Here is a 223,772-nt window from a genome sequence, read left to right on the forward strand (position 1 = left end):
AGGCCGAACTGGCGGTCGCCAGGGCCAAGGCATCGGATGATGCGGCGCTGATCGCGCATCAGCATCTGACGATCCGGAAGCTGCAGCGGGCGCTGCATGGTCAGAGTTCTGAACGCTCAGCCCGCCTGCACGACCAGATGGAACTCACCTTCGAGGAACTCGAGAGCACCGCGACGGAAGACGAGATCGCCGCCGAACAGGCCGCGGCCCGGACCACCGAGGTGGCGCCTTACATGCGCAAGCGACCGGCGCGCCAGCCATTTCCCGAGCATCTGCCGCGCGAACGCGTGGTCGAGCCGGCGCCGGCCGCTTGCCATTGCTGCGGCGGTCATCGGCTGCGCAAGCTGGGTGAGGATATCACCGAGACGCTGGAGGTGGTGCCGCGGCAATGGAAGGTGATCCAGCACGTGCGGGAGAAGTTCACCTGCCGCGACTGCGAGACGATCAGCCAGGCTCCGGCGCCCTTCCACGCCACCCCGCGCGGCTGGGCCGGTCCCGGCCTGCTGGCGATGATCCTGTTCGAGAAGTTCGGCCAGCATCAGCCGCTTAACCGCCAGGCCGAACGCTATGCCCGCGAAGGCGTGCCGCTCAGCCTGTCGACGCTCGCCGACCAGGTCGGCGCCGGCGCCGCGGCGCTGATGCCGCTGTTCAAGCAGCTCGAAGCCCATGTGCTGGCCGCTTCGCGTCTGCACGGCGACGACACGACGGTGCCGGTCCTGGCCAAGGGCAAGACCGATACCGGCCGATTATGGACCTATGTGCGCGATGACCGACCGTTCGGCGGCGCCGATCCGCCGGCGGCAGTGTTCTACTATTCCCGCGATCGCCGAGGCGAACATCCCGCGACGCATCTCGCCGGCTGGAGCGGCATTCTGCAGGCCGATGCCTTTGGTGGTTATGGCGATCTCTATGCGACGGGTCGTCAGCCGGCGCCTGTTCTGGAGGCCAGCTGCTGGGCCCACAGCCGGCGCAAAGTGTTTGAGCTGGCCGATGTCGAAGCGGCGGCGCGCAAGAAGGCGCACGGCGAGAAGCCCAACCTGGTCTATCCGCTGGCGGTCGAAGCCGTGAAGCGCATCGATGCCCTGTTCGATATCGAGCGCGCGATCAACGGCCTGTCGCCGGCCCAACGCCACGCCGTGCGCCAAGAGCGGAGCGCGCCGCTGGTCACCGAGCTCGAGCGCTGGATGATCAAGACGCGCGACAAGCTCTCGCGCGGGCACGACCTGACCAAGGCCTTCAACTACATGCTGCGCCGCTGGTCATCCTTCACCCGGTTCCTCGACGATGGGCGGATCTGCCTATCCAACAATGCAGCCGAGCGAGCCCTGCGCGGCATCGCTCTCGGCAGAAAGTCCTGGCTCTTCTGCGGTTCCGATCGCGGCGGACAGCGCGCGGCCGTTCTCTACAGCCTGATCGTCAGCGCCAAGATGAACGATGTCGACCCGCAGGCCTGGCTCGCCGACGTCCTCGCCCGACTGCCCGCCTATCCGGCCCATCGGATCGATGATTTGCTGCCGTGGAATTGGAGATCCGCAAAATTGCGGACCCAACCAGCGGCGGCCTGATCATGCAGCGCAATAAGGTGCATCACGTCTACACCGTCGATCGTGTCGCCAGGGACCTCGGCGTCAGCGAAGCGCTCATCCAGGACCTGACCCTCGGTCTCGAGCCCGAGGACGGCGTCATCTGGGTCTACGGCGCCAACGATGACGACGGGATCTTGGCCTTCACCGATGAAGGCATCGAGGAGGTCAAACTCCTCCTCGAAGAATATCATCGCGTCTCCCCAAAGAAAGCTTGACCCCAGCACTCCGGTGCTCAGGTTCTCCTGGCTGCCGGATGCGCACGTCTGCGGTCTTCACCGGATGCGTACGTTTCGCCGGTGGGTTTGATGGACATCATGTACACGAGCCGATTTGTGTTCCACCCCGACGAAAAGGAAACGGGAGAGTACTACTCACTCGTATTGGATTCTCTTGTCGCCTCAGGCGATCTCGCAAGAGACGGCGCTTACTACAAGATGCGCCCTCCAGCCCTCGCGACGCTCAACGCATACGAGGAGCAGGAGCAGCGTCACCGGGACATGGTTCGCCAGCAGGACATGCTTGGGCGGTTGACTCTTGCACTTGTAATCGTAGCGCTTATTCAAGCCGGCATTACGGTGTGGCAAGAGCTGAACCCAGACCCGACACCAGTACTTCCTGTAAGTACCAACGTTTCACGGAATGCCTCTACCACACCCTAGCTCGCTGGAATGCGTCGTCAGAATTGACGACAGATTTTGCTACTGGACTCGCGCTTGTGGTCGTTTCATTGGACGGCGGGCGGGTGCGCTGGGACCGGATCATTTCCCGTCGATCATTTTAGGGTTTCGGACGCCCCCAGGTTGATAGGGCATACAGTGTGCCGAATAGAATAGTCTGGACGACAGCGACGATGAAAACCCAGGACGATAGGTCCCAAGCCGCGCGCATGGCCTCTTGAGGTTTTTTTGGCATCGGGAATTCATATTTGTGGCGAAGCCACAAGCAAAAGAAGCCGAGCAACACACTGAACATGAGAAAAATGATCGCGGTCGTAATCTGCGTTCGAGGCCGCAGGCTGCGGAAAAGCAGGCAGCATACAACAGCAAGAAAGCAACCCACGGCGATGCCGGTGCGTTCGATCTCCGGTGGAGCGCCGGGTCGCGTGATCAGCGTCTTGCTGAACAGCTTCTGCCAATCAGCCACATATCCGGCGACGAGGCTTGGCGTCATCCCTCCTATAACCTCAAAGACACCTTTGATGGTCATTTAGTCACTTCTTGTAGCAGCGGTATTGGGACGACCGCCAACACCCGGCTCTCCGTATCCAAAAATTGGTAGTAAGCCTCGACCGAGCGCCAATTACTTTCCCGGCTACCGGACACCAAAAAGTCGATTGAGCCTTTTTCCGTCAGTTGGACGGGACCGTTTTCATTGAACTTAACGAAAGCCGGATGAAAAAAATCGCCGCCTACAGGAAATCGTGGTTCCACTCGCACGTTCTCAATCTTACCGTCAGGTCGTCCTTCGAGGCGCTGGACGAAGTATTTGAAGTAGCTCCGATAGACATCGCCATCGACGGACAGCCCTATCTGGCCTGTGAGTTCTAGCATGGTGTCGCGCGGCTTGTTAACGTCGCTCGGGAAATAAACCACAACCTGATCGGAATATCCTTCCGAGGGTAAACCTTGGACGCCAGCGGACGCCTCTTTGTACTCGGCGGCCTGGTGCTCGCAGTCCCCCATTTTGTTGCGATCATTGTCCTCAGCTGTACCAAGGAAATCGGCGAAAACCGTCTCCTGTAGCCCTCCATACTGAAGACAGCCCTGTATCGGGCGCGGGTTCAAATCGTCCCGGAGGCGGTGCGTTGGTTTGGCCCTATTTGAAGGCACGTACTCCTTGTAAGGACCTGGAATAAACCAGTGCACTAGGAGGTCACTGCCTGCATCGAGATTGGCCACACACGAGACATAGCGCTTCCGGTTGCCCGCATCCTCAACCCAGGAGCTGGTAACAAAATTGAAGTTTCCCGGATGATGTTCTTGCCGCGTATCGCCCTGGCAGTCATTCTGCTGAGCGGCCGCTGGGCCAAGGCAAACAAGTGCGGAAAAACCTGCAAGAACTAGCTGACGCATATCTTTCCCCCTCGACTGTAATTTGTACCGGTCGCGCTTGGGAAGCAAGAGTTGCTTAAACCCAGTTTCACACCCTTCACACGGGTGGGATCGGAGGTTCAATCCCTGCATCGCCCACCATCTGCTTTCCTGAATCAATTTCAAGCCAGAACGGCTAGCAGCTGCAGGTCGCCCCCTCGCCGCCAAAATTCTTTTGGGCGAAATTCAAGGCGCTGCCGTAGCTCGTATAGCTCTGGAACTGGCAAACGTTGGAGCCGGCCCGCACCTTCATCTGCTCGATATCCCAGAACGAAACCTCGATGCGGTCGTCGGCGCAATAGACCGTATAGCGTTCAGGTTCCAGCGCCTCGGCTTTCTGGACAGGCATCGAAATGGCCGGAAAAGTACAAATATGATGGCATGACGCATTTGCATGTAGACCCCCGAATGACCACCGGCACTATTACGGCCGCGATGTTGAGGCGACGCATCATGATTTTAAGCAGTCGCCGTGTTGTTTCGGCGGCGATAAATCAGGTACGGCCGGCGCCTCCTTGTAGCGCAACCCTCCGCGATCCCGGAACAAACCTGCATGGACGTGAGTTTCTGCTGATCGAGATGTGAGGGAAAGCCATGTCCAGACTTGTTTTGGCGGCCGCCGTGCTGCTTGTCGGCGGACCGGCCTTTGCCGCGGACGAAAATCCGGTGCCGCCGCAGAATGCCAAGAAGCTGTCGGAAATCATCGCCAAGGTCGAGCAGCGCGACGACTTCCGCTACATCAAGGAAATCGATTGGGACAGCGATGGCTACACCGTCATTTATTACACGAGCGACAAGGCGAAAGTCGAAATCACCTACGATCCGGTGACAGCCGCGCCGAAATAGTCGCTGCCTGCAAAGGTTAGCATTCGAAAAAGGCGCGCCCGGAGGCACCCGGTCTTCGGCACACCCTTGCGTAGATATGACTTTGATGGCTGACTGGGTGCTATCATTGCGCGCGGGGGTGGGCATGGAGACGGTAAAGCACGTATTGAAGCGCTTTCTGATGATGCTCGCGGGTTATTTCATAGCGGTACTGGTTGGGCTGATCGCGGTGGCGGCGATCTATGGCGGGCTGAGTTCGCTGCCAAATGCGCCGAATTATTTCGACGTCATGGGCGTCACCCCCGTTGCGGTGCTGCTGTTGCCGCCGCTCGGCATGTTCATCTATTTTCTGACGATCGTGCTGACCGGCCTGCAGACGCTGATCTTCGCACTGATTGCCGAGTTTTTCTCGCTGCGCAGTTTTTGGCTGCATATGGTCTTCGGCGCGGCGGCCGCGGTTGGCGGCTTCGCCTTGATCTGGCCCAGTGTACCGGATGACACGAACCCGGAGCGCTGGGCCGATATCGGCATCATTGCCGCCGCAGGCGTTGTCGCGGGCTTGGTCTATTGGCTCATCGCCGGACGCGATGCCGGTTTCCGGCGTCCACTGTTTCAGCGCTAGAACCGCATTCGTCAGCTTGCCGGCGAACGCACCGCTTCCGTGCTGTCGAGCGCCTGCTGCAGCCTTGTATCGCGGCCGTAGACGTCGTTGAAATATTCGACCTTGCCGGACAGGTCCGGCCATGCGGTGAAATAGGCGACATAGACCGGGATCTTGCGTGTCACGTCCTCGGTCGAATGTCCGTGTTTCAGTTTGTCCTCGATGTAGTCGACCGAGGTGCCGAGCACGGCAGCGGCCATGCCGCGCGGATCCTGCAAGCGAACGCAGCCATGGCTGAGCGCACGCATGTCGCGCTGGAAAAACGACTTCTGCGGCGTGTCGTGCATGTAGATTGCATGCTTGTTGGGGAACAGTATCTTCAGCTCGCCCAGCGCATTGGCCTCGCTTGGCAGCTGGCGCACGCCGTAGGGTATCTTTGCGCCGTAGGCGCCCCAATTGACCGAGGACGAGGGAATGCGCTTGCCGCGGGCATCGACCACCTCGTAGCCGGCGCGGTCGAGATAGCCAGGATCCCGGCGCAGCCGCGGCAGCATCTCGTTGACCAGGATCGATTGCGGCACGCCCCAATAGGGATGGAAGTCGACCTGCTCTATCTGGTCATAGAAGAAAGCAGTCTGGTTGGTGGGCCTGCCAACCACGGCGCGGGTCTTCAGCTTCTCCTCGCCATCATCGATATAGCTCGCGGTGAAAGCCGGCTGGTTGATGAAGACGCGCGGGCTGCCAAGGTCGGAAGGCAACCAGCGCAACTCTTCGAGCGCAACCCGAACCTTCTGAACTTTGTCGGCCTTGGACGTTCCGGCCAACGATGCAACAGTACGCGGGCCGATGACGCCGTCGCCTTTCATGCCGGCCCGTTTCTGCACCGCCTTGATCACCGGCACCAGCTCCGGATCGTAGACCTCGCTGGTAGCGAGCCTCGCCAGGACCTCGCCATAGGCGCCGCCCATCTCGTCATCGAGATTGCGCGCGATCTTTGTCAAAAGCTTCGGCAGCTCGGGGCTGGTCTGCCCCGGCTTCAACAGCAGATCGGGATCGATGGTGATTTCGTCTTCGGCGGTGGCCTGGAGAGCTTCCAGTTCGACGCGCAGCGCCTGATACTCGGAATTCTGTGGATGCCGTGACTCGAGATAAGTGCGCACTTGCTGGGTATGGGCCAGCGTCTTCAGCACCCCTTCCATGTCGAGCGGCTTCGGCGGAAAATCGTAGTAGCCGGTCATGCGGTTGGGATCGACGCGGCCGCTTTGTGCGTCACGGGCGTAGCGCAGGACACGCGCCGACAGCGCCATCTCGAAGCGGACCAGCTCTTTCAGGCGTTCATCGACATTGCCCGCCGATGTGCCTGCTGCCGGAACTTCGACGGTGTAGTCGGCGGGCGTCAGGCCGTAGCTCGCGGCCTCGCCCAGCACCCGCACGGCATCCTGGGCACGGCTGCTGGGACTGGTTCCCGCCACCCAGATGAAATCCGGATTGGCCGAGTAATAGGCGATCAGCGCCTTGGCGATGTCCTTCTCGGCGTAGAGGTCATAGCCGTCGAGGCCGGCAATGGCTTCGCGGAATGCAGCCCCGGTGGCCGCCGGCTCGAAAGCAGCGTCCTGAGGCGTTGCTGGTTCAGGCGCTGCCGACAGTGCCGAAAAATCGACGCGCACCAGCGGATCGCTCTTGTAGGTATAATAGGACGGGCTGCTGATTTGCGCACCACCACCGGAAGCGGCCGGCGCCTTGGGCTTCGGCTTGTATTTTGACGGTGGCGGCGGAAAGTCACCTTTCGGCGGTGCGTGTTTGACGCCGCCGCCGAAAAGCATGTCGAAGAACCCTTGCGCTTCAGCCTTCGGCGCCCCGAAGGCCAGCATTGCCGCGGCCACCGCAAACGGCAGCACGGTTGCTTTGTTTCCAAGGACTTTCATGGATCACCCGCTCCGGTTGAACCGGATCCCGTTCCGCACCGCTTTCACGGTCTCGCCCACCCCATGGCGGATGTAAGGCGTGACTACACTGATTCATACTGATTTCGTTAAGCTTTCATAAATTTCGGAACGTCTGTTGCAGAACGGTTTCACAACGTCGTGACGGGGGGAGCGAATCCGCCGTCGCTCCCGACCAATGGTAGTGCCCGTGAGCCAAACCTCAAGCGTTGGCGCCGCCGTCGATGGTCAATGCAGCGCCTGTCACGAAGCGCCCTTCGGGGCCGGCAAGCCAGGCGACCATGCCGGCGATCTCGTCGGCCGTGCCGAAGCGAGGCATCGCCATCTTCTGACGCTGATGCTCGGCGTGCGGGCCGGCTGCCGGATTCATGTCGGTATCGGTCGACCCCGGATGGACGACATTGGCGGTGATGCCGCGCGGACCGAGATCGCGTGCAAAGGCCTTGGTCAGGCCAACCAAGGCAGCCTTGCTGGCCGAGTAGGCGCTCAGGCCGGCGTCCGTGGCACGCTCGGCCAGATTGCTGCCGATCGAGATGATCCGGCCACCCTCGCCCATATGCGCTGCTGCCGCCTTGGCGGCGACGAACGGGGCTCTGAGGTTGACCGCCATCGTCTCGTCGAAATCGGCAAGCGACAGGGCATCGATCGGCGCAGCGCGCCAGATGCCGGCGCTATTGACCAGGATGTCGAGCCGTCCGAAGGCTGTTGCTGCCTCATCGACTGCCGCCTCGATCGCCCCAGCATCGCGATTGTCGGCCTTGATGGCAAAGGCCCGGCCGCCGGCCGCCTCGATTTCCCTGACCACCGCACGCGCCCCTTCCTCGCCATTTACATAGGTGATCGCCACGCCTGCGCCGTCGGCCGCGAGCCTTCTTGCGATCGCCGCACCAATGCCGCGGCTGCCGCCGGTGACGAGGGCGGCCTTGCCGTTCAAGCTTCTGGATGACATCTGCTTCTCCATTTTGTAGTGATTGATACATAAATATCTGCCAGCCTTGCTGAACCACGTCAACCGAATTATGTATCGATCAATACAGAAAGGATGCCATGCCGGAACGAGGCCGCCCCCGCACCTTCGATCGAGCCGCCGCCTTGCGGCGCGCAATGGAAGTGTTTTGGGCCAAGGGTTATGAGGGCGCGTCGATAAGCGACCTGACCGCTGCAATGGGCATCAACTCTCCCAGCCTCTATGCCGCCTTCGGCAGCAAGGAAGCACTGTTTCTCGAGGCAACCGAGCTTTACACGCGGGTCGAGGGAACCGAGATCTGGTCCGCGCTGGAAAAGGCGCCGACCGCGCGCGAGGCCGTCGAACGGTTCCTGCGGCAGACTGCCAGGGCCTATTCACAGACCGGTCGTCCGCAAGGCTGCCTTATCGCGCTCGGCGCATTGCACCAGGATTCAAGCCGCGGCGCCATCTGCGATGATCTGCGCCGTCGCCGCGCCGAAAACCGCGAAGCCTTGCTGAGACGCCTCGAGCGTGGCGTCGCCGAGGGAGAGTTGCCGGCCGATTTCGACTGCGGTACGGCCGCGACCTTCTACGCGACCGTGCAGCACGGCATGTCGATCCAGGCGCGCGACGGCGCGTCGCGCTCGGCTCTTCTGGCGACGGTGGCCGGGGCAATGGCGGCTTGGATAGCGATGGCCAGCACCGGGGCAGCGTGACGTCGAACCCGGCTGACAAGAACGATATTCAGGTCACTGCAGAGACGGCTCGAGCCTGCCGGCAACGAAGCCAACGGCACGCTCCGCCACACCCCTGTCGGCGAGAATGCGGCGGTGGCCGAGCCCGTCGGCCCAGTAAAGCCGCACATGGTCGCCGGCGCGCGTGTAGAGCCTTGCATGCTCGGCGGACACTTCGCGGTCGTCCGGCGCGTGGATCACCAGCGTCGGCAGCGGCGTGCTTGCGAGCTGGCGGTCACCGGTGAACTCGTGCAACGGCCGGCCGGCGATGCGCTCGACCCGGTCGGCCATGGCGGCCTGCGAGCGCGAGCCGACATTCAGCATGCGGCTGAAATCAGCGAAGATCGCCGGCAGCGAGCTCGGCGCGGCGATAAGCACCAGCCGCCCGGCCGCCAATCGCGGGATGTTCCTGATCGAACCGGCGACGGCGTTGGCGGCAACGGCACCACCGAAGGAATGGCCGACAATGGCCGCGAACGGGCCGAACCTTTCGCCGGCAACCCGTGCCGCATCGACCGCGCTGACCAGGGTAAGCCGGCGGCCCTGCGACTGGCCGTGGCCCGGCAGGTCGAGCGAGACCACCTTGTAGCCGGCATCGCGATAGGCTTCGATCAGCGTGCGCATGTATTCGGTGCGCGAACGCCAACCATGGATGACGAGCACGGTGCCGGCAGCCGCCCTGCCCGGCTCGGGCCGGAACTCATGCACCATGACGCAGCCGGTTCTGGTCTTTAGCCGATGATGGCGTGCCTGGGTCATGAAATCGGCGGCGCGGTCGATTGCGCGGCGCTCGCCTTCGCTCAAGCTTTTCTCGTGCGGCGTGCGGCAGAACAGCTCGAATGCAGCACGCCCGGTGAGTCGCGGTGCCACATGCTCAGCCACGCCGAACGTGCCGCGGATGACCTTCAGTCCAAATGATGCCATAGTGGCGATCCATTCATTGGTTCAAGCATGAACATAATAGTTCAAACATGAACATTAAGCAAGACCTGCCCTGGGACAACCCGCGTTTTCGCAACTGGGTCGCGGTGGCGCGCGCCTGCCATGTGCTGGAACGCACCCTGGCGGTGAAGCTTGCGCCGCTCGACCTGAAGCCGGCGCAGCTCGACGTGCTGATGAACCTCTACCGTCATCCCGGCATGTCGCAGCACGACCTCGCTCGCCGGCTGCTGGTCGGCCGCTCCAACATCACCATGCTTTTGCCGCAGCTGGAGACCCGCGGTCTGCTGCGCCGCGAGGGCGACGAGAAGGACAAGCGCGTGCTGCGGCTTGCGTTGACCGAGGCCGGCGAGGCACTGCTGATGCAGGCGCTGAAGGTCCATATGGCGCTGATCGAGAAGGCGATGAGCCAGTCGACACCGGAACAATGCGACATGATCGGCGAACAGATGCGTAGGGTTGCCGAGGTTTTGAAGACCGCCTGACAGCCCAGTGCTCCACCACCAAATGCTTCACCACATCGATTTTTTCGCGCGCTCGGGCCATTCCTTGTCGTAGACCTCGCCGTCAATGTTCTTGCGGCTGGTGATTTCCAGGATTTGGCCGGGAGTCGGCAGCGATCTCGGGTCGACATGCCTTGCCGGGTTCCACAGTTCCGATCGGTGGATGGCGCGGGCGCACTGGAAATAAACCGCATCGATCTCGATGATCGTCACCGAGCGCGCCGGCTTGCCCTCGACGGCGAACGAGGCGCAGAGCCCGGTATCGGTGGTGATGTGGGCGCGGCCATTGACGCGCAGCGTCGTGCCGGAACCCGGCACCAGGAACAGAAGCGCGACGCGCGGGTCGCGAAGGATGTTCCTTAGCGAATCGGCACGGTTGTTGCCGCGCCGGTCCGGCATCATCAGCGTTTTCGGATCGTGGATGCGGACGAAGCCGGCGAGATCGCCGCGCGGCGAGCAGTCCAGCCCTTCTGGCCCGCAGGTTGCGAGCGCGGCAAACGGCGAAGCCTCGATGATAGCTGCGTATTCGCGAATCAGCTGGTCGAGTTCCTTGACCACCGACGCCTCGCCGGGCAGGCCATAGAGCGCTTCAAGCTGTTCGATGCTGGTGATCACGGACATGTTTTCGTCTCCAAAGCTTTGCCGGCGCTACTCCAGATGGATGACGTTTTCACGACAAGTGCCCGTTTGCCGGTCATCAGGAAACGGGTGTCGAGGCAACGCGAACAGGGGCAAACCGCTTTACCTGCATGATCGTGCCAACGGATACGGAGGTCAAAAATGGATAAACCGCTCGACCGGCGACGCACCGCCATGGAACTTATTGAAAACATGTTCAATGTTGAAATGCGTTTCCTGCAATCAGGGTCGGAGAGCCTCGATGTGCTTGCCGGCGCATTTCATGCCGAGATTGTCGTGCATGAGCCGCGCTCCCTGCCCTATGCCGGTGACTGGAACGGCCTCGACGGCGTTGGCGCCCTTTTCCGCAAAATGCGGGAAATCTGGAGCGACGTGGCGGTGGAGGACCTTCAGGTCGCCCAAAACGATGACACGGTGTTCATGAGCTGCTCGCTTTCGCTGACGTCGCGGGCCAATGGTGCAACCATCAAACAGCCGTTTGCCGAAGTCTTGCGCTTCAAGGATGACCGGCTGATCGAAGGCACGCCGTTTTATTACGACACCAGCGAAATACTGGCGATCCTGCGTTGACCTGAGAGTCCTGCGGGATCCATTTCAGCGGTCGCGGCTCAGCCCCTTCTCTTCCAGCTCGGCGAGATAGGCGGCCCAGCGTGCATCCTTCTCATGACCCAGCGTATGCAGGTAATTCCAGGTGAAGATACCGGTGTCGTGGAAATCGTCGAAGGTGATGCGCACGGCATAATTGCCGACTGGCTCGATCTTCAGGATCGCCACGTTGCGCTTGCCGGGAACGGTGACGCGCTGTTCGGGCGAATGGCCCTGCACCTCGGCCGATGGCGAGGCGACGCGCAGAAGCTCAGCCGGCAACTCGAACGGCTGATGTCCCGGAAAGGTGACGGAAAGCAGCTTGCGGTCCTTCGAGACCCTGAGTTCCTTTGGCGCTGTCATGGTGGTGGATCCTGCGGAGAACTGCCCTTCCTACGCCGCTTCGCGTCGAGGGAAAAGGCCGCATGGAAAGTTCCGACATGATCTGTCGGCTGGGGAATGTTGCCGAAGATTCCGAGCTTCTATCTTGAATGGCAAGTTGGCTCGTATCACATAGCCATATATAACGAAGCCGTTCACGGCCACGGAAAGCGCATACGCATGGATATGATCGATCCTTTCGGTCGCACGATTACCTACCTGCGCGTGTCGGTTACCGACCGCTGCGATTTCCGCTGCACCTATTGCATGGCCGAGGACATGACGTTCCTGCCCAAGAAGGACCTGCTGTCGCTGGAAGAGCTCGACCGGCTCTGCACGGTCTTCATCGAAAAGGGTGTGCGCAAGCTCCGCCTCACCGGCGGTGAGCCGCTTGTGCGCAAGAACATCATGCACCTGGTGCGCCAGCTTTCGCGGCATCTCGAGAGTGGTGCACTGGAAGAGCTGACGCTGACCACCAACGGATCGCAGCTTTCCCGCTTTGCCGCCGAGCTCGCCGACTGCGGCGTCAAGCGCATTAACGTCTCGCTCGATACCCTCGATGCCGACAAATTCCGCCAGATCACCCGCTGGGGCAATCTGGACAAGGTCATGGACGGCATCGACGCCGCGCAGGCGGCCGGGCTAAAGGTAAAGCTCAATGCCGTGGCGTTGAAGGACTTCAATGACGCCGAATTGCCTGAAATGCTGCGCTGGGCGCATGGCCGCGGCATGGATCTGACGGTCATCGAAACCATGCCGATGGGCGAGATCGATGCCGACCGCACCGACCAGTATTTGCCGCTGTCGCTGCTGCGCGCGGCTCTCGAACGCCAGTTCACGCTAAGCGACATTCCCTACAAGACCGGTGGCCCGGCCCGCTATGTCCAAGTCGCCGAGACCGGCGGGCGGCTGGGCTTCATCACACCGATGACGCATAATTTCTGCGAAAGCTGCAACCGGGTCCGGCTGACCTGCACCGGCACCCTTTACATGTGCCTCGGCCAGGAGGATGCGGCCGACCTGCGCGCGCCGCTGCGTGCGTCGGAAGGCAACGAGCTGGTCGCCGGTGCCATCGACGAAGCAATCGGCCGCAAGCCCAAAGGCCACGACTTCATCATCGATCGCCGCACCAACCGTCCGTCGGTGTCGCGGCATATGAGCGTCACCGGCGGCTGATTTTTGGCCGATTTCGTGCAAGAATAATCGCCTTGGCACCGGCTTCGAGGCAAGGCGTGCAGCGGTTTTTTGCAATCCCGACGTTTTTCGGAGTGATGGCGGCCACCATGGCATTTGCCGCGCCATTTACCTACACGAACGAGCGCTTCGGCACCGTCTGCACCTTTCCGGATGAAATCTTCACTCTTCGCCAGCCTGAGCCGGACAATGGCGATGGACAACAATGGCTCACTGCCGATGGCGCCAGCCTGATCTGTTCGGGTATCCTCAACATCGATGACGACACCCCGACAGCCTTCGTCTCCGCCGAGAGGGCCAGCAAGGAACCTGGCTACAGGATCACCTACAGCAAGACCGGCAAGGACTGGGCGGTGCTGTCGGGCATCAAAGGCGAGAACATCTTCTACGAACGCCGCCTGTTCGGAAAAGACGGTGTCATCCATACGGTCTGGATCGAATATCCGCCTACCCTGAAATCGAAATACGACCCGTTCGTCGGAGCCATCGCCGGCAGCCTCAAAGGACCATGAGCATTCGGTCACATCTGGAGCATTCGCAGCCTGATAATCAAGGCTGGCGCGTGTAGTCATACCGCACGGCAAGCCATTTCTTGCCGCTGCCATTGGCCTGCAGGAAATGCTGCTCGGCCACCTCGTGATTATCGCCATCCCTGGAAATGGTGAAATCGGAGGCCGTGAACCGCCCTTCGACCTCGGGCCCGAAGCCTACGAAACCAAGCGGCTCGAACAGGAGTGAAATCTTGCCGTCCTCCTCGCCACCAAAACTCCAGGCGGGCATGATCCCTGCCGGGAAACGGGTGTCCATGGAGACATACTTCCAGCGGCCCTCCACCCGGTCATAGCTCAAATAGGCTATCCGCTGGAAGTCCGGCATTTTCGACCCGGGCGCCGGGCGCATCACCTCCTGCATGAAGGGACCGATCATCGTGCGCTCGGCCACCAGCCCGGTCATGACGATCGGCTGCGCACCGGGCGTTGGCCAGATCGTGTTGACGACGGACCATTTCCCGACGCGGCGAGCGAGCTCATCCGCTTCGTGACCCGGCGTGGACATCCGTTCGACTGCCGACGCCGAAGCGCCGTTCTCGGCGAACGCAGGCGCTATCGCCATGAGGATGACCGCCAGGGCAGAAGAGAACCGGAAAGCCGACGAAACATGCCGCCTGCTGCCTGTGCCAAGCCAGTCCGCATTGCCTCGTGCATTCATCATGGACCATCTCCCAACACGATCAGAAGCTTACAATGACCAATTTGGTGAATCTTGCCGAGCAAATTTGATCTCGTCGAAAAATTTTCCTCGAGCCGCAGTGTGATCAATTTGCCCTCCGAACCCATCCTTTAGAACGGCACCTTTTTTGGGGTCACACCCAGAAAAGGTCTTGTCCGCAAACGGTCACCGGATTTACCGCAAGCCCATTCGGGCCTAGCCTCTGCTCTGGAGCGGTTCTTCGCCCAGTGGGGGAATACGATATGCGCAAACTCATTCTTTCTCTTGCATTGCTCAGCCTCGCGGCCCTGCCCGCGGCGGCTCAGTCGATCGGCGGCACCTATGCCGTGGCCGGCACCAATTTCGATGGGTCGTCCTATGGTGGCGACGCGACGATCACTCTGACCAGCGAGACGACCTGCACGATCCATTGGGAGACAGGCGGCTCGTCCTCGGACGGTATCTGCATGCGCAATGATGATGCCTTCTCCGCCGGTTATGTCATGGGCAAGGCGGTCGGTCTTGTCGTCTACAAGGTGCAGGACGACGGCTCGCTGCGTGGCCTGTGGACGATTGCCGGCAAGGAAGGCAACGGCACCGAGGTACTGACGCCCAAATAAGCCCTGCCGCTCTTGCGCGACAGACGTTACGGGCCATAGAAAGGCTGTGGCCCAGCCCTTTGACGTTGCTGTTTTGCGGGTGCCTGCTAGACGCTTGCTGCAGGACTCACCCGGTAATCGCCGTGCCTCTTTCGCCAAACCTGCGCGGCGCGTTGTTCATGATGGTGGCCATGGCTGGTTTCACCCTCAACGACGCTATCACCAAATTCTCGTCGGAATCGATGAACATGGCGCAGGTCATGCTGATCCGCGGCGCCTTTGCTTCGCTTTTCGTTGGCCTGCTTGCGTGGCAACGCGGCGCGCTTGCCCGGCCAGGTTCGATGCTGCAGCCGACCGTTGCGCTGCGCGTTGCCAGCGAGGCCGGCGCCACGGTGTCCTTCCTGGTTGCTCTGGCGCATCTTCCGATCGCCAATGTCTCCGCCGTGCTGCAGGCGCTGCCGCTGGCGGTGACGATGGGCGCAGCACTTGTGTTCAACGAGGGCGTCGGCTGGCGGCGCTGGCTGGCTATTGCCGTCGGTTTTGCCGGCGTGCTGATCATCGTGCGGCCGGGCTTCGAAGGGTTCAGCGTCTTTTCTCTGCTGGCGCTGGCCAGCGTGGCATGCTGTGCGGTGCGCGATCTCGCCACCAAGCGGATACCGCAGGCAATTCCGACATTGCTGGTGTCGAGCGCCACCGCCCTTGCCATGACGTTTCTGGGCGCGGCATTGCTTTCACCGATGGGCGGCTGGACACCGATGACGGGACAAAGCACGGCATTCCTGGCGCTGGCGGCGGTGCTCGTGCTCATCGGCTACCACTTCATCATCACGGCGATGCGGGTGGGCGATATCTCCTTCATCGCGCCGTTCCGCTACACCGCCCTGCTCTGGTCGATCCTGCTTGGCTTCACGATCTTCGGCGATGTCCCGGATCTGCCGATGATCGTCGGTGCCACGATCATCATCGCGTCGGGCCTCTATGCACTCTACCGCGAACGGATCGTCGGCCGGCGAAAGACAGCCGCCGAAAGCACTGGACCGGACATGGCGCCGGACGGCATATAGAGTGACTGTCGACGACTGTCTGATTTGAAAACTGGATTTTGGGTCTGGGCAGCAAACGATGGGCCGACATATCGCAGGGATCATTCTGGCCGGCGGCCGGTCGAGCCGGATGGGCGGCGGCGACAAGACGCTGCTTGCGCTGGGCGACGGTACCCTGCTCGACCGTGTCGTTTCGCGCCTTGGCCCGCAGGTCGGTCCGCTTGCGCTAAACGCCAATGGCGATCCGACACGGTTTGCCGCGACGGGGCTTCAGGTGCTTGCCGATACCGTCAAAGGTTATGCCGGGCCGCTTGCCGGGATCCTGACCGGCCTCGAATGGGCTTCCGACACGACCTGCCAGGCGCTGGTCACGGCTGCCGGCGATACGCCTTTCCTGCCGAGGGACATGGTCGAGCGGCTGCTCGCGGCAGCCTATGCGCGCTCTGGCTCGATCGCCGTTGCTTGTTCCGGCGGCAAACGGCATCCGACCTTTGCACTCTGGCCGCTAGGGTTAGATCAGGCCTTGCGACAATTTCTCGTCGAGGAAGACAACCGGCGCGTTGCGGCGTTCATCGACCGGCACGGTTTTGTCGAGGTGGAATTTCCCATCCTGAAATCGGGCGGGGCCGAGGTCGATCCGTTCTTCAACATCAACACTCCCGACGACCTTGCCCAGGCCGCGCATCTGTTGCGGAGCATCGAACCATGAAAAGACGTATCTTCGGCATCACCGGCTGGAAGAACTCCGGCAAGACGACATTGACCGAAAAGCTGGTGGCCGAGCTCGTCCGGCGCGGCTGGAAAGTGTCGACGATAAAACACGCCCATCATGATTTCGACATCGACAAACCAGGGGCGGACAGCTTTCGCCACCGGCAGGCGGGAGCTATGGAGGTCGCGGTCGTGTCGGGCAGGCGCTGGGCGCTGATGCACGAATTGCGCGGCGAGGACGAGCCGACGCTGGACGCGATCCTGTCACGGCTGGCACCGTGCGACATCGTGCTGGTCGAGGGTTACAAGCGCGAAGCGCACAAGAAAATCGAGACGCGACGGCTCGAGGCCAAGGACCGGACACCGCTCTCGGCAGGCGATCCACACATTGTCGCCATCGCGTCCGACTTCCACATTGTCGGCGAAGACCTGCCGGCCTTCGATCTCGACGACACGAATTCGATAGCTGACTTCATCGAGCGCGCCACCGGCCTGACGCGCTGAGATCGCGGCCGCAGGGGGCTTCCGGCCACTTTCTCTCCATTCAGGCGTTTGACCCAGCGTCACCGTTTTCTGAACATGACCTTCCCTCAAGCGACGGTTTTGCAGTTGCTTTTTCTTGGGAAAGAATGGGAGTATCGCGCCAGCGGGCGGTCAAAAGCACCGCCCACAGAGCCGTTCGGGAACGACGGCCGGGACCAACAGAGAGGACCATTATGCGTATTGCACTGCGTATCGCGCTCGCCGCTTCGGCTGCGCTGCTGACGCTTGGCGTTGCCCAGGCGCAGGAAAAAACCTTGAGGATCGGCACCGAGGGAGCGTATCCGCCATTCAACAACCTCACCGCCGACGGCCAACTCGTGGGCTTCGATATCGACATCGCCAAGGCGCTTTGCGACGAGATGAAGGTGAAGTGCACCTTCGTCGCGCAGGACTGGGACGGCATCATTCCAGCCCTTCAGGCAGGCAAGTTCGACGCCATCGTCGCGTCGATGTCGATCACGCCGGAACGCGCCGAGAAGGTCGACTTCACCCACAAATATTACAATACGCCGCCGGCGATCGCCGCGCCCAAGGACACCGACATCAAGGGTGTCACCAAGGAAGATTTGGCCGGCAAGACGATCGGCGTGCAGGCGTCCACCACGCATTTCAACTATTCGACCAAGACTTATACCGACAGCACCGTCAAGCCGTACCCGACCGCACAGGAATACCAGCTCGATCTGGCCAATGGCCGGCTCGATGCCGCCAACGACGACGTCGTCGTGCTGCAGCAATGGCTGGATTCGCCGGACGGCGCCTGCTGCAAGCTGGTCGGCACAATCAAGCCGGTTATCGAAATCCACGGTCCGGGCGCCGGCATTGCCGTGCGCAAGGGCGAGACCGACCTGGTCAACCAGTTCAATGCGGCGATCGACGCCATCCGCGCAAACGGAAAGTACAAGGAAATCAACGACAAATACTTCAAATATGACGTTTATGGCGGCGAGTCCTGATCGACCGACATAGGAGGACGTGAACGGCGGGAGATTCCCGCCGTTCTTATAAGGACGCCGCGCACGAGGGGTGATGCGGTACGGGTCTCGAAGAGCCTCAAGGAGAACAGGCAGGCGGATGCAGAGCGCACTGACGCTTCTCAGTTGGGGACCCGAAGGCTGGCTCGACGACATCGCCGCGGGTGTATTTGTCACGGTATGTCTTGCGCTGGCCACTCTGCCCTTCGGGCTGACGCTCGGCTTTTTCGTGGCGCTGGCCAAACAATCGGAAGAGCCGTCGCTGAGACTGGCCGGGAACATCTACACCACGATTTTTCGCGGAATACCCGAGCTGCTCACCCTATTTCTCATCTTCTTCGGCATCCCATTGATCCTGCAGTACATTGTCCGGCTGGTGAGCCCTGGAACGTCCGCCGACGTCAACAGCTTCGTCGCCGGCATGATCGCGCTGTGCTTCATTTTCTCCTCTTATTCCAGCGAGGTGTTTTTATCCGCGTTCCGCGCGATTCCAAAAGGGCAATATGAGGGAGGCTATTCGGTTGGCCTGTCCAGCGGCCAGACGATGCGGCTGATCGTGTTGCCGCAGTTGATCCGCATCGCGTTGCCCGGACTTGCCAATCTCTGGCTTATCCTGCTCAAGGACACCGCGCTCGTCTCGGCCGTCGGGCTCAACGAGATCCTCCGGCAGAGCGGGGTTGCCGCTCGCGTCACCAAGCATGCCTTCCTGTTTTACGGCTTTGCCGGCCTGATCTATCTCCTGCTGGCGATCGTCTCCTCCTTCGGCATCAATGCGATCGAACGAGCGGTCGGCGGCAGCGAGGTCAAGAGATGAGCCTGGCCACCGACACGCTGAAGGTCGACCGGCCGCCGCCGCCCGCACGCGGCTGGTCGCGCCAACGCATCCTCGGCCATGTCCTGGTCGGCCTGTGGATCGCTCTCGGCATCGGCATGGTCGTCTACCTGGTCGCTGCGTGGAACCCGGAGTTCTTCCAGAAATATGCACCCGGCTACATTTCCGGCCTCGGCATCACCCTGTTGCTGGTTGCCATCTCGATTGTGCTTGGCGCAATCCTGTCGGTGCCCATCGCCTATGCACGCATGTCGAAGAACCCGATCCTCTCGGGGTTTGCCTATGCCTATGTCTATTTTTTTCGCGGCACGCCGCTGTTGGCGCAGACCTTCCTGGTTTACTACGGGGTCGGCTCCTTCCGGCCGGAACTCGAGATGGTCGGCCTGTGGGGTTTCTTCCGCGAGGCGTTCAACTGCGCGATCTTCGCCTTTTCGCTGAATACGGCCGCGTACCAGGCCGAGATTTTGCGTGGCGCGATCGAGAGCGTGCCGAGAGGCCAGTGGGAAGGTGCCGCCTCGCTCGGCCTGCATAAACTACAGACGATGTGGAAAATCATCCTGCCGCAGGCGCTGATTGTGGCGCTACGCCCCTATGGCAACGAGATCATCCTGATGATCAAGGGCTCGGCAATCGTCGCCATTATCACGGTCTACGATTTGATGGGCATCACCCGGCTCACCTATGCGCGCACCTTCGACTTTCAGTCGTATATCTGGGCGGCGATCATCTATCTGATCATCGTGGAAACATTGCGCCACGGCGTCGAGTGGATCGAACGGCGCATCACCATCCACCTGCACCGCTGACTCCCATCGCCTTGCCTGATCCGGTAAGAAGACCGCAAAGCAGGCTTCTAAGGGATTCGAAAACATGGCTTCGGTGGCATTTCTTGGTCTTGGCGTCATGGGTTATCCGATGGCCGGACATCTCAAGAACAAGGGCGGTTACGATGTCACCGTCTACAATCGTACCAGCGCCAAGGCCGAGCAGTGGGTTGCCCAGCATGGCGGCAGCCTCGCTGCAACGCCGGCAGAGGCGTCCGAGGGAAAGGACTTTGTCTTTTCCTGCGTCGGCAATGACGACGATCTGCGTTCGGTGACGACCGGCGCCGCAGGCGCGTTCAGCTCCATGAGGAAAGGCGCCATCTTCATCGACAATACGACCGCATCGGCCGAAGTCGCGCGCGAACTGGCGCAGCACGCGCAAGCGCTCGGCTTTTCGTTTCTGGATGCCCCGGTCTCCGGCGGCCAGGCAGGCGCCGAGAACGGCGTGCTGACCGTGATGGTCGGCGGCGAGCCGGACGCCTTCGACAGGGCCAAGCCAGTCATAGATGCTTATGCCCGCATGGTCGGATTGATGGGACCGGCCGGGGCTGGCCAGCTCACCAAGATGATCAACCAGATCTGCATCGCCAGCCTCGTTCAGGGCCTGGCCGAGGGCATCCATTTCGGCAAGAAGGCAGGGCTCGACATCGAAAAGGTCATCGAGGTGATTTCCAAGGGTGCGGCCGGTTCCTGGCAGATGGAGAACCGGCACAAGACGATGAATGCCGGCAAATATGATTTCGGCTTCGCCGTCGACTGGATGCGCAAGGATCTTGGCATCTGCCTCGCCGAGGCCGACCGCAATGGCGCCAAACTGCCGGTGACGGCACTTGTCGACCAGTTCTACAAGGACGTGCAGGCGATGGGCGGCAAGCGCTGGGACACGTCCTCGCTGCTGGCGCGGCTGGAGAAATAGGACTTCACCGTGGCCGAGCTTTCGCCTCAATCCAGCGCCGATGAAATCGTCGCTCATCTGCGCTCGATCGCCTCGGAGGAAAATCGGCTTGGCATGCTGCGCTACGGCATCAAGATCGAACGTGCGCTCGGTATCTCGCATGGCGTGCAGCGGCAGATTGCCAAGAAAATCAAGCGCAACCATGAGCGTGCCTTTGAGCTTTGGCAGACAGGCATCATGGAGGCGCAGTTCATCGCTTCCGTGACAGCCGATCCGGAGTGGTTCTCCGCCGCGGATGCAAGACGATGGGCGGCGACTTTCGACTCGTGGGATATCGTCGACGGGGTCTCCGATCTCTTTGTCGACACGGATTGCTGGAAGGAATTGATCGCCGAATTCGCGGTCGACGAACGGGAATTCGTTCGACGCACGGCTTTTGCGATGATGGCTTGGTCGGTAGTCCACCGGAAGAAGGAACCCGAGACGACCTTCCTCGAATTCTTGCCGATCATCGAAGCGCATGCGACCGACGCCCGCAATTTTGTGAAGAAGGCCGTGAGCTGGGCGCTTCGTTCGATCGGCAAGCGATCGATGAATTTGCACGGCCCTGCCCTTGCCGTGGCGCTAAAACTGGCGGCCTCGACAGACAGGACCGCACGCTGGATCGGCAAGGACGCCGTGAAGGAACTTTCCGATGCCAAGACGCTCGAGCGGCTCGCCGCCAGAAAAGCTTGACCTGAGCGAAGTGCGCTTCACGGAGGTGAAGCAATCGACGCGCGCCGATTTCGAAAACCTGTTCGAGCAACCCGGCGGGCCGAAATACTGCTGGTGTATGGCTTGGCGCAATCTCGACCGCCGCGAGCATGTCGAGAACGACGAGACGAAACGCGCGATGATGACGCTGATAGACGCCGGCACGCCGGTCGGCATTGTCGCCCAGATCGATGGCCGGACCGTCGGCTGGTGCTCGATTGCGCCGCGCGAGACCTACCGCAAGCTGTCACGGCAGCAGGACGATAGCGAGATGGGCATCTGGTCGATCGTCTGCTTCTTTGTGCCGAGAGCGTTGCGCGGCGGCGGGCTGGCAAGCGCATTGCTCGACGCGGCCATCGATCACGCCTTTGCCAAAGGCGCCAGGACGATCGAAGCCTATCCCGTCGACCAGGCTTCGCCGAGCTACAGCTTCATGGGTTTTCGCGACATGTTCGTCGCCCGCGGCTTTCGCGAGATCGGCATGACCGGCTCACGCCGGCATGTGATGCGGCTTGAGCGTTGACCTGTGAGGCAGCGGCAGCTTTACTTGATGTCCGCAGATCAAGGCTCAACGGCGGAGCAGCGATGAGCAACCGTTTTAAATCAGGCACGATCATGGCAACTGCCTTGTTGGCGTCCGCGATCGCGGCAAGAGCTTCCACTGGGACCACGCACATTTTCTGGAAGGATCTGCGCCCGGCTACCCAGGCAGCCGCCGAAAGCGTCGGACTGCCGATGATCGCGGCCAAAATGCCGGATCGTGGCGAGACGCTCTCACTCGACTTGCAGGACAAGACCGTGCAACTCGCAGGCTATGCGCTGCCGGTCGACCGCGATGGTGATCTCGTCTACCAATTCCTGCTGGTGCCGTGGACGGGAGCCTGCAGCCACATGCCGACGCCGCCGCCCAACCAGATCGTCCTCGTCACGCCTGCACAGCCTTACAGGATATCCGAGGCCTACCAGCCGGTTTCGGTGACCGGCGCATTACGGCCGGGCATGGAGAAGAGCCAGCTTTTCATCCTCGACGGCGTCAGTGTCATCCAGTCGGGCTACACCGTGCGCAAGGCCGAGGTGGTTAACGTCGACGCCGTGCCGGACATGATCACGCTGCCGGTCAACTCGCCCTGGAGTTTCCTCAACAAAAAGAAGAACTAAACAGAAAAATCTCAGGCGGCGTTGGCGCCGGACTCCTTGTCGAGCATCATGTAATCCAGCGGCATCTCGGTCGTGTATTTGATCTGCTCCATGGCGAAGGAAGACGACACGTCGCGGATCTCGATCTTGGCGATCAGCCGCTTGTAGAAGGCGTCGTAGGCGGCGATATCGGGCACCACGACGCGCAAGAGATAGTCGACGTCGCCGCTCATGCGATAGAATTCGACCACTTCCGGGAATTCCTGGATGACCTCCGAAAAGCGCCGCAGCCATTCATGGCTGTGCGAATTGGTGCGGATCGAGACGAACACCGTTACCCGCACGTTGACCTTTTCATGATCGAGGATGGCGACGCGCCGCTTGATGACGCCCTCTTCCTCGAGCTTCTGGATGCGCCGCCAGCACGGCGTCGTCGACAGGCCGACCTTCTTGGCGACGTCGGCGACTGCAAGCGTCGCATCCTCCTGCAGGAGGCGGAGAATTTTTCTATCAAGGCGGTCCATTGGGTGCTCCCCTGATGCAAGTCGTCCAAGTGCGCAGCGGCCTTGGCACAACGACATGCATAAAAACAAGAATTTAACGCGCGTCCCCTCATGCGCGGCGCGCTTCGAGGAATGGATTACCATAATCCCTCTTGCTCGAGCCTATTACAAGAAAGAAATTCTGCCGCATAGTGCGAAAGCGAGTGATTTCTTGCTGAATGCCTAGCCGAGGCGATAGCGGATTTCCGATCTCAGAAAGGGCAGCAAATCCATTTCAAACCATGGATTGCGCTTCAGCCAGCCGGTGTTGCGCCAGGACGGGTGCGGCAGCGGCAGGACTTTCGGGTCGGTTGCCGCCGCCCAGATGGCACGCCAATCCATGACCGTTTTCGTCAGCGAGGGACGGCGCGCCGCGCCCATATGCCAGCTTTGCGCGTAGATGCCGATCGTCAGCACCATATCGACTTGCGGCATCAGCGCCATCAGCGATGTGCGCCAGGCCGGCGCACATTCGCGGCGCGGCGGCAGGTCGGCGCCCCTGGCGTCCTGACCGGGAAAGCAAAAGCCCATCGGCACGATGGCGAATTTGTCCGTGTCGTAAAATTCCTCGCTGCCGACGCCCAGCCAGCTTCGCAGCCGGTCGCCGGAGGCGTCGGTGAACGGCATCCCTGTAATGTGAACCTTGGTACCCGGCGCCTGGCTGGCGATCAGGATACGCGCACTCGACGATGGCCTGAGCACCGGACGCGGCTGGTGCGGCAACGGCCTGCCGGCCGGGTTATCGACGCAGGTGCGGCAGGCGCGTACCCTCGCCGCCAAGGCTTCCAGCTCTTCGCTCATTCGGAACTCGTTGTCAGGCGGCGGCACTCGGCCGGCTGGAGATTTCCCGATGCCAGCGCAGCACGTTCGTGCACTCTTCGGGTACCTTGATGCGAGCCGGCTTCATGAAGTCGATGGCGACCAGCCCGGTGATGTCGGCGATCGAATAGGCATCGCCGGCGACGAATTCCCTGCCGGCGAGCTCAGTGTCCAGAAATCTCAGGAATTCGATCGCCTTCGGCTTGTTGGCCTCGCCCCATTCGGGGATTTGCGGGATCTCCCATTCCCTCATTGCGGGGTGGATGTGCCGGAACGCCGCAGCGACGCAGCCGAACAGATTGAACTCCACACGTCTTTGCCACATCTCGACGATCGCCTTGCCGAGCGCGCCACGCCCGAACAAAGCCGGCTCGGGGTGCAGTTCCTCGAAGTAACGACAGATTGCGACGGATTCGGTGATGACTGTGCCGTCGTCGAGCTCGAGCACCGGCAGACGCTTCAGCGGATTGCGCGAGCTAACCGGCTGCTCTTTGTGCTCCAGCGCGCCCATGTCGACGGGCACCAGCGGAACCTGAAGTCCCTTTTCGGCCAGAAAAATCCGAACCCGGCGTGGATTGGGCGCCCGCCCGCCGTCGAACAGCTTCATCTCTATCCTCCTCGTCCGTCTCGACGAACTATAGGCACAGCTCACCAGAAGCGAAAAATTTCGCGCAAGGCGTCGCCGATCGACGCCAAGGTACCGTGCTTTCTTTCAACCAGCTCGTGGCCGTGGCTCTCGCGCCAGTTCTCCGGCTCGTCGAAAGTTCCGCCCCAGATGCCGGCTTTGCCCGCGCGCGCAGCAGCTTCCTCGGTCTCGAAATCGCCAAAGGCGACCGCCCAGCCGGCCTCGACCTGTGCGCGGTTGAGATCCTTGCCGCCGGCCTTGCAGTCGCCGAGCAGCCTGCCGTAGCGGTCGCGCTGCCAGCCGCTGCAGGAGACGGCTTTGCCGGCGATCAACCGCACCAGGGACTGCCGCGCGAGCTTGCCGCAAGGATAGTCGGCACCGTCCTTGCGACAGATCTGCGAATATTCCGGCGCGTCGATGCCACGCATGCGGATGCGCTCGCCGCCGAGCGTGATGCTATCGCCGTCATTGACGGTGGCCGCGCCCTCCGTCTTGCGCGTCTCGATCCGGTCGAGGCGCGCCGCCAGGAGGATCGCCAGGCCGAGCACGATGAGTGTCAGCCCATAGTCCATCAGTCGGCGCCACAGGCTTCGCGGACGCGGCGCATAGTATCGCTGGCGCGGCCATCGCGACCACGAACGGCTCATATGGCAAACCGTTGGTTAATCATTCGAACGTAGCTTAACGATTTGAAATTGCTGCCCGCGTAAATTGAAGACTTCATGCCCCTGCAACGCTCGACCATGGCAGACAAGTTTATTGTGGACCGCAGGAAACGCCATCGCAACAGCGATGTCGCGCGCGCGGTGCGCAAGACGCGCGACCGTCTTTCGCAGCAAGCCGGAAATCCCGACTTCGACCGCGAGCTGTTGAAGCTCCACGCGCTTTCGATGACCGGCGGCGTGATCGTCATTCCGCTGCTCATCCTGGCAACGGCCGCGGCAGGCTTGTTCGCGGGCATCGGCAAGGAGATCGGCGTCTGGGCGCTGTTCACATTCATCTGCTATACCATCGTTGCATTCATGGCCAGACGCGTCACTCAAGCGTCCGAGCTCAACCCGCTGGAAACGCATAGGGATTTCCTGATCGGCCATTTTCTGTGCGGGCTTGGCTGGGCCTGGTTCGCATGGCTCGGCTGCGAAACTTGCCAAATGGATCAGTTCCAGGTCGCCAAGGCGGTGGTGCTGCTGCTCGCCATGTCGGCAACCGCGATCCTGGCCTCGTCCCTGCGCGGTGCGCTGTTGGCGACCTTCGCCCTCCCGGTCGCCATCTATGCTTATGCCAGTGCGAAATTATGGATGCCGGTCGAGGCGATCATGGCAGGCTTGCTGATCGCCTCGTTGCCTTTCTTCGCCTATGTAGCGCGCCAGCTCAACCGTTCCTCGCTGATGCTGCTGTCGTTCCGCTCCGAAAAGGATGCGCTGATTGCCGAACTGGAGACGGCGAAATCGATGTCGGACGAGGCACGGCGGCGGGCGGAAGACGCCAATCTGGCGAAATCGCGTTTCCTGGCCTCGATGAGCCACGAACTGCGCACGCCGCTCAACGCCATTCTCGGCTTTTCCGAAGTGATGGCCAACGAGGTGCTCGGCCCGATGAGCAACCCGACCTATCGCGACTATGCCCGTGACGTGCACGACTCCGGACAGCATCTGCTCGACCTGATCAACGAAATTCTCGATTTGTCGCGCATCGAAGCGGGCCGCTACCAGCTCAACGAGGAACCGATGATGCTGCTCTCCGTCGTCGAGGATTGCTGCCACATGATGGAGCTGAAGGCGCGCAACAAGGACATCCGCATCGTCCAGAATTTCGAAAACGCCTTGCCGCGCTTGTTCGCCGACGAACGCGCGGTGCGGCAGATTGCGCTCAACCTGTTGTCCAATGCCATCAAGTTCACCGCCACCGGCGGCGAAATCCGCGTGCGCGTCGGCTGGACGGCGGGCGGCGGGCAATATCTCTCCGTCAAGGATAATGGGCCGGGCATACCGGAAGACGAGATTCCGATCGTGCTTTCGGCCTTCGGCCAGGGCTCGATCGCCATCAAGAGCGCCGAACAGGGCACCGGGCTTGGCCTGCCGATCGTGCAAGGCTTGCTGGCCATGCATGGCGGCGAATTCCAGCTCCATTCCAGGCTGCGCGAAGGCACCGAGGCGATCGCCATCTTCCCGCTGAGCCGGGTGATGGAGGAACTGCCGGCGCTGCCGACCAAGGCGGTGGCCTCGCGCCGGCGCTGAATGCTCAACCGCGGACCGCCGCTGCCATGCCGGAGCTGGTCAGCGCGGCCGCCTTGATCAGGCCGGCGGCAAGAGCCGCCCCTACCGCCTCGCCTTGACTGACGCCCAGATCGAGCAGCGGGCGAAGGCCGAGGCGCTCGGCGGCCTTGGCATGACCAGGCTCCGGCGACAGGCTTGCGAGGAGACAATGATCGAGCGCGGCGGGGTTGGCGGCATGTAGGACACCAGCGGCGGCAGTCACCGCAAACCCATCGAGCAGCACCGGGATCTTCTGCATCCGCGCCGCCAGAATGGCGCCGCAGATCGCGGCGAATTCCCGCCCGCCGACCCGGCGCAGCGCTTCCAGCGGGTCCTTGAGGCTCGCGCCGTGAAACGCGACCGCGGCATCGACCACCTCCGCCTTGCGCCTCTGCATCGCCGCGTCTGCCCCTGATCCAGGTCCGACCCAGTCGGCGCCGGTGCCGCCGAACAGTGCCGTGCAAAGGGCCGCAGCGACAGTCGAATTGCCGACGCCGAGGTCGCCAAGGCAAAGCAGGTCGGTGCCGCCGGCAATCGCTTCCATGCCGAAGGCCATGGTAGCGGCACAACCGCGCTCGTCCAGTGCCGCATCCTCGGTAATGTCGGTTGTCGGGATGTGCAGAGCCAGATCGAACACCTTCAAGCCGAGATCGTTGGCGATGCAGATCTGGTTGATTGCTGCACCGCCGGCGGCGCAGAGCTCGACTGCATTTGCCGTGGCGGCGGCCGGGCGCGGCGAAATGCCGTGGCGGGTGACGCCATGATTGCCGGCAAAGATCGCCACCAATGGCCGCGTCACCGCCGGCGGCGCGCGGCCGCTCCACCCGGCAAGCCAGGCGGCGATGTCCTCGATGCGGCCAAGCGACCCTTTGGGCTTGTCTGCCTTGGCAAACAACTGGCGCACGCGGGCCTTGGCCGCCATATCTCCCGGCGGCAGGCTCACCAGGAGGTCGCGAAAATCGTCGAAAGGCAGCGTGCTGGTCATGTCGATGGCGATCGTCCGTGTGAATTGGTGAGCGGCATAGCCGCCTTGGCCAGCCGGCACAACCTCAAGCCGGCACAAGCTCCAGGCCTGGTACAACTTCGAGGTATTGACGCGAAAGCACCCGTTGGCGGCGCTTCCCGGAGGGCTTGTATTGACTTTGTCGTTGCACCATGTGGAGGCTAGCCAAGGAAATCCTTATGACGGCCATTGAATCCCCGTGCATCCTGGTCTGCTCGATCGATATGAAAACCGGCTTCTGTTTCGGTTGCGGGCGCACGCGCGCGGAAATCGCTGCCTGGATCGACATGACCCCGCAAACCCGCCGCAGCGTCATGGCCGAGCTGCCGGCAAGGCTGGAAACGGTCGAGCGACGCCCCCGCCGGGAAACCCGTCGCAGCCGCATGGCACGCGAACGCGACGCCCTCTCGTGAACCGGCCGCAGAGATGAACCGACTGCTGTGGATTCTGATCGTCGCGATCGGGGCAGGTGTACTCCTGCTCATGCTCAACGATTCCGCCGGCAGTACATTCGGCATTGAGAATTACGATTTCAGCCAGCTGATCTGGCTTAGCGCTTTAGCGGCGCTCGTCGGCGCCGGCCTGCTCAGATCGGGCAGGCCGTTAGGCACCATGGCCCGCAGCCTCGGCGCCTGGGGCGCAATCGTGCTGGCGCTGATCGCCGGCTATCAGTACCGCTATGAGTTGCAGGATTTCGCCAGCCGCGTCACCGCCGGCCTTGTTCCCGGCAGTCCGCTGGCGCTGGGCGTGGAAGAAGGCCATGCCACCGTCACCCTGGACAAGGCCGGCAGCGGCCATTTCGAAGCGCGCGTCACGATCAACGGCACGCCGATCCTGACGGTTGTCGATACCGGCGCGACCAGCACCGTTCTGACCGCCGAGGACGCGCTGGCGGTCGGGTTCAATTCGGCGGCTCTCCGCTTCACCATACCGATCTCTACCGCCAACGGCATGACACGCGCGGCGGCGGTGCGAACCGACGAACTGTCGATCGGCGGCATCGTGCGCAAGGACATGCCCATCATGATCGCCGCACCCGGCACGCTCGGCCAGAGCCTGCTCGGCATGAATTTCATCGGCTCGCTATCGGGCTTCGACGTACGTGGCGATCGCATGATTTTGCGGGATTGAGTTTTTCCTCAGGCCGCCTCTGCGGTCCGGCCGAAATCGACCTCTGCAAAAGCCGCCTTGAGCACCTGCGGTCCGGCACCCGGCCCTGTCGCATCGGTGGACAGGATCTGCCGATAGCGGCGTGCACCGGGCAGGCCGTGAAACAGCCCGACCATGTGCCGGGTGACATGCCCGAGGCGTCCGCCCTGCGCGATATGGCGTGACGCGTAATCCGCCATGGCATCGATCAGTGCGACAAAATCGAACGACTCAGCTGTGCTGCCGTAAAACGCGGCATCGATGCCGGTGAGTATCCCTGGCGTGTGATAGGCGGCGCGGCCGAGCATGGCGCCATCGACATGGTCGAGATGCGTCAGCGCCTCTGCGAGAGATTGAATACCGCCATTGATGCCGATGAATTTGTTTTGTTTTCTGGCTTTCAGCCGATAGACGCGGCCATAGTCGAGCGGCGGGATGTCGCGATTTTCCTTTGGGCTCAGTCCTTCCAGCCAGGCCTTGCGGGCGTGCACCCACAGCGCGTCGGCGCCGGCCGCGAAAACACCATCGGCCAACGCATCGAGTGCCGGTTCCGGATCCTGCTCATCGACGCCGATGCGGCACTTGACGGTGACCGGTATTTTCACCGCCGCCTTCATTGCCGCGACGCAATCCGCGACGAGCACGGGCGTCTTCATCAGGCACGCGCCGAAGGTGCCCGACTGGACGCGGTCGGACGGGCAGCCGACATTGAGGTTGATTTCATCATAGCCGAAGGCTTCGCCGATGCGCGCCGCCTCGGCCAGCTTTCCCGGATCGGCGCCGCCGAGTTGCAGCGCCAACGGATGTTCGTTGTCGTCGAAGCCAAGCAGCCGCTCGCGTGCGCCGTGGATGACCGCATCGGCCACCACCATCTCGGTATAGAGCAGCGCCTCGCGCGTCAGCTGGCGATGGAAGAACCGGCAGTGCCGGTCCGTCCAATCCATCATCGGCGCCACGGCAACTTTGTGGCGTAACATGTTCATTTTACTACTTTTCTGTCTCAGTCCGTTCGAATGACAGAGCAATTTGGCAAAAGATGCACACCTAACTGACCCGATATACGATTTTGCCGCCGCAACTGAAAGCAAATTGGCATGTCACACATGTCACTGTACGCACCAGTTAGATGCCTGCCGTGGAACGATGAACCGCCGGCGGCATACCAGTCAGCCAAGGCGAAGCGTGTTGCGGGCGATCTGCCACGCGGATTCGACATGCCGCCGCGCCGCCTCCTCCGCCTCGTCCGGCTTGCGCGAGCGGATTGCATCCATGATTTCGGTCATTTCGGCGATCGCCGGCTCGCGGCGGTTCTCCGACGCGATCGTCATTGAGCGGAGCTGGTTGATGCGGACATTCAGCCCCGTCACGATTTCCCAGGCAATGCGCTTGTCCGCCGCCTCGAACAGCGTTTCGTAGAACTTGGTCGTTGCCCGCATCACCTCGACAGGCGCACCGGACGCCCACGCCTCAAGCAGGTTCGTCAAGGCGGCATCGAGCGAGGCGATCTGCGCGTCCGTGGCTGTCAGGGCGCAAGCCCGCGCCGCGATGCCCTCGAGCAGCGCCCGCAATTCATAGATTTCGTCGGTGCGGCCGAGATCCGGCTTGGCCACGGCGGGTCCGTGGCCCGGTATCATCTGCACCAGGCCTTCCGCCTCCAGCTGCCGCAGCACCTCGCGCACGACGGAACGGCTTACCCCGAGCTGATCGCATAGCGGCCGCTCGACCAGCCTTTCGCCAGGCTGGAAATGGAAGCCCATGATCGCCTCACGCATGCGCTCCAGCGCCAGCGTCCTCAGCGTCTTGGCAGAGCGGTCGATCCGCAGCGTATCGCCTGACATTTTCTCTCCCTACCCCGATCCGGCCACAAAACAGATTCCATAGCCGATTGACAAGGCTTCTGGTGCTCCATAGTATGGTATACCATAAGATGATGTAAAGATTTCGGCGTTGCACAGCGCCGCGGCGACCGAGGACTTTCATGAAACCAGCCATTCGAAAGATCGTCACCTACATCGAGAACACGCTAATCGAGGGCGGCAAGGAAGCCCCAAAACCGCTGCGTCTGATCGGTGTCGCCGCTGTGCTGACAAATCCTTGGGCCGGCCGCGGTTTCACCGACGACCTGTCGCCGGAGATCCGCGCCATTGCTCCCGTCCTCGGTGAACTGCTGACCCACGAGATTATCGCCGTTGCCGGTTCCGGCGAGGCGATAGAGGGCTACGGCAAGGCCGCGGTCTGCGGCACGGAGGGCGAGATCGAGCATGCATCGGCGCTGATCCATACGCTGCATTTCGGCAACCATTACCGTCGCGCGGTCGGCGCCAAGACCTATCTCGCCTTCACCAATCTGCGCGGAGGGCCGAACACCCCGATCATGATCCCGCTGATGGACAAGAACGACGAAGGCCGCCGCTCCCACTATCTGACCGTACATTTCCAGATCGGCGACGCGCCCGCGCCCGACGAGCTGGTGGTGGCGCTTGGCGCTTCGATTGGCGGCCGCCCGCACCATCGTATCGGCGACCGCTATCAGGACCTCAAGGAGGTCGGAGACCTGCATGGCTGACGTCGCTGCCACCGCATGGGTCCGGGACACGGCTCCGGACGGCACCGGCTTCATCCGCGCCGGCTCCGGCGCGCCGGTTCTGCTCATTCACGGTGTCGGCATGAACGCCGCGATCTGGCACGATCAGATCGCGGCGATGAAACACCATCATGACCTGATCGCCATCGACATGCTCGGCCACGGCGTTTCACCGCTGCCGCCGGAAGAAGCCAGCCTGTCGGATTTCGCCGATCAGGCGGTTCGCCTTCTCGACCATCTCGGCGTGGCGTCGGTATCGATCGTTGGCCATTCGATGGGCGCGCTGGTCGCTCTGGAGATCGCCCTTCGCACCCCATCGCGCGTTCGCTCAATCGTCTGTCTCAATGCGGTATTCCGCCGCCCCGCGGCCTTGGCGCAGGCCGTACGCGAGCGTGCGGCCGCGCTCGGCACCCATGGCAACCCTTCCGCCATTGCGGCTACGCTTGCCCGCTGGTTCGGCGACCCGCTGCCGGCGAATCTTATCGGGGCGGCCTCTACCGCGCGCGCCGCCCTTGAAAGGGTCGACCCCGAAGGCTACGCGCGCACCTATCGCCTCTTTGCCCATGCCGACGCCGAGCATGCCGATGCCCTCCCCGGTCTTGCCGCGGCGGCCCTGTTCATGACCGGGTCGCAGGACAGCAATTCGACCCCGGCCATGTCGGCGGCGATGGCGAGGCTTGCGCCGCACGGCCAATGCCTCGTGCTCAATGGAGAAAGGCATATGATGGCAATGGCTTCACCTGAAAAAGTGACCAAACACATCATGGAATTTCTCGACACGGCAGGAGACGCTGGCGTGAAGCCGGAGACGGATGCAGTCTTTGACAGCGGCGAATTCCGGCGCGCGCTCGGCTCGTTCCTGACCGGTGTCACCATCGTCACAACGATCGGAGCGGAAGGCGAACCGCGCGGCTTCACCGCCAACTCCTTCACCTCGGTCTCGCTCGAGCCGCCGCTGGTGCTTGTCTGCATCGCCAAGAGGGCCCTGGGGCACAGTGCTTTTTCGACATCGAGAGGTTTCGCCATCAACATCCTGTCGGAGGACCAGAAGGCCCATTCCGGCATCTTCGCTTCCAAAGCAGCGGACAAGTTCGCGGCCGTGGCCTGGCAGCCGGGCCGGACCGGCAATCCGCTGATCGACGGCTCCGTTGCGGTGTTCGATTGCGGCATGGAGCAGCTGGTCGATGCTGGCGATCACTCGATCCTCATCGGCCGCGTCCGCGACTTCAGCCACAACGGAGCCCAGCCCCTCGGTTATTGCAGAGGCACCTACGTCACGCCCGGCCTCAGCCAGGAGGCGCTGGCGGCGGCGCCCCCCGATACGGAGGTCGGCGCCATTCTCGAGCACGAGGGCCGTGTGCTGTTCTTCGCAACGGCCGACGGGTTTCACGAATTGCCTGCGGGGCGCGGACTGGGCACGCCCAACGATGCGCGCAGCCTCAAGGGGCGCCTTGCCGCCAGGGCCATAGACGCCCAGCTCGGCTTCCTGTTCGCGGTGTGGGACGATGCCGCCGAACCCTGGCGCACGCATGTTTATTATCGCGGAACGGCCGAGGGGTCCTATTCCGACGATCGCCAGATGCGGCTTGTCGACATCGAGCAGATCGCCGATCTGGAGATCGCCGATCCCGCGGTGCGTTCGATGCTTGCCCGCTATGCGCGCGAACGCACGGAAGATGCATTCGGCGTCTATGTCGGCAACGAGGTCGAAGGGGAAGTCCGGCCGCTCGCCAAGCCCTCGCCTTCTCAAATTCCTCTTTCCGGCCGCGGGTGAAACCGATGAAGTTTTCGCTTTTCGTGCACATGGAGCGATCGGATCTGGCAAAGCCGCATTCCGAGCTTGTCGGCGAGCTGGAGGAGCTGGTTCTGCAGGCGGAAGAGGCAGGATTCGAGACTGCCTGGATCGGCGAGCATCACGGGATGGAATTCACCATCTCGCCGAACCCGTTCATCAACATCGCCTGGCTCGCCGCCAAAACCAGGCGCATCCGGCTCGGAACAGGAACCATCGTCGCGCCGTTCTGGCACCCGATCAAGCTTGCCGGCGAAGCAGCGATGGCCGACGTCGTCACCGGCGGCCGTCTCGACATCGGCATTGCGCGCGGCGCCTACGCTTACGAATACCAGCGACTTTTCCCAGGCCTCGAGGCCTGGGTCGCCGGGCAGCGTATGCGCGAGATGGTGCCGGCGATCCGGGGCCTTTGGGATGGTGATTTCGAACTCGCCGGCGAGTTCTGGTCGTTTCCTTCAACCACCTCGTCGCCCAAGCCGCTGCAAAAGCCTTATCCGCCGATCTGGGTGGCCGCACGCGATCCGAACTCGCACGACTTTGCGGTTTCGAGCAAATGCAACGTCCAGGTGACGCCGCTTGCCTCCGGCGATGGCGAAGTGGCCAGCCTGATGGAGCGTTTCAACGCGGCGTGCAATGCCCACCCCGACGTACCAAGGCCGGAGATTATGCTGCTGATGCATACTTTCGTCGCCGAGGATGCAACGGAGGCTGACCGGCTCGCGCAGGATCTGTCGCAGTTCTACTGCCAGTTCGGCGCCTGGTTCCAGAACAAGAAGCCGGTGCACCAGGGCATAATGGAAGCGCTGACCGAAGACGAGATCGCGGCCATGCCGCAATATGCGCCTGACAAGATCAGGCAGAACCTGGTCATTGGCGAAGCCGACGAGGTGATCGCCAGGCTGAAGGCCTACGAAGCGCTCGGCTACGATCAGTATTCGATCTGGATCGACAGCGGCCTTTCCCATCGGCGCAAGAAGAAATCGCTGCAGCTCTTCATCGACAGGGTGATGCCGGCCTTTTCCGAACCGAAAGCCGGATTGCGATGAGCACCACTCAATTCAGGAACTATATTGACGGCAGCTTCGTCGAAGTGGCGGCGACCTTCGACAGCGTCGATCCCTCGACGGGCGCGCCATGGGCGAAGATGCCCGCTGCATCGTCTGATGACGTCGACCGCGCCGTCGAAGCTGCTCACCGGGCGCTTGGCTCCGGCACGTGGCCGGCAATGACGGCAACGGCACGCGGCAAGCTTCTGGTGCGGCTCGGCGATCTGGTGGTCGCCAATGCCGACCGGCTGGCGGAACTCGAGACGCGCGATACCGGCAAGATCATCCGCGAGACCCGCGCCCAGATCGCCTATGTCGGCGACTATTACCGCTATTATGGCGGGCTGGCCGACAAGCACGAGGGCTCGTTTGTTCCCATCGACAAGGCCGACATGGAAGTGACCATCCGGCCGGAGCCAATCGGCGTCGTAGCCGCCATTGTGCCGTGGAACTCGCAGCTCTTCCTGTCCGCCGTCAAGCTCGGGCCGGCGCTGGCGGCCGGCTGCACCATCGTTCTGAAAGCATCGGAAGACGGCCCTGCCCCGTTGCTGGCCTTCGCTGAACTCGTCCATGAGGCGGGATTTCCCGCCGGGACCGTGAACATCCTGACCGGCTTCGGCCACGATTGCGGTCACCGGCTGACCAGTCATCCGCTCGTCGCCCGCGTCGCCTTCACCGGCGGTCCCTCGACCGCTCGGCAGATCGTCAGGAATACGGCGGAAAACCTCGCCTTCACGACGCTCGAGCTCGGCGGCAAAAGCCCGGTCGTGGTGTTTGCCGATGCCGATCTGGACAGCGCCGCCAACGCGGTCGTTGCCGGCATCTTCGCTGCCACCGGCCAGAGCTGCGTCGCCGGCTCGCGGCTGCTGGTCCAGCGCTCCGTGAAGGACGAATTCCTCGACCGGCTCAAGCGCAAGGCCGAGGCGATCAGGATTGGCGATCCGCAGGATCCCGCGATCGAAATGGGACCGCTCGCCACCTCGCGCCAGCGCGAATGGATAGAGAAGATCATTGCTGAAAGCCTGGCCGCGGGCGGGCAACTGGTCACCGGCGGCATCCGCCCCGCGGGCATGGCGGACGGCTTCTATTACGCGCCGACGATTATCGACGCGCCTGATCAGACGCTTGCCTGCGTGCGCGAAGAGCTCTTCGGCCCGGTGCTCTGTGTGCTAGCCTTCGACAGCGAAGCTGAAGCGCTTTCGCTCGCCAACGACACGAAGTTCGGCCTGGCGTCCGGCGTGTTCACCACCAATCTGGCAAAAGCCCACCGCATGGCGCGCGGCATCCATGCCGGCGTGGTCTGGATCAACACCTATCGGGCGGTCTCGCCGCTGGTTCCGTTTGGCGGCTACGGCCAATCCGGGCTCGGCCGCGAGGGCGGCCTCGATGCGATCCGCGACTACACGCGTTCGAAATCGGTGTGGATACGCACCTCCGACGACCCAATTCCCGATCCTTTTGTCATGCGGTAGCCGCCGCTGGCCGGAGATGCGCGATCAAGGCGAAAACGACCGATCGCGAACAGACACCAACGAAAACAACAGAGGAGAACGACATGAAACTGATCATCACCGGCTTCCTTGCCGGATTTATTGCAACGACAGTTCTGGCAACGACGGCCGCAAAGGCCGAGGACATGGTCTTCACCAGCTGGGGCGGGACGACCCAGGAAGCGCAGACCAAATCCTGGGCCGAGCCGTTCACCGCTGCATCCGGCATCAAGGTCATGCAGGACGGCCCGACCGACTACGGCAAGCTGAAGGCGATGGTCGACAGCGGCAGTGTCAACTGGGACGTCGTCGACGTCGAGATGGATTTCGCCATCAAGGCGGCCAAGGACGGTCTGCTCGAGCCGATCGACTTCAAGGCCGTGTCGAAGGCCGACCTCGATCCGCGCTTCACCACCGATCATGCCGTCGGCAGTTTCTACTATTCCTTCGTGCTCGCCTGGAACAAGGGCGCCGTTTCGGGTGAACCGGCCGGCTGGGCCGACATGTTCGACCTGACGAAGTTCCCGGGCAAGCGGACCTTCTACAAATGGTCGGCGCCCGGTGTCATCGAGATCGCGCTGCTGGCCGATGGTGTTCCGGCGGACAAGCTCTATCCGCTGGATCTCGATCGCGCCTTCAAGAAACTCGACACCATCAAGTCGGACATCGTCTGGTGGGGCGGCGGGGCGGAGTCGCAGCAATTGATCGCATCCGGCGAAGCAACGTTCGGCCAGCTGTGGAACGGCCGCGTCTTCGCACTGGACAAGGAAGGCGCCGATGTCGGCGTCTCCTGGAACCAGAACCTGACCGCAGCCGACGTTCTGGTGGTACCGAAGGGTGCCAAGAACAAGGATACGGCGATGAAATTCCTCGCCGCGGCGAGCAGCCCCGCCGGCCAGGCCAAATTTGCCGAAGCCAGCGGCTATGCGCCGATCAACACCAAGGCCAAGGCAGAGATGCCGGCCGATGCCGTGAAATCGCTGCCGGACGCTCATGTCGACGGACAGATCAATCTCGACATGAACTACTGGGCCGCCAATCGCGACACCATCGCCGCGCGCTGGTATGCCTGGCAGGCGAAATAAGCCCGCCCCTGAACCGCAATGGACGAGACGGTTCGCGCCGTCTCGTCCCGTAGCCGGGTCGCTGTCATGTCGGTCGAAACACGCCGGAACTTTGGAACGGTGCGGGTGCCGGCAGGTCTCAATGGCCTGCTGCCGGCCCTGATTCTGATTATGCTGTTCTTCGTCGTCCCCGTGCTGGCGCTGCTTTTGCGCAGTGTCACGGAGCCCGAGCCAGGCTTGCAGAACTATGCTGCCCTGCTCGGTGACGGCACCTATGCGCGGGTGTTCTTCAACACATTCCTGGTCGCGGCGTTGGTCACCATCGTCACGGTCCTTGTCGCCTTTCCGGTCGCCTGGATGCTGGCGATCATGCCTTCGGGACCGGCCTCGATCATCTTCGGCATCATCATTCTGTCGATGTGGACGAACCTGCTCACCCGCACCTATGCCTGGATGGTGCTCCTGCAGCGTACCGGCGTCATCAACCGGACGCTGATGACCATCGGCGTCATCGACCACCCGCTGCCGCTCATCAACAATCTCACCGGCGTCACCATCGGCATGGTCTATATCATGCTGCCCTTCATGATCCTGCCGCTGGTCGGCACGTTACGGGCGATCGATCCGATGACGCTGCGTGCGGCGTCGCTGTGCGGCGCAAGCCCTTTCCAGGCGTTCCGCCGCATCCTCGTGCCGCTGTCGTTGCCCGGCGTCGCCGCCGGTGGGCTGATGGTCTTCGTCATGTCGCTCGGCTACTTCGTAACGCCGGCACTGCTCGGCGGCACGTCGAACATGATGCTTGCCGAAATGATCGCGCAGATGGTCCAGTCGCTGCTCAACTGGGGGCTCGGCAGCGCCGCGGCCTTCATCCTGCTTGTCGTCACCATGGCTCTCTACGCGCTGCAACTGCGCCTTGCCGGTGCCAGGCGCATGAGCGGAGGCATCTGAGATGCTGCTCGACTATGACCGCATGGGTGGACTGCGGGTTGCCCTGCTCGGCTTCACCGCGCTGGTCGCCGGCTTTCTTCTGTTGCCGGTGGTCTTCATTGTCCTGCTCTCCTTCGGCTCGTCGCGCTGGCTGGCCTTTCCGCCGCCCGGCTGGACGCTCAAATGGTACCAGGAGCTTTTTGCCGATCCGGCCTGGCTCGGCGCCGCACTGACCAGCGCCCGGATCGCCACCATGACGGCGATCCTGGCAGTGGCGATCGGCCTGCTCGCCTCCTTTGCCCTGGTTCGCGGACGGTTTGCCGGACGTGAGATCGTGCGTGGCCTGCTGCTGACGCCGATGGTGCTGCCCGTCGTTGTCTTCGCCATCGCCATCTACGCGTTCTTCCTTCGCCTTGGCCTCGGCGGCACCACCATCGGCTTCGTCATCGCCCACACCGTGCTGGCGCTGCCCTTCGCCATCATTCCGATCGCCACCGCGCTCGAAGGGTTCGACAAGTCGATCGAGGACGCGGCAATCGTCTGCGGGGCAAGCCCGCTCGAGGCCAGGCTCAGGATCACCTTGCCGTCGATCCGGATCGGCATCTTCTCCGCCGCGATCTTTTCCTTCCTCGCCTCGTGGGACGAAGTCGTGGTGGCGATCTTCATGGCCAGCCCCAGCTTGCAAACCTTGCCCGTCAAGATCTGGGGCAGTCTGCGGTCGGACCTCAGTCCGGTGATCGCCGCTGCCTCCAGCCTGCTGGTCGGGCTGACGCTTGCCCTGATGGTGATGACGGCGCTGCTGCAGCGAAAGTTCCGAACATGACCCACCCTTTCCTCTCCATCCGCAATCTGCGCAAGGCGTTCGGGGCGATCGTCGCCGTGCACGACGTCACGCTGGACATTCCCAGGGGCGAGTTCCTGACCTTCCTCGGGCCCTCCGGTTCGGGAAAATCGACGACGCTCTACGCGATCGCCGGCTTTCAGGACCCGACTTCCGGCGATGTCTTGCTGGAAGGAAAGTCGCTGCCTGCAGTGCCTTCGCACAAGCGCAACATCGGCATGGTCTTCCAGCGCTACACGCTGTTTCCGCATCTGACGGTGGCCGAAAACGTCGCTTTTCCGCTGCGGGTTCGCCGCCGGCCGGACGCCGAGGTGAAGAAAAAGGTCGCCGACATGCTGGCCCTGGTGCGGCTCGAAAGCTTTGCCGGACGCTTACCCGGTGCGCTGTCGGGCGGCCAGCAACAGCGCGTCGCGCTGGCCCGGGCGCTGGCCTACGATCCTCCGATCCTTTTGATGGACGAGCCATTGTCGGCGCTCGACAAGAAGCTGCGCGAGGAAATCCAGGGCGAAATCCGCCGCATCCATCGCCAGACCGGCGTCACCATTCTCTACGTCACCCACGATCAGGAAGAGGCGCTGCATCTGTCGGACCGAATCGCCCTGTTCAAGGATGGCCGCATCGAGCAGACCGGCACCGGCGAGGATCTCTATCTCAGGCCGGCGACCGATTTCGTCGCCGGCTTCATCGGCAATTCGAATTTCCTCGCCGCCGAACATCTCGGCACCACCAACGGCACGACAACGATCCGCATGACAGACGGTTCGGTCATATCCGGAGTCAGGGCCAACGGCACGTTCGGCAAAGGCCAGAAGACCAGGCTGATGATCCGGCCCGAAGCCTTTAGCATGGAGCGGAGCCCGGCGAGCGCGGAACTGAATGTCGAGATCGTCGACATCGCATTTTACGGCGAGCGCCGGCGGATCGTCGCGCGCATCGCCGCTGGACAGGAGGTTGACATCAGGCCGACCTCCGCCGCCATGCAATCGCAGGATGTGTGGCCCTGCAGCCGGCAGGTCTTTTTCGATCCCGCTGCTGCATTCCTGTTTCCGGCCTGACTAAGCCGCGGTGGATCGCCGCCCTTCAACGCTTCGCAGCGATGGAAGCGTGCTTGGGACAAGCTGTGGTTAGGTCCATCATCAGCTTCGGTCAGCAAGCGCGCAACGTGATCGACGCTGCAGTCGGCTGATTGGATGGCGGGCGCAACTCCCGTACCCATTGACAGTCGTCATGCTCGGTTGGAAGATGAAGAAGGTCCGCGGCGATAGCCATACGGGAAGGCAATGGTCCAACCGCCAGATACCGGACACCATCCTGGCAGCGTCGTCGCGGTCATCGTCATTTGTTTGATCATCGTTGCTTTGTTCTTCATAGGCTTCAGATACTCAAGGCCAGGCCAGGGTACCCTCGTAATTCCCGGCGGTACGCTGCAGCAACCGTGAATCCGACCCCTTGGCGCTGACGCGAAGCCGTTCTCAGGCTGCCAAACGTGCCCCGGCGGGACTGGGGGACGCCGCAGAATAGGCCGGCGGTTCGCAGCCGGTCCTTTGCTTCCCGCCGCGGCATTCCTTTCCCACCTAAACAACCAAGCCTGACCGGTGTGAGGTCAACCATACCAGGAGGCGACGAGCGCTCAGCCACCAGGCACTAGACGGCCCTGATCAGCCGGAGCAGAGAAAGCGCTTCGAAAAAGGTCCCCTTGCGAAAGGCAAGATAGGTCGGCTCTTCGACACCATGGAACCGGCGCTTGAAGGCCGCCTGCCCCTGCAGATTGAAGCGGGTGCGATTGACCCAGGGGGAGTCATAGGCACGCTGGAAGGCGTGCCGCCAGAAATCGCTTTCGGCAAACCCGCTAGGTCCGATTTCGACAAGCGGCGATAGGCCTAGGGTGACGACGGAAACACCTTCATCGCGAAAGCGGTCGACCGCGAATTTGGTCAGGCCGATCTCGGCATGCGCCGAGGCATCGATGTGCTTGCGCTTGAACGAGGTGGTGTAGCCGATGACCTTGCCGTCGCTGACCAGCGGATCGAAATCCAGCAAGGCCACGAGTTCCCCATCCGGACCGTGCAGGACGAAACGGCGCATATCGACGCCAAGGTGATCGGCAAAGGGCCTGTTGAGAAATCTCATCTCCCAGCGCTTGACAATGCGGTCGGCCCGCCAATTCTGGGAGAGCCTGGCAATCTCGTCGAGGAAGACAGTCCCGTTGTCCTCTGCGAAGGAAAAACCCTTCTTCAAGAGCCAGCGTTCGGAATAGCGCACTGTCTCATTGCGCTTTCCGGAAAAGTCGTGTCCGGGCAGGACAAGCCTGGTATCGACGCCGAGGCGGTTGACCTGATAGCCAAGCCCGGCAAGCACGCGCGCCGTCTGGTCGCCGATCTGCACAAACCACGGGCTGCCGGCAACCTCGATGAAACGTCTGATATAGTCGCGCCGATCGGCCGGGGCAGCCACTGGATCACCGAGCGCGAAATGATGTCGCGTTTTGCTGCCGTAAGCGATGTAGCCCTGGGCATCGCCGAAGTAGTGAAGCCCCCTCTGCACGGCGGTCGAATAGGCAAGGGAAAAATCACCATGGCGACGGACCAGCGCCAGGCGCTCGACATGGTTCAGCTGCAGCCGCGGTATTTTAGGCCCGCGGTTCTCCAGGAAACGATCGAGGCGTCTTCGCAGTGACGGCATGGTCGACTTTCGCGTGCCGGCTAGGCCGATGAAAGAGCTGACAGACTCCAAACCGATCATATTGGCGCGAGCTGAACCTTATCTCAGCGCGGCATGGTTACCCGGCCGGAGCCGCCAGATTCGTAGGTGCAATCTGCCCGGTCCCGCCCCCCGGCGGCAACACGTTGTCGACGCCCGGCGCCTGACGGCTGGTTGCTGCGCCCTTGGCGACATGAAAATCAATGCCACTTTCGGAAGCGCCCAGGTCACCTGCCAAACACGATGTTCTTATCGAACGGCGCTCTGAGAAGATTCCGCTTGATCGGAAGCCAGGAACTCGTCGCGTTCTGCTATCCACAAATCGGCGTAGTCGACATTCTGCCATTCGGCAAACCACGGGCCGCCGCTGGTATAGTGGACCGCCCTAGGTGTGCCGACCGCAGGCTTTTCATTCCAACCTTCGAGCCAATTCCACTCTACCGGCAATGAGCCCAAATCTTTGTCGGCAACCCACTGCATTCGGTGAAGATAGGCGCCACTTTCCTGATTCACGACCTCTGGCGTGAGCGATCTGACCGAAGGATGCGCGCAATTGAACAGCATCAGCGACGACCAGTTTTTCCGAGGATAGGACGTCTGGACCACACCATCCATCTTGGTTGTGGCCTTCGGCGTATAGTCATGCTGGACGCAATAGACAGCCTTGTCCGAGTCCGTATATTTCAGCAGGCCTGCGACGTCACCAAGCCACAGGAAATCACAATCGCAAAACAGGGCCCAACCCGTGTAGTCGGCGAGAAAGGGCGTGAGGAAGCGCGTGTAGGTGAACTCCGTTGAGGCGAGCGGATCTTTTTCCCGCCAATATAGCCCGCGGGCACGCATCTCGTCCTGTTTGATCGGAATGACGGAGACAGGCGCCGACGCATGTTTGAGCAGCGAGTGTCGCGCGACGTCGTACGCGATCGGCTCACGGCTGTCCCATCCGATAAATACCCTAAACGCATCAGTCATATTCACTACCCTAGCTTTCGATTTTTACGGTCGTACACTAACTAGTTGGCGATGGCTCGGCAACAATTGCGGTCAACCAAGCCGGTTTCTCACAGATTTGTCCTGGCCTCAGCGTTGCTTTTTTGGGTGGACCGGGCCTCGCATTCCCAATGCGACACGGGCCCATTTCTGATAGGTGTAGCTGGCCGAATACGCGGCCACCATCGCACCAATGGAACCGTCCAGAAATCCCAGCCGGAAAATATAGCTGCGCACATAGGCCCAGACCGAGCGCAAAACCGCCTTGCCTATCGAGCTTTTTTTGCCCTCGGCAAGCAGTTGCGCGGCGGACGCCTCTGCGTACCGGCCGATCTTGTCGTGGGCATCTGCCAAGTCGGTAATGGAATCGTGCTCGATCGGCTGGGACAATCGGCCGACCTTCCCGTTCACCAATACCTTCTCGTGCACGGTGTCGTCGCTGAACCGCCCGGAGCGGCGACGGAAGAGCCTGAGCACCAGATCGGGCGACCAGCCGCTATGGCGGACAATGTGCCCGCAAAAGCGCGATCTTCTCGGTATTTCGAAGCCGTCATTGGCTTTTGGGTCGGCGATTGCGGCCCTTATTTCCGCGCCGAGCGGCGCCTCCACCCACTCATCGGCATCCAGCGACAGGATCCAATCCCCCGTTGCCGCGGCCAGCGCACGGTTTTTTTGCGCGCCAAAACCGGGCCAATCGACGGTCATCAGAACCTTTGCCCCCAGAGCACCGGCAATCTCCCTGGTCCTGTCGCTGCTGTTGTTGTCGAGAACGACGATCTCATCGGCAAAATGGACCGACCGAAGGCATTGCGCGATGGACGCCTCCTCGTTGCGGGTGATGATAATGACCGAGAGCGCCGGCACGGTCAGAATGCTCCGGCATCAAAGCTGCCACTGTCATTCGAATGCATCTGCAGCATCGGCTCCCGGCCCGTTAGCACACTGAGGGTACTAACCTAATTCAACAAAGTCGAAAATCATTTCAGATCAAGGCTTTCATAAAGCGCCATCATTCGCTTGATCATGACATTGAAATCATAGTGTTCGGCCGCCGCTCTCACCCGGGCTGCGGTGTCAGGTCCTGACGACAACTGCAGCGCGTGCGCGAGCGCTGCAGCGAGGTCGCTTTCGCTGGCCGCATCGCAAACGAGCGTCGGCTCGAACCGCTCGACAAGCTCGCGCGCTCCACAGCCGGTGCTTACCACGGCGGGCAAGCCGCTGGCCATCGCTTCAATGACCACTGTGCCGAAAGGATCATAGATGGAAGGCAGCACGGCAATATCAGCCGCGCCGTACCACGGCAGCATGTCTTTCTGCGGCCCCAGCATCTTGAGCCGTGCGCCGAGACCGAGCCTGTCACCGGCCTGCCTGAAGGCGTTGGCGCGCGAATCATGGCCGATGACCCACAATTCAGGCTCGCCATCGAGCCTGCCGACCGCCTTCATCAGTGCAAGCAGTCCTTTTCGCGCGAAGCCCGAGCCGACAAACAGGACGACCGGCCTGTTTTCGTCGACGTCGAGCCGCGCGCGGATTGTCGCCCGATGCTGCTGGCGCAGCTGCGGGTTGAAGCGGTCGAGATCCACCCCGTTGGGAATATGGTGCACATTTTCCGCCGGATAATCGTAGTGACGGACAATGTCCTCGGCGACCATCTTCGAAATCGCTATGACAGCTTTGAGCCGTGGGCTGGCATAGGTTGCGCGCTCGAGGCGCAGCGTCTGGCGGTGAAAGGGGCTCAGCGCCATTGCCGCCCTGCCAAGCCGCGTCTCGAAACGCCGCCGCTCGGCAAGATAGGCGGCATGAACGCCCTCCCCGGCCCGGAAGACATCGCAGCACGGGAGGCGATCGTTGCTCTGCACCAGCGCCGGCGGCATTTCGGCGATCTTGCGGCAGGCGGCTTGAGCAAAGGACGTCGCCCGCAGCGAACGCGGAAACCGGCGTCCGGCACAATGGATGAACTCGATGCCTTCATAACGCGGCCAGTCGCCGGACAGCACGGCCACCCGCCGCTGACGCGCGGCGAATGCGGCCATGATGTTTTCCAACATGATCTCGCCGCCACCGAAGGGCGCATAACGCTGGCGCACGAACAGGATCGGCCTGTCGAATTGAATTTCGGTGCCACGGATGCCGGCGTGCATGGGGTCTGGGCTCCGGCCTTGTTGCCATCTGACGATGTCTATAGAGGCCAGCTCGCATCGGCAACACTTGGAAAGCTCCCCCGCCGGAACTCAGAACAGGCCTGTGTCCATTGTCCGCAACTGCTTGCGATTTGCCTAACGGTGCTGCATGTAGAAATTAACTGCAAACAGCGGATCAGCGCCAGCTCCAGCCGGTGACCGCCATGAGGGGAATCGATGGCTTGAGCAAAGCAACCTGGCCCGCCATTGTCCGCCGGACGATTACCGACACCGCCATATATCGGCTGAGACACACCTTCGGAAGAGGGGCAGAAGTGTCATCGCTGCGGCCGATAACGCCCCTTAACGCGAATGACCTGCCTTTGATCCTCGTCATCCGCAACGAGGCGGACAGGCTACCCCCGTTCCTGAAGCACTATCGCGAACTCGGCGTCACCAGATTCGCCGTCCTCGATGATCGCTCGACAGACGGCACAGCTGAGCTTCTGGCCGAGCAGCCAGATGTCGATCTATTCAGCTCGCCGATCACCTATTCGCAGTCGGACCTGGGAAACCTTTGGCGGCAGCGGATTGTGCAGATCTATGGTCAGCCTCGCTGGTATCTGACCGTGGATGCGGACGAATATCTTGTCTATGACGGCATGGATCAGCATCCGCTCGGTGCGATGGCCGACTGGCTGAAGCGGCGCGGAATGACACGCCTGCTGGCGCCGATGATCGACATGTATCCGAGCGGAAGCATCTGGGACGTACCCTTCGATCCCATCGTGCCGCCATGGCAAGTTGCAGACCATTTCGACGGCAGCGGCTATGAGGTGACGAGGAGCCCCCGGCATCTCAAGATCACAGGCGGCCCGAGAACCCGGCTTTTCGCCAGGCAGCACAAGTTGACCAAGTTTCCTCTGATATATGTTGATCGCCAGACGATTTTTACGTCGATTCACTCACCGCTGCCCTACTGGCGAAACTATATAAAGGGATTGGCTGGCCTGCTTCATTTCAAGTTCTTCGCCGATTTCAACGACAAGGCGCAGGTCGCGGTGGCGGAAGGTCAGTATTGGAACGGCGCTTCCAAATATCGCCAGTATCATGAGGTATCGAGCGGTAAAGCCGCTCTCAGCGCGATGAGCGAACAGTCAATGCTGTACGAAGGAGCTCACAGCCTGTTCAAAACGGGTTTGATCGACAAAATTGATTGGTAGACGGCAGTTCAAGCAGATGCCGAGCCGAGATCATGCATAACCGAATGCTTTCATAAGCTGGGCACCTCGTCCCTGTACCAGGTCCTGTAGCTCGGCGTTTCCAAGTTCGGAGCGCCATCTTCCGCTCCCGTCATAGATCGGCTGATTGACCTGTTGGTTCCGGAGCACCGCATGTGGCGTCTCGCCGCTGGCGTCGGTCGGCTTGAACCACTGCTGCGGGTTCTTGTGATAGTCGAGGAGATCCGGCCTGAAGGTTACATCGAGAAAGCCGCATATCTGCTCGACGACTTTGGCCGGATTCTCGACCAGGTCCTCATAGCGATAGATCAGCACATCCGGCTTTCCCCGTTCCGCAAGAACCAGCGCATTGTCGTTGATCCAGCGGTCGAGAGCCTCCGTTGGGTCGCCAAGTCGTTTGATCAGGGACGCTACGACGTCGCGCCCATCTCGCACCGGCATGACGAAACGCGCGCCGGGGACGAGCCGGCGAATGCGGGCGACACGGCGGATATGCCGCGGTGTCTTTTCAAGCAGCACGTTCTTTCCAGCATCGAGCGCCGCCCGCTTCAGTTTCCAGAAGCGGAACATGGCCAGTGGCGTCCACTTGAAGAAAATGTTGGTTTCCTGGAGCGGCAGGTAGACGTCGGGATGCGACGCAAGGATCGTCGCAATCAACGTCGTCCCGCTATGGCCGCAGCCGCAAATGAATCCGGTCCGCATCACCATGTCGGCAATGCTCCCTAACCCAAGGCGACCCGGGCGCGGTTATCGACGCGAGCGTAGCACAAGCCGTTCGTGCTAAAGACCTTGTCCAGCTTCTCCCAATATTCGAACTTAGCCAACTGCTCGTCACAATAGGCCACATCGTCCTCGGAAAGATATTCGCCGTAACCGCCTATCTTGCCCTTGCGCACCTTGAAGCTTTCGGGATCATTCGCATCGCGCGGCTGTAATATCTTGCCGTATCGATCGGACAGATCACCGGTCGATTCACTCACTTTCATCTTGTCGAACGTTCGGTTGTTCGCCACCTCGACAAGCGTCCGATCGTCAGCCTGCTGGTTCAGGAATCCAAGGATCGCGCGAAGGACACCAGCGGTATCCCGATGCATATCTTCATATTGAAGATACCGGATTTCGCGCATCCGGGGCATGGCCGCGAACCAATGCAGATTGAATCTGATGATCTTTTCAATCCCATGATTGTCGCTTCTGATAAAATCACTGAACGATCCCGCTGGAAGCATGTGGCGCTTCTGAACCTGAAAGTACCCTGAGACCACCGTATCTCTTGGATCGCGAACAAGCATTATTGTTCTTCTCTTTTTATACCGAGATTTATTCTCCTTGAGACTCGATTTCGGTCGAAGTAACTTGTGGTCGGTTCCGTCGTGAATGTATTGAACTTCAACTCCGAGATCGTCCAGCATGACACGTAGCCACGTGCGCCCCGATTTTGGAAAGGATACGATAAGAGGAAGAGGCGGCGCTTTGGCCTGGAAAAATTTTAGAAAGGACATGGGAGAGACCTCCTTTAGATTATCAGAGCTGGCGCCCGAACCGCTGCCGGCCAGACCAACCCCATTACTGGGCGCCTAAGCCTACGGCTAATTCGAACACAAGGCAGAAATGCCAGCAAGAATTGCGATCCTCTGCGGGGCGAATTGGCCTTTACTATATCCCGGTTCGGAATGCCTTATGTTTTTTGGCCTGTTGCGACGACTGTTCGACACGGGCGCTCCATTCCGCGATCCGTCGGCCGAACCCTTAATGCGGATCGCGTCGAAGCGTCTTCAGTGACACCCTTTCGGACGACAGGCATTAGCCACTCACTTTTGTGAGCCATGGCGCCAGGATGGCCTCAGCCTCGCCCATCACCACGGACCAGGGGCGTTCCCGTTTCGAGACCAGCACGGCCGATGGATAGTAGGGCGTGCGGTCGCCCTCGACCGGCCAGGAGCGCTTGAAGCCGTCGCCCAGAATGAAAACCGAGGGGATGCCGAGCGCGCCGGCCAGATGCGCTCCGGTATTGCTGATGGTCACCACGGCGTCCATCGCGGCAACCTGCGCGGCGAAAAGATCCATGTCGACGAGCTGATCGACCGATCTGTCATGAAGAACGCGCTCCGGCTCACCGTCGGTCAGGATCTTCAGATCGGTCTCGATCTGGCCGTACTGCAGCGAGACGAACCGGAGGTCCGGTCGGCCGATCAGGTTTCGCCAGGCGGCAAGCGGCGGCAGGTCTTTGCCAGGATTCGAGCTGCCCCATGCGATACCGACCAACGGCCGTCCTTCATGCCGGTAGCGGGCGCGAAGTTCAGCGACCCGGGCCGGATCCGGCTTAAGGGGCACGAAATGCTCGCGGATCGTCGCCTCGTCGGTCTCGAAAACGGCAGTCAGATGCTGGACGCCGGCGAAGGCCTGCGCCTCGCCATAGGCAGCCTTGCCGTCAGCGCCGACCGGCCGCACATCGGCGGTCGGAAAAGTGCGCTGAAAGAGCGGTACCAGGCGGCGCTCGACCAGGACGATCGAACGGGCGGCGCGCCCCAACGCACAGCCGACGGAACTCGCATGATGGATCGCGGTGGCCAGACCCTGCTTTTCGGTTTCCATCAGATCGACAAGCAGTGTCTGGCCCGAAATATCCTGGCCCAGCCACTCGCCATCGACGCGGCCGTTGACGATGTGGCGTCGGGCGATCCTGAGTTCGGCGGCTGGGCCATAGGCGCCCATCCGCATCAGCGCCTTGCTGAGCTCGTCGATCAGGTGGACCTCGCCCCTCGACTTCGCAATGGATCCAAGAGCCAGGGCTTTCGGCAGTGCCGCCGGCCAATCGCGGGACTCGACGCTTCGCCGATAATCCGCCATCTGATCGGCAATGTCGCCGTCGCGCCAGCGAAGGAAGAGCTGCCGCCGGTGACGTCGGAACCAGACCTTGTATCGGTAGCCTGCAAGCGCGACAGCGCGGCGCAACCGGCCGAGAAGTTGGCTACCCTCCATCGCCAGCTCCGCCGAAGATTTGCATGACCCGTCCGCCTGCTTCCTGGACTGCCGACGCCCAGGCTCGGCCGCCTTTTCGGACCAGTCGAACGCTCGGATATGCGGCGACGGTCTCACCGAAAGCAGGCCAGGACAGCCGAAATCCATCGTCGAGCATGACAATCGTCGGCACGCCGAGCGCTCCGGCGAGGTTGGCGCCGGTATTGCTGATCGTGACCACCGCGTCGAGCGCCGCAATTTGGGCGGCAAAGCGGTCCATGTCCGTCAACTGGTCGACTGAAGCGTCATGGATGATGCGACCGGGCGCGTGGCGCTCGAACTCGGAGAGGGCCGGCCCGACATCGCCATATTGCAAGCTGACGAGGCGCCCCGGCAGGCTGCTGAACAGCGTCCGCCAATCGTCCAGGGCCGGCAGATCCTTGCTCTTGTTGAGGCTTCCCCAGGCAAATCCGATCAGGGGACCTGGGCCGCCATCGAGATAGGTGCCGCGCAGCTCGGCAACCAGTCGGCGGTCCGGCTCCAGCGGAACGAAGGGCGCGCGTGCCGCCGGGTCGTCCGGCCAGAAATGCTTTGCGAGTGTCTCGAAACCGGCAACGACATCGGCGTCCACTGCCGCCATGTCCTCTTCCCCTTCAATCCTGACATCAAGCGCAGGATATGTTCTGCGATAAAGCGGTGCCAGTCGCGGCTCGACGAAGACGATGCATCGACCGGCAGCCGCGACAACTGGACCAAGCAGCGACGCGAACTGGAAAAAGATCGCCAGGTCGCCTTCGCGACGATCGACGAGAAGCGTGCGACCCGCAAGATCACTGCCATCCCAATCGGGTCTGCCGCGCTGCTTGCTCGCCGCCATCAACTGCCAGATGCGATTTCCTCCGTCGAGACGCCTCAGTCCGCGCCCCGCTTTCTTGATCAGGCCGAGATCGCCAAGCTGCTCACCAAGCGCGCCAAGCGCCAGTGCATGGTCGCGAGCAGTTTGCCAGTCACCACGCTGCACGCTTTCCTCCATCAGCCTCATATGCCTTTCGGCGCTTTCGTCGGCGTGGCGCGAGGGACGTCTAAGAAGTTCCTTTGCCCGCTCGAGAACCTTCTGCAGCCGCTTGCCGACGGCGCCTTGCGGGCGCAGATCGGCGGTTTTTGCCTTCTGAAGGATGGTTCGTCTGTTCTGCACGGCGATGTTCTATCGTCCTCGGGGAGCGTCGGAAAGCGTCGTCAGGATCGACGAGAGCCGCCGGCCGGCCTCGTCGAGCACCAGCGACCAAGGGCGTCCCTCCTTGCGAATGACAATGCCCTTCGGATACCAGGGTGTCCGGTCGCCGGTCACCGGCCATGCGGTCTGAAAATTATCGTCGATGAGGAAAACACTCGGCACGCCAATGGCTCCGGCAAGATGGGCAGCTGTATTGCTGATCGTCACGACAGCATCGAGTGCGGCGACCTGTGCGGCGAAACGGTCCATGTCGACCATCTGGTCGACGCTGTCGTCAAAGATCAGACGCGCGTCGTTGCCGTTGCGAAGGCGCCGCAACGCCGGCTTGACCTGCCCGTACTGGAGCGAAACGAATGTCGCTGGCGTCTGGGCGATGAACCGTGCCCATTCAGGAAAATCAGGCACGTCCTTGGTATGGGACTTGCTGCCCCAGGAGAGACCGACCAGCGGCAGATCCGTCATCGCCCGATAGCGCTTGCGGAATGTCTCGACGAGTTCAGGATCTGCCCGCAGCGGCACGAAGTCGGCAGCAAGTTTTTCGGCATCGCGTCCGAACACCCAGGCGAGATCTTCGAAAGTCGCGTGTTTGTCGCCGACCACATCCCGCTGCGCCGGGACCACGGTCGCCTTCGGGAACGTTCGCTGCAGAATTGATACCAGGCGCGGCTCGACCCGGATTGTTGCGCTTTGCGCATAGGCAGCGGCAGCGCCGGCCAGTCGCGCGTGGCGGATAACCCGGCCAAGGCTGCGCGGGTCATCCTCCACAAGATCGATCAGCAGTGTATCCGATCCGAGATTCTCGCCGGTCCACTCGTTGGCGCTTTTCCCTTTCCGCAGCCGGCGAGCGGAAAGCCGAAGCTCAGCTGCCCGCGCAAAGTTGCCAAGGCGTTCGAACGCCTGGCCCGCCTTCTGCATCAGCTCGGGGTCGCGATTATGATCGGCCGTGACAGCCATCTCATTGGTACCGGCTTCAAGGCCTTTCCAGTCCCTGCGCACAATCAGGGCCGCAACCTTGGCCTGCAGCTCAAGAATGGAACGAGGCTGCTTGCGACCGGAAAACAACCCGCGCACCGCCTTTTTGTACCGGCGCACCTGAAGGCCCAGTCCACCAATCACATACCGGACATAGGAACCGTGATAAAAGCTGGTCATCGGCCTTCAGCGCAATACGCTCTGCCGCAGCTTTTTGCCGCTTTCGACCATCGGATCGGCCGTCTCCAGGTGGAATATCGAACGATATATCTCGCTGTGCTTAGAAAGCTGGTCATGCGTTCCAGCATCGACAAGCTGTCCGGCGTCAAACACGAGAATACGATCGGCCGCCTTGATTGTAGACAGCCTGTGCGCAATGCAGATCACTGTGCGCTGAAATGTGTTGTCGAAGGCTGCCTCCATAACCGCCCGTTCGTTTTCACCGTCAAGCGCCGATGTCGCTTCATCATAGACGATTACCGCAGCATTCTTGAGCAGGGCGCGTGCGATGGCAACGCGTTGTTTCTGCCCGCCGGACAGGTTGGTGCCGCTTGGCCCGACAAGCGTGTCGAGCCCGTTTTCGAGCGCCGAAGCAAAGCTGGTGACCCGGGCGAGATTCGCAGCGGACTCGATTTCCTGATCCGTGGCATTCGGGCGGCCGTCGCGAATGTTGTCGCGGATCGAGCCTTCAAACAGGAAGACGTCCTGTGACACAAGTGCGATGTTATCGCGGACGTCGGCCAGGCTGATCTTCGAAATGTCCTTTCCGTCGATCAGGATCCTGCCCTTGTCCGGCTCCATCAGACGCAGGATCAGATTGACGATGGTGGTCTTGCCGGCGCCGGAGCGGCCGACGATCGCCAGCTTCTCACGAGGTCGCACATCGAAGGAAACACCCTCGAGCGCGGGGCTGTTGCCGTCATAGGAAAAGGCCACATCTTCAAAGCGGATACCACCATCGACGTCGGTCAGACGCTCGCCCGCGATCGCGAGTCGCCGCTGCTCGGGCGTGTCGATCAAATCATACATCTGCTCGACGGCGACCATTTGCTTCTGGATGTCGACATTGACCCGGGCCAACCGCTTGGCAGGCTCATAGGCAAGCAGGAACGCGGTAATGAAGGCCATGAATTCGCCGGGCGTCTTGCCGTTGCCGAGGGTCTGCCAGCTGGCGTACATAACGAAAAGCCCGATGATCACGCCGCCGCCGGTCTCCATCAATGGGCTCATCAATGCTGACGTCCGGTTGATCTGGATGCCACGTCTCTCCATCTTGCGGACGGCCTTTGCAAAGCTGGCGACGGCCTTGTCCTCGAGCTGGAAGGACTTGATGGTGCGGATGCCTTCGACGGCTTCCGTGCCGATCGACTGGACCTGCGCGGCCAATTCCGTCTCGCCCCTCGCCAGCGCCTTGAGCTTCCTGGTTATCGCGCCGACTGACAGGAACAGCATCGGCAGAACCGCCACGGATATCAGCGACATCACCGGGTCCTGCTTGACCATGACGCTGGCCAAGGCAATCAGGGTCAGCAGATCAGAGACGGCGCTGCTCGTGAGGGTGAGAATAACGGTCGCCCCGGCGCGCGCGTTGAACATGATTTTGGAGATGAATTTTGCCGGATGCTGGTTCGCGAAACGGCTGATGTCGAAATACACCATTCGGGAAAATTGCCGGTTTTGCAGGTCCGAAACGATAGCCCGGCGAATCTTTCCCGTGGTGATGGTCTGGCAGTAGGCAGCTATGCCCTTGACCAGGAAAATGCCGATGATGACGACGCTGATACCCGATACAGCGGCAGCGTCTCGCTCGACATAGATGGTGTTGATCATGACTTTCATGATCCAGGCCGTCGCGCCGACCGCGGCAGCAGCAGCGATCGAGCACAGCAAACCTGTCACATACAGCATCTTGTGCGGCGGCAGATTTTCGCCAATCAGACGCTTGATCAGCGGATATCCTGGGGCCGTTGACACTCGTTTCTTTGTAATCATCTCGTCGCCGCCCGTTGCGATCCCGTCCGGTCTTCGCGTTATCTTGAAGCGCGAGACGGTTTCGATCACCTGTCTGTGGCTTCGTTCCCGACCGCAGTCAATGCCGAACCGGATCCTTGCACGTCATCGGCCTATGACCGTCGGTTCCTCGCATCCGAGCATAGCGGACCCCAGCCACGCGGCTCTTGCGCCATTCGTCGTCGGCCGCGCTATGCCTGGTCAGTGTTTCCCGAGGACCATGAGATGGCTTCCAAGAGGCGATGTGTGATTGCTTTTGATTGAAAAGCCCACATCCGAAAGCACCGCGATCATCTCCTTATCCTTGCCAGGAGGGACGCGGGCAACGATCGTTTGAGCACGCCCGGCGATATCGCACAGCACGCGTCGCGCCTTGTCCGCGCCGAGGCTCCACTGCATGTGATGGTAGACCGCCAGCAGCATGACGACGTCGTACTGCGGTTGGAGAACATTTTGCAGCTTCCGGCTGCCAAGATCGAGACAATCGAACCGGCTTTGGACCGGACAACCCAGGAAGATCATCCTGGCCGTCTCGATATGCGGCTTGAGAATGTCGATCCCATGGATCGAACTCGGTCCTAGCTTGGATATCTCATAGGCGACAACACCCATGTTGCAGCCAACATCGAGAATGGATTTCCCGGCGTAGTCGACCTCTGCTGAGAATAGGCCGTCCAGTCGGTCGTCCCACGTTCCCTTGAATCTCTTTTGCTTATTTGACCACCACAAATCATTGTTCTCCAAAAACGGCGCCGGATTGGTTTCCTTGACGGAGGGGGACTGTGCGCCCGGCCTAACTCGGTCCAGTTGCCGGCGCGCAAACGACACTGTCCTGAGCGTCCTGTAAACGCAACCGCGGGAGAAAGGAACTCCTGATCACAGCATCCTGCGAAGACGTTTCGGTAAGTTGACGAACACCCGGCCCGACAAATCGACATACTGGTTGGAAATGGCAACGTCGCTTGGCGCCCCCGTAGGCAAGGCAAGCCATATTTGTTCTTGCTTTGTGCCGGCAGCTATGCTACTAATTTGGCTATGGTGCTGATTTGCACCAACGACCGTCTTGCCGCGACATGCGGTTTTTCAGCCAGGCTCGATCAAAGCTCGCCCGCATCGCGGGGCTTTTGGCCAATCACGGCCGAGTGCCGGCCTTTTCGGCAGCTTCCGAGAATGGAAATCGGAAAAGCAGCTTCCGGTTCTCGTCGCAGATTTCGAAGGAAAGACCTGTCAGGACCGGGCTGCCGCTGAGCAGGCCCTCGGCCAGGATTTCCTTGGCCGAGGCCATTGCGTTATCCTGAGCCGCGGACAAACCGTCCAACTCCTGACCCTCGAAATCTTCCGTCAAGCGGCCCTCATTGTTTCGGAAATGGAAAAAATATCTCGGCATGGCTGCTCCGGTCGGTCGGTTTCTCTAATGCATGTCGCGCAAAACTGTGCAGCGGTTTTGCGGCAACGACATGCACAAAAACAGGCACTTACAGCGCATCGCATGAGGCCGATCGACGCGATGCGCTTTAGTGGCGAGCGCCTCAGGAACAGCGTCGGATTTGTGCACGACAGCACCGTGCGATTTTGGCGTTGGGATTCATGGCGTTTAGGCCTTCATGCGTCAGGTCGATCGAACAGCACCCCCAGCCCGTGTTCGAACGCACATGCCGCAATCATGTCGTCCAGGACTTTTCCGGAGGCCGGGCAATTCGGCATGACAGCCCTGATCGCGATCTCAGCCGCTGCGGTGGAAACCGCATCGTGGCGCCTCTTCCTGGTCTCCATGTATTGCTCGAGCAGAATTTTCAGGCGCCGCGCGGCAATCTCGTCAACGACCATCGTTCTCCCTCGATTCGGCACAATCCGTCTTCCGGGTCTGTCCTCCGGATGAAGGTCCGCTGCCATTGGGTAGCAGCGGACCACTCGGCTGGGTGAGCCAATGACCCGAGGCGGGGGTGTCTCGGACCGACACCACAATAGCTTCGGCAGGCCACTCGTTCCACAGACCGCTGTCGTTGGTAATTTTCGTACACTGAGCATTGCCGCAGACAGTCTGCGACGGTGGGATTTTTGCGTTATGCCCGTAGCCTGATAACCGGATCAGCTTCGGCTTCGATCGACATAGCTGTAGATGCCCGCGCCGATCGCGACCGCTCCTACAGTGATCAGAATCGATGGCACACCCATTAACGTGGCGATGATCCCCCAGACAATGGCGACGGCAATTGCGCCGGCCGTTCCCAGCACCAGTCTAAGCCGTTTCGACATTTTCCGTTTCCCCCAAAGTGCATCTTCCTTTTTTCTGGTCGAAATACCGCAATGCGGCAGCATTGTCTGCGCTTTGTTCAACTTTTTTCGCCGCCCCTGAGCCCGACCGCTGAGGCGTAAGCGATCCGTATGCGGCCTTGTTGCAAATACCCACTCGACAATCAGGAAGCTTGGGCGCGAGCCCGAGAAGCGAGGCGTCAGAAAGCGAGGTATCTATGCAAAATTTTCGGAATTTACTCCGGTTCTCGATCATGGCCATGGCGGCCACGACAACCGCAATAGTGATCACCGGCCTTACCCCCGAGACAACCGAAGCGAATTTGATTTGCCATAGGTTGGTCTGCAAGAAGGCGAGCAATGAACACAGTGCTTTCGGCACCAAATATCAGCGCAAATGCACCTGCGAAAATATAAACGAGGGCGCCAACAACCATCGCTCCCCACACAACCTCAACAACAGGCCCATCGGCGGCTCAAGCAGCAGCAGTGGTTCGAGCGGCACCAGCAGCTCAGGCAGCACCAGCAGTTCAGGCGGCAGCAGCGGTTCGAGCGGCACCAGCAGTTCAAGCGGCAGCAGCGGTTCCAGCGGCAGCAGCGGCTCCAGCGGCAGCAGCGGTTCGAGTGGCACCAGCAGTTCAAGCGGCGGCAATGACGGAACAAGCAGCGGCGGCTCAAGCGGATCGAGCAGTAGCAGCGGATCCAGCGGCGGCAACGACGGGACAAGCAGCAGCGGATCCAACGGCAGCGGTGGAGTGTAGCGGCTGCTCAAGTGGCACCAGCGGCGGCGGGTGGGCACACTACGTGACCCGTGGCGGCCGCCGACGACGATCAACCCTCATGACAACGGGAGTAGCAGCTTGACGCTCCAACCGAAATCCGCGACCGCGCCCCTAACCGGCCTTGCAGGACTGTTTGGTCTTGCGCTGGCCGTCGAAGTGCTCGTCAACAGAAGCTGTCCTGTGCATTTGCAGGCCATGACTGTCATTGCAGCTACCGCGGCAGCGATGATCGCGGTCGACACGGCCTATTTCCAGACGTTCCGGAGGCGTTCGACGGGATTGCAGGCGAAGCCGATGCGAGCGCTTGAAGTCGAGCGCGTCGTGCGCAAGCTCATCGGCTTCATCGTCACGCTCACGACCATTGCCGCAGTCTACTGGATAGTGCCGGAATACCGGCGTGGGTTTTACGCCCCCTACTGGGCAGCGCTTTACGACACCTTGCCGGCCCTGCTCGTCGCCGCGCCGTTTTATGTTGCCTATGTCGACCGCCGGCAGACCGATCCGGAAGATTCATATGCCGAAATCGGTGCATTCGTCCTCAGCGGCGCCGTGCCGCAAAGGACCGAGCAGATACGCCAGCACGTGCGGGGCTGGATCGTCAAAGGCTTCTTCCTGCCGCTGATGTTCGTCTATCTGTGCTCCACACTGGGTTCGATCCTTGCCGGGCTGGAACAACCATATCGATTCGACATCATGCGCTGGCACGCTTTTGCAATCGATCTCCTGTTCATGGTGGATGTTCTTGTCGCGGTCGTCGGCTACGTCTTCACGCTGCGCGTCCTCGACAATCATATCCGCACCGTCGAGCCCACCGTATTCGGCTGGCTGGTCTGTCTTGCCAGTTATGAACCCATCAACGCCGCCACCCGTGCCTACCTGAACTACGAAACGGGCGCCAACTGGACGGCGGTGATGCCCTCACCGGCGCTCCAGGTTTTCTGGGGATCGGCGATCCTCTTCTGCATCTTGATTTTTGTCTGGTCCACCGTGAGCTTTGGCCTGAGATTTTCCAATCTCACCAATCGCGGAATCATCACCTGCGGACCGTATCGCTGGATCAAGCATCCGGCCTATGTTTCGAAAAACCTGTCGTGGTGGCTGGTCTCCCTACCTTTCCTCACCGCCGCAGGACCCGCTGACGCGCTGCGGCACTCCGCTATCCTGCTCGCGCTCAATGCCATCTACGCACTCCGCGCCATCACCGAGGAATGCCATCTGTCACGCGACCCCGATTACGTCGCCTATTGCGAGTACATCAGCGAAAACGGCGCCGTTGCTCAGCTCAAACGACTGTTCGCGAAAGCGAGTCGGTCGCCGATCAGGCGCTCAGGCTGAATGCCCTTGCTCGGACCATCTGCGGCAGCTGGCCTATCGCCTCAAGGCGTGATCGCGATGCCGATCCTCGCCGCTCATCGGCAACGGCCGATCGCCCTCGAGCAGGCGGGTGATCCGGGCGAAGCCGGCAAAAGCCTTTCTCGCTTCCTCGGCCGACATCCGGCCGGCCATGGCCGCAGCGCAGCAATTCACGGCGCACTGGTAAACCGGCCCGCGCCGCCCGGCCGGCCATTTTCGCAAGAATGCCATCGCTTCGGCAACGCTGTCGATCTCCTCCACGGGCTGTCCCTGTCCGCGCAAAATCCGCACGGGCGAAAAGAATTGCAAGCGGTCCATCATTTCCTCCCCGTCGACCGGATGCGTGCGATCGAACCCCACTAAACTCGCGAACCCGACTTTGGTTCCCGGCAAAACATGGCTTGGCCTGAAAAATGTTTGCTGGACGAGACGAGCAACGGTCGACGCGCCCGGCAGCTCCAATTGGGTGACATCTTGCCCCAATTGGGTGGCATCTTGCCATTGTACGGGAACGTTAGCGCGGCTGATGCATTTCGATGCCACGAGCAGTCTTTTTGAGGGAAATGCCAAAACATGAGAATAGCCCATGTGGCGCCGCTCCATGAATCCGTGCCACCCCGGTTCTATGGAGGGACGGAGCGCATCGTCTCCTATCTGACCGAAGGATTGGTCGAGCTTGGCCATGACGTGACCCTGTTCGCCAGCGGCGATACCAAGACGTCGGCGAAATTGGTGGCGTGTCGCGAGCGCGCGCTCCGTCTCGATCCGCGCCCGCACAAATCCGAAACCGCGGCGCATCTCTCGATGCTCGCCGAGGTGAGGAGCCGTGCGCAACAGTTCGACATCATCCATTTCCATCTCAGCCACTTCCTGCATTTTCCTTTCTTCGAACACATGCCCGACCGGACGGTGACGACACCGCATGGCAGGCTCGACTATGTCGACCTGGCCCCGGCCTACGAACATTTTCCGCGCTTTCCGATGATCTCGATTTCGTGTAGCCAGAGAACCGGGCTACCCAGGGCAAATTGGCTGGCGACCATCCATCACGGGCTACCGATCAATACGTATGAGCCGACTTTCGAGACGGAGGTGGACGAGCCGTATCTGGCCTTTCTGGGCCGGCTGTCGCGCGACAAGCGCCCGGACCGTGCCATTGAGATCGCCTTGCGCTCCGGGCTGAAACTGAAGCTTGCGGCAAAGATCGGCGACGACGACCGCCCTTTTTTCCACGACACGGTCGAGCCGCTGATCGACGGCGACCGTGTCGACTATATCGGCGAGATCGAAGAGGACAGAAAAGCGGAATTCCTCGGCAAGGCGGCCGGCCTGCTGTTTCCGATCGATTGGCCGGAGCCGTTCGGTCTTGCCGCGATAGAGGCTATGGCCTGTGGCACGCCGGTGATCGCCTGGAAATGCGGTGCCCTGCCGGAGATCATCGACCACGGCGTGACCGGTTTCCTTGTCGATACGGTCGATGCTGCGGTCGCCTCGATACCGGAATTGCTGCGCCTCGACAGGCGACAGGTGAGAGCCGTGTTCGAAAACCGTTTTTCTGCCACGAGAATGGCCCACGACTATGTGGCTGCCTATGCGCGCCTGATCGGTACTCCCGGTGAAGCGAGAGCGTCCTGATCGGCGTCATTGTGGACGTTGGAAACGAAACGACAGAGCTTGTGACGTATGAATCAACTCGACGAGCGTAAGCTTGATCCCGCCGTAGCCCTTGCCTCCCTCGACGAGGTTGCGCCCCGGGAGCCGCACCGGCTGTTCGCCCTCAAGCAAGCCGACTGCTTCGCGGTGGCCGACGCCTATGGCGACATCCGCGGCGCCGGCGATGGCTTTTTCCGAGACGACACGCGTGTGCTTTCGGAATTCCGGCTGACGGTCGGTGGCCGGCAAATGTCGTTGCTCGGCGCCTCGCTCAGCCAGGACAATGTGCTTTTCACCTCGAACCTGACCAATCTGCCGATCCAGAGTGTCGGTGGTCGCGACATTCCGCAGGGCGCGATCCACATAGAACGCGTCAGGCTGCTTTGGCAGGACCGGCTGTTCGAGCGCATCACCCTTTCCAACTACAGCCAGGAATCGTCGGCCATTCGGGTTTCCTTGCATTTCGCAGCAGATTTCCGCGACATGTTCGAGGTGCGCGGTTCGACCCGGCTCAAGCGCGGAATAGCCCACGCCGCCGAGACCAGTCCGACATCCGTGGTGCTTCGATATGACGGGCTGGACCAACTCGTGCGCCTGTCGGCGATCTCGTTCTCGCAGGCGCCGGACAATTTGACCGCCAGCCGCGCGGATTTCCTGGTTGCGGTGACGAAGCGCAGCAGCGAGGTCCTCTATATCGAGGTCGGCCCGGAAGTGGCGGAGACACCCGACCGCGACCGTTTTCGGGCTGCAGCCGCCCGCGCTCGCTTCGGCATGCGCGCCAAACGCCGCCACGGCGCGACGGTGCACAGTTCTGGCCGCGTCTTCAACGACTGGATCGAACGCGCGCGCGCGGACGTGGCGCTGCTGACCACCGAGCTTGCAACCGGACCTTACCCCTATGCCGGCATACCCTGGTTCTCGACGGCATTTGGCCGTGACGGGGTGATTTCCGCATTGCAGATGCTGTGGTTGAATCCTGGGCTGGCGCGCGGCGTACTCGCCTTTCTCGCCCAGCATCAGGCGACCGAAACGTCGCCGTTCAGCGATTCGCAGCCCGGCAAGATCATGCACGAGACCCGCAAGGGCGAGATGGCGGCACTGCGGGAGCTCCCGTTCGGCCGCTATTACGGCGGCGTCGATACCACGCCGCTCTATATTCATCTCGCTTGCGCCTATGCGGATCGTACCGGCGACATGGCGTTCGTCGACAGCCTGTGGCCATCGCTCTGTGCAGCGGCCGAATGGACGGAGGAGACAAGCCGCGCGACCGGCTTCGTTACCTACCAGCGCGGCGCCGAGACCGGCCTTGCCAACCAGGGCTGGAAGGACAGTTTCGATTCCGTCTTCCATGCCGATGGCCGCATGCCCAAGGGGCCGATCGCCCTGGTCGAGGTGCAAGGCTACGTCTTTGCCGCGTTCCGTGGGCTGGCGGCGCTCGCCCGCCGCCGCGGCGAGGACGACAAGGCCGATCATTGGGAGGAACGCGCCGAAACCATGCGCGCCGCGGTGGAACGCCATTTCTGGATGGACGATCTCAATTTCTATGCACTGGCGATCGACGGTGCAGGCGAGCTCTGCAAGGTACGGACGTCGAATGCCGGCCATCTTCTCTTTGTCGGGCTGCCCGAGCCGGAACGGGCGCAGATGGTCGCCGATCAGCTGCTCTCCGCGTCGTTCCACTCTGGTTGGGGCGTGAGGACGCTGGCCGACGATGCGATATTCTTCAATCCGATGTCCTACCACAATGGTTCGATCTGGCCGCACGACACCGCCATGTGCGGTGCAGGCCTGGCACGTTATGGCGTGCGCGACAGCGTGGTCCGGCTGATGAGCGGCACGTTCGAATCGGCTGTCCATTTCAACATGCGGCTGCCGGAACTGTTCTGCGGCTTTACCCGGTCGCCGGGCGAAGCGCCCATCGCCTATCCCGTCGCGTGCCTGCCGCAAGCCTGGTCAGCGGGATCGGCCTTCATGCTGATGCAGGCCTGCCTTGGGCTCGAAATCGACGGCTGGAACAGCGAAATCCGGGTCACCCGCCCAAGGCTGCCGATCGGCATCGACACGCTGACATTGCGGCATCTGGGTGTCGGCTCGACAGTGGTCGACCTCACATTCCAGCGTGTCGGCGACCGGGTCGTCGCCTTTCTTGCCGACCGGTATGAGGGGATGGTGCCGCTCATCGTGCGCACTTGATGCCGCCGCGCTGCGGCGCATCGAAAATGACGCGCGCGTTGCAATCGTCCGGAACCGATAGCCTCTTTGTGCGTTGCAAAAATGGGCGGGGTGGGGACGCTGTCGTTGTCATACGGCGGCGAACCAGAAAACAAATAAAAAAAACGGCTATCGGCCGGCCGGAGGCGAGATCACATTCCATGTCAGATTATACTGTAAACCTGCTCTGGGTTTTGCTGATTGCAAGTTTTGGCTTTTCCGCTTTTGCCATTCTCCTGTCGATATCCCGCCAGCGCCGCGGTCGCGCAACGGCCGCCGCATACACGCCGAGCGAGGATGTCGCGTCGGAAGCGGCACGCAAGGTGCTGCGCGAGTTCGAAAAGAACGGCCAGTCGGCCGATGCGGCACTGGTCACGTGGTCGCCCGACACTTTGCGCAAGATCCTGGCCGACGACCTGCCGGACGCACAGGTCATCGTGGTGTCCAACCGCGAACCCTACATCCACAACATCAAGGATGACGGGGTCCAACTTTTGGTGCCGGCCAGCGGGCTGGTTTCGGCACTCGAGCCCATCACCCGCGCCTGTGCCGGCACCTGGATCGCCTATGGCGGCGGCACGGCAGACCGCCTCACCGTCGACAAGGACGACCGGGTGCAGGTGCCGCCGGGCAATCCGTCCTACACGCTGCGCAGGGTCTGGCTGACGGAGGAGGAATATCAGGGCTATTATCTGGGCTTCGCTAATGAGGGCCTATGGCCGCTTTGCCATATCGCCTTCACCCGCCCCGTGTTTCGCGCCTCGGACTGGGACGCCTACGAGGCCGTCAACCGCAAATTCGCCGATACGGTGGTTGCCGAAGCCCGCAACGAACGGCCGATCGTGCTGGTGCAGGACTATCATTTCGCGCTGCTGCCGCGCATGATCCGCCAGCGCCTGCCGGACGCGATAGTCATCACCTTCTGGCATATCCCGTGGCCTAATTCGGAAGTATTCAGCATCTGTCCGTGGCGTGAGCGGATCCTGGAAGGACTGCTCGGCAGTTCGATCATCGGCTTTCATACCCAATTCCATGCCAACAACTTCACCGAAAGTGTCGACCGCTTTCTGGAGAGCCGGATCGAACGGGCAGACGCGGCAATCTCCTATGGTGGGCAGACCACATTGGTCCACGCCTATCCCATTTCCATAGAATGGCCGGCCCAATTGCTGGCAAAACTGCCGTCTGTGGAGGAGTGCCGCGCCAGCGTGCGCGACAGATTCGGCCTGTCTGCGGATACCAAACTATGCGTTGGCGTCGAGCGCCTCGACTACACGAAAGGCATTCTCGATCGCTTCCATGCCTTGGACGAATTGTTCACGAGATATCCCGAATGGATAGGCAAGGTGGTTTTCCTGCAGATCGCCGCGCCGAGCCGGGGGACATTGCCCGCCTACCAGCAACTCCACGACGAATGCCGCCGCTGTGCCGAGGAGCTCAACCGGCGCTATGGCAGCGAGACATACAGCCCTATCCTGATGGTCGCCGAACATCATCGGCAGGAGCAGGTCTACGAGGTCTATCGTGCCGCCGACATCTGTATGGTCACCAGTCTGCATGACGGCATGAACCTTGTCGCCAAGGAATTCGTCGCAGCGCGCGACGACGAACAGGGCGTGCTTTTGCTCAGCACCTTCGCCGGTGCCTCGCGCGAATTGCTGGAAGCACTGATCGTCAACCCCTACGATGCGGCCATGATGAGCGAGGCGCTGTTGCAGGCGCTGACGATGACGCCGGAAGAGCAGCGCGAACGTTTGCGGCCGATGCGCGAGATGGTCCGCGACAACAATGTCTACCGCTGGGCCGGCAGCATGCTGCTGGACGCCGCGCGCCTGCGCAAACGCGGCGATCTCGACAGGGTGACCGGAACCGGCGAGCGCCCGCCATCGAACACCAACAACGTCATCTCGATGTTCGAGCGGGCTCGGAAGGCAGCGTCGTGAAAAGCTTTGAACAACCACCGGCGTTGAACCTGTCGGAAGGGCAATGGGCGCTCTTCCTCGACATCGACGGAACCCTGCTGGAACACGCTGCCCATCCCGACGCGGTGTTCGTCGGCGAGGAATTGCGCAATCTGCTCGAACGCATCGAGCGGCGGCTGGATGGTGCGGTCGCCTTCATCACCGGCCGATCGATTCCCGCCGTGGACAAGCTGTTCCACCCGCTGAAGCTGCGGATTGCCGGACTGTATGGGCTGGAGCACCGGCTGACGCCGAGCGGTCCGATCGATGCCGCCGACGCGCCGGCCGACATCGCCGCCCTTGCGGACGAGATCGAGGCCGAACTGGGCAGCGGCAAGGTCTATGTCGAGCGCAAGGGGCCGGTCCTTGCCGTTCATACAAGAGCAGCACCGCAACTGCTTGCACCCGCAATCCAGCTCGTCGAACAGGCATTGGCCCGGCTTCCGAAGGGTTATCGGGTGCTTCCGGGAAACGCCGGCGTCGAGCTCATGCCTTTGGAAGCCGTCAAAGGTGCTGCCATCCAGCGTTTCATGGACATTCCGCCCTTTGTTGGCCGGCGGCCGATATTCCTCGGAGACGATACATCGGACGAACACGGTTTCGAGGCGATCAATGAAATTGGCGGCATCTCCATCCGCGTGAAGCCGAACGGACCGACGGCCGCAACCTATGTCCTCGACGACGTGACGGGCGCAATAGCCTGGCTCGAGGCCAGTTTCGAGACGTCGGCGGTGGCCTGATCGCGCCGTGGCCCGGTTCAGCTGATCTTCCCGTCCACTATGTGAATGCGGCGATCCATGCGTGCGGCCATGTCGAGGTCATGCGTGACTGCCACGACCGTCTTGCCGCGTTCGCGCACCAGATTCTGCAGGATTGTGAACACCTGCTCCGAGCTCTTGCTGTCGAGGCTCCCCGTCGGCTCGTCTGCCAGGATAGCCACCGACAGCGATGGAGGAGAGTTGATGAGTAGGAAATCGCGCGCTTCGACCGATGCCGTTCTCAAGGAACTACGCGCCTTCGGCCTCACCTATCCAGGCGCCGAGACAAAGAGTCCGTGGCCTGGTCACGACGATCTCGCGGTGAAAGGCAAGACCTTTGCTTATTTGAGCCTTGAAGGCGAACCGTTCAGCATCTCCCTCAAACTCCCCTACAGCGGCGACGAGGCGAGAAAGCTCCACTATGCGTCGCCGACGGAGTACGGCCTTGGCAAGAGCGGATGGGTGACGTTCGAACCAGCACCGGACGAACTGCCACCGATGGGACAACTGAAGTCATGGCTCGATGAGAGTTATCGCGCACAAGCGCCCAAAAAGCTTGCCGCCCTGATCACGCACAAGGTGGACTCTGGAGCTTAGGTCGAGCGATTGGTGTCACCCCACGAATCGCCGGCGCTAGAAGCTCAACGACGCCACGCCGATAAGCGCGTTTCTCATTGAATGACTTTAAGCCCAAAGCCGGCAAATCGTCTGCTTGCCGGTTCCCCTGCGTCAGGCTTAACCTGCGTGCCATGCGTGGAGGCGCGTGCGGTTGCAAGGGGAGGACATAGCAATGACAATACAAGGCGCATCACCGGACCTGTACAATGAGGATCTCGCTCCGGCGAAGGTTCGAAACTGGGGACCGTTCTCGATCTTCAACGTCTGGACGTCGGACGTCCACAGCCTGTGGGGCTACTATCTCGCTGCCAGCCTGTTCCTGTTCTGCGGCGGCTTCGTCAACTTCATCATCGCCATCGGTATCGGTTCGCTGATCATCTATGCGTTGATGAACATGGTCGGCTATGCCGGCGTGAAGACCGGGGTGCCCTACCCGGTCCTGGCGCGTGCCTCCTTCGGCATCTGGGGCGCCAACATACCGGCGCTGGTGCGCGCCATCGTCGCCTGCTTCTGGTACGGCGCGCAGACGGCGGCCGCCTCCGGGGCGATCGTAGCCCTGCTGATCCGCTCGCAATGGTTCGCCGACTTCAACCAGAGCACACATTTCCTCGGCCATTCCGGGCTCGAGGTGATCTGCTTCGCCGTCATCTGGGCGCTGCAACTCCTGATCATCCAGAAAGGCATGGAAACGGTGCGCCGCTTCCAGGATTGGGCCGGACCGGCGGTGTGGGTGATGATGCTGATCCTGGCGATCTATCTTTGCATCAAGGCAGGCACCTTCGCTTTCACCAGCGACATCCCGATGGATGTGCTGCTGGAAAAGACAAAGGACGCGGGCGTGCCGGGCACGCCGGGCTCCTGGACCTCGCTGTTTGCGGTGGCCGCGATCTGGGTGACCTATTTCTCCGCGCTCTATCTCAACTTCTGCGATTTCGCGCGCTACGCCCCCGACAAGGCATCGCTGCGCAAGGGCAACATCTGGGGCCTGCCGGTCAATCTTATCCTGTTCTCGCTGGTCGCCGGCGTTACGACGATCGCCGCCTTCGACGTCTATGGCGAGGTGCTGCTGCATCCCGACCAGATTTCGGCGAAATTCGACAGCTGGTTCCTGGCGGCGCTCGCAGCCCTGACCTTTGCGGTGGCGACGCTCGGCATCAATGTGGTGGCGAACTTCGTGTCGCCGGCCTTCGACTTCTCCAATGTCTTTCCACGCCAGATCGACTTCAAGAAGGGCGGCTACATCGCGGCGCTGATCGCGCTGGTGCTCTATCCATTCGCGCCCTGGGAAGGCAGTGCCGCCTCCTTCGTCAACATCATTGGCGCAACGATGGGGCCGATCTTCGGCGTGATGATGGTCGACTACTATCTGATCCGGAAGGGCGAGGTCGACGTCGAGGCGCTCTACAGGGAGAATGGCGAATTCCGCTTTCAGGGCGGCTGGCATGTCAATGCCTTCATCGCCGCCGGTATCGGCGCGGTCTTCTCCTCGATCCTGCCCAACTTCACCAGCCTGCTGCCGTCATGGTGGGGCGTCTATGGCTGGTTCTTCGGCGTGGCAATTGCCGGCGTCATCTACTACGTGCTGCGCACCATGGCACTCGGTGCCGGAGCCAGGATAGCCAAGGCCTGAGCGATTTGGGGCGGCGCGAGCCGCCCCGTTTATTCTGCGACCATCTCGGCCAGGCGGCGCACCGTATTCCAGTTGCGCGAGGTGCCGATGCCGAGACGTTTGTGACTGACCGCCGCAAGCAGCCGCGAACTCGGCGTCTCGCGGGAAAAGACGATCCAGATGTCGCCGCCGACAATCCGCAGCTTCTCGTCCTTGCCGGCATACGCCTCAAGCGCCGCGGCGGTCTCGGCGGGAACGGGCGCCCGCATCACGCGCACCGCCACCTGGTCCGCGGCCTCAGCCGATTCGGCTGGGAACGGATTGCTGGCCGCCATCCTCAGCCAGCCGTCGGCGCGGCGCACGATGATGTCGACGTGGCGGCCGAAAGTCTTTGCGAACGTCACCTCCAGCCGCTGCTCCAACGCCGCAAGTTCTGTTTCTTGCGCCTCGAAAACCAGATTGCCGGTCGCCACCAGCGTGCGCGGCTTATTCAGACCCAGGCCTTCGGCCATCGCCTTCAGATCGGACATGACGACCCGCCGCCCCTCGCCCAGGACAATGCTGTAGAGCAGCGCGACGTAAGTTTGCATGGGCGGCTAGTTAGACCAGCCGCGACTGCTCTACCGCCGCCTCGATGAAGCTGGCAAACAGCGGGTGCGGATCGAGCGGCCGGCTTTTCAACTCGGGATGGTACTGCACGCCGATGAACCAGGGGTGGTCGGGATATTCGACCGTTTCCGGCAGCACGCCGTCCGGCGACATGCCGGCAAACACCAGGCCGCAATCCTCGAGCCGCTCCTTGTAGTCGACATTGACCTCGTAGCGGTGGCGATGGCGTTCGGAAATCTGCGTATCGCCATAGATCTCGGCGATCTTCGATCCCTTGGCAAGGTCGGCCTGGTAGGCACCGAGCCGCATGGTACCACCAAGGTCGCCGGTTTCCCTGCGCTTTTCCAGCATGTTGCCCTTCAGCCATTCGGTCATCAAGCCGACAACCGGCTCCTCGGTTGGACCGAACTCGGTCGATGATGCGTGCTCGACGCCGGCCAGCGAACGCGCCGCCTCGATGCAAGCCATCTGCATGCCGAAGCAGATGCCGAAATACGGCACCTTGCGCTCGCGCGCGAACTTCGCCGCCAGGATCTTGCCCTCCGAGCCGCGCTCGCCAAAACCGCCGGGGACGAGAATGCCATGGACCTTCTCCAGCCACGGCGCCGGGTCTTCCTTCTCGAATATCTCGCTTTCGATCCAGTCGAGCTTGACCTTGACCCGGTTGGCGAGGCCGCCATGCGACAGCGCCTCGATCAGCGATTTGTAGGCGTCCTTGAGGCCGGTATATTTGCCGACGACGGCAATGGTCACTTCGCCTTCCGGATTGTGGATGCGGTTGGACACCGCTTGCCACCGTTCCATGCGCGGCTTCGGCGCCGGATCGATGCCGAAGGCCGCCAGCACTTCCGAATCCAGCCCTTCATTGTGATAGGCCATCGGCACGTCGTAGATATGCGGGACGTCGAGCGCCTGGATGACGGCGCTTTCGCGGACATTGCAGAACAGCGACAGCTTTCTGCGCTCTTCCTTGGGGATCGGCCGGTCGGCGCGGACCAGCAGTATGTCGGGTGCAATGCCGATGCCGCGCAACTCCTTGACCGAATGCTGCGTCGGCTTGGTCTTCAGTTCGCCTGCCGTCGGAATGTAAGGCATCAAGGTCAGGTGGACGTAGACGGCGTTGTTGCGCGGCAGGTCGTTGCCGAGTTGGCGGATCGCCTCCAGGAACGGCATCGCTTCGATGTCGCCGACGGTGCCGCCGATCTCGCACAGCACGAAATCGTAGTCGTCATTGCCGTTGAGGACGAAATTCTTGATCTCGTCGGTGACGTGCGGAATGACCTGCACGGTAGCGCCGAGATAGTCGCCGCGCCGCTCGCGCTCGATGATGTTCTTATAGATGCGGCCGGTGGTGATGTTGTCCTGCTGGTTGGCCGAGCGGCCGGTGAAGCGCTCATAATGGCCAAGATCGAGATCGGTCTCGGCCCCGTCATCGGTCACGAAGACTTCGCCGTGCTGATAGGGCGACATCGTGCCGGGATCGACATTGAGATAGGGATCGAGCTTTTTGATGCGTGCGCGATAGCCCCGCGCCTGCAAGAGAGCCCCAAGGGCCGCTGCAGCAATGCCTTTTCCAAGTGAGGAAACCACGCCGCCTGTGATGAATACATATCGCGCCATGGGAGTCATCGCTTAACGCGGCCGAATTGATTCCGCCAGAGAAAAAACCGCCGCGAAGGCTTTTTCCCAAGAAGGCGCTCTGGTCGTTGGCGTATCAAAACAAAAGGGCCGGCGAGGCCGGCCCTTTTGGCACGATCTGTCAAAGCGTCAGATGATGACGACTTTGGTGCCTACTTTCACCCGGCGGTAAAGGTCCATGACGTGCTCGTTGATCATACGGAAGCAGCCATTGGAGGCGCTGGTTCCGATTGACTGCGGCGCGATGGTGCCGTGAATGCGCAGGTGGGTATCTTTCTTGCCGTCGTAAAGATAGATGGCGCGTGCACCGAGCGGATTGTCGCCGCCGCCGGGCATGCCGTCCTTGTACTGGCCATAGTGCTTGGGTTCGCGCTTTTGCATATCCAGCGTCGGAATCCAGCGCGGCCATTCCTGCTTGTCGCCGACGGCAACCGTACCCTTGAACTGCAGGCCTTCCCGGCCGACCGCGATGGCATAACGGCGGGCGGTTGACGATGATTCGACGAGGTAGAGACGACGGGCGCTGGTATCGATGACGATGGTGCCGGGGTTGTAGCCGGTGAATTCGACCTCCTGCGGCACGAATTCCGGCTTGACCTTGAACTGCCGCTTGGCCTGCTTCCTTTCGAGCGCGGCGTCGAGCGCGCGTGTTTCCGGAAGCAGCGACATCGACGAAGAGGATGTGCCGCCGAACAGTCCCGCGAACAGCCCGACGCTCTGCGGCTTCTGCCCGACCGGTTCGCTGCGCAACTCGCCATTGTTGCCGGTCAGCGCAACGTTCATGGCCTCGGCCGGGATCGGCTCGGCCGACTGGATCGGCGCAATGGGCGTAATCGGTTCGATGATGTTGACGGTCTTCTTCTTGGCCGGCGTGGCGTCAGCCACCTTGGCCGTTGCGAGCGGCTGGCTCTTCCTGGCAAGGAACGCCTGGCGTTCCGCATCGGCTTTGGCTTTCGCCGCCTCGCGCATCGCCAGCTTCCTGGCTTCGAGTGCCTTGGCGCGAGCGGCGTCCTTGTCGGCTGCGATCTTGGCTTCGATCTTGCGGATCTGCGCAAGGTCGTCCGGCGTCGGATCTTTCTTCTTCTTGAGAAGCTTCAATTGCGCTGCATCGCTTTTGGCAGCGACCTTGACGACGTCGGTTGTTGTTGCGGCTTTGTGGGCCGAGTTTGCCGTCGGCATGGCCGCGAAAGCGGGCGCACCTAGGCTGAGCACGGCACAAAGGCCGGCAAAAATGAAGCTGCGAAGCTGCATGGGGAAGATCCGATCGTTCAATGCTTGTTGCCCACGGCGTCGCCCGGCGCCCCCCAAGGACGCCGAGAATGCCGCGTGCAACGTATAATCGATTAGCCGGAAGCGCCTCAAGCGTGAGGCGCAGTCGAATCTTCATGATCGTGCGGCATTTGCCGCGACTGTGTTCAAACGACAACAGATCGCGGCATAAGTTGCCCTATTACTGGTTGGGGACCTGCGGCGTGGCCGGCGCGGCGGCGCCGTTTGTCGCTGGCGGCGTCGCCGGAGCGGTTGCCGGCGGCGTCGTTGCCGCGCCATTGCCGGACGGCGGGGTCGGCGCCGTGGTGCCTGAAGGCGGCGTCGGCGTCGTGGTTCCAGGCAATTGGTTGAGTACGCCCTTGCCTGCTCCGTCCGAGGTCGCCGGCACGCGATCGAGAATGTCGATCGGCTTCTCGCCATAGCGCGCAACGATCGACAGTGTCAGCGAGGTGACGAAGAAAGCGGCAGCCAGGATCGCCGTCGCCCGCGTCAGCGCATTGGCGGCGCCACGCGCGGTCATGAAGCCCGATCCGCCGCCGATGCCGAGGCCGCCGCCTTCGGAGCGCTGCAGCAGCACCACGCCGACAAGCGCGAGCACGACCATGAGGTGGACGACGATCAGTACGGTTTCCATAATTTACCCTGGCAAGGCCTTGTGCGGCCGCTGATTTGGAGGCGGCTCAATACAATGCTTTGACGGCATTTCCAAGCCCGTGGCCGGAATATGGGAAGCAATGCGTCCTTTGCAACGATTTCGACGCCGGCCGTCCGCTCAAATGCAGCAACCAGCCCTTGTATCAAGCGATGTTTCGATAGGCTTCCGCGATGCCGAGGAAGTCCGCCGCCTTTAGGCTGGCGCCGCCGACCAGCGCGCCATCGACATTCCTGACGCCGAGCAACTCGATGGCGTTGGACGGCTTGACCGAGCCGCCGTAGAGAATGCGCATCTTGGCCGCCGTATTGCCGAGCTTCCGTGCCAGTTCTTCGCGGATATGCGCATGTGCCTCGGCGACGTCGGCGGCGGTCGGGGTCAAGCCGGTCCCAATCGCCCATATTGGCTCATAGGCAATGACGGTGTTGGAAGCCGTGGCGTTTGGCGGGACCGAGCCAGCGACCTGGCGCGACAGCACGTCGAGCGTGGCTCCTGCTTCTCGTTCGGCTCTTGTCTCACCAATGCAGATGATAGCCACCAGCCCGGCGCGCCATGCGGCGGAGGCCTTGGCCTGGACCAAGGCATCGTCCTCCTTGCGATCGGCGCGGCATTCGGAATGGCCGACGATGACATGGCTGGCACCTGCATCTTTCAGCATCTCGGCCGAAATGCAGCCGGTATAGGCGCCGCTCTCCTCGGTGTGGCAATCCTCTCCGCCGGCCCGCACCGGCGTGCGCGACAGAATCTCGGCGGCGTGCGCAAGCAAGGTCGCCGGCACGCAGACCACCGCTTCGGTCTCGGCGTCGAGCCCACTCATGAAGCCGTTGCCGATCATCCTGATCTCGTTGAGCGAGGCGCTGGTGCCGTTCATTTTCCAGTTGCCGGCGACGAGCGGGCGGATTCCAGTGGTCATGGGATTTGTTTCTCCGGGCAATTTCCAGCTGGCCCTCACTATCAAAATCAGGCCACAAAGCAATCGACAGTGGGCAGGAAGGGCGCTATTGCGCTTGTTTCAGACTCGGCGCATGCGAAATGCGCAAAAATCGGAAGTACTCATGCTTGGTATGTTGAGAAGCGCGGCGGGGACCTGGGTCGCGAAACTGCTGCTGTCATTGTTGGTGTTGAGCTTCGCCATCTGGGGCATCTCGGGGCGGCTGATGGGCGGTCTTGCCGGCCATGACGCCGTGATTACGGCCGGAGGCACCAAGGTCTCGATCAACGAATACCGCCTCGCCTACGATCGCCAGCTCAGCGTCATGTCGCAGCAATTCGGCCAGCGCATCAGCCGTGAGCAAGCGACGGCGCTCGGCATCGACAACCAGGTGCTGGCGCAACTCGTGTCGGGTGCCGTCCTCGACGAGCAGGCCCGCAAGCTCGGCCTCGGCCTGTCCAAGGACCGGCTCGCCGAACTGACGCGTGAAGACCCGGCGTTCAAAGGGCCTGCCGGAACCTTCGACAGGAGAACCTTCGAGTACCTGCTTCGGCAGGTCGGCATGCGGCCGGAAGACTATTTGAAGAACCGCGCCCAGGTCGCGGTCCGCCAGCAGATCGTCGAGGCGGTTTCGGACGGCCTCAAGGCCCCGGATACATTCTTCAAGGCGGTCGCGCTCTATCGCGGCGAAGATCGCACCATCGACTACCTGACCTTGCCGAAATCGCTGGTCGAACCGATAGAAGCGCCGTCCGACAGCGCGCTTTCGGCCTATTTCGAGGAAAACAAGAAAACCTACGCCGCTCCCGAATACCGTAAGTTCTCCTATGTCAGGCTCGAACCGGAAGACATCATGGATTTGAGCGCGGTGACCGACCAACAGGTCAGCGACGACTACAATAAGAACAAGGCGCGCTACACCACGCCGGAGATGCGCACCATCGAGCAGCTTGTGTTCAAGACACCTGATGCCGCAAAGGCGGCGCTCGATTCGCTCAGGACCGGCGCGACCTTCGACAAGATCGTCGCTGCCGAAGGCAAGACGCCGGCCGACACGCTGCTCGGCACGCTGGCCAAGGACAAGATCGCCGACAAGGCGGTCGCCGACGCTGCCTTCAAACTAAACGTCAATGAGGTCAGCCCGGTCGTACAGGGCGCCTTTGGTCCCGTTCTGCTGCGCGCCACCGAGATCAAGCCCGAAGTGGTGAAGCCGCTGGCCGAAGTGTCCGAGCAGATCCGCAAGGACCTGGCACTGGGCGAGGCAAGCCGCATCTTGCTGGACGTGCACGACAATTACGAGGATACGCGCGCCTCGGGCAGTTCGCTCGCCGAGGCAGCCGCCAAATTGAAGCTGAAGGTCGTCACCATCGATGCCATCGACCGCACCGGCCAACGGCCGGATGGAAGCATCGTCAAAGACCTGCCGGAATCGCCGGCACTCATCAAGGCGGTGTTCGAATCCGAACCCGGAACCGACAATGAAGGCCTCACCACCGCCGATAACGGCTTCGTCTTCTACGACGTGAGCGCGATCACGCCTGCCCGCGACCGCACATTGGACGAAGTCCGCCAGAAGGTCGTGGCCGACTGGACCGCGGCGGAGACCACCAAACGGCTCACCGCAAAAGCACAGGAGCTCGAGAAGCGTCTCAAGGCTGGCGTCACGCTCGAGGTGATCGCCGGTGAGCTCAAGCTCGAAAAGCAGACCAAGCGCGGCGTCAAGCGCGATGCGGACGACGTCGATTTCGGCAAGGAAGGCGCCGCCGCGATGTTCGGCGTCGGAGAAGGCGGCGCCGGGTTGATCCCCTCACCTACGGGCGACGGACAGATCCTGTTCAAGGTTGCCGAGGTGTTCGAGCCTGCCGGGGCCGATGCCAGCTCAGTGCCCCAGGACGCACAGAAGTCCTTCACCTCCGGCATGTCCGACGACCTGCTCGACCAGTTGGTGGCGCAGTTGCAGACGCAATATGACGTCCGCATCGATCAGGCGGCCGTAACCCAAGCCCTGGCCAGATGAGCGCGCTGAAGATCCACATCGCCAAGGTCGCCGCCGGCAGCGCTCTTTCCTTCGAGGAGGCGCGCGAGGCCTTCGACATCATCATGTCCGGCGATGCCACCCCCGGCCAGATCGGCGGCTTCTTGATGGCATTGCGCGTGCGCGGTGAGACCGTCAGCGAGATCGCCGGCGCCGTCGCCACCATGCGCGCCAAGATGCTGCGTGTCGAAGCTCCCGAGGGTGCCATCGACATTGTCGGCACCGGCGGCGACAATTCGCACAGCGTCAACATTTCGACCGCATCCGCTTTCGTCATCGCCGGCAGCGGCGTGCCCGTCGCCAAGCACGGCAATCGCGGACTGTCCTCGCTGACCGGCGCCGCCGATGTGCTGATCGCATTGGGCGTCAAGATCGACATCCCTCCGGAGACGATCGGCCGCTGCATCCACGAGGCCGGCGTTGGCTTCATGTTCGCGCCGGCGCATCACCCGGCGATGAAGCATGTCGGCCCGACCCGGGTCGAGCTCGGAACCCGCACCATCTTCAACCTGCTGGGCCCGCTTTCCAATCCGGCGAGTGTCAGACGGCAGATGGTCGGCGTGTTCCTGCCCGAATGGATCATGCCGGTGGCAGAAACGTTGAAGGAACTTGGTGCCGACCATGCCTGGATCGTCCATGGCGACGGCTATGACGAGATCACCACCACCGGCGAGACACTTGTCGCCGAATTGGCCGGCGGCGAGATCCGCAGCTTTACGCTGACCCCGGAAGCCGTCGGACTGAAGCGGCACACCAAGGACGAGTTGCGCGGCGGCGACGCCGCCCACAACGCCCAGGCACTGCGCGACATGCTGGGCGGCGCCGCCGGCGCCTTTCGCGATACGGTGCTGATGAATGCCGGCGCCGGGCTGGTGGTGGCCGGCACAGCGACGACCCTCGCCGACGGCATGGTAACGGCGGCGCAGGCCATCGACAGCGGCCGCGCGCTGAAAGTGCTCGACAGGCTGATCGAGATTTCGAACGGTTAAAAACCATGTCCGACATCCTGCGCAAGATCGAGGCTTACAAGCGCGACGAGATCACGGCGGCCAAGGCGCGCGTGCCGCTGGCTGAGATCAAGGCACGGGCGACGCATGCCGACGCGCCGCGCGGCTTTCTTTCCGCCCTTGAAGCAAAGCGCAAATCCGGCAGGTTCGCGCTGATTGCCGAAATCAAGAAGGCTAGCCCATCCAAAGGCCTGATCCGCGCCGATTTCGATCCGCCGGCGCTGGCCAGGGCCTATGCGAAGGGCGGTGCCGCCTGCCTTTCGGTGCTGACCGACGCACCCTCCTTCCAAGGCGCGCCCGAATTCCTCACCACTGCGCGCGCTGCCGTCGAGCTGCCTGCCTTGCGCAAGGATTTCCTGTTCGACCCCTATCAGGTCTACGAGGCCAGGGCATGGGGCGCCGATGCCATCCTGATCATCATGGCCAGCGTCGACGACGCGTTGGCAAGAGAACTCGAAGCGACAGCGTTCGGGCTCGGCATGGACGCGCTGGTCGAAGTGCATGACGAGGCTGAAATGGAACGCGCGCTGCAGCTGTCGTCGCGGCTGATCGGAATCAACAACCGCAATCTCCGGACCTTCGAAACCAGCCTACAGACCTCGGAGCGGCTGGTAGCGATGGTGCCGGCCGACCGCCATCTGGTCAGCGAGAGCGGTATCTTTTCGCACGACGATTGCCGCCGGCTGGAGCAGAGCGGCATTGCGACTTTCCTGGTCGGCGAGAGCCTGATGCGCCAGCAGGACGTGGCCGCGGCAACGCGCCTGCTGTTGACGGGCAAGGCGCCGGCAGAGGCCGTTTGAGGATGGCGGCCGCCCTCACCCATCTTGGCGCGCAGGGCGAAGCCAACATGGTCGATGTCGGCGACAAGGCTGAGACGGTGCGCACGGCAGTCGCAGAAGGTTTTGTCGCGATGCGGCCCGAGACGCTGGACATGATCCTCGCCGGCGACGCCAAGAAGGGCGACGTGCTGGGCACCGCGCGCATTGCCGGCATCATGGCGGCCAAGAAGACGCATGAACTGATCCCGCTTTGCCATCCGCTGCTGCTGACCAGGATATCTGTCGATATCGAGGCGGACGCCGCGCTGCCCGGCCTGAAGGTGACAGCATTGACCCGCGTCACCGGCAAGACCGGCGTTGAGATGGAGGCTCTGAGTGCCGTCTCGGTCGCTTGCCTGACCATCTACGACATGGCCAAGGCGGTCGACCGCGCCATGGTCATCTCCGGCATCAGGCTGGTCGAAAAGACCGGCGGCAAATCCGGCGACTACAAGATCACCGGAGACGGGGCCACCGAGGCAGGCCGATAATGGCGCTGGTCCCAGTTGCCGAGGCGCTCGAGCGCCTGCTGGACGGCGCAGCAGCGCTGCCGGGCGAACGCGTCGCACTGCTGGATGCCGCCGACCGCGTGCTGGCGGAGCCGGTTGTGGCGCTCCGCACCCAGCCGCCGTTCAACGCCTCCGCCATGGACGGCTATGCCGTGCGGGCGGCCGATATCGCGTCCGTACCGGCAAGGCTTTCGGTGGTCGGCATGGCGCCGGCCGGACGCGGCTTTGCCGGAACGGTGCAGCAGCGGCAGGCCGTGCGCATCTTTACCGGCGCACCGCTTCCCGAAGGCGCCGACACTATCGTCATCCAGGAGAACGCCCGCGATCTCGGTGGCAGCAGCGTCGAAGTGACGGAACCGACGGTGCAGGGGCGCAACATCCGCCGCCTCGGGCTCGATTTCGCCAAGGGCGATGTCCTGCTGCCCAAAGGCCGCCTGCTCGACCCGGCGGCCTTATCGCTGGCGGCATCGGCCAATCACCCCGAGGTGCGCGTGGTCAAACGGCCGCTGGTCGCCATCATCGCCACCGGCGACGAATTGCTGCCGCCGGGCAGCGATCTTGGCCCCGACCAGATCATCTCCTCCAACGCCTATGGTGTCGCCGCTGCCGCACAGTCGGTCGGTGCGCGCGCGCTCGACCTTGGCATCGCGCCGGACCGCAGGGAGGCGATCGCTGCGCTGGTTGAAAAGGCCGTGAAGGCTGGCGCGAACGTCATCGTCACGCTGGGCGGTGCCTCGGTCGGTGACCACGACTTCGTCCATGAGGTGCTGACCGGGCAAGGCATGACGCTCGATTTCTGGAAGATCGCCATGCGGCCGGGCAAGCCACTGATGTTCGGGCGGCTGGGAGACATTCGCTGCATCGGCCTGCCCGGCAATCCGGTGGCAAGCCTGGTCTGCACTCAGCTCTTCCTGAAGCCGCTGCTGGCGCGGCTCGGCGGCCGCGCCTTTCAGCAGGATATACGTCGGGCACGGCTCGGTGCCGCCATGCCGGCCAACGATCTCAGGCAAGATTATGTGCGGGCTGTTGTCATTGATGACGCCGGTACGCTCGTGGCGACGCCGTTCGGCATCCAGGACTCCTCGATGCTGAAAATGCTGGCCGATGCCGACGGGCTGATCGTTCGCGCGCCGTTCGCGCCTGCCGCGGCGGCGGGCTCCCCCTGCGACGTACTGATGCTACGCTGAACCTGCCTCACTCCGAAATCAAGGTCCGGGTCAGCGGATGGTCTGGATCGGCCAAACCGTCGATGATGTTGAAATGATGCCGGTCAGGCTCGACCACCGAGCTGGTCGCGGTACCCAGGCCGATCCAGATGTTGGCCAGCAACGCGCTCTGACGCAGGAATTCAGCGCGCTCGCCGCCGCCGGCCCAGCAGGTCAGGCGGGCCTTGTCCATCGGGCGCAGCAGCACCGGGCTTTCGGCCTGCGCCTCGGCCTCATCGATCGCCAGCGTCTCGTTCATGCCGGTGCGCATGATCGGGCGCAAATCGTGCACCCCCGAGATCGACACTACATGACGAACGCGCCGGACGACTTCGGGCGCCAGCGGCGTCGTCGCCGTAACCATCCGGCTAACAAGATGGCCGCCGGCCGAGTGCCCGGTCAGCATCAGCGGCCCTGCAACGATCGCCGCCGCCTTGCCGATCGCCGCGCCGACTTCCTTGACGATGCCGCCAATGCGTATCTGCGGACAGAGCGTGTAGGACGGCATCGCCACCGCATAGCCGCGATCAACAGGGCCAGCGGCAAGATGCGACCAGAAATTCTTGTCGAATTCCATCCAGTAGCCGCCATGAACGAACACCACGAGTCCCTTGGGCTTGATGGCCGGCAGGAAAAGATCGAGCCGGTTGCGTGGATTGTCGCCATAGGCCATGTCGAGCCGCGCCCTGCCCTCGGTCGAAAGCACGTCGCGGAAAACCCGCGCGGGCTCGATCCAGGCCGCCGGCCAGCGATCGCTGCCGGCTATGTTGGCGCTGTTGGCATAGGCGTTGTCCCAATCGGCAATGTGACGTTCGAACACCCTGCGCCCTCCCTGGCATATGGCCCTGCAGCGTAGCCGTAAGCATCGCGCGGCGCGTCGTCGCCAGCCTCACGATTCCAGCTCTCGCATCAATCTCAAGTGACAGCTGCTTTGATGGCGAAGCGCGCATCCTTCCACGCACCGGTGTGCAGGATGTCCTCAAGCACTTTGGCGGCCTGCCAGACATCGGCATAGCCGACATAGAGCGGGGTGAAGCCGAAGCGCATGGTCGATGGCGCGCGAAAATCGCCGATCACGCCACGTTCGATCAGCGCGCGCATGACCTGGTAGCCATGCTCATGCATGAATGAAATCTGGCTGCCGCGTTTTTCCCCATCGCGCGTGCTTTCGAGCGTGAGCCCGTAAGTGCCGCACTTTGCCTCGACAAGCTCGATGAACAGATCCGCCAGCGCGATGCTCTTCTTGCGCACCGCCGTCATGTCGACATCGTTCCAGATGTCGAGCGCGCCCTTCAGCGTGCGCATCGACAGGACCGGCTGTGTGCCGCACAGAAACCGGCGGATGCCGGTGCCGGCCGCATAGCCTGGCTCGAAGGCGAAGGGCCGTGCATGGCCCCACCAGCCGGTGAGCGGCTGCTGGATGTCGGAAAGATGCCGCTCAGCCGCATAGATGAAGGCAGGCGCGCCCGGGCCGCCATTCAGATATTTGTAGGTGCAGCCAACGGCAAAATCGGCGTTTGCCTTGTCGAGTTCGACTGGCATCGCGCCGGCGGTGTGGCAGAGATCCCAGACGATCATCGCCCCGGCTTCCTGAGCCCTGCGCGTCAGCGCCGGCATGTCGCGCAGTTCGCCCGACTTATAGTTGACGTGGTTGACCAGCACCACAGCGGTGCGTTCGTCGATCAGCTCTTCGATGGTCGGCGCGTCGACTCCCGAGAGGCGCAGCAGCGTATCTTTTCGCGTCGAAACCACACCCTCGGCCATGTAGAGGTCCGTCGGAAAACTATCGCCCTCGGCGACGATGACCTGCCGCTCCGGTCGCATGGCCATGGCGGCGTGCAGCAGCTTGTAGATATTGACCGATGTCGTGTCGCAGACCACTGTCTGGCCGGCCGCGGCCCCGATCAGGCGCCCGAGCTGGTCGCCAAGTTCAAGCGGCATGTTGAACCAGCCGGCCGTGTTCCATGCGCGGATGAGATCATGCGACCATTCTTCGGTCGCGGCCTTGTGCAGTTCATCGAAAGCGGCACGTGAAGCAGCTCCTAGCGAATTGCCGTCGAGATAGATCACTCCTTGCGGCAACACAAAGCGGTCGCGCATCGCGCGCAGCGGATCCGCGGCATCCATCGCCTTTATGGCCACGAGATCGGGAATTCCTGTCATGATTTGTCTGCTCCCCCAAGATCCAACGCAACGCCGGACACGCATCGACTGTTCTTCCATTACTTGGTTGCGCGCAGCAAGGCTCCACCGGCGAGAAGCAGCCTGACCAGGCGGTGGAAACCGGGACTTAACCCGAGGTTGGCGTTTTGAGTTCGTTTCGTTCACGGTGCATTGACCAAACCGCACAGTCGATACGGGTTCAATTCCGTGCCTTTTGCCGACCGACGGCCGATGCCAGTGCCGCCTTCTAGGAGGCCAGAAGGGCGCAAACGAAAGCAGAATCAAGGCGATGAGGCTCGCGGCGGTGAAAATGCGGTACGCCGGTAGGGGACGTCGTTTGTTTCCCGAGCCTTAACGCATTCATTAAACTTTAAACAGTTGCGGAACACAACTGGAACAGATAGTGTTTGTTCTGGGTTTGTTTTTCTGATTCTGTTGGGGGTCGCTATGCTGACACGCAAACAACACGAACTGCTTATGTTCATCCACGAAAGGTTGAAGGAAAGCGGTATCCCGCCTTCATTCGACGAGATGAAGGAAGCGCTCGACCTGGCTTCCAAATCCGGAATCCACCGGCTGATTACGGCGCTGGAGGAGCGCGGCTTCATTCGCCGTTTGCCCAACCGGGCCCGTGCGCTGGAGGTGCTACGCCTGCCTGACTCGATCGCCCCCGGCCTCAATGCGGCACGCAAGTTCTCGCCGAGTGTCATCCAGGGCAGTCTTGGGCAAGGCGCCCCTCGGCAAGGCAAGCCGACATCGTCGCGCGTGCCCGCAGCCGGAAATGACGACGATGTCGTCGCCGCCGTTTCGATCCCAGTGATGGGCCGCATCGCTGCCGGTGTGCCGATCGACGCCATCCAGCACCAGACGCATTCGATTTCGGTGCCGCCGGATATGATCATGGGCGGCGAGCATTATGCGCTTGAGGTCAAAGGCGATTCGATGATCGAGGCCGGCATTTTCGACGGCGACACGGTGATCATCCGCAATGCCGATACGGCGAGCCCCGGTGAGATCGTGGTGGCACTGGTCGACGAGGAGGAAGCGACGCTGAAGCGGTTCCGCCGCAAGGGCGCCTCGATCGCCCTGGAAGCCGCCAATCCGGCCTACGAGACGCGCATCTTCGGACCAGACAGGGTCAAGGTGCAGGGCAAGCTCGTCGGACTGATCCGCCGCTACTGAGCTCCGCCCTTGGCGCCGGCTTTGGGGTTGTCGGCCCGGCGGTATGGCGGCAGGCCCCGTGCCGCGCGTGAAAATTTCCGCTGCACGTGCCAGGGCCGGTATGATTTTTCGACGGCGAAGCGGATCTCGGCGCGTGTTGCCGCTTGTGGATCGAAATAGACGGCGGCACTTCCCGCGCGCGCTAGTTGCCGTTTGGTGACGACGAGGACCAGCCGGTCGTAGTAGCAGGGGTTATGGGCGGTGGCGTCGTCGATGACGATCAAGCTGGCAAAGGCGCAGGCTGGCCGCGCAGTATCGCGGTCCTTGGCTTGGGCGATGATCGCGCCGGATGGATGCCTGGCAAGGCAGAGGCCGTCCGTGCAAATGAACGGCATGCCCGGCGGTAGGTCGGCCGGATCGGCAATGTCGAATTGCGGGTCGTTCTTTCCAGGTGTTTCCGGCGCGACGATAGCCTCTGATGTGAGCGCGCGTTTCCAGTTGTCGATGGTGAACTCATTCGGGCGTGCCCGGTTGACCGCGAGTTCACCGCTGCCGATCGGCAGCGCGACCAGCCGTGCGTCCTCCGAGACCAATACGTCGGGTATGCGTGTCTGCGTTGTCGTCAGCAAGCCGGCGAGCGCAAAAGGAAGTGCCGCCAGCCGCAACCACGTCGTCGCCATGCTGGCAATGACGAGGGCGATCGTCACCAGAAGGACGGATCTCAGCGAAATCAGCCCGACCGCATCGATCGGCGAGCGCTCCGAGATCCACCCGGACAGGGCGATCATCGCCGTCAGCCCCTTGCCCATGACATAGAGAAAAGGGCCATCCGCACCGAACGGCATCGCCAGCGCGCTGAGAACGGCGAAGGGCATGACGACCAGTGACACGATGGGCATGATGGCCAGATTGGCGAACAGGCTGAGCGGCGCCACGCGCTGGAAATGCCATATGGCGAAAAGCGCCGTGGCGCTCCCTGCAATGATCGAGGTCATCGCCAGACCGCACATGCCCAGCAGGACCTTTCGAGTGGCAAAGCGTAGCGGCGACTGCCGCGGCGGCGGCGTGGTGGCCCTGCCGGCGCGGTAATCGGACCAGCCTGCATAGGCGCCGACAAGGGCCGCCGTCGCGGCGAAGGACATCTGGAAACTCGGACCGACCACCTCGTGCGGCGACACCAGGATGACCGCGATGGCCGAGATCGCCAGGTTGCGCATGGTGAGCGCGGCCCGGTCGAACAGCACGGCGATAAGCATCACCGCCAGCATGATGAAGCTGCGTTCGGCCGCCACGACAATGCCGGAAAAGACGAGGTAGGCCGCAATCGAAAAAAGCGCGGCGGCCGCGGCATATTTCTTGACCGGCCGTCGCGATGAGAAATCGGGAAACAGCGCGAAGGCACCCCGCAGCAGCGCCATGATGGTGCCGGCGACCAACGCCATATGCAGCCCCGAGATGGAGATGATGTGGTAGATGCCGGTGCGCCGCATCGCTTCGTTGATCTCCTCGGGAATGCCGGCGCGCACGCCGACGATCAGCGCAGCAGCAATCTCGCCCTCGGCACCGCCGATGCGGCTGCGGATATGGTCGGCGATGGATTCACGCGCGTCTTCGATCGCGGAAGAAAGCTGCGCGGCAAGCGGCATGCTGTCCGACGACACGATTTTCGGATTGCCGAGAAAAAAGCCGCTGCCGCCGATACCGGCGAAATAGCTGTCGAAGGAGAAATCATAGCTGTCGGGCCGCACCGGGCCGGTCGGCGGCAGCAGCCGCACATAGCCGGTGATCTCGGAACCGGCGGTCAGCTCAGCCGGTATCTTCATCGCCGAAACGCGGACCCGTTCCGGCATGTAGCGCAGTGTCGGCCTGGCGGTTGAGATCACATCGATTGTCAGCCTGATGCGGCCGCTCGCCATGGGCTCGTACGATACGACGCGACCCGTCAGCCGCGTCGAGATTTCGGAGCCGAGCATATGCGTTCCGACACGCCATGTTTCGAACTTGGCGGCAAGTACGCCAAGCGCGCAGAGCAGCGCCACCATGAAGCACAGGCGCGTCCTGGGCCATGACCGCGAGACGACGGCACAAAGGGTCGCGAGGAGCGCGATTGCGATCGGCTGTGGAAAGGCCGGCTCCACCGACAGCCCGAAATAAACGACCACCCCGCATGCGAGGAACACCGGCACCAGCAGGAAGGCGATGCCGCGGTCGAGTTCCAGACCGGCCGCTGTGGTTACGCTGTTGCGGATACGGGACGGTGACGGGAGGCGGAAACGCCTGCGCAGGCGTACGATAGGCTCGCCCGCGGGCACGAGAACCGTTGCTGGGTCGCTGGCCGGCAGCGACGGAGCATCGAAGCGCGGAGCAGGTAGCAATGCCGGTGCCGGCAGGACAGGCGGGGGAGCGGCAAACAGCAAGCGTTCGCTGACGTCGCTGCCAACGTCCTCGCCCTCGCCCGCACCACGGCCTCGCACAGCCATCGGGTCTGCCCCTTGCGCCCTCGACCTCCTATGCTACATGAACGCGCAACGCGCGAAAGTCCGCAAACCCACTTCCTTCGCCCGCCTGAGAGTTCCATGCCCGATAAGGTCGTCACCCGTTTTGCCCCCTCGCCCACCGGCTATCTGCACATTGGCGGCGCGCGCACGGCGCTGTTCAACTGGCTGTACGCCAAGCACACGGGCGGCACGATGCTGCTGCGTATAGAGGATACCGACCGTGAGCGGTCGACGGATGCGGCGACGGCAGCCATTCTCGACGGGCTTTCCTGGCTCGGACTCACCTGGGACGGCGCGCCTGTCTCGCAGTTCGAGCGCGCGCCGCGCCATCGCGAGGTGGCCGAGGAGCTGGTGCGCGTGGGCAAGGCCTATTACTGCTACGCGACGCCGGCGGAGCTGGAGGCGATGCGCGAGGCAGCGCGAGCCAAGGGGCTTCCGCCCCGCTATGATGGGCGCTGGCGCGACCGCGACCCGTCGGAGGCGCCGCCCGGCGCCAAGGGGGCGATCCGCATCAAGGCGCCGACAGACGGCGAGACGGTGGTGCATGACCGCGTCCAGGGCGACGTGCGCTTTCCCAACAAGGATCTCGACGATTTCATTATTCTGCGCTCGGACGGCAATCCCACCTACATGCATGCCGTCGTCGTCGACGATCACGACATGGGCATCACCCACATCATCCGCGGCGACGATCATTTGACCAACGCCGCACGCCAGACCGTAATCTATCACGCCATGGGCTGGGAGGTGCCGTCGATGTCGCATATCCCGTTGATCCACGGTGCCGACGGCGCCAAGCTGTCGAAGCGGCACGGTGCGCTTGGCGTCGAAGCCTATCGCGCCATGGGCTACCTGCCGGAGGCGCTGCTCAACTATCTGGCGAGGCTTGGCTGGAGCCACGGCGACGATGAGATCATGTCGATCGCCGACATGATTACATGGTTCGACATTGGCGACGTCAACAAGGGCGCCGCCCGTTTCGACTTCGCCAAGCTCGAGGCGCTTAACGGCGTGCATATGCGCCGGATGAACGACGCGGCGCTGCTCGACATCTTCATCGCCACTCTGCCCTATCTAGAAGGCGGCCCGGCAATCGCCGCTCGCCTCGACGACAGACGCAGGGCGCAACTGCTTGCCGCGTTGCCGGGCCTGAAGGAGCGCGCCAAAACGCTGGTCGAACTTGTTGAAGGGGCTGAATTCCTTTTCGTCGAACGGCCGCTGCCGGTCGACGAGAAGGCGGCGGCGCTGCTCAGCGGTGAGGCACGCGCGATCCTGCGGGGCGCTCATGCGGCACTAGCCACGGTTTCGGGGTGGTCTGCCGCCTCAGCCGAAGCCGCGATCCGCGACTATGCGCAGGCCGCCGGCTATAAACTCGGCGCCGTGGCCCAACCTTTGCGCGCCGCGCTCACCGGCAAAAGTACCTCGCCAGGTGTCTTTGATGTGCTTGCCGTGCTTGGCCGCGAGGAAAGCCTGGCGCGGATCGCTGATCAAATCGATTAGCAAACTGGCCCAAGAAGATTGGCATTGAAAGGTGTGTTTCGCAGTGCAACATTGGGTCTTGGCCTAATCTGCCGCGCAGATTCAATTGCGGGCGCAAATGTGCGTATTCCGATGCTTTTGACGTGTTGGGTTCAGATATTTTGCCTTTGCCGGCCTGAGGAAACAAAAAGGAGTTTGCTATGACCGAACCTGCGACAAAAATGGAATTTGGCGGCAAAACCCAGGCATCGACGGCCAAGCTGGAACTCGGCGGCAAAACCCATGAATTCAAGATACGAAGTGGTTCGGTAGGACCTGACGTCATCGATATCGGTTCGCTCTACAACACCGCCGGCGTCTTTACCTACGATCCCGGTTTTACGTCGACGGCGAGCTGCGAATCGGAAATCACCTTCATCGATGGCGATGCCGGCATTCTTTTGCACCGCGGCTACCCGATCGACCAATTGGCCGAGCACGGCGACTTCCTCGAAGTCTGCTATCTCTTGCTCTATGGTGAACTCCCGACCAAGGCGCAGAAGGACGATTTCGACTACCGGGTGACGCGCCACACTATGGTGCATGAGCAGATGTCGCGCTTTTTCACCGGCTTCCGCCGTGATGCGCATCCGATGGCGGTGATGTGCGGCGTGGTCGGCGCGCTGTCGGCCTTCTATCACGATTCCACCGATATCTCGGACCCCTATCAACGCATGGTCGCGTCAATGCGGCTGATCGCCAAGATGCCGACGATCGCGGCGATGGCCTATAAATACCACATCGGCCAGCCATTCATTTACCCGAAGAACGAGCTGAATTTCGCAGCCAATTTCCTGCATATGTGCTTCGCCGTGCCTTGCGAGGAATACAAGATCAATCCGGTGCTGGCCCGCGCGATGGAGCGCATCTTCATCCTGCACGCCGATCACGAACAGAACGCCTCGACTTCGACCGTCCGCCTGGCCGGCTCGTCGGGCGCCAATCCTTTTGCCTGTATCGCTGCCGGCATCGCCTGCCTGTGGGGTCCCGCACATGGCGGCGCCAACGAGGCAGCCCTGAACATGCTGGGCGAGATCGGTCATGTCGATCACATCCCGGAATTCATTGCGCGCGCCAAGGATAAGAACGATCCGTTCCGATTGATGGGATTTGGCCACCGCGTTTACAAGAATTACGATCCGCGCGCCAAGATCATGCAGAAGACCGCGCACGAGGTCCTGGGCGAGCTCGGCATCAAGGACGATCCACTGCTCGACATCGCCATGGAGCTGGAAAGGATCGCACTGACCGATTCCTATTTCATCGAGAAGAAGCTCTATCCGAACGTCGATTTCTATTCCGGCATCACGCTGAAGGCGCTGGGCTTTCCCACCACCATGTTCACCGTGCTGTTCGCGGTCGCCCGCACCGTCGGCTGGATCGCGCAGTGGAAGGAGATGATCGAGGACCCGCACCAGAAGATCGGTCGCCCGCGCCAGCTCTATACCGGCGCGCCGGAACGGGACTACGTGCCAATCGCGAAGCGGTGAAGGTGGTGAATGGTGAATGGTGAATGGTGAATGGGAGTAGCGAAGCGTCGCTCCCTGTCCATAGAAACCGCTATTCACAATTCACAATTCATAATTCACTCACTTCCTCACCATCCCCATCACCACCCCCGCGGCAATCTCGCCTGACGGCTTGGCGGTTGCCATACGCCCGGCAATGTCGGCAAAACCGTGCTTCTGCCAGGTGCGGTAGGCGGTATCGGAGAACAGCGCTTCCAACTGCCGCGCCAGATAATGCGGCCGCACATATTGATTGTAGTGTTCCGGCACAACCGGCCGGTCGGCAATGAGATTGGGCAAGGCTGCGCTCCATACTTTGATCAGCGGCTGCGCCATGCGCATGACCGGATCGAGCCGGTAGCAGGAGATCATCGGCACACTCGCCAGTGCCAGTTCCAGCGATACCGTCCCCGACGCGATCAGCGCCGCATCCGCCTTGCCGAAGGCCTGCCATTTGCGTTCGGCATCAAGGATGATCTCCGGCTTCTCGTCCCAGCTCGCGACCGAGGTCCTGACCAGGTCGGCGACGTGCGGCACCGTCGGCAACAGCAGGCGCAAGCGGTGCCCGCGCGCCCGCAGGATCGACAGCGTTTCGCCGAACGGCCCAACCAGGCGCCGCACCTCGCCGCGACGCGAACCGGGCAATACAAGCAACGTTTTCACACGGTCAGCGGCGAGGTTACGCGGCTGCGCCTGCGCCCTTGCGGCACTGACTATGCCCGGATCGTGTGTAAGGCGATGCCCGACATAGGTGCCGGGCGGCCCGCCCAGGCGAGCGAGTTCCTTCACCTCGAACGGCAGGATGCAAAGAATGTGATCGACATATGGCTTCATCGCCGCCGCCCTGCCCGGCCGCCAAGCCCACACGCTCGGGCAGACATAGTGGACGATCGGGATAGTCGGATCGGCGGCACGCACCTTCTTGGCGACGCGCAGCGAGAAGTCCGGACTGTCGATGGTGATAAGGCAATCGGGCTTTTCACCGGCAATCGAGTTTGCCGTCTTGCCGATCCGCCGTATCAGGCGCGGCAGGTCGCGCAGGATGGCGCTAAGCCCCATCAGTGCGATCTCGCTGCCGTCGAACAATGGCGCCAGGCCGAGCGCCTGCAAATGGCGGCCGCCGATGCCGACAAGCCGAACTTCGCGCCCGGTCATGCGCTTGAGCGCCTGCACAAGGTCGGCGCCAAGCAGGTCGCCGGACTCCTCGCCGGCGACGATGGCTATCTTCAACGGCCGCTCATTCGCCATGCGCCGGCTCCGCAGCAGGCAGGCCGATCACGAACAGGCCGAGCGTATTGGCACGTCCGATGGTGGCGGGACCTTCGAGCACTAGCGAGCGACCGGCTTCGACGGCAATGCCGGCCAGTCCGGCGGCATGCGCGGCCTCGACTGTCAGCGGGCCGATGGAGGGCAGATCGGCACGCAGTTCCTGACCGGGCTTGGCGCATTTGACCAGAACACCGCGGCTCCCGCCGGCCAGCCTGCCGTGCCCGCGCAACTCCCTTGTCCGCTCGAGCAGCCCGTCGGTGCCTTCGACGCCTTCCAACGCAATGGCGCGGCCGCCGACCGCAACAGCCGCTTGGCCGATATCCAGCGCGCCGATGGCTTTTGCCGCCGCGTGCGCCGCCTCGATGTCACGCCAGTCGGATTTGCGTGGCGCCGCCTTGGTCAGCAGGCCTTCGGCGGCGACCAGCTCCGGCACGATCTCGTGAGCGCCGACGACCTTGATGCCGCTGCGCTCGATCCTGCGCACGAACAGTTTCAGCACCGTATCGTCCCCCCGGGTTACACCGACGAAGAGGCTGGGTAGCCACGCGAGCAGGCCCAAATTGAGGCGCATGGCGCTCAGCCTGGGGCGGCGCGTGATATGACCCGCGGTTACGAGATGCGTGACGTGGTGCCGCTTAAGGATCGGCAGCAGCGAGCCGACGTCTTCCAGCCTCAAGGTTGCCTGCTCATAGGGCTCGAAATCGGCTATGCGATCGACCTCGCCGGCCGCCATCACGACGAAGGGCAATTTGCCTTGCCGGGCGAGCGCTCGGGCAATTTCGACCGGGAGACTGCCGCCGCCGGCGATGATGCCGACCTTGGCATCTGGCGCGAGATCAAGGCCTTTTCCGGCAGCCTCAATCTTCGTCATCTGCCCTCAGTCTTCATCATCGGTATCGTCGCCGTCGCTACCCTTGAGGGACGGCACGGCGTAGTGCCGCTTGCCGCGACCGGCGATGAAGTCGACGATCTTCATGGCAGTCGGCGACGAGGCGAATTCCGCCTTGGCAAATTCGATGTTTTCGCCGACGGTCCGGGAGCGATCGAAGATCGTCTTGTAGGCTTTGCGCAGCAAGTGGATCTCCGTACGCGGCAGGCCGGCGCGCTTCAGGCCAATGATGTTGAGGCCGCGAAGGCTGGCACGGTTGCCAACGGCGATGGCGTAAGGAATGACGTCGCCGACGATCGCCGAGCAACCGCCGAGAAAGGCGTTATCGCCGATGCGGACAAACTGATGAACTGCGGTAAGGCCGCCGATGTAGACATTGTCACCGACTTCGCAATGCCCGCCTAGCGTCGCTTGATTGGCGAAGGTGGCGTTCTTGCCGACCACGCAGTCATGGGCAATATGGGCATAGGCAAGGAAATTGCCGTTGTCGCCGATCGTCGTCTCGCCGCGGCTGGAATCGGTGCCGACATGCATGGTGACACCTTCGCGGATCGTGCAGTTCTCGCCGATCACCAGCGTGGTACGGCCGCCCTTGTGCTTGGTGTTCTGCGGCGGCCCGCCCAGTATCGCCATCGGATAGACCTTGGTCGATGCACCGATGGTGGTCGCGCCAATCACCGAGACATGGCTGACCAGTTCGACGCGGTCGCCGATCACGGCGTCGGGGCCGACGTGACAGAAGGGCCCGATGCGGGCGCCTTCGCCGATTTGGGCGCCTGCCTCGATGACCGAGGATGGATGGATGACTGTCTGGATTTTCATTAGCATTCGTTTGTCAGCCGCTTGCGACCATCATCGCCGAGATCTCGGCTTCCGCCGCCTTGGCGCCATCGACGAGGGCCTCGCAAGCGAATTTGAGAAGATTGCCGCGTTTCTTGATTTTCTTCACATGAATTTTCAGCTGGTCGCCTGGAACGACCGGCTTGCGGAACTTGGCATTGTCGATGGTCAGGAAATAAACCAGCGACGGCTTTTCCGTACCAAGGCTGCGGATGCAGATGGCGCCGGCCGTCTGCGCCATCGCCTCGATGATCAGCACGCCGGGCATGACCGGCTGGTCGGGGAAATGACCTTGGAAATGCGGCTCGTTTATGGTGACGTTCTTGATGCCGACGGCGGATTCGTCGCCATCTATGTCGACAATACGGTCGATCATCAAGAACGGATAGCGGTGCGGCAGGAGCTTCATCAGCCGCATTATGTCAACCGCTTCGAGCGTCGCCGCTGCGATGTCAGCCATTTCCCCCCTCACCCTGTTTGCGCGTCCGTGCAAGTCTGCGCAAGGCCGCTATCTCGCGCATGGCTTCCGCCATCGGCTGCGCCGGATATCCTCCCCAAATCTCACCGGCAGGCACATTGCTCATAAACCCGCTTCTTGCCGCAAGCTTGGCCCCGGACCCGATGGTCAAATGATCCGCAAGGCCGACACCGCCACCCATGGTGACGTTGTCGCCTACCGTCACGGAACCGGAAATACCCGAAAGCCCGGCTATAATGCAATTGCGGCCGATGCGAACGTTGTGCGCGATCTGCACCAGATTGTCGATCTTGGTGCCCTGGCCGATGATCGTGTCGGACATGGCGCCGCGATCGACGGTCGTATTCGACCCGATCTCGACGTCGTCCTGGATGATGACGCGGCCGATCTGCGGAACCCGCTCCGGACCCTTGGCGCCGGCCACGAAACCGAAGCCATCCTGGCCGATCCTGGCACCGCCATGGATGATGACGCGATTGCCAATCAACGCATATTGCACGCTGGCACCTGGACCGACATAGCCGTCGCGGCCAATCTGCGAGGACGGACCGATGACCGCATGCGGGGCAATGACGGTCCCGCTGCCGATGGCAGCGCGAGGTCCGATGATCGCACCCGCTTCGATGATCGCGCCGGCCTCGACATGGGCGGTCGCATCGATATGGGCGTGCGGCGAGATACCGGTTTCGCCGGTCATCGGTCCAGGCGTTGCAGCCGCCGGAAAAAGCAGACGCCCGACCATTGCGAAGGCCTGCTGCGGGCGCGGATGCACCAGCACCGCGATGCCCGCCGGCGCCTTGCCGGCAAATTCGGCAGGGCAGAGAACCGCCGCCGCCCGCAGTGACTGCATCAGGGCGAAATTGCGCCTGCCATCGACGAAGACAAGGGCGTTCTCGCCGCCTTCGTTGGCGGGCGCCAGAGCCTCGATCGATACATCGAAGAGACCGGAATCAACAAGCGTCGAGCCGGTCAGATTCGCGACTTCGCCGGCCGTATACCGGCGTGAGGGCGCGAAGAACACCGGATCGGTCATTCCAGAAGCAATATCCAGCTAGCGCATGACCCCGAAATCGGAAATCGACCCTCGGAAAGGATCATGCGCAAATCAAAATGCTACAACGTCCTTTGCGCGTCCGATAGGACGCGCTGCGCTGTAGTGTCGGATCACTGCCATCCGGATCCAAACGAGCCGGAAGCATCATTGCCCGCACATCAGAAGCGGGTCGATATGCCGAAGTTGAATTCCTGCACGTCGTCGGTCTTTTCCTTCTTGACCGGGATCGCATAGTCGATGCGGATCGGGCCGAAAGGCGATGCCCACATCAAACCGACACCGACGGAAGCGCGCCATTCCATGCCGGTTGTCGAAGAATTGACAAGGCCACTTGCGATTTTGCTGCCGTAGAGCGTTGCCGCATCGGCGAACACAGCGCCACGCAAACCGAAGCTTTCGGGGATGACCGGCAGCGGGAACTGAGCTTCCGCCGAGGCATTGAAGTAGGTGGTGCCGCCGAGATGGTCATTGCTGTTGTCCGAAGCAACCGGGCCGATGCCGCCGTATTCGAAACCGCGGATCATACGGTCGCTGCTCTGGAAATGGTCGAAGACGCGCAGATCGCCGTTGCCATAGCCTTGGACATGGCCGGCGCCGCCCGAAATGAGGCCCACCAGGTCCAATTGTTCGGACAGCGTCTGATAAATGCTGCCGCGCGCCGTGACCTTGATGAACTTGGCATCGCCGCCGACGCCAGCCACTTCGGTGCCGACATTGGCATAAATACCGTCATGCGGGTTCTTCATGTCGTCGATGGTATTGTAGATCAGGCCGAGGCTGACCGAGGACTTGAGCCATGGGCTCTCTTCAACGCCGTTTACGATCGCCTGGGAGACGTCGCAGGTGCCACCATTGATAACGGGAACGCAGCCCTCGTCGAACTCGTACTTCTCTTGCGCAATATTATAAGCCAGCTGCGTTGAGATATTGTCGGTGATCGGCAGACCGAAGCGGACGGTCGCGCCTGTCGTGTCGCTGTCGTAATGGTCGTAGTTTCGGCTCTGCTTGTAGATGTCGAAGCCGGCCGCGATCCGGCGGCCGAGGAAATAGGGTTCGGTGAAAGAGAAGCTGTAGTCGCGCGAGTTCTTGCCACCGCCCGCCGCCACCTTGATGAATTGGCCGCGACCGAGGAAGTTGCGCTCACTGACGGAACCTTCGACGGACGGACCTGACGTTTCACCGCCGCTCGAATAACCGGCGCCGACCGTGAACTCACCGGTCGATTTCTCGACCACATCTACCACCAGCACAACCTGGTCCGGCTCAGAACCCGGAACGGTGGAAATTTCGACTTTTTCAAAATAATCGAGCGCTTCCAGCCGCCTCTTCGCGCGCTGGATGAGCACCTGATTGAAAGCATCGCCTTCGCTGACATCGAACTCGCGGCGAATGACGTAGTCGCGCGTCCGATCGTTGCCGCGAATCTCGATGCGCTCGATATAGGCCTTGGTCCCCTGATCGACCGTATAGACGACCGAGATCGTGTGGTTCTCGAAGTTGCGGTCGCCGCGCGGCGTCACCTGGGCGAAGGCATAGCCGGATCCAGCGACCTTTTCGGTCAAGGCGATGATCGTGTCCTCGACGTTCTTGGCGTTGTAGACATCGCCCTTGTGGGTCTCGACCACCGATTCAAGTGACTTGGCGTCGACCTCGGGGATCGTGCTTTCGACGCTGACATCCCCGAACGTATAACGCTCGCCCTCCTGTACCGTGATGGTGACGGTGTATTTGTTGGTGGTGTCGTCGAGTTCGCCGACAGCCGAGACGACCTGGAAGTCGGCATAGCCGTGATTATAATAGAAGCGGCGCAGCAGCTCCTGGTCGGCGCGCAGCTTGTCCTCGTCATAAACGTCGTCGCGCAGCACGAACGACAGGAAGGACGAACGCTTGGTGGAGATGATGTCCGACAGCCGGCGGCTCGAATAGGCGCTGTTGCCGACGAAATTGATCGCTGCGATCTGGGTGCGGCCGCCTTCGTTGATGTTGAAGACCACGTTTACCCGGTTGTCGCCGAGATCCATGATCTGGGTGGTCACGGCGGCATCGTCGCGGCCGATACGCCGGTATGCGGCCTTGACCGCCTCGACATCGGCATCGAGCTGCTGTTGCGAGAAGGTGCCGCGCGGCTTCAATTGCACCGCGGCCTCAAGCGCGTTGTCCTTGAGCTTCTTGTTGCCCTGGAACAGCACCTGGTTGACGACCTGGTATTCGGACACCTTGATGACCAGCGTCGATCCGACCTGGTTGATCTGCACATCCGAAAACAGCCCGGTGCCAAACAGCGCCTTGACCGCATCGTCGATATCCGAACTGGAAAACGCCTTGCCGGGCTTGATCGTCACGTAATTGCGGATGGTGTCCGCGTCGACACGCTGATTGCCGGTGACTTCGACTCTGGAGACGACAGCCGCCTCGGCGGCCGATGTGGCAACGAACTGCACTGCGAGCGCGCCTGGTACAACCAGAGCGGCGGACATAGCCACCGCGGACGCGGCGCTCAGAAACTTGGATGCTGCCTTCATCGGGCTTTTGTACCTTTTCTCGAAGTCCCCACGGCGAGAAAACCGGACGTGCGGTAATTTCCCCTACCGTATTAACCGGATTTTCCCTACACGCAAGGCTTCTGGTTAATTTGTATTTACTTAACCCTGCGGCGTGGCTTTCGCGTCACGCATATCCCCACGCATGGTAAACGGCGTCTCAACATTGCTCGTGCCGAAGCCAAATTCCTTCATGATTTCAGCACCCAAACAGATCGTTCCAGAAAACAAAGCCCATGAACCCGAGCACCAATATGAGGCCGCTTCGGTAAGCCATTTCCATCATGCGTTCGGACACCGGCCGCCGGATGACAGCCTCCACGCCGTAGAACAGAAGATGCCCTCCGTCGAGGGGGGGAATCGGCAAAAGATTGAGAATCCCTATCCCGACTGACAGGAATGCAACAAGCTGCACGAGCCATTCAAAGCCGAGCTTTGCCGCCTGACCCGACATCTTGGCGATCTTGATGGGGCCGCCCAGCTGGCACTTGTCCTCGCGACCGACAACGAAACGTTGCAGGAACTGGCCGGTACGCTGGATGACGTGTCCGGTTTCCTGGACCGCTGCCCCGACCGCCCCGGCCGGACTATAGGTGATCAGCCGTGGCTGGCCGAGTTCCTTGTTGTTGACGACGCCGATCACGGCCACCTGGACCTTGTTGCCCAGTGCGTCTTGTTGTTCCATCAGGCGCGGCGTCGCCGTGACGGTGATTTCCTTGCCGGCGCGTAGCATGACGAAGGTGATGCTGTCGCCGGCGCGGCCAGAGACCAGACGCTGGACGTCGGCAAAGGTCTCGACCTTGCTGCCGTCGACGCTGACGAATCGGTCGCCGGGCATGATGCCGGCCGCGGCGGCCGGACTGCCGACGGTGACCTCAGCCACCATCGGCTCCAGCACGGGCCGGCCATGGACGGAAAACAGCACGGCAAAGACGGCGATCGTCAGCAGGAAGTTGAACAGCGGCCCCGCCACGACGGTCGCCGCGCGCTTCCAGATCGGCTGCGTGTGGAAGGCCACCTTGCGTTCTTCGTCGCTCAGTGCCTCGATCTCCTCCGAGCTGGGCTGGCTCGACGTCGCGTTCATGTCGCCGACGAACTTGACGTAGCCGCCGAGCGGTATGGCGCAAAGCTTCCAGCGCGTGCCGCGGCTATCGTTGAAGCCGATGATCTCTGGGCCGAAACCGATGGAAAAGGCTTTTGCGCCGATACCGCACCAACGCCCGACGAGGTAATGGCCCATTTCGTGGACAAAAACGACCACGGTCAGCACGAACAGGAAAGGCACCAGCGTGCCGAGGACAAAGCCCTCTGTGCTGAAAACCGCGTGAAAAATCTCGTTCAATTCATGCCCTCAAATTCATCCACGGCACAGATCACGCCGCGACTGTGACATCAATCCAGGCGAATCCATGACGCAGCCCCGCGTCGGCCCACCGACGATGCCGTTCAAACCGGAAACAGCCCCTGTGCCGGATGGTCGGCGGTCGCGGAAATCCAGCCGATGACGTATAGGGCGAAAGCCGCCGCGACAAGCCCATCTACCCGATCCATGATGCCGCCATGGCCGGGTATCAGCGTGCCGGAATCTTTACGGCCGTGGCGTCGCTTGACCCATGATTCGAACAGGTCGCCGGCCTGCGCGACAATCGAAAGCACCAGTGCGACCACGCCAAGCACGACGAGGTTGCCCGTTCCGGCTACGGCGGCCAGAAGCAGCCCGGCCACTACGCCGCCGACCAACCCACCGAGCGCCCCGCTCCGCGTCTTGCCCGGCGAGATCGACGGCGCCAGCCTTGGACCACCGATGGAGCGGCCGACGAAATAGGCAAAGATATCGGTCGCCCAAACCACGGCGAATAGGAACAGAATGGCCAGCAGCCCTGAATGGTCGCCGTCACGCAAGAAGGCCAGCGACAAGCCGGACACGGCCGCATAGGCAAGGCCGGATGCTTCCCACGGTCCTGCCCTGCGCATGGAAGAAGCGACGGCAGTGACAGCAACCAGAGCCGCGACGAGCGGCAGCAGCAAAGACGCAGGCAGGCCGGCGACGAGGGCACCAATAAAGACCACGATCAGCGCCTCGGGCAGAAAGCCGAGACCTGCCGTAGCACCAGCACCTGCCGGGGCAACGGGGCGGCTCATCCGCGTCCACTCGTAGAAGATGACCGCCGCCATGGCAGCGCAAAGCAACCGGAAGGACAGTCCGCCGAGCCAGGTCAGGGCAAGCGTGACGATGGCAAGCACGACGGCCGAAATGACCCGGAGTTGGAGGTTGCTCATTCCTCAGCCTGAGGCGACATCTTGGGCGGCAAGTCCGCCGAAGCGGCGCTCGCGGCCGGCGAAATCGCGCAGTGCATCGGACAGGTGCTCGCGACTGAAGTCGGGCCAGTAGCAAGGCAGGAAAACGAGTTCGCTATAGGCTGCCTGCCATAACAGAAAGTTGGACAGCCGAAGCTCGCCGCTGGTGCGGATGACCAGTTCCGGGTCCGGAATGCCCTCTGTATCGAGCGAGCTGGCAAAGGAATCGGCCGTGATCGCCTCGCTCTCGATCTCACCGCGCGCCACCGCCGCTGCGAGCTTGCGCGCGGTGCGCACGATCTCGTCGCGCCCGCCGTAATTGAAGGCAATGACCAGTGTCAGCGCCCCGTTGCTGAGAGTGAGCGTTTCGGCTTCCTCGAGCAGCCCCCTTATGTCGGGCTGCAGCCCCGCCCTGTCACCGATGACCCTGATCCGCACCCCACTCTGGTGCAGCTCGGCGAGGTCACGTCGGATGAAAAGCTTAAGCAGGCCCATGAGGTCGCTGACTTCGGATTTCGGCCGTGACCAGTTTTCCGACGAAAAAGCGTAGACGGTCAGGAAGGAGATGCCGAGGCCGGGTGCGGCGCGCACTGTCTTGCGCAGCGCCTCGACGCCGGCGCGGTGACCGGCCAGCCGCGGTAAGCCGCGCGCCTTGGCCCAGCGTCCGTTTCCGTCCATGATGATCGCGACATGCGCGGGCGTTGCCATATTCTCGCTTCCGGGCCAGGCGTGGCCAGACCCTAGACCTGCATGATTTCCGCTTCCTTGTCGGAAAGCAGGTGGTCGATGGTGCTGATTGTCTCGTCGGTCAGTTTCTGAACCTGGTCGGCCCGTTTGCGATGGTCGTCCTCACTGATGTCGCCGTCCTTTTCCGCCTTTTTCAGAAAGTCCATGCCGTCCCGGCGAACGTGGCGTGCGGCGACGCGGGCATTCTCGGCATAACCGTGCGAGATCTTGACCAGCTCCTTGCGGCGCTGTTCGTTGAGCTCGGGCAGCGGAATCCTGAGATTGGTACCGTCGACGATAGGATTGAAGCCGAGATTGGCTTCACGGATGGCGCGGTCGACTGCGCTGACCATCGACTTGTCCCAGACCGAAACCGAAATCATGCGCGGTTCCGGCACCGACACTGTTGCCACCTGGTTGATCGGCATGGTGGTGCCATAGGCCTGCACCTGGACGGCATCGAGCAGGTTGCTCGACGCGCGGCCGGTGCGCAGCGAAGCCAGATCATGCTTGAACGCGGCGATCGCCCCGTCCATGCGCCGTTTGAGATCGTCGTACTCGCCACTCATCATCGTCTCCTCGACCCGTTAACCCGGGTTCACTGCTTAGGCCCTGTTCGAGCCTCATCCGCAACCGGTCCCTTTCGGGTTCATGGTCCGGTCAATCGTCTGCGACAACCGTGCAACGGCCGCCGCCCCTCAGGATATCGCCGAAGCCACCCTTCTCGTGGATCGAATAGACGATTATCGGAATGTTGTTTTCGCGCGCAAGTGCAATCGCCGCCGTATCCATGATCGAAAGCCCGCGTTTGATGACTTCGTCATGGCTGATCCGCTCGAAACGTGTCGCATCCGGGTCCTTCTTGGGATCAGCCGAATAGACACCATCGACCTGGGTGCCCTTGAACAGAGCATCGGCGCCGATCTCGGCGGCGCGAAGGGCTGCAGCCGAATCGGTGGTGAAGAACGGATTGCCGGTGCCGCCGGCGAAGATGACGACCTTGCCCTGGTTCATGTAGGCGGTCGCCTGACGCTGCGAAAAACTTTCGCAAAGCTCGGGCATGGCGATCGCCGACAGCACCACGGCGTCGACGCCGATCTTGTTGAGCGAGGTGCGCAGCGCCAGCGAATTGATAACCGTGGCAAGCATGCCCATATGGTCGCCGGTGACGCGGTCTCCGCCTTTTGACGCAACCGCGACGCCACGGAAGATGTTGCCGCCGCCTATGACGACACCGACTTCGATGCCCAATGCGCGGGCCTCGGCGATGTCGGCGGCGATGCGGTCGACCACCGATACGTCGATGCCGAAATGCTGCTCGCCCATCAACGCTTCGCCCGACGCTTTCAGCAAGACACGTCGGTAGAGGGGCTTCACCGTCATCTGGTCCTCGTCATCGTGCGTGTGACGCGTTTCGGTGCGCCCCGAAACACTGGGCGTTCCGATACACGAAGGGCGCCGCGATGTCACGCGGCGCTCGAGCCGGAAAGTTGAGATCGTGGACCGGGATAGCCGTCAGCTCACGCCGGCAAAAGTGCCTCGCATGAGCAGATCCGGCAGATAGCTTGCCGGCTTACCGCCAACCGCCTGCCCACCGGTCAGGCCGGCTTGTATTTCAGGGCCGAAGAACGAATACGGAAAGGGCGTGACCGGCCGGCTCACCGCATCGAGCCGTGCCCGAAGATCTTCGGGAATGTCGAAATCAAGCGCGCCGAGATTGTCCTTGAGCTGGTCAAGCCTGGTGGCGCCGACGATGACGGACGCAATGCCTGGCCTGTTTGCCGTCCAGTTCAGGGCGACCTGGGCCATGCTGCGGCCGAGCTGGCCGGCAACCCTCTCCAGTTCGGCGACGATTTGCCAGTTGCGATCGGTGAATTTCTGGAAACCGGGATTGGTCGAACCACGCATTGTCTCCAGCCGGCCACCATCTTTGACGATTGTATCGAAACGGTATTTTCCGCTGAGCAGGCCACTGGCCAATGGACTCCAGACCATGATTCCAGCGCCATAGCGCGTGCCGAACGGCACGAACTCGTGCTCGATGTTGCGCTCGGCCAGCGAATATTCGAGCTGAAGCGCCGAAACCGGTTCATAGCCGCGATGCTCGGCGACGGCCTGCGCCCGGCTTGCGTACCAGGCCGGCACGTCGGACAGACCGACATGCCGGATCTTTCCGGCGCGCACCAGATCGTCCAGCGTCCGCATCACCTCCTCCGGCGGCGTCAGCCTGTCCCAGGTATGGAGGATGTAGAGGTCGATGTAGTCGGTGCCGAGCCGCTTCAGCGAACCGTCTATCGCCCGCAGGATGTTCTTGCGGCCGTTGCCCCCGGCGTTCGGGTTGCCCGGTTCGGCGTTGTAGGTGAATTTGGTACTGATCACCGCCTTGTCGCGCAGCCCACGCTCGGCGATGAATTCGCCGAGCCAGGTTTCGGCCGTGCCACCGGTATAGAGATCGGCGGTATCGAAGAAATTGCCACCGGCTTCGACATAGGCATCAACCAAGGCGCGTGCGGTTTCCTTCTCCGCGCCCCAGCCCCATTCCGTGCCGAACGTCATGGTGCCGAGCGCCAGGCGGGTGACACGCAGCCCGCTGTTGCCGAGCGTGTAGTAGGACATGGTCATGATTTCTCCTGAAGTTTGAAAAGCGGGATTGAGGTCTTGCCTGGGATACGCAGTCAGGCCTTGGCCAGAGCATCGACCACCACCTGGAAGCGGCGCGGATCGAAATAGTCGTGGTAGGCGCTGATCAGACCGCTCTTGAAGTGGAAAATCGCGATATTGCTGTTGGTGTATTCAGTGCCGCCGATCAGCACCGCGCGGTTCTTGTACTCAACGACGATCGCGTCCGAATCCGCTGCCGGATAGATGGCTGTCAGCTGCGAATCGAAGGATTCGAAATTACCGAAGAGGCCTCGGAAGGCCGCCAGGATCGCGGCCTTACCATCGATGCTGTTTCCAAATCCTGCCGGCGGGTAGAAGACAAGTATCCGGCCATCTTCAGCCCAAAGGTCGCCCCATGCCTCAATGTCCTTGCTGTGCATCAGATCAAAGAATTTACGCACGGTCTCGAGATTACGGGTTCGTTCGGAATCGAGGTCGGTCATTGGACGTCTCCTTGGCTGCTCGGCGATTGCCGTGTGATGCAGCCAAAGATGCGCCCTCCTTTCCCCGCCGATAAGATTGCATTATGCGAATGGACTATGCGATATCATGCATGAATGGACCGCGATCTGCTTAGCCACCTACCTGTAATCGTTGCCGTCGCGCGACGTGGCGGCTTCGCGCCGGCAGCCGCCGAGCTCGGCATGAGCCCGTCAGCGGTCAGCCATGCGGTTCGGCTGGTAGAGGAGCGAATCGGCCAGCCGTTGTTTGCCCGCACCACGCGCAGCGTCTCGCTGACCGAGGCTGGCACCGCGCTTGTCGCTGCGGCGGAGCCGGCGCTGGAAGACATTGCCGACCGGATCGAACGTATCCGCTCTGTCAAAGGCCGGGCAAGCGGACTGCTCAGGATCAACGCGCCGCGTTTGGCGCTGCCTCTGGCGCTGATGCCCATCCTAACGGCGATGGCGGAACGTTACCCTGACGTGACGGTGGAGATCGTCACCGACGAACGTCTGAGCGATATCGTCGGCGAGGGTTTCGACGCCGGCATCCGGCTGGGCGAGATGATCGCCGAGGATATGGTGACGGTGCGACTGACAGGGCCTTTCCGCAGCATCATCGTTGCCTCGCCGGCCTATGTCGGCCGGCGCGGGCGGCCATGGGCGTTGGCCGATCTCGCCGCGCACAACTGCATCGGCTATCGGCTGCTGCGATCACGTGCGCTCTATCGCTGGGATCTGTCCGATCAGGGCAAGGATATCAGCGTGGAGACACGCGGCAGCGTGGTCGTCAGCGATCCGCTGTCGGCAAGGGAAATGGCGCTTGCCGGTATCGGCCTCGCCTATCTGTTCGAGCCGCTTGTCAAGCCCGACATCGAGGCAGGCCGGCTGGTCGAAGTCCTTGGCGAGGCATCGATCGAGGAACCGGGACTGTTCCTCTATTTCCCGCGCCGCGCCTCGATGGCCCCGAAGCTCCGCGCCTTCATCGACACCGCGCAAGAAATCGGCCGGGCATCCTCGCGGATACCCGGCCGAAAAAAACCTTTCAAACGAATAGTTACTTCTTGACCGCTGCCGCGACTTCCGCCGCGAAATCGGTCTCTTCCTTCTCGATGCCCTCACCGAGCGCGAAGCGCAGATAGGCAGCGATTTTGGCTGGCGCGCCGATTTCGCTTTCGGCATCCTTCAGCGCCTTCTCGACGGTAATGTCGGGATTGAGCACGAAAGCCTGCTTGAGCAGCACGACCTCTTCATAGAACTTGCGCAAACGGCCTTCGACCATCTTCTCGATGATCGCTTCCGGCTTGCCGGACTGGCGCGCCTGGTCGGCGAAGATCGCCTTCTCGCGTTCCACTGCGGCCGGATCGAGCTCTTCGGTGGTCAGGGCCATCGGACTGGTGGCAGCGACATGCATGGCAACCTGACGGGCGAAGGCGTTGGCGGCATGCGCGTTGCCTGTCGTCTCGATGACCACCAGCACGCCGAGCTTGCCAAGGCCGTCGGCGACCGCATTGTGAACGTAGGTTGCGACAGCGCCGTGCTCGACGGTGAGCTTGGCCGAGCGGCGGAAGCCCAGATTCTCACCGATGGTGCCGACAGCGTCCTTGATGGTCTCGGCGACCGATTTGCCCGATCCCGGATAGGGAGCGGCGGCAACGGCCTCGGTCTTGCCGCCATAGGCAAGCGCGACCTTCGCGACATTGGCGACGATCTCCTGGAACGCAGCATTGCGGGCAACGAAGTCCGTCTCGGAATTGACCTCGACGATCGCTGCCTCGCGGACGCCGGAATCTACGCCGATCAGGCCTTCGGCAGCGGTACGGCCAGCCTTCTTGTCGGCCTTGGAAATGCCCTTCTTGCGCAGCCAGTCGATGGCTTCTTCCATATTGCCGTTGGTCTCGTTCAACGCCGCCTTGCAGTCCATCATGCCCGCGCCGGTCAAGTCGCGGAGTTCTTTGACCTGTGCAGCCGAAATGCTCATTGTCGCCTCTTTGTCTAAATGCACTGACGCACCATCGATTTTCGATGATGCGCCTGGTGCTGGTAGCGCTTACCGCGCCAACATATTGGAAAGATGAAGGCCGCAGCCGGCCTTCGCTACTATGCTTCCGGGGTCTGGGCTGCCGGGCTCTCGGCGGCCGGGGTCTGATCGAGCGCCGGCTCGACCGGAGCCTCGACCGATGCGCCGATATCGACACCGAGCGCGCCCTGCTGACGGGCGATGCCGTCGATAGCTGCCTTCGCGATCAAATCGCAATACAGCTGGATGGCGCGGGCCGCGTCGTCATTGCCGGGGATCGGGAAGTCGATCTTGTCCGGGTCGCAGTTGGAATCGATGATGGCAACGACCGGGATGCCGAGACGCTTGGCCTCGAGAATGGCGATCGCTTCCTTGTTGGTGTCGATCACGAACATCAAATCGGGCGTCGAACCCATATCCTTGATGCCGCCCAGCGCCTTGTCGAGCTTCTCACGCTCGCGGTCGAGGTTGAGGCGCTCTTTCTTGGTCAGGCCCTGAGCCTCGCCGGCCAGCATTTCGTCGAGCTTGCGCAGGCGCTGGATGGAATTCGAGATCGTCTTCCAGTTGGTCAGCATGCCGCCGAGCCAACGCGAGTTGACATAGTACTGGGCCGAGCGCTGCGCGGCATCGGCGACGATGTCGGAGGCCTGGCGCTTGGTGCCGACGAACAGCACCCGGCCGCCCTTGGCAACAGTGTCGGAAACCTGCTTCAACGCCTGGTGCAGCAAAGGCACTGTCTGCGAGAGGTCGATGATGTGGATGTTGTTGCGGGCGCCGTAGATATAGGGCGCCATTTTCGGGTTCCAGCGGTGGGTCTGGTGGCCGAAGTGAATGCCAGCTTCCAATAGCTGGCGCATGCTGAAATCAGGCAGAGCCATTCTTATTTCCTTTCCGGTTAGCCTCCACGGACACAGGCATTTTTGGACTTTGTCCTCGAACGCCACCGGAGGTTTCAGCCGGATTTCTCCCGGGCAGACACCAAAGTCCGTGTGTGGAATGAGCGCGCATATAGAGGGGAAGCGCGACAAACGCAAGCGCTGTGGCGTCTTGCGGCTCAGCGTGCGGCGATCAGCGCACCGGTGTCATTGCCGCATCTTCCCCTTCGGCACCCGCACACGCCGGAAAACGGCGACGATCTCCTCGCGGCTGCACTCGATGGCGCCTAACCGCACTGCGCGGTCGCGCTCGAACCCGGTTATGTCATAGTGCGGCGCAGATGTCTTTGGCGGTCCTTGGTAGGACGCGCGCTTGATGCCGAGCTGCCCGGCAAAGCGATGCAGCTCGTCGGTGTCGTCTGCCAGCAGATGACACCAGCGGTGGCCGACCCATTTCCAGATCGCCGCATCGACATAGACCGCCACAGGCTTGCCGCACTCCTTCATCTTGCGCCGACCAACACACCGCTAACGATGATAGAAGGGATTGGCATAGAAAATGAAGCCGCCGCCAGCCTCGAGTTGCGTCATCGTCTTGGTGACGGTCTCCTGCATCCGGTCGTGCAGTTCGGCGAGTGCCTCCTCGACGGAGCCTTGATAGGCGTGCAAGCCTAGCGGCTCCGGTACCCGGACATAGGCGCGACGTGGGCCTGCCGGCTGCGGCACGAAACGGTTGATCGCATCGCGCAGCGTACCCTTGCAATAATCGTTGCGGATCCGCTTCAAATGTTCGGCGATCTCCTCCTGCGTGATGCGCGGGTTGGCTGAGGCCCACGGCCCGACACGCTGCAGGCGCTGGATCGCATCTGCCAGCGTTCGGACCTGCTTCTGGCTTCCGCTGCCATCCGTGCTTTCCCGCAGCCAGCGCCGCGAACGGCGCAAAAGGTCGGCATTGTCGAGCGTGCCGGCGTCGACCGAGACAAGTTCGGCAAGGCGACGGCCGAGTTCGGTCAGCAGGTCCTTTTGACGTGCGTCATACGAAGCCCGCTCATCGGACCGCAGGCCATATGCAGCCTCATCGCGAGACAGCAACGTCGCATAGATATGATGGATGCGCTCCGGCAGCGAATCGGCGGCACGGCGTTCGATTTTCAGGCTGTGCTCGACATAGGCGCATTCCTTTGCCAGCGCTGCCTCGACATTCCCCGTGAAAGCAAGCTTCCAGATCACGGGCGCGATCCAAACCTTGAAATCCGGATCCGTCAGGCGGCCGCGCTTCAACGCCTCGAACCCCATTTCGACCGCGCCCGGCAGCAGCGGGGCAATGATGTTGGCATGCCAGCCGACACCGCCTTCGGGATGCAGGAGCACGCCGTGCCCCTTCAGCGCCCAGGCCACCGAATGTTCCTTGGCGGCCGCGCTGTTGCCCGGGATTTGCGCGATCAGATTGTTGGCCAACCAGAATTTCTGCATCAGCCGGCCAAGCCCGTTGACGACGCCGTGCGTGGCCCAGGATGCCGCCAGCGGGCTTACCCGCGAGACGACCTCCTTGTCGATCATCCAGTCGGTAAAGAATTCAGGATGGTTGGGCGTGATGAACGTCGCCTTGCCCGCGCCGCAACAAGCCTTCAGCCTTTGCCGGTCATCCTCCGGAAAATCGATGTGGCGGACATTGGCGACGCCGCGCAAACCGGCCAGACGGTTGAATGGCAACAGGTCGCGAAACCCCGGAATGCCGTGCAGCATGACAATCCGGTTGACGAATGTCATAGCGTTGATCAGTGTCGCATTGGGCCGCGGCGCCACAAAAACGTCGATCCTGCTCAACCTGCTCCCCCGCGGCGCATACCGTAATAAAACGTTGATAGGCAATTGCGGCATGCTCAAGTCGATGCGACTTGCCCCGCAAGATTAAGCGCTACTATCCCGGATAGCGGCCGGCGGCTTGCCGTTCACTCGAGCTTATTTAGACGGGCAGGTCTTAGGCTGATCGAACAGTGACAGATTGACCAATTTGCCGGTCATCGAGAACTCGCCATAGTCCATGACGAGATCGCGCGTGATGCCGTTCTTGTGCAGCTTGAAGCTGATCCGGTATTCCGGCACCTCCTCGCCGCCTTTGTCGGCATCATCGAAATAGGCGATGTCGACCGGCCAGTATTTGTCGGTGGCGAGCTTGGCCAGCGCCGGCGCTTCCGGATCGGCATTGTCGGCATCGGCTTGCTTGCCGACGACGACGGTGGTGGTCACCACCTTGTTGGCGTCCTCAGAGCCGTCGAACAGGTTGGTTTCGTAGAAACGCTCGCCCTTTTCCGCCTTGCCGATCATTTCGACCATTTGCTGGGTCGGGAACTGGGTCGGCGCGAGTTCCAGGCTGTTCTTCTCGGGCTTGTCGATATCGACCTTGAGACCGTTGGCTTCCTTCGTTGCGGTACCCTTGACCTCCTTGTCGAGGTTCTGGTCGACAAAGGATTTGTTCACGAAGGAGAAGGTCTTGCCCTCGGCATCCTCGAAGGTGGTCATCTGCTGGTCGGTCAGCCTTGTGTTGTCGCTGGTTACGATCTGGGTCACCAAACGGAACTTTACCGTATAGCCCTCGCAAGGCGAGCCGTTGAACTCGTAGACCATGCGGCCGGTGATGCCGGTAATGCCGGAACGGTCTGAAGCCTTGTCGAGTGAAATGTCGTAAACAGCACGATGCGCCTGCAGCGCAGGCACCGCAAAAGCGGGAGCCGCCCAGGAAGCCGCTGTCAAGAGAACGGCGTTGAATGCGAGGCGCGTTGCGCGCATGGGGTGCTCCGATCATCGCGGCTAGTGGCAAGCCGCATGGAAAGATGGTCCAGCTTAAAAAAAGTCGTGGCGGAAGCGAGGCAAAAATAGCAATTTCGGCCCGGCCTGCGCGGCACCTTCAAGCAATAGGGAAATAGCATGAGCGAAACAATCGAAAAGCGGCTAAGCGATCTCGGCGTGACGCTGCCGGCCGCCGCCGCGCCCGCCGCCAATTACGTGCCCTATTGCCGGACCGGCAATCTGCTGTTCACCGCCGGGCAGTTGCCGCTCAAGGAGGGCAAGCTCCAGGCGAGCGGACTGCTTGGCCGCGATGTCGACACCGCGACCGGCAAGGAAGCCGCAAAATACTGTGCGATCAACATATTGGCCCAGGCTCAGGCGGCACTTGGCGATCTCGAGAAAATCCGTCGCTTGGTGAAGATCACCGTCTTCGTCGCCTCGGCACCGGATTTTGTCGAACAGCATCTGGTTGCCAACGGCGCCTCGGATTTTCTCGCCGCCGTGCTCGGCGATCGTGGCAAGCACGCTCGCTCCGCCGTCGGCACCGCCTCCCTGCCGCTTAATGCCGCAGTGGAAATCGAAGCGATCTTCGAAGTCGAATGACCGGGACTGCAACCATGACCGATCTTTCCTGGCTGACCGCCCGGCCCGTCGCCCATCGCGGCCTCCACGACATGAACAAGACGCGCTGGGAGAACACCCTTTCCGCCTTCGCTGCGGCGACCGAGCGCGGCTACGCGATCGAATGCGATGTGCACCTATCATCCGACGGCGTCCCCGTCATCATCCACGATGGCGATCTGCGGCGGCTGACCGGCGAGGACGGCTTCGTCTGGCAGCGTACGGCTGCCGAGATCACGGCGCTGAAGGTCGGCGGCACCGCCGACCATTTGCCGACGCTGCAGCAGGCGCTTGATCTGGTCGACGGCCATGTGCCGATGGTTGTCGAGCTGAAAGGTGCTGCCGGGCACGACGAAGGCCTGGTCGAAAGCGTCGGCAAGATGCTCAAGCATTACAAGGGCAAGACCGCGATCATGTCGTTCGACCATTGGCTGATCCGCGAGTTCCCGAAATATGCACCCGGCATACCCGGCGGGTTGACCGCCTATGGCAACGACAACCACCTGATCGAGGCGCATTTCGCCATGCTGGCGCATGACATCGCCTTCACCTCCTACGCTGCCGGCGACCTGCCGAACCGGTTCGTCTCCTTCGTGCGAGAGAGACTCGGCATGCCGGTGATCACCTGGACCGTGCACGACCAGCCTGCCGTCGACCTGACCTTCAAATATGCCGACCAGATGACGTTCGAAGGATTCGAGCCAGATCTGGTACGGCTCGCCTGAGCGGGCTTGTATGGGTCCGCAGCGAGCTTAAGTAAACCTCATGGATCAAGGGGACGACTGCGAAAGACAAACGGCGAATGCGGAGCTGTCGATCCGCATCGCCGCGGGCATCGGCGCCTTTACCAGCGCTGAATGGGACAGCCTCGGCGGCACTACACGCGGCGATGCAGAATACGGCTACAACCCGCTTGTTTCATTCGCTTTTTTGAGCGCGCTGGAAGATTCCGGCTGCGCTGTTCGGCGCACAGGCTGGCAAGGCCATCACCTCAGGCTGGAAACCGCGCGAGGCAAGTTGCTCGGAGCGGTCCCCTGCTATCTGAAGTCGCACAGCCAGGGCGAATATGTCTTCGACCATGGCTGGTCGGACGCGTTCGAACGCGCCGGCGGGCGCTACTATCCGAAGCTGCAATGCGCGGTGCCGTTCACACCCGTCACCGGCCCTCGCCTGCTGGTCGGCAGGGGCGAGGACAGCCCCACCGTCAAGGCCGGTCTTGCGGCGGGCCTGAAGGCGGTGACGGATAAGCTCGGCGTGTCTTCCGCGCATGTTACTTTCGCGCCGGAGGACGACGTCCAGGTATTGGCGGCGGCCGGCTTCCTGCATCGCACCGACCAGCAGTTTCACTTCTTCAACGAAGGCTTTTCGAGCTACGACGATTTTCTCGCAACGTTAGCCTCGCGCAAGCGCAAGGCAATGAAGAAAGAGCGGCGCGAGGCCCTCGCCGACGGCATCTCGATCGACTGGCTGACCGGCAAGGATCTGACCGAAAAGGCCTGGGACGACTTTTTCGCGTTCTACATGGATACCGGCAGCAGGAAATGGGGCCGGCCCTACCTCAACCGCGATTTCTTCTCACTTATCGGCGAACGCATGGCCGACGACATCCTGCTGGTCATGGCCAAACGCAGCGGGCGCTACATTGCAGGTGCCATCAACTTCATCGGTTCAGACGCGCTCTACGGCCGCAATTGGGGCTGCATCGAGGACCACCCGTTCCTGCATTTCGAGGTCTGCTACCATCAGGCGATCGATTTCGCCATCTCGCGCAAGCTGAAGGTGGTTGAAGCCGGTGCGCAGGGCGAGCACAAGCTGGCGCGCGGCTACCGGCCCGTGACGATGCATTCGGCGCACTACATCGCCCATCCAGGTCTGCGCAATGCAGTGGCCGACTACCTCCAGCGCGAGCGGCGCGAAGTCGAGCGGATGAGCGAATATCTGGAAGAGCACACCCCGTTCCGCAAGGACATGGCGCAGTAGAGCAGCGAGACCCCACTCGCTCAGCCGCACGGGCCGCATGGCCGATGTCGGCCGATCGTCTTGCCCGCCCGGAATAGCTTCGCTACACGAGACAGCGAGCCAAGAACCGGAGCGCGCGCCATGGCCGAAGCAACCTACGACAGCAGCAACATCTTCGCAAAAATCCTGCGCGGAGAAATCCCTTCGCACCACGTCTACGAAGATGACGCGGTCATCGTCTTCATGGATGTGATGCCGCAAGGGCAGGGTCACACGCTGGTGGTGCCGAAAGCGCCGTCGCGCAACCTGCTCGACGCGGATCCGGCGGTGCTTGGCCCGCTCTTCGTTCACGTCCAGAAAGTTGCGCGGGCCGTAAAGAAGGCCTTCGATGCCGATGGCGTCACGGTTATGCAGTTCAACGAACCAGCTTCGGGGCAGACCGTTTTCCACCTCCATGTCCATGTCATTCCGCGCTTCGACGGCATTCCCTTGAAGCCGCACAGCGGACAGATGGAAAAGCCTGAAGTCCTGGCCGAAAACGCCGGCAAGATACGGATGGCGCTGGCAAGCTGAACCGGCGCAACCGCCCTGGCGGGCGCCGGGCGGTTAACCGGAAAATGTCATAAAAAAAGCCCCGGTGCCGGGGCTTTTTTTGACTTGTGGATTCGTCAGTTCTTACGCGGCAGTTGCGGCACAAGGCTGCGCTTGCCACCATCCTTGCCTTTCGGCTCCGGCTTCGGCGCCGCCGCCTTTTTCGCGGCGGGCTTCTTCGCCACGGCCTTCTTGGCCTTCGGCACGTCGTCCGGCTCTTCCTTCTTCGGCTTCACCGGCGCCTCGTCGGCGAGCGATTCGAGCTTCAGGCCGGTCTCGCCGGTTTCCTTCTTCTCGACGGTGACACGTACCGTGCCGCCCTTCTTGAGCTTGCCGAACAGCACCTCGTCGGCCAGCGGCTTCTTGATGTGCTCCTGGATGACACGGCCAAGCGGCCGGGCGCCCATGCGCTCGTCATAGCCCTTGTCGGCCAGCCATGCGATCGCCTCCTGCGACAGGTCGAATGTCACGCCGCGCTCGGAAAGCTGCGCTTCCAGCTGCATGACGAACTTCTGCACCACCTGATGGATGACCGGCACCGGCAGCGAGCCGAACGGAATGATCGCATCGAGACGGTTGCGGAACTCCGGCGTGAACAGCCGGTTGATCGCTTCGACATCGTCGCCTTCGCGCTTGGTCGAACCGAAACCGATGGCCGCGCGCTGCGCATCGGACGCGCCCGCATTGGTGGTCATGATCAGGATGACATTGCGGAAGTCGATCTGCTTGCCGTTATGGTCGGTCAGCTTGCCGTGGTCCATGACCTGCAACAGGATGTTGAACAGGTCCGGATGCGCCTTCTCGACTTCGTCCAGCAACAGCACGCAATGCGGATGCTGGTCGACGCCGTCGGTCAGAAGGCCGCCCTGGTCGAACCCGACATAGCCGGGAGGGGCACCGATCAGCCGCGAAACGGTGTGGCGTTCCATATACTCCGACATGTCGAAGCGGATCAGCTCCACGCCGAGCGACGCGGCGAGTTGCTTGGCCACTTCCGTCTTGCCGACACCGGTCGGACCCGAGAACAGGTACGAGCCGATCGGCTTTTCCGGTTCCCGCAGGCCGGCCCGCGCCAGCTTGATGGCCGAAGTCAGCGCGGTGATCGCGGTGTCCTGGCCGTAGACGACGCGCTTCAACTCGATGTCGAGGCCTTGCAGCACCTTCTCGTCGTCGGCGGAAACCGTCTTCGGCGGGATACGCGCCATCGTGGCGATCGTCGCTTCGATCTCCTTGATACCGATGGTCTTCTTGCGCTTGGCTTCCGGCACGAGCATCTGCGAGGCGCCGGTCTCGTCGATCACGTCGATCGCCTTGTCCGGCAGCTTGCGGTCGTTGATGTAACGCGCCGAGAGCTCGACTGAAGCCTTGATCGCCTCGCTCGTGTAGCGGACCTTGTGGAACTCCTCGAAATAGGGCTTGAGGCCCTTCATGATCTCGATGGCGTCCTCGACAGTCGGCTCGTTGACGTCGATCTTCTGGAAGCGCCGCACCAGCGCGCGGTCCTTCTCGAAGAACTGGCGGAACTCCTTGTAGGTGGTCGAGCCGATGCAGCGGATCGCGCCCGAAGACAGCGCCGGCTTCAACAGGTTCGACGCATCCATGGCCCCGCCGGAGGTGGCCCCTGCCCCGATCACGGTGTGGATTTCGTCGATGAACAGCACGGCGCCGGGATAATCCTCGAGCTCCTTGACGACCTGCTTCAGCCGCTCCTCGAAATCGCCGCGATAGCGGGTGCCGGCCAGCAACGTGCCCATGTCGAGCGCGAAGATGGTGGCATTGTGCAGCACTTCGGGAACGTCGCCCTCGACGATGCGCTTGGCGAGGCCTTCGGCGATTGCCGTCTTGCCGACGCCAGGATCACCGACATAGAGCGGGTTGTTCTTGGAGCGGCGGCACAGCACCTGGATGGTCCGGTTGATCTCGCTCTCGCGACCGATCAATGGATCGATCTTGCCGGCCTTGGCCTTGTTGTTCAGGTTGACGCAATAGGCGGTCAGCGCGTCCTGCTGCTGCTTCTTCTTGCCGCCTTCCTCTTGCGGCTCGGCTCCGCTCTGGCTGCCTTGCTCGTCGTCGGCGCCGCGCGGCGTCCGCGTCTCGGAAGCGCCGGGGCGCTTGGCGATGCCATGCGAGATGTAGTTGACCGCGTCGTAGCGGGTCATCTGCTGTTCCTGCAGGAAGTAAGCGGCGTGGCTCTCGCGCTCAGCGAAGATGGCGACGAGCACGTTGGCACCGGACACTTCCTCGCGGCCAGACGACTGCACATGGATCACCGCGCGCTGGATGACGCGCTGGAAACCGGCAGTCGGCTTGGAATCTTCATCGTAGCCGGTGACAAGGTTGTCGAGCTCGGTGTCGATATAGGTGAGGACCGTATGCTTCAACTCGTCGAGATCGACGTTGCAGGCACGCATGACGGCGGCCGCCTCGGTGTCGTCGATCAGGGCGAGCAGCAAATGTTCAAGGGTTGCATATTCATGGTGCCGCTCATTGGCGAGCGTCAGCGCTTGGTGAAGCGCCTTTTCCAGGCCTTGGGAGAAAGCCGGCATGTTACCTCACTTCTTCTCCATCACGCATTGCAGCGGATGCTGATTCTGTCGGGCGAAATCCATGACCTGAGACACTTTGGTCTCGGCCACCTCGAATGTATAGACCCCGCACTCGCCCACCCCATGATTGTGAACATGAAGCATTATGCGTGTGGCGGCTTCGCGGTCCTTCTGGAAAAAGCGCTCCAGCACGTGGACCACGAATTCCATGGGTGTGTAGTCGTCGTTAAGAATGAGGACCCGATACAGACTGGGCTTCTTGGTCTTGGTTTTTGTGCGCGTGATGACGGCCGTGCCGCGACCGGCCTCATTGCCGTTGCTGCCGTTCTGCATTCGCACCACGTAGCTCGTGGCAGTCAAACCTATAGTCACGTAGTCCTGCCTCTTTCGAATCCTCATGCATGCTCGACATGTAGGTGTTCGATGGACGATTTTAAGCCCTTCTGTTTAGCTGACAATATGGCTAGGTGGCCAAACTTGACCGATTTTTCAAATCGTGAAGACCGCAGGCCCCCGATTTCGAGCCGGCATGAAAAAACCCGGCCGCGCGTTTGCGACCGGGTCTGTCTTTGCAAGCCCAAGGGCCGGCTCGGAATGTTCGTCGAATTTACTTCGCCTTGGCGACGATCGATTCGAACGGCTTGTAAGCTTCCTTGGCGAGTTCGGCATAGAGATCGCCAAGCTTGGTGGCCTCGGTGACGAAGCTCTCATAGGACTGCTTGGCATAGTCAGACTGGATATCGATCGCCTTGTCCAGCGACTTGGCGGAAAAGAGCTTCTCGACAGCGGCGCTACCGGCTTCGAAGCTTTTCTTGGTGTACTCACCCGCCTCGGCGGCGATAGCCTGCGCCCCCTTGGACAGCGAGGCGAAGCTCTTCAATCCGGTGTCCGCAAATTCCTTGCCGTATTTGCTGAAATCTTCATAGGTCTGGGTCATTTCACGCATTCCCTTGAACGGTTGCCTTGGACGATAGACGCGGCTTGTCGGCCGCGTTGTGCAATGCGTGTAAATATATTGTGCAGTGCACAAAAGTCAAGATTCCCGCGGCAATGCGGATCGTGAGCTGCCGGCAATCGCTAAGATTCGAATAAAGAGAAGCTCAATCCCACAGAAAATGATGAACGCGGCGGTTACCATAAACGGATTGGTAACGCTGCCCGCGTTAGCGTGGCCGGAGGTGAGGCAGGACCCTTTGCCGCCTCCAAGGCAACGGAAATTCAAAGGAACTATCAGTGCGTAAGGCGTTGTCGGGCTTCGTTTCCAAATCCGTGTCCCCCTTCAAAACGATCATGATCCTCGCCATGGCGATGAGCTTCGTCGTCGCGGACGCGGCTTCATCCATGGCGGCCAAGTCGGCGGCCATCGTCATCGATGCCAAGACCGGCAAGGTGCTTTATTCGTCGGATGCCGATGGCCGGCGCTATCCGGCCTCGCTTACCAAGATGATGACGCTCTATCTGACGTTCGAGGCGTTGGCGAAGGGCAGGATCAGCAAGAATTCCCCGGTCGTGTTCTCGGCCAATGCCGCTGCCGAGCCGCCGACGAAGCTCGGCGTCAAGCGGGGCGGCTCGGTCACGGTCGAGACCGCGATCCTGTCGATGGTGACCAAATCGGCAAACGATTCCGCAACGGCGCTTGGCGAGACGCTCGGCGGCAACGAAGCCAATTTCGCCCGCATGATGACCGCCAAGGCGCGGGCGCTGGGCATGAGGGGAACCGTTTTCCGCAACGCCAACGGCTTGCCTGATCCCGGCCAGTTCACGACCGCGCGCGACATGGCGATGCTCGGCATCGCCCTGAGAGAGCATTTCCCGCAATACTACGGCTATTTCTCGCAGCGCTCTTTTCTTTACGGGCGGCAGCGCATCAACGGCCACAATCGTCTGCTCGGACGCATCAAGGGCGTCGACGGCATCAAGACCGGTTACACCCGCGCCTCCGGTTACAATCTGGTCTCCTCGGTCTCGGATGGCGATCGGCGCATCGTAGCGGTGGTCATGGGCGGCAGGTCCGGAGGCAGCCGCGACAGCCAGATGGCCGGGTTGATCAATGCCTACATGCCGCAGGCGTCGTCGCGCGGCGGCGGCGTGCTGATTGCCAAGGCCGGCGGCGGCAATCCGATTTCAGCCTTGGCCAAGGTGCTTCTACCGAAGCATGACGCGCCGACACCGGACAGTAAGCCGGACGACGATGCCGTTGCCTCTCTTGTCGAGGAAAATGCGCCCGTCGTTGAAGAGACCGCTCCGGTCGTTCAGGCCAAGAGGGTCAAGACGACGGCTGTGTCGACGGTGGACGACGTGGCGACAGCCCGGGTCGCCGCAGCCTATGCCGAACCGGCGGCAGAGGTCGATCCGGTCAGCACGGCGTCGGTGCCATCCGGCTGGGCAATACAGGTCGCCTCTTCGCCAAAACAGGCCGAAGCGAAGGCTTTCCTCGACAAAGCGACGAAGCAGGCGCCCTCCGTTCTGACCGATGCCTCCGGTTTCACCGTCGCCTTCGACAAGGACGGTGTCACCTACTACCGCGCCCGGTTCGGTGGTTTCGGTTCGAAGACGGCTGCCTGGAAAGCCTGCAACGCTTTGAAAAAGAAGAAGATCGAGTGCTACGCCGTCCAGCAGTAAGCGGCGCGCGAAACGATATCTGTCCCGAAGTTCTTGCGTCGAAGGAGACTAGTTGTGATTGGAGAGCAAGACGTCCTTGGCTTCATTGATCCGCGCCGCCAGGAAAGACGTGCCACCGATATCGGGGTGCAGGCGCTGCATCAGGCGGCGGTGCGCCTTGCGGACATCCGCCGCGGCAGCCCCCGCTTCAAGACCAAGGATCTTGTAGGCCTCCTCCTTAGTCATGGCGCCAGAACCTGGCGCAACACCCAGCCCTTCGCCACCATTCGCATCAGCGTCTTTGCGCCAGATGGGAAATCGGCCGTCAAGATACGTCTCTAGCAATTGGCGGCTCTCCGGATCGCCGGAGAGTTCGCGATAGAGTTGCTGCAATTCGGCAAGCCCCATCGAGCCAAGCATCTTGCCTTCATGGCGCCCGGCCAGCACAAGGCCTTCGAGGCCGCCGGTATCGTGATCGAGTTCCATCTCAAGCGCCGCCGTACGAACTGTCGAACGCTTGCCTGCCGCCAGTTTGGCTGCCGGCCGATTCATGCGCATGGAGCCGTACCAGGCGAGCGCAGCCGACAGGATCAAGCCCCCGATGCCCTCGCGCCCGACCAGCAGCACGGCGACGCCGACCAGCCCGAGCAGCACAGGTCCAAGCGTCCTCATGCCGCCTGCAAGCTTCGCCGGATCGGCGCGCAGGAAGATGGTGAGCATGCCGAGAAACACCAGAAGCAATGCTACGAAAGCGATAATCGCGCCCATCAGTTTCCGCCGCCCCGCATATGCTCGATCATCAGTCGGTCCTCCGGCCTGCCCCGGGCCTCCAGTGCCTTCAGCCCGCCGGTGGCAAACACGGCGACGGACGAAAGCAGGCCGGCCAACGTCGCGGCAGCCCGCCGATCGAACCTGAACCAGGCCCCTTTCGACAGCCGCGCAATTTCCCTGAACGCCTTTTCCGCAGCGGCATCATGGCCCTCCTGAAAGACGAAGATAGGAACGCCGTGCAGACCGAGGCTGCCGGCCTTTTCGGCCAGATCATCTATGTTTTCTTCCATCGCGTCGCCGATATAGACCAGCGCGTTGACCTTGGCCGCCGCCGTCTGTTTCAGCGCGTGGGCGAGCACCTTGCCGATCTGGGTATGGCCGCTGCGGCAGTTGATGCGCGTCATCAGCTGTTTCAGAGCTGCGGTATCGGTGACGAATGCGGATGAGCGGCACTCGCCAAGGCCGCGAAAATAGACAAGTTGAACCTTGAGCGCCCCGGCCTTGCCGACGGCGTCGAACATCTCGGCCTGCAGCGCACAGGCGAGATCCCAGGTCGGCTGGCGGCTCATTGTCGCGTCGAGGGACAGGATCAGCCTGCCTGAACCGGTGGCGGATGCAGCGAGCGTCCTTGCCTGACGGAGAAACGCGTCGATCTCGCCGGTGCTCGATTGAGACTCGACCGGCGCAGGATTGGCCCTTGCAGGCACGGGCTGCTTCTTGTCGCTCATGACATTCAAGATGTGGCGTTGTTCCCCGGCTTGCAAGCCCAGATGAGGCGACCTGGAGGACCTGTGATGATGGCACCTGCGGACAGCGCTTCGGCTGGTGATCTTGGCGTTTGCGTTTCTCGGCGTCAGAGCAGGCCGAGATCGGCAAGCTCACGCCTGAGCTTCGGCGGCATCTCGATCAGCCCGGCTTTGCCCTTGCCGAGATCGGCCGGCGCGTCCGCCGGCTTCAGGTAGCGCCACCCCTGGAATGCACGGCGCGGTTGCCAGTCAGTGCGCACGACCTCGGGATCGAGGATCAGATGGCAACGGCCGATGCCCTCGTCATCGGTGAAGGGCCGGATTTCGGTGATCAGCTGGCGGCATTGGACATTGCCCTTGATCACCCAGTAGAGCGAGCCGCCGTCGGTAATCTCGGCGCCACGCGTCGGCACCATGCGGGTGGTGTGGTAGTGCTCGGCCGGTTCGCCGGCGCGGCGCCGCTCGTCGAGACGGAAGGCAATCCACTCTTCCAGATCCTCGACGCTGTCACAGCCGACGCAAAGCTTTATGAGATTGAGAGACATCGTTTAAGGTTTAGTCCAGCACGCGAACGCGTCAACGGCCTGATCGACTTCTCCACAGTGGTGGTCCATGCCGCCAGATTGGCGCTCAGCACTCCACGACATTGACGGCCAATCCGCCAAGGCTGGTTTCCTTGTACTTTTCGTTCATGTCGAGGCCGGTCTGGCGCATCGTCTCGATCGCGGCATCGAGCGGCACGAAATGAACGCCGTCGCCCTTGATGGCCAGCGAAGCGGCGGTCACCGCCTTGACGGCACCAAGCGCGTTGCGCTCGATACACGGCACCTGCACCAGGCCGCCGACCGGATCGCAGGTCATGCCGAGATGATGTTCCAGCGCGATCTCGGCAGCATTCTCGACCTGCTCGGGCGTGCCGCCCATGACGGCGCACAATCCCGCCGCAGCCATTGCCGAAGCCGAACCGACCTCGCCCTGGCAGCCGACTTCCGCCCCCGAGATCGAAGCATTGGTTTTGATGATGCCGCCGACGGCCGCCGCCGTCAGCAGGAAATCGCGGATGCTGGGCTGGTCGGCTTCGGGATGGAAATGCAACCAGTAGCGCAGCACTGCGGGCAGAGTGCCGGCCGCCCCATTGGTTGGCGCGGTGACGACACGGCCGCCGGCAGCGTTCTCCTCATTGACCGCCATCGCATAGATCGACAGCCAGTCGTTGGCGAGCAGCGGGTTAGGCCGGTTCTGCTGCCATTGCTCCTGCAGCTTGTCGTGCAGCATCCGGGCACGGCGGCGCACCTTGAGTCCGCCCGGCATGATGCCGTCTTGCGACAGGCCGCGCTCGATGCAGCCCTTCATGGCGCTCCAGATGCCGTCGAGGCCGGCGTCGAGCTCCCCGCGCGACATCTGTGTCTCCTCGTTGACGCGCTTCATCTCGGCAATGGAAAGCCCGCTTTTCGCTGCCATGGACAGCATTTCGACGGCGTTCCTGAACGGATACGGAACCTTCTTGCCTTCGGTTGTCGCCGAGCCCCTCGCCTTCATCCGCTGCAGTTCTTCCTCGGACACTACGAAGCCGCCGCCGATCGAATAGTAGACGCGCCTCAGCAGCAACCGGTCGCCGGCATCATGGGCAGAAAACGCCATGCCATTGGCGTGACCCGGCAGCGGCGTCTTGCGATCCAGCACCAGATCCGTTGCCGGGTCGAAACGGTAGGACGGATGGCCGGGCGGCGAAATCCGCTTCTCGGCGGCGATGCCAGCGACGATGCCGTCTGCTAGGTCGGGATCCACCGTCTGCGGCGTCTGGCCGGCGAGGCCGAGCACCACGGCACGATCGGAGCCATGGCCGATGCCGGTATAGGCGAGCGAGCCATGCAGGCTGGCAGCGATCCGGTCGACCTTGGCGCCGGCCGGGCGCGGCCAGTCGTCTCCCGCAATCTCGTCGAGAAACCGCCGCGCGGCCGTCATCGGCCCCATCGTGTGCGAACTCGATGGGCCGATGCCGATCTTGAACAAGTCGAAAACCGAAAGGAACACGTGGGCGTTTTCTCCTGGGACCCTGTTGAGGTCTACATATAGGAATTCCCATGATGTTTTCCGCTGTTTTGAAGATTGCGGCGCTGCGCCTGCCGACCTTGTTTGCTCCGGCAGCGACATTCCAGCTTCGGCCATCGAAGCGTTACTGCCGCCTGTGGTAAAAGCAACGCATGAGCGATTCCTTTCACCTATCGACGGCCGACCTTGCGGCGCTGGGGTTCTTCCTTACCGCGTGGGTGCTGCATACGCTCGCCGCCGACGGAATGCTGGTCAGCCGCATGTCGCTGACGAGGGCGATGAACGCGCAGCGCGAGGCCTGGATGCGGACCATGGCCGAGCGCGAGATCCGCATCGTCGACACCGCCATCATGAGCGGCCTGCAGCAGGGAACCGCCTTCTTTGCCTCGAGTTCGCTGATTGCGATCGGCGGCTGTTTTGCCCTGCTCGGCGCCTCCGATCAGGTTCTGACCGTGTTGACCGACCTGCCGTTTGGCGCCACGTCTTCACGCGCGGCCTTCCAGACGAAGGTGTTCGGGCTGGTGCTGATCCTGGCTTTTTCCTTCTTCAAGTTCGGCTGGGCTTACCGGCTGTTCAACTATTGCTCGATCCTGATCGGCGCCGTGCCGATTCCACATGGCGAGGCGTCGCGCAATCCGGTCACCGAAACGGCGGTGTGGCGTGCCGCGCGCATGAACATGTTGGCCGGAAAGCATTTCAATTCGGGCCTGCGCGGCGTGTTCTTCTCGATCGGCTATCTCGGCTGGTTCGTCGATCCCACGGTGTTCGTCCTGTCGACGCTGCTGCTCCTGGCGGTGCTGGTGCGCCGGCAGTTTTTCTCCGCGGCGCGACAAGCAGTGCTCGGTCAGCCGCCCGGCCCAACATCCGGCGCCGGAAAAGGCCGGTCTATCCGGCCTGACAGCCAGTAGGCAATCAGCCCGATCCATTCACGGGTCGCGATGGTTGTGGTCTGCAGTGCTTCGTTGGCATCCGTGCGGAACAGGCCGATGCCTTCCTTGCCGGAGGTGCGGTAGTCGACCGGCCACGGAACCGTCGGAAAGCCGGCTTTGTCGAACAGCGCCTTGGCGCGCGGCATGTGGAAGGCCGAGGTCACCAGCAGCCAGGTCTCGCCCGGTTTTGGCGTGATCAGTTGCTTGGTGAAGACCGCATTCTCGTAGGTGTTGCGTGATTTGCCCTCAAGGACCAGCCGATCGGCCGTCACGCCGAGCGCAGTGAACAGGCGTGGAGCTGTCGCCGCATCGCCCTCGTCTTCGCGGACCATTGCAATGGGGCCACCTGAAATGACGACCTTAGCTGTCGGAAAACGCAGTGCCAGCACCGCTGCCTCGACCATTCGATCGCCACTGGCGTTGAGTTCATAGCCGCTGCGGACGAAGTTGATGGCGCTCTCCATACCGCCGCCGAGCACAATGATTCCGTCAACTCGTTCCGGCAGGGCTGGCCTAGGGAAACGCTCCTCGAGCGGATTAAGCATCACTGCGCCGAGCGAGGTCCACGCCGAGAGTCCAAGGACAAGGAATGCCAGCACGCTGCCGGTGGCAAACAGCCTCTTGCGCCCGACCAATGCCGCAAGCAATCCAGCCAGCAGCAGGATGATCGCGAGATTAAGCGGCTGGACGAAGAGCCACAGAATCTTGGAGACATAGAAGAACATCCCTCACCCCTCAGATGAGAAACGATCCTACCACCATTTTTCCGGCTGAAATGTGCCGGCCGCCTGTTCGATGACGTGGGCGGTCTGGAACAGCGTCTCCTCGTCGAAAGGCCGGCCGATCAGCTGCAGGCCGAGCGGCAGCCCCTTGGCGTCGAGCCCGGCTGGAACCGCTATGCCTGGCAAGCCGGCCATGTTCACCGTCACCGTAAAAATGTCATTGAGATACATCTTGACCGGGTCGGCGGCCATGTCCTCGTCGGCGATGCCGAAGGCAGCGGAAGGCGTTGCCGGCGTCAGGATGACGTCGACGCCTGCTGCAAATACATTTTCGAAGTCACGCTTGATCAGGGTTCGAACTTTCTGCGCCTGCAGATAGTAGGCATCGTAATAGCCGGCGGAAAGCACATAGGTGCCTATCATGATGCGGCGCTTGACCTCCCGCCCGAAGCCGGCGGCGCGGGTCTTTTCATACATGTCGACAATGTCCTTGCCGGGCACGCGCAAGCCATAGCGGACGCCGTCGTAACGGGCGAGGTTGGACGAGGCTTCGGCCGGCGCCACGATGTAATAGGCCGGCAGCGCGTATTTTGTGTGCGGCAGCGAGATATCGACGATCTCGGCGCCGGCATCCCGCAGCCAGGCAATGCCTTTCTGCCACAGCGCCTCGATCTCCGCGGGCATGTCATCGACACGATATTCCTTTGGGATGCCGACCTTCATGCCTTTGATCGGGCGGCCGATCGCCGCCTCGTAATCCGGCACCGGCAGGTCGACGGAGGTCGTGTCCTTCGGGTCGACCGAAGCCATCGACTTCAACAGGATCGCGGCATCGCGGACGTCGCGCGCGATCGGCCCGGCCTGGTCGAGCGACGAGGCGAAAGCTACGATCCCCCAGCGCGAGCAGCGGCCGTAGGTCGGCTTGATGCCGACCGTGCCGGTGAAGGCGGCGGGCTGGCGGATCGAGCCGCCGGTGTCGGTCGCGGTAGCGCCGGCGCACAGGAAGGCCGAGACGGCTGACGCCGAGCCCCCGGACGAACCGCCCGGCACCAGTTGGGCATTGTCCAACGTGCGCGCGGTCCTGGTGCCACCGGCCGAAACGAAACCGCCCTCGCCCTGATGTGTCGTCGGCATTACCACCGTGTCGAAGCGCGAACGCCGCCACGGATTGATGACCGGCCCGTAATGCGAGGTCTCGTTGGACGAGCCCATGGCGAACTCGTCCATGTTGAGCTTGCCGAGCATGACGGCACCATCCGCCCACAGATTGGCGGTGACCGTCGATTCGTAGCGCGGTTTGAAGCCGTCCAGCACATGGCTGCAGGCCTGGGTGTGGACGCCTTCGGTGCCGAACAAATCCTTGATGCCGAGCGGGATACCCTCGAGCGACCCGCCCTCGCCCTTGGCCAGTTTCGCGTCGGAGGTCTTGGCCATGTCGCGCGCCTTGTCGTCGGTGACCACGACGTAGGCATTGAGCGCCGGATTGGCTCGCTCGACCGCCGATAGATAAGCCTCGGTGATTTCGGTGGCTGTGATCTCCCTGGAGCGCAATTTGGCGCGGGCCTGCGAAATCGTCAGCTGGGTAAGGTCGCTCATCAGGCAAGGCTCTTTTCGTAAAACACCGACCACTCGGAATCGGGATAATCCAGTACCGGGCCGCACCGCGAAAAACCGGCGCGTTCGTAGACGGTCCAGGCGGCGGGATGACGGTCGCCCGTCTCCAGCACCAGACGCTTAAGCCCTTCTTGGCGCGCCAGCGCCTCGATACGCTCGACAATCTTCGCGCCGATCTTGTGGCCGCGATGCGACGGTCGCGTATACATGCGCTTGACCTCGCCTACGACAGCATCGTGGCGCTTCAGTGCGCCGCACCCGATGGCAAGGCCGTTGTCGCGGGCGATGAAGACGGTCGTGTTGCGGTCCGCCATCTGCTCGACCGTCAAGTGGTAGCAATGCTCTGGCGGCGTCAGCTCCAGCAATGTGGCGTTGAGCTCCTCGATCAGCCCACGCACATCGTCCTGCAGCGGCGTCTCAGCCGCGATGTCGATTGCCATCGGCCTGCTACTCCACGACCTTCGGCACAAGGAAGAAATTTTCTTCGGTCGCCGGTGCATTGGCGACGATGTCGGCTGCCTTGCCGCCGTCGGTGACGACGTCCTGGCGCTTTTTCATTGCCATCGGCGTGACCGAGGTCATCGGCTCGACGCCGGAAACATCGACCTCGTTCAACTGCTCGACAAAGCCCAAAATGGCGTTCAATTCGCCGGTCATGCGCTCTGCATCCTCCTCGCTCACCGCAATACGGGCAAGATGCGCGACGCGCTTCACAGTTTTTATATCAACGGACATGTTTGTGCCTCGGGAAAACCAGCGCTATAGCGGCGCGGCGCGTGCCACGCAACATGCATCGTGCCTTCAACTGCCCTATGGCATCGCCACGCCGTCGCAGAGGAAATAACTGCCGCCGTTGCCGCTCTGCTCGCCTTCGTCGGCGGCAGGCCGAACCGATACCAGGTCGATCTGCTTCGGGCTCATCTGTGTCAGTGAGAGAACATCGGGAAAGACGTAGCCCGGCTCCTGGCATATAGCGGTCACCGCCCAGCTCGGTGAGCGTGTCGCTTTGGTGATCTGCAGGAATTCACAATTATATTCGATGCTTTCCAGGCCATTTGCCGACAGCACGATATTGCCGCCCTCGATCACCGTCTGCAGCGTATCCTTTTTGGCCTGCGCGCAGAGGTCCTCCGATTGCAGATAGACGCCCTCGATGAAATTTTCCGCGGCCAGCGTCGGCGACGCGGCAACCAGCATTGAAATGCAAAGAGAATTTCTCAAGCGCATCGTATCGTTCCGGACCGGCTTTCTTTACAGCGTAATCGTCTCGCCGATCTTCGGCAACGCAACTTTCACACCCGATCCATCCAGCCCGGCCACGAATTTGTCGGCAGTCTGATCGATCATCGGAAATGTGCCGAAGTGAGCGGGAACGACCGTCTCGAACTTGAAGAAACGCTGGCAGGCAAGGGCTGCTACCGCGCCACCCATGGTGAAGCGGTCGCCGATCGGCACGATGCCGATCTTCGGTTCGTGCAACTCGTTGATCAGCGCCATGTCGGAAAAAATGTCGGTGTCGCCCATATGATAAAGCGTCTTGTCCTCGGGAAAGTGCAGGACGAGCCCGCCCGGATTGCCGAGATAGGTATTCTGGCCACCCTCGCCCGGAAAGGACGATGAATGCAGAGCCTGAACGAAGGTGGTGGTGAAGCCGCCGCAATCGACGGTGCCGCCGATATTGCCGGGATTGATCTGCTTGTCACCGACACCCTTGCCGACCAGGTACATGCAAATCTCGAAATTGGCGACCAGCATCGCGCCGCGCTTCTTGAGCACTTCGACGGCGCCGCTGATGTGGTCACTGTGGCCATGGGTGAGCAACACGTGCGTGATCCCTTCGGCCGGCCCTTCCCAGCCGCCCGCCCATGACGGATTGCCGACCAGATAGGGGTCGATGAGGATTTTCGCGCCTTCGATTTCGATTCTGAATGCCGAATGTCCGTACCAGGTCAGTTTCATCAATGCTTTCCTCGATTTTTGCTTCGGTAGAGGATAGAACGCCGACGGCGAAATTAAAGTGCCGCGCACGCTTTGCGCGTATAGGACGTGCGGCGTCGCGGTCAAAGGAAAAGCCGTTGGGCATCATCACCATCGAGGAGTTGCCGGCCCGGCTGGGCGGCGGCAAGACCCTGGCCGGTCTCGACCTTGGCGACAAAACGATCGGCGTGGCGGTTTCGGACCGCGGCTTGTCGTTCGCGCACCCGCGCCCCGTCATCATGCGCAGGAAATTCTCGCTCGATGCCGCAGTGCTGCTCGCCCTATTGCAGAAGGAGAATGCCGGCGCCGTGGCAATCGGCCTCCCCATCAACATGGACGGCTCGGAAGGCCCGCGCGCCCAAAAATCCCGCGCTTTCGTCCGCAACATGGCTGGATTGACCGATCTGCCGTTCGTCTTTTGGGACGAAAGGCTGTCGACGGTGGCGGCCGAGCGAACACTGATCGAGATGGATTTTTCCCGCAAGAAACGCGCCGGCAAGATCGATTCAGCGGCGGCCGCTTTCATCCTCCAGGGCGTTCTCGACCGGCTTCAGGCGCTCGGCGTCGATGCCTGGTCGAAATAGCGGTTGCGCATCGCCGTGATCCAGCCACCAATCGTCTTGCGGCGGCGAAATGCCCAGAACGCCACCAGCAGCACGCCGTCGAATACGCAAGCTTTCGCCACCATGCCCGGAATGAGCGCCGGATCGACGCCCAGCATCTGTCCATAGAGCTGGAAGACGAGATCGTGTAATTGGCGGCTCAGCATGACATAGCCGAAATTGATGTCGTTGAGCGACAGAAAGAACCAGCCCCAAAACAAGAGGAGCGGAGCCGCCCACAGCGCGAACAAGGTGCGCATCAGCGGTCATCCCTCGAATCCAGCCGGCCGGAAATGCGGGCAAGCGAGGAATTATGCGCCGCTGCCTTGGCCATGACATGCGCGGCCGCTCGGATTTCGCCGGTCCCTGGAGCTGCCGCGGCAACGGTCGACCGCCGCTCCGCGAGCACCGCGACATAGGACGCCAGAAGTGCCGCCAATTGCACCGCGACAATCATGAACAGCCCATTGATGCCTTGCGCGGCGCCGCCGATGACGATCAGCGACAGCACGCCTAAGGCGGAAATGAAGGCGATTCGCATGACGCTGTCGGCGGGATCCGGGTTGGTCGTGTCGCTGGTCAGTGCTTCAACAAAGGCCCAGCAGAACAGCACCGCGACGACAAGCAGTGCCACGGCGAGCGGCGCCACGACGACGGCGTTTTCGAGATCGGCAAATCGAGTGTTCTGGACGGGAACGCCCAGTACGCCAAGGGCCGTCGCCACGCCTCGATTCCCGTCGATGCAAATGAACGCCAGCAGGGCGAAAACGGCCGCCCAATGCAATGCCAGAAAAGAGCTCAGAATATGCCGCATGACGCTCCTGCTTCGCAGGGCAAAGCCGCTCAAGCTGAACAATCCTTGCCTTAACCATAACACTGGGCTTTGCCACCGGCCGCCGCAATGGAAACCATTCGTTAAGGTTAACGGCCATCCACAGGGTCGCGAGAGCGGCAGCGAATTGGGCGACGGCCCTTAGTTGATCGGCGGGTAGAGCGTATCGATGATCATGCGCGCATCATGGCGGGAATCGATCATGCCATAGGTATTGCGCCACTGGCCGGCGAGGCGCGTTTCGACGAAGGCGTCGGCGATCCGCCCTGCCCCCAACCTGCGAAGCTCTGCCGCCGCCGCCGACAATGCCAATTGCTCGGTCAAGAGCCGCGCCGAGCCCTCGTCGGTTGCAGCGACCTGCATTGCCGCTTTGAGCACGCCGACGGTGCCGCGTCCGCCGGCGCCGAGATCGCGGTCGATGCCGGCCAGCACGTCATCGAACAGGCCGGGTGCACGCCCCAGCACACGTAGCACGTCGAGCGCCATGACGTTGCCGGATCCCTCCCATATCGCGTTGACCGGAGCTTCGCGATAGTAGCGGGCGAGCGGCCCCTCCTCGACATAGCCATTGCCGCCGAGGCACTCCATCGCTTCATAGAGCAACGGCGGCGCAATCTTGCAGACCCAGTATTTGACGACCGGCGTCATGGCGCGCGCGAAGGCCGCCTCGCCGCGGTCGCCGGCCGCCTCGTCGAAGGAGCGCGCCAGCCGGAACGACAGCGCAGTAGCGGCGGCAACGTCGAGCGCCATATCGGCCAGCACCCGCTGCATCAGCGGCTGCTCGACCAGATTGGTTCCGAACACCTTGCGGTGGCGCGTGTGGTGGACGGCCTCGGCCAGTCCGGCCCGCATGATCGCCGATGAGGCGACGGCACAGTCGAGCCGCGTCAGGGTCACCATGTCCATGATCGTCTTCACGCCCGCGCCGGGCTCGCCGACCATCTCGCCGATGGCATTGACGAATTCCACCTCCGACGAGGCATTGGATCGGTTGCCGAGCTTGTCCTTCAGCCGTTGAAAACGGAAGCCGTTGCCGGATCCGTCGCCGAGCAGGCGGGGAACGAGAAAGCACGACAGTCCCTCCGGCACCTGTCCGAGCACCAGGAAGGCATCCGACATCGGCGCCGACATGAACCATTTGTGGCCGGTCAGGCGATAAAACCCGCTGCCGGCGCGCTCGGCCCTGGTGACGTTGGCACGGACATCGGTGCCGCCTTGCTTCTCGGTCATGCCCATGCCGAGCGTCAGCCCGGCTTTTTCGACCGGAGGCTTCTGGCTTTGATCGTATTTGCGCGTCGTCACCCGAGGCGCCCATTCGCGAAACAGCTTCGGGCTGGCCATCAGCGCTGCCAGCGAAGCGCTGGTCATGGTGATCGGGCAGAGATGTCCGGTCTCGAGCTCAGCCGTGAGGTAAAAGCGTGCAGCGCGCACCTGGTGGCGCCGGCCGATCTCGGCGTCGCCATTCTCCCAGACCGACGAATGCAGCCCGTTGGCAACAGAGCGGCGCATGAGCGCGTGATAGGCGGGATGGAACTCGACCTGGTCGATGCGCCGGCCCTGGCGGTCATGGGTCCTGAGCTTCGGCATCTCGACATTGGCAAGACGGGCCAGTTCCTGCGCCTCATGGGTCAGAACGAACCGGCCAAGCCCGTCGAGGTCCTTGCGCACCGGATCGGAAAAGCGCTCGGCAAGCTGGATCAGCAACGGATCGCCCCGCCAGGCGTTGCCGCCGGCCAGCGGCGGCGGCTGGTTGGTCACGTCGTCGGTCACGCTTCGTCCTTATCACCTGAAGGCTGCGAATCCAAAGCCAAGGCGGTTTATAGCCTATGGCCAGCGGCGCGCGACGAAAATACCGGGGAGAACCAATCCAATCCCAAGCCGGTGCTTGCAGCCGCGGAGCCTCCCCCCTATAGCAGCGACTTGAGATGACCGACGCATCGTCCCTGCCGCTTTATCCCCACCGCCATCTTCTGGGCATCCGCGATCTTTCCCCTGCCGACATCGAGCTTCTGCTCGACCGGGCGGACAGGGCCGTTGCCATCTCGCGGCAGTCGGACAAGAAGACATCGACGCTGCGCGGCCGCACCCAGATCAATCTCTTCTACGAAGCCTCGACCCGTACGCAATCGTCATTCGAGCTGGCCGGCAAACGGCTCGGCGCCGACGTCATGAACATGTCCGTAGCGAGTTCGTCGGTGAAAAAGGGCGAGACGCTGATCGATACGGCGATGACGCTGAATGCCATGCGTCCCGACATATTGATCATCCGCCATCAATCGGCCGGCGCGGCAGCACTTCTTGCCCAAAAAGTTGGCTGTTCGGTGGTCAATGCCGGCGACGGCGCCCATGAGCACCCTACCCAGGCGCTGCTCGACGCACTGACCATCCGCCGCGTCAAGGGTCCGTTGTCGAAGCTGATCGTGGCGATCTGCGGCGACATCCTGCATTCGCGCGTGGCCCGCTCCAACATCATCCTGCTCAACGCGCTTGGTGCCCAGGTCAGGGTCGTCGCCCCTTCGACGCTTTTGCCCGCCGGCATCGAGAAGATGGGCGTCATCGTCACACGTTCCATGGCCGAGGGTCTGAAGGACGCCGACGTGGTAATGATGCTGCGCCTGCAGCGCGAACGCATGGAAGGCGCTTTCGTACCGTCGGTGCGCGAATATTTCCGCTATTTCGGCCTCGACGCGGAGAAGCTGAAGGCGGCCAAGGACGGTGCGCTGGTCATGCATCCCGGCCCGATGAACCGCGGCGTCGAGATCGCCTCCGAGATCGCCGACGGCCCGCAAAGCGTTATCCAGGAACAGGTTGAGATGGGCGTCGCCGTGCGCATGGCGGTTATGGAAGCGCTGCTCGACCCCCGTCGAAATCACGAGGGCCGCGCCTGATGAGCATTACGGTCTTCCGCCGGGCCCACATCGTCGACCCGTCGCGCGGCATCGATGAGGTCGGCACCGTCATCGTTGAAGGCCGCAAAATCGTTGCCGCCGGCAAGGCGGCCTTGAACCAGGGCGCGCCCGACGGCGCCACCATCATCGACTGCGCCGGCAAGACTATCATCCCCGGATTGATCGACGCGCGCGTCTTCATCGGCGAACCCGGCGGCGAACACCGGGAGACCATTGCTTCGGCGAGCATCGCTGCGGCGGCCGGCGGCGTCACCTCAATCGTCATGATGCCCGATACCGACCCGGTGATCGACAATGTCGCACTGGTCGAGTTCGTGCTGCGCACCGCCAAGGACACCGCAATCGTCAACATCTTGCCGGCAGCAGCGATCACCAAGGGGCTGGAAGGCCGCGAGATGACCGAATTCGGCCTGCTGCGCGAGGCCGGCGCGGTCGCCTTCACCGATGGCCGGCATTCTATTGCCAGCGCGCTGGTGATGCGCCGCGCGCTGACCTATGCGCGCGATTTCGGTGGCGTCATCGCGCATGAAACCCAAGACGCCGACCTCGCTTCGGCCGGCGTGATGAACGAAGGCCTTTACGCAAGCTGGCTTGGCCTTGCCGGCATTCCGCGCGAAGCCGAATCGATCCCCTTGGAGCGCGATCTCGCGTTGGCTCGCCTGACCGGCGGCGCCTATCACGCTGCCAAGATTTCGACGGCTATGGCGGCAAGCGCGGTAGCACGCGCGAAAGCCGATGGCGCCAATGTCACATCAGGCGTGTCGATCCACAATCTGTCGCTCAACGAGAATGATGTCGGCGAGTACCGCACCTTCTTCCGGCTGACGCCGCCGCTGCGCGCCGAGGAAGACCGGCTGGCGATGATCGAAGCGATCAAGGACGGCACCATCGATCTCATCGTCTCCTCGCACGACCCGCAGGACGTCGACACCAAGCGCCTTCCCTTTGCCGATGCCGCGGCCGGCGCCATCGGCCTGGAAACGCTGCTAGGCGCAGCGCTGCGGCTCTATCACAATGGCGACGTGACGCTGCTCCGGCTGGTCGAGACACTGTCGACCGCGCCGGCAAGATTGTTCGGCCTGCCCGGCGGCACGCTGAAACCGGGGGCATTGGCCGACCTTTCGCTCGTCGATCTGGACGAGCCATGGGTCGTCAGCGAGAGCGGCATCCGCTCACGCTCGAAAAACACCTGTTTCGAAGGCGCACGACTGCAAGGCAAGGTCTTGCAAACGATGGTGGCGGGCCGCACAGTGTTTTCGGCCTAGGACGAAAACAGGTGTCACGGCTTAAAATCCGCTCAGCCAAGGAAAGTTCGGGGAAACAATGGCTTACAGTCCCGTCTTGGCATTGGTGTTCGGCTATCTTCTCGGCTCGATCCCGTTTGGCCTGCTGATCACCCGTGCCGCCGGCCTCGGCGACGTGCGCAACATCGGCTCCGGCAACATCGGCGCCACCAATGTGCTGCGCACCGGCAACAAGAGCTTGGCCGCGGCCACGCTTCTGCTCGACGCCCTTAAAGGCACCGCGGCGGTGCTGATCGCAGGCCGCTTTGCGCCCGAGTTCGGACTTTGGGCCGGCTTCGGCGTGTTTTTAGGTCATCTCTTTCCGGTCTGGCTCGGCTTCAAGGGGGGCAAGGGTGTCGCCACTTACCTTGGCGTGCTGATCGGCCTTGCCTGGCAGGCGGCGCTGATCTTCGCCGTCGTCTGGCTGGCGGTGGCTTTCCTGTTCCGCTACTCCTCGCTCGCGGCGCTGACGGCAGCAGTCGTGGTGCCCATGGCACTGTATTTCCTGAGCACGCCGCAGATTGCCGGGCTTTTCGCGGCGATGAGCCTAATCGTCATCGTAAAGCACCGCGCCAACATTGCGCGGCTGCTTGCCGGCACCGAGGGTAAGATCGGGGCCAAGGAGTGAGCGAGCCCGACGCCGGGCCGCGCCTCAGCGACCGGCAGCGGCTGAGCTGGCTTCGTCTGATCCGCACGCCGAATGTCGGCCCGGCTTCCTTTCGCGACCTGATCAACCGGTTCGGTTCGGCCGAAGCAGCGCTATCGATGCTGCCCGAGCTGATGATTTCGGGTGGCGCCAAAAAAATCGTCCGCATCCCGTCCATTGCCGAGGCCGAGGCGGAGCTGGAGACCGCCCGGCGGGCTGGCGCCCGCTTCGTCGGCATCGGCGAAGCGGATTATCCGCCGCTGATGAAAAGCATGGATCATCCGCCGCCGCTGCTCGCGGTCAGGGGCAATAGCGCGGTGTTCCGCTTGCCAGCGGTCGCCATCGTCGGCGCTCGCAACGCATCGCTGGCCGGCATCAAGATGGCGCGGATGCTGGCGGCGGATCTCGGCCGCGACGGCTATGGCATCGTCTCCGGCCTGGCGCGCGGCATCGATACGGCCGCGCACCAGGGCAGCCTTGCGACTGGCACAATCGGCGTGCTCGCCGGCGGCCTCGATTTGCCCTACCCGCCCGAAAATGCCGGCCTGTGCGACGAGATCGCCGAACGCGGCGGCGCCATCATTTCCGAAATGCCGTTTGGGTGGCAGCCGCGCGCACAGGATTTTCCGCGCCGCAACCGGCTCGTCGCCGGTGCTGCATTGGGATTGGTGGTGGTCGAGGCCGCACAGCGCTCCGGCTCGCTGATCAGCGCCCGCCTCGCCGGCGAGATGGGCCGGCTGGTCTTTGCCGTTCCCGGTTCGCCGCTCGATCCGCGCGCTGCCGGCGCCAATGGCCTGCTCAAGGACGGCGCAACCCTTGTCACCGAGGCCGCCGATATCACCAGTGCGATCGCCCCGCTGGTCGGCGCCTGGGCCCCAAGGACATCGCCGCTTGAGGAGCCGCCCGACTTTTCGGCAACGCCGCCGCCGCGCGAGGACGACCGCGACCGCGTCGTCGAGGCGCTCGGCCCGACGCCAGTGGCGGTAGACGAGATCATCCGCCACACCGGCCTGCATCCCGCCCAAGTGTTCATGGTGCTGCTGGAGCTCGACCTAGCCGGACGGCTCGAGCGCCATGCCGGCGGTAATGTCTCGCTGATTTGACCGAGAGCTTGCGCATGTCCCGGCACGCAATTCCGACGTGATTCCATGACTGATCTAGGTGAGAAGCCAAAGCAGACGCTGTTCACTCGTACGACGGCCCTCGTTTGGGCAGCGTTGAGCGTCATGCTGGCGCTGAAATGGTCGATGGATCTCGGCATGCTGGGTTTTCCCGACGGCTACATAACGCCCTTCGCAAGAGCAACCAGCACGCTTTTGGGCATTCTGACGGCAGCCTGCATGGCCCAGGGTCTCTACTTTTTCCTGGCCGGCGTGTTCGGCAGAAAGGTAAGCGCCGTCGGTCTGTGCCCGCAAATCCTTGCCGCAGCAGTTCTCACCGTGGTGCCAGTGCCTATCGTGAAGGATTGTCCGAATTCACAGCTGTGCAGCAGAGCCTATGAGGCACTCACCGGCACGATGATGGACGATGGGGCGGGCGGCTAAAGCCACTGGATGCGTTCGGCACGAGGTTGTCACCCATGTCTTAGGTACAAACTGTTACCCATGTCTCCGGGCCGTACATCTTGATTGTGGTGAGCGCGATGGGATTCGAACCCATGACCTACTGATTAAAAGTCAGTTGCTCTACCGGCTGAGCTACGCGCTCCCGCGGGCTCAGAAAGGCCGCCCTCGAAATTGCGCGGAACATAGGGAGAGTGCCTCTGCCGGTCAACCGGAAAAAGACGGCTCCCAAACCGGACTTTCCTGCCGCGTCATCATGCCTGGCGAAGCGCTTCGGCGTTGACGGAACTGCCTCCCTCTCGCGCAAGGCCGAAGCTCGCCCTCTATGCCGACAAAGGCAAGCAGCAAATCGGAAGAACCTTTGCGGATCAGCAACTTGGGATTTTTGGCGGAACAATTTGCGCAGCCTGCCCGTTTCCCGCGATAAGGGACATGCGTTTCAAGGAGAAGACCATGAATAGGATCATGTCGGGCCTGCTGGCGACCACTCTTTCGATCTCATTCGCTGCCGCGGAGATCGTGCCAGTCAACGCTCAGCCCAGCTATGCGCCCCCTGCCGAGGGGCTCACCTCGAATGTCCAGACCGTCCAGTACGAGCCGTGGCGGAGGCACCGGAATTTCAATCGCGATTTCTCGCGTCGCGATTTCCGTCGCAATTTTTCGCGTGACGACGGCATGTACTGGCGTGGCCATCGCGGCTATCGCGAATATCGTCGCGGCTATCGCCGTCACGGCGATTTCTGGTTCCCGCTGGCTGCGTTTGCTACTGGAGCGCTGATTACCGGCGCGATCGTCAACCAGAATCGTGTCTATCGTGGCGATGCCCACGTGCAGTGGTGCTATGACCGTTATCGGAGCTATCGCGCTTCTGACAACACTTACCAGCCCAACTACGGTCCGCGCCGGCAGTGCCGGTCGCCTTACTGAGTCCCAGTTTAGAGGCTGCAAGCCCGCGCCCGAAACGGCGCGGGTTTTTCATTAGTGCGAATCCGGTGGCATCCCTGCCTGCGTACTTAGCGTCCTGCGCACAGCGTGGCGCCAACCTGCCAGCTTGGCGGCACGTGTCGAAGCATCCATGTCCGGCTTGAACCGGCGCTCGAGCGCCCAACTCCTGGCGAATTCCGCGGCCTTCGGCCAGACACCCGCCTTCGAGCCGGCCAGCCAAGCCGCACCGAGTGCTGTCGTCTCGAGAATTGTCGGCCGGTCTACCGGCGCATCGAGAATGTCGGCCAGCCGCTGCATGGTCCAGTCTGACGCCACCATGCCGCCATCGACCCTGAGGACGGTCTTGGCCGACGCGCCCTTCCAGTCCTTGCGCATGGCATCAAGCAGGTCGCGCGTTTGGAACGCGACTGATTCCAGTGCCGCGCGGGCAAATTCCGCCGGCCCCGAATTGCGGGTCAGCCCGAAGATGGCGCCGCGCGCTTCGGCATCCCAATGGGGCGCGCCGAGCCCGACGAAAGCCGGCACCAGATAGACGTTCTGCGTCGGATCGGCTTCCTCTGCCAATTTGCCGCTATGCTCGGCCCTGCCGATTACCTTGATTCCGTCGCGCAGCCATTGCACGGCGGCGCCGGCGATAAAGATCGAGCCTTCCAGAGCGTAGGTGGTCCTGCCGTTCAGCCTGTAGGCGATGGTGGTCAAAAGCCGGTTCTTCGAACGAACCAGATCGCTGCCGGTGTTGAGCAGCGCGAAGCAACCGGTGCCGTAGGTGGATTTCATCATGCCTGGCTCGAAACAGGCCTGGCCGATCGCCGCCGCATGCTGGTCGCCGGCCACACCGAGGATTCTAATCTGTGCACCAAACAGGCTTTTGTCGGTGATTCCAAAATCATCGGCACAATCTTTCACCTGCGGCAGCATTCTTGCAGGTATGCCGAAAATGGCCAGCAGCTCGTCGTCCCAGGCGTTTTGTTCGATGTTGTAGACCAGTGTGCGCGAGGCATTGGTGGCGTCAGTGGCGTGGACCTTGCCGCCAGTCAGGCGCCAAATCAGGAAACTATCGATGGTGCCGGCCAGCAGTTCGCCCTTCTCGGCGCGTTTTCTGGCGCCCTTCACCTTGTCCAGCATCCAGGCGATCTTGGTGCCGGAGAAATAGGGATCGAGCAGCAGGCCGGTCTTTTTCGTGAATTTCTTCTCCAGCCCCAGCTTCTTCAGTTTCTGGCATAGCGGCGCGGTGCGGCGGTCCTGCCAGACAATCGCGTTGTGGATCGGCTTGCCGGTCTGTTTGTCCCAGATGACGACGGTTTCGCGCTGGTTGGTGATGCCGATCGCGGCGACTTCCGCTGCGTTGCGGCCGGCTGTCTTCAGCGCGGCTTTCACCGTTTCCACGACGCTTGCCCATATCTCCTCGGGATCGTGCTCGACCCAGCCGGAGGCCGGATAATATTGGGTGAATTCCTTTTGCCCGCTGCCGACGACCTTCATCTTGTCGTCGAACAGGATCGCCCGGCTCGATGTCGTCCCCTGGTCGATTGCAAGGATATATCCGGTCATTCTCTCTCCCGTCGAAGCGAGTTCAAAGGTGCTGCGATGTCTCGACGCCAGATGGCGCGGAGCCGTTCACGCAAACAGGGGAGACGGCAACATGCCGCCTCCCCTGAGCATGGCGATGCGGGCGCGGACGCCCGCATCAAACGGTCCTATTGCTGCCAGCTCTTCACCAGCTCGTCGTAGTTGATGGTGACCGGCTTTTCCTTCTCGTTCTCGATCTTGAGCTGAGGAGCGAGATTGCCCTTCTTGACCGCGTCCGCATTCCAGTAGGCGAGGTCATGCTCTTCGGCCATCTTCGGGCCAATATCGCCCTGGACGCCCGACTTCTCGATGCGGCTCATCACCTTTTCCTGCTCGCCGCAGAGCGAGTCCATCGCTTCCTGCGCGCTCTTGGCACCCGACGAAGCATCGCCGATCGCCTGCCACCAGAGCTGTGCCAGCTTCGGATAGTCCGGCACGTTGGTGCCGGTCGGCGACCACTGGACGCGCGCCGGCGAGCGGTAGAACTCGATCAAGCCGCCGAGCTTTGGCGCACGTTCGGTGAAGCTCTTGTCGTGGATCGTGCTCTCGCGGATGAAGGTCAGGCCGACATGGCTCTTCTTCACGTCGACCGTCTTCGAGGTGACGAACTGCGCGTAGAGCCAGGCGGCTTTGGCGCGGTCGGTCGGCGTCGACTTCATCAGCGTCCAGGAACCGACGTCCTGATAGCCAAGCTTCATGCCGTCCTTCCAGTAGACGCCATGCGGCGACGGCGCCATGCGCCACTTCGGCGTGCCGTCGTCGTTCAGCACCGCCTTGGCGCTGGCGTCGACCATGCTGGCGGTGAAGGCGGTGTACCAGAAGATCTGCTGGGCAACCGCGCCCTGCGCCGGAACTGGCCCCGATTCGGAGAAGGTCATGCCTTGGGCTTCCGCCGGTGCATAGGCCTTCAGCCAATCGAGGTACTTCTGGATGGCATAGACAGAAGCCGGACCATTGGTGTCGCCGCCGCGCGCCGTGCAGGAACCGACCGGACGCGAATTCTCGTCGACCTTGATGCCCCATTCGTCGACGGGCAGACCGTTCGGAATGCCCTTGTCGCCATTGCCGGCCATCGACAGCCAGGCGTCGGTGAACCGCCAGCCGAGCGAGGGGTCCTTCTTGCCATAGTCCATATGGCCGTAGACCTTCTTGCCGTCGATCTCACGCCCGGTGAAGAACGCTGCAATGTCCTCATAGGCCGACCAGTTCACCGGCACGCCGAGGTCGTAGCCGTATTTGGCCTTGAAGTCCGCCTTGTTCTTCTCGTCGTTGAACCAGTCGTAACGGAACCAGTAGAGGTTGGCGAACTGCTGGTCGGGAAGTTGGTAGAGTTTCTTGTCGGGCGCGGTGGTGAACGAAGTGCCGATGAAATCCTTCAGGTCGAGATTCGGGTTGGTGACATCCTTGCCGTCGCCTGCCATCCAGTCGGTCAGGTTGCGCACCTGCTGGTAGCGCCAGTGCGTGCCGATCAGATCGGAATCGTTGACCCAGCCGTCATAGAGGTTCTGGCCGGTCTGCATCTGGGTCTGGATCTTCTCGACGACGTCGCCTTCCTGGATGACGTCATGCGTAACCTTGATGCCGGTGATGGCCGTAAAGGCCGGCGCCAGCACCTGCGATTCATACTGATGCGTGGCGATGGTTTCGGAAACCACCTTGATATCCATGCCGGCGAAAGGTTTCGCGGCATCGATGAACCATTGCATCTCGGCTTCCTGGTCGGCGCGCGAAAGCGTCGAAAGGGGCCCGATTTCCTTATCGAGGAAGGCCTTGGCCTCGTCCATTCCGGCATAGGCATTGCTTGCCCCGAGCAATAGGACAAGCGCAGTTGTTGATGTCAAGAATTGCCGTCGCATGTATTTCCTCCACTGTTAAAGTTCAAAGTGCGATCTGGATCGGCGGCCGGCACGCCGCCGTTCCAACAGTTTCCCCCTCTATACGTAGCGGAACACGCCGACGGCGTAGACCACGGAGAGAGCGAGAGCCCACCACAGATTGGGTCCGACTAGACCCAGCCAAGCGAGATGGATAAAGGCGCTGCCAAGCAGCGACAGGAACAGGCGGTCGCCACGCGTCGTTTCGAACCGCAGCACGCCGACGCGCGGATTGCCGCCCGGCGAGACGTATTCCCACGCCGCCATGCCGCAAAGCAGCAGAAAGATGGTTCCAAAGAAGGCCGCGGTCGGCCACGTCCAGGCCATCCACGAAAAATCGAGGTTGGACGAGAGGTTAAATCCCCACAGGCGGATATTGGCCGGATCGCTGAAGCCCACCGTTATTGCCACGAAATCGATTTGAAGTGCCACCCAGGCCACGACGACCAGGGCGAGAAACAGCACGGCCCACCACCATGGGCTTCTGTCGACCTGCTCCATCATACCCTCCCCAGGGCAAAGCCCTTGGCGATGTAGTTGCGCACAAACCAGATGACGAGCGCGCCGGGAATCAGCGTCAGCACGCCGGCTGCGGCGAGCAGCCCCCAATCCATGCCGGCGGCCGAAACGGTGCGGGTCATGGTCGCGGCGATCGGCTTGGCGTCGGTGGTCGTCAGCGTGCGGGCGATCAGCAGCTCGACCCACGAGAACATGAAGCAGAAGAAGCACGCCACGCCGATGCCGCTCGCAATCAGCGGCATGAATATCTTGATGAAGAAGCGCGGGAACGAATAGCCGTCGATATAGGCGGTCTCGTCGATCTCCTTGGGTACGCCCGACATGAAGCCTTCGAGGATCCACACCGCCAGCGGCACGTTGAACAGGCAATGCGCCAGAGCCACGGCGATGTGGGTGTCGATAAGGCCGAAGGCCGAATAAAGCTGAAAGAATGGCAGCGCGAACACCGCCGGCGGCGCCATGCGGTTGGTCAGCAGCCAGAAGAACAGATGCTTGTCGCCGAGGAAGCGGTAGCGTGAGAAGGCATAGGCCGCCGGCAGCGCCGCAGCCACCGAAATCACCATGTTCATAACCACATAGGTGATCGAGTTGATGTAGCCCGAATACCAGGACGCGTCGGTGAAGATGGTGCGGTAATTCGCCAATGTCGGTGCGTGCGGGTAGAGCGTCAGCGACGAGACGATCTCGCCATTGGTCTTGAAGCTCATATTGATGAGCCAGTAGATCGGCAAAAGCAGAACGATGATGTAGAGCGTCGGCACGATCCACCACCAACGCGACTCCTCGCCGCGACGGCGCATCAGCCGTGCGATCTCGTCCTGCCGTAGCGTGCTGGCGAGCCCTTCCGAAGCTGTCGTCTCGCTCACCCTGTCGGCTCTCTCTTCGGTGCGGCTCATCTCAGCGCTCCGCGTCGTAATTGGTCATCACGGTGTAGAACACCCATGACAACAACAGGACGATAAGGAAGTAGACCAGCGACATCGCCGCCGCCGGGCCGAGGTCGAACTGGCCGAGCGCCGTCTTGACGAGATCGATCGAAAGAAAGGTCGTCGAGTTGCCGGGTCCGCCGCCGGTCACCACGAACGGTTCGGTGTAGATCATGAAGCTATCCATGAAGCGCAGCAGCACGGCGATCAGCAGCACGCGGTTCATCTTCGGCAGCTGGATGTAGCGGAACACCGCCCAGCGCGAGGCACCGTCGATCTTGGCCGCCTGATAAAAGGCATCCGGGATCGAGACCAGGCCGGCATAGCAGAGCAGAACGACGAGGCTGGTCCAATGCCAGACGTCCATGATGATGACCGTGACCCAGGCGTCGTATGGGTCTTGCACATAATTATAGTCGATGCCGAGCGCGTTGACGTAATAGCCGAGCAGGCCAATGTCGTTGCGCCCGAACACCTGCCAGATGGTGCCGACGACGTTCCACGGGATCAGCAGCGGCAACGCCATCAAAACAAGGCAAACAGGCACGCCCCAACCCTTCTTCGGCATATTGAGCGCAATGAAGATGCCGAGCGGCACTTCGATCGCCAGGATGATGAAGGAGAAGACAAGGTTGCGGATCATCGCCTGCCAGAAGCGGCTGGAGGAAAGCAGTTCCTCGAACCATTCCGTGCCGGCCCAGAAGAAGACGTTATTGCCGAAAGTGTCCTGCACCGAATAATTGACGACCGTCATCAGCGGTATGACCGCCGAGAACGCCACCAGCAGCAGCACCGGCAGCACCAGGAACCAGGCTCTGTTGTTCCAGGTCTTTTCCACTTCAGGCTCCCATCTCGACGCGCCAGGAATTGGCATAGATGTTGATGCCGGCCGGGTCGAACCGCACCTTCGGATCAGCCGGAACTGTCTCGTCCTCGCCGATGACGGCGGCGATCTCGCGCCCTTCAAGATTGGCACGGACCACCTTGTGGCGGCCGACGTCCTCGACCTTGCTGATCCGGACGGCCATGCCCTGGCTGCCTAGGCGCACATATTCGGGACGGATGCCGAGTTCGATGGCGCCGCCGCCCGCCTTGGGCACGCCCGGCAGTTCGATCTGCTGCGAGCCCAGCTTCGCTGTCTTGCCGTCGATCGCCACCGGCATGACATTCATGCCGGGCGAGCCGATGAAATAGCCGACAAAGGTGTGGCGCGGGCGCTCGAACAGCTCCGCCGGTGTGCCGATCTGCACGATTTCGCCGTCATACATGACGACCACCCTGTCGGCGAAGGTCAACGCCTCGGTCTGGTCATGCGTGACATAGACCATGGTATAACCGAAGCGGCGGTGAAGCTGCTTCAACTGCGAGCGCAGCACCCATTTCATATGCGGGTCGATGACTGTCAAAGGCTCGTCGAACAGGATGGCGTTGACGTCGGAGCGCACCAGCCCGCGCCCGAGCGAGATCTTCTGCTTCTGGTCGGCGGTCAGTCCGCGCGCCTTTCGTTTGGCCATATCGGCCAGCCCGGTCATCTCCAGCGTCTCGCGCACCTTGCGGTCGACGTCGGGCTCCGGCACGCCGCGATTGCGCAGCGGGAACGCCAGATTGTCGTAGACGGTCATCGTGTCGTAGATCACCGGGAACTGGAAGACCTGGGCGATGTTGCGCTCTTGGGTCGACAGATTGGTCACGTCCCTGCCGTTGAACAGCAGCTGGCCATGCGAGGGATGCAGCAATCCCGAAATGATGTTGAGCAGCGTGGTCTTGCCGCAGCCGGATGGGCCGAGCAGCGCATAAGCGCCGCCATCCTCGAAGGTGTGGTGCACTTCCTTCAGCGCGAAATCGGCATCCGTGCGCGGGTTCTGCAGATAGGAGTGGCGGATATGATTGACATCGATGCGCGCCATCGCTTCCTCCTAGGCCGCCAGCTTCGGCGCGGCCACGGCACGGCCGTGCTCGTCGAAGACCATGATGTGGCGCGGGTCGATGAACACCTCGACCTCCTCGTCCGGCTCGAAGTCGCGAATGCCATGGGTCAGCATGACCCAGCGCGCATCGGCAAAATCGAGATGGACGAAGCTTTCCGATCCGGTGATCTCGGTGATCGTCACCTTTGCGCGCACCGGCACTGCGGCGGCGTTGGGCCGATCGAGGGACAAATGATGCGGCTGGAAGCCGATCGTATAGATCGCATCAGCAATGCCGAAGAGTTCCGCCGGCACCGGCAATTTCACGCCGCCCTCGAGCAGGAAATCCAGACCCTTCTTGGCAAGCACGATGGTGTTGAGCGGCGGATCGGCGAAGGTTCTCGCCGTCACCAGATCAACCGGTTTGCGGAACACTTCGATGGTCGGCCCGAACTGGGTGATGCTGCCTTCGGAAAGCGTCGCCGTGTTGCCGCCGAGCAGCAAGGCTTCGTGCGGCTCGGTCGTGGCATAAACAAAGATTGTACCGGCGGCCGCGAAGACTTTCGGCAGTTCCGCGCGTAATTCTTCGCGCAGCTTGTAGTCGAGATTGGCGAGCGGCTCGTCGAGCAGCACGAGGCTGGCATTCTTGACGATCGCGCGGGCCAGCGCGGTGCGCTGCTGCTGGCCGCCCGACAGACTGAGAGGCGTCCGGTCGAGATAGGGCGTTAGTTTGAGAAGGGCGGCGGCATTGCGCACCTCCCTGTCGATCGTTGCCTGATCCGTGCCGGCCACCCGCAGCGGTGAGGCGATGTTTTCGTAGACCGTCATCGCCGGATAATTGATGAATTGCTGGTAGACCATGGCGACGTTGCGCTTTTGCACCGGCATGCCGGTGACATCCTTGCCATCGAACCAGACCGAGCCCGAGGTCGGCACGTCGAGGCCCGCCATCAGCCGCATCAGGCTGGTCTTGCCGGAGAGCGTCGGCCCGAGCAGGACGTTGAGCGAGCCGTGCTGAAGCGTCAGCGAGACGTCGCGGATATGTTCCGCCGCACCCACCGTCTTCGTCACGTTTCTCAGTTCAAGCATGATGCCTCCTCCCAGGCTTTCTGCATCAGTCGGCCGTTCCTATTCGGCAGCCGCTACGTGCTGCCGGCTTATTCCGCGCATGAACTCGTCGAGCACTGCCGCCTGCTCACGGCTGAGACGCAGGCCGCGCTTGGTCCGGCGCCACAATACATCCTCGGCAGTCATCGCCCATTCGTTTTCGACGAGGTAGCGCACCTCGGCTTCGTAGAGATCGGCGCCGAAGTTGCGGCCAAGATCGACGTTCGACTTGGCGAGGCCCAGCAGCTTCCTTGCGCGGGTGCCGTAGAGCCGGGTCAACCGGCGGGCCAGCCGGGCGTCGAGGAACGGGTACGCCGTTTTCAGTTTCGCCACCTCGGCATCGAAGCCGGTGACGGGAAAGTCACCGCCAGGCAGCGGCGCGTTTGCCGTCCATGGTTTGCCGCGCTTGCCGAGAAAACCCTCGATCTTCTCGAGCATCGATTCCGACAATCGGCGGTAGGTCGTGATCTTGCCGCCAAAGGCGTTGACGATCGGGGCGGCACCCTCGCCTCCATCGGCCTTCAGCACATAGTCTCGGGTGGCTTCCTGCGCCTTTGAGGCGCCATCGTCGTAGAGCGGTCGCACCGCGGAATAGGTCCAGATGATATCCGACGGCTTGACCGGCTGCGCGAAATATTCGCTTGCCGCAGCGCAGAGATAGTCGATCTCGGCGTCATTGATCCTGACGTTGTGCGGATCGCCGGGATAGTCACGGTCGGTGGTGCCGATGAGCGTGAACTCGTCCTCGTAAGGGATGGCGAAAATGATGCGCCCGTCCTTGTTCTGAAAGAAATAGGCGCGTGGGTCGTCGAATTTCGTGCCCACGACGATGTGGCTGCCTTGTACGAGGCGGACATTGTGCACGTCGTTCAAGCCGACGGTGGCCGACAGCACCTGATCGACCCACGGGCCGGCGGCATTGACCAGCAGCCGCGCCTTGACCTCCTCGGTATCGCCGGTCCGCACATTTTCAAGCCTGACCGTCCAGAGATTGCCTTCGCGGCGTGCGCTGACGACCTTTGTTCGGGTTCGAATGGTTGCGCCGCGCTCGGCAGCGTCGCGGGCGTTCAACACAACCAGCCGGGCATCGTTGACCCAACCGTCCGAATATTCGAACGCCTTTCGAAACAGCGGCTTCAGCGGCTTGCCGGCCGGATCCTTGGCCATGTCCAGCGTTTTCGTCGGCGGCAGCAATTTGCGCCCGCCAATATGGTCGTAGAGGAAAAGCCCGAGCCGGATCAGCCAGGCCGGACGCAGTCCCTTGGCGTATGGCAGCACGAAGCGCATCGGCCAGATGATGTGCGGCGCGTTCCTCCACAGGACCTCGCGTTCCATCAGCGCTTCGCGCACCAGACGGAATTCGTAGAATTCGAGATAGCGCAAGCCGCCGTGGATCAGTTTGGTCGAGCCGGAAGAGGTCCCGCTGGCCAGATCGTTCATCTCGGCAAGAAAAACCGAAAAGCCACGTCCAACGGCATCGCGGGCGATGCCGCAGCCATTGATGCCGCCACCGATGACGAAAATGTCATGAATCGGTGATGCGCTCAAAGAATCCTCCCTCGACTTCGCATTGCAGCATTTTTGGGTTCTTGCGAAACCGTAGCGGAATTATTTCGAAATGATAACGAATGTCAAACGAAATATGATGGGCGGAAGATGCCGCTACGGCATCTCTAGGAGAGCGACGTTTCGATCAGCTGAACTTCTGCCTCCTGGCAGATCTTACGCACCGACGGGATGTCGCAACGATCGGTGATAAAGGTGTTGACCTGCGACAGATGGCCGATGCGGACGGGCGCGGTGCGCTCGAATTTGGTCTGGTCCGACACCAGGATCACATGTCGGGCGTTGGCGATGATCGCCTGAGCCACCTTCACCTCGCGAAAATCGAAGTCGAGCAGTGCGCCGTCATGGTCGATGGCCGAGGCGCCGATCACCGCAAAATCGACCTTGAACTGCCTGATGAAATCGACCGCGGCCTCGCCGACCACACCGCCGTCGGAACCGCGGACGACACCGCCGGCGATCACCACCTCGATCGAAGGATATATGCGCATCCTGTTGGCAACATTGATGTTATTGGTGATGACCATCAGGCCGCTGTGATCGAGAAGCGACTTGCTGACAGCTTCCGTCGTTGTCCCGATATTGATGAACAGAGACGCGTTGTCGGGGATCAGCCGGGCTGCTGCGCGGCCGATCGCCTCCTTCTCCTCGGCGGCGATCTTGCGCCGAGCCTCATATTCCATGTTCTCGATGCCGGAGGGGAACAATGCCCCGCCATGGATGCGGGACAAAAGCCGCTGGTCGCAGAGATCGTTGAGATCCTTGCGGATCGTCTGCGGCGTCACGTTGAAATGCGTCGCCAGCTCCTCGACCAGTACGCGGCCATGGTCCTTGGCCATCTGGATGATTTCGGAATGACGCGGCGACAGATACATCTAGCAACCCTCTCATTTTCGTTTTTCTCGTCTATAGCTGAAAACGAAAGCCATGAACAGGTATGGGCCGGCTAATGAAAATCGGACGACTGCAGCGAGAAAAGCTCCGGCGCGATCTCGACGAGGCTATCAACTCAGCCCACGCGCGATCTCAGTGATGACCTCGAACGCAGTATCGACGTCCGCCGCAGTCGTTTCGAACTGCCCGACCTGAAAGCGGATCGCCACCTGCCCGTCCACCCGGGTCTGCGTCAGGTAAATGCGGCCGTCATCGTTGATCGCGCTGACCAACCGCAAATTGTGCTCGTCAGAGTCGATGGCCGCAGCCGCGAGATGGCGGAATGAGAATAGCGACAGCATCGGTTCCGTGACGATCTCGAAATCCGGTTCCCGAGCCAGCCGCGCGGCGAGGCTCTCGCTCCAGGCAACATGGTTGCGGATCATGTTCCGCAGATTTTCCAAGCCATGCGCACGCAGCAGGAACCAAAGTTTCAGAGCGCGGAACCTCCGTCCGAGCGGCACCGACCATTCGGAGTAGTTGATGACCCCGTCGCGGCCATGCGTTTTCAGGAATTCGGGCTTGATCGCCAGCGTGCGGACCAGGTCTTCCGGCTGGCGGATGAACTGCATCGAGCAATCGAACTGTGCCCCCAACCATTTATGCGGGTTGAAGACGATGGAATCGGCATTTTCGGCGCCGGTCCAGAAATGCCGGAACTCGTGGCAGATCATGGCGGAGCCGGCCCATGCGGCATCGACATGCAGGTAGAGCCCGTGCCGCTTCGCCACCTCGGCAACAGCCGCCACATTGTCGGTGCCGCCGGTACTTGTGCCGCCGACGCTGGCGATGATGCCCGCCGGCAGCATGCCGTTTTCGCGGTCGGTAACGATCGCGGCTTCCAGAGCCGCCGTCTGCATGGCGCGGAAGCGTCCGGCGACCGGAATGCGCACGAGGTTCGCCTCGCCGATGCCCGACACCCAGATCGCCCGGTCGATAGAAGTATGGACCTGGTCGGAAGAATAGATCCGCACGACCGGCTGCCCTTGCAAGCCGTTCTTGTTGCCTTGCCAGTCGAGCGCGCGCTCGCGCATTGTCAGCACGGCGGCAAGCGTCGCCGATGAAGCCGAATCCTGCATGACGCCGGAAAATCCCTCCGGCAAACCAAGCGCCTGCCGCATCCAGTCGACGACACGCGTCTCGAGCTCGGTTGCCGCCGGCGAGGTCTGCCAGAGCATGCATTGCGCGGCCATCGCGGAAACCAGATACTCGGCCACGACGGAGACCGGTGCCGCGTTAGCCGGGAAATAGGCGAAGAAACGCGGATGCTGCCAGTGCGTCATGCCCGGCAAGATCTTTTGTTCGAAATCGGCGAAGATTGCCTGCATCGTTTCGCCGTCTTCCGGCGGCGCGGCATCGATGCTTTTGAAGATTTCGCCCGGCTCGACAAGCGGCCGCACCGGTTTTTCGCGAAGGCTGTTTCTGTAGTCGGCGCCCCATTCAGCCGCTCGCAGCGACCATTCGCGGAATTCGTTGCTATTCATCTTCGCCTCCGTAGCGCCTCATCGAGCCGCGATCAAAGAGCACGAAAAACGAAGGTTTTCATTCGGGAAAATCAGGCAGGCTGGCAAAGGCGGTCTTCAGCGCGTTCGACCAGCTATCCGAGATCGTACGATAATATTGATCGTCCTGGGTTATTCGCTTTTTGAGGCCGACCTTGAAAGTGTCCTTTTCATAGAACAGCAGGTCGAGCGGCAGGCCGACCGACAGGTTCGACTTCAGCGTCGAGTCGAACGACACCAGCAGTAACTTCACCGTCTCGGCGAAACTCATCGTCCTTTCATAAGCGCGGATAATGATCGGCTTGCCGTATTTGGTCTCACCGATCTGGAAGAACGGCGTGTCCTCGGTGGATTCGATGAAATTGCCTTCCGGATAGATCATGAACAGGCGCGGCGCGCTGCCCTTGATCTGACCGCCGAGGATGAAGGAGGCGTTGAAGTAGGAATCCGCCTTTTCGCCCGCCGGCGACGAACTGGCGATGACCTCCTTGACGGTGTCTCCGACCAACCGGACTGTCTGGTACATGGAGGGCGTTTCGAGCAGTGTGGCACGGCGCTCCGCCACTGCCTTGGTGCGTTCGTCGAGCAGGCTGACCACGGCCTGCGTCGTCGCCAGATTGCCGGCCGACATCAAAACGATGACGCGCTCGCCCGGCTCTTCCCAGACATGCATCTTCCTGAAGGTCGAGATCGAATCCATGCCGGCGTTGGTGCGCGTGTCCGACATGAACACGAGCCCGCGATCGATCTTCAGGCCGACGCAATAGGTCATCGAATCTCTTTGGCAACAATCTTGCCGGGGATTACTGCTCCACGGTGACGGTGACCGCAAGCTGTTCTTCCGCCTGTCCCAGCCGAATTCCAGATACCGGCGTGGCGTCGCGATAATCGCGGCCGGTCGCCACCTTCACATAACGCTCGTCCGGAGAAATGCCGTTGGCGACATCGAAGGCGACCCAGCCGAGGCCCGAGACATGCGCCTCGGCCCAGGCGTGGCTTGCCGCCTGCTCGATGGCCGCATCCATCATCAGGTAGCCGCTGATATAGCGGGCCGGAAAATCCATGGCACGCGCCGCGGCAACGAAGATGTGGCTGTGGTCCTGGCAAACGCCGGTCTTGAGCGCCAAGGCCTCTTCGGCCGGCGTCGTCACGTTGGTGGTGTCCGGCGTATAAGCGACGCGCTCGCCGATCACCGCCATCAACCGGTGCAGCCTTTCGATGTCGGTACCCTTGCCGACCGAGGCAGCAAGCTCGCGAATGCCGCTGCCGATCGTCGTCAGCGGCGTTTCCTGGCCGAACAGCCAGAGCGGCGCGAAACCCTGGTGCGGTCCGCAGACGCCAGCGGTGTCGCGCGTCACCACTTCGCCGGCTGCTTCGACGGTGATGAAGTCGCGCTCGCCCTCGACGCTCAACAGCCGGGTATCATTGCCGAAATGGTCGGTGAAGCGCACTTCCTCGCGTGCGCCTTCGATCCTCAGCGCCCAGGACAGCACCGTCTGGGTGCGCCCGTTCACCGGGAGCAGCCGCAAACGCTGCAACAGATAATGCACCGGCGCATCGTAGCGGTATTCCGTCAGGTGGGTGATCTTCAGCCGCATCGCACTCGTCCCTGGAGCATGACCTTTTCCGAAAACCGGTCTCCGCTTTTTGGGGTCATGCTCAATAGAACCTGTAATCCTGCGCGATCTCGTCGCCGAGCCTGGTGTTGTCGCGGATGAAATTGGCCAGGAATTCGTGCAGGCCGGCGTCGAAAATATCCTTGATCGACCCGGCCGTCAGCATGGCCTGGGTCTTGGCAGCCGTCGCATGGCAGGCGTGGCGCTCCCCATAGTCGTCACCCAGGAATTTGAGATGCTCCGTCAGGAAGCGGTAGCAAAAGGTCAGCGAGCGCGGCATGCGGACGTTGAGGATCAGATAATCGGCGATGTTGCTCGGCTTGTAGTCGGCATCATAGACCCAGCGATAGGAACGGTGCGCCGACACCGAGCGCAGGATCGATTCCCATTGGTAGTTGTCGAGCGTCGAGCCGACCCAGGAGATCGACGGCAACAGCACGTAGTATTTCACATCCAGGATACGCGCGGTGTTGTCGGCGCGTTCGACATAAGTGCCGAGCTGCGAGAAATCGAAAATCTCGTTGCGCAGCATCGTGCCGTAGAACGAGCCGCGGATCAGCGCCGTCTCGCGCTTGATTGCGTCGAGCGCGTTGGGCAGGTCGCGCTCGTCGATCGGCTTGGCCAGTATCCGCTTCAGCGACATCCAGGCTTCGTTGATGCTTTCCCAGGTCTCACGCGTCAGTGCGGTACGCACCATGCGGGCATTGTTACGGGCCGTTTCGATAGACGACATCGTGCTCGACGGGTTCGATGTGTCGCGCAGCAGATAGTCGGCGACATTGGCGGCGGTGTAGTCGGAATATTTCTGCGTGAAGCTGGCGTCCGAACCGGCGCTGAGCAGCACCGAATTCCACTCCTCCGAAGCGTTCTGAGTACGAGTCAGCGCCATGCGCAAGCCGGCATCCACCAGCCGCGCCATGTTTTCCGCCCGCTCGATGTAGCGGTTCATCCAGTAGAGCCCGTTGGCGGTGCGGCCGAGAAGCATGTCAGGCGGTCCTGTGGTGAATAGTGAAAGGTGAATGGTGAATGGTGACTATCCGGATTCCAGGGCACGATTCCGCGCGCTTCACTTCAGGGCATTTCACCAACATCAACGACCCACATCCTTACCTATTCACTATTCACTATTCACTATTCACTACTTTCACTCTAATCATCCAACACCCACGTATCCTTCGTGCCCCCGCCTTGCGAGGAATTGACGACCAGCGAGCCTTCCTTGAGCGCTACTCGGGTCAGCCCGCCGGGCACGATCTGGATGCGGTCGGAAACCAGCACATAGGGGCGCAGATCGACATGGCGCGGCGCCAGCCCCTTGTCCGTCAGGATCGGACAGGTCGACAGCGCAAGCGTCGGCTGGGCGATGTAGTTCGACGGTTTTGCCGCGACCTTTTTGGAAAACTCTTCGCATTCCTTCTTGGTCGCCGCCGGGCCGACCAGCATGCCGTAACCGCCGGAGCCGTGGACTTCCTTGATCACCAATTCATCGATATGCTCGAGCACGTATTTCAGGCTGTCCGGCTCCGAGCAGCGCCAGGTCGGGATGTTGCCGAGCATCGCCTTGCGGCCGGTATAGAATTCGACGATTTCGGGCATGTAGGAATAAATCGCCTTGTCGTCGGCGATGCCGGTTCCCGGCGCATTGGCGATCGTGATGTTGCCGGCGCGGTAGACGTCCATAATGCCCGGCACGCCAAGTGCCGAGTCGGGGCGGAAGGTCAGCGGATCGAGGAACGAGTCGTCGACACGACGGTAAAGCACGTCGATCTGCTTGTAGCCCTCGGTGGTGCGCATCGCGACATGGCCATCGACGACGCGCAGATCCTGCCCCTCGACAAGCTGCACGCCCATCTGGTCGGCAAGGAAAGCATGTTCGAAATAGGCCGAGTTGAAGCTGCCCGGCGTCAGCACGGCAATGGTCGGCGCGCCCTTGGTGCTTTGCGGCCGCACTGCCGCCAGCGACTGGCGCAAGAGCTGCGGGTAATTCTCAACCGGCCGCACCTTGATCTGCTGGAACAGCTCGGGAAAGAGCTGCATCATCGTCTCGCGGTTCTCCAGCATGTAGGAGACGCCGGACGGCGTGCGCGCGTTGTCCTCCAGCACGTAGAACTCGTTCTCGCTGATGCGTACGATGTCGACGCCGATGATGTGGGTATAGACGCCGGCCGGCGGCCGCACCCCGATCATCTCGGGCAGGAACGCCTCGTTCTTGGCGATCAACTCCTTCGGCACCCGGCCGGCGCGTAAGATCTCCTGGCGATGGTAGATGTCGTCGAGAAAGGCGTTCAGCGCCTGGACGCGCTGCTCGATGCCTTGCGTCAGCCGTCGCCATTCGTTGCCCGAAATGATGCGCGGAACGATATCGAAGGGTATCAGCCGCTCCGATGCTTCCTGCTCGCCGTAGACGGCGAAAGTGATGCCTGTCTTGCGAAAGACGCGTTCGGCGTCCTGCATCTTCTCGGTAAGTCTGGCCGGGTCCTGTTCCTTCAGCCAGCGATCGTAAGCCGAATACGGTTTTCTCAGCCCGGAAACTTCCGGAAGCATTTCATCGAACGCTGCCAATCGCATACTCCCCTGTGGCGCCATTTCACTGGCCTGGCTGGAGAAAATCAAGCGCAATCGGTGATTTGTTGGGCGCCGGCGATCAGTATATCGCACTTGCCTAAAATTAAGGCAGCACCAATAGGGCCTTGATCAGGCTTTGCCTGGTGTCCGGGCAGATGCCGGATGCGGATCAAAACGCGCGAAAGGTGACGACCGTGAACGTGTCCTTGATGCCGGGAAGAATCTGCACTTTCTCGTTGACAAAGTGGCCGATGTCTTCCTCGTCGTCGACATAGAATTTGGCGAGCAGGTCGTAGTTTCCGGCTGTCGAGTAGATTTCCGAAGCGATCTCGGCATCGGCCAGGGCGCTGGCAACGTCGTAGGCCTTGCCCAGATCGCATTTTATCTGCACGAAAAATGCCTTCATTGCCTGGTCCTGCTCACATCGCACGCTCTAATCGAGCGGCCCTTGTGGCAGACTGCCGCCCGGCTTTCAAGCATCGGCAATCGCTCAGGCTGTTCTCGCCTCGACAATGCTTTCTCGGCTCGGACACGGACTGCCACGCCGAATGTTTGCGCTCGGCTGAAACCCTGAAGCACTGCAAAGCGTATGGTATCATGTACCTTCAGGCAGCGATTTCTCAGGGACAACGGAGACAGGCCATGCGCCGCGCGTTTTTCGCATTCGCAGTCGTTCCATTCATTTTCGCATCCCAGGCCTTTGCTGGCGACGCCGAAGTCAAAGCGGCGCAGACAGTCATCGATGGGCAGTTGAGGGCGTTCATCGCCAATGACGGAATGACGGCCTACAGCTTTGCCGCACCGAATGTGAAACGCATCTTTCCGACCGTCGATACCTTCATGAACATGGTGACAAAAGGCTATCCGCCGGTGCGCCAACCGCAGACCTACTCCTTCGGCAAAGTTCGCGAGACGAGCCCGACCTCGATCATCCAGCAAGTGCTGATCGTCGGCCCGGATGGCAAGGACTACGAGGCGGTCTACACGCTCGAACTACAGCCTGACGGCAGCTTTCGGATCACCGGCTGCAGCCTGCGTGCGTCCACGTCGCTCAGCACCTAAAGGGGTGTTTCAATCCTGTCGCCGGTAGAGCGTCCAGCTCAGGCCTGAAAACCCCCAATGCCTCGACGCATCGGCCCGTTCATACGCCAGAGCGCATGCGGCCGTAGGTTGGACATGTTCGGCTTGTTTGTCCACGTCCCCTTCGAGGACCAGCCAGGCGGGCCGTTCGGTGCACATCCCGTCGTCTGTGACCAGCAATGCCCGACGATCCATTCGCGCCGCAAAATAGTTGACGACAATGGGGGTGCGGAAATTACCGTCGCTGGCATAGGTGGTTGCGCCGTTCCTGGTCATTTCATCAACGATAGCGGCGTAGGAGCCGCGTCCATATTGATAGAACTGAAGCAGCGACGAAATGCTTCCACTCACCACGATCGCCAGCGCTCCCATCGCAAGCAGCCTGGCAGTTCCGCGAGCATCCAGGCCGCGGCCAATCATCTCGCCGGCCCAGAGCAGCAGCAATGTTCCGCTGATGATGAAATAGCGCGGGAACTCAAGGTTGGGCAGATGCGCCGCCGCCATGAGCAAAGGCAGTCCGATAATCCCGATGGCATAAAGGCTGGCTCGACGACCGCGCCAGACACCGGGGGAGAGGCCGACAAGACCGCAGGCGGCAACGATATAGGGCCCGTCGCCAAACCAGGGTGGCAGGCCGAACAGAGAGCGGATCATCCCGCCATAGCCCTGCGCGAAGGCGGCAATCGAGAATGGCGAAACACCACCGACACTGAAGCCGAACAGCCTGCAGCCGACAAACACGCCGACAGCCAGCGGCAGCACGGCAAGCAAGCCCGGCAGGAAGATCGACGCCAGGTCCGCAACGACGCGGCCGACCTTCGCCGTACGCTGCCAGGCGAGCCAGGCGGTCCAGATTGCGAGGACCGCCACCATTCCGATCATTGTGAGATGGCACAGGAAGCCGAAAAGGATCGCCGCTGCCAAGGCCGCGCCAGACCACCGTCTATTGTCGAGCCGGCGCTCCAGAAAAACCACCGAGAGCAGCGTGAACAGCACAAGGCCGGCATAGCCGCGCGCCTCCGAGCCGTAATGGACCATTGGGTAGCTCACGGCAAACAACAGGCTTGTGGCAATCATCGCCTGTCGTCCGCGCGATGCGGCGCTCGCTGCCGCCGCACCGATCGTGGCAACACCTAATGCTATCGACAGACCTCGCTGGATCAGCGGCGAAGCATCGGGGCCAATGAGATAGAGATAGACCGAGTTGAGGAAATGATTGTTGTCGTGATTGACGCGCCAGAATATCTGGTCGATCGAGGTCAGCGGCTCGATCAGCGCAAAGCTCCAGATCTCGTCCAGCCAAAGGTCGCCGCGCGCGCCAAGCAAGCGCAAGACCAGGCCGGTCACTGCGATCGCCAGAATCGCAAGCAACGACCCAGCCGTCCATCGCTGAACCGCGATGGGGGTCGAAGGCGAAGGCTCGGCGATGCCGTTCGTCCGCACCGTCGTGCCAGGAACTGAAACGTGCCGCGAAACGAACAGGTTCTTGATCCTCGCCCGATGTCGTCCGGCAATGCTTATTGGGCAGTCGTTTCAAAACAGTTCATGGCAGGGACAACTCCTCCCTGGAGCCGGATTCCTGGCGAGCATGCCTACCGGACGGCGAGGTCACCGTTTGCCCATTGCTGCGTGATGATCTCGGCTTCTTCGGCGAACCTGCCAGCCTCGATCGCTTCACGAATGTCGCGCATCAGCTGCTGGTAATAGGACAGATTGTTCCAGGTCAGGAGCATCGCCCCAAGCGCCTCTTGCGAGCGCACCAGATGATGCAAATAGGCCCGCGAATAGTCGCGTGCGGCCGGGCAGTCGCTTGCCTCATCGAGCGGACGCGGATCGTCGGCATGGCGGGCGTTGCGCAGATTGACCTTGCCGCGCCGTGTGTAGGCTAGGCCGTGGCGCCCTGCCCGCGTCGGCATCACGCAGTCGAACATGTCGATGCCGCGCGCCACCGACTTCAAAATGTCGTCCGGGGTGCCGACGCCCATCAGGTAGCGCGGCCGGTCAGCCGGCAGCTCCGGGCAAGTGATGTCGAGCATCTCCAGCATCACCGCTTGCGGCTCGCCGACAGCCAGCCCGCCGATCGCGTAGCCCTTCAGCTCCATTGCCTTCAGCGCCTGCGCCGAGCGCAGCCGCAGATCCGGCACGTCGCCGCCTTGCACAATGCCGAACATCGCCTTGCCGGGCTGCTCGCCGAATGCCGTCTTGCAACGCTCGGCCCAGCGCAACGACAACTCCATGGCACGCTCGATCTCGTTCTGCTTGGCCGGCAGAGCCGTGCATTCGTCGAGCTGCATCTGGATGTCGGAATCGAGCAGCCCCTGGATCTCTATCGAACGCTCCGGCGACATCTCGTAGGCGCCGCCGTCGATATGCGAACGGAATGTAACGCCGTTCTCGGTCAGTTTCCGCAGCTTCGACAGCGACATCACCTGGAAGCCGCCGCTGTCGGTCAGGATTGGATGCGGCCAGCGGGCGAATTCATGCAGGCCGCCGAGCCGCGCCACGCGCTCGGCGCCGGGTCTTAGCATCAGGTGGTAGGTGTTGCCGAGGATAATGTCCGAGCCGACGCCGCGCACCTGATCCATATACATGGCCTTCACCGTGCCGCCGGTACCGACCGGCATGAAGGCAGGCGTGCGGATTTCCCCGCGCGGCATGGTGATTGCACCACGCCGCGCCCTGCCGTCGGTCGCCAGCACCTTGAAGGTGAATGCGTCAGTCATTGAATTCCCTAGCCATCGAACTCCTTGTCGAATACCGGCGCGTCCGGGGCCTGCTTGTCGAGTGATTGCCGGTAGCGGATGCAGCCGCGCATGAATTTCGGCCACGGCGGCACGGCAATCGCCGGGTCGGTCTTTTCGGGCAAAAGTGACCAGAGGTCGGGATGGTGCCAGCACAGATCATGGCCGGTGGCGTCGCGGTGTTGGCGGATGCCGGCGCGCAGTTTCCTGACCTCGGCGATCAAGGCTTCCCGGTCGAAGGTTTCCAGGTCATCGTCCATCGGTATCCTCCCTGAACAGAAGACTTGCGTCTCCATAGGAATAAAACCTGTAGCGATTCTCGATGGCATGCGCATAGGCCGCCCGCATCGTCTGCAAACCGCAGAAGGCCGAAACCAGCATGAACAGCGTCGAACGCGGCAGATGGAAATTGGTCATCAGCAAGTCTGCGGTCTTGAAACGATAGCCGGGCGTGATGAAGATGTCTGTCGGGCCTGACCATGCGGCCAGCCTGCCGTCCTCGCCAGCCGCGCTCTCCAATAAGCGCAGCGATGTCGTGCCGACGGCGATAATGCGCCCTCCTTTTGCTTTCGCCGCATTCAGCGCCTCGGCGGTTTCCGGGCTGACCGAACCGGTTTCGGCGTGCATCTTGTGGTCGGCGGTGTCGTCCGCCTTCACCGGCAGGAACGTGCCGGCGCCGACATGCAGCGTGACGAAACGGCGCTCTATGCCCTTGGCGTCGAGCGTCGCAAACAGCTCCGGCGTGAAATGCAGCCCTGCCGTCGGCGCGGCGACCGCGCCCTCCTCCCTCGCATAAATGGTCTGATAGTCGCTGCGGTCGCGTTCGTCGTCGTCACGCTTGGAGGCGATGTAGGGCGGCAGCGGGATGTGGCCGACTGCATGCAGCGCCTCGTCGAGGAACGGACCTGACAGGTCGAAGCCGAGCAGCACCTCGCCGCCTTCTCCCTTCTCGATCACGGTCGCGTCGAGCTGGCCGAGAAGGCAGGAATTGGCGTCATGACCGAAATGGATACGATCGCCGGCGGCGATGCGCTTGCCCGGACGCATGAAGGCGAGCCAGCGGTCGGGCGCCATCCGCATATGCAGCGTGGCTTCGACCTGCGCCGCCGCCTCGCCGCGCCGCCTGATGCCTTTCAGCTGTGCCGGAATGACCTTGGTGTCGTTGAAGACCAGCACATCACCGGCCTTGAGCAGGGCCGGCAGGTCGCGCACCGTCCGGTCTTCGAGCCCCTCACCCGGCCTGACCACCAGCATCCTGGCACTGTCGCGCGGCTCGGCTGGGCGAAGCGCGATGCGCTCCTCCGGCAGATCGAAGTCGAAAAGGTCGACGCGCAAGAGATCCCCGCCTCAAGGTTCCGGGCAGGTCACCGCCCAGGCGCCGACACCGTCTATGCTCAACGTGCCGCCCATCGCGAAGCTGGACTGCTCGCTGGCCTTGACCAGCCGCAATTTGGCGACGATCGAGCTGAGGCCCTCATCAGTGAGATCGATCAGCAAGCGCTCGCCGTCTTCGAATGCCTGTCCAACGATGACTTTCGTTGAGCCTGGCTGTCCGTCCGTGGTCCATGTCTTGCCGCCGGCATCCAGCCACACACGCGCCACCGCAATGACGGCCGTGTGTCCCATCAAAACATCAATCGATGCCGCGCCGCCGTCGGCGCTGCAGACGATCGATTCCGTTGCCAGCGCCGGAGTGGCCGCCGCGGCGAGCATAATTGCGATGGCCGCGACAGCCCGGCTGGTCATTTCACGTCGGCCGCGACCTTGAGCGATACGATCTTGTCAGGATCCTGCACCGGTTCGCCGCGCTTGATCTTGTCGACATTGTCCATGCCTTCGATGACCTGGCCCCATACCGTGTACTGGCGGTTGAGGAAGGCGGCATCGTCGAAGCAGATGAAGAACTGCGAATTGGCCGAGTTCGGGTTCTGCGAGCGCGCCATCGAGCAGGTGCCGCGGCCGTGGTTGGCGTTGGAGAACTCGGCCTTCAGATCGGGTTTGTCGGAACCGCCAGTGCCGGCGCGCGATGGCGCGAAAGACGGCTTGTTGGAATTGCCGAACTTCACGTCGCCGGTCTGCGCCATGAAGCCGTCGATGACGCGGTGGAAGACCACGCCGTCATAGGCGCCTTCGCGCGCCAGCTCCTTGATACGGCCGACATGGCCGGGCGCCAGATCTGGAAACAATTCGATGACGACCTTGCCCTTGGTCGTGTCCATGATAAGCGCGTTCTCGCGGTCCTTGATTTCGGCCATGTCAGAAATATCCTTTTGAACAATTGGGGTTACTTGCCGTCCGCGGCGATGCGCACCTTGATCATGCGATCGGGGTCGGTCACCGTCCCGTTCTGCGCCTCGTCGCCTTTCTTGATGTGGTCCACCAACTCCATGCCGCTGACGACATTGCCAACGATGGTGTACTGGCCATCGAGCGGCGGTGCCGGCGCGAACATGATGAAGAATTGCGAATTGGCGGAATTCGGATCGTCGGAGCGGGCCATGCCGACCACGCCGCGCTGGTAGTGCTCGGTGCTGGAGAATTCGGCCGGCAGGTCAGGAAGATCGGAGCCGCCGGTGCCGACAGCGTCGGCATTGAAGCCGCTCTTCATGTTGCCGAACTTGACGTCGCCGGTCTGCGCCATGAAGCCGTCGATGACGCGGTGAAAGGCGACGTTGTCGTAGGCGCCCTGGCGCACCAGCTTTTTGATCTGCGCGACGTGCTTCGGCGCAAGGTCGGGCCTCAGCGCGATGGTCACGTCGCCGTCCTTCAGCGTTACGATCATGGTGTTTTCCGGATCGGCGGCAAAGGCCGACACGGATGCGGTCACAAGACCGGCAAGCACGGCAAGCAAGAAGGCAAGCTTTTTCAGCTGCATGGGATCTTTCTCCGAATATCTTCGTTCATGCATGTCGTTACCCGAAGCCGGGTTCCACTTTTGGGTGACATGCATTTATTTCGCGAATTTGGCGGTGAGCGCGCCGGCCACGGCCGCCGGCACGAAGGGGCGGATGTCGCCTCCCATCGAAGCTATCTGGCGCACAAGTGTGGCGGTAATGGTGCGCACTGAAGGGCTGGCGGGCAGGAACACCGTCTGCAGCTCCGGCGCCATGGTCTCGTTCATGCCGGCCATCTGCATCTCATAGTCAAGGTCGGTGCCGTCGCGCAGGCCGCGGATCATGATCGAGGCGCCATGCTTCCTGGCCGCGTCGATTACCAACCCGTCGAAGGCGACTACTTTGATACGCGCACCGTCGCTACCGAATTCCGCCTTCGCGGCCGTTTCGATCAGGCCAACCCGTTCCTCGAAGGAAAATAACGGCTTCTTGCCGGGATGGATGCCGATCGCCGCATAGATTGTATCCGCCACGGCCAGCGACGCCTTCAGCACGTCGAGATGGCCGTTGGTCAGCGGGTCGAAAGAGCCGGCATAAAGGGCGATGCGTTCGGTCATGGCAGGTGCTTCTAGCGAGCCTCTCTCCTAAAGGCAAATCCGATCGCCAGCCCGCGCCGTGAACCTTTTGGCCGACGTGAACGACAGATGAATGTGCCGCTGACAACAGCTTCACGCAGTGTTCACTAAGTTGCAGCTGCAGGAGATGAAACCAAACACCCATCTAATCGTTGTTAGGCGCAGGAGAACACGCACATGCTGATCTACATGCTCGCCACCGCAATGACCGTCGCCATGCTGATCGCCACCGTATTCGGGTTGCATCAGGAAGCACAGCGCGTCCGCGCCAAGGCCAATACCAAGCGGTTCGAAGGCTTCGGCAACCGCAGGCCTTATCGCCGCTTCTAGATTGCGGGTGTCTTCACACGCCGGCCCACAGGGCTGGCGTCGTCGTGCCAAACTCACTCGACGGAAGTATCGGGCTCCCTACCATCGGCATCGGCAACAGCGCCGCTTTCAGCATTCTCTTCGATCTCTTCATCCGCTTGCGGTTCTGAAATTCGCTCGACCGAAACGACCTTCTCGCCCTCAGCGGTATTGAAGATGGTAACGCCCTTGGTGGCGCGGCTGGCGAAACGAATGCCGTTCACTGGAACACGGATAACGGTGCCGCCATCCGAAACCAGCATGATCTGATCGTCATTGCCGACCGGGAAGGTCGCCACTAGGCGGCCGATTTCGGCCGTTTTCGAGACGTCGGTGGCGCGAATACCCTTGCCGCCACGGCCAGTCAGGCGGAAATCGTAGGACGATGAACGCTTGCCGTAGCCATATTCCGTCACCGTCAACACGAACTGCTCGTGCGCCTTGAGGAATTCATAGCGGTCGTCGGAAAGCTCTGCCTCTTCGCCGACCTCTTCATTGGTGAGCTGGATTTCTTCCTCCTCGCCGGCCGCGATGTCAGCAGCGAGCCGGCGTTCGGCCACCACCCGCTTGAGGTAGGCGGCACGCTCCGCCGGCGGCGCATCGACATGCTCGATCACCGCCATCGAGATCACCCGGTCGCCATCTGCCATCGCAATGCCGCGCACGCCGACCGAATTGCGGCTCTGGAAGACGCGTACGTCGCTGACCGGAAAGCGGATGCACTGGCCGGAACTTGCCGTCAAAAGCACGTCGTCATTGTCGGTGCAGGTCTCGACGCCGAGGATCTCGTCGCCTTCCTCGTCCAGCTTCATGGCGATCTTGCCGTTGCGGTTGACCTGGACGAAGTCCGACAGCTTGTTGCGACGCACGGTACCGCGCGTGGTGGCAAACATGACGTCGAGCTCGCCCCAACTCGTCTCATCCTCCGGCAGCGGCATGATCGTGGTGATGCGCTCGCCCTGTTCGAGCGGCAGCATATTGATCAGCGCCTTGCCGCGCGATTGCGGGTTGCCGATCGGCAGGCGCCAGACCTTTTCCTTGTAGACGATGCCGCGCGAGGAGAAGAACAGCACCGGCGTGTGCGTGTTGGCGACGAACAGCCGGGTGACGAAATCCTCTTCCTTGGTCGACATGCCGGAGCGGCCCTTGCCGCCGCGGCGCTGCGCCCGGTAGAGCGACAGCGGCACGCGCTTGATGTAGCCGGAATGGCTGACCGTGACGACCATGTCCTCGCGCTGGATCAGGTCCTCGTCTTCCATGTCCGCCCCGCCCTCGGCGAGCTCGGTACGGCGCGGCGTGCCGAACTCGTCGCGCACGGCGATGAGCTCGTCCTTGACGATCTGCTGGACGCGGGCGCGGGACGAGAGGATGTCCAGGTAGTCCTTGATCTCGTCGCCGATCGTGTTCAGCTCGTCGGCGATCTCGTCGCGGCCGAGCGCGGTCAGGCGCTGCAGGCGCAGTTCGAGGATGGCGCGCGCCTGCTCCTCGGAGAGATTGTAGGTACCATCCTCGTTGATGCGATGGCGCGGATCGTCGATCAGAAGAATCAGCGATTCCACGTCGCCCGAAGGCCAGCGCCGCTCCATCAACTGCTCGCGCGCCGTCTGCGGATCCGGAGCGCTGCGGATCAGCTTGATGACTTCATCGATGTTGGCAACAGCGATGGCAAGGCCGACCAGCACATGGGCGCGGTCGCGCGCCTTGCGCAGCAGGAATTTCGTGCGCCGGCTGATCACCTCCTCACGGAAGGCGACGAACGCCTTCAGCATGTCGGTCAGCGTCAGCAATTCCGGCTTGCCGCCGTTCAGTGCCACCATGTTGGCGCCGAAGGACGTCTGCAGCGGGGTGAAGCGGTAAAGCTGGTTGAGGATGACATCGGCGACGGCGTCGCGCTTCAGTTCGATGACGACGCGGTAGCCCTGGCGGTCGCTCTCGTCGCGAATGTCGGAAATGCCTTCGATGCGCTTGTCGCGCACCAGCTCGGCCATCTTCTCGATCATCGACGCCTTGTTCACCTGATAGGGAACCTCGGTGATGACTATCGATTCACGATCGTTGCCGCGCGCCTCGACGTTGACGCGGCCGCGCATGACGATGGAGCCGCGGCCGGTCGAATAGGCGCTGTAGATGCCGGAACGGCCAAGCACGATGCCGCCGGTCGGGAAATCCGGTCCCGGAATGATCTCCATCAGCGCCGGAAGGTCGATCGCCGGATTATCGATGAGGGCAATGGCGCCGTTGCAGACCTCGCCCAGATTGTGCGGCGGGATGTTGGTGGCCATGCCGACGGCGATACCGCCGGAGCCGTTGACCAACAGGTTCGGGAAGCGCGCCGGCAGGACTTTCGGTTCGCTGCCCGACGCATCGTAAGTGTCCTGGAAATCGACGGTGTCCTTGTCGATGTCTTCCAGCAACTCATGCGCGACCTTGGTCAGCCGCGATTCCGTGTAGCGCATCGCCGCCGGCGGATCGCCGTCGATCGAGCCGAAATTGCCCTGCCCGTCGATCAGCGGCACGCGCAGCGACCAATCCTGCGCCATGCGCACCAAAGCGTCGTAGATCGAGGCGTCGCCATGCGGATGATATTTACCCATCACGTCGGCGACCGGGCGTGCCGATTTCACATATTTGCGGTTCCAGTGATAGCCGCTCTCATAGGCGGCGTAGAGGATGCGGCGATGCACCGGCTTGAGGCCATCGCGCACGTCCGGCAGCGCGCGGCTGACGATCACGCTCATGGCGTAATCGAGATAGGAGCGCTGCATCTCCTCGATGATGGATATCGGCTCGATGCCGGTGGGGCCGCCGTCGGCGCCGCGCGGTGTCTTTTGGTCGGTCAAATCGGATCACAATCTAATCAGGAATCACTTGGTGCTTATATAGGAAGCCAGCCTGAAACTCCAACAATCGCGGCAGTTTTCCAGTGTGGTTTTTAGCGGCAAATTCAAAAGGATAAACCAATTGCGACGATATGGCCGTGTACCCTTTCACGGGCGTCGCCGGCGGGCGCGATAAGTACCCGGCGCCTCGCCCATCAGCCGCCGGAAACGGCGATTGAAGGTTGATAGATCGTTGAATCCCGCCGAAAAGGCAATCGCCGAAATCGTCTGATCCGACGTCCGCAGCCGCACGGCTGCCCTGTGCAGCCGCGCTCTCAGCAGGAATTGGTAGGGCGTCATACCGGCAACGTGCCGGAAGGTGCGCAGGAAATGGTAAGGGCTGGTGGCGGTCGAGTCGGCGAGTTCGGCAAGCGAGATCGGCCGGTCGGCATCGACTTCGATGCGCCGCACCGCTTCGGCGACACGCTTCTGGTCACGGCGGCTCGGCGTCCGTCCCCGATCCGTAGCGCTGCAAGCCGCAGTTACCGCGGCACCGGCAATGCGCAGGGCGAGTTCCTCGAACACGCCGGCGTCGGCCATCTCGCGCGCCGCCTCCGCTTCGGCAAGCAGCGGCACCAGCGCCGGCAAGGGCGGCAGGCGCGGCGTTCCGAAATCGAGCGTCTTGGCGCCCGGCACGTCGGCGACGATCCGCTCCATATAGGCCGGTCCGAAATGGAAGGAGAGGCAACGGTCGCCGGCGCCATGCTCGTGCCCGCATTCGTAGCATGTGCCGGGATTGCCGAGCAGGAGCGCGCCCGGCGCCAGCATCGCCGTGCCCTCGCGCGCACGATAGCGGAAGGTGCCGTTGGTTACGGCGGCAACGCAGAAATCCCGATGCTCCTCCTCGAATGGCCTGTCGGCGGCGCTGGCGGTGCAGATGACATCCGACACCTGCCAGCCTCGGCCCGACGCCAGCCTGTGCGCGCTCGTCGTCATCGCCGAAACATAGCAACTTTTCCCAAGCGCAGAACCCCTGTCGGCGTCTATGCTTGCCGGTCTCCTGACAAGATGAGAGCGAAGCCATGTCCAATTCCTTTGCCAAGGTCCTGCACAGCGATGGGCCCGTACCGGCCCTTGCCGAGAAACTGAATCTTTATGGCCGCTTCGTCGGCGCCTGGACGTTCGACGCCACGCGCCATCTCGAGGACGGTCAGGTGCTGACCGGGCGCGGCGAAGTGCATTTCGGCTGGGTGCTCGAAGGCCGCGCGATCCAGGACGTATGGATCCTGCCTGCCCGTGACGCCGGCCCCTCGCCCTCGCTCGGCAAATGGACCTTCTATGGCACGACGTTGCGTGTCTATGATCCCGGCGTTGACGCCTGGCACATCTTCTGGAGCGATCCGCGCAATCAGTACTACAGCCGCCAGCTCGGCCGTGCCGAGGGCGACACCATCATCCAGCAAGGCGCAGACGGCACCGGATCTGCTGTGCGCTGGAGCTTTTCGCGCATCACCGAAAATTCGTTCCGCTGGCTGGGCGAACGCTCACAGGACGACGGCGCCGCCTGGCGTCTCGAAGTCGAGTTTCTGGCGCGCCGGGCCGTCAGCCCCTGATCCGCACGGTTTCCACTGGCTCTGCTTTGCTCTACCAATCCCGTTATCCGGCTTTGCCGGCGGGGAGGGTCAGCATGCCGAGCTTCGACAGCCTGTTCAACGCCTTCGTCACCATACTGGTGACGATCGATCCGCCCGGCCTGGCGCCGCTCTTCCTCGCCGTGACCCGCGGCATGAACCGCGAGGAGCGCAACCAGGTCTCCGTGCGCGCCTCGGTCATCGCCTTCCTGGTAATGGCCTTGTTCGCAATCGCCGGCGCGTCGATCCTGTCAGTCTTCGGCATCACTCTGCCGGCCTTCCGCGTCGCCGGCGGCTTTCTACTGTTCTTCATCGCCTTCGAAATGGTGTTCGAGCGCCGGCAGGACCGCAAGGAGAAGATCGGCGACGTCGCCATCACCAGGGACATGATCCACAACATCGCCGCCTTTCCGCTGGCGATCCCGCTCATTGCCGGTCCCGGCGCGATTTCGGCGACCGTCCTGCTCTCAAGCTCGTTTCAGGGTTTGGGCGCGCAGACAGCCCTTGTCGGCATCATCGCCATCTGCCTCGTCATCACCTACCTGGTGTTCGTGCTGTCAGAGCGCATCGACCGTATCCTCGGCCAAACCGGCCGTTCGATCCTGACAAGGCTGCTCGGCGTCATCCTGGCGGCGCTCGCCGTACAGTTCGTCGCCGACGGCATCAAGGCGCTGATGGCGACGTAGGAACAGCCCTACTTCGCTGTCGTTTCAATGACTTCGAAGTCGTGGGTAATCTCGGCAGTCTTGGCCATCATTGCCGAGGCCGAGCAGTATTTCTCGATCGAAAGCCCGATCGCCCGCTTCACCTTGGCGTGTGATAGCGCCCGGCCCTTGACGACAAAATGCACGTGAATGCGGGTGAACACCCTGGGATCGGCTTCTGCACGGTCGGCATCGAGTTCGACCACGCAATCTTCGACCGCCTCGCGCCCCTTTTCGAGGATATGGACCACGTCATAGGCCGAGCAGCCGCCAGTGCCGATCAGCACCAGTTCCATTGGGCTCGGCCCCGGCGTCTTGCCCTCCGGCCCGAACGCAGTGCCTAGCACCAGCTTGTGCCCATTGGCGGACTCGCCAACGAAAGTGCGCTCCTCGACCCATTTGACCCTTGCCTTCACCTGATACGTCCTTTCACCGCTCAAACGCACAACGTCCCGAAAATCCAAGACAGATTTTCGGGACGCCATTTCGTGGCCAAGGTGCCGGCGCTTTTCGCCGCAAGGGCAGTCCGCCCGAGAAATCAGAACGGGATTTCGTCGTCCAGCTCGCGCGACGAACCACCGCCGCCGCCCTTGTTGGCGCCACCGCGATTGAAACTTTCGCCCGGGCCGGACTGGCCGAAATCGGAACCGCGGCTCGCACCACCACCGGCATAGTTGCCGACCTGGCCGCCGCCCTCGCCCCGCGCATCGAGCATCTGCAGCTCGCCGCGGAATTTCTGCAACACGATTTCGGTCGTATAGCGGTCATTGCCGGTCTGGTCCTGCCATTTGCGCGTCTGCAGCTGGCCCTCGACATAGACCTTCATGCCCTTCTTCAGATACTGCTCGGCCACCTTGGCGATCTGGTCGTTGAAGATCACGACATTGTGCCACTCGGTCTTTTCCTTGCGCTCTCCGGACGTCTTGTCGCGCCAGCTTTCCGACGTCGCGATGCGGATGTTGACGACCGGGTCACCCGAATTCAGGCGGCGGATTTCAGGGTCCGCCCCGAGGTTGCCCACCAGAATGACCTTGTTGACACTACCCGCCATGATACTTCTCCGCGCTCATCCGAAACCAGATTTTTGTCGCCGCACCTTACAGGCTATGGACAATCCCTGCCTGCCGTCGCTGCCTTTTCCCACAACGTTTTTGTTCTCTTTTCGTTCTATAGGAGAGGCCCTGCACTGTCAATAGTTGTCAGTAAGAAGTAGTGTCTTGGCGTCGAATTTCCACAGACCATGGGATCGAGGCGAACTCAATGAAGATGGTTGCGCATGACGATCAGCCGCAAGAAGAGTGGCGGACGGGAGTAAAGACCCGCATGCATGTCTCGGCCTGCAACGGCGCAACTCAACTTTGCATATTCGAACAATGGGTCGAACCCGCGGTTGGCGCCCCGACACATTGGCACCCGGTCGAGGAAGTGCTTACCGTCATCGCTGGCAGAGCCGAGATGTGGATCGACGAAGAGCATCTCGTCTTGACTGCCGGACAGTCGCTTGTTGTTGCCGCGCACAGGCAACATGGCTTCCGAAACATCGGCTCCGAATTGCTTCATATTCATGCTGTGCTCGCGTCACCAGTTTTCGAGGCGACGTTCAACGGATCCCCCGACATGGTGAGACGCTGGTTTCCGGCGAGTTTGTAAAACCTCGCCTGTCTTAAAAAACACCGCCTGTCTTAAAAAAACACGGCTTGCCAAACCGATAAGTATTGACTTATGCTTTCGGCATGATCGAAGCAGACATTTTTCGGGCACTGGCGGATCCAACGCGTCGCGCCGTCTATGAGCGGCTCGCCGACGGCGAGATGACGGTGTCGGAACTGCGCACTGGCATACCGGTATCGCAGCCGGCGGTATCGCAACATCTCGCAGTGCTGCGCGGCGCCGGCCTCGTGGTCGAGCGCCGGGCCGGTCGCAACGCTTATTACCGCGTCGATCCGAAGGGGCTTGCGCCACTGCTCGGCTGGATCGAACGCTACCGTGCGTTCTGGCCAGAGCGCATCGAAAGGCTCAAGACGGTTTTGAAGGGCATGGACCAATGACCAGCCGAGGCAAAGAACGCGCCGAAATGGCCGCAGACAAGATCGAGTTCGAGTGCGAGCTGCCCGAACCGCCGGAAAAGGTGTGGCGGGCGCTGACGGTGCCGGACCTGCTCGCGGCCTGGATGATGCCGAACGACATCAAGCCCGAAATCGGCAACCGCTTTGCCTTTAAAGCGCCGAATGCGCCGATCGAGTGCGAAATCCTCGACGCGGATCCCGGACGGCTGCTGCGCTATTCCTGGCGGGAGCGGCCGGCGCCCGGCGATACGCAGGTGCCGCCCGGCAGCCCCCTGGACAGCGCAATGAACGACAGCCCAGTGGACAGCATCGTCACCTTTACGCTCGACCGCACCGTTTCCGGCGGCACGCATCTGCGCATCGTCCATGATGGTTTTGCTCGGGCAGCAGTGCCGGAGATCGCGATGGCAGGCGCCGGTTGCCGGCTTTCCTTTGAAGCGCGCACTCCCAGGCACAAGCAGATCGCCGCAAACACCCCGCGCCTCTTCCTGCGCGCGGCCTGAACGACAACAGTCAACGGAGACAACCGATGAGCGGCCTTGCCAATCTGGTGCCGATGGTGATCGAGCAGTCGAGCCGCGGCGAACGTGCCTTCGACATATTTTCGCGGCTGCTGCGCGAGCGCATCGTCTTCATCAACGGGGCGATCGACGACGGCACCTCGGCGCTGGTCTGCGCCCAGCTTCTGTCGTTGGAATCCGACAATCCCGACAAGGAGGTCTCGCTCTACATCAACTCGCCGGGCGGCGTGGTGACCAGCGGTTTCGCCATCTACGATACGATGCAGTATATCAGCTGCCCGGTCTCCACGGTTTGTATGGGCTTCGCCGCCTCGATGGCCTCGTTCCTGTTGATGGCCGGCACACCGGGGCGGCGCATCGCGCTACCCAACACCAGCATCGTGCTGCATCAGCCTCTCGGCGGTTTCCAGGGCCAAGCCTCCGATATCCAGCGCCATGCCGAGGGCATCCTTCGCACCAAGCGGCGCATGACCGATCTTTACGCCCGCCATTGCGGCCGCACCTACGAAGAAGTGGAACGCACGCTCGACCGCGACTTTTTCATGACCGCGCAGGAGGCCAAGGATTGGGGCCTCGTCGACTATGTTTTCGACACTCGCAAGCAGGCCGCATGAACGAGCCGGGCCGGCGGACGGAACTGAGGCGATTGAGCCCCCGCAATTTCAGCGCCATCGGTCTGGTCTTGACGCTATCGCGGCACTATAGTCCGGCGATGACCGCCAGCCGCTCATCCAGCCTGTTATGCTTTGCTATCGCTACCGTAGCCGGCACGAACATGCTGGTGGGTATGGCACTTGCCCAAGATAATTCGATGTCTTCGCAAAAGGGCGCCCTGCCCGGTGTGACCAGCGATTATCGCATCGCCGAGCCAGCGCCGCAGCCTGAGCCTGACGACGTGGCTCCAGGCAGCGGCAACGGCACCTTCAAGATTGGCGATACCGACGTTCGGATTTCCGGTAGCATCACCATCGATGTCGCTACCGGCGGGATCAGGCCCTCCAGCCGCTAAGTTCGCCTGGTGTGAACCACAAATATTGCGCTTCAAACGAAGAGCCCCGCCATTGCTTTTGCAACTGACGGGGCTTCTTGGATCTAAAATCCAAATTGCCGGGAGTGTACTGCCGGCATTTTATTTCGGATGCTTCGCGGCATTCAGCCGACGATCCGACTAGCAGTCTCTGATTTTATGGGAATCGGCAGGTCCGTTTGGCGGGCAGCGAAAACGCCTGACCCTGGCCACTTATACCTGCCGCGGCTCCAGCGACACGTGGAGCCTCAAGGAACAATCCGGTGGAGTCATGCCTCTGCTCTCCTTCTGTTCGTTGCGACTGTCGTCGTCGAAGCGCTCATCGCATAACCCGCGGCGTCTCGCAGGCTAGCCCCAGGCCGCGAGGCCATCGAAAGACGGCCGGCTTCGTTGACGTGTGGATTCTGCCCCCATGACGCGGGGACGTCAACCTTGAATAGCCGATTACCGAAAAATGTGATCGCGAGACGCTTTGTGAAGCCGGCTGCGCGGGCAGCTTTTGTCAGGAGCGTGTTCGGCCTTTGTTCTTTCCGCTTGCCCGTTCGCGCGAAAGGCGGTTAAACGCTTTGGTCGAGAGTTGTGGCGTCTCTCGAAAAGGCGGCGAAATTACCTACATAGGGGATGGTCGGGAAAACCCGCCCATCCCACGAATTCCAGATTCTGAGGCGGCGACCGGCGATGGCCGACCATAAATATCTCTCCATTCGCGGGGCACGCGAACACAATCTGAAGAATGTCGATCTCGACCTGCCGCGTGACAGCCTGATCGTCATGACCGGCCTGTCGGGGTCGGGCAAGTCGTCGCTTGCCTTCGACACCATCTACGCCGAGGGCCAACGCCGCTACGTCGAGAGCCTTTCGGCCTATGCACGGCAATTCCTCGAAATGATGCAGAAGCCTGACGTCGACCAGATCGACGGCCTGTCGCCGGCCATCTCCATCGAGCAGAAGACCACCTCGAAGAATCCACGTTCGACGGTCGGCACCGTCACCGAGATCTACGATTATATGCGGCTTTTGTTCGCCCGCGTCGGTGTACCCTATTCACCGGCCACCGGCCTGCCGATCGAGAGCCAGACGGTTTCGCAGATGGTCGACCGGGTGCTTGCTGTCGAGGAAGGCACCCGGCTGTTCATTCTGGCGCCGATGGTGCGCGGCCGCAAAGGCGAGTACCGCAAGGAACTGCTGGAGCTGCAGAAGAAGGGTTTTCAGCGCGTCAAAGTCGATGGCGTCTTCTATGAGATCGCCGACGTGCCGGCGCTGGACAAGAAGTACAAGCACGACATCGACGTCGTCGTCGACCGCATCGTCGTGCGCGGCGATCTGGCGACGCGGCTCGCCGATTCCATCGAGACCGCGCTGAAGCTGGCCGACGGGCTGGCAGTGGCGGAATTTGCCGACAAGCCGCTCGACGCCAGCCAGACCGGCGAGGATTCGGTCAACAAATCGAAGAACGAGACGCATGAACGCATGCTGTTCTCGGAAAAGTTCGCCTGCCCGGTATCCGGCTTCACCATTCCCGAGATCGAGCCCAGGCTATTCTCCTTCAACAATCCGTTCGGCGCCTGCCCGACCTGCGACGGGCTCGGCAGCCAACGCGCCATTGATGCCAGCCTGGTCGTGCCCGACGAGAATGTCTCGCTGCGCGCCGGCGCCGTCAGCCCTTGGGCGAAGTCGAGCTCGCCCTACTATGCGCAGACGCTGGAAGCGCTGGGCATTGCCTATGGCTTCAAGCTCGGCGACAAGTTCAAGGATTTGAGCGAGGAGGCAAAGCAAGCCGTCCTGCACGGCACCGGCGAGCGCGAAATCACCTTCCATTATGATGACGGTCTGCGCTCCTACAAAACGACGAAAACCTTCGAGGGCGTCATCCCCAATCTCGAGCGCCGCTGGAAGGAAACCGAATCCGCCTGGATGCGCGAGGAGATCGAGCGCTTCATGTCGGCCACGCCCTGCCCGGCCTGCCGCGGCTATCGGCTGAAGCCCGAGGCGCTCGCGGTCAAGATCGCCGGCAAGCACATTGGCGAGGTCACCGAGCTGTCCATCCGCAAGGCCGACCAGTGGTTCACCGATCTGCCCGCTTCGCTCAACGACAAGCAGAACGAGATTGCGGTGCGCGTGCTCAAGGAAATCCGCGAGCGGCTGCGCTTCCTCAACGATGTCGGTCTCGACTATCTGACGCTGTCGCGCAACTCCGGCACGTTGTCGGGCGGCGAGAGCCAGCGCATCCGGCTGGCTTCGCAGATCGGCTCCGGCCTGACCGGCGTGCTCTATGTGCTCGACGAGCCGTCGATCGGCCTGCACCAGCGCGACAATGCCCGCCTGCTCGACACGCTGAAGCATCTGCGCGACATCGGCAACACGGTCATCGTCGTCGAGCATGACGAGGACGCCATCCTGCATGCCGACTACGTCGTCGATATCGGCCCGGCGGCCGGCATTCATGGCGGCCACATCATCGCCCAGGGCACGCCGCAGCAGATCATGGCGACGCCCGCTTCGATCACCGGCAAATACCTGTCGGGCGAGCTCGAAGTGGCGACGCCGGCACGGCGCCGCGAGGCCAAGAAGAACCGCCGGCTGAAGGTCGTCGGCGCGCGCGGCAACAACCTGAAGAACGTCACCGCCGAAATCCCGCTCGGCACGTTTACCGCCGTCACCGGCGTATCCGGCGGCGGCAAGTCGACCTTCCTGATCGAGACCCTGTTCAAGGCGGCGTCGCGCCGCATCATGGGCTCGCGCGAGCATCCGGCCGAGCACGACCGCATCGAGGGGTTGGAATTCCTCGACAAGGTCATCGACATCGACCAGTCGCCGATCGGGCGCACCCCGCGCTCCAACCCCGCCACCTATACCGGCGCCTTCACGCCGATCCGCGACTGGTTCGCCGGCCTGCCGGAGGCCAAGGCGCGCGGCTACCAGCCGGGCCGCTTCTCGTTCAACGTCAAGGGCGGCCGCTGCGAAGCCTGCCAGGGCGATGGCGTCATCAAGATCGAGATGCACTTCCTGCCCGATGTCTACGTCACCTGCGACGTTTGCCACGGCAAGCGTTACAATCGCGAGACGCTCGACGTCCTGTTCAAGGGCAAATCGATCGCCGACGTTCTCGACATGACGGTCGAAGAAGGCGTCGATTTCTTCGCCGCCGTGCCCGGCGTGCGCGACAAGCTGGAGACGCTGAAACGGGTCGGCCTCGGCTACATCCATGTTGGCCAGCAGGCAACGACTTTGTCGGGCGGCGAGGCGCAGCGCATCAAGCTCGCCAAGGAACTATCACGCAAGGCGACCGGCAAGACGCTCTACATCCTCGACGAGCCAACCACCGGCCTGCATTTCCACGACGTAGCCAAGCTGCTCGAAGTGCTGCACGAGCTGGTCGACCAGGGCAACACGGTCGTCGTCATCGAGCACAATCTCGAGGTGATCAAGACGGCTGACTGGGTACTCGATCTTGGCCCCGAAGGTGGTGACGGCGGCGGTGAGCTGGTGGCGTCCGGCACGCCGGAGGACATCGTCCGCGAAAAACGCAGCTATACCGGGCAGTTCCTGAGGGACTTGCTGGAGCGGCGCCCCGGAGGCAAGCGCGAAGCGGCGGAGTGATGGCAAAGAACGGTCTCATCACGGTCCAAAGCCGCTTCGGCGTGGCCGAAACGATCGATCGCCTGGTCGGGACTGTGGAACGTGCAGGATTGCTGGTCTTCGCCCGCATTGACCACGCCGCCGGTGCGCGCATTGTCGAAGCTTCCCTGCGTCCGACCCAGCTTCTGATTTTTGGCAACCCGAAAGGCGGCACGCCGCTGATGCAGGACCGGCAGCTTGCCGGCATCGATCTGCCGGTCAAGGCACTAGCTTGGGAGGACGAGCAAGGCAAGGTCTGGCTCTCCTACAATGACGCGCACTGGCTCGCTGAGCGCCACGGCTTGGGCGACGCCAGTCGCAATGCCGTCGCCGCGATAGCGGCCGGTATGGACAAGGTGATTGCGGCCGCTGCCGGCGCGGGCCAGTTTTGATCATGAGAGCCGCTCGGGCCGATGATCTCCCCATGGTGATCTCGCTCACCACCGACGCCTACGCGCCCTACACTGCCCTGTTCGGAGCGCCGCCGATCCCCGTCACCGAGGACTATGCGCCGCGCATAGAACGCGGCGAGGTCTGGCTTTCGGAGCAGGACGGACAGCCGGCCGGGTTGATCGTTCTCGAACGACATGCGGACCATACAATGATCTTCAGCGTCGCCGTTGCGCCCGCCTTTCAGGGCAAGGGTTTCGGCATCGGGCTGCTCGACTGGGCCGAGCAACAGACGCGCTTGTGGAGCTTGCCGGAAATCCGACTCTACACCAATGCCAGAATGGAACGGAACGTTTCGTTGTATAAGGCCTACGGCTTTCGCGAAACGGGTCGCCGGCCCAATCCATATCGGCCAGGATGGACGATCGTCGACATGGCGAAAGCCGTCGAGACGACCGCCATCGCGTGATCCTTTTCTGCAAACCGGGAGGACGACCATGACTCAATCAGGAACAATCCGCGCCGGCATGGGCGGCTGGACCTTCGAGCCGTGGGACACGTCCTTCTACCCGGACAAATTGTCGAAGGCCAAGCAACTGCATTATGCCAGCCGGCAGGTGCTCACTATCGAGGTCAACGGCACCTATTATTCGAGCTTCAAGGAGCCGACCTTCGTCAAATGGGCCAACGAGGCGCCGGATGGTTTCGTCTATTCGCTGAAGGGCAACCGCTTCGTCACCAACCGCCGCGTGCTCGGCGAGGCCGGGGAATCGATCATGCGCTTCCTCGGGTCGGGCGTCGCGGCACTTGGCGACAAGCTCGGGCCGATCCTGTGGCAGTTCGCGCCGACCAAGAAATTCGACCCGGACGATTTCGAGGCCTTCCTCAAGCTGTTGCCGGAAAAGCAGGACGGCGTTGCGCTTCGCCACGCGGTCGAGGTGCGCAACGACAGCTTCATCGTGCCGGAGTTCGCCGCCTTGGCGCGAAAGCACAAGGCCGCCATCGTCTATGCCGACCACGCCAAATATCCGGGGATTGCCGACGTTACCGGCGATTTCATCTATGCGCGGCTGCAGACCGGCAGCGACGACAATCCCGATTGCTACACGCCAAAGGCGCTCGACGAATGGGCGGCGCGCGCAAAAACCTGGGCGGAAGGCAAGGTGCCGGCCGACCTGTCGCGCGCCGATCCTTCAACCGACGCCCCGGTCAAGCCACGCGACGTGTTCGTCTACTTCATCACAGAGGGCAAGGTCCGCGCTCCATTCGGCGCCATCGCGCTGATGAAGCGGGTCGCAGGCTGACGCCCCGCTGTCGGTGGTCCGCCTGGCTTGGTCCTAAACTACCGGCTATGCGGCGCGTTCGTCCGGACGCCGATCAACCCTGACGATCTCGTTAAAGGCATCGAGATCGACATAGAAGACCTTGGTGATCTCCGCGATGAGTTCGTCGTGGTCATACCCCTGCGATTTCAGAATGTTGATGGCTGTCAGGATATCGACGCGCTCCGTGAGCCGTCGTTTCTGGTAGTCCTCGACATAGCGCTCCATCGTCTGGCCCTGGCTCCCAAGCACCCGAAATGTTGGACGACAACAGATCGCTGGAAGGGCTTGCGCGCAAGCGTGCGGACGCAGCCGCGCCTTCCCCTGATCTGCCAAGTTGAAACTGCTACGGAAAGCGGCCGACTCACCAAGGCCAAGCAAAATCTAGCACGCAATCTGCAGCGCGCCAGAGTTGCAAAGTAATGGAATCAATAAGAATTCAGACAGTCAGGAATTTGCGGACGTCCGCCCGGTCGAGATCCTCGGCGGGGCCGGTATGGACGATCTGTCCGCGGTCCATGATGTTGACCTCGTCGGCCAATTCCCGGCAGAAGTCGAGATATTGTTCGACCAGAAGCACGGCGATACCGGCCTGGTCGCGCAGATACCGGATGGCGCGGCCGATGTCCTTGATGATCGACGGCTGGATGCCTTCGGTCGGCTCGTCGAGCACCAGCAGCTTCGGCCGCATCACCAGCGCCCTGCCGATGGCAAGCTGCTGCTGCTGGCCGCCGGAAAGATCGCCGCCGCGGCGCGCGAGCATCTGCTTCAGCACCGGAAACAATTCGAAGACGTGACCGGGAATGTTGCGATCGGCGCGCTTCAACGGCGCAAAACCCGATTCGAGGTTTTCCCGCACCGTAAGCAGCGGAAATATCTCCCTGCCCTGCGGCACGAATGCGATGCCCGACCGGGCGCGATCATACGCCGCGCTCCGGTCGAGCGCCTTCCCCTCGAAGGCAACGCTTCCGCTCGTCAGCCGGTGATGGCCGACGATCGATCTCATCAAACTGGTCTTGCCGACGCCGTTGCGGCCGAGCACGCAGGTGATCTTGCCGGCGCCGGCCTTCAGCGAGACGCCGCGCAGCGCCTGGGCAGCGCCGTAGTGCAGCGTGGCATTGGAGACTTCGAGCATGGTCAGCGCTTTCTCCAACGCCTGAAGAACGAAAGGTCGAAATGATGGAACGGAACGCGCCAGACCATGTTCATCTCCCCAGATAGACTTCGACGACGCGCTCGTCGGCCGAAACGAAGTCGAGGCTGCCCTCGGAAAGCACCGAGCCTTCGTGCAGGCAGGTAACCTTGACGCCGAGCTCGCGCACGAAATGCATGTCGTGCTCGACGACGATGACAGAATGGTCGCGCGCGATATCCCGGAGCAGCCGCGCGGTTTCCTCGGTCTCGGCGTCGGTCATGCCGGCAACCGGTTCGTCGACCAGCAGCAGCTTCGGATCCTGCGCCAGAAGCATGCCGATCTCGAGCCATTGCTTTTGGCCGTGGCTCAGATTGGCGGCGAGTTCGTCACGCTTGTCGCCAAGCCGGATGATGCCGAGGATGTCGTCGATCTGCCGCACGTCCGCGGCCGAGCGACGATGGAACAGTGCCGGGAAGATCGAGCGCGGGCCTTTCAGCGCCAGCATCAGATTGTCCTCGATCGTGTGGCTTTCGAAGACGGTCGGCTTCTGGAATTTACGGCCGATGCCCATCATGGCGATTTCGGCCTCGTCGTGTTTGGTTAGGTCGACCTCACCGTTGAAGAAAACTTCACCCGCGTCGGGCCGCGTCTTGCCGGTGACGATGTCCATCATCGTCGTCTTTCCGGCGCCGTTGGGGCCGATGATCGCCCGCATCTCGCCCTTGTCGAGCACCAGCGAAAGGTTGTTGATGGCGCGAAACCCGTCGAAGGAAACTGACACGCCGTCGAGATAGAGGATGGTGTTGCTCTTCGACATCAGGCCATCACTCCGCCGGCTGCGGTTCGGCGCCGGAGGCCGACCAGTCGCCCGGCCTTCTCGCCGCCGAGCGGTCGGTTTTCGGCGGCACCGGCGCATCGGGATCGATGCCGGCTTCTTCGGCAACCGAGGCCGCCCGCAGCGCCTTGGCGTTGCCGCGCCAGGAATCCCACATGCCGATGATGCCCTTGGGCAGGAACAGCGTGACGGCGACAAACAGTCCGCCCAGCGCAAACAGCCAGAATTCAGGCAGCACGCCGGTGAACCAGGATTTACCGGCATTGACAAGAAGCGCGCCGATGATCGGCCCGACGATGGTGCCGCGCCCGCCGACGGCCGCCCACACCACCACCTCGATCGAATTGGACGGCTCGAATTCGCCAGGGTTGATGATGCCGACCTGCGGCACGTAAAGCGCACCGGCGATGCCGGCCATCACCGCCGACACGGTGAAGGCGAACAATTTGACGTTCTCCGCCCGCCAGCCGAGAAAGCGTGTGCGGCTTTCGGCGTCGCGCACCGCCATCAAAAGCTTGCCGTACTTGGAACCGACGATTGCCCAGGTGACGAAGACGGCAAACGCCAGCATGACGGCGCTGGCCGCGAACAGCGCCGACCGCGTCATGTCGGCCTGCACGTTGAACCCTAGAATGTCCTTGAAATCGGTCAGGCCGTTATTGCCGCCGAAACCCATGTCGTTGCGGAAAAAGGCAAGCAGCAGCGCATAGGTCATCGCCTGGGTGATGATCGACAGATAGACGCCGGTGACGCGGCTGCGGAAGGCAAACCAGCCGAAGACGAAGGCGAGCAGGCCGGGCACCGCAAGCACCATGACCGCGGCAAACCAGAAGTGGTCGAAGCCATACCAGAACCATGGCAATTCCTTGTAGTTAAGGAACACCATGAAATCCGGCAGCAGCGGATTGCCGTAGACGCCGCGCGAGCCGATCTGGCGCATCAGATACATGCCCATCGCATAGCCGCCGAGTGCGAAGAAGGCGCCGTGGCCGAGCGAGAGGATGCCGCAATAGCCCCAGACGAGATCGAGCGCCAAGGCGAGCAGTGCATAGCAGAGGTATTTGCCGGTGAGCGCGACGATATAGGACGGCACGTAAAACGCACTTGTCGGCGAGACCGCAAGATTGAGCAGCGGCACGACGATTGCAACCGCCAGCAGGATGAAGATGGTGATGGCGACGCGGCGGTCGGCGCCGGCGGCAAAGAAGCGTCCCGTGATCATGCTTCCACCGACCTGCCCTTTAGCGCGAACAGACCGCGCGGGCGTTTCTGGATGAACAGGATGATCAGCACCAGGACGACGATCTTGCCGAGCACTGCTCCGGCATAAGGTTCGAGGAACTTGTTGACGATGCCGAGCGAGAAAGCGCCGACCAGCGTGCCCCAAAGATTGCCGACGCCGCCGAAAACGACGACCATGAAGCTGTCGATGATGTAGCCGCGGCCGAGATTGGGCGAGACGTTGTCGATCTGGCTGAGCGCGACACCGGCGATGCCGGCAATGCCGGAGCCGAGTGCAAACGTTAGCGCATCGACCCAAGGCGTCCTGATGCCCATCGAGGCAGCCATGCGGCGATTGGCGGTGACGGCACGCATCTGCAGCCCCCAGGGCGTGCGTTTCATCACGTAGAGCAGCACCGCGAACACGCCGAGCGCGAATACCAGGATCCAGAGCCGGTTCCAGGTCACGGCAAGCTGGCCGATATTGAACGAGCCGGACATCCATGACGGGTTGCCTACCTCCTGGTTGGTCGGCCCGAAGATGGTGCGTACGGCCTGCTGCAGGATCAGCGACACACCCCATGTCGCCAGCAGGGTTTCCAGCGGCCGACCGTAGAGATAGCGGATCAGCCCGCGCTCGATGACAAGGCCGACGAGCGCCGCCACCAGGAAGGCCAGCGGCAGGGCGATGACCAGCGACCAGTCGAACAGGCCGGGAAAGGAATTGCGAATAACCTCCTGCACGACGAAGGTCGTGTAGGCGCCGAGCATGACCATCTCGCCATGCGCCATGTTGATGACGCCCATGACGCCGAAGGTGATGGCAAGGCCAATCGCCGCCAGCAGCAGCACCGATCCGAGCGATATGCCGTACCAGATGTTCTGGCCGGCATCCCACAGCGCCAGCGTCGAATTGATGTCGGCGATCGCCGCGGTCGCCGCGTCCTTCACCGCACCTTCGGAACTGGCCTCTACCGACGTGAGCAGCGACACCGCATCGCGGTCGCCGCGCGCACTGATGAGCGCGATTGCGCCCAGTTTGTCGGCCTCCGGCCTGTCGGAAACGAGAATCGACGCGGCGCGGGCCTGTTCTAGCAGCGCCTTGACGCTTGCCACGCTCTCATTGGCGATCACGGTGTCGAGCGGCTCGATGTTTGCCGCGTCCGGCGTCTTGAACATTGTGTCGGCGGCGGTAATGCGCACGGCCGGGTCCTTGGAGCCGAGCGTCAGCGTGCCCAACGCATCGCGAATGACGCGGCGCAGCGTGTTGTTGACCTTGATCTTGGTGATGTCGGCCTTTGCAGCTTCGCCCGATCCTTCGCCGGTAAGCGCATCGAGCAGCTCGATGCCGTCGCCGCTCTCCTTGCCGACAAAAACCAGTGAATCGGCCTTGCGCACGTAAAGGCTGCCCTCCGCAAGCGCGGCAAGCGGCCGTTCTACGGCCGGATCGCCGGAAGCCGCAAGCTCCCGCACCACGGCTTCTATCGCCGGAAAATTGGCGGCGGTGGCGAATTTGGCGATGACGACGCGCAGATCTGCTTCGCTGGCGTTCGACGGCAGCAGCGTCCCCAGGAGAAGGAGCAGCATCAGGCCAATCGCGCGGATCAGGATCATTGGTTTCTGGTGGCTCTTGAAGATTGAATGTTGCCTCCGGGCAGGCTGGAGGAGGAGCCTGCCCGGAGGCTTGCGGGTCTGGGAGGACAGACCGGGAGGATCAGTTGGTTCCCTTGCCGCCGCATTTGCCGGTGGCAACGTTGAAGTTGCCGCAGGACAGAGGCGCGCGCCAATCGGAGATCAGGTCCTTGGAGTCAGGCAGATAGTCGGACCACTCGTCGCCCATCACCAGGCCGGGCGTCTGCGAAACGGTTTCGAACTGGCCGTCGGCCTGGATTTCGCCGATCAGCACCGGCTTGGTGATGTGATGGTTCGGCATCATCGTCGAATAACCGCCGGTCAGGTTCGGCACCGAGACGCCGACCATGGCGTCGATTACCTTGTCCGGATCGGTGGTGCCGGCCTTCTCGACCGCCTTCACCCACATGTTGAAGCCGATATAATGGGCTTCCATCGGGTCGTTGGTGGTGCGCTTGTCGTTCTTGATGAATTTGTGCCAGTCGGCGATGAACTTCGCGTTCTCGGGCGTGTCGACGCTCTCGAAATAGTTCCAGGCGGCGAGATGGCCGACCAGCGGCGCAGTGTCCAGACCGGCAAGCTCTTCCTCGCCGACCGAGAAGGCCATGACCGGGATGTCCTCGGCCTTGATGCCCTGGTTGCCGAGCTCCTTGTAGAACGGCACGTTGGCGTCGCCATTGACGGTCGAGACCACGGCGGTCTTCTTGCCGGCCGAGCCGAACTTCTTGATCGCCGAAACTTCGGTCTGCCAGTCGGAGAAGCCGAACGGCGTGTAGTTGACCATGATGTCTTCCGCAGCGACGCCCTTGGCCTTCAGATAGGCCTCGAGGATTTTGTTGGTGGTGCGCGGGTAGACGTAGTCGGTGCCTTCGAGAACCCAGCGCTTCACCGAATCGCCGTCCTCGCTCATCAGATAGTCGACCGCGGGAATGGCTTGCTGGTTGGGCGCCGCACCGGTGTAGAACACGTTGCGTTCGCTCTCCTCGCCCTCATACTGGACGGGATAGAAAAGGATGTTGTCGAGTTCGCTGAACACCGGCAGCACCGATTTGCGCGACACCGAGGTCCAGCAGCCGAACACCGCCGCGACCTTGTCCTTGGAGATCAGCTCGCGCGCCTTTTCGGCGAACAGCGGCCAGTTGGAAGCCGGATCGACGACCACCGCCTCGAGCTTCTTGCCGAGCAGGCCACCCTTGGCATTCTGCTCTTCGATGAGCATCAGCATGGCGTCCTTCAGCGTCGTCTCCGAGATCGCCATGGTTCCCGACAGCGAATGGAGGATGCCGACCTTGATGGTGTCGTCGGCCGCCTTGGCGGGAACGCTCATCAGCAGGCCGGCGGTGACCACGCCGGCCGAAAACATTTTTGTTATTGTCGAGAAACTGCCCCTCATACTTTTAAACTCCCAAGCTGGTTAACTGCATCGGAACAGACCATGCAACGGCTGTGCCAATCACCGGCGAAAGATCGGAGGGTTTGAGATTTCCCAGCCCTGTCAGTCGGTTAATGTATTAGCCGCAGGAGATGAACCTCGCCTGCCAGGTTTGAAATGAGAAAAGATCACTCGTATCAGCCTAAGTTTTACTCATATACAGGCCAATGCCCGAATTTTGAGCAGCATCATATGAGCGCTGGCGAGGATTGCAGCGCCGCAGCGAAATGGGGCAAGTTCGAACCCTTAAACGAGCGACGCCATGGCCTTCCGAACGTCTTGCATTTTCATCACCATGCTTCTGCTGGCGACGACGACCGTAGCGCGCGCCGGCTTCAGCGACGGCAAGCTGCCGGACGGCTCCTATCATTGCGAAGTCTATCTGCTGGGCATGTTCCTCAGCCTCGGCGACATTACCATCAAGGGAAACGTCTATAGCGGTCCGGTTAGCTTCGGCACCGCGCCGCAGAGTTATAACTACCAGATGGATGCAGACGGGGTGATTACCTGGCTGGGTCCGCTGGGCGGCTACACCAGCGGTGGCAACTCGATCTCGCTTACGCAAGCGACGCTGGAAAGCGGAACCACCCCGTCCTTCGACATCATCATGAAGCAGCCAGACGGCGCCTTTACCGCCTCGACCTGCACGAAGCGTTGAAAAGGAACCTGGCGAGGTTCCGTACTCCGAAGTAGAAGCCGCCTAGCTCTCCGCCGCCATGTCGAGCGCCAGCCGGGTCATATCGGTGAAAAGCCCCTGGCGTTCGGAATAGTCGGTCTGCTCGCCGGTTGCCACATTGTCGACGACGGTCAGGATGGACAGCGCCCGGGCGCCGAAATCGGCCGCAATGCGGTAGAGTGCGCTGGTTTCCATATCCACGGCGAGCGCCCCCTGTGCCTGTGCTTCGGCAAAGCGTTCGCGCCCCAGCGGATGATAAAAAATATCGCTGCAGATCGTCAGTCCGGCCCGATGGTCGATGCCGAGTTCCGAAGCGCGGGCCAACGCCTGGGCCAACAATGCAGGATCGGGGCCGGCATCGGCACGATAGAGACCAAAAACCTGGCCGCTCTCCGCATTTTCGCCGCGCACCGATTGTGCGATCACCAGGCTGCGCAGCGCCATCTCGGCGGTCAGGCCACCGCAGGTGCCGGTGCGGATCAACGTTTTCGCACCGTAGAAGTCCAGCAGCTCGTGCACGTAGACCAGGAATGACGGGACGCCGATGCCGGTGGACTGGATGCTGACAGGCTTGCCGCGAAACAACCCGGTAAAGCCGAGCGCGCCGCGGCGGCGGTTGACGCAGCGCGGCGCTTCCAGAAAGGTCTCCGCCATCCATTCAGCGCGCTGCGGGTCGCCCGGCAGCAGCACCGTGCTTGCGTAGTCGCCTTTGCTAGCCTCGTTGTGTGGCGTCACGGCATGCTTTCCAAAACCCGTCGCCCGTTTCGCCTGTAATCATGGCAGTCTCACGACATTGCGCAAGCGGAGCGTTGGAAGGGTCAGGATTCCAGCATGTCCTTTACGATCGTGGCCAATTGCTTGAGCGAAAACGGCTTCGGCAAGAAGCCGAAATGCGCGTCGGCCGGCAAGTTCTTGGCGAACGCGTCTTCGGCATAGCCGGACACGAAGATAAACTTGATGTCGGGCTGCCGTTTGCGCAATTCGCCAAGCAGCGTCGGGCCATCCATTTCCGGCATCACCACGTCCGACACCACGACGTCGACCTTGCCGCCGAGCGCTTCGTAGACTTCAAGCGCCTCGACGCCCGACGACGCCTCGTGGACGGTGTAGCCGCGCGATTTCAGCGCCCGCATGCCGCCCATGCGCACGGCGTCCTCGTCTTCAACCAGCAGCACCGTGGCCGAGCCCGACAGATCCTTGGCTGAGTCGGTGATCTTGGCAGGGGCGGCCGGCACTTCTCCAGCCTCGCCCGCCTTCCTTGCCTCCGCAATGTGCCGCGGCAGGAAGATGCGGAACACGGATCCCTTGCCGACTTCGGAATCGCAGAAGATGAAGCCGCCTGTCTGCTTGATGATGCCATAGACCATGGACAGGCCGAGTCCGGTTCCCTTGCCAACCTCCTTTGTCGTGAAGAAGGGCTCGAAGATCTTTTTCAGCACATCAGGCGCGATGCCGCTGCCGCTGTCCTCGACCTCGACCAGCACATAGTCGGCCGGAGTAAGTTCGCGGTAGGAAAAGGTCTTGCACTCTCCGGCGCTGACGTTGCGGGTGCGCACCGTGAGGTCGCCGCCGGCCGGCATCGCATCGCGCGCATTGACCACCAGATTGACCACCACTTGCTCGAACTGCCCGATATCGACCCTGACCGGCCACAGGTCGCGGCCATGGTCGATCTTGAGCTTGATATCGTTGCCGACCAGCCGGGCAAGCAGCATTCTGAGATCGGCGAGCACGTCGGTCAGGTTGAGCACCTCCGGCCGCAGCGTCTGCTTGCGCGAGAAGGCCAGCAACTGCCGCACCAGCGAGGCCGCCCGGTTGGCATTCTGCTTGATGTTCATGATGTCCGGGAATGACGGATCGGACGGCCGGTGGTTGGTCAACAGCAGGTCCGAGGCCATGATGATGGCGGTCAGCACATTGTTGAAATCATGCGCGATGCCGCCGGCGAGTTGGCCGACCGCCTGCATCTTCTGGCTCTGCGCCATCTGGCCCTCGAGGGCCTTTTGCTCAGTGGTCTCGACGGCATAGACGATGGCCGATTCCTCGGCGCCCTCGCCACCGGTACCGTCTGCGACCGCGTTGACGTAGAAGCGTATGTGACGCTCCTCATTGCCGGGCAGCACCGTATCGATCGGCTCGATGTCAGCCTGTTGCTGGCGTGCCTTTTCGAAGGCCGCGGCGAAAGCCGGCCGGTCGCGCTCGTGGATCACCGTATCCAGCCGCACACGCCGATCGACCGCGTCGCGGTCGACGACCGAGGAAAACAGCGACAGGAATGGCGCATTGGTGCGCAGGATGCGGCCGGCATGGTCGACGCCGGCTATCGCCATCGGCGTCGAGTTGAAGAACCGCGTGAAGCGTATTTCCGATGCGCGGAGGTCGGCCGAAGCGTCCTCGCCTTGCGTCCGGTTGAGCACGATGGTGCGAGTCGGGCCGTTGAGACCCTCTCGGCTGGCCGAGACACGATGCATGAAGCGCACCGGCAGCGCCTCGCCGGTCATTGTTGTCAGATCGAGGTCGATAACGGCATTGCGCGTGGTACCAGCGTCGGCCTTGACCGACCGGACCAGCGCCATGCCGTCGCCGGCGACGATCTCCGGCAGCGTGATGGCGCCGGGAGTGAAGCTGGCCAGGTCGATGCCCAGCCACTCCGCAAGGGTCGCGTTGATATAGGTTACGCGGCCTTCCTGGTCGGCCGAAAAGAAACCGGCCGGCGCATGGTCGAGGTGATCGATCGCCTTTTGCAGGTCGAGAAAGAACCGCTCCTGCTCGGCCCGTTCCCGCGAGATGTCGGCAAGCTGCCAGGCAAGCATGGGCAGCCGCTGGCCGGGAACGCTGAAGGCGCGGGCCCGAACGCGGTACCAGCGAGCGCCGGGTTCGGCGCCTGGCCGAATGGACTGCGCGAGCCGAAACTCGCCGTCGCCAGGCTGGCCGTCACGCAGGCCTGACGCCAGCCGGTATATGGTCACCGAGGCCTCGGGAACGTCTGAAAGCAAACCTTCGACGGTCTTGAGGTCGGCGGCCGACTCGGCACCCGTCATATCGGCATAGGTCCGGTTGGCGTAGATGATACGGCCTTTGGTGTCGGTGACCAGGAGACCTTGCGACATCGAATCGACGAAAGCTTTCGACAGTTCGTCGCTTGTCGAGCGCGGCGTGATGTGCACGAAGCCGATCGCAGTGGCGAATAGAAAGCCGACGCCGATCATCGCCAGCACGCCAAGCATGCCAAGCAGGAATGGATCGCCAAGGCGCTCGCGGAAAAGGCCGAAGACGATCGCTGCCCCAGTCAGGACGACGATGAAGACGATAAGCCGGGTGACCGCTCCCGGTCGCGTGTTCTGGTCGACGATAGGTACCGGATAGAAATCGCCGCGCGCTTCCTTGGCCATGTGCCCCCTGCTCGTGAATTCCGGTGTCGGTTGAATCATATTCTCAGGGTTGGGAAAAGGCCCGGCTGCAGATGTCCGCTAAAAATGACGCCGTTCGGCTCCCGGCGTTTCAAGCTGTTCACGAAGCGTGAAAGGCAACTTGCGGTGGCCAGCCGCAACAGTCTAGTGTCGCTTCTCTTCGAAAGCTGATTTTGGGGGAACCAATGCTGCAATGGCTGGATGGCGTGGCGGGTCCTGGTTATGCCGCAGCAATCCTATGGACGTTTGCAGTACTTGTCCTTCTGCTCATCATTCTTCTTATCATCAGGCTGATCCGCAGCCTGACGTTCGGGACATTCGTCGCCGGCGGCAGGAACCGCAAGACGCGGCTGGCTGTCATGGATGCCACAGCGGTCGACAGTCACCGGCGGCTGGTGCTGGTGCGCCGTGACGATATCGAGCACCTGCTATTGATCGGTGGTCCGACCGACGTCGTCGTCGAGCGCGACATCAGGCTCTCGGCGTTGCGGCGCCCGGCATTGACCGGAGACAACGGCCACCAGCCGGCAGCAAGGTCTGCTTCGACCACAGCCGCGCCGGTGAGGCAAGCGCCACCGCAGCCGGCAAGCGTAACCGCGACCCCTGTCCGAGCCCGCCAGACGGCGACGATGCCGGCAACAATGCCGGCGCCGGCGCCGAAACCGGCATCGAACGTCACGCCGTTGCCAAGTTATGGATCCGTCAACGCCAGTGCCTCGCGGCATGCGCAGCCGCCGGCAAGACAGGACTCCCCGGCAAGATACGAGCCGCCGGCACAGCACGAGTCGATTGACGATGCGCTGATGAAGGAGCTGGAGGTTTCCCTCGACGAGCCACGCTTCAGCCAAACGCCGAGCAAGCCGGTGGCGAAGGCATCACCCTCTCTCGACGACGAGATGACGAAGCTCCTCGGCGAGTTGTCCAATCAGAAAAGATAGGCCGATAGCGAACCGCCAATGAAAATGGCCGGAAAACCGGCCATTGTGAACGCTTTACCGATGCCGCTGTTTTTCCCGGCGACTCAGTCGTCGCGGTAGACCTTCTCGCGCCGCTCATGGCGCTCCTGTGCCTCGATCGACAAGGTGGCGATCGGGCGCGCGTCGAGCCGCTTCAGCGCGATCGGCTCGCCCGTCTCCTCGCAATAACCGTAAGTGCCTTCGTCAAGGCGCTGGAGGGCCGAATCGATCTTGGAGATGAGTTTTCGCTGGCGATCGCGGGCGCGAAGTTCGATGGCGCGGTCGGTTTCGGAGGAGGCGCGATCGGCGAGGTCGGGGTGGTTGGCGTTTTCCTGCTGCAGGATTTCGAGAGTTTCGCGCGCTTCGCGCAAGATGTCGTTCTTCCAGGTGACGAGCTTCATGCGAAAGTAGGATTTCTGCCGCTCGTTCATGAACGGCTCGTCTTCGGAGGGTACGTAATCGGCGGTAACGATGTCGTTCATTCGACTCACCCAACAAACCCCAAATTTGGCGCCTATATATTCGCGGACCGAAAGCTGCACAAGGTCAATCGACGACAGTTTCACGCAATTGTTAGTCTCGGACAAAACGGCGTCGGCGATGCCCTTTTTGCGAAGAATACGACCGAATCCGTACATGATTCGCTATGCTTGAGGGGCGCTTGCCATTGCGCACGGAGCTCTTCTGATGGCAAATCCTGCGGCGTGCTGACGGGTTCGGTGCCCGGCACAACGGGGATCCGGTGACCAGACTTTACCTGCTGAGGCATGCGAAGGCCGGCTGGGCGCTGCCTGGCGTGGCTGACTTCGACCGCCCGCTCGATCCATCCGGCTTCGCCGATGCCGAAGCGATGGGCGTCCTGATGCGTTCCCGCAAATACGCACCGGCCCTCACCCTTTGCTCAAGCGCCAAGCGCGCCCGCCAGACGCTGGAAAGCCTGGCTGGCCACACGGACACGGGCCGGGTGCTGTTCTGTGACACCCTCTACAGCGACGATGCCGCCGCGTACCTCACTGCCATCCGGCAGAATGGCGGGCTGGATGCCTTGCTCGTCATCGGCCACAATCCGATGATTGAGGATCTCGCCATGGCGCTCTCAGGCGACGGCGACGAGACCGCGCGGGCCATGCTGAACCACGGCTTCCCGACCTCCGCACTTGCGGTGGTCCGGTTCAACGGCAGACTTGCCGAGGCTGCGCCAGGCACCGGCTATCTCGAAGCCTTCCTGACGCCTGCCGATATCTGAGGCCATTTAAAAGCCGCGCATCAAAGCCTATATCGGATCCTGGCCGGCCCGCGAGAACAGATTTGGCATCATCGCTGACGACTTTTACCGACGAGGCGAAGATTGCCTTGGATACGTTGTCAGGCCGCGCTGCCGGGCTTTTCGCTCCGTCGCTGCGTCTTGGCGTGACCGGACTGTCCCGCGCCGGCAAGACGGTGTTCATCTCGGCCCTTGTGCACAATCTCGTCCATGGCGGACGCTTGCCGCTGTTTGAGGCACAAAAATCGGGGCGCATCGCCCGGGCTTTTCTCGAAGAGCAGCCGGACGACGCGGTCCCACGCTTCCAGTACGAGGATCACATCGCGGCTCTTGTCGACGATCGCGTCTGGCCGGATTCGACGCGTGCGATTTCCGAACTGAGGCTCACCATCGAATACGAATCGGCCTCTGGCTGGAGCCGCATGTTTTCCGCCGGCAAATTGTCGGTCGACATCGTCGATTATCCCGGCGAATGGCTGCTCGACCTGCCGCTGCTCGGCAAGTCCTACGCCGATTTTTCGCGTGAGGCCTTCGAGATGGCCGTGTTGGCGGTGCGTGTCGACCTTTCGCGGGAATGGCGGGCGCTCTCCGATCCGGTCGACCCCAACGCCGAGGCCGACGAGATGACGGCGCGCCGTCTCGCTGAGAGCTTCGCGGCCTATCTCAAGGCCTGTAAACTCGACGAGCGGGCGCTTTCGACCTTGCCGCCCGGCCGCTTCCTGATGCCCGGCGATCTTGAAGGCTCGCCCGCTCTCACCTTCGCGCCGCTGCCGAATCTGGGCGGCCGGCGCGCCCGCTCGGGATCGCTGCAGGCTATGATGGAGCGGCGCTACGAGGCTTACAAGACGCATGTCGTCAAACCGTTTTTTCGCGAACACATCACGCGTCTCGACCGCCAGATCGTGCTGATCGACGCATTGCAGGCATTGAATGCCGGCCCCGGTGCGATGGCCGATCTAGAGCGCGCGGTCACCGAAATCCTGTCCTGTTTCCGGCCCGGCCGGGGCAATTTCCTGACCGACCTGTTTTCGAGGCGTATCGACCGTATATTGGTGGCCGCGACCAAGGCCGACCATCTGCACCACGAAAGCCACGACCGGCTGCAGGCGATCGTGCGGCGGCTAGCCGACCGAGCCGTGGCGCGGGCGAATTTCACCGGCGCCGACGTCAACGTCGTCGCTATGGCTGCCATGCGCGCGACCCGGGAAGGCACGGTCAAGCAGGGCCGCGAGACTTTGCCGGTCATTATCGGCATGCCGTTGCGCGGCGAAAAAATCGATGGCGAAACCTTTGACGGAAAGACAGAAACAGCCATATTTCCCGGTGACTTGCCGGAGAAAGTTGATGCGGTGTTCGATGTTTCCGAATCGACCCGCCGGCAGAACGATGACGACCCCGCGATCCGCTTCGTGCGCTTTCGCCCGCCGAAACTCGAGCGCACCGCCGAGGGCGTCACGCTGTCGCTGCCGCATATCAGGCTCGACCGCGCGCTGCAGTTCCTGATCGGAGATCATCTCGCATGAGTGCGCCCCGCAGACCGGCGGCCTTTCGCATCGAGCCGGAGCCCCAGCAGAAGGAAGATTCGACGGCTCACCATACTGCGTCCGGGGCCGCGCCGGCGCGAAAGCCGCGTACCGTGACGGCGGATCTTGCCGTGGTCACACCGGCGGAGATCGACGTCTTCGACGAGCCCGATATCGTCGCCGCCGAACCGCCGCCGGCGATTGCGCCGCGAAAACGTTCGCTGCTTGGCAGCCTGTTCTTCGGCGCGCTGGGCGTTCTGGTTTCGCTCGCCGTCGGCCTCTGGACCGACCAGCTGATTCGCGACCTGTTCGAGCGCGCCGAGTGGCTGGGCTGGCTGGCTGCCGCTATGGCCGCGATCGCCATCCTGGCGCTTCTGATCATCCTCGTGCGCGAATTCATGGCGATTGCCCGCCTTGCCGAGGTCGAAAAGTTGCAGAAGCGGGCGCTCGATGCAATTGCCCGTGACGATCCGAAGGCCGCCCGCGCCGTGGTCGACGAGTTGTCGGTCTTTGTCTCGGCCAAGCCTGAAACCGCGGCCGGCAGGCGCTCGCTGGCCGAATTGCGCGGCGAGATCATTGACGGCGGCAATCTGGTGCGCCTGGCCGAGACCGAGATACTCGGCCCGCTCGATGCCCGCGCCAGGGTGATGATCCTCGAAGCGGCGAAGCGCGTCTCCCTGGTGACCGCGGTCAGCCCCCGCGCGCTGGTCGACGTCGCTTATGTCGTGTTCGAAGCCGGCCGGTTGATTCGCCGGCTGTCGGAACTTTATGGCGGCCGCCCCGGCACGCTTGGCTTTTTTCGCCTGGCGCGCAGCGTTCTGGCCCATCTCGCGGTCACCGGGTCGATCGCCGTCGGCGACAGTTTCGTCCAGCAGATCGTCGGCCACGGCCTTGCCGCCCGGCTCTCGGCCAAGCTCGGCGAAGGCGTCGTCAACGGCATGATGACTGCGCGCATCGGCATTGCAGCGATGGAAACCGCAAGGCCCCTGCCCTTTTACGCGGTCAGGCGGCCCGGATTGGGCGATTTCCTCTCCGCGCTGACCTCCTTTGCAGCAAAGAAAGAAAAAGAAACATCCGCTTCCGGAACGTGACTATTGCCTTGGGGTGACAAAGCATTAACCAATCTTGTCCATGGTCGGAAGCGTCCAAACCAGTCTCTTTGTTGCCGGGTGTCGTCGATGAAAAGCGTTATTCTGTCCAGCGGGCTGCCCGTGGCGCTCGCGCTTGTCGCAACCGTCGGCATTGCCGGAAAGACCTCGGCGGCGGAACCGGACAAGCAGTTCTTTCGGTCGGTCGAAGGCAAATGGGTCGGCCCCGGGGAAATCGTTGCCGGCAAATACAAGGGCACGAAATTCACCTGCAGCTTCATCGGCTCGACGCCTGACGGCAAGGTCGGCATGTCGCTCGACGGCGGCTGTCGGGTAGGCATGTTCACCCAGCAGATGTCGGCAACGATCGAACACAAGGGCCGGCAGGGCTACAAGGGTAGCTTTATGGGCGGGGCCGCCGGCTCCGGCCTCGACATTATCGGCGGCAATGTCGTCGATGCGCACAAGGTGGTTTTCACCATCAATCGCAATCAGTTGCGCGGCGTGATGCAGGCGCTTGTCCCCGACGACAATTCGATGACAGTGACCGTTGCCGTGCGCGTCGACCAGCAGCTGGTCCCGGTCATCGGCATGAAGCTGAAGCGGATCGATGCAGTCGAGGTCGGCTCCATAACTCCGAACTGAGCTTTCAGCGTGAGAAGGGCGGCGGCCAAACGGCGCCGCCCTCTTTTGATTTGCAAATAAGTGCTCAGCCTTTGATCGCGGCAATCACCTCGTCATAGGCCTTGCAGGCCTCGGCTGCTGTCGTGCCGCCCTGATACTTGGTTGTCACCGCCTGAAAGGGCCGCGACTTGATCGTCGCTCGCCCTTCACTGGCCGAAGCCGGGTCCTTAGCGCCGGATTGCTGGAACAAGCAACGCGCGGGAGCCCATTATCCTGTTCAGTGCGCCTGCAATATCGCCTTCACAACGCGCCGGATTCGCACTGTTCGATCCGCCCCGAAGCCCCTATCTTGGCCGCTTGTTGCAAGAGAGCGGAACGGCAGGCATGGCGGCAGAGGCATCAAACGGCGATCTGATCCAGGTGGTGGCGCTGCTTGCCGCCGGCGTCGTTGCGGTGCCGATCTTCAGGCGTATCGGACTTGGCTCCATCCTCGGCTATTTGACGGCCGGCGTCGTGATCGGTCCGTTCGGGCTGCGCATTTTTTCCGAATCGGAAGCCATTCTTCATGTCGCCGAACTCGGCGTCGTCATGTTCCTGTTCATTATCGGGCTGGAGATGCAGCCGTCACGGCTATGGGGCATGCGCCGCGAGATCTTCGGGCTTGGCGCGCTGCAGGTCGGCGTCTGCGCGGTCCTGCTGACCGGCGTCGGCCTGGCGGGAGGTTTCCCGATCGCGCAATCCTTCGTCGCCGGCGCCGGTTTCGTACTCACCTCGACGGCAATCGTCATGCAATTGCTGGAAGAACGCGGCGACCTGGCCACGCCCAAGGGCCAGCGCATCGTCTCGGTCCTGCTGTTGGAAGACCTGGCCATCGTGCCGCTGCTGGCGCTGATCGCCTTCCTCGCGCCGGGCGGCGCCGACATGAGCCTGTCGGATCGGTTGACGGAGGTCGGCATCGGCCTTGCCGCGATCGTCGGGCTGGTGCTTGCAGGACGCTATCTGCTCAATCCGTTCTTCCGTATCCTGGCGGATGCGCGCGCCCGTGAGGTGATGACCGCAGCCGCCCTTCTGGTCGTGCTCGGGTCGGCGCTCGCCATGCAGCTTTCCGGCCTATCGATGGCGATGGGCGCCTTCCTGGCCGGCGTGCTTTTGTCGGAATCGACCTTCCGCCATCAGCTGGAGGCGGACATCGAACCGTTCCGTGGCATTCTGCTCGGACTGTTCTTCCTCGCCGTCGGCATGTCGCTCGACCTGCATGTGGTCGTCGTCAACTGGCAGCTCATTGCCATCTATGTCGTCGCCTACATGATGATGAAGGCGATCGGCATCCATATCGTCGCCCGCATTCTCAAAACCGGCCACCGGGAAGCGCTCGAGCGCGCGGTCTTCATGGCGCAAGGCGGCGAATTCGCCTTCGTCCTCTATTCCGCAGCGGCGGCTGTCGGTATCATCGATAGCCAGGCCAATGCGATGCTGACCGCCATCGTCATCATTTCCATGGTGCTGACGCCCTTAGCGATCATAGCATTGCGGTATCTGACGCCACGCGACGAGCAGTCGCTTGAAGGCGTCGATGTCGCCGAAGGCCTAACCGGCAGCGTGCTGATCATCGGCTTTGGCCGGTTCGGCCAGATCGCCAGCCAGCCGCTTTTGTTGCGCGGGATTGATGTGTCGATCATCGACAATGAGGTCGAGATGATCCAGGCGGCGGCCGATTTCGGCTTCAAGGTCTATTACGGCGACGGCACGCGGCTGGACATCCTGCGTGCCGCGGGAGCCGGGCGCGCACGCGCCGTGCTGATCTGCGTTGACAAGCCCGATGCCGCCGTGCGCATCGCCGAGCTCATCAAGGCGGAGTTTCCGTTGCTGACGGTGCTGGCGCGGGCTTTCGACCGCGGCACGGCATTGCAGCTCATTCGTGCCGGCGTCGACTATCAGCTCCGCGAGACGTTCGAATCGGCGCTTGTCTTCGGCGGCTCGACACTGGAAGCTCTCGGCGTCGATCCGGAAGAGGTCGCCGAGGTAGTCGAGGACGTCCGCCGCCGCGATGCTGCCCGTTTCGAACTTCAACAGGCAGAAGGCATCCGCGCCGGGCGGCGCTTCCTCAAAGGCAATATCGGCACCCCCATCCCGACGCCGCTCAGCACGCCACGGCGCGTGGGCCAGGCGCTCAACGAGGAGACGGCCGGCGTGCTGCAGAAATCCGAGCCGGCCGATTAAACGTTGGAAAGACGCGAATGATGAACGAACTGGACGAGCGCGCTGTCTCCATCACCAGATTCTGGCGCGACGCCGGGGAGGACGCGTGGTTCGAGAAGAACGACGCCTTTGATGCCGACTTCCGCACCCGGTTTCTCGATTTGCACTTTGCCGCCGCCCGCCGCGAATGCGACGGCTGGTCCGAACACGCCGAAGGGTCGCTGGCACTGATGATCCTGCTCGACCAGTTTCCGCGAAACTGCTTTCGCGCCACCGGCCACATGTACGCCACGGACCCGCTGGCGCGGCATTTCGCCGGGAAAGCGATCGCTGCCGGCCATGACCTGGCACTCGACGAAGAGCTCCGCGTTTTTCTCTATCTGCCCTATGAGCATTCGGAGGACCTCGCCGATCAGCTCAAATCGGTAGAGCTTACCGCCGCCAAAGCCCCGATCTATCTGAAATATGCGATCGAGCATCGCGACATCATCCAGCGCTTCGGCCGCTTTCCGCATCGAAACAGGATGCTTGGCCGCGAGACGACACCGGACGAACAAATGTTCCTCGACGGAGGTGGGTTCTCCGGCTGATTTCAGGCACCGATGGCGACAGCATCAGGTTTTCCACCAATCCCGGCCTGACGCCAGCCGTTCAATGCCCGATGTGTCGACGGCGGCCAGCCGCTCCGATACGCTCTTGCCGTCGACCACAAGCTCCGGCGCAATTTCTGCCAGCGGCGCCAGCACGAAGGCGCGCTCCAGCATGCGCGGATGCGGCACCTCCAGTCCGGTCTCGTGGATGATGCGGTCGCCGAACACCAGAATGTCGATATCGATCAGGCGTGGACCCCAGCGCTCCTCGCGCACCCGCTTCAGTTTTCGCTCGGCGTCGAGGCAAAGGTCGAGCAAAGCCCGTGGCGCGAGCGCGGTCGAGATTTCGGCCGCCGCGTTGAGGAAATCCGGCTGATCGAGCTTGCCCCAGGGCGGCGTGCGGTAGAGCGACGAAACGGCAACGACGCGCGTTCTCTCGTTGGCATCCAGAATGCCCAGTGCCGCAGCCATTGACTTCGCCGGATCACCGAGATTGCCACCAAGGCTGAGATAGACGGTGTTGTTGTTGTTACTATTCTGGCCAGACAACGGTCACCTCGACATGATCGAGCACACCCGGCACCGGGGCGTTCGGCTTGCGCACGGTGATCTCGGCCTTCTTGATCTGCGGAAACCGCGCCGTCAGCGCCCTCGCCACTTCGAGCGCCAGCGCTTCGATCAGAAAGCGCCGTTCGCCGGTAATGATCTTCTCGATGACCGCAAAGGCGATGCCGTAATTGACGGTGTCCTCAATGGAATCCTCGACCAGCGCCCGCCCGGGATCCACCATGAGTGCCGCATCGACATAAAAGCGCTGGCCGAGCGTCTCTTCTTCGTCCAGCACACCGTGCCGGGCAAAGAAGGCGCAGTTCTTCATGCGGATGACATACATGGCTCAGCTTTCCCCGATCTCACGTGCCAGCATAGCATCGGCGATGGCCAGCGCATCCACGTTGATTGCGACATCGTGGACGCGAAAGAGATGCGCGCCTTTGAGCCTCAGGATGACGCTGGTGGCCGCGGTCCCGGCGCCTCTTGCGGCTGCGTCGCGGCCGGTGACGGTGCCGATAAAGCGCTTTCGCGATGTGCCGGCCATCAGTGGAAAACCCAGCGCATGAAGCTCGGAAAACCGTGCCATCAGGTCAAGATTTTCCGCTGCCGTCTCCTTGGCAAAGCCGAAGCCCGGATCGAGCACGATATGATCGTCGGCAACACCGCTCCGCCGCGCGATTTCCAGCGACTTCCTGAGGAAGAAGAGCTGATCGGCAATCACGTCCGGCAGTTTCTGCCGGTCCCGTCCCGTGTGCATGACGACAAGGCCAGCGCCGGTTTCGGCCGCGACGCGGGCAATGCCCGGCTCGCGCTGCAGGCCCCAGACGTCATTGACGATATGCGCGCCGGCTTGGACGGCAAGCCGGGCCGTATCCTCGCGATAGGTATCGACCGAGATCAGCGTTCCGCCGGCCTTCACCAGCGCCTCGATGACGGGCAGTATGCGGGTTTGTTCCTCCTTTGCGGAGACCGCAGACGCCCCGGGACGTGTCGATTCTCCGCCGATGTCGATGACAGAGGCCCCCTCCTCGACCATGCGGCGCGCCTGGGCCACTGCTTTTTCCGGCGCATCGAACAGGCCGCCGTCGGAAAAACTGTCCGGCGTGATGTTGAGGATGCCGACGACCACGGCCTTGCCGCCAAGGTCGAGATGGCGTCCGTGCGCCAACTGCCATCGCCCTGTCATCATTGCCCATCAACCATGTTCGATCCCGCGGCGTGGCGGGGGATCAATTCCGTTGCGCCGAGGACGGCGGTAAAGCAAGGTGGGGAAAGAGGCAACACGATGAAACGATCCCTCCTTTGCGCCCTGATGCTCGCTCTGACCGCATTCCCGGCCGGCGCTGCAACTCTCGTCAAGACATATAGTTATTTCCCGATCGGCGGCAGGACGCTCGACGACATCGAGACCCAGCTGTCGAAACTCGGCCCTCAGGTGAAAAGCACCGGGTCGCGGCATCCGGGAGCTACCCAGATGGCGTTCACCACCCGCGTCAGCTATGCGCAAAAGCCGGGCTCGTGCTGGATTGCCGATGCTGTCGTCACCGTCAAGGTCAAGGTCATCCTTCCTGAGTGGCGCCGCCCGCGCAAAGCCGATGCCGGCGTCAGGCTGTTCTGGGATACGTTGTCCGCCGACATCAAGCGCCATGAGGAACGCCACGTCGAGATTGCCAAGAACCACGGCCGCGAACTAGAAGACGCCTTGAAGGCGAGCTACCCGGAAAAGACCTGCGAACTGGCAAAGGCCAAGGCCGCAAAAATCACTGCGGCCATGCTTGCCAAACACGACCAGGACCAGATGCGCTTCGATCGCGTCGAAAGCGCCAATTTCCAAAGCCGCATCCTGCGGCTTTTGCACTATCGCATCGAGCGCATTGAGAACGGCCGGCTCGCTCCCGGCTGAACTCCGCGTCGTCGGACAAAGCCAATTTTGCCGAAACATAGTGCCAGCTTCGGAAAACTTTCGAGCCGCTGTCGAAATCGGCCTATAGCGAACGACATATGCCAGGTTCGCAGGGATCAGCCTCCGGCAAACGCCAATCGGCGTACTAGATGCTTCCCAGCCCGTCGCGGACGTGTACGCAGGCATAATGGATGAACGGATATGGACCAGGCTGTCGACAAGCAAACGATGGTGGAAACCAACGCGCCGCTGAACGAAACCGAGAAAAACGCCATCATCGGCGGCGTGCTTTTGTCGATGCTGCTGGCGGCGCTCGACCAGACCATCGTCGCGCCGGCGATGCCGACGATGGCACGTCTGCTCGGGCATGCCGAATATCTGCCATGGATCGTGACCGGCTATCTTCTGACCGCGACCGCCGTGGCGCCGCTCTACGGCAAGATCTCCGATATTTATGGTCGCCGGCCGACCGTCTATGCTGCAATCCTGATCTTTCTCGCCGGCTCGCTGGTCAGCGCCACGGCCCCTAACATGCTGGTCCTGGTTGTCGGCCGGGCGATCCAGGGCGCCGGCGGCGGCGGTCTGTTCGCCCTGACGCAGACCGTGATCGGCGACCTCGTGCCGCCGCGCGAGCGGGCCCGATACGCCGCCTGGATCTCGGGCACATGGGCCGTCGCCAGCATCGCCGGGCCGCTGCTCGGCGGCACCTTCGCCGAACATCTGCATTGGTCGCTGATCTTCTGGATCAACATTCCGCTGGGCCTGCTGGCCATGGCGATCATCAACAACCCGCTCAAGAAGCTGCCGATCGCCGCAAAACATCACCGCATCGACGGCCTCGGCGCGCTGCTTCTGGTCGCGGCCACCTCGCTGCTGCTGCTTGCCTTGAACTGGGGCGGCAGCGAGTATCCGTGGCTGTCGCCTGAAATCCTTGGACTGCTCGCCTGCTCGGCGGTGTTCTGGAGCGCGTTCGCGCTGCGGCTCATGCGCGCGGCCGAACCGCTGATCTCGCTCGAAGTGCTCGGCAATCCGATCGTTCTCGCCGGCACATTGTCGATGTTCCTGCTGCAGGCCGCCAATGTCGGCTTGTCGGTCTATCTGCCGGTCTACCTGCAGTCGGTCGTCGGCCTGTCGGTCAGTCAATCGGGCACCGCATTGCTTGGGCTGATGCTCGGCACGGTGGCCGGTGCGACCTTCAGCGCGCGAATGATCCCGCGCTTTTTTCACTATAAACGCATTGCCATGATCGGAACTGTTTTCTCGATCCTGTGCCTCGGCGTGCTCAGCCTGGTCGCCGGGCATGCCTCACTGTTGCTCGTCGAGGTGTTGACGACCTGCGTAGGCCTGGGCACAGGCACGACCTTTCCGGTTGCCACCGTCTCGGTCCAGAACGCCGTCGATCGTATGCACCTTGGCGTGGCGACCGGCGTTCTCACCTTCCTGCGCTCGCTGGGCAGCGCGCTTGGCGTCGCTATGCTCGGTGCCGTCGCCCTTGGTTACGGGCTGCCGCTGGCCAGCGAAGGCACGCAGCCGGCCGGCCATATCGCCTCGGCCATGCCGTTCGTGATGATCTTTCTTGCCGCGGCCGCGATCTTGCTGTTGTCGCTCATCACGCTCTGGCTGATGCCGGAGAAAACGCTTCGCGGCCATGCCGAGGCTGTGGCCCCAACCCTGGCCGAATAGACCTGTCCGGCGAAATCCGGCGAGCTTCAGTCGACCACGCCGAGCTTCTTGTGCAGGCTGGTCGACGAGGTCGTATACTGGAATACGATGCGCTCGCCGGGGCTGATGATGCGCTTGGCTGCCTGCGCCATCAAGGCGACCTCGTGGAAGCCCGACAGGATCAGCTTCAGCTTGCCGGGGTACCAGTTGATGTCGCCGACGGCGAAGATGCCGGGAACCGACGTCTGGAATTTTTCGGTGTCGACCGGGATCAGGTTCTCGTGGAGGTTGAGCCCCCATTCGGCGATTGGGCCGAGCTTCATCGTCAGGCCGAAGAACGGCAGCATCCGCGTGCACGGCACTTCGACATCGCCCTCCGGCCCCTTGATCGTGGCCGAGACTAGCTGGCCGTCGCTGCCGGTCAGGCCAGTCACCTGTCCAACCTGGAATTCCAGCTGCTTCATCTCCTGCATGGCATACATCTTGTTGACACTGTCGGGCGCTGCGCGGAATTCGGGCCGCCGGTGCACCAGCGTCACGCTCTTGGCGACCGGCTGCAGGTTCAGCGTCCAATCGAGCGCCGAATCGCCGCCGCCGACGATGACGAGGTCATGGCCGCGAAAGTCCTCCATCCGGCGCACCGAGTAGAACACGCTCTTGCCTTCATAGGGTTCGATGCCTGGAATCGGCGGCCGCTTCGGCTGGAACGAACCGCCGCCGGCGGCAATCACCACAATTTTGGTTTCGAACACCTCGTTTTCGTCGGTAATGACGCGGAAGCTGCCGTCGTCCAGCCTTTCCAGGCTCGAAACCATGCGGCTATAGGTGAATTCGGGCTTGAACGGCGCGATCTGCTCAAGCAGCTTGTCGACCAGGCCTTGCGCCGAGATCGAGGGCCAAGCCGGAATGTCGTAGATCGGCTTTTCCGGGTAGAGTTCGGCGCATTGCCCGCCGGGCCGGTCGAGTATGTCGATCAGATGGCACTTCATGTCGAAGAGGCCGAGCTCGAATACGGCAAACAGGCCGACAGGCCCTGCCCCGACAATGAGTACGTCCGTCTTGGTGATAGCGGTCATGAAGCATGCGCCTTTATGGGAAAACGGCGCGACACTGCATGACCATTGGTCCGCTGCCAAGCGGCAGCCGCAAAAATCGGCTTCAGCCCTGGCGGGCCGGCACACGCACGACCAGCCCGTCGAGGGCGTCGCGCACCTTGATCTGGCATGACAGCCGCGAGTTCGGCTGGACCTCGTAGGCGAAATCCAGCATGTCCTCTTCCATGGCTTCCGGCTCGCCGACCTCCGCCGTCCAGGCTTCGTCGACATAAACATGGCAGGTCGCGCAGGCGCAGGCGCCGCCGCATTCCGCTTCTATTCCCGGCACCGCATTGCGGATCGCATTTTCCATGACGGTCGAGCCGTTTTCGGCATCCACGTCAAAATGCGTGCCGTCATGGGCGATGAAGGTCAGCTTGGTCATTTGTCACCTGAAGGGAGTCTGAGCCGACATAATCACTCTGCCGGACAAGTCAACTGCGGCGCCAAAGCGCCGCTGTGTGGCGTTTTGGGAATAAGCGCTACCGGCTGATGGCGGCGACGAAGTCGCGCACTTCTTCGATCAGCGAGCCAAGCCGCTTCAGCGTGCTGGCGTCTTCGGGCCGGCATTCGATCGCGCTGGCGCAATCGGCAATGGCGAAGGCGCCGACCCCGCGCGCCGAGCCTTTGAGCCCGTGTGCCAATAGCAGCCGCTGCCTGACATCCGCATCGACGATCTTGTCGCGCACCGACAGCGCCTGCTGCACGAACAGAGCCAGCACCTCCTGCTCGAGGCTCCGATCGCCCATCGTCTGGCGCGCAAGATGCGCCAGGTCGATCGGCCGCGCCCCGGCTGTCCCCGACACGTCGCCGCCGGGCATCGAGAAGGCAATGCCGTTTTCGCCACGTATCACTTTGAGACTCCGTTCTTCGACCGCCGCAAAAACTAGGCGTATCCGGTGGACAACGGGTTAATGATTGGCCCGGAAAAATGTCGCGATAACGGCGCCGGAATCACGGCTGTGTTAACCTTATATTTAAAGTTTTACGTATCGGGCGGAATGCATGTTTTCTTTACCCGGCTGTGTCATTACGATACGACAGGTCCATTTTCAGCCTCCTGCGCGGGACACGCTAGGCAGAATCAATAAGCAGAACCATAAGTCCCGCGGCAGCTTGTACAGGGTAGCGAAGGCATGGCGAAGAAACCAACGACGACAAGAACGCTCGACAGCGACGTAGCCAGGGAACTTGAAAAGGCACTTGATATCGATCTGAGCGGCGATGCCGGCGGCGACTTCGACATGGCTGCATCCATGGAAGATCTCGAAGCGCAAATATCGCAAGCCGCCGACGAGCTGGCGCGCGAAGGTCGCAGCCAGAACGAAGCGCCTGCCCCGGACCAGACCCAGAACGCGGCACCTGCCGCCAATCAAAGCCAGATCGCAAATCCCGCGCCAAAGGCCAAGCCGGCTGAGTTGCGTCCTGTCGCAACGCGCAATGGCTCGCAGCCGGCAGCTTTCTCGCCGGCCAACGACGATCGTCAAAAAGACTATAAGACGCTCCTGCACACCCTCAATCGGCGCGCCTCGAACACGATCTACTGGGTCGTGGCTTTCGTTTCGCTGGCCTGGATCGCCGGCGCTGGCGGCCTTGCGAACCTGTTGTTCGGACCTGGCATCTGGAACATCCGCACCTTCGATCAGTTTTTCGCCCGTCCGGAGCTGATCGGCCTGGCGGTCGCGGCAATCGTGCCCGTCATCCTGTTCTGGGCATTCGCAGTGATGATTCGCCGCGCTCAGGAGATGCGCCTTGCCGCGCAGTCGATGACCGAGGTGGCCTTCCGTCTGGCCGAGCCGGAAAATCTTGCCCAGGATCGCGTCATGATGATCGGCCAAGCGGTTCGCCGCGAGGTGGCAGCCATGGGCGAAGGCATCGAACGCACGCTTGCGCGTGCCGTCGAGCTCGAAACGCTGGTCCACAGCGAGGTGAACCAGATCGAGCGCTCCTATTCAGAGAACGAGTCCCGCATCCGCTCGCTGGTCGACGGGCTGGGCAGCGAGCGCGAAGCGGTCGTCACCCATGCCGAGCGCGTGCGCGCCTCGATCACCGGCGCCCACGAGACACTGAAAGACGAGATCAACGCCGCCAGCGATATCATTCGCGACAGCATTCTCAACGCCTCGACCAAGCTGTCGATGACGATCAACGAATCCGGCGACACGCTGATCGACAGGATCAACGGAAGCTCGATGTCGATCTTCGATTCGGTGGAAGGCCGGCTCGAATCGATCACCGATCGGCTGTCGACGTCGGGCGAGGCCTTCGCCAGCCTGCTCGACACCCGGATCGCCAAGCTGACGGACACCACCGATGGCCTGACGCGGTCACTGACCGACCTGCTCGACGACCGCACGAGCGGCATGGTGTCGCTGCTCGGCGGTGCCGCCCGCACACTCAATTCGGAATTCGAAGCCAGCCTCAACGGCATCGAGCGGACGCTTGCCGAACGTGGCCAGGCGCTGATCAGCGAGTTCCAGACCCGCGCCGAGGCGCTCGACACCGGCACGCAGAAGCTCAACGCCGCGCTGGAGGCTCGCGCACGCCAGATCAACGAGACGCTGGTCGAGCGCGCCCGCGAAATCGCCCACACCTTCCAGGATAGCAAGGAGACGCTGTCGGCGATGATCGATCAGGGCAAGACCCAGATCGGCGCCGACATGGCCGACATCATTTCATCGACCTCGACCATGCTTGAAGCCCGCGCCGGCGATTTCGCCGGGCGCATGGAAGCGGCGCGCCATGTCGTATCGCGTTCGTTCGATACGGACATCGAGCGGCTTGCCGATGCTCGCGCCGGCATCGAGGAAGCCGTCGAGAACCACAGCCGCAAGCTTTCCGAAAGCCGCGACCGGATGGCGGCGGCAATGCAGGCCGATCTGGCGAAGTTCGCCGAAGGTCGCGCCGAAATCGACGCAGCGGTGGCTAACCAGGTGCAGAAGCTAGCCGAAGGCCGCGGCCTGATCTCGCGCGCCCTTGAAGAGGATCTGCGCAAGGTCAATGAATCGCGCGCAGCGATCGACGCTTCGCTGGGCAGCCATCTCGAAAGCCTTGAAGAGGGTCGCAACAGGCTTGCCCAGGCCTTGAACGAAGACTCTGGAAAGCTCGTGCAAGCCCGCACGATAATTGATGAAATGGTTGCCGGGCATGTCGGCAAGCTCGCCGAAGGCCGCAGCATCCTTTCGCGCGCGCTCGAGGCCGACCTCGGCAAACTGGCAGAGAGTCGCGCCAGCATCGACGGCCTCGTCGCCGGTCAAGTCGAAAAGATCGCCGAGGGTCGCGCCATACTCGCCAGTGCGCTGGAAGCCGACATCGCCGGCATCAATGGCCTCATTGAGGCCCATTCGGCGAAATTGACGCAAGACCGCAGCGGGCTTTCCCAGTCACTCGATAACGACCTGTCCGACATCAGGAGCCTGATCGCCGATCATTCTGGCAGGCTCGCCGACGACCGCAGCCTGCTTTCGAAGACGCTTGAAGACGATCTTGCCAAGCTGGCCGAAAGCCGGTCGAGCATCGATGGGCTGGTTGCCGGCCAGGTCGAGAAGCTGGCCGAAGGCCGCGACATCCTCAAGCGCGCGCTTGAATCGGACCTAAACGCGATCAAGGGCGTCATCGCCAGCCAGTCTGAAAAGCTGGCGGAAGACCGTGGCCAGTTGTCGCGGGCACTGGAGAGCGACCTGGAGGCTGTGCGGGGCGTTGTCTCCGATCACATGAACAAGCTCGCCGAAGACCGTTCGACCCTTTCGAAGGCGCTCGAAGACGATCTCGCCAAATTGGCCGAAAGCCGCTCGAGCATCGATGTGATGGTTGCCGGCCAGGTCGAAAAGCTGGCAGAGGGCCGCGACATCCTCAAGCGTGCGCTCGAAGCCGATCTGAGCACCGTCAAGGGCGTCATCGCCAGCCAGTCCGAAAAGCTGGCGGAAGACCGTGGTCAGCTGTCGCGGGCACTGGAGACCGATCTCGAGACCGTGCGGGGCGTCGTCTCCGAACATATGAACAAGCTTGCCGAAGACCGTTCGGCCCTGTCGAAAGCGCTCGAGGACGATCTTGCCAGGCTGGCAGAGAGCCGTTCGAGCATCGACGGGCTGGTCGCCGGCCAGGTCGAGAAGCTGGCTGAGGGTCGCGACATCCTCAAGCGCGCCTTGGAAGACGATCTTGCCAAGCTGGCCGAAAGCCGCTCGAGCATCGACGGACTGGTTTCCGGCCAGGTCGAGAAACTGGCCGAAGGCCGCGATATCCTCAAGCGCGCCTTGGAGGCCGATCTCAACACGATCAGGGGCGCCATCGCCGATCAGTCGCAGCTATTGACCGATAATCGCGCGCAGTTTTCGCGTGCGCTGGAAGCCGATCTCGGCAACGTCAACAGCCTTGTCGCAACCCACGCAGAGAAGCTCGTCCAGGACCGCTCGACCCTGTCGAAGGCGCTCGAGGACGATCTCGCCAAGCTGGCCGAAAGCCGCTCGAGCATCGATGGGCTGGTTGCCGGCCAGGTCGAGAAACTGGCGGAAGGCCGCGACATCCTCAGGCGCGCGTTGGAAGCCGACCTGGAGAGGCTTGCAATGAGCCGCAGCGAGGTCGACGAGATTGTCGCCGGTCATGTCGGCAAGCTGAGCGAGGGTCGCGACATGCTGACCCGCGCACTGCAGGACGATCTCTCCAGGCTCGCCGAAACGCGCAAGGATGTCGACCGTTCGCTGTCCGGCCATATCGACCAGATCGCCGCCAGGAGCACCGACATCTCCGATGCGATCGCTGCGGACGTAGAAAAGATCGAGCAGGCGTTCAGCCGGCAGACAGGCATCATTGAAGAGCGCGCCAGCACAATGGAGCGGGCGCTGTCGACGGGTGTCGACAACGTGCGCAGTGTGCTCGAAAGAAGCGCGGTCTTCGTCGCCGGCGCGCTGCGCGAGAAGGTCATGGAAGTTACCAGCGCGCTGCATGAGCAGGCGGGCGCGGCATTCAGCGATGCCGACCGCAAGATCGCCGAGCGCGCCGAGCAGACCTCGGCCGCCCTGCTCGCCAGGGCGGAGGACATCGCCCGCACCTTTGAAGAGGCGGATCGTCGCCTCGCCGCCCGCGCCGAGGATACGTCGAGCGCACTGATTGCCCGCGTCGACGACACGTCGAACAGCTTGCTCGCGCGTGCCCAGGAAACGGCCGATCAGCTGGCAGCCAGAGCAAGTGAGATTGCCGGCACCTTCGACGCGGCGGACCACAGGCTGGTCTCTCGCGCCATCGAAACGGCCCAGTCGCTGGCGGCACGTGCCGGCGACATCCTGCGCAATTTCGAAACGGCCGACGAGCGGCTGGGCGTGCGCATCGGTGAATCCGCCGAAGCGCTCGCGGCACGCGCGTCGGATCTCGGTCGCATTTTCGATGCCGCCGACCAGCAACTTATTTCGCGCATTGCTGAAGGCTCCGAAGCACTTTCGGCCCGTGCGTCCGAGATCGGCCGCATCTTCGAGGAGGCCGATCATCGCCTGGTGTCCCGTATCGCTGACAGCAGCACCGCAATCGGCGAACATGCCGACAACATTGTCGGTGCCTTCACCAGCACCGAGCAGCGGGTTGCCGAACGCGCCAGGCAGACTGGCCAGGAACTCGCCGTCCATGCCCGTGAAATCGAGCAACTGCTTGCCGGTGCCGACGAACGCCTGGCATCGAGTGCTGCCGCCACAGCGGCCCGCGTCGAGGAGCAGGTCGCCAGCGTCGAGAACCGGCTCGCCTACTCCGCCGAGACAATGGGCCAAAAGCTCAACGAACAAGTCTCGGGTGCCGAGGCGCAACTGGTCTCGCGTGCCAACACCATCGCCGAGACCTTTACGGCGGTCGGCCAGCATATCGGTCAGAGCACCAATGACGCTGCAAAGACCATCGGTGCCAATACTCGCGAGCTCAGTACGATGCTTGCGGCCCGTTCGGCAGAAATATCGAAAATCCTGGACGAGACGGCGCGGCCTCTGGTCGAGCGCTTCGCCCAGGGCGGCTCCGAGCTGCAAAAGAGCATGGAAGAGGTCACCGAACGTGCGACCGAGAAGCTGCGCAATCAAAACGCCGCCCTCGTCGACGCCATCGCCAGCCGCACGGCCGAAACCCTGTCGGCCGTCGAAGGCGCGCGCTCGACGCTTGCCGACAGCGTTGCCGACCTCATCGGCCGCATGACCACCTCCAGCTCGCAGCTCGGTCAATTGATCGAGCAGGCGGCGACCAATCTCGGCCAGGTCGACGAACGCCTGACCGGGAGCACGCAAAGCTTCGCGGCGACCACGGAAAAGACCGCGCAGACCTTCGCCAGTTCGGCGCGTCTGGTCGATTCGAACACGACGCGGCTCACCGAGCTGTCGTCGTCGACCTTACGCGAGGTTGCTTCAATCGCCACCAAGTTCGACGAGCACAGCCGGTTGCTTTCCAGTGCCTCGGACCTGTTGAGCTCGGCCCAGAGCAATCTTGAGCACACGCTCGAAAGGCAATCGTCGCTGGAGGACCTCGCCGTCGGCCTTGTCAAGAAGTCGGAAGATCTCGAAAGGGTCATGCGCTCGTTCGAGAATTTGGTCGGCCAGACGCTGCAGAACGCCGAGGGCAAGACGCTGGAATCCGCCGACAAGATCCGTACCGCGATTTCCGAAGTGGTCGATTCGGCAACCAAGCGCTTTGCCGATGCGACCGAGGAGATGCGGCGTACCGCCGGCTCGATCAAGAGCGAGCTCGACCTCACCCGGGCCGAGCTTAAGAAAGGCGTCATCGAGATGCCGGAAGAGGCAAAGGAATCAACCACGGCTATCCGCCGTGCCGTTTCAGAGCAGATCAACGCGCTGAAGGAACTTTCTGAAATCGTTGCGAAATCTGGCCGCAGCGCCGACAGTTCGGAACAGCGCAACCTGCGTCCGGCGCCGCAAGCGCCTGCCGCACGCCCCGCCGAACCGCCACGTCGCCCGGCTCCGGCTCCCGAACAGCGCCGTGCACCGCAGGCGCCTTCGGGCGAGACGGCGCTGCGCGGCACGCTCGACCTCGAACGTCCGGCAGACCAAGCGCCGCGCCAGCGCGACCCCAACGGCCGCACGCCGCAGGGCGGTTGGGTGCGTGACCTCCTGACCGGTGCATCACGCGAAGACGACGCCAAGCCGGCAGCGCCTGCCGAAGCGCCGCGCCCAGCTCCCGCTGCGCGGTCGCCGCTTCATGTCGTGGAATCGCTGAACTCGCTCTCGGTCGATATCGCACGCGCCATCGATCACGATGCCTCGATCGAGCTGTGGAACCGCTACCGGCGCGGCGAGCGCGACGTCTTCACGCGCCGACTTTACACGCTGAAGGGCCAGCAGACGTTCGACGAGATCCGCCGCAAATATCAGTCGGAGGCGGAGTTCCGCGCTGCTGTCGATCGTTACTGTGACGATTTCGAAAAGCTGCTCAAGGACGTGTCGCGCAACGACCGCGACAACATCATGGCACAGACCTACCTGACGTCGGATACCGGCAAGGTCTACACCATGCTGGCCCACGCCAGCGGCCGCCTGCACTAAGCGGCGGGACAGGAAAACAGAAAGTGCACTCTGCCCTTTCTGCTTAGACCCGATACTGAAAAAGATAGTCCGCAAATCTCCTGATTTGGTCGGATGTTTGCGCCCAGAGCAGAGGCCGGTATCTCGTGGCAATGCAGACAATTCGCGGTGATCTGCTTCAGCTTGCGCTCGACGGAACGTTCGATGTCATTGTGCATGGATGCAACTGCCAGTGCCAGATGGGCAAAGGAATTGCTCTTTCCATAAAGCAGCCTTTTCCCGAAGCATATGCTGCGGATTGCGCGACATTGAAGGGTGACCCAGCCAAGCTGGGAAGCATATCCGTTGCCGAAATCAAGCGAGGCAGCCGCATTTTCCATGTTGTCAACGGCTACACTCAGTTCCATTGGCAGGGCAAAGGCGTGAAAGCCGACTACCAGGCAATTCGAAAAGTCATGCAGGCCGTCAAAGGTAAATTCGCGGGCAAAAGAATCGGCTACCCGAAAATTGGCGCAGGGCTGGCTGGAGGTGATTGGGAAACCATAGCCTCAATCATCAACGATGAACTCGCGGGCGAAGATCATACGCTTGTCGAATACGCTCCGTGAGCTGCTTCGGTCTCCAGCCGCCTCACAGCAGCTAGCCCGGTTCAGATCACGGTGTCCGTCCAGCGGACGATTTGCCCGGCCGCATCGCCGAACGCGGCATCGAGCGCGCCGACATAGGCCTGGTTGCCATTGCCCGAAACGGGCGCGATGGCGCTAAACGTCTTCGAAGCGCGCACTTCACCGTTGCGGTCATTCAATAGGCGCACGAACAGCTCGACCTCGGCATGTTCGCCCCCATCGACACGCACCTCGAACGAGCGGATCTCAACGATCACCTGATAGTCGATCGCCAGCCCCTCGCCTGGCTTGCCGACGCCGGTGAAGCTGCCCGAGCGCTGGAACGTCTCTGCCAGCCGCGCCTGTACGATCATCGGCAGCCGGTCGGCCCATTGCGCGCCCTTGAGATACTGGATCGATCGCGGCGATGGCTTGATGACGATGTTCTGGCTGTCCAGCGCCTTGAGCGCCGATGGCTGGGCGATGAGGATCTGGCGGCGGCTGTGGGCACGCGCTTCCAGCGACGGCGCCGAAAGCTCGAACGTATCCAGCGGCGCCGGCTTGCCGCCCAGCGCCGCACAGCCGGCGAGCGAAAGCGCCAGCAGTGCCGCTCCGGCCTTGAACCCACTCGATCTGACGCTGCCTGAACTGATCGACTTCAAACGCGATCCCCCCCGGATCGTGGAAACAACGCGCATCCGCAAGCTATGTTCTTGCGGTGGGCGCAGGCCGAAGTCAACGGCGCACCCTGCCGTCGAACTGCCGGACCTCACCCTCGCCGCCGGACAGGATCCGCTGTGGATTGCGGCTGAGGTCGGTCACCGCCTCTTCGATGCGGTTGATCGAACGACGGCTGTCCTGGACCAGCGATTCGACGTTTTGCAGCCCCTGTCCCGAGAACCGCGCTAGATTGTCGGTGATGGTGCCGAGGCGGGCGTTCAGCGTGTCGGCGACCTGCTTGAACGATTTGAGCGTCGCCCTGGCATCGGCCATGACGCCGTCGGCCTGACCGGAGCCGAGCAGTTTGTCGACCTTGGCAAGGATACCGTCGACTCGCACCGAGGCATCGTTGAGGCGTCCTGCGAGCTGGTGCGCGTCTTTGATGGTTTCATCGATGTCGTCGGCTCGGTTTGCGAACTTGTTGGTCACCTTGGCGATGTCGGCGGCAGCCTCGTTGGCGTTTTCGCTGGCCTTCTGGATATTGGCAAGCGCGGTGCGAACCTCAGCCGGATCGATGCCGTCGAGAACGCCGTCGACCTTGGCCAGCGTGCCTTGCGTCTTCTGGGCGAAGTCGTTGATCGAGCCGACCGCGGTGTCCACGTTCTTGATGACCGTGTCGAACTGCTTGCTGGTTTCCTTGAGGTTGGAAGTGACTGTGTCGACATTGGCGACGATGCTCTTGATCTGGTCCTTGTCGACGGCGTTGAGTAGCCCTTCCGCCGCCTTCAGGGTGCCGTCGAGCTTGCCCGAAACACCCTTCAGTTCGTCCGCCAGCGAGCTGACGCTGGCCAGGAACTTGTCGACGCCGTCCGCATTCCTGGCCAGTGCATCGGAGAAGGTCTGGACATTGTTGACGGTTTGCGTCAGCGGCCCGCGAACATCCTTGGTGAAGCCTTCGAGCTCCGAAAGGACCTTGTCGGCGCGGGTGAAGATGTTCTGCGCCGTCTGCAGCAGGTTGGTGACCGCCGACGGATTGGCGACGATCTCGGCGACACGGCCTTCCTTTTCCGCCTCGTCGAGAAGTTTTGGCTCCTTGGGGTCGGCGCCCTTGAGCTCGATGTTGGCCTGGCCGGTGAGGCCGGCAAGCCCGATATCGGCCTGCGTCGACTTGGTGATAGGTGTATTCCGGTCTATTTCGGTGTCGGCGATAGCAGCGGTCGGATTGTCGACGTCGATATAGACACGGCGCACGTCGCCGACTTTGACGCCATTGAACAGCACGAAACTGCCACGGCCGAGCCCCGAAGCGGAGCCTGGAATGCGCACGCGCAGCACCGTCGTCTCACCCTTTTCGCCGATTGCCGCCGTCCAATAGACGAAAGCGAAAGCCGCGAGGATCGCGGCCAGCGTGAAAATGCCGACAATGACGTAGTTGGCCCTGGTTTCCATTGCTCACTTATGGCTATGCGCGCGCCGCAAGATCAAGTTGCCGGGCGCGTTTTCCGCGGAAATAGGATTTTACCCAGGGTTCCTCGCTCCTGAGCATGTCGTCGATCGTGCCCTCGACCAGCACTTTCTTTTTGCCAAGCACCGCCACGCGGTCGCACGCCGTAAACAGCGTGTCGAGATCGTGCGTGACCATATACACGGTCAAATCCATCGTATCGCGCAGCTTGACGACCAATTCGTCGAACTCAGCCGCGCTGATCGGATCGAGCCCGGACGTCGGTTCGTCGAGAAAAACGATGTCCGGGTCGAGTGCCAGGGCGCGCGCCAGCGCAGCACGCTTGATCATGCCGCCCGAGAGCTCGGAGGGGAATTTCTGCGCCGCATCCGGCGGCAATCCGACCAGCTCGACCTTGAGCATGGCAAGTTCGTCCATCAGCTTCTTCGGCAAATCGAGATATTCGCGCATAGGCACCTGAACGTTTTCGAGGACCGTCAGCGCCGAAAAAAGGGCGCCATGCTGGAACAGCACGCCAAGCCGCATGTCGATGCGAAGGCGCTCCCTTTCGGTTGCCTTCTCGACGTCAACGCCGAACAGTTTGATTGTTCCCGATTGCTTGCGCGTCAAGCCAAGGATGGTGCGCAAGAGAACAGATTTGCCGGCACCCGAGGCACCGACGAAGCCGAGAATCTCCCCGCGCCAGATATCGAGCGACAATTTGTCGAGAACAACCTGGTCGGCGAACGACACCGTGATGTCGTGCGCCGACAGCACGATCTCGTCTTCTTTGGCCTTCGCCGCCACCTTGGTCGTGTTTGTGCCCGGCAGCGCCATGTCAGAACTCGATCGCTGCATAGAACATGGCGAAAAGCCCGTCGAGGATAATAACCACGAAGATCGACTTCACCACTGAGGCGGTCACATGCTGGCCAAGCGATTCGGCGCTGCCGCCAACCTTCATGCCCTCGACCGAGGCAATTATGCCGATGATCATGGCCATGAACGGCGCCTTGATCAGGCCGGCAAAGATGGTGCTGAGGTCGATTGCGACACGCAGCCGGTCGATGAACGCTGCCGGTGCAATATCGGAGTAGAGCCATGCAGCCAAAATGCCGCCGCCCAGTGCGGCAAAGTTGGCGATGATCGTCAGGCAAGGCAACGCGACGACCAGCGCGACGAGCCGCGGAAACACCAGCACGCCGATTGGATTAAGGCCGATCACCTTCAGCGCATCGACCTCCTCGCGCATCTTCATCGAGCCGATCTCGGCGGTGATCGCGCTACCGGAGCGGCCGGCGATCATGATCGCCGTCATCAAAACGCCGAGCTCGCGCAGGATCAGCACGCCGACCAGGTCGACGACGAAGATGTCGGCGCCGAAATAACTGAGCTGATAGGCGCCTTGCTGGGCGACGATCGCACCGACGATGGCCGACATCAGCACGACTACCGGTATAGCGCCGACACCCATGCGATCGATCTGGTTGAAGATCGCCGCCATGTTGACGGCATGGCCGCGGCCAAGCTTCATCTGAGAGCCGCGTATCGTGGCGCCGAGGATATTCATTGCGGCCAGGAAATCGTCGCGCATCTCATAAACGCGCCGACCTACCGCCTCGAGCCCGCGAATGATGAAGTTGGGCGGCTTTGCCGGACCTGATTCGGGCTCGCGACGAACGGCGTCCCCGACGGCGCCAAGCAGGATCGAGGCGATCTCGCTCTGCCCCTGCATCGTGATCTCGACGCCCTTTTTTTCGAAGCTGCTGACCAGGCGGTCGATCAGCCACGCCCCGGCAGTGTCCATCTTCTCGATTTGTGAAAGGTCGAGCGCCAGCGTCTTGAAGCCGCCGCGCTTCTCGATCTTGCGCATCTCGGCATCGACCAGCGCCACGGTACGTGTCGTCCAGGTTCCCGAGAAAGCGCAGCCGAGAACGTCGCCCTCCTCGCCGATCGCGATGCGCGGCTGGTGGTCGGGCTCCTTGGCAGGGCCGCTTGCGTCGCGTTTGCGGATGGTCAACATGGCGTCCTGTTTAGCCTGACGGGGCCGACCTGTCGATTTGCCGACATCCTCCTTGTTGCACAGCCGGAGCAGAAAAATATGGCGCGTGTCATTTCGGTCGAGGCCGAGCGCTTTCCGATAGCCGGGACCTTTACCATTTCGCGCGGCTCGAAGGCCGAAGCGGAGGTGATTTCCTGCGCCATCACCGAAAACGGCCGTACAGGACGCGGCGAATGCGTCCCTTACAAGCGCTATGGCGAGACCATGGAGTGTGTGCGCGACGCGATCGAGGCGATGCGCAGCGAGATCGCGCACGGCATCAGCCGCATCGCCCTGCTCGATGCCATGCCTGCCGGCGCGGCACGCAACGCCATCGATTGCGCGCTCTGGGACCTGGAAGCGAAGATCAGCGGAACACCGGTGGCGCATACGATACGAACCGTTCCGTTACGACCGCTCGAGACTGCGTATACATTGTCGCTCGCCGAGCCGGAGGCGATGGCGGCGCAGGCCCGCGCCAACGCCCAGCGCCCGCTACTCAAGGTCAAGATCGGCGGCGACAACGACATCGCGCGCATCCGTGCAGTGACGGCGGCAGCACCCGACAGCCGAATCATTCTCGACGCCAACGAGGGCTGGAATAACGACAACATCGTCGCAAACCTTGCCTTTGCCGCCGAGCACGGTATCGCCTTGATCGAACAGCCGCTGCCGGCGGGACATGACAGTATTCTTCGCCACATCGCGCATCCGGTACCGATCTGTGCCGACGAAAGCGTGCACGAGGCGAAGGACCTTGAAGCACTTGTCGGCCTTTACGACGCCGTCAACATCAAGCTCGACAAATCGGGTGGCCTGACCGCTGCACTCGTGCTTCGCGACCGCGCCCGCGAACTGGCTCTTGGTGTCATGGTCGGCTGTATGGTCGGCACATCGCTTGCGATGGCGCCGGCCGTGCTGTTGGCGCAGGATGCCGATTTCGTCGATCTCGACGGTCCGCTGCTGCTGGCCCGCGACCGCGTTCCCGGTCTCGTCTACCAAGGTTCGCTGGTGTCACCGCCCGAGCGGGCGCTGTGGGGCTGAACGCGCGGCAAGCCCGATCAGAGCCAGGCCCGTCAGGGCGATCGGGATCATCGCAAAGAAGCCATTCGCGCCGAAGCGGTCGTAAAGAGGACCGGAAATCAGCGTCGCCGCCGCCATGAAGAAGCCATTGGAGAAGTAGGCGATGCCTTGCGCCGCCCCGGTGCGTTCTTCCGCGACCGTCTCACCGATCATCTTTTGCAGGCCGATCAGCACCAGCGCCACCGAAACCGCGTGCAGCGTCTGGATCGCGAAAAACCCGCCAACGCCAAGCCCAAGCGGCCAGATCAGCGGAAAGGCGAACCAGCGCACGATCGCGCCGATCCCGGCAATCAGCATGATCGAGACGACCGAGAAGGAGGCGAAAGCGCGGGTGAAAACGACGAACATGCATATCTCGGCGACGACGCCCCACCCCCACAGAAGCCCGACAACCGAATCGCTGATGCCGATCGACTTCCAGTAGATCGACACGAAACCGTAGAGAAATGCGTGGCTGGCGGTGATGACGCCGACGCCTGTCGAAAAATAGAGGAAGTACCGGTTGAGGAGTTTCGGTGCCGATTGCTGGATATCGGCGGCCGAAAGCGGCGAGGCGCGGCGTGGACGGCCAAGGCGCGGCGCAATCAGTCCGGCGGCTAGCGCGGCACACAGCGCCGCGAAGATGATCACCGGGACAGCCTGGGCACCGCTCGCCGACAGGATGAAACCGCCGGCGAGATTGGCACAGAGATAGGAGATCGAGCCCCATTTGCGCATGCTTGCGTAATTCGAGCCGAAGCGGCGAACACCTGAAAGGGCGAGCGAATCGGCAATCGGCGAATGCGGCGTCCAGACGACCGTCAGGGCCAGCGACACGGCAAGTACCGTTGCGTAGGTCGGCGGCAGGAGGTAGCCGGCGGACAGGATCAGCGATGCGGCGACCAGCGCAACATAGACATTGGCGCGGTCGCTCGCTTTGTCTGCCAGCGCAGTAAGAAAAGGCGTCGTCGCCACGCGCAGGAACATCGGCGCGGCGAGGATCACGGCTATCTGTTCGGCATGGAACCCCTTCGCCTGCAGCCACAGCGGGAAATACGGCACATGCGTCCCGAGCGGAACGAAGAGCGTAAAGAAGATCAAGCTCATGCGCAGTTCGAAATGGCGTGGCTTGACGAGCTGTTCGGGCGAAAGCGGCGGCAGCGAGGACATTGACAGGCGATCCGTCGGCACGGCATTCAGCCGGGTCGGCCCGCCACACCTGCCGCTGCTTAACACGGCGAAAAAGTCGATGAAACCGCTGGACTAACCGATTGAAGCGAGATGCGGCCGGATTTGGTCAAGCCGCCTGGACTGCCCTGCCCTTGATGTCGATCGGCACGAGCACCTCGCTGCCGACCGGAGTCTCCGGCAGGACATGCGCCCAGTGCAGGATCTCCATCCTGCCGTCAAAATGCTCGACCACCGCCGTGCAGCTCTCCACCCAGTCGCCCGTGTTGATGTATTGCACGTCCTCATAGCTTTCGATCGCGGCATGGTGGATGTGCCCGCAGATCACGCCGTCGACATGCGAGCGGCGCGCCTCCTCGGTCAGCACGGTCTGGAACGAGCCGATGAAATTCACCGCCTTCTTGACCTTGACCTTGGCCCAGGACGAGAACGACCAGTAAGGCAGGCCGAGCACCTGGCGCAGACGTGTGATGACGCGGTTGAGCAGCATCGCCGCGTCGTAGGCATAGTCGCCGAGATAGGCCAGCCAGCGCGCATTATGGACGACGGTGTCGAACTGGTCGCCATGGATGACAAGAAGGCGTTTGCCGTCGGCGGTCTCGTGGATGGCGCGGTCGGCGACGACAATGCCGCCGAAATGAACGCCCTGGAACTGTCGCGCGAACTCGTCATGGTTGCCGGCGATGTAGGTGATGCTGGCGCCCTTGCGCGCCTTGCGCAGCAATTTCTGGATCACGTCGTTATGGCTTTGCGGCCAATGCCAGCTTCGTCTCAGGCGCCAGCCGTCGACGATGTCGCCGACGAGATAGATGATATCGGCATCGTGATGGCGCAGGAAATCGATCAGGAATTCGGCCTTCGCCGCCTTCGATCCGAGATGGACGTCGGAGATGAACATGCTGCGGAAAGTGCGAGGCTCTGCGCCGGACATCATTTGTCACCGTTGCTTTCGCCTGAGCCTATGCCCCGATTCATGCAACAACCGTATGACGGTTGCGATTGGTCCAGCCATCCGGATAGGTTGCCGCGGCAATCAGAGGAGAAAATTACCATGGATCTCGGCATTCGCGGCAAGAAGGCCATCGTCTGCGCTTCGAGCAAAGGCTTGGGACGCGGCTGCGCCATGGCACTGGCAGAGGCAGGTTGCGATCTGGTGATCAATGGCCGCAACGCCGACGTGCTGGCCAAAACCGCCGCTGAACTGCGCGAGAAATTCGGCGTCAAGGTGACCGAAATCGTCGGCGACGTATCCAAGCCCGATGTCCAGAAGGCGCTGCTTGCCGCCTGCCCCGATCCCGACATCCTCGTCAACAACAATGGCGGTCCGCCGTTTCGCGATTTCCGCGCGCTCGACCGCGAAAAGATCCTCGAGGGCGTCACCCAGAACATGGTGACCCCTGTCGAACTGGTTCAGGCCGTGATCGACGGCATGGCGGCGCGCGGCTTCGGCCGCATCGTCAACATCACCTCGCTGTCGGTCTATGTGCCTATCCCCGGCCTCGACCTGTCGTCCGGCGCCCGCGCCGGCCTTACTTCGTTCCTCGCCGGCGTCGCGCGCACGGTGATCGACCGCAACGTGACGATCAACAACATGCTGCCGGGAAAACTCGATACCGACCGGCTGCGCGGCCCGCACGAGGCCGGCACGCCCGAAGATCCGGCCGCCGCCGCCGCGCGCAAGGCGCAAGCAGCGGCCAACGTTCCGGCCAAACGGCTCGGCACACCGGAGGAATTCGGCCAGATCTGCGCCTTCCTGTGCTCGGTTCATGCCGGTTACCTGACCGGGCAGAACATACCGGTCGACGGCGGCCTCTACGTCAGCGCGTTCTAGCGAGAATCCAATGCTCAATGCCCACTGAATAGTGGAAGACGACCGGTTGCGGAACTTGGAGCCCGTCAGCATAAGCTCCGCCAATGCAACACTCGTCCCTCATATCCTTCCTCAACGGCGAGAAACCGCCATCCGAGCTTTGGCAGGAGATTGAAGCCGAAGTGAATGAATGCGTAGCCGCCGCGTCCAAGTCGGGCGGCGTGGGGAATGTCATCATCACTGACGGTCCAGATACGATAATTAATCGTCGACATGTGGACGTGCTGGTTGATCGGCTGGCGGACGGCATCCTACCGGTCCAAGCAGCCGCCTACATCGCCGATGCGCTAATCATGAGCGACGACTTCACCTTCGCGGATGATGGTGCCTCGGAGGTTCTGCTTTTCCTGTCGGACGAGAGCGCGCCCACTTCGCGAGCAGAGTTGCAAGCGCTGCGGAGCCGCCTTTCGACAGGAGCGTAGCGTCCGTTTCCACCCCTTGCGGACCTATGCGACTATTCTAAAGCTCTGAAATTGGCGACACAGCAAGGCATCGCGTCCTATATCTTGCCGGAAGAGCATGGATCATAGTTGTGGATACAAAATACGTCTCCGAAGAGATTTGGCGCACCTCGCTTGCGGCAGCGCGGGGCTATCTTGGTCACCTGCAAGCTCCTGAAAACCTGCCATACGCGGCAAAATCAATTTGTCATACCATCCGCCGTATCGAGCGGATAAGAGCGGCTGGACTTGCTGAATGGCAGGAGCGAGACAAAAGGACACGCTTCCCCTGACCGCTTTCAACCATTGCAGGCGCCCTCAGGCAAGCCGAAACAGGGCAACATTATGCTCAAAAAGGGCGCCCAGTTCACAAGAACTAGGGTTAGTCCGCATGCTATGTCCTGCCTCGCAAATGAAAAAATGAGACCGGCGAATGGCGTCTATTTATCGCTTTGTTGCGCAAAAACTGCTGTCGCACGGGGTTCGAGACACGGCCGACGGCAACCTTGCAATTACTGACCGGAGATTGTTCCTTGACTTCGTTCGTCTAGAACGAGCGGTTAGGCTAGAGGATTTCGCCACAGTCCAGTCTGCGGTGGTGGCGATTGAAAATCGTTGCTTATCAATGGGTAAACGTCATATCGCGGTGTTTGCATACATGTATCTCAGGTTTTCGGATGCGGCCCCAAAGTTTACTCACCTGGACATCGAGCTTGAGGAAGAAGGAGGTATCCGCCGAACAGTCGACTACCGGCGTAGGGTGTCGTCGACAGAGCGACTTGTCGGCGAGTGGGCTGCCGCTTGGTACGATCGCTATTCCAAGAGTTTCTTTCGTGCACTTTATAGGAGCAACAGCCCCACAGCGAACTAGCGAAAGAATACCTAATCGTCCGCAAACCACCACCTGAAGCAGACATTCGGCTCGCAGCTCGCTCCAGCAACGCGCCTATCGCCCCAACATTTCAATGGCAGACCGTACAGGCCGGCGGGCGGTGCAAGCCGTAAGCTCGCGCTTGCGACATATCACCTCTCGAAAAGCCTCGGCTGCATGCTAAGAGACTCAAACATCGAACGGACTGAACTGAGGAGGCGGCCGTCATGACAGGCGAAAGCAAGAAGGCGGCTCGATCCGACCTCGACGAAGCAGCGCTCTATTTCCATAAGCATCCCCGTCCCGGAAAACTTGAAATCCAGGCGACGAAGCCACTGGGCAATCAGCGCGACCTGGCGCTTGCCTATTCGCCGGGGGTCGCCGCCCCCTGCCTTGAAATCCGCGACGACCCGGCAACCGCCGCCGACTATACAGCCCGTGCCAATCTGGTCGGCGTTGTCACCAACGGTTCGGCGGTGCTGGGCCTCGGCAATATCGGTCCGCTCGCCTCCAAGCCGGTGATGGAAGGCAAGGCGGTGCTGTTCAAGAAATTCGCCGGCATCGATGTCTTCGACATCGAGATCGACGCACCGGGCATCGAGCGCATGGTCGAGACGATCTCGGCGCTGGAACCAACCTTCGGCGGCATCAACCTGGAAGACATCAAGGCGCCCGAATGCTTCGAAGTCGAGGAGCAGTTGAAAGCCCGCATGGGCATACCGGTCTTCCATGACGACCAGCACGGCACCGCCATCATCGTCGCCGCCGCCGTGCTCAACGGGCTGGAATTCGCCGGCAAGTCCATCGCGGATATCAAGATCGTCACGTCAGGCGCCGGCGCTGCGGCGCTTGCCTGCCTCAACCTTCTGGTCTCGCTCGGCGCGCGGGTCGAAAACATCTGGGTCACCGACCGGTTCGGGGTCGCCCATAAGGGCCGCGTCGAGGAGATGGACCGCTGGAAAGACCCCTATGTGAAGGACACCGAGGCGCGCACGCTGGCCGACGTTCTGCCCGGCGCCGACGTGTTTCTCGGCCTGTCTGCCGCCGGCGTGCTGAAACCGGAACTGCTGCACCACATGGCGCCCAAGCCGCTGATCCTGGCGCTGGCCAACCCCAATCCCGAGATCATGCCGGAAGCGGCACGGGCGGCGCGACCCGATGCGATGATCTGCACCGGCCGCTCCGATTTCCCCAATCAAGTCAATAACGTACTCTGTTTTCCTTACATCTTCCGTGGCGCGCTGGATTGCGGCGCAAGTGCCATCAACGAAGAGATGAAAATGGCCGCCGTTCGGGCGATCGCAGCGCTTGCCCGCGAAGAGCCGTCCGACGTTGCCGCGCGCGCCTATTCCGGCGAGACGCCGATCTTCGGCCCGGAGTTCCTGATCCCCTCGCCTTTCGATCCGCGGCTGATCCTGCGCATTGCCCCTGCCGTCGCCAAGGCAGCTTGCGAGACCGGCGTCGCGACCCGGCCGATCACCGATTTCGCCGCCTATATCGACAAGCTGAACCGCTTCGTCTTCCGTTCTGGCCTGGTCATGAAGCCGGTATTCTCGATGGCCAAGACGTCGAGCGCCAAGCGCGTCATCTATGCCGACGGCGAGGACGAGCGCGTGCTTCGCGCCGCGCAGGTCGTGCTCGAGGAAGGCATTGCCGAACCGATCCTGATCGGCCGCCCGCACGTCATCGAGGTGCGGTTGAAACGCTATGGGCTGCGCATCAAGCCGGGCGTCGATTTCGGCCTGATCAACCCGGAAGACGATCCGCGTTACCGCCACTATGTCGACCTTTTGATCGAGCTTGCCGGCCGCCGTGGGGTGACTACGGAAGCGGCACGCACCATGGTGCGCACCGACAATACGGTGATCGCCGCCCTTGCCCTGAAGCGCGGCGACGCCGACGCCATGGTCTGCGGCCTTGAGGGCCGTTTCGAGCGCCATTTGCGCAACGTCACGCTGATCATCGGGCCACGCGCCGGCATTAGGGATCGCGACCTGTCGACGCTTTCCATGCTGATTTCGCAGCGCGGCATCATTTTCCTCACCGATACCCATGTCTCCGTCGATCCGACCGCCGAGGAGATTGCGGAGATGACCGTTCTGGCGGCCGAGGAGATTCAGCGTTTTGGCATCGAGCCCAAGGCAGCCCTGCTTTCGCATTCGGATTTCGGCTCCCGCGATTCGCCAAGCGCCATGAAGATGCGGCAGGCGGCGGCGATCCTGGCGCGCATCGCGCCCGACCTGCAATGCGACGGCGAGATGCATGCCGACTCGGCACTGTCGGAGCAGCTGCGCCAGCGCGTCTATCCGCATTCGCGGCTGAAGGGCGAAGCCAATCTGCTGGTGTTCCCCAATCTCGATTCGGCGAACATCACGCTGACCGCGCTGCGCACGATGATGGACGCGCTGCATGTCGGCCCGATCCTGCTCGGCACCGACAGCCCGGCGCACATATTGACGCCGTCGGTCACCTCGCGCGGCGTCGTCAACATGACCGCACTGGCAGTGGTCGAAGCCGCGCATAAGGCGCAAGCCATCGTCGAACTGGGATAGCCGCGGGCTTTCTCAGACTGGCTTGAACCGGAAATGCCCTGTCTGCCTGAAGGCAAACAAAGTGTCCTCTTCCCTGGCGCCGCCGCCGATATTGTGAATGACCAGTCTTCTTGTCGGTACCAATGTGGAGCGATTGGACGACACGATGGCAATATGCGGCAGATTGCCGGGCAGCATCTGGGCGACGAGATCCCCAGGCCGATAATCGGCGGGGTCTTGGCTGACGGGCAAGGTGGCACCGCGCCGCTCGAAATAGACCGCAAGATTGGGCACACGGCGGTGGTCGATGTTGCGGTCCGGCGCTTTCAGGCCCCAACCCTTCGGATAGGCGGCAAAATTGGCCCGCATATCCTCATGCACCAATTTTTGCAGGTCGAGATCGAAGGCGCGGCGATAGGCACGGATCACGACATCCGTGCAAACACCCCGCTCGGGCCCAACGTCCCCGCCCGGATAGGCCAGGCGTGTATAGGTCGGATCGTAGAGTGTGGTGACGCCGATCTGCTCACGGGCAGCTTCGACCAATTTGGTGCCCCAATCCGGCGTGATGGGCTTTTCCTGCGCCATGGCAACCGGCATCGCCAGGCACAAAAGACCAAATTGCACTGCGGCTCGACGGGTAATCGCGGTCATGCCAAGCCTCCGGGCGTTACTGAATCCAGGCATTCTTCTAGGCGAATACGCCTTTTTTCGTGCAACGCCAGGATGTCGCGGTTCTGGTTCTGTCCGAATATGTCGTGTGGCGTGGTCGATATGACAGCACCGGTCGTGATCGAAGCCGCGCACTGGCGCAAGCCATCGCCGATTTGGGCTGAAGCTGGAATCGGCGGTATGCTAAACAAACGATTAACCGCAAGCGCGGTAGCTTTCTGAACGACAGGCAGGCGGAGTTTCGGAGGGATGACGGGCGCATGTTGGAAGCTGACGCGTGCCGCCGCGCTGCTCGGTGCCCTGCTAATGTGCGACATTGCCGTCACTCAGGCGCGGGCCGCTCCGCGCCTCTGCCGCCAGCTTGAAGCCGATCTTGCCGCCGCTTCTCGTGGTGGCGGCGGCAAACCGGCTTTGCTCAGGAAATATGACGACGCAATCGTCCGGCAGCGCCAGCAGATTTCAAAGGCCGTCAGCCAGGCCAGCAGCGCCGGCTGCGGCTTTTCGCTGTCTCGCCGCAACGCCAACGCATGCGCAGCACTCGACGCCACCATCGATCGCATGGCAGCCAATCTCGACGCCCTGCAGGCCAAGCGCGGCGACCTTGCCGGCGGTGGTTCGCGACGTGATCGTGCGCGCATATTGACGTTGCTTGACGCCAATGGCTGCCGCGATGATGCGGCGGCGCGGACGCCCGCGCCGGTCCGCGAAGCCAGCCGTGAAAACGGCAAGCGAAACCTGCTCGACCAGCTTTTGGGCAGTCAGCCCGAAGAGGCCGACCAGGCTGAAGAACTGAGCCAGCCGGGCAACATCCGCACCGTGCTCAACAGCGCCGACATGGGCCAGCCCCAAGGCGAATTCCGCACCATGTGTGTGCGGACCTGCGACGGCTATTTCTTCCCGATGTCGAATGCTGCCTCGCTGGGCGATTTCGAGCGCGATCAGAAGAATTGCGAATCGAGCTGCCCCGGCACCGAGATGCAGGTTTTCTACACGCGCGGCATGAACAGCGATTCGGCGTCCATGACGTCTTCGGTGACGGGCAGGCCTTATATCGAACTGCCGACGGCCTACCTCTACAAGCAATCCGACATGCCGCGGCCGCCGACCTGCGGCTGCAATGCCGGGCAAAATTTCGAGATCATTGCCGGCAACCCGCCAACCCCGGGACAATCTGAGGCGAACGTGGCGACCACCCCGTTCGTTCCGCTGCCGGTTGCCAGGCCTGATCCGGCCGCCGACCCGGAGACCTTGGCCAATGCAGAAGGCGGCCTCGACCGTGAGGCGATCAAACGGCTTGCTGTCAAACCTGTGCCCTCGCCGACATCGCTGCCGCCGCCGGAGCAGCGCAAGGTCAGGGTCGTCGGGCCAACGTTCCTTCCCGACCCAGCAGCGGCAACAGATCTGCAAGCTCCGGACCCGAAGGCTGTCCCGTAAGCGCCAGCCTGAGCGGCATGAACAGCGCCTTGCCCTTACGGCCGCTCGCCGCTCGGATCTTGCCCGTCCAGTCCTTCCAGACGGTGCCGTTCCAAGGCTCTTCCGGCAGCAACTCGAATGCCTGGCGAAGAAAGTCGCGGTCCTCGTCGGAAAACTCCGCCGGCTCCTCTGGACCATCTCGAAGCGTACGCCACCAGATCGCCGCATCGGCCAGCCTGTCGAGATTGCCGCGCACGGCCAGCCAGAAAGACTCGGCCTGTTCGCCGGAGATGCCGAGCACGATCAGCCGGTCGCGCGCCTCGGAAAACGGCATGTGATGCAGCAGCGTGCGGTTGAGCACGAAGAGCTCGTCCGGGTCGAATTTGGCGGCGGATTTCGATGTTGCAGCCGGATCGAAGCGCTCGACTAGCTCGGCCATCGTTGGCACCGCCACGACGTTTTCCGAGGTGCCGACGAGCACCGCCAGCGAAGCGATCGCCATCGGCTCGATGCCGCTCTCACGCAGGCTCTGGATGGACAGCGCGCCGGTGCGCTTCGAAAGTCCCTCGCCTGATGCCGTTGTCAGGAGATTGTGGTGGCCGAACACCGGCGGCTCCGCGCCAAGTGCTCGGAACAGGGCTATCTGGACGCCGGTATTGGTGACGTGGTCGTCGCCGCGAATGACATGGCTGACGCCCATGTCGATGTCGTCGACAACCGAAGGCAATGTGTAGAGGTAGGTGCCGTCCTCACGCCGCAGAACCGGGTCTGAAAGCGAGGCGAGGTCGACGGTCTCTTCGCCGCGCACCAGGTCGTTCCAGTGGATTTCGGTGCGCTCCGGCTGTAGCGGATCGCTGCTGAAGTTGGGCAGCAGAAAGCGCCAGTGCGGCCGCCGGCCATCGGCCTCATATTCCGCCACCTGCTCGGGTGCCAGCGTCAGCGCCTCGCGGCCATAGACTGGCGGCAGGCCACGCGTGCGGCGCACCTTGCGCCTCAGGTCAAGCTCTTCAGGCGTCTCATAGCAAGCATAGACGAGGCGCGCCTCCTTCAGCCTCTCCAGTGCGGCATCGTAGATTTCGACCCGCCGCGACTGGTACTCCGTGGCATCGGGGAAGATGCCCAGCCAATGAAGGTCATACAGGATAGCGTCGGAAAACTCCTGCGTCGAACGGGCGACGTCGGTGTCGTCGAAGCGCTGGATGAAGCGGCCTTTGTTCTTGATGGCGAACAGCCAATTGAACAAAGCGGTGCGCGCATTGCCGATATGGATGCGGCCGGTCGGTGACGGGGCGAAACGGACGGTAACTGTCATGAGCGGGGCGTACCGGATGGTTTTGCTGTTGACAAGACGCGCCCCCGCGCTCGGCGGCAGACATAGAACATGACAAAGGCGAAGAAAAGACTGCAGCGCCGCACGTCTATCAAGACGCGCGGCACCGCAACCGTCAGATCACCAGGCCTTTGGTCAGTTCAAGCGCCTGGCGTTCGAACAGCCGGCGGTAGATGCCGCCTTGCAGCCGGATCAGTTGGTCATGCGAGCCCTCTTCGACGATGCGGCCGCGATCGAACACCAAAAGCCTGTCCAGCGCCCGCACCGTCGACAGCCGGTGGGCAATGACCAGCGTCGTGCGGCCGACCATCAACCGCTCCATCGCCTGCTGGATCAGCACCTCCGATTCCGAATCGAGGCTCGACGTTGCCTCATCCAGGATGAGAATGCGCGCATCGGCAAGAAAGGCGCGTGCGATTGCAACGCGCTGACGCTCACCACCCGACAGCTTTACGCCACGCTCGCCGACCAGCGTGCCATACCCTTTCGGCAAATTGGCGATGAAGTCATGCGCGCTGGCCAACCGCGCCGCGTGCTCGATCTCGGCCTGCGTGGCGTCCGGCCGGGCATAGGCGATGTTTTCGGCCAGCGACCGGTGAAACAGGATCGGCTCCTGCTGGACGATTGCGATCTGTCCGCGCAGCGACGCCTGCGCCACATTGGCAATATCCTGGCCGTCGATCAGGATATTGCCCGCAGTCACGTCGTAGAGGCGCTGGATCAGCTTGACGAACGTCGTCTTGCCGGAGCCCGAATGGCCAACCAGCCCAACCCGTTCGCCCGGCGCGATGTCCACCGAAAAGTCGCGATAGAGCGGCAGGCGGTGGCTGCCATAATGGAACGTGACGTTGTCGAAGGTGATACGGCCATCGGTGATCCGGATCGGTTTGGCTCCGGGCCGATCCTCGATGCCGAGTGGTTCGGACTGGAAGTCGACCAGTTCCTCCATGTCGTTGATCGAGCGCTGCAGATTGCGGATATGTGTGCCGATGTCGCGCAGATAGCCTTGCAGCACGAAGAATGAGGTCAGCACGAAGGCGACATCGCCGGCGCTCGCCTGCCCCCACGACCACAACAGCAGGGAGAACCCGATGACCGCTGCCCTCAAAAGCAGCAGCATCGTCCCTTGCGTGGTGCCGTTGACGGTGCCGCGCATCCAGGTGCGGCGCGTGCGACCGCGCCATTTGGCGACGACCTCGGCAAGCCGCGTCTCCTCGCGTTCCTCGGCGCCAAAACCCTTGACCACGGCGTTGCAGCTCACCGCGTCGGCCAGCGAGCCGCCAAGCCGTGTATCCCACGCATTGGCAAGCCTTGCCGCGGGCGCGACATAGCCAAGCGACAGCATCGTCGTCACCGCGATGAACAGAACCGAACCGGTGGCAACGACAGCACCCATCAGCGGCCAGAACCAGCCAAGCAGCAGCGTCGAGCCGACGAGCATGACGACCGATGGCAGCAGCGCGATCAGGATCGTGTCGTTGAGCAGGTCGAGCGCCCACATGCCGCGCGTTATCTTGCGCACCGTCGATCCGGCGAAGCTGTTGGCGTGCCAGTCGGTGGAGAAGCGCTGGACGCGGTGGAAGGCGTCGGCGGCGATATCCGCCATCATCTTCAACGTCAGCTCGACAATGGCCATGAAGGCGAGATTGCGCAGCACGACACCGGTGAGCGCCAGGGCCACCAGCATCGAAAAGGCCGCTGTCGCCGCGTTCCACGCAACATCGTCGGCCGCAGCACTGCTGGCGACGGCATCCACCAGCCGGCCGGAATAGAGCGGCGTCAGCACGTCGGCCAAGGTCGACAGCAGGAATGTGCCCATAATGCCGGCAAGCCGCCACGGCTGACGCCGCCAATGGCTGAGCGTGAAGCCAAGAACGCTGCGAAAGGCGCCCGCGCGCAAATCTATTCGAAAACGAGTCATGATGTCATTCGGGCGCAAACGAGCCCGATCCCACGAAAGTAGAAATTGAAAAACCGCGTCGGCGCCGTTTGGCGCCCGGAGATGCGGAGGTTTGGCGTATTTGGCGGCCCTGTAGAGGGGCGGCGACCGGCAGCGGCGAAATACCGGCCTCGGTTCAGCCTTGCCGCGAGGCTATCTCGGGCGCACTGACCAAGACCTAGGCTTCGCGGCCTCGCATAACGATGTCAAATCCTGGCATTCGGTTCCTCCTGAAGGGGAATCGCGGAGAGGTGTTTATAGAGACGCCTCAACGCCGCGCCAAGTCAGTAGATAGCCAAAAGCGCATCTGGTCCAAGCAGTGAGACGATTTTGCAACAATCGCGGGTTGTGCGCTGCCTCTGTTCAGGTTGCCGGGATACGGTCGAGGCGCATATAGCGGCCGTCGGTGGAAGGCCTGAAGCCGAGCTTCTCGTAAACCGCATGGGCGTCGTTGGTCGACAGGCTCCAATGCGTGACCGTCTTGACGTCCGAGTGGTCGATAAGCGCCTGGACAAGCCGGGTTCCGATGCCTTGTCCGCGATACCCGGGCCAGACAATTATGTCGGCGAGATAGGCAAATACCGTACGGTCGGTGATCGCCCGGCCGAAGCCGACCTGATTGCCGCCGACATAGGCGCCGACGCACAGTGAGTTGGCAAAAGCGCGGCGGTGCAGTTCATCGCTGCGGCCGCTGCCCCAATAGCTCGCCTTCAAAATGTCGGATGTCGCCCGGAAGTCGATCCGCGACGGGTCGAAGCTGATTTCAAGGTTGGCCATGGCTAAACCGTTAAACAGGCCAATCGCCTACCCGCCATCCCTGAACCGGTTGGTAATGGGATAGCGGCGGTCGCGGCCAAAGTTCTTCCTGGTGATCTTCACGCCGGGCGCCGCCTGCCGGCGCTTGTATTCGGCGACGTAAAGCAGGTGCTCGACGCGCGTCACCGTCGCCCGGTCATGGCCGCGCGCGACGATGTCGTCGACACCCATCTCGTTTTCGATCAGGCACTCCAATATGTCGTCGAGCACCGGATAGGGCGGCAGCGAATCCTGGTCCGTCTGGTTCTCTCGCAGTTCCGCCGAGGGCGCCTTGTCGATGATGTTGTTCGGGATCACCTCGCCGGACGGACCGAGCGCACCCGGCGGCACATGCGCGTTGCGCCAGCGCGACAGCGCATAGACCTGCATCTTGTAGAGGTCCTTGATCGGATTGAAGCCGCCATTCATGTCGCCATAGAGCGTCGCGTAGCCGACCGACATCTCGCTTTTGTTGCCGGTGGTGACCACCATCGAGCCGAACTTGTTGGAAATCGCCATCAGGATGGTGCCGCGGGCCCGGCTCTGCAGGTTTTCCTCGGTGATGCCTTCCTTGGTGCCCTCGAAAAGCTGTGTCAACGTGTGCAGGAAACCCTCGACTGGCTCGAAGATCGGCACGATGTCGTAGCGGCAGCCGAGCGCGCGGGCGCAGTCCTCGGCATCCTTGAGCGAGTCCTTCGAAGTGTAGCGGTAAGGCATCATCACGGCGCGCAGCCGTTCCTCGCCGAGCGCATCGACGGCAAGTGCCGCGCAGATCGCCGAATCGATGCCGCCGGAGAGGCCGAGCACGACATTCTTGAAGCCGTTCTTGTTGACGTAATCGCGCAGGCCCAACATGCAGGCGCGATAGTCGGCCTCCTCCTTTTCCGGGATTTTCGACATCGGTCCGTCAGAGCAGACCCAGATGTCATTCTTTCGCTTCCAGGTGGTGACGTTGACCGTCTCCTCGAACTGGCTCATCTGGAAGGCCAGCGTCTTGTCAGAACCTATGGCAAACGATGCGCCATCGAAAACCAGCTCGTCCTGGCCGCCAAGCTGGTTGGCATAGATAATCGGCAGTCCGCATTCGATGACCTGGCGGATGACGATCTGGTGGCGGACGTCGACCTTGCCGCGGTAATAGGGCGAGCCGTTCGGGACCAGCAGGATTTCCGCGCCGCTTTCGGCCAGCGTCTCGCAGACGGCAACCTCGCCCCAGATATCTTCGCAGATCGGCACTCCCACGCGCACGCCGCGGAAATTGACCGGCCCCTGGATCTCGGGGCCGGCCTGGAAGACGCGCTTCTCGTCGAACTCACCGTAATTCGGCAGATCGAGCTTGTAGCGTTCGGCAAGGATCTTGCCGCCATCGGCAAAGATGATCGAATTGTGCGTGCCGGTCTTGCGCTTCAACGGCGTGCCGATGACGAAACCCGGGCCGCCGTCGGCGGTATCGCCGGCGAAATCCTCCGCCGCCCGCTCGCAGGCCTTCAGGAAGGCGGGCTTCAGCACCAGATCCTCAGGCGGATAGCCGGCAAGGAAAAGCTCGGTAAACAGCACGAGGTCGGCGCCTTGGCGGGCGGCATCCGCCCTCGCCTCGCGTGCCTTGGCAAGATTGCCGGCGACGTCGCCGACCGTCGGATTGAGCTGGGCGACGGCGATGCGCAATATGTCTGGAGCGGTCTTGTCTGTCATGCCCGTGGGTTTAGCGCGGCAAAATTCGTCGGGCAATGGCGTTCGTTTGGACCAAACAGTCGATCCTATTCGCCCATATATTCGCGCAAGGCTTCCGGCGGATGGTTCTCGCCGATCGACATTGCCAGAATGCGCGAAATGTGCCGGCGCGGCAGTCCGGTTTCCGCCGCCCAGGCGTTTATCTGCACTTGGATCTTGCCCAGGTCCTTCTTCGATGTCGGGCTCTGCGCGAGGTCGAGCCCGGCGTCGCGCAGCGCTGCCGCCATGTCGGCCGAGACGATGAAGGCGTCCCACTCCAGCCAGCGCAGAAAATACTGGCCGGTATTGCCGCCGAGCCGGCTGCCATGCTTGCCGAGATAGGCCATCAATCCGACCTGGTCATCCGCCGGCCAATTGGCCAGGAACTTGCCGAAGCTGCCATGCTCCTTCGACACGCGCTCGACGAAGGCTGCGTTGTCGCGTACGGATTTGATCTTCTGCGGATTGCGGACGATGCGCTTGTCGGCTGTGAGATCGTGCCAGAAATCGTCAGGCTGGAACAGCAGCCGCTTCGGCTCGAAGCCAAGAAATGCTTCCTCGAAACCCGGCCATTTCTGCTCGATGACGCGCCAGACAAAGCCGGCGGCAAAAACCCGCTCGGCCATAGTCGACAGGATCCGGTCGTCCGCAATCTTTGCCACCGCGGCATTGTCGGGCATAGGACCCAGCAGCGACGTCAGCGCTGCCTCACCGCCTTTGCGCTTCGCTGCACGGGCGCGAATTTTCTGAAAATCCACCATTGTTTCCTGACCCCATCGCGTCAATCTACCACTTCCCGTAGGAACCGGCAGCTTCTACCTCATCGCGGACGACGGAGGCGACGATGAACAAAACGATCGAGGACCTGGCAAGCCGCTGGCTGAAGCGAAAGCCGGACGGCCTCAGCGCGCTCGAAAGCCGGGTACTGCAATCTACGCTCGAGCGCACCACGATCTCCAAGGACACCAACAAGGCCGTCGCCTTTCACCAGACGTTTGGAGATCGCCTGGCCGACACCATCGCCCGGATCGGCGGCTCTTGGTCCTTCATCCTGGCATTCATTGGCTTCCTGATCCTGTGGACGGCAGGCAATGTCTGGCTCTTGTCGCGCGCCGCCTTCGATCCCTATCCCTTCATCTTCCTCAATCTCGTGCTTTCCATGGTTGCCGCCCTGCAGGCGCCAGTGATCATGATGGCGCAAAACCGCCAGACGGAGCGCGATCGAATCGACGCCGCCCACGACTATGAGGTTAATCTCAAGGCCGAGATCGAGATCATGGCGTTACACGAAAAGCTCGACGAACTGCGCCACAGCCAGATCATCGGCATGCGAGACGAGATCGCCCGGCTGGCCGAGCAGGTGAAGCGCATCGACGACATTCTGTCGAAGCAGCGAACGTCTTCATGACGGAAGTCATCCATCGTCTCATTGAGCAATATGGATTGGTCGCGGTTTTTCTGGGCTGCGTCGCAGAGGGCGAAAGCGCCGCAATTCTTGGCGGTTTTTTTGCGCATCAGCATGTCTTCATCCCGTGGCAGGCGTTTCTCGCAGCCGCGCTCGGCGCCTTCGGTGGCGACACGTTCTTCTTCATCTTGGGACGGAGCTTCGCCGACCATAAATTCGTGATCAGGCTCCGAGCCCGGCCGGGCTTCAGCCACGCCTACCGCCTTGTCACCTCTCATCCCAACATTTTCGTGCTGTCGAACCGCTACATCTATGGCCTCCGCCTGGTCGGCGGCATCGCCGCCGGGCTGTCGGGCATTGCGGCGGCGCGCTTCGTCATCCTCAACGCCATCTCATCGGTGGTCTGGGCGGCACTGTTCTGCACTGTCGGTTATGTCTTCGGGCTGGGCGCGGAGCACATCGTCGGCCAAGCGCTAGCTCGTCACGAGCGATTACTGATCGCTCTGGCAATCGGCCTTGTTGTGGCCATCCTCGGCTGGCTCGCGGCCCATATCGTCGCCAAGAAGGAACTCCGCAAGGGAAGCTGATCGTCAATCAATGCCGAGCGCGCGATCACCCTTCTCGAGGATCAGCGGAATGATCAGGTCTTCCTCGTCGGCAAGATGCCGGGTCAACATGGCGATCAGCCGGCCGTTCTCGTCGGCATAGGCATCGGCGGCGAAACGCTGTTTGTCTTCGCTCTCCTGAAGCGTGCGGATGAAGGCATTTGCCGCCTCGGCATTGCGCTCCAGTCCCTCATGGATTGTGTGGTGATCGGCATCGAGAATCTCGAAGCCGCGCTTCAGACGGGTCTCGGCCCTGGCGAAGACCGGGAAATAATGATGGTCCTCGACATTGTGATGGCCGTCGAGATTGCCGAGGAAATGGTTGAGGCGCGGCGCGAACCAGCGCGCGAATTCCGGCGCGTTCAGCCTACTTTCTCGATAATCGCCGATACCATTGGTGAGCATGCCGCCAAGCTCGCGGAACATGTCGTGCCGCTGCAGCCACATATTGGCTATGCCGTGGATATTGGCATGCGCCTGCCAGTCCTCGCGCGGATATTTTTCGACCAGCCAGCGCAGATCGTCCGGCAGGCCCTCACGTTCAAGCAACAGAAATCCGGTGGTATCGGCCATGTCAGGCCCCTCAGTTGACCGGCATGTAGTGTCTGAAACGTCAGATCGGTCCCCCGAGGATCCGCTCGATGACGGCGACGCCCCATACCCCGGCAGCGATCACCACCGAAATCAGCACCGCCAGCGAACCGCAATCCTTGGCCAGTTGGATATCGACGTTGAATTCGCGGCTGAACGCGTCGCATGCCGCCTCGATGCCGGTGTTCAGCACCTCGATCATGATCATGAGCAGCACCGCGCCGATCAGCAACGCATAGCCGCGCCACGATTCCGAAAGGAACCAGCCGAGCGGCAAGGCAAGCACGAGCAGCGTCAGCTCCAGCTGGAAGGCCTCCTCGCCGGCGGCCAGTTTGCGAAACGCCCGCACCGAATTGTAAAAAGCGTCGATCAGTCGCTGCATGCCAAAACCCTTCGGAATCACCGGCAGGGGATAGCGCAATGGCTGGACCAAGGGAATAAGGCGGCCTCTGCAAAGAATCAGCCGGCTGCCACCTTGATCGACGGCGTCGACTTCTCGAACTGCGGCAGCCCGTCATCGATGGCGTAATAATCGCCCTTGTCGCCGACGAAGATATGACATTCGCCTTGGAGCCTAGTTGGCGCGTCGAACAGCCCTGCCATGACCGAAACATAGCCGTCATCGCTCGGCTTCCAGAACAACAGAGAGCCGCATGTCTTGCAGAAGCCGCGCCTGGCGAACGAAGAGGCCTCGTACCAGGTGATGCTCTTCGCGCCGGTGATTGTAATGTCGCGGTCGGCAACGTTGGTCGCCGCATAAAAATGCCCGCTCTGCTTCCGGCACTGCGAGCAATGGCAGTAGACGACACCGCGTAGCGGTCCTAGTGTCTGGAACCGCACTGCCCCGCACAAGCATGATCCGGTGTGACTTTCAGCCATGTCGGCCTCCCGATGCAATTGCCATCGCCTGGCAGGATTCCAGTTTTGCGCGCGTTAGGCACGAGCAAATGCGACACCGGCGGGATTGAATACAAAAAGCGCCGGTTTTCGCCCGGCGCTTCTTCAATGACATCAAAGTTCAGATCATATCAGCCGTTAACGGCCTGCTTGTGCTGGACCGGATGGGTCTTCTTGAGCAGATCGGAGACCAGGAACGCCAACTCGATCGCCTGGTCAGCGTTGAG

Annotated in this window: 227 protein-coding genes, 1 tRNA gene and 3 pseudogenes (1 of these 231 running past the window's edge); 95 read left to right on the plus strand and 136 right to left on the minus strand. The window is 62.1% G+C overall.

Features of this window, described 5'->3' with window-relative positions:
- The 3 genes from tnpC to NKJ81_RS11490 form a co-directional block, all read left to right on the plus strand.
- Nucleotides 1–1,565: IS66 family transposase (gene tnpC / locus NKJ81_RS11480; RefSeq protein WP_352540504.1), on the plus strand; the 1,565-nt coding region annotated here is incomplete at its 5' end.
- Between the two features lie 2 nt (nt 1,566–1,567).
- Entirely contained in the window at nt 1,568–1,801 is a 234-nt protein-coding gene (locus tag NKJ81_RS11485) for a hypothetical protein (protein ID WP_023731894.1), read from the plus strand.
- Nucleotides 1,802–1,891: 90 nt separating this feature from the next.
- Nucleotides 1,892–2,245: a hypothetical protein gene (locus NKJ81_RS11490; protein ID WP_352540505.1), complete on the plus strand. Its 354-nt coding sequence runs from the start codon at nt 1,892–1,894 to the stop codon at nt 2,243–2,245.
- A 118-nt stretch (nt 2,246–2,363) separates the two neighbouring features.
- Here the strand turns inward: NKJ81_RS11490 and NKJ81_RS11495 are convergent, their stop codons facing one another.
- From NKJ81_RS11495 to NKJ81_RS11505, 3 genes are all read right to left on the minus strand, one after another.
- Nucleotides 2,364–2,792 (minus strand): hypothetical protein, encoded by a 429-nt coding sequence (locus NKJ81_RS11495; protein ID WP_352540506.1) that lies wholly within the window; start codon nt 2,790–2,792, stop codon nt 2,364–2,366.
- On the minus strand, nt 2,789–3,658 hold the full coding sequence (locus NKJ81_RS11500; protein ID WP_352540507.1) for a hypothetical protein: 870 nt from the start codon (nt 3,656–3,658) through the stop codon (nt 2,789–2,791). The genes NKJ81_RS11495 and NKJ81_RS11500 overlap by 4 nt, the downstream gene beginning before the upstream one ends.
- A 154-nt stretch (nt 3,659–3,812) precedes the next feature.
- On the minus strand, nt 3,813–4,025 hold the full coding sequence (locus NKJ81_RS11505) for a hypothetical protein (RefSeq protein WP_352540508.1): 213 nt from the start codon (nt 4,023–4,025) through the stop codon (nt 3,813–3,815).
- Between the two features lie 245 nt (nt 4,026–4,270).
- Here NKJ81_RS11505 and NKJ81_RS11510 point away from each other — a divergent pair, with 245 nt between their 5' ends.
- A complete protein-coding gene (locus NKJ81_RS11510; RefSeq protein ID WP_352540509.1) occupies nt 4,271–4,522 on the plus strand; it encodes a PepSY domain-containing protein in 252 nt (83 codons plus the stop codon).
- 124 nt (nt 4,523–4,646) lie between these two features.
- Nucleotides 4,647–5,123 (plus strand): hypothetical protein, encoded by a 477-nt coding sequence (locus NKJ81_RS11515; protein ID WP_352540510.1) that lies wholly within the window; start codon nt 4,647–4,649, stop codon nt 5,121–5,123.
- A gap of 11 nt (nt 5,124–5,134) precedes the next feature.
- Here NKJ81_RS11515 and NKJ81_RS11520 read toward each other — a convergent pair whose 3' ends face one another.
- Both NKJ81_RS11520 and NKJ81_RS11525 read right to left on the minus strand, forming a co-directional pair.
- Nucleotides 5,135–7,027 carry a L,D-transpeptidase family protein gene (locus NKJ81_RS11520; RefSeq protein WP_352540511.1) on the minus strand — a complete coding sequence of 631 codons (1,893 nt, stop codon included), beginning with the start codon at nt 7,025–7,027 and terminating at the stop codon, nt 5,135–5,137.
- 220 nt (nt 7,028–7,247) lie between these two features.
- On the minus strand, nt 7,248–7,994 hold the full coding sequence (locus NKJ81_RS11525) for a 3-oxoacyl-ACP reductase family protein (RefSeq protein WP_352540512.1): 747 nt from the start codon (nt 7,992–7,994) through the stop codon (nt 7,248–7,250).
- Nucleotides 7,995–8,092: 98 nt separating this feature from the next.
- On the opposite strand from NKJ81_RS11525, the gene NKJ81_RS11530 reads away from it, so the two are divergent.
- Nucleotides 8,093–8,707, plus strand: coding sequence for a TetR/AcrR family transcriptional regulator (locus tag NKJ81_RS11530; protein ID WP_352540513.1), 615 nt, complete (start codon nt 8,093–8,095; stop codon nt 8,705–8,707).
- Nucleotides 8,708–8,740: 33 nt separating this feature from the next.
- Here the strand turns inward: NKJ81_RS11530 and NKJ81_RS11535 are convergent, their stop codons facing one another.
- Nucleotides 8,741–9,649, minus strand: a complete 909-nt coding sequence (locus tag NKJ81_RS11535; RefSeq protein ID WP_352540514.1) for an alpha/beta hydrolase — start codon at nt 9,647–9,649, stop codon at nt 8,741–8,743.
- A gap of 47 nt (nt 9,650–9,696) precedes the next feature.
- Here NKJ81_RS11535 and NKJ81_RS11540 point away from each other — a divergent pair, with 47 nt between their 5' ends.
- On the plus strand, nt 9,697–10,149 hold the full coding sequence (locus NKJ81_RS11540; RefSeq protein ID WP_352502431.1) for a MarR family winged helix-turn-helix transcriptional regulator: 453 nt from the start codon (nt 9,697–9,699) through the stop codon (nt 10,147–10,149).
- A gap of 27 nt (nt 10,150–10,176) precedes the next feature.
- On the opposite strand, the gene NKJ81_RS11545 is transcribed toward NKJ81_RS11540, so the two are convergent.
- Nucleotides 10,177–10,788, minus strand: a complete 612-nt coding sequence (locus NKJ81_RS11545) for a pyridoxamine 5'-phosphate oxidase family protein (RefSeq protein WP_352540515.1) — start codon at nt 10,786–10,788, stop codon at nt 10,177–10,179.
- Between the two features lie 159 nt (nt 10,789–10,947).
- Here NKJ81_RS11545 and NKJ81_RS11550 point away from each other — a divergent pair, with 159 nt between their 5' ends.
- A complete protein-coding gene (locus NKJ81_RS11550) occupies nt 10,948–11,376 on the plus strand; it encodes a nuclear transport factor 2 family protein (protein WP_352540516.1) in 429 nt (142 codons plus the stop codon).
- Nucleotides 11,377–11,400: 24 nt separating this feature from the next.
- Here the strand turns inward: NKJ81_RS11550 and NKJ81_RS11555 are convergent, their stop codons facing one another.
- Nucleotides 11,401–11,754 (minus strand): gamma-butyrobetaine hydroxylase family protein, encoded by a 354-nt coding sequence (locus NKJ81_RS11555; RefSeq protein WP_023717628.1) that lies wholly within the window; start codon nt 11,752–11,754, stop codon nt 11,401–11,403.
- Between the two features lie 198 nt (nt 11,755–11,952).
- Between NKJ81_RS11555 and moaA the strand changes: the two genes are divergently transcribed.
- Complete coding sequence (gene moaA / locus NKJ81_RS11560; RefSeq protein ID WP_352502428.1) at nt 11,953–12,948, plus strand: GTP 3',8-cyclase MoaA; 996 nt, start codon at nt 11,953–11,955, stop codon at nt 12,946–12,948.
- A gap of 107 nt (nt 12,949–13,055) precedes the next feature.
- Nucleotides 13,056–13,478 (plus strand): hypothetical protein, encoded by a 423-nt coding sequence (locus NKJ81_RS11565; protein ID WP_352471889.1) that lies wholly within the window; start codon nt 13,056–13,058, stop codon nt 13,476–13,478.
- Nucleotides 13,479–13,515: 37 nt separating this feature from the next.
- Here the strand turns inward: NKJ81_RS11565 and NKJ81_RS11570 are convergent, their stop codons facing one another.
- A complete protein-coding gene (locus NKJ81_RS11570) occupies nt 13,516–14,178 on the minus strand; it encodes a hypothetical protein (protein WP_352540517.1) in 663 nt (220 codons plus the stop codon).
- Between the two features lie 260 nt (nt 14,179–14,438).
- Here NKJ81_RS11570 and NKJ81_RS11575 point away from each other — a divergent pair, with 260 nt between their 5' ends.
- The 11 genes and pseudogenes from NKJ81_RS11575 to NKJ81_RS11625 all read left to right on the plus strand — a co-directional run bounded on the left by NKJ81_RS11575 (nt 14,439) and on the right by NKJ81_RS11625 (nt 22,507).
- The gene (locus tag NKJ81_RS11575; protein ID WP_352448884.1) at nt 14,439–14,795 is read left to right on the plus strand and encodes a hypothetical protein; all 357 of its coding nucleotides are present in this window, start codon (nt 14,439–14,441) and stop codon (nt 14,793–14,795) included.
- Between the two features lie 122 nt (nt 14,796–14,917).
- The gene (locus NKJ81_RS11580) at nt 14,918–15,838 is read left to right on the plus strand and encodes a DMT family transporter (protein ID WP_352540518.1); all 921 of its coding nucleotides are present in this window, start codon (nt 14,918–14,920) and stop codon (nt 15,836–15,838) included.
- A 58-nt stretch (nt 15,839–15,896) separates the two neighbouring features.
- The gene (gene mobA, locus NKJ81_RS11585; RefSeq protein WP_352540519.1) at nt 15,897–16,526 is read left to right on the plus strand and encodes a molybdenum cofactor guanylyltransferase MobA; all 630 of its coding nucleotides are present in this window, start codon (nt 15,897–15,899) and stop codon (nt 16,524–16,526) included.
- Entirely contained in the window at nt 16,523–17,032 is a 510-nt protein-coding gene (gene mobB / locus NKJ81_RS11590) for a molybdopterin-guanine dinucleotide biosynthesis protein B (RefSeq protein ID WP_352540520.1), read from the plus strand. The genes mobA and mobB overlap by 4 nt, the downstream gene beginning before the upstream one ends.
- 212 nt (nt 17,033–17,244) lie before the next feature.
- Nucleotides 17,245–18,027, plus strand: coding sequence for an ABC transporter substrate-binding protein (locus tag NKJ81_RS11595; protein WP_352471894.1), 783 nt, complete (start codon nt 17,245–17,247; stop codon nt 18,025–18,027).
- Nucleotides 18,028–18,145: 118 nt separating this feature from the next.
- Nucleotides 18,146–18,859 carry an ABC transporter permease gene (locus tag NKJ81_RS11600; RefSeq protein ID WP_023675013.1) on the plus strand — a complete coding sequence of 238 codons (714 nt, stop codon included), beginning with the start codon at nt 18,146–18,148 and terminating at the stop codon, nt 18,857–18,859.
- Nucleotides 18,856–19,683 (plus strand): ABC transporter permease, encoded by an 828-nt coding sequence (locus NKJ81_RS11605; RefSeq protein WP_023675012.1) that lies wholly within the window; start codon nt 18,856–18,858, stop codon nt 19,681–19,683. Before NKJ81_RS11600 ends, NKJ81_RS11605 begins: the two co-directional genes overlap by 4 nt.
- Nucleotides 19,684–19,741: 58 nt before the next feature.
- Nucleotides 19,742–20,617: pseudogene (locus tag NKJ81_RS11610) on the plus strand (NAD(P)-dependent oxidoreductase); the annotation flags it as partial.
- 9 nt (nt 20,618–20,626) lie between these two features.
- Nucleotides 20,627–21,331, plus strand: coding sequence for a DNA alkylation repair protein (locus NKJ81_RS11615; RefSeq protein ID WP_352540521.1), 705 nt, complete (start codon nt 20,627–20,629; stop codon nt 21,329–21,331).
- Complete coding sequence (locus NKJ81_RS11620; RefSeq protein ID WP_352540522.1) at nt 21,291–21,872, plus strand: GNAT family N-acetyltransferase; 582 nt, start codon at nt 21,291–21,293, stop codon at nt 21,870–21,872. Before NKJ81_RS11615 ends, NKJ81_RS11620 begins: the two co-directional genes overlap by 41 nt.
- Before the next feature lie 62 nt (nt 21,873–21,934).
- On the plus strand, nt 21,935–22,507 hold the full coding sequence (locus tag NKJ81_RS11625; protein WP_352540523.1) for a DUF3299 domain-containing protein: 573 nt from the start codon (nt 21,935–21,937) through the stop codon (nt 22,505–22,507).
- An 11-nt stretch (nt 22,508–22,518) separates the two neighbouring features.
- Here NKJ81_RS11625 and NKJ81_RS11630 read toward each other — a convergent pair whose 3' ends face one another.
- The 4 genes and pseudogenes from NKJ81_RS11630 to NKJ81_RS11645 all read right to left on the minus strand — a co-directional run bounded on the left by NKJ81_RS11630 (nt 22,519) and on the right by NKJ81_RS11645 (nt 25,119).
- Nucleotides 22,519–23,010 carry an Lrp/AsnC family transcriptional regulator gene (locus tag NKJ81_RS11630; RefSeq protein WP_023675006.1) on the minus strand — a complete coding sequence of 164 codons (492 nt, stop codon included), beginning with the start codon at nt 23,008–23,010 and terminating at the stop codon, nt 22,519–22,521.
- Nucleotides 23,011–23,211: 201 nt separating this feature from the next.
- A pseudogene (locus NKJ81_RS11635) lies at nt 23,212–23,829 on the minus strand (uracil-DNA glycosylase family protein); the annotation flags it as partial.
- 13 nt (nt 23,830–23,842) lie between these two features.
- A complete protein-coding gene (locus NKJ81_RS11640) occupies nt 23,843–24,454 on the minus strand; it encodes a glutathione S-transferase (RefSeq protein WP_352540524.1) in 612 nt (203 codons plus the stop codon).
- 41 nt (nt 24,455–24,495) lie between these two features.
- Nucleotides 24,496–25,119, minus strand: coding sequence for a thermonuclease family protein (locus tag NKJ81_RS11645; protein WP_352540525.1), 624 nt, complete (start codon nt 25,117–25,119; stop codon nt 24,496–24,498).
- A 75-nt stretch (nt 25,120–25,194) separates the two neighbouring features.
- Here NKJ81_RS11645 and NKJ81_RS11650 point away from each other — a divergent pair, with 75 nt between their 5' ends.
- Nucleotides 25,195–26,709, plus strand: a complete 1,515-nt coding sequence (locus NKJ81_RS11650) for a sensor histidine kinase (protein WP_352540526.1) — start codon at nt 25,195–25,197, stop codon at nt 26,707–26,709.
- 4 nt (nt 26,710–26,713) lie between these two features.
- On the opposite strand, the gene NKJ81_RS11655 is transcribed toward NKJ81_RS11650, so the two are convergent.
- Nucleotides 26,714–27,712 (minus strand): nicotinate-nucleotide--dimethylbenzimidazole phosphoribosyltransferase, encoded by a 999-nt coding sequence (locus NKJ81_RS11655; RefSeq protein WP_352540671.1) that lies wholly within the window; start codon nt 27,710–27,712, stop codon nt 26,714–26,716.
- Nucleotides 27,713–27,909: 197 nt separating this feature from the next.
- Here NKJ81_RS11655 and NKJ81_RS11660 point away from each other — a divergent pair, with 197 nt between their 5' ends.
- Nucleotides 27,910–28,143, plus strand: a complete 234-nt coding sequence (locus tag NKJ81_RS11660; RefSeq protein WP_352471906.1) for a DUF1289 domain-containing protein — start codon at nt 27,910–27,912, stop codon at nt 28,141–28,143.
- Nucleotides 28,144–28,156: 13 nt separating this feature from the next.
- On the plus strand, nt 28,157–28,861 hold the full coding sequence (locus tag NKJ81_RS11665; protein WP_352540527.1) for a TIGR02281 family clan AA aspartic protease: 705 nt from the start codon (nt 28,157–28,159) through the stop codon (nt 28,859–28,861).
- An 8-nt stretch (nt 28,862–28,869) separates the two neighbouring features.
- Here the strand turns inward: NKJ81_RS11665 and dusA are convergent, their stop codons facing one another.
- Both dusA and NKJ81_RS11675 read right to left on the minus strand, forming a co-directional pair.
- The gene (gene dusA / locus NKJ81_RS11670; RefSeq protein WP_352540528.1) at nt 28,870–29,862 is read right to left on the minus strand and encodes a tRNA dihydrouridine(20/20a) synthase DusA; all 993 of its coding nucleotides are present in this window, start codon (nt 29,860–29,862) and stop codon (nt 28,870–28,872) included.
- A gap of 183 nt (nt 29,863–30,045) precedes the next feature.
- Complete coding sequence (locus NKJ81_RS11675; RefSeq protein WP_023674997.1) at nt 30,046–30,717, minus strand: GntR family transcriptional regulator; 672 nt, start codon at nt 30,715–30,717, stop codon at nt 30,046–30,048.
- Nucleotides 30,718–30,857: 140 nt separating this feature from the next.
- On the opposite strand from NKJ81_RS11675, the gene NKJ81_RS11680 reads away from it, so the two are divergent.
- The 8 genes from NKJ81_RS11680 (at nt 30,858) to NKJ81_RS11715 (ending at nt 39,678) form a co-directional block, all read left to right on the plus strand.
- Nucleotides 30,858–31,445: an amino acid synthesis family protein gene (locus NKJ81_RS11680; RefSeq protein ID WP_352540529.1), complete on the plus strand. Its 588-nt coding sequence runs from the start codon at nt 30,858–30,860 to the stop codon at nt 31,443–31,445.
- Nucleotides 31,438–33,237, plus strand: coding sequence for an alpha/beta fold hydrolase (locus NKJ81_RS11685; RefSeq protein ID WP_352540530.1), 1,800 nt, complete (start codon nt 31,438–31,440; stop codon nt 33,235–33,237). The genes NKJ81_RS11680 and NKJ81_RS11685 overlap by 8 nt, the downstream gene beginning before the upstream one ends.
- Nucleotides 33,238–33,242: 5 nt before the next feature.
- A complete protein-coding gene (locus NKJ81_RS11690; protein ID WP_352540531.1) occupies nt 33,243–34,301 on the plus strand; it encodes an LLM class flavin-dependent oxidoreductase in 1,059 nt (352 codons plus the stop codon).
- Nucleotides 34,298–35,773, plus strand: a complete 1,476-nt coding sequence (locus NKJ81_RS11695; protein WP_352540532.1) for an aldehyde dehydrogenase — start codon at nt 34,298–34,300, stop codon at nt 35,771–35,773. Before NKJ81_RS11690 ends, NKJ81_RS11695 begins: the two co-directional genes overlap by 4 nt.
- Before the next feature lie 83 nt (nt 35,774–35,856).
- Nucleotides 35,857–36,876 (plus strand): ABC transporter substrate-binding protein, encoded by a 1,020-nt coding sequence (locus tag NKJ81_RS11700; RefSeq protein ID WP_352540533.1) that lies wholly within the window; start codon nt 35,857–35,859, stop codon nt 36,874–36,876.
- Nucleotides 36,877–36,942: 66 nt separating this feature from the next.
- Nucleotides 36,943–37,803, plus strand: a complete 861-nt coding sequence (locus NKJ81_RS11705) for an ABC transporter permease (protein WP_502896503.1) — start codon at nt 36,943–36,945, stop codon at nt 37,801–37,803.
- Nucleotide 37,804: 1 nt separating this feature from the next.
- On the plus strand, nt 37,805–38,605 hold the full coding sequence (locus NKJ81_RS11710) for an ABC transporter permease (protein ID WP_352471915.1): 801 nt from the start codon (nt 37,805–37,807) through the stop codon (nt 38,603–38,605).
- The gene (locus NKJ81_RS11715) at nt 38,602–39,678 is read left to right on the plus strand and encodes an ABC transporter ATP-binding protein (RefSeq protein ID WP_352540534.1); all 1,077 of its coding nucleotides are present in this window, start codon (nt 38,602–38,604) and stop codon (nt 39,676–39,678) included. Before NKJ81_RS11710 ends, NKJ81_RS11715 begins: the two co-directional genes overlap by 4 nt.
- Before the next feature lie 589 nt (nt 39,679–40,267).
- Here NKJ81_RS11715 and NKJ81_RS11720 read toward each other — a convergent pair.
- From NKJ81_RS11720 to NKJ81_RS11735, 4 genes are all read right to left on the minus strand, one after another.
- Nucleotides 40,268–41,305: a phosphatidylglycerol lysyltransferase domain-containing protein gene (locus tag NKJ81_RS11720; RefSeq protein WP_352540535.1), complete on the minus strand. Its 1,038-nt coding sequence runs from the start codon at nt 41,303–41,305 to the stop codon at nt 40,268–40,270.
- 267 nt (nt 41,306–41,572) lie between these two features.
- Nucleotides 41,573–42,295: a glycosyltransferase gene (locus tag NKJ81_RS11725; protein ID WP_352540536.1), complete on the minus strand. Its 723-nt coding sequence runs from the start codon at nt 42,293–42,295 to the stop codon at nt 41,573–41,575.
- Nucleotides 42,296–42,403: 108 nt separating this feature from the next.
- Nucleotides 42,404–43,177 (minus strand): glycosyltransferase family 2 protein, encoded by a 774-nt coding sequence (locus tag NKJ81_RS11730; RefSeq protein ID WP_352540537.1) that lies wholly within the window; start codon nt 43,175–43,177, stop codon nt 42,404–42,406.
- Between the two features lie 113 nt (nt 43,178–43,290).
- Complete coding sequence (locus NKJ81_RS11735; RefSeq protein WP_352540538.1) at nt 43,291–44,454, minus strand: glycosyltransferase family 4 protein; 1,164 nt, start codon at nt 44,452–44,454, stop codon at nt 43,291–43,293.
- 221 nt (nt 44,455–44,675) lie between these two features.
- On the opposite strand from NKJ81_RS11735, the gene NKJ81_RS11740 reads away from it, so the two are divergent.
- The gene (locus tag NKJ81_RS11740; RefSeq protein ID WP_352540539.1) at nt 44,676–45,656 is read left to right on the plus strand and encodes a glycosyltransferase family 2 protein; all 981 of its coding nucleotides are present in this window, start codon (nt 44,676–44,678) and stop codon (nt 45,654–45,656) included.
- A 30-nt stretch (nt 45,657–45,686) separates the two neighbouring features.
- Here the strand turns inward: NKJ81_RS11740 and NKJ81_RS11745 are convergent, their stop codons facing one another.
- The 12 genes from NKJ81_RS11745 to NKJ81_RS11800 form a co-directional block, all read right to left on the minus strand.
- A complete protein-coding gene (locus NKJ81_RS11745) occupies nt 45,687–46,382 on the minus strand; it encodes a sulfotransferase family protein (RefSeq protein WP_352471922.1) in 696 nt (231 codons plus the stop codon).
- A 14-nt stretch (nt 46,383–46,396) separates the two neighbouring features.
- The gene (locus tag NKJ81_RS11750; RefSeq protein WP_352471923.1) at nt 46,397–47,176 is read right to left on the minus strand and encodes a sulfotransferase domain-containing protein; all 780 of its coding nucleotides are present in this window, start codon (nt 47,174–47,176) and stop codon (nt 46,397–46,399) included.
- A gap of 301 nt (nt 47,177–47,477) precedes the next feature.
- On the minus strand, nt 47,478–48,656 hold the full coding sequence (locus NKJ81_RS11755) for a glycosyltransferase family 9 protein (protein WP_352540540.1): 1,179 nt from the start codon (nt 48,654–48,656) through the stop codon (nt 47,478–47,480).
- Complete coding sequence (locus NKJ81_RS11760) at nt 48,646–49,830, minus strand: glycosyltransferase family 9 protein (RefSeq protein WP_352540541.1); 1,185 nt, start codon at nt 49,828–49,830, stop codon at nt 48,646–48,648. The genes NKJ81_RS11755 and NKJ81_RS11760 overlap by 11 nt, the downstream gene beginning before the upstream one ends.
- 9 nt (nt 49,831–49,839) lie before the next feature.
- Entirely contained in the window at nt 49,840–51,021 is a 1,182-nt protein-coding gene (locus NKJ81_RS11765) for a glycosyltransferase family 9 protein (protein WP_352540542.1), read from the minus strand.
- 6 nt (nt 51,022–51,027) lie between these two features.
- Nucleotides 51,028–52,815: an ABC transporter ATP-binding protein gene (locus NKJ81_RS11770; protein WP_352540543.1), complete on the minus strand. Its 1,788-nt coding sequence runs from the start codon at nt 52,813–52,815 to the stop codon at nt 51,028–51,030.
- Between the two features lie 237 nt (nt 52,816–53,052).
- Complete coding sequence (locus tag NKJ81_RS11775) at nt 53,053–53,679, minus strand: class I SAM-dependent methyltransferase (RefSeq protein ID WP_352540544.1); 627 nt, start codon at nt 53,677–53,679, stop codon at nt 53,053–53,055.
- Nucleotides 53,680–53,983: 304 nt separating this feature from the next.
- Complete coding sequence (locus NKJ81_RS32640) at nt 53,984–54,238, minus strand: DUF6894 family protein (RefSeq protein WP_352977186.1); 255 nt, start codon at nt 54,236–54,238, stop codon at nt 53,984–53,986.
- Nucleotides 54,239–54,453: 215 nt separating this feature from the next.
- A complete protein-coding gene (locus NKJ81_RS11785) occupies nt 54,454–54,678 on the minus strand; it encodes a hypothetical protein (protein ID WP_352502409.1) in 225 nt (74 codons plus the stop codon).
- Between the two features lie 261 nt (nt 54,679–54,939).
- Entirely contained in the window at nt 54,940–55,107 is a 168-nt protein-coding gene (locus NKJ81_RS11790) for a hypothetical protein (protein ID WP_352540545.1), read from the minus strand.
- Complete coding sequence (locus tag NKJ81_RS11795) at nt 55,091–55,486, minus strand: hypothetical protein (RefSeq protein WP_352540546.1); 396 nt, start codon at nt 55,484–55,486, stop codon at nt 55,091–55,093. The genes NKJ81_RS11790 and NKJ81_RS11795 overlap by 17 nt, the downstream gene beginning before the upstream one ends.
- A 6-nt stretch (nt 55,487–55,492) precedes the next feature.
- Complete coding sequence (locus NKJ81_RS11800; protein ID WP_352540547.1) at nt 55,493–55,876, minus strand: hypothetical protein; 384 nt, start codon at nt 55,874–55,876, stop codon at nt 55,493–55,495.
- 331 nt (nt 55,877–56,207) lie between these two features.
- Here NKJ81_RS11800 and NKJ81_RS11805 point away from each other — a divergent pair, with 331 nt between their 5' ends.
- Complete coding sequence (locus NKJ81_RS11805; RefSeq protein ID WP_352540548.1) at nt 56,208–57,221, plus strand: methyltransferase family protein; 1,014 nt, start codon at nt 56,208–56,210, stop codon at nt 57,219–57,221.
- Between the two features lie 33 nt (nt 57,222–57,254).
- Here the strand turns inward: NKJ81_RS11805 and NKJ81_RS32645 are convergent, their stop codons facing one another.
- Nucleotides 57,255–57,827, minus strand: a complete 573-nt coding sequence (locus NKJ81_RS32645; protein ID WP_502893790.1) for a DUF982 domain-containing protein — start codon at nt 57,825–57,827, stop codon at nt 57,255–57,257.
- Between NKJ81_RS32645 and NKJ81_RS11815 the strand changes: the two genes are divergently transcribed.
- The 4 genes from NKJ81_RS11815 to otsB all read left to right on the plus strand — a co-directional run bounded on the left by NKJ81_RS11815 (nt 57,813) and on the right by otsB (nt 63,804).
- Nucleotides 57,813–58,874 (plus strand): glycosyltransferase family 4 protein, encoded by a 1,062-nt coding sequence (locus NKJ81_RS11815; RefSeq protein WP_352540549.1) that lies wholly within the window; start codon nt 57,813–57,815, stop codon nt 58,872–58,874. The genes NKJ81_RS32645 and NKJ81_RS11815 overlap by 15 nt on opposite strands.
- A gap of 48 nt (nt 58,875–58,922) precedes the next feature.
- A complete protein-coding gene (locus tag NKJ81_RS11820; protein WP_352540550.1) occupies nt 58,923–61,085 on the plus strand; it encodes an amylo-alpha-1,6-glucosidase in 2,163 nt (720 codons plus the stop codon).
- Between the two features lie 179 nt (nt 61,086–61,264).
- Nucleotides 61,265–63,046 (plus strand): alpha,alpha-trehalose-phosphate synthase (UDP-forming), encoded by a 1,782-nt coding sequence (locus NKJ81_RS11825; RefSeq protein ID WP_023674969.1) that lies wholly within the window; start codon nt 61,265–61,267, stop codon nt 63,044–63,046.
- A complete protein-coding gene (otsB, locus tag NKJ81_RS11830; protein ID WP_352540551.1) occupies nt 63,043–63,804 on the plus strand; it encodes a trehalose-phosphatase in 762 nt (253 codons plus the stop codon). Before NKJ81_RS11825 ends, otsB begins: the two co-directional genes overlap by 4 nt.
- 17 nt (nt 63,805–63,821) lie before the next feature.
- On the opposite strand, the pseudogene NKJ81_RS11835 reads toward otsB, so the two are convergent.
- Nucleotides 63,822–64,031: pseudogene (locus tag NKJ81_RS11835) on the minus strand (ABC transporter ATP-binding protein); the annotation flags it as partial.
- Between NKJ81_RS11835 and NKJ81_RS11840 the strand changes: the two are divergent.
- Nucleotides 64,027–64,419 carry an MmcQ/YjbR family DNA-binding protein gene (locus tag NKJ81_RS11840; RefSeq protein ID WP_352474256.1) on the plus strand — a complete coding sequence of 131 codons (393 nt, stop codon included), beginning with the start codon at nt 64,027–64,029 and terminating at the stop codon, nt 64,417–64,419. The pseudogene NKJ81_RS11835 and the gene NKJ81_RS11840 sit on opposite strands and share 5 nt — an antisense overlap.
- Before the next feature lie 193 nt (nt 64,420–64,612).
- Nucleotides 64,613–66,070: an NCS1 family nucleobase:cation symporter-1 gene (locus NKJ81_RS11845; RefSeq protein ID WP_352474257.1), complete on the plus strand. Its 1,458-nt coding sequence runs from the start codon at nt 64,613–64,615 to the stop codon at nt 66,068–66,070.
- Between the two features lie 29 nt (nt 66,071–66,099).
- Here NKJ81_RS11845 and NKJ81_RS11850 read toward each other — a convergent pair whose 3' ends face one another.
- The 5 genes from NKJ81_RS11850 to tpiA form a co-directional block, all read right to left on the minus strand.
- Nucleotides 66,100–66,639, minus strand: a complete 540-nt coding sequence (locus NKJ81_RS11850; RefSeq protein ID WP_352540552.1) for a DUF1697 domain-containing protein — start codon at nt 66,637–66,639, stop codon at nt 66,100–66,102.
- 10 nt (nt 66,640–66,649) lie between these two features.
- Nucleotides 66,650–68,278: a CTP synthase gene (gene pyrG / locus NKJ81_RS11855; protein ID WP_352448839.1), complete on the minus strand. Its 1,629-nt coding sequence runs from the start codon at nt 68,276–68,278 to the stop codon at nt 66,650–66,652.
- A gap of 147 nt (nt 68,279–68,425) precedes the next feature.
- Entirely contained in the window at nt 68,426–69,547 is a 1,122-nt protein-coding gene (locus tag NKJ81_RS11860) for a L,D-transpeptidase (RefSeq protein ID WP_352540553.1), read from the minus strand.
- 199 nt (nt 69,548–69,746) lie between these two features.
- Nucleotides 69,747–70,199: a preprotein translocase subunit SecG gene (gene secG, locus NKJ81_RS11865; protein WP_352540554.1), complete on the minus strand. Its 453-nt coding sequence runs from the start codon at nt 70,197–70,199 to the stop codon at nt 69,747–69,749.
- Nucleotides 70,200–70,362: 163 nt separating this feature from the next.
- Nucleotides 70,363–71,130 (minus strand): triose-phosphate isomerase, encoded by a 768-nt coding sequence (tpiA, locus tag NKJ81_RS11870; protein ID WP_352474263.1) that lies wholly within the window; start codon nt 71,128–71,130, stop codon nt 70,363–70,365.
- Between the two features lie 142 nt (nt 71,131–71,272).
- On the opposite strand from tpiA, the gene NKJ81_RS11875 reads away from it, so the two are divergent.
- Genes NKJ81_RS11875 through NKJ81_RS11895 form a run of 5 tightly spaced genes read left to right on the plus strand, consistent with a single transcriptional unit; the run spans nt 71,273 to nt 76,704 of the window.
- On the plus strand, nt 71,273–73,165 hold the full coding sequence (locus tag NKJ81_RS11875) for a SurA N-terminal domain-containing protein (protein WP_352540555.1): 1,893 nt from the start codon (nt 71,273–71,275) through the stop codon (nt 73,163–73,165).
- Nucleotides 73,162–74,172: an anthranilate phosphoribosyltransferase gene (gene trpD / locus NKJ81_RS11880; protein WP_352474265.1), complete on the plus strand. Its 1,011-nt coding sequence runs from the start codon at nt 73,162–73,164 to the stop codon at nt 74,170–74,172. The genes NKJ81_RS11875 and trpD overlap by 4 nt, the downstream gene beginning before the upstream one ends.
- Before the next feature lie 5 nt (nt 74,173–74,177).
- Nucleotides 74,178–74,990, plus strand: a complete 813-nt coding sequence (gene trpC / locus NKJ81_RS11885) for an indole-3-glycerol phosphate synthase TrpC (protein ID WP_352540556.1) — start codon at nt 74,178–74,180, stop codon at nt 74,988–74,990.
- A 2-nt stretch (nt 74,991–74,992) separates the two neighbouring features.
- The gene (gene moaC, locus NKJ81_RS11890; protein WP_352448833.1) at nt 74,993–75,499 is read left to right on the plus strand and encodes a cyclic pyranopterin monophosphate synthase MoaC; all 507 of its coding nucleotides are present in this window, start codon (nt 74,993–74,995) and stop codon (nt 75,497–75,499) included.
- A complete protein-coding gene (locus tag NKJ81_RS11895; protein ID WP_352540557.1) occupies nt 75,499–76,704 on the plus strand; it encodes a molybdopterin molybdotransferase MoeA in 1,206 nt (401 codons plus the stop codon). Before moaC ends, NKJ81_RS11895 begins: the two co-directional genes overlap by 1 nt.
- Before the next feature lie 7 nt (nt 76,705–76,711).
- Here the strand turns inward: NKJ81_RS11895 and NKJ81_RS11900 are convergent, their stop codons facing one another.
- Nucleotides 76,712–77,542 carry a hormone-sensitive lipase gene (locus NKJ81_RS11900; RefSeq protein WP_352540558.1) on the minus strand — a complete coding sequence of 277 codons (831 nt, stop codon included), beginning with the start codon at nt 77,540–77,542 and terminating at the stop codon, nt 76,712–76,714.
- Nucleotides 77,543–77,637: 95 nt separating this feature from the next.
- Nucleotides 77,638–78,885, minus strand: a complete 1,248-nt coding sequence (kynU, locus tag NKJ81_RS11905; protein WP_352540559.1) for a kynureninase — start codon at nt 78,883–78,885, stop codon at nt 77,638–77,640.
- A gap of 447 nt (nt 78,886–79,332) precedes the next feature.
- Here kynU and lexA point away from each other — a divergent pair, with 447 nt between their 5' ends.
- Nucleotides 79,333–80,067: a transcriptional repressor LexA gene (gene lexA / locus NKJ81_RS11910; protein WP_023674949.1), complete on the plus strand. Its 735-nt coding sequence runs from the start codon at nt 79,333–79,335 to the stop codon at nt 80,065–80,067.
- On the opposite strand, the gene NKJ81_RS11915 is transcribed toward lexA, so the two are convergent.
- Nucleotides 80,061–82,526: a ComEC/Rec2 family competence protein gene (locus NKJ81_RS11915; RefSeq protein ID WP_352474271.1), complete on the minus strand. Its 2,466-nt coding sequence runs from the start codon at nt 82,524–82,526 to the stop codon at nt 80,061–80,063. The genes lexA and NKJ81_RS11915 overlap by 7 nt on opposite strands.
- Nucleotides 82,527–82,622: 96 nt before the next feature.
- On the opposite strand from NKJ81_RS11915, the gene gltX (NKJ81_RS11920) reads away from it, so the two are divergent.
- Both gltX (NKJ81_RS11920) and gltA read left to right on the plus strand, forming a co-directional pair.
- Nucleotides 82,623–84,044, plus strand: coding sequence for a glutamate--tRNA ligase (gene gltX / locus NKJ81_RS11920; protein ID WP_352540560.1), 1,422 nt, complete (start codon nt 82,623–82,625; stop codon nt 84,042–84,044).
- A gap of 179 nt (nt 84,045–84,223) precedes the next feature.
- Nucleotides 84,224–85,552, plus strand: a complete 1,329-nt coding sequence (gene gltA, locus NKJ81_RS11925; RefSeq protein ID WP_023674946.1) for a citrate synthase — start codon at nt 84,224–84,226, stop codon at nt 85,550–85,552.
- A 99-nt stretch (nt 85,553–85,651) separates the two neighbouring features.
- Here gltA and lpxB read toward each other — a convergent pair whose 3' ends face one another.
- The 13 genes from lpxB to NKJ81_RS11990 form a co-directional block, all read right to left on the minus strand.
- Nucleotides 85,652–86,818, minus strand: coding sequence for a lipid-A-disaccharide synthase (lpxB, locus tag NKJ81_RS11930; RefSeq protein WP_352540561.1), 1,167 nt, complete (start codon nt 86,816–86,818; stop codon nt 85,652–85,654).
- Entirely contained in the window at nt 86,808–87,710 is a 903-nt protein-coding gene (locus NKJ81_RS11935) for an LpxI family protein (protein ID WP_352540562.1), read from the minus strand. The genes lpxB and NKJ81_RS11935 overlap by 11 nt, the downstream gene beginning before the upstream one ends.
- Nucleotides 87,711–87,716: 6 nt before the next feature.
- The gene (gene lpxA / locus NKJ81_RS11940; protein ID WP_352540563.1) at nt 87,717–88,550 is read right to left on the minus strand and encodes an acyl-ACP--UDP-N-acetylglucosamine O-acyltransferase; all 834 of its coding nucleotides are present in this window, start codon (nt 88,548–88,550) and stop codon (nt 87,717–87,719) included.
- A gap of 13 nt (nt 88,551–88,563) precedes the next feature.
- Nucleotides 88,564–89,028: a 3-hydroxyacyl-ACP dehydratase FabZ gene (gene fabZ, locus NKJ81_RS11945; RefSeq protein WP_352502391.1), complete on the minus strand. Its 465-nt coding sequence runs from the start codon at nt 89,026–89,028 to the stop codon at nt 88,564–88,566.
- Nucleotides 89,021–90,079, minus strand: a complete 1,059-nt coding sequence (lpxD, locus tag NKJ81_RS11950) for a UDP-3-O-(3-hydroxymyristoyl)glucosamine N-acyltransferase (RefSeq protein WP_352474278.1) — start codon at nt 90,077–90,079, stop codon at nt 89,021–89,023. The genes fabZ and lpxD overlap by 8 nt, the downstream gene beginning before the upstream one ends.
- A gap of 179 nt (nt 90,080–90,258) precedes the next feature.
- Nucleotides 90,259–92,622 carry an outer membrane protein assembly factor BamA gene (bamA, locus tag NKJ81_RS11955; RefSeq protein ID WP_352474279.1) on the minus strand — a complete coding sequence of 788 codons (2,364 nt, stop codon included), beginning with the start codon at nt 92,620–92,622 and terminating at the stop codon, nt 90,259–90,261.
- Nucleotides 92,623–92,839: 217 nt separating this feature from the next.
- Complete coding sequence (gene rseP, locus NKJ81_RS11960) at nt 92,840–93,982, minus strand: RIP metalloprotease RseP (RefSeq protein ID WP_023674938.1); 1,143 nt, start codon at nt 93,980–93,982, stop codon at nt 92,840–92,842.
- A 104-nt stretch (nt 93,983–94,086) separates the two neighbouring features.
- Nucleotides 94,087–94,920 carry a phosphatidate cytidylyltransferase gene (locus NKJ81_RS11965; protein ID WP_352448820.1) on the minus strand — a complete coding sequence of 278 codons (834 nt, stop codon included), beginning with the start codon at nt 94,918–94,920 and terminating at the stop codon, nt 94,087–94,089.
- A 3-nt stretch (nt 94,921–94,923) separates the two neighbouring features.
- Entirely contained in the window at nt 94,924–95,646 is a 723-nt protein-coding gene (locus tag NKJ81_RS11970; protein WP_352540564.1) for an isoprenyl transferase, read from the minus strand.
- 32 nt (nt 95,647–95,678) lie between these two features.
- Nucleotides 95,679–96,233 carry a ribosome recycling factor gene (frr, locus tag NKJ81_RS11975; RefSeq protein ID WP_084640965.1) on the minus strand — a complete coding sequence of 185 codons (555 nt, stop codon included), beginning with the start codon at nt 96,231–96,233 and terminating at the stop codon, nt 95,679–95,681.
- Between the two features lie 91 nt (nt 96,234–96,324).
- Nucleotides 96,325–97,047 (minus strand): UMP kinase, encoded by a 723-nt coding sequence (gene pyrH / locus NKJ81_RS11980; RefSeq protein ID WP_352540565.1) that lies wholly within the window; start codon nt 97,045–97,047, stop codon nt 96,325–96,327.
- A gap of 132 nt (nt 97,048–97,179) precedes the next feature.
- Entirely contained in the window at nt 97,180–98,286 is a 1,107-nt protein-coding gene (locus tag NKJ81_RS11985; RefSeq protein ID WP_352502389.1) for an aldo/keto reductase, read from the minus strand.
- Between the two features lie 53 nt (nt 98,287–98,339).
- Entirely contained in the window at nt 98,340–98,768 is a 429-nt protein-coding gene (locus NKJ81_RS11990) for a nuclear transport factor 2 family protein (RefSeq protein ID WP_352540566.1), read from the minus strand.
- A gap of 114 nt (nt 98,769–98,882) precedes the next feature.
- On the opposite strand from NKJ81_RS11990, the gene NKJ81_RS11995 reads away from it, so the two are divergent.
- Nucleotides 98,883–99,833 carry a LysR family transcriptional regulator gene (locus NKJ81_RS11995; protein WP_352540567.1) on the plus strand — a complete coding sequence of 317 codons (951 nt, stop codon included), beginning with the start codon at nt 98,883–98,885 and terminating at the stop codon, nt 99,831–99,833.
- On the opposite strand, the gene tsf is transcribed toward NKJ81_RS11995, so the two are convergent.
- The 5 genes from tsf to NKJ81_RS12020 all read right to left on the minus strand — a co-directional run bounded on the left by tsf (nt 99,823) and on the right by NKJ81_RS12020 (nt 104,450).
- The gene (gene tsf / locus NKJ81_RS12000; RefSeq protein ID WP_352540568.1) at nt 99,823–100,746 is read right to left on the minus strand and encodes a translation elongation factor Ts; all 924 of its coding nucleotides are present in this window, start codon (nt 100,744–100,746) and stop codon (nt 99,823–99,825) included. The two genes, NKJ81_RS11995 and tsf, sit on opposite strands and share 11 nt — an antisense overlap.
- Before the next feature lie 119 nt (nt 100,747–100,865).
- Nucleotides 100,866–101,663: a 30S ribosomal protein S2 gene (rpsB, locus tag NKJ81_RS12005; protein ID WP_031211288.1), complete on the minus strand. Its 798-nt coding sequence runs from the start codon at nt 101,661–101,663 to the stop codon at nt 100,866–100,868.
- A 204-nt stretch (nt 101,664–101,867) separates the two neighbouring features.
- Nucleotides 101,868–102,146, minus strand: coding sequence for a DUF4031 domain-containing protein (locus NKJ81_RS12010; RefSeq protein WP_352540673.1), 279 nt, complete (start codon nt 102,144–102,146; stop codon nt 101,868–101,870).
- Nucleotides 102,147–102,188: 42 nt separating this feature from the next.
- On the minus strand, nt 102,189–103,487 hold the full coding sequence (locus NKJ81_RS12015) for a lysophospholipid acyltransferase family protein (protein ID WP_352540569.1): 1,299 nt from the start codon (nt 103,485–103,487) through the stop codon (nt 102,189–102,191).
- Between the two features lie 135 nt (nt 103,488–103,622).
- Nucleotides 103,623–104,450: a cell envelope integrity EipB family protein gene (locus NKJ81_RS12020; RefSeq protein ID WP_023674927.1), complete on the minus strand. Its 828-nt coding sequence runs from the start codon at nt 104,448–104,450 to the stop codon at nt 103,623–103,625.
- 138 nt (nt 104,451–104,588) lie between these two features.
- Between NKJ81_RS12020 and NKJ81_RS12025 the strand changes: the two genes are divergently transcribed.
- The 4 genes from NKJ81_RS12025 to NKJ81_RS12040 all read left to right on the plus strand — a co-directional run bounded on the left by NKJ81_RS12025 (nt 104,589) and on the right by NKJ81_RS12040 (nt 107,603).
- Nucleotides 104,589–105,053: a RidA family protein gene (locus tag NKJ81_RS12025; RefSeq protein WP_352448812.1), complete on the plus strand. Its 465-nt coding sequence runs from the start codon at nt 104,589–104,591 to the stop codon at nt 105,051–105,053.
- 14 nt (nt 105,054–105,067) lie between these two features.
- A complete protein-coding gene (locus NKJ81_RS12030; RefSeq protein ID WP_352540570.1) occupies nt 105,068–105,796 on the plus strand; it encodes a glycerophosphodiester phosphodiesterase in 729 nt (242 codons plus the stop codon).
- A 40-nt stretch (nt 105,797–105,836) separates the two neighbouring features.
- Nucleotides 105,837–107,051 carry a GNAT family N-acetyltransferase gene (locus tag NKJ81_RS12035; protein ID WP_352540571.1) on the plus strand — a complete coding sequence of 405 codons (1,215 nt, stop codon included), beginning with the start codon at nt 105,837–105,839 and terminating at the stop codon, nt 107,049–107,051.
- A gap of 120 nt (nt 107,052–107,171) precedes the next feature.
- Entirely contained in the window at nt 107,172–107,603 is a 432-nt protein-coding gene (locus NKJ81_RS12040) for an HIT family protein (protein ID WP_352540572.1), read from the plus strand.
- Nucleotides 107,604–107,698: 95 nt separating this feature from the next.
- Here NKJ81_RS12040 and clpA read toward each other — a convergent pair whose 3' ends face one another.
- The 3 genes from clpA to NKJ81_RS12055 form a co-directional block, all read right to left on the minus strand.
- Complete coding sequence (gene clpA / locus NKJ81_RS12045) at nt 107,699–110,167, minus strand: ATP-dependent Clp protease ATP-binding subunit ClpA (protein WP_352540573.1); 2,469 nt, start codon at nt 110,165–110,167, stop codon at nt 107,699–107,701.
- A gap of 6 nt (nt 110,168–110,173) precedes the next feature.
- On the minus strand, nt 110,174–110,500 hold the full coding sequence (gene clpS, locus NKJ81_RS12050; protein WP_023717744.1) for an ATP-dependent Clp protease adapter ClpS: 327 nt from the start codon (nt 110,498–110,500) through the stop codon (nt 110,174–110,176).
- 274 nt (nt 110,501–110,774) lie between these two features.
- Nucleotides 110,775–111,104 (minus strand): phasin family protein, encoded by a 330-nt coding sequence (locus tag NKJ81_RS12055; protein ID WP_352471661.1) that lies wholly within the window; start codon nt 111,102–111,104, stop codon nt 110,775–110,777.
- Nucleotides 111,105–111,400: 296 nt separating this feature from the next.
- On the opposite strand from NKJ81_RS12055, the gene NKJ81_RS12060 reads away from it, so the two are divergent.
- Nucleotides 111,401–112,789: an SPOR domain-containing protein gene (locus tag NKJ81_RS12060; protein ID WP_352540574.1), complete on the plus strand. Its 1,389-nt coding sequence runs from the start codon at nt 111,401–111,403 to the stop codon at nt 112,787–112,789.
- 48 nt (nt 112,790–112,837) lie between these two features.
- Here the strand turns inward: NKJ81_RS12060 and NKJ81_RS12065 are convergent, their stop codons facing one another.
- The 4 genes from NKJ81_RS12065 to NKJ81_RS12080 form a co-directional block, all read right to left on the minus strand.
- Nucleotides 112,838–113,536 (minus strand): DnaJ domain-containing protein, encoded by a 699-nt coding sequence (locus NKJ81_RS12065; RefSeq protein WP_352448805.1) that lies wholly within the window; start codon nt 113,534–113,536, stop codon nt 112,838–112,840.
- Entirely contained in the window at nt 113,536–114,267 is a 732-nt protein-coding gene (locus NKJ81_RS12070) for a vWA domain-containing protein (protein WP_352540575.1), read from the minus strand. The genes NKJ81_RS12065 and NKJ81_RS12070 overlap by 1 nt, the downstream gene beginning before the upstream one ends.
- Before the next feature lie 125 nt (nt 114,268–114,392).
- A complete protein-coding gene (locus NKJ81_RS12075) occupies nt 114,393–114,830 on the minus strand; it encodes a DUF1489 family protein (RefSeq protein WP_352466463.1) in 438 nt (145 codons plus the stop codon).
- An 85-nt stretch (nt 114,831–114,915) separates the two neighbouring features.
- On the minus strand, nt 114,916–116,319 hold the full coding sequence (locus tag NKJ81_RS12080; RefSeq protein ID WP_352471665.1) for an L-serine ammonia-lyase: 1,404 nt from the start codon (nt 116,317–116,319) through the stop codon (nt 114,916–114,918).
- Nucleotides 116,320–116,489: 170 nt separating this feature from the next.
- On the opposite strand from NKJ81_RS12080, the gene NKJ81_RS12085 reads away from it, so the two are divergent.
- Nucleotides 116,490–117,245 (plus strand): DUF599 domain-containing protein, encoded by a 756-nt coding sequence (locus NKJ81_RS12085; RefSeq protein WP_352540576.1) that lies wholly within the window; start codon nt 116,490–116,492, stop codon nt 117,243–117,245.
- Here the strand turns inward: NKJ81_RS12085 and NKJ81_RS12090 are convergent.
- The 6 genes from NKJ81_RS12090 to NKJ81_RS12115 form a co-directional block, all read right to left on the minus strand.
- Nucleotides 117,182–117,991: a YdcF family protein gene (locus tag NKJ81_RS12090; RefSeq protein ID WP_352540577.1), complete on the minus strand. Its 810-nt coding sequence runs from the start codon at nt 117,989–117,991 to the stop codon at nt 117,182–117,184. The two genes, NKJ81_RS12085 and NKJ81_RS12090, sit on opposite strands and share 64 nt — an antisense overlap.
- 27 nt (nt 117,992–118,018) lie before the next feature.
- Nucleotides 118,019–119,584 (minus strand): amidase, encoded by a 1,566-nt coding sequence (locus tag NKJ81_RS12095; protein ID WP_352502375.1) that lies wholly within the window; start codon nt 119,582–119,584, stop codon nt 118,019–118,021.
- Nucleotides 119,584–120,042: a GNAT family N-acetyltransferase gene (locus NKJ81_RS12100; RefSeq protein ID WP_352502374.1), complete on the minus strand. Its 459-nt coding sequence runs from the start codon at nt 120,040–120,042 to the stop codon at nt 119,584–119,586. Before NKJ81_RS12100 ends, NKJ81_RS12095 begins: the two co-directional genes overlap by 1 nt.
- A 7-nt stretch (nt 120,043–120,049) precedes the next feature.
- A complete protein-coding gene (gene gatC, locus NKJ81_RS12105) occupies nt 120,050–120,337 on the minus strand; it encodes an Asp-tRNA(Asn)/Glu-tRNA(Gln) amidotransferase subunit GatC (protein ID WP_023674910.1) in 288 nt (95 codons plus the stop codon).
- Between the two features lie 75 nt (nt 120,338–120,412).
- The gene (locus NKJ81_RS12110; RefSeq protein ID WP_352471669.1) at nt 120,413–120,829 is read right to left on the minus strand and encodes a hypothetical protein; all 417 of its coding nucleotides are present in this window, start codon (nt 120,827–120,829) and stop codon (nt 120,413–120,415) included.
- 24 nt (nt 120,830–120,853) lie between these two features.
- Nucleotides 120,854–121,561: a metal-dependent hydrolase gene (locus tag NKJ81_RS12115; RefSeq protein ID WP_352540578.1), complete on the minus strand. Its 708-nt coding sequence runs from the start codon at nt 121,559–121,561 to the stop codon at nt 120,854–120,856.
- A 116-nt stretch (nt 121,562–121,677) separates the two neighbouring features.
- Between NKJ81_RS12115 and ruvX the strand changes: the two genes are divergently transcribed.
- On the plus strand, nt 121,678–122,163 hold the full coding sequence (gene ruvX, locus NKJ81_RS12120; RefSeq protein WP_352471671.1) for a Holliday junction resolvase RuvX: 486 nt from the start codon (nt 121,678–121,680) through the stop codon (nt 122,161–122,163).
- Here ruvX and NKJ81_RS12125 read toward each other — a convergent pair.
- The 3 genes from NKJ81_RS12125 to NKJ81_RS12135 form a co-directional block, all read right to left on the minus strand.
- Nucleotides 122,130–122,441: a DUF6105 family protein gene (locus tag NKJ81_RS12125; RefSeq protein ID WP_352471672.1), complete on the minus strand. Its 312-nt coding sequence runs from the start codon at nt 122,439–122,441 to the stop codon at nt 122,130–122,132. The two genes, ruvX and NKJ81_RS12125, sit on opposite strands and share 34 nt — an antisense overlap.
- Nucleotides 122,441–122,995 (minus strand): hypothetical protein, encoded by a 555-nt coding sequence (locus tag NKJ81_RS12130; protein ID WP_352471674.1) that lies wholly within the window; start codon nt 122,993–122,995, stop codon nt 122,441–122,443. The genes NKJ81_RS12125 and NKJ81_RS12130 overlap by 1 nt, the downstream gene beginning before the upstream one ends.
- Before the next feature lie 159 nt (nt 122,996–123,154).
- The gene (locus tag NKJ81_RS12135) at nt 123,155–124,783 is read right to left on the minus strand and encodes a DNA alkylation response protein (protein ID WP_352471675.1); all 1,629 of its coding nucleotides are present in this window, start codon (nt 124,781–124,783) and stop codon (nt 123,155–123,157) included.
- 155 nt (nt 124,784–124,938) lie between these two features.
- Between NKJ81_RS12135 and NKJ81_RS12140 the strand changes: the two genes are divergently transcribed.
- The 5 genes from NKJ81_RS12140 to NKJ81_RS12160 are packed head-to-tail and all read left to right on the plus strand — an operon-like array spanning nt 124,939 to nt 129,395.
- Entirely contained in the window at nt 124,939–125,901 is a 963-nt protein-coding gene (locus NKJ81_RS12140; RefSeq protein WP_352448791.1) for an aspartate carbamoyltransferase catalytic subunit, read from the plus strand.
- On the plus strand, nt 125,901–127,187 hold the full coding sequence (locus NKJ81_RS12145; RefSeq protein WP_352540579.1) for a dihydroorotase: 1,287 nt from the start codon (nt 125,901–125,903) through the stop codon (nt 127,185–127,187). The genes NKJ81_RS12140 and NKJ81_RS12145 overlap by 1 nt, the downstream gene beginning before the upstream one ends.
- A gap of 58 nt (nt 127,188–127,245) precedes the next feature.
- Nucleotides 127,246–127,833, plus strand: a complete 588-nt coding sequence (gene plsY / locus NKJ81_RS12150; protein ID WP_352540580.1) for a glycerol-3-phosphate 1-O-acyltransferase PlsY — start codon at nt 127,246–127,248, stop codon at nt 127,831–127,833.
- Complete coding sequence (gene dprA, locus NKJ81_RS12155) at nt 127,830–128,954, plus strand: DNA-processing protein DprA (protein WP_352540581.1); 1,125 nt, start codon at nt 127,830–127,832, stop codon at nt 128,952–128,954. Before plsY ends, dprA begins: the two co-directional genes overlap by 4 nt.
- 45 nt (nt 128,955–128,999) lie before the next feature.
- Nucleotides 129,000–129,395: a hypothetical protein gene (locus tag NKJ81_RS12160; protein ID WP_352540582.1), complete on the plus strand. Its 396-nt coding sequence runs from the start codon at nt 129,000–129,002 to the stop codon at nt 129,393–129,395.
- Nucleotides 129,396–129,482: 87 nt separating this feature from the next.
- Here the strand turns inward: NKJ81_RS12160 and NKJ81_RS12165 are convergent.
- Nucleotides 129,483–129,558 (minus strand) — tRNA-Lys (locus NKJ81_RS12165).
- 308 nt (nt 129,559–129,866) lie between these two features.
- Between NKJ81_RS12165 and NKJ81_RS12170 the strand changes: the two genes are divergently transcribed.
- Nucleotides 129,867–130,340 (plus strand): BA14K family protein, encoded by a 474-nt coding sequence (locus tag NKJ81_RS12170; protein WP_352540674.1) that lies wholly within the window; start codon nt 129,867–129,869, stop codon nt 130,338–130,340.
- 51 nt (nt 130,341–130,391) lie between these two features.
- On the opposite strand, the gene glpK is transcribed toward NKJ81_RS12170, so the two are convergent.
- The 15 genes from glpK to NKJ81_RS12245 all read right to left on the minus strand — a co-directional run bounded on the left by glpK (nt 130,392) and on the right by NKJ81_RS12245 (nt 146,848).
- On the minus strand, nt 130,392–131,909 hold the full coding sequence (glpK, locus tag NKJ81_RS12175; RefSeq protein ID WP_352540583.1) for a glycerol kinase GlpK: 1,518 nt from the start codon (nt 131,907–131,909) through the stop codon (nt 130,392–130,394).
- Between the two features lie 146 nt (nt 131,910–132,055).
- On the minus strand, nt 132,056–133,783 hold the full coding sequence (locus tag NKJ81_RS12180; protein ID WP_352540584.1) for an ABC transporter substrate-binding protein: 1,728 nt from the start codon (nt 133,781–133,783) through the stop codon (nt 132,056–132,058).
- A 78-nt stretch (nt 133,784–133,861) separates the two neighbouring features.
- Nucleotides 133,862–134,128 (minus strand): DUF2160 domain-containing protein, encoded by a 267-nt coding sequence (locus tag NKJ81_RS12185; protein WP_031211283.1) that lies wholly within the window; start codon nt 134,126–134,128, stop codon nt 133,862–133,864.
- Nucleotides 134,129–134,301: 173 nt separating this feature from the next.
- Nucleotides 134,302–135,216: a carbohydrate ABC transporter permease gene (locus NKJ81_RS12190; RefSeq protein ID WP_352448784.1), complete on the minus strand. Its 915-nt coding sequence runs from the start codon at nt 135,214–135,216 to the stop codon at nt 134,302–134,304.
- Between the two features lies 1 nt (nt 135,217).
- On the minus strand, nt 135,218–136,084 hold the full coding sequence (locus NKJ81_RS12195) for a carbohydrate ABC transporter permease (protein WP_023674893.1): 867 nt from the start codon (nt 136,082–136,084) through the stop codon (nt 135,218–135,220).
- A 1-nt stretch (nt 136,085) separates the two neighbouring features.
- A complete protein-coding gene (locus NKJ81_RS12200) occupies nt 136,086–137,153 on the minus strand; it encodes an ABC transporter ATP-binding protein (RefSeq protein ID WP_352540585.1) in 1,068 nt (355 codons plus the stop codon).
- Between the two features lie 9 nt (nt 137,154–137,162).
- A complete protein-coding gene (locus NKJ81_RS12205) occupies nt 137,163–138,242 on the minus strand; it encodes an ABC transporter ATP-binding protein (protein ID WP_352540586.1) in 1,080 nt (359 codons plus the stop codon).
- Between the two features lie 39 nt (nt 138,243–138,281).
- Nucleotides 138,282–139,808 (minus strand): glycerol-3-phosphate dehydrogenase, encoded by a 1,527-nt coding sequence (gene glpD, locus NKJ81_RS12210; protein WP_352540587.1) that lies wholly within the window; start codon nt 139,806–139,808, stop codon nt 138,282–138,284.
- A gap of 125 nt (nt 139,809–139,933) precedes the next feature.
- Nucleotides 139,934–140,701, minus strand: a complete 768-nt coding sequence (locus tag NKJ81_RS12215; RefSeq protein ID WP_023674889.1) for a DeoR/GlpR family DNA-binding transcription regulator — start codon at nt 140,699–140,701, stop codon at nt 139,934–139,936.
- 129 nt (nt 140,702–140,830) lie between these two features.
- Nucleotides 140,831–142,243 (minus strand): pyridoxal phosphate-dependent decarboxylase family protein, encoded by a 1,413-nt coding sequence (locus tag NKJ81_RS12220; RefSeq protein ID WP_352540588.1) that lies wholly within the window; start codon nt 142,241–142,243, stop codon nt 140,831–140,833.
- A 58-nt stretch (nt 142,244–142,301) separates the two neighbouring features.
- A complete protein-coding gene (locus NKJ81_RS12225) occupies nt 142,302–143,033 on the minus strand; it encodes a proteasome-type protease (RefSeq protein WP_352540589.1) in 732 nt (243 codons plus the stop codon).
- Between the two features lie 31 nt (nt 143,034–143,064).
- Nucleotides 143,065–143,859, minus strand: coding sequence for a transglutaminase family protein (locus NKJ81_RS12230; RefSeq protein ID WP_352448779.1), 795 nt, complete (start codon nt 143,857–143,859; stop codon nt 143,065–143,067).
- Nucleotides 143,860–143,920: 61 nt separating this feature from the next.
- Nucleotides 143,921–144,862, minus strand: coding sequence for an alpha-E domain-containing protein (locus tag NKJ81_RS12235; RefSeq protein WP_352540590.1), 942 nt, complete (start codon nt 144,860–144,862; stop codon nt 143,921–143,923).
- A gap of 164 nt (nt 144,863–145,026) precedes the next feature.
- Nucleotides 145,027–146,439, minus strand: coding sequence for a circularly permuted type 2 ATP-grasp protein (locus tag NKJ81_RS12240; RefSeq protein ID WP_352540591.1), 1,413 nt, complete (start codon nt 146,437–146,439; stop codon nt 145,027–145,029).
- Nucleotides 146,440–146,611: 172 nt separating this feature from the next.
- Nucleotides 146,612–146,848 carry an Lrp/AsnC ligand binding domain-containing protein gene (locus NKJ81_RS12245; RefSeq protein WP_023674883.1) on the minus strand — a complete coding sequence of 79 codons (237 nt, stop codon included), beginning with the start codon at nt 146,846–146,848 and terminating at the stop codon, nt 146,612–146,614.
- A gap of 236 nt (nt 146,849–147,084) precedes the next feature.
- Here NKJ81_RS12245 and NKJ81_RS12250 point away from each other — a divergent pair, with 236 nt between their 5' ends.
- Nucleotides 147,085–147,504: a DUF4864 domain-containing protein gene (locus NKJ81_RS12250; RefSeq protein ID WP_352455762.1), complete on the plus strand. Its 420-nt coding sequence runs from the start codon at nt 147,085–147,087 to the stop codon at nt 147,502–147,504.
- A 9-nt stretch (nt 147,505–147,513) separates the two neighbouring features.
- Here the strand turns inward: NKJ81_RS12250 and NKJ81_RS12255 are convergent, their stop codons facing one another.
- The 8 genes from NKJ81_RS12255 to coaD form a co-directional block, all read right to left on the minus strand.
- Entirely contained in the window at nt 147,514–148,893 is a 1,380-nt protein-coding gene (locus NKJ81_RS12255; RefSeq protein WP_352540592.1) for a glycosyltransferase family protein, read from the minus strand.
- Between the two features lie 221 nt (nt 148,894–149,114).
- A complete protein-coding gene (gene tgt, locus NKJ81_RS12260) occupies nt 149,115–150,245 on the minus strand; it encodes a tRNA guanosine(34) transglycosylase Tgt (protein ID WP_352502505.1) in 1,131 nt (376 codons plus the stop codon).
- A gap of 8 nt (nt 150,246–150,253) precedes the next feature.
- The gene (locus tag NKJ81_RS12265; protein WP_352471691.1) at nt 150,254–150,523 is read right to left on the minus strand and encodes a hypothetical protein; all 270 of its coding nucleotides are present in this window, start codon (nt 150,521–150,523) and stop codon (nt 150,254–150,256) included.
- Nucleotides 150,513–151,598, minus strand: coding sequence for a tRNA preQ1(34) S-adenosylmethionine ribosyltransferase-isomerase QueA (gene queA / locus NKJ81_RS12270; protein ID WP_352540593.1), 1,086 nt, complete (start codon nt 151,596–151,598; stop codon nt 150,513–150,515). The genes NKJ81_RS12265 and queA overlap by 11 nt, the downstream gene beginning before the upstream one ends.
- Nucleotides 151,599–151,610: 12 nt before the next feature.
- A complete protein-coding gene (locus NKJ81_RS12275) occupies nt 151,611–152,009 on the minus strand; it encodes a hypothetical protein (RefSeq protein ID WP_352540594.1) in 399 nt (132 codons plus the stop codon).
- Entirely contained in the window at nt 152,006–152,518 is a 513-nt protein-coding gene (locus tag NKJ81_RS12280; RefSeq protein WP_254817363.1) for a peptidylprolyl isomerase, read from the minus strand. Before NKJ81_RS12280 ends, NKJ81_RS12275 begins: the two co-directional genes overlap by 4 nt.
- Nucleotides 152,519–152,547: 29 nt before the next feature.
- A complete protein-coding gene (locus tag NKJ81_RS12285) occupies nt 152,548–153,138 on the minus strand; it encodes a peptidylprolyl isomerase (protein ID WP_352471695.1) in 591 nt (196 codons plus the stop codon).
- Between the two features lie 75 nt (nt 153,139–153,213).
- Nucleotides 153,214–153,714 (minus strand): pantetheine-phosphate adenylyltransferase, encoded by a 501-nt coding sequence (gene coaD, locus NKJ81_RS12290; RefSeq protein ID WP_352448768.1) that lies wholly within the window; start codon nt 153,712–153,714, stop codon nt 153,214–153,216.
- A gap of 195 nt (nt 153,715–153,909) precedes the next feature.
- Between coaD and NKJ81_RS12295 the strand changes: the two genes are divergently transcribed.
- Nucleotides 153,910–154,062, plus strand: coding sequence for a hypothetical protein (locus tag NKJ81_RS12295; RefSeq protein WP_352540595.1), 153 nt, complete (start codon nt 153,910–153,912; stop codon nt 154,060–154,062).
- A 53-nt stretch (nt 154,063–154,115) separates the two neighbouring features.
- On the opposite strand, the gene gyrA is transcribed toward NKJ81_RS12295, so the two are convergent.
- Nucleotides 154,116–156,920: a DNA gyrase subunit A gene (gyrA, locus tag NKJ81_RS12300; RefSeq protein WP_352471697.1), complete on the minus strand. Its 2,805-nt coding sequence runs from the start codon at nt 156,918–156,920 to the stop codon at nt 154,116–154,118.
- Between the two features lie 147 nt (nt 156,921–157,067).
- Complete coding sequence (locus tag NKJ81_RS12305) at nt 157,068–157,895, minus strand: helix-turn-helix transcriptional regulator (RefSeq protein ID WP_352540596.1); 828 nt, start codon at nt 157,893–157,895, stop codon at nt 157,068–157,070.
- 86 nt (nt 157,896–157,981) lie between these two features.
- Here NKJ81_RS12305 and NKJ81_RS12310 point away from each other — a divergent pair, with 86 nt between their 5' ends.
- Nucleotides 157,982–158,512 carry a hypothetical protein gene (locus tag NKJ81_RS12310; RefSeq protein ID WP_352540597.1) on the plus strand — a complete coding sequence of 177 codons (531 nt, stop codon included), beginning with the start codon at nt 157,982–157,984 and terminating at the stop codon, nt 158,510–158,512.
- Between the two features lie 74 nt (nt 158,513–158,586).
- The gene (locus NKJ81_RS12315; protein ID WP_023674869.1) at nt 158,587–159,216 is read left to right on the plus strand and encodes a MarC family protein; all 630 of its coding nucleotides are present in this window, start codon (nt 158,587–158,589) and stop codon (nt 159,214–159,216) included.
- 8 nt (nt 159,217–159,224) lie between these two features.
- On the opposite strand, the gene NKJ81_RS12320 is transcribed toward NKJ81_RS12315, so the two are convergent.
- Both NKJ81_RS12320 and NKJ81_RS12325 read right to left on the minus strand, forming a co-directional pair.
- The gene (locus tag NKJ81_RS12320) at nt 159,225–159,650 is read right to left on the minus strand and encodes an OsmC family protein (protein WP_352540598.1); all 426 of its coding nucleotides are present in this window, start codon (nt 159,648–159,650) and stop codon (nt 159,225–159,227) included.
- 122 nt (nt 159,651–159,772) lie between these two features.
- On the minus strand, nt 159,773–160,285 hold the full coding sequence (locus NKJ81_RS12325) for a single-stranded DNA-binding protein (protein ID WP_352448761.1): 513 nt from the start codon (nt 160,283–160,285) through the stop codon (nt 159,773–159,775).
- Nucleotides 160,286–160,494: 209 nt separating this feature from the next.
- Between NKJ81_RS12325 and NKJ81_RS12330 the strand changes: the two genes are divergently transcribed.
- The 9 genes from NKJ81_RS12330 (at nt 160,495) to NKJ81_RS12370 (ending at nt 168,160) form a co-directional block, all read left to right on the plus strand.
- Nucleotides 160,495–160,884 carry a cupin domain-containing protein gene (locus NKJ81_RS12330; protein ID WP_352540599.1) on the plus strand — a complete coding sequence of 130 codons (390 nt, stop codon included), beginning with the start codon at nt 160,495–160,497 and terminating at the stop codon, nt 160,882–160,884.
- An 83-nt stretch (nt 160,885–160,967) separates the two neighbouring features.
- The gene (locus NKJ81_RS12335; RefSeq protein ID WP_352540600.1) at nt 160,968–161,282 is read left to right on the plus strand and encodes an ArsR/SmtB family transcription factor; all 315 of its coding nucleotides are present in this window, start codon (nt 160,968–160,970) and stop codon (nt 161,280–161,282) included.
- Nucleotides 161,279–161,803 (plus strand): SRPBCC family protein, encoded by a 525-nt coding sequence (locus NKJ81_RS12340; RefSeq protein WP_352455703.1) that lies wholly within the window; start codon nt 161,279–161,281, stop codon nt 161,801–161,803. The genes NKJ81_RS12335 and NKJ81_RS12340 overlap by 4 nt, the downstream gene beginning before the upstream one ends.
- 26 nt (nt 161,804–161,829) lie before the next feature.
- A complete protein-coding gene (locus tag NKJ81_RS12345) occupies nt 161,830–162,435 on the plus strand; it encodes an ATP-dependent Clp protease proteolytic subunit (protein ID WP_352540601.1) in 606 nt (201 codons plus the stop codon).
- On the plus strand, nt 162,432–162,830 hold the full coding sequence (locus tag NKJ81_RS12350; protein WP_352540602.1) for a hypothetical protein: 399 nt from the start codon (nt 162,432–162,434) through the stop codon (nt 162,828–162,830). Before NKJ81_RS12345 ends, NKJ81_RS12350 begins: the two co-directional genes overlap by 4 nt.
- 696 nt (nt 162,831–163,526) lie before the next feature.
- A complete protein-coding gene (uvrA, locus tag NKJ81_RS12355) occupies nt 163,527–166,448 on the plus strand; it encodes an excinuclease ABC subunit UvrA (protein WP_352540603.1) in 2,922 nt (973 codons plus the stop codon).
- The gene (locus tag NKJ81_RS12360; protein ID WP_352540604.1) at nt 166,448–166,858 is read left to right on the plus strand and encodes a DUF302 domain-containing protein; all 411 of its coding nucleotides are present in this window, start codon (nt 166,448–166,450) and stop codon (nt 166,856–166,858) included. The genes uvrA and NKJ81_RS12360 overlap by 1 nt, the downstream gene beginning before the upstream one ends.
- On the plus strand, nt 166,855–167,325 hold the full coding sequence (locus NKJ81_RS12365; RefSeq protein WP_352540605.1) for a GNAT family N-acetyltransferase: 471 nt from the start codon (nt 166,855–166,857) through the stop codon (nt 167,323–167,325). The genes NKJ81_RS12360 and NKJ81_RS12365 overlap by 4 nt, the downstream gene beginning before the upstream one ends.
- Before the next feature lie 28 nt (nt 167,326–167,353).
- Nucleotides 167,354–168,160 (plus strand): DUF72 domain-containing protein, encoded by an 807-nt coding sequence (locus NKJ81_RS12370; protein WP_023674858.1) that lies wholly within the window; start codon nt 167,354–167,356, stop codon nt 168,158–168,160.
- Nucleotides 168,161–168,205: 45 nt separating this feature from the next.
- Here NKJ81_RS12370 and NKJ81_RS12375 read toward each other — a convergent pair whose 3' ends face one another.
- The 6 genes from NKJ81_RS12375 to urtA all read right to left on the minus strand — a co-directional run bounded on the left by NKJ81_RS12375 (nt 168,206) and on the right by urtA (nt 174,394).
- On the minus strand, nt 168,206–168,406 hold the full coding sequence (locus NKJ81_RS12375) for a hypothetical protein (protein ID WP_023674857.1): 201 nt from the start codon (nt 168,404–168,406) through the stop codon (nt 168,206–168,208).
- A 211-nt stretch (nt 168,407–168,617) separates the two neighbouring features.
- Nucleotides 168,618–169,313, minus strand: coding sequence for an urea ABC transporter ATP-binding subunit UrtE (urtE, locus tag NKJ81_RS12380; RefSeq protein WP_126041867.1), 696 nt, complete (start codon nt 169,311–169,313; stop codon nt 168,618–168,620).
- A 70-nt stretch (nt 169,314–169,383) separates the two neighbouring features.
- On the minus strand, nt 169,384–170,130 hold the full coding sequence (urtD, locus tag NKJ81_RS12385; protein ID WP_023674855.1) for an urea ABC transporter ATP-binding protein UrtD: 747 nt from the start codon (nt 170,128–170,130) through the stop codon (nt 169,384–169,386).
- Nucleotides 170,131–170,137: 7 nt separating this feature from the next.
- Complete coding sequence (urtC, locus tag NKJ81_RS12390; protein ID WP_023674854.1) at nt 170,138–171,370, minus strand: urea ABC transporter permease subunit UrtC; 1,233 nt, start codon at nt 171,368–171,370, stop codon at nt 170,138–170,140.
- Nucleotides 171,367–172,983: an urea ABC transporter permease subunit UrtB gene (gene urtB, locus NKJ81_RS12395; protein WP_352540606.1), complete on the minus strand. Its 1,617-nt coding sequence runs from the start codon at nt 172,981–172,983 to the stop codon at nt 171,367–171,369. The genes urtC and urtB overlap by 4 nt, the downstream gene beginning before the upstream one ends.
- Before the next feature lie 100 nt (nt 172,984–173,083).
- Complete coding sequence (gene urtA / locus NKJ81_RS12400) at nt 173,084–174,394, minus strand: urea ABC transporter substrate-binding protein (protein WP_352540607.1); 1,311 nt, start codon at nt 174,392–174,394, stop codon at nt 173,084–173,086.
- A gap of 301 nt (nt 174,395–174,695) precedes the next feature.
- Between urtA and NKJ81_RS12405 the strand changes: the two genes are divergently transcribed.
- Nucleotides 174,696–175,091, plus strand: a complete 396-nt coding sequence (locus NKJ81_RS12405; RefSeq protein WP_352502497.1) for a hypothetical protein — start codon at nt 174,696–174,698, stop codon at nt 175,089–175,091.
- A gap of 42 nt (nt 175,092–175,133) precedes the next feature.
- On the opposite strand, the gene NKJ81_RS12410 is transcribed toward NKJ81_RS12405, so the two are convergent.
- Both NKJ81_RS12410 and cckA read right to left on the minus strand, forming a co-directional pair.
- Entirely contained in the window at nt 175,134–175,844 is a 711-nt protein-coding gene (locus NKJ81_RS12410) for a purine-nucleoside phosphorylase (RefSeq protein ID WP_352502496.1), read from the minus strand.
- A gap of 83 nt (nt 175,845–175,927) precedes the next feature.
- Complete coding sequence (cckA, locus tag NKJ81_RS12415; RefSeq protein WP_352540608.1) at nt 175,928–178,501, minus strand: cell cycle histidine kinase CckA; 2,574 nt, start codon at nt 178,499–178,501, stop codon at nt 175,928–175,930.
- A 203-nt stretch (nt 178,502–178,704) separates the two neighbouring features.
- Between cckA and NKJ81_RS12420 the strand changes: the two genes are divergently transcribed.
- Entirely contained in the window at nt 178,705–179,457 is a 753-nt protein-coding gene (locus NKJ81_RS12420; protein ID WP_352502494.1) for a hypothetical protein, read from the plus strand.
- 83 nt (nt 179,458–179,540) lie between these two features.
- On the opposite strand, the gene dksA is transcribed toward NKJ81_RS12420, so the two are convergent.
- Nucleotides 179,541–179,957, minus strand: coding sequence for an RNA polymerase-binding protein DksA (gene dksA, locus NKJ81_RS12425; protein WP_023674847.1), 417 nt, complete (start codon nt 179,955–179,957; stop codon nt 179,541–179,543).
- A 260-nt stretch (nt 179,958–180,217) separates the two neighbouring features.
- Here dksA and NKJ81_RS12430 point away from each other — a divergent pair, with 260 nt between their 5' ends.
- The 4 genes from NKJ81_RS12430 to NKJ81_RS12445 all read left to right on the plus strand — a co-directional run bounded on the left by NKJ81_RS12430 (nt 180,218) and on the right by NKJ81_RS12445 (nt 183,995).
- Nucleotides 180,218–180,721, plus strand: coding sequence for a SixA phosphatase family protein (locus tag NKJ81_RS12430; RefSeq protein WP_352471715.1), 504 nt, complete (start codon nt 180,218–180,220; stop codon nt 180,719–180,721).
- Nucleotides 180,722–180,783: 62 nt separating this feature from the next.
- Nucleotides 180,784–182,262, plus strand: coding sequence for a YcjX family GTP-binding protein (locus NKJ81_RS12435; protein WP_352540609.1), 1,479 nt, complete (start codon nt 180,784–180,786; stop codon nt 182,260–182,262).
- Entirely contained in the window at nt 182,259–183,353 is a 1,095-nt protein-coding gene (locus NKJ81_RS12440; protein WP_352471717.1) for a YcjF family protein, read from the plus strand. Before NKJ81_RS12435 ends, NKJ81_RS12440 begins: the two co-directional genes overlap by 4 nt.
- Before the next feature lie 87 nt (nt 183,354–183,440).
- The gene (locus tag NKJ81_RS12445; RefSeq protein ID WP_023674843.1) at nt 183,441–183,995 is read left to right on the plus strand and encodes a hypothetical protein; all 555 of its coding nucleotides are present in this window, start codon (nt 183,441–183,443) and stop codon (nt 183,993–183,995) included.
- Nucleotides 183,996–184,059: 64 nt separating this feature from the next.
- On the opposite strand, the gene NKJ81_RS12450 is transcribed toward NKJ81_RS12445, so the two are convergent.
- Complete coding sequence (locus NKJ81_RS12450) at nt 184,060–184,224, minus strand: hypothetical protein (protein WP_352540610.1); 165 nt, start codon at nt 184,222–184,224, stop codon at nt 184,060–184,062.
- Between the two features lie 134 nt (nt 184,225–184,358).
- Here NKJ81_RS12450 and NKJ81_RS12455 point away from each other — a divergent pair, with 134 nt between their 5' ends.
- The gene (locus NKJ81_RS12455; protein ID WP_352540611.1) at nt 184,359–186,194 is read left to right on the plus strand and encodes a monovalent cation:proton antiporter-2 (CPA2) family protein; all 1,836 of its coding nucleotides are present in this window, start codon (nt 184,359–184,361) and stop codon (nt 186,192–186,194) included.
- A 20-nt stretch (nt 186,195–186,214) separates the two neighbouring features.
- Entirely contained in the window at nt 186,215–186,763 is a 549-nt protein-coding gene (locus NKJ81_RS12460; protein ID WP_352448961.1) for a DUF924 family protein, read from the plus strand.
- Between the two features lie 24 nt (nt 186,764–186,787).
- Here the strand turns inward: NKJ81_RS12460 and folK are convergent, their stop codons facing one another.
- The 3 genes from folK to folP are packed head-to-tail and all read right to left on the minus strand — an operon-like array spanning nt 186,788 to nt 188,504.
- Nucleotides 186,788–187,312 carry a 2-amino-4-hydroxy-6-hydroxymethyldihydropteridine diphosphokinase gene (folK, locus tag NKJ81_RS12465; protein ID WP_352471720.1) on the minus strand — a complete coding sequence of 175 codons (525 nt, stop codon included), beginning with the start codon at nt 187,310–187,312 and terminating at the stop codon, nt 186,788–186,790.
- On the minus strand, nt 187,296–187,655 hold the full coding sequence (gene folB, locus NKJ81_RS12470; RefSeq protein WP_352471721.1) for a dihydroneopterin aldolase: 360 nt from the start codon (nt 187,653–187,655) through the stop codon (nt 187,296–187,298). The genes folK and folB overlap by 17 nt, the downstream gene beginning before the upstream one ends.
- Nucleotides 187,656–187,658: 3 nt before the next feature.
- Nucleotides 187,659–188,504 (minus strand): dihydropteroate synthase, encoded by an 846-nt coding sequence (gene folP, locus NKJ81_RS12475; protein ID WP_352540612.1) that lies wholly within the window; start codon nt 188,502–188,504, stop codon nt 187,659–187,661.
- Nucleotides 188,505–188,600: 96 nt separating this feature from the next.
- Here folP and NKJ81_RS12480 point away from each other — a divergent pair, with 96 nt between their 5' ends.
- Nucleotides 188,601–189,218, plus strand: coding sequence for a DUF922 domain-containing Zn-dependent protease (locus tag NKJ81_RS12480; protein ID WP_023674836.1), 618 nt, complete (start codon nt 188,601–188,603; stop codon nt 189,216–189,218).
- Nucleotides 189,219–189,419: 201 nt separating this feature from the next.
- Nucleotides 189,420–190,901: an MDR family MFS transporter gene (locus tag NKJ81_RS12485; RefSeq protein ID WP_352540613.1), complete on the plus strand. Its 1,482-nt coding sequence runs from the start codon at nt 189,420–189,422 to the stop codon at nt 190,899–190,901.
- Nucleotides 190,902–190,927: 26 nt separating this feature from the next.
- Here NKJ81_RS12485 and NKJ81_RS12490 read toward each other — a convergent pair whose 3' ends face one another.
- From NKJ81_RS12490 to NKJ81_RS12500, 3 genes are all read right to left on the minus strand, one after another.
- The gene (locus NKJ81_RS12490) at nt 190,928–191,956 is read right to left on the minus strand and encodes an NAD(P)/FAD-dependent oxidoreductase (RefSeq protein WP_352540614.1); all 1,029 of its coding nucleotides are present in this window, start codon (nt 191,954–191,956) and stop codon (nt 190,928–190,930) included.
- An 82-nt stretch (nt 191,957–192,038) separates the two neighbouring features.
- A complete protein-coding gene (locus NKJ81_RS12495) occupies nt 192,039–192,359 on the minus strand; it encodes a 2Fe-2S iron-sulfur cluster-binding protein (RefSeq protein ID WP_023674833.1) in 321 nt (106 codons plus the stop codon).
- 97 nt (nt 192,360–192,456) lie between these two features.
- Nucleotides 192,457–192,825, minus strand: a complete 369-nt coding sequence (locus tag NKJ81_RS12500; RefSeq protein ID WP_292660938.1) for an Hpt domain-containing protein — start codon at nt 192,823–192,825, stop codon at nt 192,457–192,459.
- A 285-nt stretch (nt 192,826–193,110) separates the two neighbouring features.
- Between NKJ81_RS12500 and NKJ81_RS12505 the strand changes: the two genes are divergently transcribed.
- Together NKJ81_RS12505 and NKJ81_RS12510 are read left to right on the plus strand one after the other, a co-directional pair.
- A complete protein-coding gene (locus tag NKJ81_RS12505; protein ID WP_352540615.1) occupies nt 193,111–199,497 on the plus strand; it encodes an apolipoprotein A-IV repeat region-like domain-containing protein in 6,387 nt (2,128 codons plus the stop codon).
- A 131-nt stretch (nt 199,498–199,628) separates the two neighbouring features.
- Complete coding sequence (locus NKJ81_RS12510) at nt 199,629–200,084, plus strand: macro domain-containing protein (protein WP_352471799.1); 456 nt, start codon at nt 199,629–199,631, stop codon at nt 200,082–200,084.
- 41 nt (nt 200,085–200,125) lie between these two features.
- Here the strand turns inward: NKJ81_RS12510 and NKJ81_RS12515 are convergent, their stop codons facing one another.
- The 4 genes from NKJ81_RS12515 to NKJ81_RS12530 are packed head-to-tail and all read right to left on the minus strand — an operon-like array spanning nt 200,126 to nt 204,208.
- Nucleotides 200,126–200,779: an ABC-type transport auxiliary lipoprotein family protein gene (locus NKJ81_RS12515; protein WP_051406244.1), complete on the minus strand. Its 654-nt coding sequence runs from the start codon at nt 200,777–200,779 to the stop codon at nt 200,126–200,128.
- A gap of 37 nt (nt 200,780–200,816) precedes the next feature.
- Nucleotides 200,817–202,190 (minus strand): MlaD family protein, encoded by a 1,374-nt coding sequence (locus NKJ81_RS12520; protein ID WP_352540616.1) that lies wholly within the window; start codon nt 202,188–202,190, stop codon nt 200,817–200,819.
- Between the two features lie 13 nt (nt 202,191–202,203).
- Nucleotides 202,204–203,022, minus strand: a complete 819-nt coding sequence (locus NKJ81_RS12525; RefSeq protein WP_352471729.1) for an ABC transporter ATP-binding protein — start codon at nt 203,020–203,022, stop codon at nt 202,204–202,206.
- A gap of 1 nt (nt 203,023) precedes the next feature.
- Entirely contained in the window at nt 203,024–204,208 is a 1,185-nt protein-coding gene (locus tag NKJ81_RS12530; RefSeq protein ID WP_352540617.1) for an ABC transporter permease, read from the minus strand.
- Between the two features lie 78 nt (nt 204,209–204,286).
- Here NKJ81_RS12530 and dgcA point away from each other — a divergent pair, with 78 nt between their 5' ends.
- On the plus strand, nt 204,287–205,270 hold the full coding sequence (gene dgcA, locus NKJ81_RS12535) for an N-acetyl-D-Glu racemase DgcA (RefSeq protein ID WP_352540618.1): 984 nt from the start codon (nt 204,287–204,289) through the stop codon (nt 205,268–205,270).
- Here the strand turns inward: dgcA and NKJ81_RS12540 are convergent.
- Together NKJ81_RS12540 and NKJ81_RS12545 are read right to left on the minus strand one after the other, a co-directional pair.
- Nucleotides 205,241–206,458, minus strand: a complete 1,218-nt coding sequence (locus NKJ81_RS12540) for an MFS transporter (RefSeq protein WP_352540619.1) — start codon at nt 206,456–206,458, stop codon at nt 205,241–205,243. The two genes, dgcA and NKJ81_RS12540, sit on opposite strands and share 30 nt — an antisense overlap.
- A 127-nt stretch (nt 206,459–206,585) precedes the next feature.
- On the minus strand, nt 206,586–207,407 hold the full coding sequence (locus tag NKJ81_RS12545; protein ID WP_352502515.1) for a UDP-2,3-diacylglucosamine diphosphatase: 822 nt from the start codon (nt 207,405–207,407) through the stop codon (nt 206,586–206,588).
- A gap of 120 nt (nt 207,408–207,527) precedes the next feature.
- On the opposite strand from NKJ81_RS12545, the gene NKJ81_RS12550 reads away from it, so the two are divergent.
- The 4 genes from NKJ81_RS12550 (at nt 207,528) to NKJ81_RS12565 (ending at nt 212,209) form a co-directional block, all read left to right on the plus strand.
- Nucleotides 207,528–208,307 carry an SDR family oxidoreductase gene (locus tag NKJ81_RS12550; protein WP_352502482.1) on the plus strand — a complete coding sequence of 260 codons (780 nt, stop codon included), beginning with the start codon at nt 207,528–207,530 and terminating at the stop codon, nt 208,305–208,307.
- An 83-nt stretch (nt 208,308–208,390) separates the two neighbouring features.
- Nucleotides 208,391–208,768 carry a hypothetical protein gene (locus NKJ81_RS12555; RefSeq protein ID WP_352540620.1) on the plus strand — a complete coding sequence of 126 codons (378 nt, stop codon included), beginning with the start codon at nt 208,391–208,393 and terminating at the stop codon, nt 208,766–208,768.
- A 451-nt stretch (nt 208,769–209,219) separates the two neighbouring features.
- Complete coding sequence (locus NKJ81_RS12560; protein ID WP_352471736.1) at nt 209,220–209,657, plus strand: hypothetical protein; 438 nt, start codon at nt 209,220–209,222, stop codon at nt 209,655–209,657.
- A gap of 227 nt (nt 209,658–209,884) precedes the next feature.
- A complete protein-coding gene (locus NKJ81_RS12565; RefSeq protein WP_352502480.1) occupies nt 209,885–212,209 on the plus strand; it encodes an NADP-dependent malic enzyme in 2,325 nt (774 codons plus the stop codon).
- Nucleotides 212,210–212,221: 12 nt separating this feature from the next.
- On the opposite strand, the gene NKJ81_RS12570 is transcribed toward NKJ81_RS12565, so the two are convergent.
- Entirely contained in the window at nt 212,222–212,842 is a 621-nt protein-coding gene (locus NKJ81_RS12570) for a DUF1287 domain-containing protein (RefSeq protein ID WP_352502479.1), read from the minus strand.
- Between the two features lie 267 nt (nt 212,843–213,109).
- Here NKJ81_RS12570 and NKJ81_RS12575 point away from each other — a divergent pair, with 267 nt between their 5' ends.
- On the plus strand, nt 213,110–214,294 hold the full coding sequence (locus NKJ81_RS12575) for a DUF2865 domain-containing protein (RefSeq protein WP_352540621.1): 1,185 nt from the start codon (nt 213,110–213,112) through the stop codon (nt 214,292–214,294).
- On the opposite strand, the gene gltX (NKJ81_RS12580) is transcribed toward NKJ81_RS12575, so the two are convergent.
- From gltX (NKJ81_RS12580) to NKJ81_RS12600, 5 genes are all read right to left on the minus strand, one after another.
- Nucleotides 214,212–215,585, minus strand: a complete 1,374-nt coding sequence (gene gltX / locus NKJ81_RS12580) for a glutamate--tRNA ligase (protein ID WP_352471740.1) — start codon at nt 215,583–215,585, stop codon at nt 214,212–214,214. The two genes, NKJ81_RS12575 and gltX (NKJ81_RS12580), sit on opposite strands and share 83 nt — an antisense overlap.
- A gap of 133 nt (nt 215,586–215,718) precedes the next feature.
- Complete coding sequence (locus tag NKJ81_RS12585) at nt 215,719–217,524, minus strand: ABC transporter ATP-binding protein (RefSeq protein WP_352540622.1); 1,806 nt, start codon at nt 217,522–217,524, stop codon at nt 215,719–215,721.
- 381 nt (nt 217,525–217,905) lie between these two features.
- Nucleotides 217,906–218,319: a GNAT family N-acetyltransferase gene (locus NKJ81_RS12590; protein WP_352540623.1), complete on the minus strand. Its 414-nt coding sequence runs from the start codon at nt 218,317–218,319 to the stop codon at nt 217,906–217,908.
- Nucleotides 218,320–218,346: 27 nt separating this feature from the next.
- Nucleotides 218,347–220,029 (minus strand): NAD+ synthase, encoded by a 1,683-nt coding sequence (locus NKJ81_RS12595; RefSeq protein ID WP_352540624.1) that lies wholly within the window; start codon nt 220,027–220,029, stop codon nt 218,347–218,349.
- 65 nt (nt 220,030–220,094) lie between these two features.
- On the minus strand, nt 220,095–220,808 hold the full coding sequence (locus NKJ81_RS12600; RefSeq protein WP_352540625.1) for a DNA-3-methyladenine glycosylase I: 714 nt from the start codon (nt 220,806–220,808) through the stop codon (nt 220,095–220,097).
- Nucleotides 220,809–220,891: 83 nt separating this feature from the next.
- On the opposite strand from NKJ81_RS12600, the gene NKJ81_RS12605 reads away from it, so the two are divergent.
- A complete protein-coding gene (locus tag NKJ81_RS12605; RefSeq protein ID WP_023680015.1) occupies nt 220,892–221,455 on the plus strand; it encodes a DUF1003 domain-containing protein in 564 nt (187 codons plus the stop codon).
- The gene (locus tag NKJ81_RS12610; protein ID WP_352540626.1) at nt 221,452–222,039 is read left to right on the plus strand and encodes a DedA family protein; all 588 of its coding nucleotides are present in this window, start codon (nt 221,452–221,454) and stop codon (nt 222,037–222,039) included. Before NKJ81_RS12605 ends, NKJ81_RS12610 begins: the two co-directional genes overlap by 4 nt.
- Nucleotides 222,040–222,042: 3 nt before the next feature.
- Here the strand turns inward: NKJ81_RS12610 and NKJ81_RS12615 are convergent, their stop codons facing one another.
- The 4 genes from NKJ81_RS12615 to NKJ81_RS12630 form a co-directional block, all read right to left on the minus strand.
- Entirely contained in the window at nt 222,043–222,630 is a 588-nt protein-coding gene (locus NKJ81_RS12615) for a hemerythrin domain-containing protein (RefSeq protein WP_352540627.1), read from the minus strand.
- A gap of 40 nt (nt 222,631–222,670) precedes the next feature.
- Nucleotides 222,671–223,030 carry a diacylglycerol kinase gene (locus NKJ81_RS12620; protein ID WP_352540628.1) on the minus strand — a complete coding sequence of 120 codons (360 nt, stop codon included), beginning with the start codon at nt 223,028–223,030 and terminating at the stop codon, nt 222,671–222,673.
- Nucleotides 223,031–223,107: 77 nt separating this feature from the next.
- Nucleotides 223,108–223,527 (minus strand): GFA family protein, encoded by a 420-nt coding sequence (locus NKJ81_RS12625; protein ID WP_352540629.1) that lies wholly within the window; start codon nt 223,525–223,527, stop codon nt 223,108–223,110.
- 149 nt (nt 223,528–223,676) lie between these two features.
- On the minus strand, nt 223,677–223,772 hold the final stretch of the coding sequence (locus NKJ81_RS12630; protein ID WP_352540630.1) for a class II 3-deoxy-7-phosphoheptulonate synthase. The gene runs 1,278 nt beyond the window's last position; 96 of the gene's 1,374 nt are visible here — the last part of the coding sequence; the start codon falls outside the window, past its right edge — the gene reads right to left on this strand; its stop codon occupies nt 223,677–223,679.

It is taken from the genome of Mesorhizobium sp. M0018 (assembly GCF_040323955.1).
Taxonomy (GTDB): Bacteria; Pseudomonadota; Alphaproteobacteria; order Rhizobiales; family Rhizobiaceae; genus Mesorhizobium.

Bases quoted from the DNA above. Each gene is read 5' to 3' on its own strand.
- NKJ81_RS11485 (WP_023731894.1), top strand. From the start codon at position 1,568: ATGCAGCGCAATAAGGTGCATCACGTCTACACCGTCGATCGTGTCGCC.
- NKJ81_RS11490 (WP_352540505.1), top strand. From the start codon at position 1,892: ATGGACATCATGTACACGAGCCGATTTGTGTTCCACCCCGACGAAAAG.
- NKJ81_RS11495 (WP_352540506.1), bottom strand. From the start codon at position 2,792: ATGACCATCAAAGGTGTCTTTGAGGTTATAGGAGGGATGACGCCAAGC.
- NKJ81_RS11500 (WP_352540507.1), bottom strand. From the start codon at position 3,658: ATGCGTCAGCTAGTTCTTGCAGGTTTTTCCGCACTTGTTTGCCTTGGC.
- NKJ81_RS11505 (WP_352540508.1), bottom strand. From the start codon at position 4,025: ATGCCTGTCCAGAAAGCCGAGGCGCTGGAACCTGAACGCTATACGGTC.
- NKJ81_RS11510 (WP_352540509.1), top strand. From the start codon at position 4,271: ATGTCCAGACTTGTTTTGGCGGCCGCCGTGCTGCTTGTCGGCGGACCG.
- NKJ81_RS11515 (WP_352540510.1), top strand. From the start codon at position 4,647: ATGGAGACGGTAAAGCACGTATTGAAGCGCTTTCTGATGATGCTCGCG.
- NKJ81_RS11520 (WP_352540511.1), bottom strand. From the start codon at position 7,027: ATGAAAGTCCTTGGAAACAAAGCAACCGTGCTGCCGTTTGCGGTGGCC.
- NKJ81_RS11525 (WP_352540512.1), bottom strand. From the start codon at position 7,994: ATGTCATCCAGAAGCTTGAACGGCAAGGCCGCCCTCGTCACCGGCGGC.
- NKJ81_RS11530 (WP_352540513.1), top strand. From the start codon at position 8,093: ATGCCGGAACGAGGCCGCCCCCGCACCTTCGATCGAGCCGCCGCCTTG.
- NKJ81_RS11535 (WP_352540514.1), bottom strand. From the start codon at position 9,649: ATGGCATCATTTGGACTGAAGGTCATCCGCGGCACGTTCGGCGTGGCT.
- NKJ81_RS11540 (WP_352502431.1), top strand. From the start codon at position 9,697: ATGAACATTAAGCAAGACCTGCCCTGGGACAACCCGCGTTTTCGCAAC.
- NKJ81_RS11545 (WP_352540515.1), bottom strand. From the start codon at position 10,788: ATGTCCGTGATCACCAGCATCGAACAGCTTGAAGCGCTCTATGGCCTG.
- NKJ81_RS11550 (WP_352540516.1), top strand. From the start codon at position 10,948: ATGGATAAACCGCTCGACCGGCGACGCACCGCCATGGAACTTATTGAA.
- NKJ81_RS11555 (WP_023717628.1), bottom strand. From the start codon at position 11,754: ATGACAGCGCCAAAGGAACTCAGGGTCTCGAAGGACCGCAAGCTGCTT.
- moaA (WP_352502428.1), top strand. From the start codon at position 11,953: ATGGATATGATCGATCCTTTCGGTCGCACGATTACCTACCTGCGCGTG.
- NKJ81_RS11565 (WP_352471889.1), top strand. From the start codon at position 13,056: ATGGCATTTGCCGCGCCATTTACCTACACGAACGAGCGCTTCGGCACC.
- NKJ81_RS11570 (WP_352540517.1), bottom strand. From the start codon at position 14,178: ATGATGAATGCACGAGGCAATGCGGACTGGCTTGGCACAGGCAGCAGG.
- NKJ81_RS11575 (WP_352448884.1), top strand. From the start codon at position 14,439: ATGCGCAAACTCATTCTTTCTCTTGCATTGCTCAGCCTCGCGGCCCTG.
- mobA (WP_352540519.1), top strand. From the start codon at position 15,897: ATGGGCCGACATATCGCAGGGATCATTCTGGCCGGCGGCCGGTCGAGC.
- mobB (WP_352540520.1), top strand. From the start codon at position 16,523: ATGAAAAGACGTATCTTCGGCATCACCGGCTGGAAGAACTCCGGCAAG.
- NKJ81_RS11595 (WP_352471894.1), top strand. From the start codon at position 17,245: ATGCGTATTGCACTGCGTATCGCGCTCGCCGCTTCGGCTGCGCTGCTG.
- NKJ81_RS11600 (WP_023675013.1), top strand. From the start codon at position 18,146: ATGCAGAGCGCACTGACGCTTCTCAGTTGGGGACCCGAAGGCTGGCTC.
- NKJ81_RS11605 (WP_023675012.1), top strand. From the start codon at position 18,856: ATGAGCCTGGCCACCGACACGCTGAAGGTCGACCGGCCGCCGCCGCCC.
- NKJ81_RS11620 (WP_352540522.1), top strand. From the start codon at position 21,291: ATGCCAAGACGCTCGAGCGGCTCGCCGCCAGAAAAGCTTGACCTGAGC.
- NKJ81_RS11625 (WP_352540523.1), top strand. From the start codon at position 21,935: ATGAGCAACCGTTTTAAATCAGGCACGATCATGGCAACTGCCTTGTTG.
- NKJ81_RS11630 (WP_023675006.1), bottom strand. From the start codon at position 23,010: ATGGACCGCCTTGATAGAAAAATTCTCCGCCTCCTGCAGGAGGATGCG.
- NKJ81_RS11640 (WP_352540524.1), bottom strand. From the start codon at position 24,454: ATGAAGCTGTTCGACGGCGGGCGGGCGCCCAATCCACGCCGGGTTCGG.
- NKJ81_RS11645 (WP_352540525.1), bottom strand. From the start codon at position 25,119: ATGAGCCGTTCGTGGTCGCGATGGCCGCGCCAGCGATACTATGCGCCG.
- NKJ81_RS11650 (WP_352540526.1), top strand. From the start codon at position 25,195: ATGCCCCTGCAACGCTCGACCATGGCAGACAAGTTTATTGTGGACCGC.
- NKJ81_RS11655 (WP_352540671.1), bottom strand. From the start codon at position 27,712: ATGACCAGCACGCTGCCTTTCGACGATTTTCGCGACCTCCTGGTGAGC.
- NKJ81_RS11660 (WP_352471906.1), top strand. From the start codon at position 27,910: ATGACGGCCATTGAATCCCCGTGCATCCTGGTCTGCTCGATCGATATG.
- NKJ81_RS11665 (WP_352540527.1), top strand. From the start codon at position 28,157: ATGAACCGACTGCTGTGGATTCTGATCGTCGCGATCGGGGCAGGTGTA.
- dusA (WP_352540528.1), bottom strand. From the start codon at position 29,862: ATGAACATGTTACGCCACAAAGTTGCCGTGGCGCCGATGATGGATTGG.
- NKJ81_RS11675 (WP_023674997.1), bottom strand. From the start codon at position 30,717: ATGTCAGGCGATACGCTGCGGATCGACCGCTCTGCCAAGACGCTGAGG.
- NKJ81_RS11680 (WP_352540529.1), top strand. From the start codon at position 30,858: ATGAAACCAGCCATTCGAAAGATCGTCACCTACATCGAGAACACGCTA.
- NKJ81_RS11685 (WP_352540530.1), top strand. From the start codon at position 31,438: ATGGCTGACGTCGCTGCCACCGCATGGGTCCGGGACACGGCTCCGGAC.
- NKJ81_RS11690 (WP_352540531.1), top strand. From the start codon at position 33,243: ATGAAGTTTTCGCTTTTCGTGCACATGGAGCGATCGGATCTGGCAAAG.
- NKJ81_RS11695 (WP_352540532.1), top strand. From the start codon at position 34,298: ATGAGCACCACTCAATTCAGGAACTATATTGACGGCAGCTTCGTCGAA.
- NKJ81_RS11700 (WP_352540533.1), top strand. From the start codon at position 35,857: ATGAAACTGATCATCACCGGCTTCCTTGCCGGATTTATTGCAACGACA.
- NKJ81_RS11705 (WP_502896503.1), top strand. From the start codon at position 36,943: ATGTCGGTCGAAACACGCCGGAACTTTGGAACGGTGCGGGTGCCGGCA.
- NKJ81_RS11710 (WP_352471915.1), top strand. From the start codon at position 37,805: ATGCTGCTCGACTATGACCGCATGGGTGGACTGCGGGTTGCCCTGCTC.
- NKJ81_RS11715 (WP_352540534.1), top strand. From the start codon at position 38,602: ATGACCCACCCTTTCCTCTCCATCCGCAATCTGCGCAAGGCGTTCGGG.
- NKJ81_RS11720 (WP_352540535.1), bottom strand. From the start codon at position 41,305: ATGCCGTCACTGCGAAGACGCCTCGATCGTTTCCTGGAGAACCGCGGG.
- NKJ81_RS11725 (WP_352540536.1), bottom strand. From the start codon at position 42,295: ATGACTGATGCGTTTAGGGTATTTATCGGATGGGACAGCCGTGAGCCG.
- NKJ81_RS11735 (WP_352540538.1), bottom strand. From the start codon at position 44,454: ATGCACGCCGGCATCCGTGGCACCGAAATTCAATTCGACAGGCCGATC.
- NKJ81_RS11745 (WP_352471922.1), bottom strand. From the start codon at position 46,382: ATGGTGATGCGGACCGGATTCATTTGCGGCTGCGGCCATAGCGGGACG.
- NKJ81_RS11750 (WP_352471923.1), bottom strand. From the start codon at position 47,176: ATGTCCTTTCTAAAATTTTTCCAGGCCAAAGCGCCGCCTCTTCCTCTT.
- NKJ81_RS11755 (WP_352540540.1), bottom strand. From the start codon at position 48,656: ATGGAGGGTAGCCAACTTCTCGGCCGGTTGCGCCGCGCTGTCGCGCTT.
- NKJ81_RS11765 (WP_352540542.1), bottom strand. From the start codon at position 51,021: ATGACCAGCTTTTATCACGGTTCCTATGTCCGGTATGTGATTGGTGGA.
- NKJ81_RS32640 (WP_352977186.1), bottom strand. From the start codon at position 54,238: ATGCCGAGATATTTTTTCCATTTCCGAAACAATGAGGGCCGCTTGACG.
- NKJ81_RS11785 (WP_352502409.1), bottom strand. From the start codon at position 54,678: ATGGTCGTTGACGAGATTGCCGCGCGGCGCCTGAAAATTCTGCTCGAG.
- NKJ81_RS11790 (WP_352540545.1), bottom strand. From the start codon at position 55,107: ATGTCGAAACGGCTTAGACTGGTGCTGGGAACGGCCGGCGCAATTGCC.
- NKJ81_RS11815 (WP_352540549.1), top strand. From the start codon at position 57,813: ATGAGAATAGCCCATGTGGCGCCGCTCCATGAATCCGTGCCACCCCGG.
- NKJ81_RS32645 (WP_502893790.1), bottom strand. From the start codon at position 57,827: ATGGGCTATTCTCATGTTTTGGCATTTCCCTCAAAAAGACTGCTCGTG.
- NKJ81_RS11820 (WP_352540550.1), top strand. From the start codon at position 58,923: ATGAATCAACTCGACGAGCGTAAGCTTGATCCCGCCGTAGCCCTTGCC.
- NKJ81_RS11825 (WP_023674969.1), top strand. From the start codon at position 61,265: ATGTCAGATTATACTGTAAACCTGCTCTGGGTTTTGCTGATTGCAAGT.
- NKJ81_RS11840 (WP_352474256.1), top strand. From the start codon at position 64,027: ATGAGTAGGAAATCGCGCGCTTCGACCGATGCCGTTCTCAAGGAACTA.
- NKJ81_RS11845 (WP_352474257.1), top strand. From the start codon at position 64,613: ATGACAATACAAGGCGCATCACCGGACCTGTACAATGAGGATCTCGCT.
- NKJ81_RS11850 (WP_352540552.1), bottom strand. From the start codon at position 66,639: ATGCAAACTTACGTCGCGCTGCTCTACAGCATTGTCCTGGGCGAGGGG.
- pyrG (WP_352448839.1), bottom strand. From the start codon at position 68,278: ATGGCGCGATATGTATTCATCACAGGCGGCGTGGTTTCCTCACTTGGA.
- NKJ81_RS11860 (WP_352540553.1), bottom strand. From the start codon at position 69,547: ATGCAGCTTCGCAGCTTCATTTTTGCCGGCCTTTGTGCCGTGCTCAGC.
- secG (WP_352540554.1), bottom strand. From the start codon at position 70,199: ATGGAAACCGTACTGATCGTCGTCCACCTCATGGTCGTGCTCGCGCTT.
- tpiA (WP_352474263.1), bottom strand. From the start codon at position 71,130: ATGACCACTGGAATCCGCCCGCTCGTCGCCGGCAACTGGAAAATGAAC.
- NKJ81_RS11875 (WP_352540555.1), top strand. From the start codon at position 71,273: ATGCTTGGTATGTTGAGAAGCGCGGCGGGGACCTGGGTCGCGAAACTG.
- trpD (WP_352474265.1), top strand. From the start codon at position 73,162: ATGAGCGCGCTGAAGATCCACATCGCCAAGGTCGCCGCCGGCAGCGCT.
- trpC (WP_352540556.1), top strand. From the start codon at position 74,178: ATGTCCGACATCCTGCGCAAGATCGAGGCTTACAAGCGCGACGAGATC.
- moaC (WP_352448833.1), top strand. From the start codon at position 74,993: ATGGCGGCCGCCCTCACCCATCTTGGCGCGCAGGGCGAAGCCAACATG.
- NKJ81_RS11895 (WP_352540557.1), top strand. From the start codon at position 75,499: ATGGCGCTGGTCCCAGTTGCCGAGGCGCTCGAGCGCCTGCTGGACGGC.
- kynU (WP_352540559.1), bottom strand. From the start codon at position 78,885: ATGACAGGAATTCCCGATCTCGTGGCCATAAAGGCGATGGATGCCGCG.
- lexA (WP_023674949.1), top strand. From the start codon at position 79,333: ATGCTGACACGCAAACAACACGAACTGCTTATGTTCATCCACGAAAGG.
- NKJ81_RS11915 (WP_352474271.1), bottom strand. From the start codon at position 82,526: ATGGCTGTGCGAGGCCGTGGTGCGGGCGAGGGCGAGGACGTTGGCAGC.
- gltX (WP_352540560.1), top strand. From the start codon at position 82,623: ATGCCCGATAAGGTCGTCACCCGTTTTGCCCCCTCGCCCACCGGCTAT.
- gltA (WP_023674946.1), top strand. From the start codon at position 84,224: ATGACCGAACCTGCGACAAAAATGGAATTTGGCGGCAAAACCCAGGCA.
- lpxB (WP_352540561.1), bottom strand. From the start codon at position 86,818: ATGGCGAATGAGCGGCCGTTGAAGATAGCCATCGTCGCCGGCGAGGAG.
- NKJ81_RS11935 (WP_352540562.1), bottom strand. From the start codon at position 87,710: ATGACGAAGATTGAGGCTGCCGGAAAAGGCCTTGATCTCGCGCCAGAT.
- lpxA (WP_352540563.1), bottom strand. From the start codon at position 88,550: ATGAAAATCCAGACAGTCATCCATCCATCCTCGGTCATCGAGGCAGGC.
- fabZ (WP_352502391.1), bottom strand. From the start codon at position 89,028: ATGGCTGACATCGCAGCGGCGACGCTCGAAGCGGTTGACATAATGCGG.
- lpxD (WP_352474278.1), bottom strand. From the start codon at position 90,079: ATGACCGATCCGGTGTTCTTCGCGCCCTCACGCCGGTATACGGCCGGC.
- bamA (WP_352474279.1), bottom strand. From the start codon at position 92,622: ATGAAGGCAGCATCCAAGTTTCTGAGCGCCGCGTCCGCGGTGGCTATG.
- NKJ81_RS11965 (WP_352448820.1), bottom strand. From the start codon at position 94,920: ATGAGCAACCTCCAACTCCGGGTCATTTCGGCCGTCGTGCTTGCCATC.
- NKJ81_RS11970 (WP_352540564.1), bottom strand. From the start codon at position 95,646: ATGGCAACGCCCGCGCATGTCGCGATCATCATGGACGGAAACGGACGC.
- frr (WP_084640965.1), bottom strand. From the start codon at position 96,233: ATGAGTGGCGAGTACGACGATCTCAAACGGCGCATGGACGGGGCGATC.
- pyrH (WP_352540565.1), bottom strand. From the start codon at position 97,047: ATGACGGTGAAGCCCCTCTACCGACGTGTCTTGCTGAAAGCGTCGGGC.
- NKJ81_RS11985 (WP_352502389.1), bottom strand. From the start codon at position 98,286: ATGACCATGTCCTACTACACGCTCGGCAACAGCGGGCTGCGTGTCACC.
- NKJ81_RS11990 (WP_352540566.1), bottom strand. From the start codon at position 98,768: ATGACCGACCTCGATTCCGAACGAACCCGTAATCTCGAGACCGTGCGT.
- NKJ81_RS11995 (WP_352540567.1), top strand. From the start codon at position 98,883: ATGGACCGCGATCTGCTTAGCCACCTACCTGTAATCGTTGCCGTCGCG.
- tsf (WP_352540568.1), bottom strand. From the start codon at position 100,746: ATGAGCATTTCGGCTGCACAGGTCAAAGAACTCCGCGACTTGACCGGC.
- rpsB (WP_031211288.1), bottom strand. From the start codon at position 101,663: ATGGCTCTGCCTGATTTCAGCATGCGCCAGCTATTGGAAGCTGGCATT.
- NKJ81_RS12020 (WP_023674927.1), bottom strand. From the start codon at position 104,450: ATGCGCGCAACGCGCCTCGCATTCAACGCCGTTCTCTTGACAGCGGCT.
- NKJ81_RS12025 (WP_352448812.1), top strand. From the start codon at position 104,589: ATGAGCGAAACAATCGAAAAGCGGCTAAGCGATCTCGGCGTGACGCTG.
- NKJ81_RS12030 (WP_352540570.1), top strand. From the start codon at position 105,068: ATGACCGATCTTTCCTGGCTGACCGCCCGGCCCGTCGCCCATCGCGGC.
- NKJ81_RS12035 (WP_352540571.1), top strand. From the start codon at position 105,837: ATGGATCAAGGGGACGACTGCGAAAGACAAACGGCGAATGCGGAGCTG.
- NKJ81_RS12040 (WP_352540572.1), top strand. From the start codon at position 107,172: ATGGCCGAAGCAACCTACGACAGCAGCAACATCTTCGCAAAAATCCTG.
- clpA (WP_352540573.1), bottom strand. From the start codon at position 110,167: ATGCCGGCTTTCTCCCAAGGCCTGGAAAAGGCGCTTCACCAAGCGCTG.
- clpS (WP_023717744.1), bottom strand. From the start codon at position 110,500: ATGCAGAACGGCAGCAACGGCAATGAGGCCGGTCGCGGCACGGCCGTC.
- NKJ81_RS12055 (WP_352471661.1), bottom strand. From the start codon at position 111,104: ATGACCCAGACCTATGAAGATTTCAGCAAATACGGCAAGGAATTTGCG.
- NKJ81_RS12065 (WP_352448805.1), bottom strand. From the start codon at position 113,536: ATGGGCGCGATTATCGCTTTCGTAGCATTGCTTCTGGTGTTTCTCGGC.
- NKJ81_RS12070 (WP_352540575.1), bottom strand. From the start codon at position 114,267: ATGAGCGACAAGAAGCAGCCCGTGCCTGCAAGGGCCAATCCTGCGCCG.
- NKJ81_RS12075 (WP_352466463.1), bottom strand. From the start codon at position 114,830: ATGTCTCTCAATCTCATAAAGCTTTGCGTCGGCTGTGACAGCGTCGAG.
- NKJ81_RS12085 (WP_352540576.1), top strand. From the start codon at position 116,490: ATGAGCGATTCCTTTCACCTATCGACGGCCGACCTTGCGGCGCTGGGG.
- NKJ81_RS12090 (WP_352540577.1), bottom strand. From the start codon at position 117,991: ATGTTCTTCTATGTCTCCAAGATTCTGTGGCTCTTCGTCCAGCCGCTT.
- NKJ81_RS12095 (WP_352502375.1), bottom strand. From the start codon at position 119,584: ATGAGCGACCTTACCCAGCTGACGATTTCGCAGGCCCGCGCCAAATTG.
- NKJ81_RS12100 (WP_352502374.1), bottom strand. From the start codon at position 120,042: ATGGCAATCGACATCGCGGCTGAGACGCCGCTGCAGGACGATGTGCGT.
- gatC (WP_023674910.1), bottom strand. From the start codon at position 120,337: ATGTCCGTTGATATAAAAACTGTGAAGCGCGTCGCGCATCTTGCCCGT.
- NKJ81_RS12110 (WP_352471669.1), bottom strand. From the start codon at position 120,829: ATGCGCTTGAGAAATTCTCTTTGCATTTCAATGCTGGTTGCCGCGTCG.
- NKJ81_RS12115 (WP_352540578.1), bottom strand. From the start codon at position 121,561: ATGAAACTGACCTGGTACGGACATTCGGCATTCAGAATCGAAATCGAA.
- NKJ81_RS12125 (WP_352471672.1), bottom strand. From the start codon at position 122,441: ATGCGCACCTTGTTCGCGCTGTGGGCGGCTCCGCTCCTCTTGTTTTGG.
- NKJ81_RS12130 (WP_352471674.1), bottom strand. From the start codon at position 122,995: ATGCGGCATATTCTGAGCTCTTTTCTGGCATTGCATTGGGCGGCCGTT.
- NKJ81_RS12140 (WP_352448791.1), top strand. From the start codon at position 124,939: ATGACCGACGCATCGTCCCTGCCGCTTTATCCCCACCGCCATCTTCTG.
- NKJ81_RS12145 (WP_352540579.1), top strand. From the start codon at position 125,901: ATGAGCATTACGGTCTTCCGCCGGGCCCACATCGTCGACCCGTCGCGC.
- plsY (WP_352540580.1), top strand. From the start codon at position 127,246: ATGGCTTACAGTCCCGTCTTGGCATTGGTGTTCGGCTATCTTCTCGGC.
- NKJ81_RS12160 (WP_352540582.1), top strand. From the start codon at position 129,000: ATGACTGATCTAGGTGAGAAGCCAAAGCAGACGCTGTTCACTCGTACG.
- NKJ81_RS12170 (WP_352540674.1), top strand. From the start codon at position 129,867: ATGAATAGGATCATGTCGGGCCTGCTGGCGACCACTCTTTCGATCTCA.
- glpK (WP_352540583.1), bottom strand. From the start codon at position 131,909: ATGACCGGATATATCCTTGCAATCGACCAGGGGACGACATCGAGCCGG.
- NKJ81_RS12180 (WP_352540584.1), bottom strand. From the start codon at position 133,783: ATGCGACGGCAATTCTTGACATCAACAACTGCGCTTGTCCTATTGCTC.
- NKJ81_RS12185 (WP_031211283.1), bottom strand. From the start codon at position 134,128: ATGGCCTGGACGTGGCCGACCGCGGCCTTCTTTGGAACCATCTTTCTG.
- NKJ81_RS12190 (WP_352448784.1), bottom strand. From the start codon at position 135,216: ATGAGCCGCACCGAAGAGAGAGCCGACAGGGTGAGCGAGACGACAGCT.
- NKJ81_RS12200 (WP_352540585.1), bottom strand. From the start codon at position 137,153: ATGGCGCGCATCGATGTCAATCATATCCGCCACTCCTATCTGCAGAAC.
- NKJ81_RS12205 (WP_352540586.1), bottom strand. From the start codon at position 138,242: ATGCTTGAACTGAGAAACGTGACGAAGACGGTGGGTGCGGCGGAACAT.
- NKJ81_RS12215 (WP_023674889.1), bottom strand. From the start codon at position 140,701: ATGTATCTGTCGCCGCGTCATTCCGAAATCATCCAGATGGCCAAGGAC.
- NKJ81_RS12220 (WP_352540588.1), bottom strand. From the start codon at position 142,243: ATGAATAGCAACGAATTCCGCGAATGGTCGCTGCGAGCGGCTGAATGG.
- NKJ81_RS12225 (WP_352540589.1), bottom strand. From the start codon at position 143,033: ATGACCTATTGCGTCGGCCTGAAGATCGATCGCGGGCTCGTGTTCATG.
- NKJ81_RS12230 (WP_352448779.1), bottom strand. From the start codon at position 143,859: ATGCGGCTGAAGATCACCCACCTGACGGAATACCGCTACGATGCGCCG.
- NKJ81_RS12235 (WP_352540590.1), bottom strand. From the start codon at position 144,862: ATGCTTCTCGGCCGCACCGCCAACGGGCTCTACTGGATGAACCGCTAC.
- NKJ81_RS12245 (WP_023674883.1), bottom strand. From the start codon at position 146,848: ATGAAGGCATTTTTCGTGCAGATAAAATGCGATCTGGGCAAGGCCTAC.
- NKJ81_RS12250 (WP_352455762.1), top strand. From the start codon at position 147,085: ATGCGCCGCGCGTTTTTCGCATTCGCAGTCGTTCCATTCATTTTCGCA.
- tgt (WP_352502505.1), bottom strand. From the start codon at position 150,245: ATGACTGACGCATTCACCTTCAAGGTGCTGGCGACCGACGGCAGGGCG.
- NKJ81_RS12265 (WP_352471691.1), bottom strand. From the start codon at position 150,523: ATGGACGATGACCTGGAAACCTTCGACCGGGAAGCCTTGATCGCCGAG.
- NKJ81_RS12275 (WP_352540594.1), bottom strand. From the start codon at position 152,009: ATGACCAGCCGGGCTGTCGCGGCCATCGCAATTATGCTCGCCGCGGCG.
- NKJ81_RS12280 (WP_254817363.1), bottom strand. From the start codon at position 152,518: ATGGCCGAAATCAAGGACCGCGAGAACGCGCTTATCATGGACACGACC.
- NKJ81_RS12285 (WP_352471695.1), bottom strand. From the start codon at position 153,138: ATGCAGCTGAAAAAGCTTGCCTTCTTGCTTGCCGTGCTTGCCGGTCTT.
- coaD (WP_352448768.1), bottom strand. From the start codon at position 153,714: ATGACCGAACGCATCGCCCTTTATGCCGGCTCTTTCGACCCGCTGACC.
- NKJ81_RS12295 (WP_352540595.1), top strand. From the start codon at position 153,910: ATGCTGATCTACATGCTCGCCACCGCAATGACCGTCGCCATGCTGATC.
- NKJ81_RS12305 (WP_352540596.1), bottom strand. From the start codon at position 157,895: ATGACGACGAGCGCGCACAGGCTGGCGTCGGGCCGAGGCTGGCAGGTG.
- NKJ81_RS12310 (WP_352540597.1), top strand. From the start codon at position 157,982: ATGTCCAATTCCTTTGCCAAGGTCCTGCACAGCGATGGGCCCGTACCG.
- NKJ81_RS12315 (WP_023674869.1), top strand. From the start codon at position 158,587: ATGCCGAGCTTCGACAGCCTGTTCAACGCCTTCGTCACCATACTGGTG.
- NKJ81_RS12325 (WP_352448761.1), bottom strand. From the start codon at position 160,285: ATGGCGGGTAGTGTCAACAAGGTCATTCTGGTGGGCAACCTCGGGGCG.
- NKJ81_RS12330 (WP_352540599.1), top strand. From the start codon at position 160,495: ATGAAGATGGTTGCGCATGACGATCAGCCGCAAGAAGAGTGGCGGACG.
- NKJ81_RS12335 (WP_352540600.1), top strand. From the start codon at position 160,968: ATGATCGAAGCAGACATTTTTCGGGCACTGGCGGATCCAACGCGTCGC.
- NKJ81_RS12340 (WP_352455703.1), top strand. From the start codon at position 161,279: ATGACCAGCCGAGGCAAAGAACGCGCCGAAATGGCCGCAGACAAGATC.
- NKJ81_RS12345 (WP_352540601.1), top strand. From the start codon at position 161,830: ATGAGCGGCCTTGCCAATCTGGTGCCGATGGTGATCGAGCAGTCGAGC.
- NKJ81_RS12350 (WP_352540602.1), top strand. From the start codon at position 162,432: ATGAACGAGCCGGGCCGGCGGACGGAACTGAGGCGATTGAGCCCCCGC.
- uvrA (WP_352540603.1), top strand. From the start codon at position 163,527: ATGGCCGACCATAAATATCTCTCCATTCGCGGGGCACGCGAACACAAT.
- NKJ81_RS12360 (WP_352540604.1), top strand. From the start codon at position 166,448: ATGGCAAAGAACGGTCTCATCACGGTCCAAAGCCGCTTCGGCGTGGCC.
- NKJ81_RS12370 (WP_023674858.1), top strand. From the start codon at position 167,354: ATGACTCAATCAGGAACAATCCGCGCCGGCATGGGCGGCTGGACCTTC.
- NKJ81_RS12375 (WP_023674857.1), bottom strand. From the start codon at position 168,406: ATGGAGCGCTATGTCGAGGACTACCAGAAACGACGGCTCACGGAGCGC.
- urtE (WP_126041867.1), bottom strand. From the start codon at position 169,313: ATGCTCGAAGTCTCCAATGCCACGCTGCACTACGGCGCTGCCCAGGCG.
- urtD (WP_023674855.1), bottom strand. From the start codon at position 170,130: ATGTCGAAGAGCAACACCATCCTCTATCTCGACGGCGTGTCAGTTTCC.
- urtC (WP_023674854.1), bottom strand. From the start codon at position 171,370: ATGATCACGGGACGCTTCTTTGCCGCCGGCGCCGACCGCCGCGTCGCC.
- urtB (WP_352540606.1), bottom strand. From the start codon at position 172,983: ATGATCCTGATCCGCGCGATTGGCCTGATGCTGCTCCTTCTCCTGGGG.
- urtA (WP_352540607.1), bottom strand. From the start codon at position 174,394: ATGAGGGGCAGTTTCTCGACAATAACAAAAATGTTTTCGGCCGGCGTG.
- NKJ81_RS12405 (WP_352502497.1), top strand. From the start codon at position 174,696: ATGGCCTTCCGAACGTCTTGCATTTTCATCACCATGCTTCTGCTGGCG.
- cckA (WP_352540608.1), bottom strand. From the start codon at position 178,501: ATGGCCAAGGAAGCGCGCGGCGATTTCTATCCGGTACCTATCGTCGAC.
- NKJ81_RS12420 (WP_352502494.1), top strand. From the start codon at position 178,705: ATGCTGCAATGGCTGGATGGCGTGGCGGGTCCTGGTTATGCCGCAGCA.
- dksA (WP_023674847.1), bottom strand. From the start codon at position 179,957: ATGAACGACATCGTTACCGCCGATTACGTACCCTCCGAAGACGAGCCG.
- NKJ81_RS12440 (WP_352471717.1), top strand. From the start codon at position 182,259: ATGAGTGCGCCCCGCAGACCGGCGGCCTTTCGCATCGAGCCGGAGCCC.
- NKJ81_RS12445 (WP_023674843.1), top strand. From the start codon at position 183,441: ATGAAAAGCGTTATTCTGTCCAGCGGGCTGCCCGTGGCGCTCGCGCTT.
- NKJ81_RS12455 (WP_352540611.1), top strand. From the start codon at position 184,359: ATGGCGGCAGAGGCATCAAACGGCGATCTGATCCAGGTGGTGGCGCTG.
- NKJ81_RS12460 (WP_352448961.1), top strand. From the start codon at position 186,215: ATGAACGAACTGGACGAGCGCGCTGTCTCCATCACCAGATTCTGGCGC.
- folB (WP_352471721.1), bottom strand. From the start codon at position 187,655: ATGTATGTCATCCGCATGAAGAACTGCGCCTTCTTTGCCCGGCACGGT.
- folP (WP_352540612.1), bottom strand. From the start codon at position 188,504: ATGATGACAGGGCGATGGCAGTTGGCGCACGGACGCCATCTCGACCTT.
- NKJ81_RS12480 (WP_023674836.1), top strand. From the start codon at position 188,601: ATGAAACGATCCCTCCTTTGCGCCCTGATGCTCGCTCTGACCGCATTC.
- NKJ81_RS12485 (WP_352540613.1), top strand. From the start codon at position 189,420: ATGGACCAGGCTGTCGACAAGCAAACGATGGTGGAAACCAACGCGCCG.
- NKJ81_RS12490 (WP_352540614.1), bottom strand. From the start codon at position 191,956: ATGACCGCTATCACCAAGACGGACGTACTCATTGTCGGGGCAGGGCCT.
- NKJ81_RS12495 (WP_023674833.1), bottom strand. From the start codon at position 192,359: ATGACCAAGCTGACCTTCATCGCCCATGACGGCACGCATTTTGACGTG.
- NKJ81_RS12505 (WP_352540615.1), top strand. From the start codon at position 193,111: ATGGCGAAGAAACCAACGACGACAAGAACGCTCGACAGCGACGTAGCC.
- NKJ81_RS12510 (WP_352471799.1), top strand. From the start codon at position 199,629: ATGCAGACAATTCGCGGTGATCTGCTTCAGCTTGCGCTCGACGGAACG.
- NKJ81_RS12515 (WP_051406244.1), bottom strand. From the start codon at position 200,779: ATGCGCGTTGTTTCCACGATCCGGGGGGGATCGCGTTTGAAGTCGATC.
- NKJ81_RS12520 (WP_352540616.1), bottom strand. From the start codon at position 202,190: ATGGAAACCAGGGCCAACTACGTCATTGTCGGCATTTTCACGCTGGCC.
- NKJ81_RS12525 (WP_352471729.1), bottom strand. From the start codon at position 203,022: ATGGCGCTGCCGGGCACAAACACGACCAAGGTGGCGGCGAAGGCCAAA.
- NKJ81_RS12530 (WP_352540617.1), bottom strand. From the start codon at position 204,208: ATGTTGACCATCCGCAAACGCGACGCAAGCGGCCCTGCCAAGGAGCCC.
- dgcA (WP_352540618.1), top strand. From the start codon at position 204,287: ATGGCGCGTGTCATTTCGGTCGAGGCCGAGCGCTTTCCGATAGCCGGG.
- NKJ81_RS12540 (WP_352540619.1), bottom strand. From the start codon at position 206,458: ATGTCCTCGCTGCCGCCGCTTTCGCCCGAACAGCTCGTCAAGCCACGC.
- NKJ81_RS12545 (WP_352502515.1), bottom strand. From the start codon at position 207,407: ATGTCCGGCGCAGAGCCTCGCACTTTCCGCAGCATGTTCATCTCCGAC.
- NKJ81_RS12550 (WP_352502482.1), top strand. From the start codon at position 207,528: ATGGATCTCGGCATTCGCGGCAAGAAGGCCATCGTCTGCGCTTCGAGC.
- NKJ81_RS12555 (WP_352540620.1), top strand. From the start codon at position 208,391: ATGCAACACTCGTCCCTCATATCCTTCCTCAACGGCGAGAAACCGCCA.
- NKJ81_RS12560 (WP_352471736.1), top strand. From the start codon at position 209,220: ATGGCGTCTATTTATCGCTTTGTTGCGCAAAAACTGCTGTCGCACGGG.
- NKJ81_RS12565 (WP_352502480.1), top strand. From the start codon at position 209,885: ATGACAGGCGAAAGCAAGAAGGCGGCTCGATCCGACCTCGACGAAGCA.
- NKJ81_RS12570 (WP_352502479.1), bottom strand. From the start codon at position 212,842: ATGACCGCGATTACCCGTCGAGCCGCAGTGCAATTTGGTCTTTTGTGC.
- NKJ81_RS12575 (WP_352540621.1), top strand. From the start codon at position 213,110: ATGACGGGCGCATGTTGGAAGCTGACGCGTGCCGCCGCGCTGCTCGGT.
- gltX (WP_352471740.1), bottom strand. From the start codon at position 215,585: ATGACAGTTACCGTCCGTTTCGCCCCGTCACCGACCGGCCGCATCCAT.
- NKJ81_RS12585 (WP_352540622.1), bottom strand. From the start codon at position 217,524: ATGACTCGTTTTCGAATAGATTTGCGCGCGGGCGCCTTTCGCAGCGTT.
- NKJ81_RS12590 (WP_352540623.1), bottom strand. From the start codon at position 218,319: ATGGCCAACCTTGAAATCAGCTTCGACCCGTCGCGGATCGACTTCCGG.
- NKJ81_RS12595 (WP_352540624.1), bottom strand. From the start codon at position 220,029: ATGACAGACAAGACCGCTCCAGACATATTGCGCATCGCCGTCGCCCAG.
- NKJ81_RS12600 (WP_352540625.1), bottom strand. From the start codon at position 220,808: ATGGTGGATTTTCAGAAAATTCGCGCCCGTGCAGCGAAGCGCAAAGGC.
- NKJ81_RS12605 (WP_023680015.1), top strand. From the start codon at position 220,892: ATGAACAAAACGATCGAGGACCTGGCAAGCCGCTGGCTGAAGCGAAAG.
- NKJ81_RS12610 (WP_352540626.1), top strand. From the start codon at position 221,452: ATGACGGAAGTCATCCATCGTCTCATTGAGCAATATGGATTGGTCGCG.
- NKJ81_RS12615 (WP_352540627.1), bottom strand. From the start codon at position 222,630: ATGGCCGATACCACCGGATTTCTGTTGCTTGAACGTGAGGGCCTGCCG.
- NKJ81_RS12620 (WP_352540628.1), bottom strand. From the start codon at position 223,030: ATGCAGCGACTGATCGACGCTTTTTACAATTCGGTGCGGGCGTTTCGC.
- NKJ81_RS12625 (WP_352540629.1), bottom strand. From the start codon at position 223,527: ATGGCTGAAAGTCACACCGGATCATGCTTGTGCGGGGCAGTGCGGTTC.